This is a genomic window from Pseudomonas sp. LAMO17WK12:I5 (assembly GCF_900215165.1).
GTDB lineage: Bacteria > Pseudomonadota > Gammaproteobacteria > Pseudomonadales > Pseudomonadaceae > Aquipseudomonas > Aquipseudomonas putida_A.
Window position 1 is genome coordinate 1 of sequence record NZ_OBDS01000008.1, and the last position, 230,686, is coordinate 230,686.

Here is a 230,686-nt window from a genome sequence, read left to right on the forward strand (position 1 = left end):
CGTCAACCGTTAATTTCAGTTTTCTATCAATGCACCGAAAAAGCCTGCTTATATATAGATGCAACGTCAGCGAATGCGCAGTATATTGCCCAACACTTAAAACAACACCCTGCTCTCACCTTCGGATGATGCCTCGCAATGACTGACCAACCTCGCTCTCTGGCCTCAATGCTGTTCCCGGTTGGCCTGTTATTAATCGCCATGGCTTCCATCCAGTCCGGCGCCTCTCTGGCCAAGAGCATGTTCCCGGTGGTTGGCGCCCAAGGGACGACCACCCTGCGCCTGGTCTTCGCCAGCGTGATCATGCTGTTACTGCTGCGTCCGTGGCGTGCCAGGCTGACCGCTCAATCCTTGCGCACGGTGATCGTTTACGGAATGGCGCTGGGCGGAATGAACTTCCTCTTCTATATGTCACTGCGCACCGTGCCACTGGGGATCGCAGTCGCACTCGAATTCACTGGCCCGCTGGCCGTCGCCATTTATGCCTCGCGCCGCGCAATCGACTTTCTCTGGATTGCCCTGGCAGCGGTCGGCCTGCTGCTGTTGATCCCCACCGGAGCGACATCCACGGGAATTGATCTGGTTGGTGCCGGTTATGCCTTGGGCGCCGGCGTGTGCTGGGCGCTGTACATCCTGTTCGGCCAAAAGGCTGGCGCCGACAACGGCGTGACGACCGCGGCGCTGGGCGTGATGATTGCCGCACTGTTTGTCGCCCCGATCGGCATCGTGCATGCCGGCGCGGCATTGCTCACCCCGTCGCTGATCCCGGTGGCCATCGGCGTCGCCATCCTCTCGACTGCTTTGCCCTACACGCTGGAGATGGTCGCCCTCACCCGCATACCAGCCCGCACCTTTGGGACGTTGATGAGCATCGAACCGGCCTTTGGCGCGTTGTCCGGGCTGCTATTCCTGCAGGAGTACCTCACGCTGTCACAATGGATGGCGATTCTGTGCATTATTCTGGCTTCCGTCGGGGCAACCATGACCATGGGCAGTAGCGCCAAACCCGTTGTAGCGGCAGATTGAAACAGGATTTGACGAAGGTCTGGCAATTGGCGTTCATTTAGGCCATGTTTAGGCCCCTTAACTCAGTGCCAGGCATGGATTTTTTCGGACAGGGATATCGAACCGCTTAAAGCGCAGGCGAATACAGGCAGACCCGAGCGCCAGACTCGTGGCTACCATAAGGACGGTAATGAAACGAATTTTGATACTGATCGCTGTATTGGCAGTAGCGGGGTGCGCAGCCACTTCCAAGACCCAAGTGAAGCACGGTAAAAAAGGGCTGCACATCAACTGTTCCGGGCTGTCGTCCTCTTGGGACAAGTGCTACACCAGCGCCGCCAATGCCTGCGCCCCAAAGGGCTACAAAGTCATCGCCAAATCAGGGGACGCCGTGGAAGAACCCGGCGACTACCCGTTCGGTCTTAATCCGGCCGGTTATACCAGCCGTAGCATGATCGTCATCTGCAAATGAATCATGCTGGCTGCTCGCCTTGTCGAGCAGCCAGCTGACGCCCGATTTCCTCATGACTGGATTTCAAAACCGTCCGTTGAATCTCCGGCGTCACCAGCATCCGCGCCACTACCAACGCTCCGACGCATTGCGACAGAATCGCCCACGCCAGGCTGTCGCTTTCCAGAATCTGCGCCCAACTGGCGTGCAACCGACAAATCCACAGTTCAGCCTGCTCGCGAACCTGATCATCTGAACGGGCAATTTCCGCACCCAGTGTCGGCAAGGCGCAGCCCGATTCAGGCTGCTCCACGTGAGCCATGCTCAGGTACTGTTTCAGACAGCGTTCCAGCCGCTCACGATCCTGCGCCCCCTGCCCTCCCAGTCGCTCCAGGCTCTGACACAGTTCACGCTCGACGATCGCCGTGAACAGCTCGTTTTTCGACGAGAAGTGGTTATAAAACGCTGCGCCACTGAGGCCGATGGCCTTCATCAAACCATCGACACCAACTGTGGAAAAGCCTGAACGCTTGGCTGACAGCGCGCTGCTGTTCAGCAGTTTTTCTCGGGTTTCCAGCTTGTGACCGGCGGAGTACCGCATGTGCTTACCCTCTTGATCGACCGCCTTGACGTTGTCCGGATCCTAGCATAACGTTCGTTCACTTAACGATCGTTTACTAAAGGGATCTACCCATGAATAACAAGAAGGTCGTGTTGGTGGTGGGTGCGGGCGATGCCACTGGCGGAGCGATTGCCAAGCGCTTTGCCAGAGAAGGTTTTATCGCTTGCGTCACCCGGCGCAGCGCCGACAAATTACAGCCGCTGGTCGAGGCGATTAAGGCCGAGGGTGGCGAAGCTCACGGCTTTGCCTGCGATGCGCGCAAGGAAGAAGGCGTGATTGCGTTGATTGAAGAGATTGAAACCCGCCTCGGCCCGATCGAGGCGTTTGTCTTCAACATTGGTGCCAACGTGCCTTGCAGCATTCTCGAAGAAACTGCGCGCAAGTATTTCAAGATCTGGGAAATGGCCTGTTTCTCGGGTTTTCTCAATGCCCGCGAAGTGGCCAAGCGTATGGTCACCCGCCAGCGCGGTACCATTCTGTTCACTGGCGCCACCGCCGGACTGCGCGGCGCTTCCGGATTTGCCGCGTTTGCCGGCGCCAAACACGGCATCCGTGCACTGGCGCAAAGCATGGCGCGCGAGTTGGGGCCGATGAACATCCACGTCGCCCATATAGTGGTCGATGGCGCGATCGATACCGACTTCATTCGCAACAGTTTCCCCGAGAAGTACGCGACCAAGGATCAGGACGGTATTCTCAATCCCGAACACATCGCCGAAAACTATTGGTATCTGCACAGTCAGCCACGGGATGCCTGGACCTTCGAGCTGGATCTGCGCCCGTGGAACGAACGCTGGTAAGCCCCGCCTCCTCCATAACAATAATCAGAGAGCAGCGAAGATGACGAAAACCGTGGAGTTCTATTTCGACCTCGGCAGCCCTGCCACCTACCTGGCTTACACCCAATTACCGAAAATATGTGCCGCAACTCAAAGCGAGCTGATCTATATCCCGATGCTGCTGGGCGGCGTGTTCAAGGCGACTGGCAACGCATCGCCGGCAATGATTCCGGCGAAGGGCCGCTACATGTTTCAGGATCTGGATCGCTACGCCAAACGTTACGGCGTGCCGCTGAAATTCAATCCGCATTTTCCGATCAACACGCTGATGCTGATGCGTGCCGTCACTGGCATACAACTGCACCAGCCGGAACGCTTTCACGCATTTATCGATTGTCTGTTCAAGGCATTGTGGGTGGAGGGACGCGCTCTCGATGAGCCGGCAACTGTCGCTGCGGTATTGAGCGAACATGAATTCGACCCCAATGAAGTCCTGGCCCTGACCAACGACGAGACAGTCAAGGCAGCCCTGAAGGACAACACTGAAACAGCCATTAAAGGGGGGGTGTTTGGCGCGCCGAGCATGTTTATCGGCAACCAGATGTTCTTTGGACAGGACCGCCTCGACTTCGTCGAAGAGGCCCTGCGTCAGGCTTAGAAAAACCTCAGAACCCGGACGCTGCCAACAGCGCCCGGGTTTCAGCCATTCAAATCGCCGCTGTGCGCGTGTTCAGCCACTCCAGCGCGGCCCCATCGAGCAACGGACTCAGACGCTCACGCACTTCAGCATGGTAGGCGTTGAACCACTCCTTTTCTTCCTGCGTGAGCAAGGACGGCTCCAGGCAGCGCGTGTCGATCGGGCAGAGGGTCAAGGTTTCAAACTTGAGGAAATCACCGAACTCGCTGCTCCCCGCCTCGCGGTTCATCGCCAGGTTCTCGATGCGCACGCCCCAGCGACCCGGACGATAGGTGCCCGGTTCAATCGAGGTGATCATCCCCGGTTGCATCGCCGTTTGCGGTGCCGGTGCTGCCTGATAGGCGATCACCTGCGGGCCTTCATGCACGTTGAGGAAATAGCCGACCCCATGACCGGTACCGTGACCGTAATCCACGCTTTCCGCCCAGATCGGTGCGCGGGCAATGGCGTCGAGCAACGGCGAGAGAATGCCTTTCGGGAACTGCGCCCGCGACAGCGCGATCACGCCTTTGAGCACACGCGTGCAGTCACGCTTCTGCTCAGCCGTCGGGGTTCCGACCGGGACCATTCGGGTTATGTCGGTGGTGCCGCCCAGGTATTGGCCTCCCGAGTCGATCAGCAGCAAGCCGTCACCCTCGATCACCGCGTGTTCTTCTTCGGTGGCGTGATAGTGCGGCATCGCGCCATTGGCGTTAAACGCGGCAATCGTGTTGAAGCTCAAGGACACGTAATCCGGACGGCGCTCGCGGGCAGCGGTGAGTTTTTCGTCGATGGTCAGTTCGGTGATGCGTTCACGCCCCCAGGCCGATTCCAGCCAGGCGAAGAATTCGCACAACGCCGCGCCATCCTGTTCCATGGCCTTGCGAATGTGCTGTGCATCGGCCTCGCTCTTCTGCGATTTGGCGAGGGTGGTCGGGTTCAAGCCTTCGACCAGTTTCACCGCGCTGTCGAGGTTATCCAGCAAACCGCTGGTCACCCGCGCCGGATCCACCAGCAGGCTCGCACCACCCGGTACGGCGCGCAAGGCGTCGGCCACTTCGCGGTAATCGCGCAGAGTCACGCCGTCCTGTTCCAGCACTGCACGCAGCTCGGCATCGACTTTGCTCAAGGCCACAAACAGCGTGGCCTGCTGTTGATTGATCAACGCAAAAGAAACAAACACCGGGTTGAACGACACGTCGCCGCCGCGCAGGTTGAACAGCCAGGCGATGTCATCGAGGGTGGCGATGAAGTGCCAATCGGCGCCACGTGCCTGCAGGGTCTCGCGCAGTTTGGCGAGTTTTTCGCCACGGCTGACCGTCGCTTGCGGTGGCAGATGCTGATAGATCGGCGCGTTCGGCAGGCTCGGGCGATCCGCCCAGACTTCATTCAACAGGTCGATGTCGGTGCGCAGACGCGCGCCACGCGCTTCGAGCTTGCTGCTCAGGGTGCGCGCTGAAGCCACGGCCATCACCGCACCGTCGACCGCGACTACGCCACCTTCCGGGGTCTGCTCGGCCAGCCAGTCCAGCGGGCTCGGCTGACCCGGTTGCAGCTTGACCAGTTCGATGCCGCTGCCCTTGAGTTCCTTGGTCGCCTGTTCCCAATAGCGACTGTCGGCCCAGACCCCGGCGAAATCAGCAGTCACGATCAAAGTGCCGACCGAACCATGGAAGCCCGACAGCCATTGCCGCCCCTGCCAATAACCCGGCAGGTATTCCGACAGATGCGGGTCGGCCGATGGCACCAGCAACGCATGAATGCCTTCACGGCGCATTAATTCACGGGTGTGCGCCAGGCGCTGGGGAACCGTTCCTTCGGTCAAAGTCTGGGTACTCATCATGTCTCCTGCCAATCACTTCATCGTTATTGTTCGTAGCCGTGAAAACCGGCTGGTTAAAGCCCTGTCGCCCAGAATGCCGGGGCACTGGCGCAGGCGCCTTTGATCAGTGCTGCCGCCTGATCGACATCATCGGCGGTGGTGAAACGGCCGAGGCTCAGACGAATGGTGCGCCCGGCCAGCCGGGCGTCGTGCCCCAGCGCCAGCAGCACGTGAGAAGGCGTGTTGCTCGCCGAGTTACAGGCCGAGGTCGCGGAAAAGGCGATCGACTGGCTCAAGGCCGCACTGTTGAATTCACCTTCGCTGAAGGTCAGGCTCAACGTGTGCGCGATGCGCTGGTTGGCGCTGCCGTTGAGACGTACGCCCGGCAGACTCAGCAACTGTTCGAGCAGCCGTTCACGCAGCGCCACGATGGACTTTTTCTCGGTATCGAATTCGGCAGCCGCCAAGGCGAATGCCGCGCCCATGCCGGCGATCTGATGCGTCGCCAGAGTCCCGGAGCGCAGCCCGCCTTCGTGGCCGCCGCCATGAATCTGCGCCTGCAAACGCTGCTGCGCGCGCGGGCCGACATACAACGCGCCGATCCCCTTGGGACCGTAAAGCTTGTGCGCCGAAAACGACATCAAGTCCACTGGCCACTGCTGCAGATCGATCGCCACTTTGCCGGCGCCCTGCGCGGCATCGACATGGAACAACGCGCCACGGCCGCGCACGACTTCACCGATCGCCGGGATATCGTTGAGGGTGCCGAGTTCGTTGTTGACCAGCATCAGCGATACCAGAAAGGTGTCGTCGCGCATGGCTTCGCTGACCGCCTGCGGGGTGATCAGGCCTTCAGCATCAGGCACCAGATAGGTCACCGCAACGCCGGCATCCTGCAATTGCCGGGCAGTATCGAGAATGGCTTTGTGTTCGATCTGACTGGTAATGATGTGGCCGCCGGCAACGCCGCGCGCTTGGGCCACGCCCTTGAGGGCGAGGTTGTTGGATTCGGTGGCGCCGGAAGTCCAGACGATCTGCGCGGCCTCGGCGCCGACCAGTTCGGCGACTTGCCGACGGGCCTGCTCGACCGTGTGCCGGGCCTGCTGGCCGAAGGCATGGGAGCTGGACGCCGGGTTGCCGAAGTTACCGTGAAAACCCAGACAATCGATCATCACCTGGATGACCCGCTCGTCCACCGGGGTGGTGGCGGCGTAATCGAAATACAACGGACGTTTAATCATAAAAGACTCGCAGAGCGTGTTCCGGGATCAGGAGGCTCGTGTCTGCAAACGGCACAACGCAGCCTTGTGAGCTGCGCCTGGGTTCGAGACCGTCATCAATACCTGATCGGATGCCGTTAAAGAAGAACAACTTCATTTAAAAGTGCGTAGGAACGCTCCTGAAGCCGAGCTTAACAGGCATCGGGCCGGCGGTTGAAGCAATGCGTCAGTGAAAGCTTTCGAGAAGTAACGGGTACAGCGAAATCACCAACAGCGCCGCCATGCCCCAGTTGAACACGCGCAACCAGCGCGGGTCCTTCAGCACGTTACGCAGCAGCGTGCCGCACGCTGCCCAGACGCCGACGCTGGGCAGGTTGATGATGGCGAACACGGCGGCGATCACCACCACGTTGGTGAAGTAACCCTGCATCGGCGTGTAGGTGCTGATGGCGCCGATGGCCATGATCCAGGCCTTGGGATTGACCCACTGAAACGCGGCGGCACCCAGATAGCTGATCGGTTTGGCCTCGCCTTCCACGCCCTCACCCACCGGCCCCGAATGGGCGATTTTCCACGCCAGGTACAACAGATATGCAGCGCCGAGATAGCGCAGCACGGTGTAGAGAATCGGGTAAGTCTGGAATACCGCGCCCAGGCCGAAACCCACGGCGACCACCAATACGAAGAAGCCGCAGGTGATGCCGAGCATGTGAGGAATGGTGCGGTTGAAGCCGAAGTTCACGCCCGACGCCAGCAACATGGTGTTGTTCGGCCCCGGTGTAATCGAGGTGACAAGGGCAAACAGGGCAAAGCCCAACAGCAGATCAAGCGAGAGGGTCATGGGGCAATCCGTCAGGGTCATTCAGGTGTTGACCCTATCGCACGGCAGCGCGCAAACCCACGGACAGTTACGCGAAAATTCAAGCAGTACAGTTTGCGATTAGCTTGGACGACCGTGCAGCTGTATGGCTCGCCCGGCGCTCATTTCAGCTTTCTTGTCGAATTGCGATTCGCCCAGCAGTGCAGCTTTCTTCGCGTGATATTCGTCGAAAGACAAGCCGCTGCGGTTCAGCGCTTCCATTGCCAATTCGCGGGTTTCTTCGGCGGTGTACGGCCGTTGTTCGGGGGAAACGTGGGTCGCGCAACCGGCGAGTACGGAGACAGCGAGCAGCAGCGAAACAGTCAGTAAACGATTCATGGGGAGCGTCCTGGCGAGCGGTGGTAGTCGATGGACAAAGGCTACGCCCGCGCCTCTCCGGGCAAAAATCAACGCTCTCAATAGTGGCTATCAGGATTTCAGCTTCAACGCCCTCATATCTCTTAACGATCTATAAATATCGATTAACGTTCTTTTACGGAATAACCAGCAGCCGCTATAAATCCCTGCACACGGCGAACAACTGTTGCTCCAGCAACTGTTGCCCAGGCAACAGCAGATCAGCAAACCCGCCTGATATCTGCACAACCGACTCACGCCATAGCGCTAAGGCCCAAGTAAACCGGGCCTCTCAGGAATTGGTACAGCGCTTGCTCAAGCCTTGGCACTTACTCACTGCTCGCTGAGCAACTGTTGATAAAAAGGAACTGATCATGTCGCGTCCCCTGAAAGTCGTCGCCCTCTCCGGCGGCACCTGGCGTCCATCGCGCACCCTGGTGCTGACCCAAGCGCTGGTGGCCGAACTGGCCGGGTACTTGCCGGTCGAGAGTCATCTGATCGAACTCGGTGACATCGCCCGTCCACTGGGTGGTGCCCTGTCGCGTCACGAGCTGAGCGCCGAGGTCGAGGCCGAACTGCAAGCCATCGAACAGGCCGATCTGCTGATCGTCGCCGCGCCGGTGTATCGCGGTTCCTACCCGGGCCTGCTCAAGCATCTGTTCGACCTGATCGACCTCAACGCGCTGATCGACACCCCGGTGCTGCTTGCCGCCACCGGCGGCAGCGAGCGCCATGCGCTGGTGCTCGATCATCAGTTGCGGCCGCTGTTCAGTTTCTTCCAGGCGGTGACCCTGCCGATCGGGGTCTACGCTACCGAAGCCGATTTCGCCGACTACCAGATCACCAGCGAACCGCTGAAAGCGCGGATCCGTCTGGCCGCCGAACGCGCCGCGCCGCTGTTCGGCACACAAATCAAACCGTTGCTGAAAATCGCTTAAGGAGCTGTGCATGGATGTTTTCTGGTTCCTGCCGACCCACGGCGACGGCCATTACCTGGGCACCACCCAAGGCGCGCGCCCGGTCACCCTGAATTATCTGAAACAAGTGGCGCAAGCCGCCGACAGCCTCGGCTATCACGGCGTGCTGATTCCCACCGGGCGCTCCTGCGAAGACTCGTGGGTGATCGCCTCGGCGCTGGTGCCGTTGACCGAACGCCTGCGTTATCTGGTAGCGATCCGCCCGGGGATCATTTCGCCCACCGTTTCGGCGCGCATGGCGGCGACGCTTGATCGACTGTCCAACGGCCGTCTGCTGATCAACGTGGTGACCGGCGGCGACCCTGACGAAAACCGTGGCGACGGCAGCTTCCTCAGCCACAGCGAACGCTACGAAGTCACCGACGAATTCCTCAAGATCTGGCGCCGGGTGTTGCAAGGTGAATCGGTGGATTTCGAAGGCAAACACCTGAAAGTACAGAACGCCAAAGCCCTTTATCCGCCAGTGCAGAAACCGTATCCGCCGCTGTATTTCGGCGGCTCGTCCGACGCGGCGCATGACCTCGCTGCCGAGCAAGTCGACGTGTACCTGACCTGGGGCGAACCGCCCGCCGCCGTTGCCGAAAAACTCGCCGATGTACGTGAACGTGCCGCTCGCCATGGACGCAAGGTGAAGTTCGGTATTCGCCTGCACGTCATCGTTCGCGAGACCGCCGAAGAGGCGTGGAAGGCTGCGGACAAACTGATCGAGCACATCAGCGACGAGACCATCGAAGCCGCGCAGAAATCCTTCTCGCGCTTCGACTCCGAAGGCCAGCGGCGCATGGCGGCGTTGCACGACGGGCGTCGCGACAACCTGGAAATCGCCCCCAACCTGTGGGCCGGCGTCGGTCTGGTACGCGGCGGCGCCGGTACCGCGCTGGTGGGCGATCCGCAGCAAGTGGCCGCGCGGATCAAGGAGTACGCCGACCTCGGTATCGAGAGCTTCATCTTTTCCGGTTATCCGCACCTGGAAGAGGCCTACCGCTTTGCCGAACTGGTGTTCCCGCTGCTGCCCGAACCGTATGCAAGCCTGGCCGGACGCGGCGTGACTAACCTGACCGGGCCGTTTGGCGAAATGATTGCCAACGATGTGTTGCCCACCCAAGCCAAGGCCTAAAACGCCCCCTGTAGGAGTGAGCCTGCTCGCGAAAGCGGTGTGTCTGCGACGGTGATGTCGACTGTGCTGACCACATCGCGAGCAGGCTCACTCCTACAGAGAATCGCGTCGATTTGATGAGGAACACCGCGTGACCGCCAAACCACAAAGCACCCTGCTCTCCCCGCTGCAAACCGCGCGCCAACTGGCCGCCGAATTCGCCGTCACCGCCGTCGAGCGTGACGAGCGCGGCGGTACGCCGAAGGCCGAGCGCGATGCCCTGCGCGACAGCGGCCTGCTGGCCCTGAGCATTCCCACCCGCTACGGCGGCCTCGGCGCGACATGGAGCGAAACCCTGCAGATCGTGCGCGAGTTCGCCAAGGTCGACAGTTCCATCGCCCACGTCTTCGGCTTTCATCACCTGATGCTCGCCACCGTGCGCCTGTTCTCGCGGCCCGAACAATGGCAGCCGTGGTTCGAACAGACCGCGCGGCAGAACTGGTTCTGGGGCAACGCCCTCAACCCGCTCGACACCCGCACCGTGGTCAAGGACTTCGGCGGTTGGCGCGAGTTTTCCGGGAAGAAAAGCTTCTGCTCCGGCGCCAGCGATTCGCAGATGCTGATCGCTTCGGCCGTCGACGAAAGTGCCGGCGGCAAGTTGCTGATCGCGGCGATCCCCAGCGGTCGCAGCGGCATCACTCTGCACGACGACTGGAACAACATCGGCCAGCGCCAGACCGACAGCGGCAGCGCTACGTTCGAACGGGTGCGGGTCGAGGAATCCGAACTGCTGCTCGATCCCGGCCCGTTGAGCACACCGTTCGCCTGCCTGCGTCCGCTGATCGCGCAACTGACCTTCACCCACATGTTTCTCGGCATCGCCGAAGGTGCCTTTGAGGAAGCGCGGCAATACACCCTGAGCGAAACCCGGCTCTGGCACAAATCCGCCGCCCGCAATGTGCGTGAAGACCCGTACGTACTCGCGCATTACGGCGAGTTCTGGGTGGCGCTGGAAGGCATCCGCCTGCTGGTCGAACGGGCCGCCGCGCTGCTCGACGAGGCCTGGGCCCAAGGCCCGAACCTGACCGCAGAAGAGCGCGGACATCTGGCCACAGCGATTGCCACCGCCAAGGTCGCCGCCAGTCGTCAGGGGCTGGATATTTGCAGCCGTTTGTTCGAAGTCACTGGCGCGCGCTCGACCCACGCTTCGCTGCGTCTCGATCGGCACTGGCGCAACCTGCGCACGCAGACCCTGCACGACCCCCTCGATTACAAACTCCACGAGCTGGGCGACTGGGCGCTGAACCAGGCGCTGCCGGTGCCGACGTTCTATTCCTGATCTTGCCTTTAATGGAGCGAGCCCCATGCAACTGCTGACCCTTCCGCCCTCACCCGCGCTGGCCACGTCGATCCGCGCCACCGCGCAGGTCTTCGAAGACCCCAAGTCCCAGGCCCTGCTGGCGCATCTGCAACAGGTCGCGCCGAGCGAAGCCAGCGTACTGATCATCGGCGAGACCGGCACCGGCAAGGAGCTGGTGGCGCGGCACATCCACAACCTGAGCAATCGCCGGCATCGGCCGTTTGTCGCGGTCAACTGCGGCGCGTTTTCCGAATCGCTGGTGGAGGCCGAGCTGTTCGGCCATGAAAAAGGCGCTTTCACCGGCGCGCTCAGCGCCAAGGCCGGCTGGTTCGAAGAGGCGGATGGCGGCACCTTGTTCCTCGACGAAATCGGCGATTTGCCGATGGCGATTCAGGTCAAGTTGCTGCGGGTGTTGCAGGAGCGCGAAGTGGTGCGCCTCGGCTCCCGCAAGAGCATTCCGATCGATGTGCGCGTGCTGGCCGCGACCAACGTGCAACTGGAGAAAGCGATCAATGCCGGAAACTTCCGCGAAGACCTGTTCTACCGGTTGAACGTGGTCAATCTGGAACTCAGTCCGCTGCGCGAACGACCCGGCGATATCCTGCCGCTGACCCGACATTTCATCGAGGCCTACAGCCAGCGCCTGGGTTACGGACGGGTCAGCATCAGCTCCGGTGCCGAACAGAAACTGCGCAGCTACAGTTGGCCGGGGAACATCCGCGAACTGGAAAACGTCATCCATCACACCCTGTTGATCTGCCGCAACGGCGTGATCGAACGCGACGATTTGCGCCTGTCTAACCTGCGCATCGAGCGCCCGGACGATCAGCAGTCGAACGCCGACGATTCACCGGAAGCGCTGCTGGAGCGAGCCTTTCAGAAGCTCTTCGAACAACAGGCCGGCGCCCTCCACGAAAAGGTCGAAGACGCCCTGCTGCGCGCCGCCTATCGCTTCTGCCATTACAACCAGGTGCACACCGCCGCGCTGCTCGGCCTGAGCCGCAATGTCACCCGCACGCGGCTGATCAAGATCGGCGAACTGGCGGTGAACAAGCGGCGAATTACGGAGAACCTGCACGGTGAACGCCTGATCCAGTTGTCGATCTAGCCCACCAGATTGCAGTGCAGCGCATCGTCATGACTGCGGGCGATGCTGCTCAACACCTGAAATGAATTGAAGGTCACGGTCTTCGCCTGATGGGCGCGGATCATCTGCCAGAAATCCTGCTCGCCGCTTTCAAAGCGACAGAACGCTGCCTCCCCGGCCTCGCGGCTCTGCCACTGCAGCAAGCTCAGCACCCGCCGACCGTCGTCGCTGACCTGGACGCTGGCGCTGACAAAGCCTGCGTAGCGCTGCGCCAGATGTTCGCTCTGCTGCGCCAGCGCACTGACCAATGCCGGTTGCTGGCGCGGCTCGATCTCGAATTCGATCAATTGGGTAAAACTGCGATTTTTCGTCGAGGTTTGCATGAGAAGTCCCCACTCATCGTAAGCCGAGTCTTGCGACTCGAAGGCCTGCAGGGTAAAACCTCTAGTTAAGTCAAGGTCAAGAGTCCTTTTGCAAAATGATCACCCCGGAAAACCTGCACAAACAGCTCACCGTGGGCGAAGTCGCCGCGCGCAGCGGAGTCGCGGTCACTGCCCTGCACTTTTATGAATCGAAAGGCCTGATCACCAGCCAGCGCAATGCCGGCAATCAGCGCCGTTACCCACGGGCGGTCTTACGCCGGGTGGCGTTGATCAAGGTCGCGCAGCGTCTGGGCATTCCGCTGGCGGAGATTGGCGAGGCGCTGAAGAGACTCCCCGACGACCGCGCTCCGACAGCAGCAGACTGGAAAGTCCTGTCCGAACAATGGCGCCGCGAACTGGACGAGCGGATCAATCAGCTGACCTTGTTGCGTGACCGGCTCACCGGTTGCATCGGTTGCGGGTGTCTGTCGATGGAGGCCTGCCCGTTGCGCAATCAGGGCGATGTGCTCGGTGATCAGGGGCCGGGGGCGCACTTTCTGGACTGACTGCTCGTCGGGGAAAAATGCTGGCCGCGCAGACAGTTCTATAGTGAATCTTCCACAAATCCGGTGGAGCCATACCTCGCAAAACAAAAACAGGGAGAACGTCATGAGCGTCAAACCCATTCCCGAGGGGTATCACAGCATTACCCCGTACCTCGGCATCCTCAAGGCTGCCGAAGCCATCGAGTTCTACAAGAAAGCCTTCGGCGCGACCCAGGTCATGCGCCTGGACATGCCCGACGGGCGCGTCGGCCACGCCGAACTGCGTATTGGCGACAGCGCGATCATGCTCGGCACGCCGTGCGATCAAGGGCCGTTGAGTGGTCCGGACAATGCCGTGTCGGTCGGTCTGCATCTGTATGTCACTGATGTCGACAAGTCCTTTCAGCGGGCGCTGGATGCCGGGGCGAGTGCGGTGTCGGAGGTCAAGGATCAGTTTTACGGTGATCGCAGCGGGACGCTGAAGGATCCCTATGGGCACCTGTGGTTTCTGGCGACGCGCAAGGAGGATCTGACGGAAGAGCAGATCAAGCAGCGGGCGATGGAGATGTTCAGTCAGGGTTGAGATTTTCAGGGTTTGGGCTGGCCTCTTCGCGGGCAAGCCCGCTCCCACAGGGATCTCCGGTGTTTATACGATGGGTGTCACACAGAAAAACACTGTGGGAGCGGGCTTGCCCGCGAAGGGGCCAGCCCTGGCGACACACATCACACTTCATGAACCACCACACCACGCTTCAACCCTTGCCCCGAATGCCGAACACTTTCAGGATGCATTCCACCCGCACCTGAACAAGGATCAGCCCGATGTTTGCCGGATTCGTCAAAGACCAGCGCCACGTCAACGGTGTCGACATCGCCTATCGCCTCGGCGGCAGCGGCCCAGGGTTGTTGCTGTTGCACGGACACCCGCAGACCCACGTGATCTGGCACAAGATTGCCGAGCAGTTGGCGGAGCATTTCACCGTGGTCGCCGCCGACCTGCGCGGCTACGGCGACAGCGCCCGACCGGCTGCCGATGAACAACATCGTAATTACTCGAAACGCGAAATGGCCAGGGACAACCTCGAGTTGATGCAGGCGCTGGGCTTCGAACAATTTTCGATTCTGGCCCACGACCGTGGCGCCCGGGTCGGCCATCGCCTGGCCCTCGACCACCGCGTTGCGGTGCAACGGATGATGCTGCTGGACATCGCCCCGACCCTGGCCATGTACACGCAGACCAACGAAGCGTTCGCCCGCGCCTATTGGCACTGGTTCTTCCTGATCCGCCCGGCGCCGTTGCCGGAAACCCTGATCGAGGCAGATCCCGCAGCCTATCTGCGCAGCGTGATGGGCAGCCGCAGCGCCGGACTCGCGCCGTTCACCGAGCCAGCGTTCAGCGAATACCTGCGTTGCCTGCAACGTCCCGGCAGCGCCCGAGGCATTTGCGAGGACTACCGCGCCAGCGCCAGCATCGACCTGGAACATGACCGGGCCGACATCGCTGCCGGCCATCATCTTGACCTGCCGCTGCGGGTGCTGTGGGGTGCGCAAGGCACAGTCGGGCGCTGCTTTGACCCGCTCAAGGAATGGCAGCATGTGGCGAGCAACGTCAGTGGCAAGGCGCTGCCGGCCGGGCATTATCTGGCCGAAGAAGTGCCCGAACTGTTGCTCGCCGAAGCGCTGGATTTCCTGCGCTGAATCGAGCCCTGTACCGCCGATGCTATGCTGGCGGCTTGTGCCGCCAGTGCTCGTTCCCACATGTCCCAGAACCAAGACCCCGTGCCCCTGCCCGAAGACTTGCGCGTGCTGCTGACCGTGATCCGCAAGAACGGTTTCGCCGCCGCCGCTGATGAATTGGGCCTGTCCCCGGCCTACGTCAGCAAACGCATCCAGATTCTCGAATCGACCCTCGGCACCCGGCTGCTGCACCGCACCAGTCGCCGGGTGTCGCTGACCGAAGACGGCGAGCGGGTGCAGCGCTGGGCCTTGCGCATCCTCGATGACTTCCAGCAACTGCGCGACGACCTCGCCGACGCTCACGACAGCCCACGCGGGCGCTTGCACATCTGCAGCAGCTTCGGTTTCGGCCGCAACCATGTGGCGCCTGCGGTTTCGCGGCTGGCCGAGCTTCACCCGCAGTTGCAGATTCGCCTGGACCTGTTCGACCGCGCAGTGGACATCGTCAACGAGGGTTTCGATCTGGAAATACGCGTCGGCGACGACCTGCCCGGCCAGCACATCGGCCGGCAACTGGTGAGTAACCGCCGGGTGCTGTGCGCTGCGCCCGCATACCTTGAGCGCCGCGGCACACCGCAGACTCTGGACGATCTGCAACAACATGACTGCCTGGTGATCAAGGAGCGCGACAACGCTTTCGGCGTCTGGCATCTGGATCGCGACGGCACGCAGGAAAGCGTGCGGGTCAGTGGGCCGCTGTCTTCCAACAACGGCGAGATCGTCCTGCAATGGGCGCTCGACGGACGCGGCGTGCTGCTGCGTTCATTGTGGGATGTGAAACCGTTGCTGGAACAGGGCCGACTGCTGCCGGTGCTGGCCGCTTACAGCCAGAGCGCCAATGTCTGGGCGGTGTACCCGACGCGGCTGGCCAATTCCGGCAAGCTACGGGCGTGTGTGGAGTTTCTGCAGGGGCATTTCAAAGCACTGTCACTGTAAAAACAGCCTCCTGTGGGAGCGAGCCTGCTCGCGAAAGCGTCGGGTCAGACAATTGAGTGCTGGCTGAGACGACGCCTTCGCGAGCAGGCTCGCTCCCACAGGGTAAAAGGCGTGTCAGGTCAGCCATGGGTTGGCGGCCAGATGTTCGCGCTCGAACGCCTCGATCTGCTCACGCCGCTGCAAGGTACTGCCTATCGCATCCAGCCCCAGCAACAGTGCGGTCTTGCGCAAGCCGTCAATCTGGAAATCGATGACTTCACCGTCCGCCAGACGTATCTGCTGCGCCTCAAGATCCACATGGATCAGTGCCGTTTCAGGCTGACTCACCAACCGGCCAATGCGCTGCACCTGTGCCTCGTCCAGGGTAATCAGCAACACCCCGTTGCGCTGGCAGTTGTCGTAGAAGATCCCGGCAAAACGGCTGCCGATCAGCGCGCGAATGCCCATTTGCTGCAACCCCCACACCGCGTGTTCGCGGCTGGAACCGCAACCGAAATTCGGCCCGACCACCAGAAAGTTCGCGCCCTGCCAGGCCGGTTGGTTCAACACGAATTCCGGGTTGGGCGTACCGTCGGCAAGAAAGCGCAGATCGAAAAACAGTCCACGATCCAGTCCCTGACGATCGATACCCTTGAGAAACTGCTTGGGCATGATCACGTCGGTATCGACGTTGGCCGCGAGCAGCGGCGCGGCCCGGCCGCTGACTTGCGTGAAGGGTTGCAGGCTCATGGGCGTTCTCCAAAGTGGCGGATGTCGGTGAGGTGGCCGCTGATCGCGGCGGCGGCGACCATCGCCGGGCTCATCAGGTGGGTGCGCGCCCCGGCGCCCTGGCGGCCTTCGAAATTGCGGTTGGTGCTGGAGGCGCAACGGTCGCCGGGCGCGAGCACGTCATCGTTCATCGCCAGGCACATCGAGCAGCCGGACTGACGCCATTCGAAACCGGCGTCGATGAAGATCTGCGCCAGCCCTTCGGCTTCAGCCTGAGCGCGGACCTCACTGGAGCCGGGCACGATCATCGCCCGCACATGCCCTGCCACCCGCCGCCCGCGCACGACGCTGGCGGCGTCACGTAAATCTTCGATCCGCGCGTTGGTGCAGGAGCCGATAAAAGCGTGGCTGATGACGATATCGCGCAGCGCCATCCCCGGCTCCAGGCCCATGTATTGGAGGGCGCGGCGCATGTCCTGACGCAGGATCGGATCGTCGATGCGTTGCGGGTCCGGCACCTGCGCACCGATCGGCGCGGCCTGATCGGGGCTGGTGCCCCAGGTGACCATCGGCTCCAGCAGACTGGCATCGAGGTGGATTTCGCGGTCAAACACCGCGCCGGGATCGCTGCGCAGTTCACGCCATCTTTCCACGCCGCGCGCTAACAGTTCGCCTTGCGGTGCGCGGGGTTTGCCGTTGAGATAAGCAAAGACTTTTTCGTCCGGTGCCATGAAGGCGCCGCGTGCACCGGCTTCTACCGCCATGTTGCAAATGGTCATCCGCGCTTCGACGCTCAGCGCATCGATGGTCGATCCGCAGAACTCAATCGCATAGCCAGTGGCGCCCGACGCACCGATGCGGCCGATCAGCGCCATGATCACATCCTTCGACGTCAGCCCCGGCGCCAGTTCGCCATCCACCGTCACGCGCAGGCTTTTCAGGCGTTTGTAGACCAGCGTCTGCGAGGCCAGCAAGTGCTCGATTTCCGAGGTGCCAATGCCAAATCCGAACGCCCCCAGCGCACCGTACGTGGTGGTGTGGCTGTCACCGGCAGCGATGACCATGCCCGGCAGAATGAAGCCCTGCTCCGGGGCGATCACATGCTCGATGCCCTGACGTTTATCGAGAATGTCCAGCAGTTCGATGCCGAAGTCCCGGCAGTTCTCCGCCAGATACGACACCTGCCGCGCACCGCCGGCATCAGGCATCGCCGCCACCCGTTTGGGGGTGGTCGGGTTGACGTGATCGACCACCGCCAACGCCGTACCCGGCCGCCAGACCTTGCGCCCGGCGGCGCGCAGACCGCTGAACGCCTGCGGGCTGGTGTATTCGTTGATCACCTGGCGATCGATATACAGCAGCACATGGCCCTGATCGTCGAGGCGGCACACGGTGTGCGAATCGATGTGTTTGTCGTAGAGAGTTCTGGGGCTCATCAGGGCGCTCGCTCAAGGGAATGCGGTGCTTTCCATCATAGGGAGCGCTTTGATGGCATCAATTGGCAGGCAGTGAGAGCGGCGTTCATGAATCGTGTTTGATCGGCTGCTCACCGCTCCCACAGGGAGTTGGTGGTGACAGGGGGAATTGCGAAACATTTGCTTTCATATCGTCTTTCGGGATTTGTCCGGCTCATCCGTCCTATATAGATGCAGGCCGCTCGCACAGGCAACAGCCACGACCGCGCCTTTTGCGGACACCCGCGCTGCGAAGCCCGTAGCCGCGTGCCCTTTCATCGAAATCAAGACGCGCAATCATGTCGAAGAAATCCCGTTCCAAACTGTGGTTCCTGGTGCATAGCTGGCTCGCGCTGCCGATCTGGTTTTTTGTCCTGATCGTGTGTGTCACCGGCACGCTGGCGGTGGTCAGCCAGGAAATCGTCTGGCTGGCCAACCCGCAGATGCGCGCCAGTCAGCCGTCGGACGACGCGCCGCGGCTCAGTTACGATCAGGTGCTGGCCGCGATCAAACAGGCCGAACCGCAGACGCTGGTGGAAAGCATCAGCCGCCCCGACGAATCGCACTTCGCCCTCGACGTCGAAGTCAGCTACCCCGACGGCCGCTCGCAGACGGTCTACGTCAACCCGTACACCGGGGTGATCCAGGGCCCGGCGCCGGACTTCAACTTCAAGGAGTTCACCCGCGCCCTGCACGGCTGGTGGCTGGTGCCATTCACCAATGGTTTCAGCTGGGGCTGGTACCTGGTGTCGTTCCTCGGCCTGCCAATGCTCGCTTCGCTGGTCACCGGGCTGGTGGTGTACAAGCGTTTCTGGAAAGGTTTCTTCAAACCCACCCTGCGTTTTCGCCACGGTGCGCGGATCTTCTGGGGCGACTTCCATCGACTGAGCGGCATCTGGTCGATCTGGTTCATCGCGGTGATCTCGATCACCGGCACCTGGTTTTTGATCCAGGCCATTCTGGCCGACAACCAGGTCTCGATCAGCAGCGAGCCGATCATTCCCGCCATGTCCCGGGAAAGCGTACCGATGTCGAGCGACGCCAGTCCTCCCCCACGGATCAGCCTCGATCGCGCGGTACAGATCGCCGAACAGCACATCCCCGGGCTGGAGGTCAGCTTCGTCAGCCTGCCGGGCAATGCCTACAGCCACTTGAGCCTTGGCGGGCGCGGCTGGTACCCACTGATGTTCCAGACCGCCACGCTCAACCCGTACAACGGTGACATGGCCGCCACGCGACTGCTGACTGACCGCTCCTCGCTGGAGTTTGTCACCGAGTCGATGCGCCCACTGCACACCGGTGATTTCGGCGGTCTGTGGATCAAACTGATCTGGTTCTTCTTCGGTCTGCTGCTGAGCATGATGGTCCTCAGCGGCCTGTTGATCTGGACCAAGCGCACCGCGCTGGCCACCGCCAACGCCCTCAAGCGCGAAAATAAAAAGGCCCGCAGCCCCCGCGTCAGCCGTGAACCGGCGGAGGTCAGCCTGTGAGCCCGTCCAATCGCACTGCCCAACCGTCCGCCCTGCGCCGCTTCTGGCACAAATGGCGTTTTCATCTGAACGCCCTGTTGCTGCTGATTCCGTTGGGCTTCATGCCCAAGTATTTCGCCGATGCCGCGCTGTTTCGCGGTGACGTCGGCCTCGGTGAGCATGAGGTCGGCGAGATCCAGGTCGGCCCGTGGAGTCTGCGTCTGGCCGAACTGCGTAACGAAGCACCGCGCCTGAGTGGCCCCGCCGGCTACATGAAGGACTTCAATGCCGCCCTGTGCGATACCTGTGTCGAACAGGTCAAGGCCACCTACCTGCGCATCGGCAAACCGCGCAGCCTGCGCGCCGCCGGGGTGATTTTCTTTGGCACGCCGTATCGCATGGGCGCGCAATTGCCGGTGGCGGAAAAGACCAAAGCCGATGCCGAACTGTGGATCACCATGGAAGGCTGGGACGGCAGCATGCATCAGGCCTCGATTCCCCTGAGCCAGGCCTCCCCCGCCACCCTCGCCTGGCTGAACCAACAAGGAGCCAAACCATGAACCGCGTTCAACGCCCTTCCCGCCTGCAGTTGCGCGCCGCGTTGCTGATGCTGTGCGCAGGTTTCAGCGCCGGCGCCCTGGCCCATAACCCGATGTGCGAATGCAAAGCCGTCGATGCCGAGCAGATCAAATGCACCGGCGGCTTCTCCGACGGCAGCGGCGCGCCGGGGGTGACCCTCGATGTGATCGGTTACGACGAAACCATTCTGCTGCCGGGCAAGCTCGGCGCCGATTCGACCGTGACGTTCAAGAAACCGGCGGCCGAGTTTTATGTGCTGTTCGACGCCGGCCCCGGCCACGTCGTGGAAATCGACCAAGCCGACATCGAGGCCCCATGAGCACGCCCACCACGCAAGTCGTCCGCCCGGCCGGTGCCGGGCATGAAACCCTTAACGTTCTGCTGTTGTGCTTGCTGATCCTCGCGGTCGCCGGCTCGGTGGTGGCATGGCGCGGGGTGTCCCATGAACCGGAACCGGTTTCCAGCCATCAACTCGATGCGCGGCGCGACCTCAGTGCCGCCGAGCAAGGCATCTATGCCGACCTGCGGGTGACCCTCGATGAAATTCGCCTGCTGCGTGAAGAGCAGCAAAGCCTGCCGACGCCACAGACTCTGGCTGAAGAAGGCTTCGCCCCGTTCGCCCAGGACGCCAGTTCGGTCAGCCGTGGCGGGCATGCCTGGCAATTGCTGGCGGACACGGCCTATTTCGGCCACAGCCAGGTGCCCGCCGTCGCCGGTTCGTTCGTGATGCTACTGAGCGCCGACGCCACTGCCGCTCCGGACATCTGGCTCAACCGCGCCGCCGATCTGCAAACGCCTGCCGAGCTGACCGACGCAGCGCTGTCCGCCGCCGGCTGGAAACAGATCGTCGCGCAGTTCGATGCCGGCGTGACTCGCGAGCATCGCCACTGAACCTTCGCCTTCACCCGAGAGAAGACCGCTTGCCCATGCTTATTTCCCTGACTCGCCGTCCCCTCCTGCGCACACTGCTGTTAGGCCTGTGCGCGTGCCTGCTGAGCCCGCTGGCCAGCGCCGATCCGGGCAAACGCCTGCGCATCGGCATCACCCTGCACCCGTATTACAGCTATGTGGCGAATATCGTCGGCGACAAGGCCGAGGTGGTGCCGCTGATTCCCGCCGGCTTCAACCCGCACGCCTACGAGCCACGCGCCGAAGACATCAAGCGCATCAGCGGGCTGGACGTGATCGTGCTCAACGGGGTCGGTCATGACGACTTCGCCGACCGCATGATCGCCGCCAGCGAAACGCCGAACATCAAGACCATCGAAGCCAACGAAAACGTGCCGCTGCTGGCGGCCACCGGTACCGCTGCGCGCGGCGCCGGCAAAGTGGTCAACCCGCACACCTTCCTGTCGATCAGCGCCTCGATTGCCCAGGTCAACAACATCGCCCGCGAGCTGGGCAAACTCGACCCGGACAACGCCAGGACCTACACCCAGAACGCCCGCGCCTACGGCAAACGCCTGCGGCAGATGCGCGCCGATGCGCTGGCCAAACTGACTCAGGCACCGAACGCCGAACTGCGTGTGGCCACGGTGCATGCGGCCTACGACTATCTGCTGCGCGAATTCGGCCTGGAAGTGACGGCCGTGGTCGAACCGGCCCACGGCATCGAACCGAGCCCGAGCCAGTTGAAAAAGACCATCGACCAACTGCGCGAACTCGACGTGAAGGTGATCTTCTCCGAGATGGATTTCCCCTCGACTTACGTCGAGACCATCCAGCGTGAGTCCGGGGTGAAGCTGTACCCGCTGTCGCACATTTCCTATGGCGAATACAGCGCCGACAAATATGAGAAGGAAATGACCGGCAACCTCGACACCGTGGTGCGGGCGATTCAGGAGTCCGGGGCATGACAGCAAAAGAATCCCTCTCAGATGACTCCACCTCCCCTGTAGGAGTGAGCCTGCTCGCGAAAGCGTCCGGCCAGTCAACCACATCGTTGAATGACACACCGCTATCGCGAGCAGGCTTACTCCTACAGAGGGTAAGTGGGCCGACTCTGGATTTTGCGGGAGTCTCTCTGACCCTCGGGCGCACCACGATCCTCGACAACGTGACCTTCCAGGTTCAGCCCGGTCACGTCCACGCCCTGGTCGGCCCCAACGGCGGCGGCAAGAGTTCGCTGATCAAGACCTTGCTCGGGCAAATGCCGCATCAGGGTCAACTGAGCCTGCACTGGCCCGGCCAACCCGGCACCATCGGCTACGTGCCGCAGGCGCTGGAGTTCGATCGTGGCCTGCCGATGACCGTCGACGACTTCATGGCCGCCATGTGCCAGCGCCGCCCGGCGTTTCTCGGCTTGAGCAAGCACTACGCCAACGCCATCGGTGAGGCGCTGGAACGGGTCGGCATGCAGGACAAACGCAAGCGGCGCATGGGCGCTTTGTCCGGTGGCGAACGGCAGCGCGTGTTGCTCGCTCAAGGCTTGATCCCGGCCCCGCAATTGCTGGTGCTGGATGAGCCGATGTCGGCCCTCGACGAAGCCGGGATCCAGGTCTTCGAACGCCTGCTCGGCGACTGGCGCGCCGCTGGCATCACCGTGCTGTGGATCGAGCACGATCTGGAAGCGGTCAAGCGTCTGGCCGACCGGGTCACCGGTCTCAACCGCCGCGTGCTGTTCGACGCCACGCCGCAACAGGCGCTGACTCCGGAGCGTCTGCTGAGTCTGTTTTCCACCCATCCACGGAGCGCGGTCTGATGAGTTACGAAGCCTTTCGTTTGATGGTTCAGGGCTGGGCGTCGTCCGGTTACCTGCCGGAAGCGCTGGCCTACGGTTTTGTGGTCAACGCATTGCTCGCCGGCCTGTTGATCGGCCCGGTGCTCGGTGGCCTCGGCACGCTGGTGGTGGTCAAGCGCTTCGCGTTTTTCTCCGAAGCGGTCGGGCACGCAGCACTGACCGGCGTGGCCATCGGCATTCTGCTCGGCGAACCCTACACCGGGCCATACGGCAGCCTGTTCGGTTACTGCCTGCTGTTCGGCATCCTGCTCAATTACCTGCGCAACCGTACCGGCCTGGCGCCGGATACGCTGATCGGTGTGTTCCTCTCGGTGTCGCTGGCGCTCGGCGCGAGCCTGTTGTTGATTCTGGCCGGCAAGATCAACGTGCACATTCTGGAGAACGTGCTGTTCGGTTCGGTGCTCACCGTCAACGGCAATGACCTGCTGGTGCTGGCCATCGTCGGTTCGCTGGTCATGGCCCTGGCGCTGCCTTTGTACAACCGGATCATGCTCGCCAGTTTCAACCCGCAACTGGCGGCGGTGCGCGGCGTGGCGGTGAAGACTCTGGATTACCTGTTCGTGATTCTGGTGACGCTGATCACCGTCGCGGCGGTGAAGGTCATCGGCGCGATTCTGGTCGGCGCGTTGCTGGTGATTCCGGCGGCGGCCGCGCGTTTGCTCAGCCAGTCGCTCAAGGGCTTCTTCTGGTGTTCGGTACTGATTGCCACCGTCAGCACGCTGTGCGGGATCCTCGCGCCGATCGTCTTCGATCTGCCGATTCCGTCCGGCGCCGCGATCATTCTGGTCGCCGGCATCGCCTTCGCCCTCGCCGCCATTGCGCGCGGGGTTGTCCCGAGTCTGAAAGGGAACCTTGGATAAATGATCTTCTCACTGCGAAAACTGACCCTGGCCATGGCCCTGTGCGGCGTGGTCGGCAGCCCGTTGCTGGCGGCTGAAAACCCTCAACCGCTGCGCGTACTGGCCTCGTTGCCCATCACCTACGGCCTCGGCGAAGTGCTGCTCAAAGGCACCGACGTCAGCCTGGAACGCGCGGCCCCGGCGAATCTGCCGGGCAGCCGTCAGACCGCATACTTCACCGGTCGCGGCGCTCCGGCGCTGGGCAAACTGGCGAGCAATGCCGACGCGGTGATCGGCGTGCGCTCGCTGTGGGCCGATGATCCGCTGTACCCGATCGCGCGACGCAGCAACATTCGCATTGTCGAAGTCGACGCGGCGCGCCCGGTGGATGGCGCCCTGCCGGGGATCGCCGTGCAACCGGGGCTGAAGGTCGATGGCTTGAACAGTCAGCCATGGCTGGCGAGCAACAACATGGGACGGATGGCTGATGTGATCGCGGCAGACCTGGTGCGTCTGGCGCCGTCGGCCAAACCGAAGATCGAGGCCAATCTGGCGGCGCTGAAACAGCGCCTGCTCAAGCTCAGTGCCGACAGCGAAGCGCGTCTGGCTGAGGCTGACAACCTCAGTGTGCTGAGCCTCAGCGATCACTTCGGTTATCTGATCGGCAGCCTCAATCTGGAGCTGATCGGCCAGGACGCGCGAGCAGATGCCGAGTGGACAGCCGAAGATCTGAAGAAGCTCACGGCGACGCTGAAGGACAACGACGTGGCGCTGGTGCTGCATCATCGTCAGCCGTCGGAGGCTGTGAAAGCGGCGATTGCCGAGTCGGGGAGTCATCTGCTGGTGTTGAGTACCGATGCAGCGGACCCGGTGGCGGAGCTGGAGGGGAATGTGGATTTGTTGCTCAAGGGGTTGAGCGGGGCGTAGCTTCAGTTACACCGCGTTATCGTTCTTCGCGAGCAAGCCCGCTCCCACAGGGGGGTTGTGTGCAGCGCAGATCCAATGTGGGAGCGGGCTTGCTCGCGAAGAGGCCCGCCAGAACAACACCATTGCGAGCAATGAAAAAACCCGCTGCCTGTCACCAGTCCAGCGGGTTTGTTTTTGCCTGGCAGATTACTGAGCAGCCGCCTGCCCTTCCATCTTCTGCCGCAGGCTCAGCGGACGCATGTCGGTCCAGACTTCTTCGATATAGGCCAGGCATTCCTTCTTCAGGCCGCTCTTGCCCACGGTGCGCCAGCCTTCCGGCACGGCTTTGTAATCCGGCCAGATCGAGTATTGCTCTTCGTGGTTGACCACGACCTGAAAGAGGATGTCCTCGCGGTCGAATACTGACGTCATGCTGGTTCTCCATCGTTGTAAGGGTGGGCTGCACCGGGGGTGCAGCCGGGTATGTAGTAAGAACGTTCGGCGCTGCGAAAAATTTACTCGGCGGCGGTGGCGGCGGCCAGGGCCCGGCCGAAGATCTCGGCGACGCGGTCGATTTCGGCGGCGGTGATCACCAGCGGCGGCAGGAAGCGCACCACCGCACCATGCCGGCCGCCCAGTTCGAGAATCAGCCCACGCTTGAGGCATTCGCGCTGCACCAGCGGTGCCAGACGCGCGAACGCGGGTGGGTGACCGAGCGCATCCGGCGCGCCGTTCGGGTCAACCAGTTCGACGCCGAGCATCAAGCCACGACCACGAATGTCGCCCAGTTGCGGGAAGTCGCGTTGCAGGATGCGCAGGTGTTCGCTCAGGCGTTCGCCCATGGCGGCGGCGTGTTCGCAGACCTTGTGCTCAAGCAGATAACGCATCACCGCGGAACCGGCGGCCATCGCCATCTGATTGCCACGGAACGTGCCCGCATGGGCGCCCGGTTGCCAGGTGTCGAGCCAGTCGCGATAAACCACCACCGCCAGCGGCAGGCTGCCGCCGATAGCTTTGGACAACACCACCACATCCGGGACGATACCGGCGTGTTCGAAGGCAAACATCTTGCCGGTACGCGCGAAACCGCTCTGGATCTCGTCGACGATCAGCGCCACACCGGCCTTTTCGGTGATTCGACGCAAGCCGCGCAGCCACTCGATATCGGCCGGAATCACCCCGCCCTCGCCCTGCACCGCTTCGACGATCACCGCTGCCGGCAACTGCACGCCGGCTTCAGGATCGTTGAGCAGGTTTTCCAGATAACTCAGGTTGGCTTTGACCCCGGCCGCGCCGCCGAGACCGAACGGGCAACGATAGTCATAAGGGAACGGCATGAATTGCACACCGTTGCTGAGCAAGGCGCCCAGCGGCTTTTTTGGCCCCAGACTGCCCATCAGGCTCAATGCGCCCTGGCTCATGCCGTGATAACCGCCGGAGAACGACAACACCGTGCTGCGCCCGGTGGCGGTGCGCACCAGTTTCAACGCGGCTTCCACCGCATCGGTACCGGTCGGGCCGCAGAACTGGATTTTCGCTTCGGCCGCCAGTGCTGGCGGCAGCAAACCGAACAGGTCCTGGACGAACTTATCCTTCACTGGCGTGGTCAGGTCGAGGGTGTGCAGCGGCAATTCATCCGCCAGTACTTGCTGAATAGCCTCGATCACCACCGGATGGTTGTGCCCCAACGCCAGAGTCCCGGCACCGGCCAGGCAGTCGATGAAGGTGCGGCCTTCGACATCCTCGACGTACAGGCCTTTGGCGCGCTTGAGTGCCAATGGAATGCGCCGCGGGTAGCTGCGGGCGTTGGATTCCTGCTGGCTCTGCCGGGCCAGCAGTGGTGATTCGTTGAACTGATACAGGGTTTCCGCCGGCGCGGAGCTGATCCGGGCCGACGACTCTTCGATAAGGCTGGTGGCGACTGACATCTCTCGACCCCTCAATACGCTATGGATAGTGACCAAAACTGCACACCGCACAGGTGCGCGTTCCGGTCGCGGGGCGCACATGCAGGTTTTCCTGTTCTGGAAACGCTTAAGCGGGGCGAGGATTTAGACCCTTGATCGAGATGTCAGTCGGACAATGGCAACAGCTTGTGCAGCGTAACGCGGTGCAAGCCCTGATCGCTGGCGCGTGGCACTGCATCGCAGTAGCCCAGATGCCGATAAAAAGCCGCGCCGCTACGGGTGCTGGCGATGCGCGCCTGCGGCACACCCCGAATCCGCAGCCAGCCTTCAAGGTCGGCCATCAGGGCGCGCCCTGCGCCACGGCGAAACCATTCCGGCTGCACATGACAAAAGCCTATCTCACCGCTGGCCGTGGCCATGCCGACACCCACCGGTTTGTCCTGCAACAAGGCGATATTCAGGTAGCAATGCGGGTCGGCAAGGTGCGCGCTGATGACGTCGGCAGATTGTCGGCCGATCCAGCGGCTGACCAGTTGCGGATCGTTGCGGTGTTCGAGCGCACAACCGACGCGAATCGATCGCTCGATGATGCGACTGATGATGCCGGCGTCGGCAGGTTTCGCCGGGCAGATGCAGATCGATGCTTCCATGGCGCGTTCCCTCAATCCATTGAGTCAGAGCAGCCCCGACCTTAACGCCGAGGCTGGCGAATCACCAACGCAGAGACGTTACATTTGATGTGCCACACCACAAATCCCCTAATGTGGGAGCGGGCTTGCTCGCGAAGGCGGCGTGCCAGTCAGCAACCTGTCGACTGACCGGACGCCTTCGCGAGCAAGCCCGCTCCCACAGGGGATTTTTGCTGGTTCAGACAGGTTGCAGCGGCATGGTCAACTCGACGCGCAAGCCATCCGGCCGGCTGTCGAAATGCAGGGTGCAGGCGCAGCGCTGGACGATGGCTTGCACGATGGCCAGGCCCAGTCCGCAGCCGGTGCTCTGGCCGTTGCGCCAGAAGCGTTGGGTCAGGTGCTGCAGATCTTCCGCCGCAATCCCCGGGCCGTGGTCGCGCACCACAAAACGGGCGCGCTGGCCGACCGTTTCCAGGCTCAGCTCCACCTCAGCATCCGCCGGGGTATGGCGCAGGGCGTTGTCGAGCAGATTGCGCAACGCGGCAATCGACAGCACCGCCGGCATTTGCACGGGCGCACTGGAGAGCTGCCTGGGCAATTGCAGCTTGATGCGCTGACGCTCGCCGCCGGCCGCATCCTGCATCGCAAGTTTCGCCACCTGTTCGGCGCTGCACTGCACGCCGTCATCGAACGACAGACTGCCCTCGACCCGCGCCAGCAACAGCAGTTGCTCCAGGGTGCGGTGCATGCGGTCGGCGCCCTCCTCGGCCCGGGCCAGCGACTGATCACGGGCACTGCCTTCGGTCATGCGTGCCACTTGCAGGTGGGTCTTGATCGCCGTCAACGGGCTGCGCAGTTCGTGGGCGGCATCACCGGTCAGGCGGCGTTCACGCTCGATGGTCTTGCCGATGCGCTGGAACAGCTGGTTCTGCGTATCGAGCAACGGTTTCAGTTCGCTGGGAAATGATTGCAATTGCAGCGGCTCAAGCGAGTCGGCATTACGTCGCATCAGTGCTTCGCGCAGCCGATTGAGCGGCGCCAGCCCCTGGCCGATGCCCAGCCACAACAGGCACAGGCAACCGAGCAACGCCACGCCCACCGGCACCGAGGCCGCCAGCAGGATCGACATGTTCAGCGCTTCGCGTTCGATCTGCCGATCGGCCGTGGTGATCCGCACGTCCCCCCGCGCGAGAGTGAAACTGCGCCACGGCGCGCCATCGATCATCTGATCGTGGAAGCCCATTTTTTCCGCTTCCAGGGTTTGCTCGGGACTGCTGTGACTACGGGCCAGAATTTCCCCGCGCAACGAACTGACCTGACAGGCCATGCCGCCGGGAATGTTCAATTGTTCGGCACTGAAATGGGTGCCCTCGCCCTTGCTCGGCAGCGCCGGCAGTTGCTCCAGCAGCCCGGCGACCATGCGCGCCGAGGCTACCAGCCGCTGGTCGAGGGAAAACATCATTTGATTGCGCAAGTCGCTGAGCATCCAGGCCGCAGCCAGCGCCCAGATCAGGGCGAACGCGGCGCCGAGGGTCAGACTCAGGCGCAGACGCAGACTCATCACTTCTGTTGTTCTCCACCATCGGCCGGCCCGAGGCGATAGCCCAGACCGCGCACGGTTTCGACGATACCCTTGCCGAGTTTGCTGCGCAGGTGATGGATGTGCACGTTGAGGGCGTTGCTCTCCAACTCGTCATTGAAACCGTACACGCTGTCCTTCAACTGCTCGGTGGACAGCACTCGGCCACGGTTGTGCAGCAGCGCCTGCAACAGCGATTGCTCGCGGCGCGACAAGTCCACCGGTTGCCCGGCCAACATGGTTTCGCGGCTGCTTGGATCGTAGGTCAGTGCGCCGTGTTCGATCAGGTTGACGCTGCGCCCGGCGACCCGGCGCAGCAGGGTTTGCAGACGCGCGAACAATTCACGCAGATCGAAGGGTTTGAGCAGGTAATCGTCAGCCCCGGCCTGCAAGCCATCCACGCGGTCGGTGACCGAGTCGCGTGCGGTCAGGATCAGCACCGGAATTTCCAGGCCTTGCTGACGCAGCTGTTGCAGCAACTTGAGGCCATCTTCGTCGGGCAGGCCGAGATCGAGCACCATCACGTCGAATTCGGCGACCTTGAGCATCGCCCGCGCTTTCGAGGCGGTGTTGACGTGCTCGACCGTCAAGCCCTGCGCCGTGAGACCGGCAACGATACCGCTGGCGATCAGTTCATCGTCTTCGCAAACCAGTACGTGCATGATCCGTCCCGTAGAAAAAAGCCGATTAGGCCGTTGGCCGATTAAGCTGACATTATGGCGCCCAACGCCACAGCGACAAGGGCGTGACGGTTAATCATCGGTTAATCGCCATCCACCATTGTGCCCACACTTGCACAGGGACAAGGCTCCTCCATGCGTCATTTTTTTCTTTTGTTTGCACTGCTGATCTCCGGCCTGGCCCAGGCGGGAAACAATCCATTCGAGACCAAACCGGAATTTCTCCCGGTCGACAAAGCCTTCGTGCTCACCTCCGAACGCCTTGAGTCCGGGGAAACCCAGCTGTTCTGGCAAATCACCGACGGCTATTACCTGTACCAGAAACGCCTGAAATTCGACGGTTTGACGGCAGAGCAGCAGCCGGCGCTGCCCGAGGGCGAGTCGCACAGTGACGAGTTCTTCGGTGAACAACCGGTGTATCGCCAAGGGCTGGAGGTGAAAGTCCCGGCCTCGGCCAGCGGTCAGATCAAGGTCAGTTACCAGGGCTGCGCCGATGCCGGCCTGTGTTATCCGCCGCAGACCCGGGTCATCGATCTGGGCGGCAAAGCGACGCCAACGGCCAGTGCCGAAGCACCGGATCAGGCCCTGGCCAGCAGCCTGCAACAACGGGCGCTGGGCTGGAGCCTGCTGGTGTTTTTCGGCCTCGGCCTGTTGCTGGCGTTCACCCCTTGTTCGTTGCCGATGCTGCCGATTCTGGCGGGCATGATTGTCGGCAGTGGTGCCACTCCGCGCCGTGGGTTCGCCCTGGCCAGCAGCTATGTGATCTGCATGGCGCTGGTGTATGCGGCGATGGGAGTAATCGCCGCGCTGCTCGGCGCCAACCTGCAGGCCTGGCTGCAAAATCCGTGGCTGCTCGGTGCCTTCGCTGCAGTGTTCGTGCTATTGGCGTTGCCGATGTTCGGCTTCTTTGAATTGCAATTGCCGGTGGCCCTGCGTGACCGCCTCGAACACGCTTCGCGCAGTCGCAGCGGCGGCAGCCTGATCGGTGCCGGGGTGCTCGGCGCGTTGTCCGGTCTGTTGGTCGGCCCGTGCATGACCGCGCCACTGGCCGGCGCTTTGCTGTACATCGCGCAGAGCGGCAATGCGCTGCACGGTGGCTTGATTCTGTTCGCGTTGGGCATCGGTATCGGGGTGCCGCTGTTGCTGTTGGTGACCGTCGGCAATCGCTTCCTGCCGAAACCTGGCGCGTGGATGAACCTGCTCAAGGGCATCTTCGGTTTCCTGTTCCTCGCGACCGCGCTGCTGATGCTGCGCCCGGTGCTGGACTCGTCGCTGTGGCTGGGCCTGTGTGGCGCACTGCTGCTGATCGCCGCGTTCTGCGCCTGGAAGCAATCGGACGGCTTCGGCCGGGTCGCCCAAGTGTTCGGCGCCAGCTCGCTGTTGCTCGGGTTGTGGGGCAGCCTGCTGCTGATCGGTGCCGCCGGTGGCAGCGACGACCCGTATCAACCGCTGCAGGTGTACAGCGCCGGCCGAGTCGCCAGCACCACGCCGAGCGGGCATGACGCGTTCACCACGATCAAGGATCCGGCCGCCCTGCAGCGCGAACTGGATAGCGCCAAGGCTCAGGGCCAGTGGGTGCTGCTCGATTACTACGCCGACTGGTGCGTGTCGTGCAAAGTCATGGAAAAACAGGTGTTCGGCAAGGACAAGGTCATGCAGGCACTCAGCGATGTGCGCCTGCTGCGCCTCGACGTCACTGCCGATAATGCCGCCAGCCGCGAGCTGCTCGGCCGCTACAAAGTCCCGGGGCCACCGAGTTTTGTCTGGATCGGCACCGACGGCGAAGAACGACGTAGCCAGCGCATCACCGGTGAGGTGGATGCCGAGACGTTCCTGCAACGCTGGACCACCACCCGAGACGCCAATTAAATGCTGACGTTCACCCTCGGCACCTTTGCCATCGCGCTTAACCACCTGCTGCTGATCAGTGCCCTGGCGCTGGCGACCTTTGTCGGCTGGCGGGTGGCCAAGCGTGGCGGCGATAACCCCGAGTCGGCGCTGTTCAGCCTGTTTCTGCTGGGCATGCTCGCGGCACGCGTGGCGTTTGTCGCCCTGTACTGGGGCCACTATCGCAACGATCCGTGGCAGATCATCGACCTGCGCGATGGTGGATTCCTCGCCTGGCCGGGGGTGATCGTGCTGCTGCTCGCCGCTCTCTATCGCGGCTGGCGTCGCCCGGGCCTGCGTCGGCCATTGGGGTTTGGCGTGGCCAGCGGCGTGCTGTTCTGGTTGTTGGCGACCCTGTCACTGAACATCTACGAACAAGGCACGCGCCTGCCGGAAATCACCCTGCGCAACGCCGCCGGGGAGACCATCCAGCTCAGCGACTATCAGGGCGGACCATTGGTGATCAACCTCTGGGCAACCTGGTGCCCACCGTGCCGGCGCGAGATGCCGGTGCTGGAAAACGCTCAACAACAACGCCCGGACCTGACCTTTCTGTTCGTCAATCAGGCCGAAAGCATGCAAAGCGTTGCCACCTTCCTGGAAACCCAGGGCCTGAGCCTGAACAACGTGCTGTTCGACCGCAGCGGTCGACTGGGTCAGGCCGTGGGCTCCATGGCGTTGCCGACTACGCTGTTCTATAGCCCTGACGGTCGCTTGCTGAGCAGTCATCTGGGCGAACTGTCGAACGCCAGCCTGGCCCGCGCCCTGGAAAATTTCGACATCCCGAATCCAACCGCCGCACCGGCCACCTCTGCAAGGAAACTGCCATGCCCCGCCTCCGCCACCTGCTGACGCTGACTCTGGGCACTGCCCTGCTGCACCTGCCGTCGGTGCAGGCCGCCGAAGAATTGCCCGCCGCGATCAAGCAGATCGAAGCCAAGGGCGCAAAAATCGTCGGCCAGTTCGACGCCCCGGACGGCTTGCGTGGTTATGCGGCGCAGTACCAGAACCGTGGCATGGCGTTGTACCTGACGCCGGACGGGAAACACGTGCTGCTCGGCAATCTGTACGACGCCGACGGCAAGGATCTGAGCAGCGAGCCGTTGCAGAAACTGGTCTATGCGCCGATGGCCAAGGAAATCTGGGGCAAGTTCGAAGCCAGCAACTGGATTCAGGACGGCAACAAGGACGCGCCGCGCACCGTGTACCTGTTCAGCGATCCCAACTGTCCGTACTGCAACATGTTCTGGGAACAGGCGCGACCATGGGTCAAGGCCGGCAAGGTGCAGCTGCGGCACATCATGGTCGGGATCATCCGCGAAGACAGCCCGGCGAAATCCGCCGCGCTGCTGGCGGCGAAAGATCCGGCCAAGGCCCTGGAAGATCACGAAAAGGCCGGCAAGGCCAGCACCCTGAAGCCGTTGAAAGACATTCCAAAAGCGGTGCAGACCAAACTGGCCGCCAACATGCAGTTGATGGAAGACCTGGAACTGCAGGCGACGCCGGCGATTTTCTACATGGATGACAAGGGTGAGCTGCAACAGCAGCAAGGCGCGCCTTCGCCGGAGAAACTGGCGAAAATTCTCGGGCCAAAGTGAGTCCGGCTTCTTTATTGCCTGATCGGGCCTCTTCGCGAGCAAGCCCGCTCCCACAGGGATCACCGCGGTCACTGTGGGAGCGGGCTTGCTCGCGAAAAGAACGATGACACGGTTTAGCGGTTGCGCTCAGCCAAAAAAGTAAACAACACCTCGCTCACAAACTGCGGATTCTCCAGGCTGGAAATATGCCCCGCCTCCGGCACCAGCACCCACGGGCAACCGATCAATTCAGCCATTTCCTGTGCCTCCGACGGCGGTCGCGGTTTGTCCTGATCGCCGCACAGCACCAGGGTGGTCGCGGCATTCAGTTCGCCCAGGCGCGGCAACAGATCATCACGGCTGAAGGTGATACGCCCCATCGGCACGATGCTTTCGCGCAGGCGATCCGCGGTGTAGGCCGCCAGTTTGGCGCGGAAGTCCTGATACAGCGCCGACTGCGGATCGATGCCCGGGCGGAAGAAGATCGGCACCACGATGTCGAGCAACTGAGGCGCAATCTCGCCGCTTTCCTCGATCTGCTTGAACAGCGAGAAATAGTACTGACGGGTTGGCTCAGGCTCGACGCCGACGTAGGTGTCGAGCAGTACCAGACCGTTGATCCGTTGCGGTGCCGACAACGCCAGACGCACGCCCCACATGCCGCCGACTGACAGCCCCGCCAGCGTTATCTGCTCGATCTGCAGGTGGTCGAGCAAGGCCTCGACCTGCCGCGCGATGTCATCCAGCGAGGTGGTGCCTTGCGGCAAGCGCCCGGATTCGCCGTGGCCCCACAGGTCCAGCGCAATCACCCGGTAGTGCGGCGACAGCGCAGCGATCTGCGGCGCCCACATGGCCGTGTCCCACAGATAGCTGCCCGCCAGCAACACGGCCGGGCCGGTGCCTTGATCAATGTAGTGCAGCGCTTGTCCGTCAACCGTGAAGAAAGGCATCGACCACCCCCGAGACAAAAAAGAGAACCGGCAGACTGAGCTGCCGGTTCATGATCGTCAACCGTGTAAATGTCTGAAAAATGTGCCGCCCCCAATCGCGAGCAGGCTCACTCCTACAAGGGAACGCATACCCAATGTAGGAGCGAGCCTGCTCGCGAAGGGGCCGGTACAGACGCCGAAGATTACAAGCCCTCCAGCTCCGCCATCAGATCATTCAAGCGATCCACTTTATCCTCGGTCATGTCACTCGCCGCCAGGCCTTCGATGTACTCGGCCAGTTCCTGCACCGTGCTGCACTCGAACATTGCCCGCAGCGGCACATCGCGTTGCAGGGTTTTCTGCACCCGCGAAGCGATCTGCGTGGCCAGCAATGAATGTCCGCCCAGTTCGAAGAAGTTGTCGCGCACGCCGACCTTGTCGACCTTGAGCACTTCGGCCCAGATGTCGGCCAGGGTCTGCTCCAGTTCGTTGCGCGGGGCCAGGTAATCCTCGCTCTGCAACTGGCCGATCTCCAGCGCCGGCAAGGCCTTGCGGTCGAGTTTGCCGTTGGCGTTGTGCGGCAGCTGATCGAGCCACAACCAGTGCAGCGGCACCATGTATTCCGGCAGTTCGCTGCGCAGGCGTTGCTTGATCCGCTCCAGACGTTCGCTCGGGTTGAGCGCCGAATCCGCCGCGACCAGATAGCCGACCAGGTGCTTGCCATTCACGCCTTCCTGCACGCCGACCGCCGCATCGCGGACTTCCGGTTGTTCGTGCAGACGCGCTTCGATTTCACCCAGTTCGATCCGGTAACCGCGAATCTTCACCTGATGGTCGACCCGGCCAACGTACTCCAGCACCCCGTCACTGCGCCGCCGCGCGAGGTCACCGGTGCGATACAGACGCTCGCCCGGCGCGCCGAACGGGTTGGGCACAAACACTGGCGCGGTGCGCAGCGGATCGCTGACGTAACCGCGACCGACGCCGGTCCCGGCCACGCACAACTCGCCCACCGCGCCCAGCGGCACCAGTTCCAGCGCGCCATCGACCAGGTACAGCAAGTTGTTGTCGGTCGGCGTACCGATCGGCAAATAGCTGCCGCGAGTCGAAGCCATGTCCACACGGAAGAACGCCACGTCATCGGAGCATTCCGCCGGGCCGTAAGCGTTGACCAGACCGATCTGCGGATAACGCAGCAGCCATTGGTGCGCGAGTTCCGGCGGCATGGCTTCACCGGTCGGCAACATCCAGCGCAGGCCGTCGAGGCTCAGGCGATCGGAAGCGAGCATGCCCTGAATCAGCGACGGCACACTCTCCAACACGGTGATGCCCTGCGCCTGCACATGCACCAGCAACCCCTGCGGATCGTGAGCGATAGTGTTCGGCACAATGTCCACCCGCGCCCCGAACAGCGGCGCGGCGAGGAACTGCCAGACCGAAATATCGAAGCTTTGCGAAGCGGTCTGCGCGATCACGTCGGCGTCCGTCAGTTGCAGGTACGGCACCTTGCTCAACTGGTTGTTGAGCATGCCGCGCTGCTCGACCATCACGCCTTTCGGCAACCCGGTCGAACCCGAGGTGTAGATCACGTAGGCCAGGTTGTCTGGGCCACTGTAGATTCCCGGGTTGTGCAGCGATGTCGCCAGCGCCTGCACTTCTTCCCAGACCAACAGCCGTGGACGGTTGGCGCAGCTGAACTCATCGAGCAAAGTCTGCGCCTGTTGGCGGCAGGCTTCGCTGCACACCAGCACTGGCGTGCGGCTCAGCTCGATGATCCGCTGCAGACGCTGGCTCGGCAGGCCCGGATCCAGCGGCAGGTAACCGGCACCGGCCTTGAAGCTGCCGATGATCATCCCCAAAAGATCCAGATTACGTTCGGCCAGCAACGCTACCGGTTGATCCAACTGCACCCCGGCGGCGACCAGTGCTTGGCCGAGGCGGTTGGCGTTGAGGTTGAGCTCGGCATAGCTCAGTTGCTGATCAAGGCAAGTGGCGGCGATGCGCTGCGGATGCGCCGCGACCTGCGCTTCGAACAGCGCCACGTAGCTCTGCTCCAGCGGATAATCGTGCGCGCTCTGGTTGCAGCCGTGCAGCAGGAAGTCCTGCTCCTCGGCCCCCAGCAGCGGCAAATCAGCCATGTCACCGTGGAAGCCATCGACCAATGCCAGCAGCAGGCGCTTGAACTCACCGAGCATGCGCTCGATGGTCGATTCGTCGAAGTAGCGCTGGTCATAGGACAGATGCAGGCCGAGGTCATCGCCCGGGTAGCACACCGCCGTCAGCGGGAAGTTGGTGTGGGTACGACCAGAGTCCGACGTAGCGTTGAGGCTCTGTGCACGGTCCAGCACCGAGACTTCCACCGGCGCGTTCTCGAACACGAACAGACTGTCGAACAGCGGTTGGCCTTTCGGCAATTCGCTCTGCTCCTGGATGTTCACCAGCGGCAGGTATTCGTACTCGCGCAGTTGCATGTTGCTGTCGAGCAAAGCGCTCAGCCACTGCCGCACACTGCTGCGCTGATCGTCCTCAGGCATTTTCACCCGCAGCGCAATGCTGTTGATGAACAGACCGACGGTGCGTTGCATCTCCGGCATTTCCACCGGGCGCCCGGCCACGGTGACGCCGAACAGCACGTCGCGATCACCGCTCAGACGGCGCAGCACCAGTGCCCACGCCGCTTGGGCGAAGGTGTTGATGGTCAGTTGATGGGCCTGGGCCAGCTCGCGCAGACGGGCGCCGTCCTCGACATTCAGTCGCGTGTAGCGGTCGCCAACGATCATGCCGCCGCTTTCGCCCGCGTGTTCGCGCAGGAACGGTCGGTCGCTCGGGATCGGTGTGGTGCGCTCGAAACCTTGCAGGTTCTGCTGCCACCACTGACGCGCCTCGGCCAGGCTCTGGCGTTGCAGCCAGCCGATGTAGTCGCGGTAACGCGGCGGCACCGACAACTGTGCTTCGCGACCTTCACCGAGGGCGGTGTAAATCTCGAAGAAATCGTTCATCAGCAGCGAACGGCACCAGGCATCGATGAGGATGTGGTGGTTGCTCATCATGAACCAGTAACGCGCCGCGCCGACCTTGATCAGGCGCAGGTGGAACGGTGCCTGATTGAGCAGATCGAACCCGGCCTCACGCTCGCTTTTCAGCAGCGCTTGCAGCTTCGGTTCTTGCTCGTCCTCGGCGATGGCGCTCCAGTCCAGGTACTCGATCGGCGTACGACCCGGGGTGTGGATCACTTGCAGCATGTCTTCGCCGACGTTCCAGCAGAACGACGCACGCAGCGCTTCATGACGGGCGACCACCGCTTGCCAGGCTTGGGCGAAACGCTCGGGATCGAGCTCGCTGTTGATCCGGTAGCGATCCTGCATGTAGTACAGACCGGTGCCCGGTTCGAGCAAGGTGTGCAGCAACATGCCTTCCTGCATCGGCGTCAGCGGATAGACGTCTTCGATCTGCGCCGCCGGCACCGGCAGTGCATCGAGTTGCGCCTGGGTCAATTTCGCCAGCGGGAAGTCCGAAGGCGTCAGGCCACCGGCCGTGTCTTGCAGGCAATGTTCGATCAGGCTTTGCAGCTCGCCGAGGTAGGCGTCGGCCAGATCGTTGATGGTTTGCGCCTCGTAGCGCTCGCCACTGAAAGTCCAGCGCAGCAGCAGTTCGCCGCCGTACACCTGACTGTCGATGCTCAACTCGTTGGGCAACGGCGCCTGCGGATCGTGGGCCGCACCGACCGGCTCGTCCAGCGGACGGAACAGCGCATCACTGGCGAAGCTCTGGTCGAACTGGCCGAGGTAGTTGAAGGTCACCGGAGCATTCGGCAACGCCGCCATGCTGCGCTGGCTGAGGTCATCGGCCAGATAACGCAGCACGCCATAACCGAGGCCTTTGTGAGGTACCGCGCGCAGTTGCTCCTTGATCGCCTTGATCGAAGCGCCCTGCCCGGCGGCCTCTTCGATGTTGTGCGGGGTCAGGCGTAATGGATAGGCACTGGTGAACCAGCCGACGGTGCGGGTCAGGTCGATCTCGTCGAACAGGGTTTCGCGGCCGTGGCCTTCCAGTTGAATCAATGCCGACGGCTGCCCGCTCCAACGGCACAGCACACGGGCCAGCGCGGTCAGCAGCAGGTCGTTGACCTGCGTGCGGTAGGCGCGCGGTGCCTGTTGCAGCAGTTGTTGGGTACGCTCGGCATCCAGGCGCACGCTGACGGTTTGCGCGTGACGATTCTGTTGTCCGCCCTGCGGGTTTTCGCACGGCAGATCGGCGTTCGATCCGGCCAGTTGGGTTTGCCACCAGTTCAGTTCTTCACGCAGTGATTCGCTGCCGGCATAGGCCTGCAAACGTGCAGCCCAGTCTTTGAAGGCACTGGTTTTTGCCGGCAGTTTTACCGACTGTTCGGCGTCGAGCTGGCGATACACGGTTTGCAGGTCGTCGAGCAATACGCGCCACGACACACCGTCGACCACCAGGTGATGGATCGCAATAAACAGGCGTTGCTGCCCTTCGGGACCATCGACCAGCAAGGCGCGCAGCAGCGGGCCGTTCTGCAGATCGAGACTGCGCTGGGCATCGGCGAACAGCGCTGCGCACTGGTCCATCGCCGCCACCCGCACCTGCCACAACACCTCGGCGTCGGATACCGGTTGATGCGTGACCTGCCATTGATCGTTGGCCTGAGTGAAGCGCAGACGCAGGGCGTCGTGCTGTTCGATCACTGCCAGCAGCGCCTGCTCCAGACGATGCGGTTCCAGCGCCACTGTCGGTTCCAGCAGCAACGCCTGGTTCCAGTGTTGACGCTCAGGAATATCAGTGTCGAAGAACCAGTGTTGAATCGGCGTCATCGCCGACTCACCGAGCACCAGTCCCTGCTCGGCAGTGACTTGCTCGCTGCGGCTGGCGACAGCGGCGAGGGTCTGCACGGTCTGATGCTGGAACAGATCCCGTGGACTGAAATGAATGCCCTGCTGCCGCGCTCGGCTGACCACTTGAATCGACAGGATCGAGTCGCCGCCGAGTTCGAAGAAGTTGTCGTTGAGACCGACCTGTTCGACGTTGAGCACCTCGCACCAGATCTGTGCCAGGGTCTGCTCCAACTCGCTGCTCGGGGCGACGTAGTGCTGACGATTCAGCTCGGGATCCGGTGCCGGCAAGGCGCGGCGGTCGAGTTTGCCGTTGGCGGTCAGCGGCATGCTCGCCAGCAGGATCAGGTGCGTCGGCACCATGTAGTCCGGCAATTGCGCCTTGAGGTGCGACTTCAGTGCTTCACGCAGTTCGGCCTGTTGCGCTTCGCCTTGCTCGGCGACTTCGCTGACCAGGTAGCCCACCAGTTGCTTGCCGCTCGGCGCATCCAGCGCCAGCACCACCGCTTCGCGGATCGAGTGGTGATCGAGCAGACGGGTTTCGATCTCGCCCAGCTCGATGCGGAAACCACGGATTTTCACCTGATGGTCAATCCGGCCCAGGTACTCCACCAACCCATCGGCACGCTGGCGCACCAAGTCGCCGGTGCGGTACATGCGTCCACCATCGGCGGCAAACGGGTCGGCGACGAAACGCTCGGCGCTGATGCCCGGACGGTCGTGATAGCCCTGCGCCAGACCGGCGCCGCCGACGAACAATTCACCGGTCGCGCCTTGCGGCACCAACGCCAGATCGGCGTCGAGAATGTACGCCACGCGGTCACCGATCACGCTGCCGATCGGCACGCTGCCGGCGCCCTCTTCCAGCACTTCCGGGGCGAGACTGGCGAGCGGCATGACCACGGTTTCAGTCGGACCATAGGCGTTGAAGAACAGGCTCGGTTTGAACGCGGCGCGAATCCGTTGCAGGTGCTCGCCAGTCAGCGCTTCGCCGCCGGTGATGATCATCCGCACCGGCAGAGTTTCCTTCTGCGTGGCGAGGAACTGCGCCAGCTGGCTGCCGTAGCTCGGGGTGAAGCCGAGCACATTGATCCGGTGGGTGCGGATCAACCCGCAGATTTCTTCCGCATCCCACTGCCCTTGCGCTCGCAGCACCACCTGCGCGCCGCTGAGCAACGGCACCAGCAGACGCTCGGTGGCGGCGTCGAAGTTGATCGAATAGAAGTGCAGCTCGCAGTCGTCGGGGCGCATGCCGAAACGTTCGATCACGGCCTGGCAATGCATGGCGATTTCACCGTGGGACACCACCACGCCTTTCGGCTTGCCGGTCGAGCCCGAGGTGTAAATCAGATAGGCCTGATGCTGCGGCAGGCTGATAAAGGGCAGCTCAGTGGCCGGGTAATCCACCAGCGCCGCGCTGTCATCTTCCAGGCACCAGCGCGCCACGCTCGACGGCAAATCGCCGAGGGCGGTGAACATCGCGCGGTCGCTGAGCAGCAGACCGATGCGGCTGTCTTCGATCATGTAGTGCAGGCGATCGAGCGGGTATTCCGGGTCCAGCGGCACATAAGCGCCGCCGGCCTTGAGGATCGCCAGCAGGCCGACGACCATTTCCAGCGAACGCTCCAGCGCCAGACCGACCCGCACTTGCGGGCCGACCCCACGCTCACGCAGGGCCCAGGCCAGGCGATTGGCGCGGGCATCGAGTTCGGCGTAGCTCAAAGTCTGTCCGGCGAAAGTCAGGGCCGGGGCATCTTTGCGCGCCAGCGCCTGCTCGGCGAACAGATGATGGATGCACTGATCGAGACGACGTTCGCCCGGTTCAACGCCGAGGCTGTCGAGCAATTGCTGTTGTTCAGTCGGGTCGAGCAGCGGCAACTGGCTCAGACGCTGTTGCGGATCGGCGATCAACGCTTCCAGCAGGTTGCGCCAATGTTTGGCCATGCGCGCAATGGTCGGTTCATCGAACAGATCGGTGCTGTAGGTCAGGCAGCAACCGAGGCGATGGTCGAGGTCGGTGACTTCCAGGTTGAGGTCGAACTTGGTCGCCCGCGCATCGTTGGCCAGGTACTCGACGGTCATCCCGGCGAGCATGCGGCTCTGCTGGAACTCCCAGCGCTGCACGTTGCACATCACCTGGAACAACGGGTTGTACGCCGCGCTGCGTGGTGGTTGCAGCGCTTCGACCAGATGATCGAACGGCAGGTCCTGATGCGACTGGCCTTCGATAACGGTGTGGCGCACTTGCTCGAACAGTTCGCCGACCGACATCTGGCCGTCGAGCTGGCAACGCAGCACCTGAGTATTGAGGAATGCGCCGATCAGCCCTTCGCTTTCCGGACGAATCCGGTTGGCCACCGGCGCGCCGATGCGCAGGTCGGTCTGGCCGCTGTAGCGGTAGAGCAAGGTGGCGAGCGCAGCGGTCATGGTCATGAACAGGGTCAGACCGTTTTGCGCATTGAACGCACGGACGCGGGCGGCAAGATCGTCGCTCAGGTCGAAACGGAACAGCTCGCCCTGGTGGCTTTGCACCGGTGGCCGCGGACGGTCGCCGGGCAGTTCCAGCAGCGGATGTTCGCGACCGAGTTGCGCGGTCCAGTAGTCGAGCTGGCGCTGACGCTCACCTGACTCCAGCCACTGCCGTTGCCAGACGCTGTAATCGAGGTACTGCACCGGCAACGCTTCGAGCGGCGAGTCGCGGTCATCAACAAAGGCTTCGTACAGCGCGCTGAGCTCGCGGGCAAAAATATCCATCGCCCAGCCTTCGGTGACGATGTGATGCAGGGTCAGCACGAAGTAGTGTTCGTGCTCGGCGGTCTTCACCAGACAGGCGCGCAGCAGCGGGCCGCTTTCCAGGTCGAACGGCAGATGCGCCTCGTCATCGGCCAGTTGCTGGACCCGCTGCTCACGCTGGTCAGCCGGCAGTTTCGAGAAATCTTTCCAGCCCATGCGCACGCCAGTCTCGGCATGCACCTGTTGACGGGCCACGCCATCGACGCTCGGGAACGTGGTGCGCAGGGTTTCGTGGCGCAGGATCAACGCCTGCAAGGCTGCCTCGAAATGCTCGACGTGCAATACGCCGCGCAGGCGCGCCATGCCGCCGACGTTGTACGCCGGGCTGTCCGGCTCCATCTGCCAGAGGAACCACATGCGCTGTTGCGAGTACGATAACGGCACCGGTTTGCTGCGATCGACTTTGGCAATCGGTGGCTGTTGGTTGGTCTGGCCGCTGGCCTGGATCAGGCGGATCTGCTCGGCGAAATCGCCGAGTTCGCTGTGCTCGAACAAGGCGCGCAACGGCAACTCGACGTCACAGGCCTGACGGCTACGCGAGATGATTTGTGTGGCCAGCAACGAGTGCCCGCCGAGGGCGAAGAAGTCGTCGCGCAGACCGATCCGTGGCAGACCCAACACTTCGCGCCAGATCCCGGCGATCTGTTGTTCCAGCTCTGTGACCGGTTCGACGTGTTCACGCACTTGCCACTGCGGCTCAGGCAAGGCGCGACGGTCGAGTTTGCCGCTTGGGCTCAGGGGCATCGCGTCCAGGCGCATCAATTGCGCCGGGACCATGTATTCCGGCAGTTCGCCGGCCAGTGCGGTTTTCAGGCGGGCGATCTGTGCGTCCTGATCTTCGCTGGCATCGACAGCGGTGAAGTAGCCGATCAGTTGCGCGCCGGCTGCGGTTTCCCGCACCAGTACCACGGCTTGAGCGACGCCGTCCTGGGCCAGCAGGCGCGCTTCGATTTCTTCCGGTTCAACGCGGAAACCACGCAGTTTGACCTGCTGATCGAGGCGCCCGAGGTATTCGATCACGCCGTCCGCGGTCCAGCGTGCACAGTCACCGGTGCGGTACAAACGTGCGCCCCGCTCGCCCAACGGGTCGACCACAAAGCGCTCGGCCGTCAGCGCCGGACGACCGAGGTAACCCCGGGCCAGACCGATGCCGCTGATGCACAGTTCACCCGGCACACCGGCCGGCACGGGATTGAGATCCGCGTCGAGCACGCGGCAGATCACGTTGCCCAGCGGCCGGCCAATTGGCGAACGCTCGCCGTCGGCCGTGGTGCAGTGCCAGTGGGTGACGTTGATCGCGGTTTCGGTCGGGCCGTAACGGTTGTGCAGTTGCACCGCCGGCAGCTGCGCCAGCACGCGGTTGCGCAGTTCCGCCGGCAGCGCTTCACCGCCGGAGAACACCCGGCGCAGGCTGGAGCATTCGGCGCTCAGCGGTTCATCGATGAACAGCGAAAGCAGTGGCGGCACGAAGTGCAGCGTGGTCACGCCATATTCTTGCACCAGTTGCGCGATGCGATGCGGATCACGGTGCTCACCGGGGCCGGCGATCAGCAGACGCGCGCCAGTGATCAGCGGCCAGAAGCATTCCCACACCGATACGTCGAAACTGATCGGCGCCTTTTGCATCAGCACGTCGCTGTCATTCAGGCGATAGCTGTTCTGCATCCACTGCAGCCGTTCGGCCAACGCGACGTGGGTGTTGCCGACGCCCTTCGGTTGACCAGTGGAGCCGGAGGTGTAAATCACGTAGGCGAGATTGTCGCCGTGCAGGTGCAGACCCGGTGCCTGGCTCGGCCAGTTTTCCAGGTGCAACGCGTCCATGGCGATCACGCTGACGCCGTCACTGGCCGGCAAGCGATCGAGCAATGCGGTCTGGGTCAGTAGCAGTTCGACGCCGCTGTCGCTGAGCATGTAAGCCAAGCGCTCGGCCGGATAATCCGGATCCAGCGGCACATAGGCGCCACCGGCCTTGATGATCGCCAGCAGGCCGATCAGCAGTTGCGGCGAACGCTCGGCGGCAATCGCCACGCACACGTCCGGGCCGACACCTTTGTCGCGCAGATAGTGCGCGAGGCGGTTGGCCTGGGAGTGCAATTCGGCAAAATCGAGACTGCCGCCGTCCCACACCAGCGCGGTGCGCTCCGGGGTCCGCCGCGCCTGTTCGTTGAGCAGCTCCGGCAGCCATTGCTGCGCCGGGGTGCACGGGGCGACGCTCCACGCTTGTTGCTGTTCCTGCTCGCACGGAGTCAGCAATGGCAGGTCGCCGATCGCCTGTTGCGGTTGTTCGCAGACGGCGCGCAGCAGGTTGCTGAAGTGTTCGGCCAGACGCTCGATGGTCGCCGCGTCGAACAGTTCATCGGCGTAGTCGAAGGACAAGGTCAGTCGCCCGTTGCGATCCTCTTCACTGTGCAGTTGCAGGTCGAACTTGGCCTCGCGGCTGTGCCACGGCAACTCTTCGGCGAGCAGGCCCGGCAGGCGTTTGAGCGCACTCAAGTCGCGTTGCTGGTGGTTGAACATGACCTGGAACAGACCTTGTTCGCGAGCCTGCGGGAACGCTTCGAGCAGTTGTTCGAACGGCAGATCCTGATGGGCCTGCGCACCCAGTGCAGCCTCGCGTGTCTGCGCCAGCAACTCGACAAACGACAGCCGCGAATCAACCTCGGCACGCAGCACCTGGGTGTTGATGAAGAAGCCGATCAGACCCTGGGTTTCGAGGCGCGGACGGTTGGCGTTGGGGATGCCGATGCGGATATCGCGTTGACCGCTGTAGCGGTGCAGCAGGCTCTGGAACGCCGAGAGCAACAGCATGAACGGCGTCGATTGATGCGCCTGCGCAGTCTGCTTGATCGCGTCGCTGAGGCTGACGCCGAGGCGCACGCTGTGGCGCGCGGCGCTGTGCAATTGTCTGGCTGAACGCGGGTGGTCGGTGGCCAGTTCCAGCACCGGATGTTCGTCGCCCAGTTGCGCTTTCCAGTACGCCAGTTGTCGCTCGCCCTCACCTTGCGTCAGCCATTGGCGCTGCCAACTGCCGTAGTCGGCGTATTGGGTCGGCAGTGGCGCGAGTTCTGCGCGCTGGCCTTGGGATGCCGCAGCGTACAGGCGCGAGAATTCGTCGAGCAGCACGTTCAGCGACCAACCGTCGGCGATGATGTGGTGCAGGGTCACCAGAAGCTGATGATCTTCATCGTCGAGACGCACCAGCGTCACCCACAGCAGCGGGCCTTTTTCCAGATCGAACTGAGTGCGCGCCTCGTCCTCGCGGATCTGTTGCGCACGGGCTTCACGTTCGTGCGCCGGCAGGTCGCTGATGTCGATCAGTTGCAGGTTGAATTCAGGTGCGGCGTCGACTTGTTGCAGCGCTACACCGTCACGCTCGAAGAAGCGCGTGCGCAGTGACTCGTGGCGCTCGATCAGTTGCTGGAAGCTGGCGCGCAACGCATCTTCATCCAGCTCGCCGCGCAGACGCAGGGCGCCGGGAATGTTATAGGCGCTGCTGTGCGGGTCGAGTTGCCAGGTGATCCACAGTCGGTTTTGCGCCAGCGATTGCGGCAGTGCTTCGCTGCGCGACAAGGCGTTGATTGCGCCTTGGACGTTGCCGCCATCCTGTTGCTGCTGCGCCACGGCAGCGGCGAACGCGGACAGGGTCGGCGCTTCGAACAGCAGGCGCAGGTTCAACTCCAGCGCCAGTTCTTCGCGGACCCGGGCGATCACTTGCGTGGCGGCAATCGAGTTGCCGCCGAGCAGGAAGAAGTGGTCGTCGGCGTTGACCTGTTTGAGATTGAGTTGCTCGGCCCAAATCTTGCCGATCAGGGCTTCCAGCTCCGAAGCTGCCAGGCTCGATTCGCTACTTTGCACCTCGGCGAACGGGAACACCGCGTAGCTGTCGAGGCTGCCGTCGACCAGACGATTGCGGCACGCCGAGCGTTGCAACTTGCCGCTGGACGTCTTCGGCAGCGCGCCCGGGTTGAGCAGCACCACCACGCTCGGTGCTTCCTGATACGCCTCGGCCACTGCCTGGCGAATGGCTTTGATCAGTGCTTCTGGCGGCAGGATTTTTTGCACGCTGCGGCTGATTTCTGCGGCGATGCCAATACCTTCTTCGCCGTCCTGAGTGACCGCGAATGCCGCGACGCGACCTTTGCGCACCACTTCCACTTCACGCTCGACGGTTTGCTCGATGTCCTGCGGATAGAGGTTGTGACCGCGCACGATCAGCATGTCTTTCAGGCGCCCGGTGATGAACAGTTCACCGTCGCGGATGAAGCCCAGATCGCCAGTGCGCAGCCAGGTGCGGCCGGCGTGCTGAACGAAGGTCTTGGCGCTGGCCTCGGGATTGCGCCAGTAGCCGTGAGCGATGCTCGGGCCGGCGGCCCAGACTTCACCGACGAGGTTGTCAGCCAGTTCGTTTAGCGTTACCGGATCGACGATTAGCACCGCATGTTCAGGCTGGCTGATGCCGCAACTCATGATCGGGCTGCCGTCGCCCGGCTCGGCGCGGTTTTGCGCCAGTGCCTGATCATCGACGCGCAGCGCAGGAATGCCCGTGCCGCGCGGTGTGCCGGCGACGAACAGGGTCGCCTCGGCCAGACCATAGGAGGCCATGAAGCTGTCTTCGCTGAAGCCGCACGGGGTGAACTTCTCGGCGAAGCGCTCAAGGGTATCGAGACGGATCGGTTCGGAGCCGGAATAGGCCACCCGCCAGCGGCTCAGGTCGAGGCGCTCCAGTGCTGATTCGCTGACCCGCTCGCTGCACAGACGGTAGGCGAAATCCGGCCCGCCGCTGATGGTGCCGCCGTATTGGCTGATCGCTTCAAGCCAGCGCAACGGGCGACCGAGGAAGTACGCCGGCGACATCAGGATGCACGGCACGCCGCTGAAAATCGGCTGCAGCAATCCGCCGATCAGGCCCATGTCGTGGTACAGCGGCAGCCAGCTGACGATCACGTCGTCGGGGTTCACGTCGATGCCGAAACCGTGGCGAATCAGCAGCTCGTTGGCCACCAGATTACCGTGGCTGACCTGCACGCCTTTGGGCAGCGCGGTGGAGCCGGAGGTGTATTGCAGAAAGGCGATGTGGTCCTGCGGCAGGGTCGGCTCAATCCAGGCCTCGGCCAGGGCGTTGTCGAGGGTATCGACGCACAGCAACGGCGGCGCGCCGTCGATTTGCTGCAAGGCATCGCGCAGGTCGGCACTGGTCAGCAGCAGACGCGGTTCGGCGTCGGCAATGATCGACAGCAGGCGTTCCTGGTGATGCCGACGGGAGGACTCCGGCGGATAGGCCGGCACCGCGATCACCCCGGCGTACAGGCAACCGAAAAACGCCGCGACGTAATCCGCGCCGCTGGGAAACAGCAGCACCGCGCGATCACCGAGCTCAGCCTGGGCTTGCAACGCGGCAGCAATGGTACGCGCGCGTTGATCCAGTTCGCGGTAACTGAGCACCACGCCCTGCTCCTCGGTTTCGGCGAGAAAGCGCAGGGCCAGGCGATCCGGCGTCTGTGCCGCACGGCGCTGGAGGGCTTGGACCAGAGTGCTGGGGAGTTCGAACGCGTCGGTCATGAGGTTTCCTGCCTGAATTCGGCTTGCTAAGTGGAATCGGGTTGCTGCGTCACGCCGGTCGAGGGCGTGCAGGGCGCGGTCTGTGCCGACCGCGCAAGGCATCGGAATGCTGTCTGGCCGGGGCTCGGTACCCGGAACCATTCACCAATGAGAACGGATGACGTCTTGAAATAATTAGTCGGCAGGCTGGATCGCCAATGGGGCTGGGGTGTGGCGGTGTGTCGCAGTTCTCGATTCGCACCTTTACGGAGCATTAGTTCTCTTTCTCAATTGACAATCATTATCATTCAACATAATTTGTCGCTCGATGTGTAGGACGGCCCCGTCCCCCAGGCGTCCCACTAACCTATTGGCAGCAAGGTGATTTCCATGACGGAACAAGTATCCACAAGCAGGTGCGATTCACCGCTACTTCAGGCCTTCGTCGACAATCGACTGATTCTGGTGAAGATTGCAGCACGCATTACCGGCTGCCGTTCACGCGCCGAAGATGTGGTGCAGGATGCGTTCTTCCGCTTGCAGTCGGCCCCGCCGATCACGTCGTCGATCAAGGCGCAATTGAGTTACCTGTTCCAGATCGTGCGCAACCTCGCCATCGATCACTACCGTAAACAGGCGCTGGAACAGAAGTACTCGGGTCCCGAAGAGGAAGGGTTGAATGTGGTCATTCAAGGCGCTTCGCCGGAAACCTCGCATATCAACTTCTCGACGCTGGAACACATCGCCGACGCGCTGACCGAACTGCCCAGCCGCACCCGCTACGCCTTCGAGATGTACCGTCTGCACGGCGTGCCGCAAAAGGACATCGCCAAGGAACTCGGCGTCTCGCCAACCCTGGTCAATTTCATGATTCGCGATGCGCTGGTGCACTGCCGCAAGGTCTCGGGCAGTCGTGGGGATGCGGCTTCGATGGGTCGTCGTTAATCAGCGAAATCGTGGTAACCCCATTCGCGAGCAGGCTCGCTCCCACATTTGTCCTGTGTATGCAGAACCTGTGTGGGAGCGAGCCTGCTCGCGAATGCGGCCTCAAGATCACGTAGATCTTTGAGGCCTGAACCTCAGGCCAGCTTGCACCGATCAAAAAACCGCTCACGCCCCAGAATCATCAACGCCGCGCGCTTGTGCGGAAAGTCGAATTCCTTCTCGCAGTGGAAGCACTGATTCTGCATGTGGCCGATCATTTTCGCGTTATCGGCACGCGGTTCAGCGACCACACGCTGGGTACGCGGATCATCCAGAAACAGATAGTGCACCAGGGCCGACAACCAGCTCGCGACCTTGTGCGGGCCACGGTGATTTTCCTCTCCCACCAGCATGTGAATGCCACGGTCGTAATCGTCGGCGTCGTAGAAAGGCGCGATGCGATCTTCCTTGGCCCAGTAGGCCTCGAAATAGGCAAACGGCTGATCGTCGAAACAGCCGATCAACGTCAGCGTGTGCGGATCGGCGTCGAGCTTGCTGAGGTATTCGCGATGCTGCTCAAGACTGCCCTCCTCCTGCCAGAAACTGGCGACACGCGGACTGTTCTGCCAGCGATTGAACCGCGCCAGATCCTGCTCGATCTCCACTGTGCGCAGGGAAATCCACGCCCCGAGGCGTGCATCGAAACGTCGATAGACTTCGCCGCGCGGCTTGACCGGACGCAGCGGATGGCGCTTGCCCTGGCTGATCACCATTTGTTGTGGGTAGCTGCCGCTCAGCGATGTACCGAGCCATGGCTGCGGCAATTGCCAGAACAGGGTGCGCTCGCAACGGTATTCGCCGGCCACTTCGGTGCTGACCAGCAAGCCGCTGAGCAAGGCTTCGGTGGGCGGCTGGTCCAGTTGCCAGAGCAATTGCTGACGCTCCGGCTCACGGGCGAACAACCAGTAACAGGCCGCCCACAACGCCAGGCCGGGCGGCAGGGCAAAACGCTCATCGAGCTGAATCGAGCCGGTGCCGTCACGATTCAGACGCAAGCGAACCAGCGGTTGCCCGTCCAGGCTCAGGCTCAGACGGCTTTCAGTAGCATCGGCTACCAGTTCACTGCCCGAAGGCAAGGCCAGGGCAGTCAGGTCATTCAGATTGGACATGGGTCGGGCTCACGATAATCGTCGACAGTTCAACGATGGGACGTGAGCCGCACGGGAAAATTTAGCCGGCGGGGTGAAATCAGTGTTGCGGTACCGGTACCAGAGCGATCTTGTATGGCTCGAAAATCTTCAGCATCTGTCCGTTGTCCCGCAGCTCCTGCAACAATTTGCCAAACGCCTCACCGGTGATCGGCGCGGCCGGGCGCAAAATGGAGTAGTGGTGATAAACCTGATCGATGCGCTGCGACACCAGCAACTTGTCGGCCACCTTTTCGTTGCGTTTCAAGTAGTCGAACAGGTAAGAGCGCGTGACCAAGGCGATGTCGGCGCGCCCGCGCAGCACCATCAACAGGTTGCTGTCATGGGAATAGGTCAACGTGGCCTTGAACGTATCCGCGAGAAATTTGGGGTCGGCGTTGAAATTGGCGAACTCGTAGTGATAACCGCTGTACAGCGCCAGCCGCTTGCCCTTGAGGTCCGAGAAGTAATCCTGCTGCCGACCCTCTTCGCGTTGCGCGACGAAAATCTCGGCATCTTCCAGACCCATATCGACCGTGGTATGTGGAATGTCCTTCCAGCCCCACTCCGGGTTTTCGAAAATCGCCATGTCGGTGCGCCCTTCCTTCAAGTCACCGAAACGCCGGGGAATCGAGGTCGGTACCAGGACAAACTGATACTCCGTCTGCAACGCATTCAGCGCTTCGACCAATTCCGGCAGCAGACCGGTGTCGGCACCGTTTTCCGGGCGGATGGTGTAAGGCGGAAAGTGCGCGGCGCCCACTCGAACCAGTTGCGCCGCCTGCGCAGGCAACCCTGAAAATGCCGTCAGCGCGACGAGTACCAGCCCCGTGGCCGTCCGAATTGGCGAAGACTTCAAAACACCCCACTCCCCGAAAAAATACCGATCAATGCATTCAAGCTAGGCGGTTTCGCCCAGTTAGCCAGTTTCCTGACCTGTTGGAACGTGGGTTAACGCTCTTCGAGCACCAGAATCAGCGCTTCATCGGCCAACTGATCGAGGCTCAGGCTGCCGCCGGCACGAAACCAGGTGGTGGTCCAGGACAGCGCGCCAGTGAGAAAACGTCGGGTAATGAATACATCGCCACGGATAAACCCCGCCTCCTTGGCTTCGCCCAGCACCTGCAACCAGAGGTCTTCATAGACATCGCGCAGGGCCAGCACCCGGGCCTGACCTTCTTCGGACAGCGAACGCCATTCATAGACCAGCACCGCCATGGCTTCGCCGCTGCCGCCCATGATCGACTGCAACTCGCAGCGAATCAGCGCCAGCACCCGCTCGCGCACGTTGCTGGCTTCGGCCAGCGCGGCGCGCATCAGCGCGGTGTTGTAGCGGATGGTTTCTTCCATCACCGCCCGGAGGATTTCATCCTTGCTCTTGAAGTGATGAAAAATGCTCCCGGACTGGATCCCCACCGCCCCGGCCAGATCGCGCACGGTGGTGCGTTCATAACCCTTGTTGCGGAACAGGTGAGCGGCCACTTGCAGCAGTTTGCCGCGGGCGCTGTCGGGGTCAGTCAACTGGCCCTGGTCGACCAGTTCGCGCATGACCCTCAGGGCTTTTTGCTCGTCCACCCGTTCTCTCCTACAGTCGATCAGTCTGTTGCCCCCTGAACACGCAGGGTTGCGCGCAATTTAAGCCTCGGGCCGCAACCAAGCAAGCGCTTGGGCAGAAGATATTTCAGTGGTTTACAAACCAAGCGCTTGCTTGGTAGCCTCCAGACACTTCTGTCGCAGGCTCCTGAGTCGGAGATAAAAATGCCCACCACCGTTCGGATCGGATGCGCCAGCGCATTCTGGGGTGACACCAGTACCGCCGCCGCACAACTTGTGGCCGGCGGACAACTGGATTACCTGGTGTTCGATTACCTGGCCGAAATCACCCTGTCGATCATGGCCGGCGCGCGCATGAAGGACCCGCAGGCAGGGTTCGCCGGGGACTTTGTTGAGGTGCTCGCGCCGCTGCTGCCGCAACTGGCTGAACAGAAAATCCGGGTCATCAGCAATGCCGGCGGGATCAATCCAAAAGCCTGTGCCGCCGCCCTGCAAGCCGCCTGCGACAAGGCCGGGGTCAAGCTGAAAATCGCCGTGCTGCTCGGTGATGACCTGCAACCGCAATTCAAGCAACTTGCCGCCCAAGGCATCCACGAAATGTTCAACGGCACGCCGCTGCCGCCGATGTGCGTATCGACCAACGCCTACCTCGGCGCACCGGGCATCGTCGAAGCCCTGCGCCTGGGCGCCGACATCGTCATCACCGGGCGCGTGGTCGACAGCGCGGTGGTCAGTGCGGCGCTGGTGCATGAATTCGGCTGGGCGTGGCACGACTACGACAAACTGGCCCAGGCCGCGCTCGCCGGGCACATCATCGAATGCGGCGCGCAATGCACCGGGGGCAATTTTACCGACTGGCGCGACGTGCCGGACTACGAACACATCGGTTTTCCCATCGTTGAAGTCAGTGCCGACGGCCAGTTCATCGTGAGCAAACCCGAAGGCTCCGGCGGGTTGGTGACGCCGCTGACGGTTGGCGAGCAGATGCTCTATGAAATCGGTGATCCGCAGGCCTATCTGTTGCCGGATGTAGTCTGCGATTTCACTCAAGTGAAACTGCAGCAACAGGGCAAAAACGCCGTGCACGTCCACGGAGCCAAAGGCCTGCCGCCCAGCGATAAATACAAGGTCAGCGCAACTTACCCGGACGGTTTCCGCTGCACCGCCAGTTGCCTGATCGCCGGCATCGATGCGGTGGACAAGGCGCGGCGCGTCAGTCAGGCAATCATCGACAAGACTGCAGAAATGTTCAGCCAGCGCGGCTGGCCACCCTACAGCGAAGTCAACATTGAACTGCTCGGCAGCGAAGCCACATACGGCCCTCACGGCCAGCGTCGTGACAGCCGCGAGGTGGTGATCAAACTTGCGGTGCGCCATCCACTGAAACCGGCGCTGATCCTGTTCTCCCGGGAAATCGCCCAGGCTGCCACCGGCATGGCACCGGGACTGACCGGCATCGTCGGCGGACGGCCGACGGTATACCCGCTGATCCGTCTGTTCTCGTTCCTGATCGATAAAACCGCCTGCACCCTGCACATCGACATGGCCGGTAAACAGCATCCCTGCGCCCTCCCCGCGCAAATGCCGCTCGACAGCCATGACCTGCCAACCCCCGACCAGCCACCCAAACCCCAAGGCCGCGCCGACGCCAGTGTGCCGTTGGTGAAACTGGCGGTGGCGCGCTCCGGTGACAAGGGCAACCACAGCAACATCGGTGTCCTGCCGCGTCGACCGGAATACCTGCCATGGATCGCCGAAGCGCTGACGCCAGCGGTGATCGTCGACTGGATGCGCCATGTGCTCGACCCGATTCACGGCCGGGTAGAACGCTGGTACCTGCCCGGCACCCACAGCCTGAATTTTCTGCTGGAGAACGCGCTTGGCGGCGGAGGCGTGGCGAGTCTGCGCATCGATCCCCAGGGCAAGGCCTTCGCCCAGCAACTGCTGGAAATCCAGATCCCGGTGCCGCAGAGCATCGCCGAACAACTCGACTAGAGGTTGGGCTTCATGGCTTACACATCGATTTTCAAAGCCGATCTGTTCAGCGGCCAGACCATCATCGTCACCGGTGGCGGTAGTGGCATCGGCCGTTGCACCGCGCATGAACTGGCGGCGCTCGGGGCCAATGTGCTGCTGGTCGGACGCAAGCCGGAAAAACTGCAAAAGGTCGCCGCCGAAATCGCCGAAGACGGCGGCCGCGCCCATTGGCAGGCCTGCGACATCCGTGACGAAGACGCGGTGAAACAACTGGTCACTGAGTTGATCACCGAACACGGGCCGATCCACGGTCTGGTCAACAATGCCGGCGGCCAGTACCCATCACCACTGGCCGCGATCAATCAGAAAGGCTTTGAAACCGTATTGCGCACCAACCTGGTCGGCGGCTTCCTGATGGCCCGGGAAGTGTTCAACCAGTCGATGAGCAAACACGGCGGCAACATCGTCAACATGCTTGCCGACATGTGGGGCGGCATGCCCGGCATGGGCCACTCGGGCGCGGCACGTTCGGGGATGGACAACTTCACCAAAACCGCCGCGTTCGAGTGGGGGTACGCCGGGGTGCGGGTCAATGCGGTGGCGCCGGGCTGGATCGCATCCAGCGGCATGGACACTTATGAAGGCGCGTTCAAAGCGGTGATCCCGACCCTGCGCGAACACGTGCCACTCAAACGCATCGGTACCGAATCGGAGGTCAGTGCGGCGATCGTTTTCCTGCTCAGTCCGGCGGCGGCGTTCATCAGCGGCAGCACCTTGAAAATCGATGGCGCGGCCAGTCTCGGCAGCCGCGCATGGCCGTTGCACAAGGCAAGCCACAGCGAGTCGTTCAACGGTTTCCATCGGGCGTACCTGCCCGACGTGCTCAAGGACAAGGAGTAAGCCATGCCGCAGATCCAGTCCCAACTCGATCCGCACGGTGAAGCTTTCGCGCGCAACTGCGCGGCGATGCTCACGGCCATCGAGCACGTCCAGCAACTGGAACAGAACCTGCTGAACAAGGCTGCCGAAGCCAAGGGCAAATTCGACAAGCGCGGGCAACTGCTGCCCCGCGAACGCCTGAACCTGCTGCTCGACCCCGGTGCGCCGTTCCTCGAACTGGCGAGTCTGGCCGGCTACAAGCTGCACGACGACAAGGACGGCACCGCTGCCGGTGGCGGCCTGATCGCCGGCATCGGTTACGTGTCCGGCATCCGGGCGATGGTGGTGGCCAACAACAGCGCGATCAAGGGCGGCACGATCTCCCCCACCGGCCTGAAAAAATCCCTGCGGCTGCAACAGATCGCCCTGGAAAACAAACTGCCGGTGATCACTCTGGCAGAGAGCGGCGGCGCCAACCTCAATTATGCGGCGGAGATATTCGTCGAAGGCGCACGCAGTTTTGCCAATCAGGCGCGGATGTCGGCCATGGGTTTGCCGCAGATTACCGTGGTGCACGGCTCGGCGACGGCCGGTGGCGCCTATCAACCGGGGCTGTCGGATTACGTGGTGGTGGTGCGCGGCAAGGCCAAGCTGTTTCTTGCCGGGCCGCCACTGCTCAAAGCCGCGACGGGCGAGGTCGCCACCGATGAAGAGCTGGGCGGCGCCGAGATGCACGCGCAGGTCGCCGGCACCGCCGAGTACTTGGCCGAGAACGATGCCGATGGCGTGCGCCTGGTCCGCGAGATCCTGCGCATGCTGCCGTGGAACGAGCAACTGCCGTGGCTGCCCGAGCCGCAATACAAGGCGCCGCTGTACCCGATCGACGAGTTGCTCGGGCTGATTCCCGACGACCCGAAGAAGCCCTACGACGTGCGCGAAATCGTTGCGCGGATTGCCGATGAATCGGAGTTTCTTGAATTCAAGGGCGAGTTCGATCAGCAAACCATCTGCGGCCAATTGAAAATCCACGGTCGCGCCTGCGGCTTGATCGGCAACAACGGCCCGATCACCCCCGCCGGCGCGAGCAAGGCCGCGCAGTTCATTCAGCTGTGCGACCAGAGCCAGACGCCGCTGCTGTTTTTCCACAACACCACCGGTTTCATGGTTGGCACCGAGTCCGAGCAGCAAGGCGTGATCAAACACGGTTCGAAACTGATTCAAGCGGTGGCCAATGCCCGAGTGCCTAAACTGACGATTGTCGTCGGTGGCTCCTACGGTGCCGGCAACTATGCGATGTGCGGACGCGGTCTCGATCCACGTTTCATCTTCGCCTGGCCCAACAGCCGCACCGCGGTGATGGGCGGCGCGCAGGCCGGCAAGGTGTTGCGCATCGTCACCGAGGCCAAACAGCTCAAGGAAGGCCTGGTGCCGGATCCGAAAATGCTCGACATGCTCGAACAGGTCACCGCGCAGAAACTCGACAGCCAGTCCACCGCGCTCTACGGCAGCGCCAACCTGTGGGACGACGGCCTGATCGATCCACGCGATACGCGCACCCTGCTCGGTTACCTGCTGGATATCTGCCATGAAGCTGACATCCGCACGCTGCAACCCAACAGCTTCGGCGTCAGCCGCTTCTGACTGCCTCGGAAAACAAGGAGAACAATAAAAATGATCTTCACCCCGGAACACGAAGCCCTGCGCCGCACCGTCCGCCAATTCGTCGAGCACGAGATCAACCCGCACGTCGATGAATGGGAAAAGGCCGGACGCTTTCCAATCCACGAGATTTTCCGCAAGGCCGGCGACCTCGGACTGCTGGGGATTTCCAAGCCGGAAAAATTCGGCGGCATGGGCCTCGACTACAGCTATTCGATTGTCGCCGCCGAAGAGTTCGGCACTATCCACTGCGGCGGCATTCCGATGTCGATCGGCGTGCAGACCGACATGTGCACCCCGGCGCTGGCCCGCTTTGGCTCCGATGAATTGCGCGACGAATTCCTCCGTCCGGCGATCACCGGCGAGCAGGTCGGTTGCATCGGCGTCTCGGAAGTCGGTGCCGGCTCCGACGTCGCCGGACTCAAGACCAGCGCGCGCAAGGACGGCGACGACTACGTGATCAACGGCAGCAAGATGTGGATCACCAACTCGCCGAGCGCCGATTTCATCTGCCTGCTGGCCAACACCTCGGACGACAAGCCGCACATCAACAAGTCGCTGATCATGGTGCCGATGAACACCCCGGGCATCAGCCTCAGCTCGCACCTGGACAAGCTCGGCATGCGCAGCTCGGAAACCGCCCAGGTGTTTTTCGATAACGTGCGTGTGCCGCAGCGCAACCGCATCGGCCACGAAGGCGCCGGGTTCATGATGCAGATGCTGCAGTTCCAGGAAGAACGCCTGTTCGGCGCGGCGAACATGATCAAGGGTCTGGAATATTGCGTCGACAGCACCATCGAGTACTGCAAGGAGCGCAAGACCTTCGGCAACGCGCTGATCGACAATCAGGTGATCCACTTCCGCCTCGCCGAACTGCAGACCGAAATCGAATGCCTGCGAGCGCTGGTCTATCAGGCCACCGAGCAATATGTGAAAGGTCAGGACGTCACGCGTCTGGCGTCGATGGCCAAGCTCAAGGCCGGCCGTCTCGGTCGTGAAGTCAGCGACAGCTGCCTGCAATATTGGGGCGGCATGGGCTTCATGTGGGACAACCCGGTAGCCCGCGCCTATCGCGACGTGCGGCTGGTATCGATCGGCGGCGGCGCCGACGAAATCATGCTGGGGATCATCTGCAAACTGATGGGCATCCTGCCGGGGAAAAAGAAATGAGCCCCCTGCCCGATTGCCAGACTCTGTTGCTGGAACTGCACGGCGGCGTGCTGCACATCACCCTCAATCGCCCGGACAGCCGCAATGCGATGAGCCTGCAAATGGTCGCCGAACTGCGCGCGGTATTGGCGGCGGTGCGCGATGACCGCGGGGTTCGCGCTCTGGTCCTCAGCGGTGCCGGTGGGCATTTCTGTGCGGGTGGCGACATCAAGGACATGGCCAATGCCCGTGCTCAGGGGCCCGACGCTTACCGCGTGTTGAACCGCGCCTTTGGAGCTCTGCTGCAAGAAGCTCAGGACGCACCACAAGTGCTGATCACCGTTTTACAGGGCGCAGTGCTCGGTGGTGGTTTCGGGCTGGCATGTGTCAGCGATATCGCGATGGCCGACCATCAAGCGCAGTTCGGTCTGCCGGAAACCAGCCTCGGTCTGCTGCCGGCGCAGATCGCGCCATTCGTGGTGCAGCGCATCGGCCTGACCGAGACCCGCCGACTGGCACTGACCGCTGCGCGTTTCGACGGTCATCAGGCGCGGCGGCTGGGGCTGGTGCATTTCGTCGAGCAGGATCCGCAGGCACTGGCAGAACGCCTCGACGAAGTGCTCGACCATGTTTTGTGCTGCGCGCCCGAAGCGAATGCGGCGACGAAAAAACTGCTGCTGGCTAGTGCCGGGCAGCCTTCGAGTGAATTGCTGGATGAAGCGGCGCGGTGGTTCAGCGAAGCGGTGACCGGGGCCGAAGGGATCGAGGGCACCATGGCTTTCGTGCAAAAGCGCAAACCGCGATGGGCCCCTTAAAAGCTTCGCGAGCAGGCTCGCTCCCACAGACGGAACGCATTCCAAAATGTGGGAGCGGGCTTGCTCGCGAAGAGGCCAGCACCGACACCGCAAATTCCGAGGGAACAGCCATGCCCGCCATCCACAAAATCCTGATCGCCAACCGCGGTGAAATCGCCTGCCGCATCCAGCGCACCGCCCAGGCCCTCGGCTATCGCACCGTCGCCGTATTCAGCGATGCCGACGCCGATGCCCTGCACGTGCAGATGGCCGATCAAGCGGTGAACATCGGCGCCGCACCGGTGCAACAGTCCTATCTGAACATCCCGGCGATCCTTGACGCCGCACGCCGCAGCGGTGCCGACGCGATCCACCCAGGCTACGGCTTTCTCTCGGAAAACGCCGAATTCGCCCGCGCCTGCGCTGAGGTCGGCTTGACCTTTATCGGCCCCAGCGCCGAGGCCATCGAGCTGATGGGTAGCAAGCGCCTGTCGAAAATCGCCATGCTCGAAGCAGGCGTACCGTGTATTGCCGGCTATCAAGGCGCCGCGCAGGACGACGCCACTCTGTTGCGTGAAGCCGAGCGCATCGGCTACCCGCTGATGATCAAGGCCAGTGCTGGCGGCGGTGGACGCGGCATGCGTCTGGTGCACAGCAGCGAGGAATTGCCGGCGCAATTGCGCACCGCCCGCTCCGAAGCGCTGAACGGTTTCGGCAGCGACGAACTGATCCTCGAACAGGCACTGATCGAACCACGGCACGTCGAGGTGCAACTGTTCGGCGATCATCACGGCAACCTGATCTACCTCGGCGAGCGCGATTGCTCGGTGCAGCGCCGCCATCAGAAAGTCGTCGAGGAAGCACCCTGCCCGGTGATGACCCGCGAGTTGCGCCAGGCCATGGGCGAAGCGGCATTGAAAGCTGGCCGAGCGGTGAATTACGTCGGTGCCGGCACCGTCGAGTTTCTGCTCGATGCCCGTGGGCAGTTCTACTTTCTGGAAATGAACACGCGTTTGCAGGTCGAGCATCCGGTGACCGAGTTGATCACCGGGCAGGATCTGGTCGCCTGGCAACTGGCCGTCGCCGAGGGGCAGCCGCTGCCGTTGACTCAGGATCAGGTCGCGCTGAACGGTCACGCCATGGAAGTGCGTCTGTATGCCGAAGATCCGACGCAGAATTTCCTGCCGCAGACCGGTCGTGTACAGGCCTGGGAACCGGCGTTGGGCCCGGGAGCGCGGATCGATCATGGCGTGCTCGAAGGTCAGTCGATCAGCCCGTTTTATGATCCGATGCTCGGCAAACTGATCGCCCACGGCGCCACCCGCGAAGAGGCACGGCGCAAGCTGCTGCGCGCGGTGCAGGACAGCGTGCTGCTCGGCGTTCAGAACAACCAGCGTTTGCTGGTCAGCCTGCTGCAGCATCCGCAGTTCATCAGCGGCGAGTTCAGTACCGCGTTCATTGCTCAGCATTTCACTGACCACCCATGCCTGCACACTTACGCCCCCACTGCCGAGGAGCTGGCCATCGCCGCCGTGCTGTTTTATCAGTCTGGCGCGCAGGCGCATCGTGCGCCGCTCAAGGGCTGGCGCAACAATGCGGGCGCGCCGCTCAATTACCGCCTCGGGCTTGAACAGCAGGACTGGACCGTGCAACTGCTTGCGGACGGGGATGACCGCTTCACCGTGAACGTGATGCAGCGCGCACTGGTACTGACCGTCATCAATTGCGACGAGCGCGCGGTGACGCTGGAAGTCGACGGGCTGCAGCAACGTCACGCCTACCGGATCGATGGCGAAGAACTCTGGCTGTTCACCCACCCCGGCAACCTGCGCCTGGAGGATCGAACTCATGCGCTGATCAGCAGTCAGAGCAGCGTCAGCTCCGGCACACTGAAAGCGCCGATGGACGGTGCCATCGTCGACGTGCTGGTCAGCGAAGGCAGCCCGGTCAGCAAGGGTCAGTTGCTGGTGGTGCTGGAGGCAATGAAAATGGAGCATCCGCTCAAGGCCGGCATCGACGGCGTGCTCAAGCGGGTGCAGGTCAAGGTCGGCGATCAGGTAAAAAATCGTCAGGTTCTGTTGCAGGTCGAGTGAGTCGCCAGGCGCAAACGCAAGGTTTGACTACGCTCTGATCTATCAGGACGCGTAAATCAGGAAACCTGCGATGCCCCATTGGCTGGTCATTGATCTGGAAGCCACCACAGATGAAGGTGGCTGGCCGGTTACGGAAATGGAAATCATCGAAATCGGCGCGACGCTGGTCGACCGTGCCGGTCGCGAGCAGGATCACTTTCAGCGGTTCGTCAAACCGACCCGGCGGCCGTTGCTGACGCCGTTCTGCCGTGAGCTCACGCACATCACCCAGGCCAACATCGACGCCGCGCAGCCGTTGAACGAGGTCTGGCCGGCCTTCGAACGCTGGCTCGGGCAACACCAGACGCGCCTCGAAGGCTGGGCCAGTTGGGGCGATTACGACCGCAAGCAGTTGCTCCAGGAATGGCAGCGCCTACAACTCGACAGCCTGTTGAGCCGGGTGCCGCACATGAACCTCAAGCAGCGCTTCGCCAAGGCCCGGCGCCTGGAACGACCGCTGGGCTTGAACGGTGCGCTGCAACTGGCCGGCATGCAGTTCAGCGGTCAACAGCACCGAGCCCTGGAAGATGCGCGCAATACCGCGCGGTTGCTGCCGTTGGTCTTGCCACTCTGAAGTCAGGGCGAGAACTCGCCGGACACGCCCCGGGCAGGTGACGGCGCCGGGAGCCTTGTGCATACTGGCCAGCCTTTTTTAACCCTTTTTTGCCCTTTTCGAGAGGAATCGCCCATGTTCAAAGTCAACGAGTACTTCGACGGCACCGTCAAGTCGATCGCTTTTGGCACCGCTGAAGGTCCGGCGACCATCGGCGTCATGGCCCCGGGCGAATACGAATTCGGCACCGCTCAGCGCGAGATCATGCACGTGGTCTCCGGTGCGCTGACCGTCAAACTGCCGGACAGCAGCGACTGGGAAACCTTCGCCGCCGGCAGCCAGTTCAACGTTCCGGCCAACAGCAAGTTCCAGCTGAAAGTCGCCGTTGAGACTGCTTACCTGTGCGAATACCGCGGCTAAGCCCACGGCTTTTCCCGGTGCAAAAAAATGCCCGTGTCCATGGACACGGGCATTTTCATTTCTGGCCTCGGTTACTCGAGGATTTCCACCGGCATTCCGACTTCCAGTTGACCATTGCTGTCGTTGACCAGGTTCTGCCCGAACATCGCGCCATCGGCCTGCGCACGGTATTTCTGCAGGGTTGCCAGCGGTTCGCGATCAGCACTGCGTTCGCCGGTTTGCGGATCGATGGTGGTCAGAATGCAGCGCGAGCAAGGCTTCACCACGCGGAACTCGACGTCACCGATACGAATGCGCTTCCAGCCGTCCTCGGCGAACGCCGCGCTGCCTTCGATCACCAGATTCGGCCGAAAGCGCAGCATCTCCAGCGGTCGTCCGACCTTTTGCACCAGATCCTCAAGTGACGCTTCGCCAATCAGCAACAGCGGGAAACCGTCAGCGAACGCGACCTGATCGTCCTCACGGCCATAACCGGCCTGCGTCATGCGCGCGCGATCAAGTGGCACCTGCACCAGACGGGTCGGCTTGCCGATGAACTCGCTGACCCAGCGAGCCGCTGCATCACCGGCATCCGGCACGCGCAGGGTGTCACGCCAGATGGTCACACCGCGCAGGTCGGAATCGGCCTCGGGCAGTGGCACGTCCAGCGCGGCAAGCCCGGGCGCGCTGAGGGTCAGACCGCCCTGCGCGTTCCACAATGCCGACAGCTGACTCATTTTCGCTTCGGCCCGCTGGGTCAGAAAGCGGCCGCTGGCCTCGTCCACGAGCATCCAGCGTCGGTCCCCTGCAAGGCCCAGTTTGTCCAGGCCAATCGATTGCAGAATCTCGGGTTTGCCGGATTTCAACGGGTAACGATAAAGCGCGCTCAGACGCAGCATGGCCAGCTCCCTGGTGGGCAAAAACGCCACCCTATACGAGCTTTATCGGCGAATCAAAGGCAGATGCACGCCACCTGGAAGATAACTTTGTGGCGAGGGGATTTATCCCCGATGGGGCGCGAAGCGGCCCCACATGAATCAAGAAGCGGGACCGCTGCGCAGTCCATCGGGGATAAATCCCCTCGCTACAGGTTTTCGTCAGGCCGGCACTTCATCGAGCATCAGACGCTGACGCACCACATCGACCAGTTTGTCCGGCTGGAACTTGGAGAGGAAGTTGTCGCAACCGACCTTCTTCACCATCGAGTCGTTGAAACTGCCGGACAGTGAAGTGTGCAACACCACGTACAGGCCACGCAGACGCGGATCGTTGCGGATCTCGGTGGTCAGACGATAGCCATCCATTTCCGGCATTTCCGCGTCGGTGAACACCATCAGCAGTTTGTCGGTCATGTTCACGCCGGTATCGGCCCAGGCCTTGAGCATGTTCAGCGCCTTCAGACCGTCGCTGGCAATGTGCATTTTCACCCCGAGCTGGCCGAGGGTGTCGCGCAGTTGCGAAAGCGCCACGTTGGAGTCGTCCACCAGCAGCACTTCGCGGCCACGGGCACGCTCCAGCACCGGATCATCGAGCTTGTCACGCGAGACCTTGGCGTTGTACGGGACGATTTCGGCGAGGACTTTCTCGACGTCGATGATTTCCACCAGTTGATCGTCAACCTTGCTGATCGCAGTCAGGTAATGCTGGCGGCCAGCACTGGTCGGTGGCGGCAGGATGGCTTCCCAGTTCATGTTGACGATGCGATCCACGCCACCGACGAGGAAAGCCTGCACCGAACGGTTGTACTCGGTGACGATGATGGTGCTGTTCGGGCCCGGCACCAGCGGGCGCATGCCGATCGCCTGAGACAGATCGATCACCGGCAGCGTCTGCCCACGCAGGTTGACCACGCCGCAGACGAATGGGTGGCGCTGCGGCATCAGGGTCAACTTCGGCAGTTGCAGAACTTCCTGAACCTTGAACACGTTGATCGCGAACAATTGGCGTCCGGCCAGTCGAAACATGAGAATTTCCAGGCGATTCTCACCCACCAGTTGCGTGCGTTGGTCTACCGTGTCGAGAATGCCGGCCATCAATGACTCCTGGGCTTGTTCTGATGAATTCACTACTAAGTGGGGTTATCGGCTGTTTATGGCGATTCTTGATCCCCACAAAATTCACCATCAAAATGCCACACCTGGGCATTGATGTCACATTAACATCATGGTTTACTGACCCGGTGTTTTCATCTGCTGCATTCTCTTCTGGCGCGACCACAGTTTGCGCCACAGGTTCCCGTGTGTAAGGGAATCCCCTAGGAACAATCAGGCCCAACCTGATGTTCGCAATATCCAATAGCCATTAATGTGACGCCATTCTCATTGCATGAACGGAGTCAGGCTATTGTGTGCGATCGCAGGTCAGTGGAACCCCACCCTCTGGAAAACCTCAGCCAGTGCAATTGCACGGTGGGGCGCGATCTCCCGACGATCCACGAACGTCGACACACACGGCATTCCCTCATCAGACATGACGCTGTGGAGATAAGCATGCCAATCGACCGTAAAGACTGGGCGCAACGCTTTCCCGAATTCCTCGTCGAAGCTGAAACACTCCTGGCCAAGTCCGAAGAGTGCCTGAGCCACCTGCAATTGATCAGCAACGACAAAGATGCCATCGACTGCATGCGCAACACCCTGCTGAAGCTGGCGAACCGGGCTGAAGCGTTGGCACTGGAGGCGATCTCCGAGTTTTCCCTGCATATTCACAGCCTGCTCGACCACGCGCCGGACCATATCGATCTGCACGCACAGGCGCTGAATGCGCTGCAGGACTGTTTCACCCTGATGGCCTGGCAGATTGAATTGGTCGATCACAATACCGGCCAATTGAGCCTGGATGGCAGCGAACAAACCTCACTGATCGAAGCGTTCGCGTTTCAGGTCGGTCAGAGCCAGTTCAAGCCACCGCTCCGGCCTCAGCCGCTTTCGCTGTTGTCTTATTCCGAGCGTCAGGCGTGATCCGCCGCATTCAAAGCGTAAATCCAGGCTGAAGATGGGAATCGCTGAATGTCGCAATTGAATAGTTCATACCTGCCAGCGACAATTCGAATTAAATAATCACACCTGACACCAGCGGATATTCTGCCGCGGCCTCAGGGTTTGCCTGTGTCTGTGTAACGATCAACTTCGAACCGCACGGATCTCTACCAAGCACAATAAAACGACATTTTCCATAATGGAACTCACGTCCAACATGGCGTATTTCCTGACTCATTGGACATATATGGCAAACGCGACCAACGGTATCTTAAGTGGTATTATGCCGACCGTTAGTTGCTTTCAACTAATGGCACAGTGATTCAGCGACTGTCATCCAACGAACTTGATGGTCGAATATCGTTCACTGTACTTCGTTAAAATCAATAACATAATTGACAGCATTTTCAGACAGAGATCCGCCAGCCACCGGCCGGTCTGCCCGTAGCGAACATCCATTGGCTCCATCCGTTATGTACGCCAGCCTCAAGTCAATCATCAAATGGCCACCGTCCCGGGAAAATGCACGCCGGTTCACTCTCATATTGAGTGTCATCGCCGCCGCTGGCAGCCTGCTGACCTACGGATTGTCTGCTCCGCTCTCACTGGGTCTGCTGCTGTTGAATATTGCCGCCACTGCTTGTGTCTGGGTGCAATATCGACTGTCGCGCAAATCGATCAAGTTTCAGCCTCAGGAACTCGCCGATCGTTTGCTGGAAGTCCAGGAAAACGAACGCCACCGTCTCAGCCGTGAACTGCACGACGATATCGGCCAGTTACTGACAGCGGCCAAGCTGCAAAGTGAATGGCTGAAAAAACGCCTGCCAGCCGACTTGCAAGCGCAATGCTCGACACTCTGCGACACCCTTGATGAAACCCTCAACAAGGTGCGCGACGTTTCCGCCATTCTCAATCCGCGCCAACTGACCAGCCTCGGGCTGGAGGCCAGTCTGCGCGCGCACCTGCTCAAGACCCTGGCGAACACCTCGGTGCACTGGAGCCTCGATTGCCAGCAACGGCTCAATGGCATTCCGGAAGAAATGGCGGTCGCTGCGTTTCGCATTGCCCAGGAAGCGGTCACCAACATTCTGCGTCACGCGCAGGCCAGCAATCTGCTGATCCGCGTGCAACGCTTGCCAAAAGGCCTGACGCTGTTGATCAGCGACGACGGCCAAGGCTTTGCGCCTGCCGCGGACCCGGGCCGGGAAGGACAGCGCGGAATGGCCGGGATGGCCGAAAGGATCGAACAGTTGGGCGGCACGCTGAACGTCATCAGCGAGCCGGGCAAAGGCACTCAAATCGAAGCACTATTCCCCTGGGCGCCCCGTGCACTCGAGCGGGCCAGTACGAATAAGGTTATGCGTTGACTTGTAACTTACTTCTGGTGGATGACCACTCGCTGATCAGGGCCGGCGTGCGCGCTCTGGTGCTCGATATTCCCGGTTACGCGGTCGTTGGCGAAGCCAGCGACGGCTCGCAGTTGCTCGAAATGGTCGAGCAACTGGCGCCCGACATCGTGTTGCTGGATATCTCGATGAAGGAAACCGGTGGCCTGGAAGCCTTGCAACGGCTCAAGCGGGTGCGCCCGCAAAGCAAGGTGCTGATTCTCTCGATGCACACTGATCCGGCGCTGATCATGCAGGCGCTGGAGTCCGGCGCGCACGGTTACCTGCTCAAGGACACCACGGCCACCGAGCTTGAACACGCCCTCGAAGCCTTGCGTAATAACGAGCGCTACCTGAGCCCGGCCATCGCCCACACCGTGATCAACCAGGCGCTGACCCGCACGCAGAAAAACCAGCCGGAAGTGGCCGACTCGCACAATCTGACGGCACGCCAGCTGGAAATCCTGCGGTTGATCGTACGCGGCAAATCCACCCGGGAGATCGCCAACGGCCTGGGCCTGAGCATCAAGACCGTCGAGACCCACCGCTCGCAGATCATGAAACGCCTGCAGATCTACGACGTGGCGGGTCTGGTGCTGTTCGCGGTGCGCGAACAGATCATCAGTCTGGACGACTGATCGAACCCGCGCCGCCCAACAGCGGCGAATGCTCCGGCAGATGCACCTGCAAGGCGGCGGGGCGCGCCTCGAAACGCAGGCTGTCGCCCTCCAGCGGCTCGCCGTCAAGGTTGATGCTCAGCCCCTCGGCAACCTTGATTTCGACCCAGGGCAAACGGGCCCGGACAAACATATTGTCGAGGCCGAAGCCGTCGCTGAGCAGGTTCTTCAGTGTGCCCACCAACTCCTGTGGCGCCGGCAGAATACTGATGTCCAATAGACCATCGTCCGCCAGTGCCTGCGGGCACAAGACGTGTCCGCCGCCTGCCTGGCGACCGTTGCCGATGCCCAATGCGAGCAGCTCGCCGCTCCAGTGAAAGTCCGGCCCTTGCAGTTCACCGTAAGCCGCGTGCAGCTCACTGAAGCGCGACAAACCGGTGAACAGATAGGCGGCCCCGCCGAGCACTTTTTTCAGATCTTCAGAGGTATTGGCCGTGACCTGGCTGCCGAAACCACCCGTTGCCATGTTCAGGAAAATCTGCCCACCGACTTCGCCCAGGTCAATCTTGCGCGGTGGCACGTCCAGCATTTCCAGTGCTTCGGCTGGCTCCAGCGGGATCCCCGCCGCGCGGGAAAAATCGTTAGCCGTTCCTAGCGGCAACAGCACCAGACTGGCCTCGTCCGGATGCGCGGCAAGCGCTTCAGCGATATCGCGCAACGTGCCATCTCCGCCTCCGGCGATGATCTTCCGAAAGCCACTCGCCAGTGCTTCTTCCACCAGACGCTGAGCGTCACCGGCCTCCCAGGTCAGCCGTACGGCCAATTCCCAGCCCTGCTTGCGTTTGCCTTCGACGGCGGCGCGAACCGCCTCATTGAGTGCCTGCTTGCCATGCAGAATCAACAGCGCCCTGCGTTCACTCATTACGGTCACTCCCCAAGATTGAATCGGTATGAAACATCTTGACCACTGGTGCACGCAAAAAAGCCATGGGAACACCATTTAATTCAAGCGACTGACCCGTTGCGTCCTACGCGACGGTATTTTTTCTTACAACATGTGAGGAATCGGCTCAATTGACCGGACACGATCCTTGATTCACCTTGTGCAGGTGGTATCAATTTTCGATTCAACAACACAAGGATGTGCAGGTAATGATTGGATACACCCTCGGAGCTGGTGGCAGTCTGGATGACGGGAAGGCCGGTGCGCTTACACTTGAAACAGCCGATGGACATTTCCATGCCAAGCCATGAAGCCAGAATTGCAAATAGTCCGGTTGCCCCTCTCGACGAAAGTCGCGCCAGCCACAAATCCGATTTCAGAAAGAACGCCAGAACCGCTGGAGAAGTTGATATGGAACCGCGCGTGACCGAACTGGAAACCCACCTCAAATACATTCGTCGGGACATGGACGAAGTTCGCGGGGATGTAAAGACCATCAAGCACCGTCTCGCCTATTCGGCGGGTGCGACGGCGGTGGTCCTGGGACTGCTGGGATGGGTTGCCAACAGCCGGTTCGATCAGTTGGTCACACTGATGAGCCATTGACAGAGGAATGCAGGCATCGACGCGGTATCGGTCGAGCCTGCAATTACCGGAAGCGGATCAGCCGAGCAGGTCACTCAGTGGAATGAACCCGACCTCATCGCCTTCTACCAGCGTACGACCTTCCAGCACTTCTACCAAGCCATCTGCCCAGGCTGCGCTGCGCAGCACGCCGGAGCTTTGATTGCGGTAGATGATCGCCCGCCCCTGCTCGAGACGACCGCGCAGGTATTCGCGCCGATTGCCGGCCACAGGCCAGACAAAACCTGCCGGAATCGTAAACTTCAGGGGTTCGACATCCTGTACGCCCTGACGCCGCAACAAGTAGGGCCGCGTGAGCAGAGCAAAGGTCACCAGCGTCGAAGCGGGGTTGCCCGGCAGACCGATGACCGGCACCTTGCGAAAATGACCGAATGTCAGCGGCTTGCCCGGTTTAATGGCCAGTTTCCACAGCGCCAGCTCGCCCTCTTCCCGCAATGCGATGCCAAGAAAATCCGCTTCACCGACCGACACGCCTCCGGTCGAGAGAATCAGGTCGACACCCTGCAAGTCGCCAAGGCGCGCCCGCGTGGTCGCCAGATCGTCCGGAAGAATACCGGCATCAATCACTTCACAACCCAGGCGCTGCAGCCAGCTGCACAACACCACCCGATTACTGTTGTAGATCTGCCCCGGCCCCAGCGGCCGGCCCGGCTCGACCAGCTCATCGCCGGTGGACAGCACCGCCACTCGGACCTTGCGTACCACATTCAGCCCGGCACACCCCAGCGACGCCGCCAGACCTTGTTCGATCGGTCCCAGCCGGGTACCTGCAGCCAGAATCAACTCACCCACGGTGGTTTCTTGCCCTTGCGGACGAATGTTCTGGCCGACGCTCATGGTTTCGATGAAACGCACGCTGCCGTCGTCCTGAACCTCGGCGTTCTCCTGCATTTCCACGCAATCGGCCCCGGAAGGCACTGGCGCACCGGTGAAGATCCGCGCGCAGGTACCGGGCTTCAACGGCTCAGGCGCCTGCCCGGCAAAGACTTTCTGGCTGACCGGCAGCGGTGCGCCGGTCCAGTCGGCCAGATTCAAGGCATAACCATCCATGGCGCTATTTGGCCAGGGTGGCAGGTCCAGGGTCGAAACCAGGTCCTCGGCGAGTACCCGCCCCTCGACTTCGGCCAAGGGCAGAAACTCGAGTTCGACAATCGGCGAGGCTTCAGCCATCTCCAGCAGGCGGGCCAACGCTTGCTCGACAGGCATCAGACTGCCGGTCTTGCCCGGCTTACCCACGGGATTCACAGGGCGCCGCCTGTTTCAGGTGAGGGACGAAGTTGCACGGACGGTGCCGCGAATCCAGCTGTTCGGCGAGAATGCCGTCCCAACCGGTGCGCACCGCATTGGTCGAACCTGGCAGGCAGCACACCAGTGTGCCATTGGCCAGACCGGCCAGTGCCCGCGACTGCACGGTCGAAGTACCGATATCGGCCACCGAGATCTGGCGGAACAGTTCACCGAAGCCGTCAACCTGTTTGTCGAGCAGACAAGCCACGGCTTCAGGCGTGCTGTCACGCCCGGTGAAACCAGTGCCGCCGGTAATCAACACGACCTGCACGACGTCCTCGGCAATCCAGTGGGCAACTTGCGCGCGGATCTTGTACAGGTCATCTTTGAGCAGGACCCGTTCGGCCAAGCGGTGACCGGCAGCAGTCAGGCGGTCGACGAAGACCTGGCCTGAGGTGTCGGTTTCCAGGGTTCGGGTATCGCTGACAGTCAGCACCGCAATGTTCAGCGGCGCAAAAGGTACATCGGCCTTGGCTTTCATTAGGCTCGTCCAGTTGTAGGAGAAACAGCCCGGTGTTATATCACAGCGCCTGAATTTTTCGCCGCCCCGCTGGAGAGCTGCCATGACCTCGAATACGCCATTGCCCCCCTGCTCCATTCTGCTCCTGGCAGGCGGACGCGGCCAGCGCATGGGCGGCCAGGACAAAGGGCTGGTCGAATGGCAGGGTGAGCCGCTGATTGCGCATTTGCAGCGCAAGGTCCGACCGCTGACTGACGATCTGATCATCTCCTGCAATCGCAATCACGAGCGTTATGCAGCCTACGCCGATCAATTGGTCAGCGATGAGCAAGGCGATTTTCCCGGGCCCCTGGCCGGCATCCTCGCCGGACTCAAGGCAGCCCGCCAGCCACACCTGCTGGTCTTGCCCTGCGATGTGCCGCGAATCGACGCCGCGCTGTTGCAGGACATGCGTGAAACCGCCGACCGGTTTCCTGAAAAACCTTTAATGTTGCGTCACGACGACCACTGGGAACCCCTGCTGTGTGTAATTCCCGTCGCCCTGTTGCCCGCCTTCGAAACCGCGTGGAACGCCGGTGAACGCAGCCCCGGCCGGGTCATGCGCAATCTCGGCGCGACTGCCCTGCAATGCCCGGACAATGACCCGCGCCTGGCCAACCTGAACACCCCCGAACTGTTAAATACGCATAACACTGTGTCAGACTGACAGCATTCAAGGAACTCTCACGCCTTGTACACGTCTCAAGCTCAGTAACCAAAAGTATTCCCATTCGGAGACACACCCATGACTCAACGGACCCTCGCCACTTTCATGCTCGCACTGGGCCTGGCTACCCTCGCTGGTTGCTCGTCGCCAACAGTGATCACCTTGAATGACGGTCGCGAAATCCAGGCCGTCGACACCCCGAAATACGATGAAGATTCGGGCTTCTACGAGTTCAAGCAACTGGACGGCAAAGAGACCCGCATCAACAAGGATCAGGTTCGTACCGTTAAAGAGCTGTAAGCTTTACGTCGATACCGGATACAGAAAAGCCCGCATCAATGCGGGCTTTTTCATGGGCGCGGAAAAGTGCCTGGCGTCACCACTGCAGGGTGATCCGGCTCTCGAATTCACGATCCTCACCGGTCACCGGGTCGACAAACCGCAGCCCCTGCGCCAGCAGCTTGAGCGGATTGGCGTAATCATCCTCAACGTCTTTCAACACATCCGGGTAGAACGGATCGTTACAGATACTCGCCCCTAGCGCGGTCATATGCACCCTTAGCTGATGCTTCTTGCCGGTCACCGGGTACAGGCCGTAGCGCCACAGATCACCGTTCTTTTCCCGGACTTCCACCGCTGTTTCCGTATTGGCAACGCCTGGCCCTTCCTGCATGCGGAAGAATGGTTCGCCATCGATCAGACGGCTTTTGTGTACCAGGGGAAATTCCAGCTCCGGAAGCGCACGGGCAATCGCCTCATAGCGTTTATCGATCTGCCGCGTAGGGAACAGCGACTGATAAGCGGAGCGGGTTTGTGAGTTAGCCGAAAAGATCACCAAGCCTGCCGTGTGCCGGTCAATGCGGTGCAGTGGCACCAGATGCGGATTATCGAGGCGACGGATCAGACGGCGCAGCAACGTCTGTTCGACGTACTCGCCGGCCGGCGTCACCGGCAGGAAGTGCGGCTTGTCCGCCACCACCAGATGTTCGTCCGCATACAGGATCGACTCGACCACCGGGATCGGTTTTTCATCCGGCACTTCACGGAAGTAGTGAATACGCAGGCCTTCCTTGTACGGCAGATCCAGCGCAATCGGCTGTCCCTGCCCATCCAGTACCCGGCCCCGGGCGATCCGGTCCAGCCATTGCTCGCGACCGATCGCACTGAAATGCTCACACAGGCAATCAAGGACGGTAGGCCAACTGCCCGGAGGAAGGTAAAGGGTGCTGGCTTGATTCTGCGCAGCGGAAAACGTTGGTGTGGACATACGGAAATTCGAACCCTCAATGCAGGTCGGCATTATCCAACACTGAGCGATACGAACCTAGCGCCGATTCCACCGCCCGCTTCAGGCCGGGATCGACTTGAGCGCGGCGGCTTCGGTGAATTCCTTGAGCCAGCGCAGCACATCGACGGCCTCCCAGCGCCCCGGGTCATACAAGGCATAGAGCAGGCCCTGATAACCGACCACATCCAGTTGCTTGTGATAACCGGCACGCTGGAACAGCGCCTCGATCTCGGCAAAACAGGTGTTGAAATGCAATTTGTTGAAAGGCGTCTTGCCCTCCGTGACCAGCCCGTCCAGGCGCAACTCGAGGACGGCCTCGCGCACCACGTCAACCGACATCCGGTTCACGCTGTTCTTCAACTGTTCGACATTGACCACGGTTCGTCCCTCTGACTGCCGGATTCACCTGCTCAAGTCATCAAAAGCAGCAGGTCCATCCAATTACTGTATGCACATACAGTAACCGAATAATCCGCAAAACGCCAAGGGAAGGATGCGCGGTCGCGACCGGCGGAAAGCCATGCCGCGTCAACGAAGAAACAGGCTCAGCGCAGGAAGGCCACCACCTGATCGGCACTGAAAGGCCAGCTCAGCTCCGCGCCGGTGTCAATTCGGCGCAGTACCGGAATTCGCAGGCTGTAAGCCTCGAACCAGGATTCATCGTCAGCAATATCCACCAGTTCGACCAGCAGACCATGCTCGACAAAAGGCATCAACTCGGCCTCTGCCACCTCACACAAATGGCATCCCAAGGTGCCGAACAACTGACATTCAGGAGGCATGATCGCTCAACCGGAAAAATGAGCATTCATTCTAGGCCTGCCTCGAAAACCCGTCGAGCCGCTGCCGCCCAAAGGCCCGAGCACGGCAACCAGTACGCAAAACCCTGACGCAAATCAGTCCAGAGAAAAGCCAATCAGGCCATGCTCCCGGGCTTTTTGCCTCTACGCTTGAGAAGCCTGAGCCTGACATCGGAGTGCCTTGTGTTTGCCAACCTGCTGATCATCCTCGCCTCATCCCTGGTGATGATTGCCCTGTTTCGCCGCCTGCGCTTGCCGCCGGTGCTGGGCTATCTGTGCGTGGGCCTGATGGTGGGGCCGACCGCGTTCAACTGGGTCAACGAGAGCGAGCACCTGCCGGACGTGGCCGAGTTGGGCGTGGTGTTTCTGCTGTTTTCGCTGGGCCTGGAGTTTTCCCTGTCGAAAATGATCGCGCTGCGCCAGGTGGTGTTTCGCCTGGGCAGTCAGCAGGTATTGCTCAGCACGGCATTACTGGGAATGGTGCTGATCGTGCTGGGCATGCCGGCGACCCCGGCCCTGCTGCTTGGCGCCGGGCTGTCGTTGTCGTCAACGGCGATTGTCACCAAGGAGTTGAGCAGCCTGGGCGAGGTGTTCAGCAGTCACGGGCAAAACGCGGTCGGGGTCCTGCTGTTTCAGGACGTGGTGGCGGTGTTATTGCTGACCCTGGTGCCGGTGTTCGCCGGGAGCAGCACGCAAGCCTGGTACTGGGCCTTGCCATTGACGCTGGTTAAGACCGTGGTGCTGTTTTTCGGTCTGCTGCTGGCCAGCCGCTGGTTGCTGCCACGGCTGTTCCACGAAGTGGCGGCCTCGCGCTCGGCGGAATTGTTCGTCCTGCTGGCGCTGGTGATTGTGCTGCTGACCGCCTGGCTGACGCACCTGCTGGGCCTGTCCCCTGCCCTCGGCGCATTTCTGGCCGGCATGCTGCTGGGCGAGAGCCACTATCGCCATCAGATCGAGGCCGACATCCGGCCGTTTCGCGACATCCTGCTCGGGGTGTTTTTCGTCAGCATCGGCATGCTGATCGATCTGCAATTGTTCGTCAGTCACAGCCTGCTGATTCTCGGCCTGACCCTCGGTCTGATGCTGATCAAAGGCACAATCGTCGCGCTTTTGGTGAAGTGGCGCGGCAGCGATCACGAAACTGCCTGGCGCAGCGGCCTGGCGCTGGCGCAGGGCGGGGAATTCTGCTTCGCATTGATGGCGCAGATGCAGCAAAACCGCATGCTGCCTGACGAACTGGGCGGCCTGCTGCTGGCGGCGACATTCTGCTCGATGTTGCTGACCCCGCTGTTGTTGCGCGGAGCACCGAAAATTGCCCTGCGCCTGCATCGCAAGCCGAATCAGGAGGCGCAAATCGAGGAGATCAGTGCGCTCAACGCCGACCTCGACCAGCATGTGGTGATTTGCGGCTACGGGCGCGTTGGCCAGTCCATCGGCCGTTTCATGCGCAATGCCAATCAACCTTACATCGCGTTGGACAACGATCCGGTGCGCGTGCAGGAAGCCGCGTCCGAGGAAAGTGATGTGCATTATGGCGACTCATCGCGCGGTGACTTGCTGACGGCCATCGGATTGTTGCGCGCGAAACTGCTGGTGATCGCCGTGGATCAGAGCGATGTCAGCCTGCGGATTCTCAAGGAAGCGCGCCGGCTCAATGCGCGGATACCGATTCTGGTGCGCACCCGCGATGACAGCCAATGGGCTGAACTCAAAGCTGCCGGCGCCACCGAAGTGGTGCCGGAGTTATTGGAGTCGAGCCTGATGCTCGCCTCCCACGCCTTGATCATGCTCGGTCTGCCAGCTCATCAGGTACAGGAGAAAGTCGACCAGGTGCGCATCAATCGCTATCGCCTGTTGCATGGCTTTTACCCCGGCACCGACGACAAGGAAACTTAGTCCTGACTGACCGCGCCGATCTTGTGCAGCGACAGGTCGGCGCCGTAATACTCTTGCTCCTGACTCAGGCGCAGACCGTGCAAGGCTTTGATCACGCCGTAGACAGCGAATCCGCCGATCAGCGCGACCACCACACCCAGCGCAGTGCCGATCAACTGACTGATCAGGCTGACGCCACCGAGGCCACCCAGCGCAGTCTGGCCGAAGATGCCACAGGCGATCCCGCCCCACACCCCGCACAAACCGTGCAACGGCCAGACACCGAGCACATCGTCGATGCGCCATTTGACTTGCGCGGCGGTAAAGCACCAGACGAACAGCGCACCGGCAATCGCGCCAGTCACCAGCGCACCCACCGGGTGCATCAGGTCGGAACCGGCGCAGATCGCTACCAGCCCGGCCAGCGGGCCGTTGTGCAGGAAGCCCGGGTCATTGCGCCCGACGATCAGCGCCGCCACCGTGCCGCCGACCATGGCCATCAGCGAGTTGACCGCCACCAGACCGCTGACGCCCTGCAAGGTCTGCGCGCTCATCACGTTGAAGCCGAACCAGCCGACAATCAGAATCCACGAACCCAGCGCCAGAAAAGGAATGCTCGACGGTGCGAACGCCACCAGACGCCCTTCGCGATAACGGCCGTTGCGCGGGCCGAGCAGCAAAACCGCCGCCAGTGCCAGCCAGCCGCCCATGGCGTGCACCACCACCGATCCGGCGAAATCATGGAACGCCGCGCCAAAACGTGCCGTCAGCCAGGCCTGCAGACCGAAGTTGCCGTTCCAGATCATGCCTTCGAAAAACGGGTAGATGAACGCCACGATCAGCGCCGTCGCACACAGCTGCGGAACGAAGCGCGCGCGCTCGGCAATCCCGCCGGAGATGATCGCCGGAATCGCCGCAGCAAACGTCAGCAGGAAGAAAAACTTCACCAGACCGTAACCGTGATCGGCACTCAGCACCGCCGCCGGTTGCATGAAGGTGACCCCATAGGAGATCCAATAGCCTATAAAGAAATAGGCCAGGGTCGAAACGGCAAAGTCGCTGAGGATCTTCGACAGTGCGTTGACCTGGTTTTTCTGGCGCACCGTGCCGACTTCAAGGAAGGCGAAACCGGCGTGCATCGCCAGCACCATCACCGCACCGATCAGAATGAACAACGTGTTGGAGCTGTGAACCAGCGTGTCCACAGCGCTTTGCAGATTTTCCATAAAGAGGCAGACCTGAAGGCTAAAAAGGCACCAAAGCGGTTCGCGCGGACAATTCATGCACCAAGTTGCGACCGGTCGGTCTGCGCAATGAAGCTGCGATGAACCGGTTTGGCGCACAAGGTCGATGTCCTGACACGAACCAGGATTATTTGAGTTAAGGTTTTGCTGCATGTACGCCCGCCAACAGCGCACGGCGGCAGCAGGACGCACCACGACATAGCAAAAGCTGTACCAGTCATTTGTACTGAACCTTCGCGCAAGGCTCATACTCGAACGCTTCAGACGTCACTTACGGAGATCCACCCATGGCCAGCATCAAGGCAAAGACTGCTCAAGAAATCCTGATGAACGACTTCCAGACTCTGGTCGCCGACACCGAGCGGCTGCTCGAACACACCGCGTCCCTGGCGGGCGATCAGGCTGATGAGCTGCGTGATCAGATTCACGACAGCCTGTTGCGCGCCCGGGAAACCCTGAAGCTGACCGAAGACACCCTGCGTGATCGCGGCCAGGCAGCGGTCACCGCCACCGAAGATTATGTGTCGGCCAACCCTTGGCAATCGGTGGGTATCGCTGCCGGGGTGGGCTTCCTGATTGGCCTGCTGGCCACTCGGCGCTGATCATGTCGATCGGCGAATCCGGCCTGGGGTCGGGCACCTCCTCTTCCACGCGGCGTCTGGGCGCCGCTGTTCTCGGCTTGCTGCACAGCCATGTCGAACTGTTCGGCATCGAGTTGCAGGAGCAGAAATCACGCACCGTCAGCCTGTTGCTGTTCGCAGGGCTGGCGCTGGTGTTTGCCCTGCTGTTGCTGGTGGGTCTGTCGACGCTGGTGCTGATCGTGTTCTGGGATACCTATCGTCTGGCAGCGATCATCGGCCTGTGCGTGTTCTACACCCTGGCGGCCGCTTTCTGCGGGCTGCGTCTCAAGGCAGCAGTCTTCGATGAATCCTCGCCCTTCCACGGCACGCTGGAAGAATTGGCCAATGATCGGGAGCGCCTGCTGCCATGAGCCTGCCTGAACTGCCACACAACAGCTCGCGCCGGGAAATGCGCAAGGCGCTGATCCGCCTGCGCATGGAAATGCATCGTCAGGAAATCCGCCACGAAGCCGGGCAAGTGCTGCAGCCCTTGCAACGCATGCGCGGCATGACGCAAAACCTGCAAGGCGGCTTCGGCATCAAGCACGCGCCGCTTTGGGGCGTGGCCGCCGTCACCCTGCTGGGCTTCATCACCGGCAAAGGCGCAAAAAGCGGCGGTGTTGGCGGGCTGACCCGGCTGATACGGCTGGGCACCAGCCTCGGGCCACTGATCAAACTGGTCATGCAGAGTTCGGGCAAACGCTAAGCCGACGCATCTGGCTACATTCTTGCAATATCCGCGGGATGAACCTCTTTACCCGGAGGTTCAATCCCGCGCGCCTACCCGGTCGGCGGGGTTCATCCAGAACAAGAACGACTAAGGAGGCCCCGTGATCGACGGGCAACCGCTCGCCTGCTTTCAACCTTTCATCGATACCGCCACCGGACGTATTGCAGGCGTCGAAGCATTGGGTCGCCTGCGCCAGCCTGACGGCCAACTGGCCTCGGTCGGGCCGTTGTTTGCCGACCCACGCACACCCGCCATCGCTCTGCGCCGGCTCGACCGGCAGATCCGCGACAACGCCCTGAGCCGACTGCATGAAGCCCCCGCCGAGTGGTTTCTCAGCCTGAACATGTCGCCGCGCTGGATCAGTCGCCTGCGCGCCGATCAACCGCTGCCCAGCCTCAAGCAGATGCTGCGCCACGGCGTCGATCCGCAACGCATCGTGTTCGAGATCACTGAACTGGGCGGCAATGGTCAGCGCCTGGCCGAAGTGGTCGCGCGCTATCGCGAGGCCGGAGCGCGGATCGCTATCGATGACTTCGGCGCCGGTTACTCGCAGCTCGATCGGGTGCTGGCGTTGCAGCCGGACATTCTCAAACTCGACATGCGCCTGTTTCAGGCTGCCGCACTGGGCGGGCCGAGCAGTGACGTGGTCAAGGCTCTGGCGCAAATGGCCGAAAAAACCGGCTGCTGGATCATCGCCGAAGGCGTGGAAACCGAGGCCCAGCTCAATTTCGCCCTGGAATGCGGTTCGCGCTACGTTCAGGGTTTCCTGTTCGCCCGGGCGCAGGAGGCGTTTTATCCGACCGACGCCTTCGTGCAGCGCTTCGCCGAACTGCGCCAGCGTTACGTGCGGCAGAAACTGGCCGAACGCGGGCGCCTGATGCAGATGCGCCAGCAACTCGGCGAACTGATGGCGATCCTCCAGAGCTGGGCTCAGGCCCACGCGCCGCTGAGTGCGCTGCCGCAACTCGAAGCCTTCCCGTGGTTGCTGCGGTTCTACCAATGCGACCGTCACGGCACCCAACTCACGCCCAACCTCGAATGGCGCAACAACGGCTGGGTCGCCGATAACCGTTATCTGGGCCACAACTGGTCATGGCGTCCGTACTTCTATCATTTGCTCGCCGAAGGCTGGGAAGAGCGGCGCCTGACCCTGTCCAGCACCTACCGCGATGCCACCAGCAACCAGTATTGCCTGACCGCCGGGCAGTTCTTCGATAACGGCGAGCGCCTGCTGCTGATCGATATTGATGCCGCGGGCTTGTAGTTCCGCTTGCAGGTGTGTGGCTGAACCGGGAAGCTAGGGCAACAGTCATCCCAGTCACCGACGGAGAGAACCAGCCTTGGATTGGCAGACCCTGCTCAACCGCGAACGCCTTGGAAAACCGCTGCACAGCCCGCAAGAGCTTGGCCGCAGCCCGTTCCACAAAGACCACGACCGCATCATCTTCTCCGGTGCCTTCCGCCGCCTGGGCCGCAAGACCCAGGTGCATCCGGTGTCGAGTAACGACCACATCCACACCCGGCTGACCCACTCGCTGGAAGTCAGCTGCGTCGGGCGCTCGCTGGGCATGCGCGTCGGTGAAACCTTGCGCAGCGCCCTGCCCGACTGGTGCGACCCGAGCGATCTGGGCATGGTCGTGCAATCGGCCTGCCTGGCCCATGACATCGGCAATCCGCCGTTCGGCCACTCCGGTGAAGACGCGATTCGTCACTGGTTCCAGCAGGCAGCCGGGCGCGGCTGGCTCGACGGCATGAGCGAAGCCGAGCGCGGTGACTTCCTCAATTTCGAAGGCAATGCGCAAGGCTTCCGGGTGCTGACTCAGTTGGAGTATCACCAGTTCGACGGCGGCACCCGCCTCACCTACGCCACCCTCGGCACCTATCTGAAATATCCGTGGACCGCACGTCACGCCGACTCGCTGGGCTACAAGAAACACAAATTCGGCTGCTATCAGAGCGAACTGCCGCTGCTGGAGCAGATCGCCCACAAGCTCGGCCTGCCACAACTGGAAGACCAGCGCTGGGCGCGCCACCCATTGGTGTACCTGATGGAGGCCGCCGACGACATCTGCTACGCGCTGATCGACCTTGAAGACGGCCTGGAAATGGAGCTGCTGGAGTACGCGGAAGTCGAATCGCTGCTGCTCGGTCTGGTGGGAGACGATCTGCCGGAAACCTATCGCCAGCTCGGCCCGCAGGATTCGCGTCGACGCAAACTGGCGATCCTGCGCGGCAAGGCCATCGAGCACCTGACCAACGCCGCTGCCCGGGCATTCGTCGAGCAACAGGATGCGCTGCTGGCCGGCACCCTGCACGGCGACCTGGTGGAACACATGCACGGCCCGGCCAAACGCTGCGTACTCAACGCCAAGGACATCGCCCGCAAGAAAATCTTCCAGGACAAACGCAAGACGCTGCATGAAATCGGCGCCTACACCACCCTGGAAATCCTACTCAACGCGTTCTGCGGCGCGGCCCTGGAGCAACATGGCGGCCGCACGCCGTCGTTCAAGAGCCGCCGGATCCTCGATCTGCTGGGCAACAATGCGCCGGATCCCCATGGCCCGCTGCACACCTCGTTCCTGCGCATGATCGACTTCATCGCCGGGATGACCGACAGCTACGCCAGTGACATGGCGCTGGAAATGACCGGGCGTTCCAGCCACTGACAGAAAAAATTGCTCAACCGGGTCAGGCAACTGCCCGGATGAGCGATACTTTGATTGAACCGGTTCTGTGGTCTCAGGCAAACGGATCGACTGAAAGGTAAATCCGTTTAACAGCCAACTACGCAAACAAAACCTTGTTTATTCAAGGTTCGACAAGCAACTTAAAACATTCAGATAAACAAATCAGCACAACACTTCCTTACGCGACACAGAGTTTGGTCGTAGTCGGTTTCCTTTTAGTGCGTAGGACTTATCCTATATTGCCGCAACAACCCCGGGAGTTCATGCGGCAGCTCATTTATCTGAGCTAAGGTGCGCCCTTTATTCGCGCACGTATGGGATTTGATTATGAACTCCGTTTTTATTGTCGATGATCACCCCGTCATCCGACTTGCCGTTCGAATGCTGCTCGAGCATGAAGGTTATAAGGTCGTCGGCGAAACCGATAACGGGGTCGATGCCATGCAAATGGTCCGCGAATGCATGCCCGACCTGATCATCCTTGATATCAGCATACCCAAACTCGACGGCCTGGAAGTTCTCGCCCGTTTCAACGCCATGGGCACCCCGCTCAAAACCCTGGTACTGACGGCGCAATGCCCGACGCTGTTCGGCATTCGCTGCATGCAGTCCGGTGCATCCGGTTATGTCTGCAAAGAGGAAGACTTGAGTGAACTGGTCAGTGCGATCAAGGCGGTACTTTCCGGTTACAACTATTTCCCCAGCCAGGCATTGAATCCGGTACGCCTCGACGACGTGCGTTATGCCGAACTGGAGTTATTCAAATCCGTCAACGACCGCGAGCTGATGGTCCTGCAATTATTTGCCCAAGGGCGCACCAACAAGGAAATAGCCAAGGGCATGTTTCTCAGTAACAAGACAGTCAGTACCTACAAAAAACGCCTGATGCAAAAACTCAAGGCCAGATCTCTGGTGGAACTGATCGAGATGGCCAAACGCAACGCGCTAGTGTGAGAGCCTGAATGCCCAGTCGTTTAAAGATCTGTCTCGCCCTATGTTGCGTCAGCCTGTGCCTGACGACTCAGGTGCATGCCAGCTTCGTCACCGCGCAAGATTATGTGCTGCGCAGCCGCTCGGGCCACGAAGCGCCATCCGTGTCCCTTGAACCCGCGCAACGGCAATGGCTGGAGAGTCGCCGCGAACTGGTACTGGGCACTTCCGCGCCGGACTATCCGCCGTTCGACATGACCGCCAGCGGTCGTGATTACGAGGGTTTTACCGCCGACTACGCCGGTCTGCTCGAACAGGCTGTCGGGTTGCCAATCCGGGTCAAGCGCTTTGCCTCACGGGAAGCCGCCTTGCAGGCGTTGATAGCAGGTCAGGTCGACATGCTCGGTACGGCCAACGGTTTCGAGGCCAGTAACGCAAATATCCTGCTTTCAACGCCCTACGCCATCGATCAGCCGGTTCTGGTTACCCGCGAAGGCGAGACCCGCTCGCTGACTGAAGGCCTGGCCGGTCTGCGGCTGAGCATGGTCTATCACTATCTGCCCCAGGATGAGGTCAAGGCGCAGTATCCCAAAGCCATCCTGACGTCCTATCCTTCCTATCAAAACGCAATCAACGCGGTGGCTTTCGATCAGGCTGACGTGTTTCTGGGTGACACCATTTCCACCCACTACATGATCAACAAGGGTTATCTGAACAACATTCGCATGGCCAATTTCGGCAAACAGGAAGCCCATGGTTTCAGCTTTGCCGTTCACGCCGACAACCCGCAACTGCTGGCGATCATCAACACCGTGCTGCAAGCCATACCGGCCAGCGAACGGGACAACATCGCCAAGCGCTGGAGCGCCGGCAGCGACATTCTGCTGACCGACCAGAAGCTGCAATTGACCCACCACGAAGAACAGTGGCTCAAACAGCACCCGGTGCTGCGCGTCGTCGTCAACGAGGCGTTCGCGCCGCTGACATTCTTCGACAGCGACGGCAACCTGCGAGGCATCACCGCCGACCTGCTCGAACTGCTGCGCCTGCGTACCGGCCTGCGCTTCGAACTGGTCCGCAGCCGCAGTGACGGAGAAATGATCGAGCAGATCAATCAACATCGGGCGGATCTGATCGCCGCGTTGCTACCCAGCCCCCAACGGGAAAAGACCCTGCAATTCAGCCGTCCCTATCTGGAAAACTCCTTCGTCCTGCTGACGCGCAAATCCGCTGACAGCCCGACACATCCCACCCAGCTCAAGAACCGATACCTGGCGATTGCCCAAGGCAGTCCCATGGCTGATTACCTGCGCCGCGAATTCCCCAACATCCACCTGATCGAAACCTCCGACACTTTCGGTGCCGCAACCTTGCTCGCCGAAGGCAAGGCCGATGGCGCCGTCGCCTCGCTGGTGATTGCCAATTATCTGATTTCGTCGCGGATCTTCGAACATCAATTGCAGATCACCACCACCCTGGGCACACGTCAGGCGGCCTTCTCGCTGGCCAGCGCCCGTGACAATGCCGAACTGGGCTCGATCCTCGACAAGGCGCTGCTGAGCATCACACCGGAGGAACTGGGGGTCATCAACAGTCGCTGGCGCGGTTTCTCCAATGCGGCTCAAAGCAACTGGCATCACTACAAGCGCCTGTTTTACCAATTGATCGGCGCGGCCTGCCTGCTGCTGCTGCTGTCGCTGTTGTGGAACGCCTACATGCGTCGCCAGATCAAGCAACGCCAGGCCGCCGAACGGGCACTCAACGATCAGTTCGAATTCATGCGTTCACTGGTCAACGGCACCCCTCACCCGATCTACGTGCGCGACCGCCAGGGTCTGCTGCAAAGCTGCAACGACAGCTACCTCGAAGCCTTCAACGCCAAACGCGAAGACGTGATCGGCAAAAGTGTCATGCAGGGCACACTGAGCAACGCCTTCGAAGCCCAGGCATACCAGGCGGATTACCAGCGGGTGGTGGCCGAAGGCACGCCTCTGCTGCTCGATCGACCGCTGCACATCGGTGGCCGGCGTTTGACGATCTACCACTGGATCCTGCCGTACCGCGACTCCAGTGGCGATGTGCAAGGGATCATCGGCGGCTGGATCGACATCAGTGAACGTCGCCAATTGTTCGATGAACTGCGCCGGGCCAAGGAACAGGCGGACAACGCCAACCGCGCCAAAAGTACCTTTCTGGCCACCATGAGCCACGAAATCCGCACGCCGATGAATGCCATTATCGGCATGCTCGAACTGACGCTCGAACGCATGAATGATCAGGCTCCGGATCGCTCCTCCATTGAAACCGCCTACTGCTCGGCCAAGGATCTGCTGGGCCTGATCGGCGACATTCTCGATATCGCGCGGATCGAGTCCGGGCACCTGAGCCTGAGCCCCGAACGGGTCAATCTGGTCGAAACAGTGGCGTCGGTGGTCAGGATCTTCGACGGCCTCGCCCGCCAGAAAAACCTCCTCCTGCCGCTGATCATCAATCCCCCCGGGCTGCAGGTTGACGTGGAACTGGATCCGTTGCGCTTCAAGCAGATCCTGTCGAACCTGATCAGCAATGCCATCAAATTCACTGAGTCCGGGCAAGTGCGGATCAATCTGGATGTGCTGCCCAACGGGCGGAGCCAATGCTCGCTCGTTCAGTTGACGATCCAGGACACCGGGGTCGGCATCAGCATCGAAGATCAACAACGCCTGTTCGAGCCGTTCGCCCAGACCGAGAGTGGCCGGCAGCAAGCTCGCAGCGGCGCAGGCCTGGGGCTGGTGATCTGTCGCAACCTGTGTGAAATGATGGGTGGGCAGCTGCAGTTGAGCAGCCAGCCGGGGATCGGCACCCAGGTCTGCCTGTCACTGCCGCTGCAAACGCTACCGTGCCAGGTGACCACGGCAAAAACCGAGCCTGTGCTGCAAACCTCTGCACCACTGAACATTCTGGTGGTCGACGATCATCCGGCCAATCGCCTGCTGATGTGCCAGCAACTGGAGTTCCTCGGGCACCGATTCACCCTCGCCGAAGAGGGTCGGAGTGGATTCGAGAAATGGCAGACCGGTGCATTCGACCTGGTTATCGCTGACTGCAACATGCCGTTGATGAACGGCTACGAACTGACCGAGGCGATCCGCCAGCAGGAACAACGCACTGGCCGCCCTCCGTGTACCGTGCTGGGTTTCACGGCCAACGCGCAGCCTGAAGAAGTACAGCGCTGCAAACAGGCCGGCATGAATGACTGCCTGTTCAAGCCGTTGAGCCTCAGCGCACTGAGCCACTGGATCAATGGTCTGCAGCCCGCGACGCTTGAACCGGCGTTCAATCTTGACGGGTTGAGTCAGTTGACTGGCGGCAACCCGCTGCAAGTCCGGCGTCTGCTCACGCAATTGCTCAAGAGCAGCCGTCTCGATCGCGAGGAATTATTAGCCCTGGCCCCCTGCAATGATCGTCAGGCAGTGGCGCTGGTCGCCCACAAGATCAAAGGCGCCGCCCGGATCGCCCAGGCCTCGCGTCTGATCGCCTGTTGCGATGCGCTGGAACAGGCCTGCATGCAGACAACGCCCGCACCGACCATCGTGCGCTGCGTCGAGGCCACCGACGCAGCCATGCTCGAACTGGAGCAGGCGTTGCGGCAACAACTGGAACCGTTCGAAGAAAGCACAATGACCGAGCCTTAACTATGCTTGGACGCTGAGCAGTGTGTTTACTTCAATGGAGAGTCAGCAATGCCCAGCCCACTGCGCCCGGATCAACGCCGGTTCCCGTTGCACGTGCACATCAGCGTCATGTTCACCTTTCTGCTGTTGCTCACAGGCGTGGTGCTGGGGCTGTTCAATTATCGCCAGACCACTCGGATCATCCTGTCGAGCAGTGAAAACCTGTTCAATCGCATAGAACAGGATGTGCGCCTGGACCTGCATTCAACCTACGAACCGATCCGGCACCTGCTGAGCCTGCTGGCCGACAATCAGGCGGCCGAGGCGCCGAACCTGCAACAGCGTCTGGCGCTGCTCAAGCCGTTCAGTCAGTCGCTCAAGGACAACACCGATCTCGCCTCGCTGTATCTGGGCTACGGCAACGGCGATTTCTTCATGGTCCGGCCCTTGCGCACCAGCGCGCTGAAAACCCTGCTCAAGGCACCACCAACAGCGGTCTATCAGGTCTGGAGCATCGAGCACGACGCCAGCGGCACCGTATTGTCGCAGTCACTGTTCTTCGACCAGACGCTGACGCCTGTCGGACGCGACACCAATCCCGACGACCGCTACGACCCGCGTACCCGCAACTGGTACAGCAACGCCCTGCAACAGGGCGATCAGATCACCACCGAACCCTATGTATTTTTCTCCACGCACAATGTGGGCACCACCCTGGCCAGACGCAGCAGCGCAACCAGTGTGATCGGTGCCGATCTGACTTTGGAGGCACTCTCGGCCACCTTGACCAAGCATGTGGTCACCCCCTCGACCGAAATCGTGCTGTTCGATGTCGATGGCAATGCGGTGGCCTATCCGGACAGCAGCCGGCTGATCGTCGACGACAGCAGCGCACACCTGGCCAAAGCGGCCGACCTCAGCCCGAATCTGCACGCGTTGCTGTCCACCGCCCATCCGGGCAAACGGCTCGACGTCAATGGCCGCCACTGGATCGTCGCCCGCAGCACCCTGCAGGAAGGCGGGCCGAAAGGTTTGCAGATGGCCCTGCTGGTGCCCGAGGACGAACTGCTTGCCGATGCCTACCGCATGCGCTGGCAAGGCGCGCTGATCACCTTGGCGATCTTGCTGCTGTGCCTGCCGCTGGGCTGGCTGATCTCGCGGATTCTGGTCAAACCGTTGCACGCGCTGGTCAAGGAAGCCGACGCGATCCGCAGTTTCGATTTCAACTTTCCGGTCACCCGCCGCTCGCCGGTGCTGGAGGTTGACCAGTTGAGCCTGTCGATGGCGCGCATGAAGGACACGCTCGCCAGTTTCTTCCGCATCACCGACAGCCTCTGCGCCGAAACCCGCTTCGCCCCGCTGCTGCAACGGGTGCTGTTCGAAACGGCGCAGATCGCCCAGGCGCAGGCGGGGTTGATCTATCTGCGCGAAAGCGATGGCAACCGGATGGAGCCTTACGGACTGGTCATTGATGGCGCCTCGCACGAGCCGGGCGAGTTCGCTGTGCTGGGCCGGGATCTCCTGGCCGATCAAGGGCCGGCGTGGTTCCAGCAACTGATCAACGCTGACAACGTGGTCAGCAGCCTTGGCTTCGAGCAGGCCGGGGACTTGCAGAAAGTCCTGTTGGCCATGCAGTCGCCGCGCATCCACCTGATCGGCATCCGCCTGCGTAATCGGCACAACGAAACCATCGGCCTGTTGCTTCTGCTGATCAACGACAGCGGCAGCGCTCAGGACCTGGAAAAACTGCGCCCGGACCGCATCGCCTTCCTGCAAGCCGTGTCTGGTGCGGCGGCGGTGAGTATCGAAAGTCAGCGCCTGCAAGCGAAGCAGAAGCAGTTGCTCGACGCGTTCATTCAGTTGCTGGCCGGCGCCATCGACGCCAAGAGCCCCTACACCGGCGGCCACTGCCAGCGCGTGCCGGAACTGACCCTGATGCTCGCGCAGGCCGCGGCCGCCAGCCAGGCGCCGGCGTTCCAGAGCTATCAGCCCAGTGAAGATGAATGGGAAGCCCTGCACATTGCGGCCTGGCTGCACGATTGCGGCAAAGTCACGACACCAGAATATGTCGTCGACAAGGCAACCAAACTGGAAACCCTCAATGATCGCATCCACGAAATCCGCACCCGTTTCGAAGTGCTCAAGCGCGATGCCTGGATCAGTTACTGGCAGGCGATCGCACTGGGCGGCAACGCGGCGCAACTGAGCGAACTGCGTGACGCCACGCTTACGCAACTGGATGACGACTTTGCCTTCGTTGCCCGCTGCAATCTGGGCGGTGAGGCCATGGCGCCCGCCGATCTGCAACGTCTTGAACGCATTGCCGAGCGGCGCTGGACGCGCACCCTCGATGATCGCCTGGGGGTGTCATGGGAGGAAAACCGCCGTCAGGCGCAAACGCCGGCGGCGAATCTGCCGGTCAGCGAGCCACTGCTGGCGGACAAGCCCGAACACCTGATAGAACGCGCCGACAGCGAACTGATACCGGAAGACAATCCGTGGGGGTTCAAACTGGATGTGCCGCGTTACAAATACAATCGCGGCGAACTGTACAACCTGAGCATTGCCCGGGGCACGCTGACCCGCGAAGAGCGCTACATCATCAATCACCACATGGTGCAGACGATCCTGATGCTCAGCCACCTGCCCTTCCCCGGGCACCTGGACAGCGTCGCGGAAATCGCCGGTGGGCATCACGAAAAGATGGACGGCAGCGGTTATCCCAAACGCCTGAAGCGCGAGGACATGAGCCTGCCGGCACGGATGATGGCGATTGCCGATATTTTCGAGGCACTGACAGCGGCGGATCGACCGTACAAGAAGGCCAAATCCTTGAGTGAAGCCCTGGGGATCATGGCCACCATGTCCCGCGAGGCGCACATCGACCCCGAGCTGTTTGCGCTGTTCATCAACGACGGGGTGTACATGCAGTACGCCGCGCGGTTTCTCGATCCGCGCCAGATCGATGCGGTGGACCCGGCCAGCCTGTTGCGCAAGGCTGGCCTGAGTGCCTGATCAGCAGTCGGTCAGACGCAGGAAGATCGCCGCCAGTTGTTCAATGCCGGCCTGATCGTCGGTGCCGAAACGTGCGAGTTTCGGGCTGTCGAGATCAAGTACGCCGATCAGCCGACCGTCCTTGACCAGCGGCACTACCAGCTCGCTGTTGGAGGCGCTGTCGCAAGCGATATGACCGGGGAATGCATGCACGTCTTCAACGCGCTGGGTCTGCCGACTGGCCGCTGCCGCGCCACATACACCGCGACCGAACGGAATGCGCACGCAGGCGATCTGCCCCTGAAACGGGCCAAGCACCAGTTCTTCGTTGCGATTGAGGTAGAAACCGGCCCAGTTCAAATCGTCGAGTTGATTGAACAGGAACGCCGAAAACTGCGCGGCGTTAGCGATGAAATCGCGCTCGTCCGCCAGCAGCGATTCCAGTTGTGCGGCCAACATGCCATAGCCTTCGAGGCCCTGGCCGCTTTGTTGCAAATCAATCATGCCTTGTGCTCCAGCAATTTCAGTCCCACCCAGTAACGGGCGAATTGGTACGCGCAACGTCCGTTGCGATTGCCGCGCCCGGTTGCCCAGCGCACGGCGAGGATGTCGAGCTCTTCGTCGCGCTGCCAGCTCAAGCCGGCCTTGGCGGCCAACTGGCCGATCCAGTGTTCGACGACGTTGAGGAAGTGTTCCTGGGTAAACGGATAAAACGACAACCACAGGCCGAAACGGTCGGACAAGGCGATCTTGTCTTCCACCGCCTCACTCGGATGCAGCTCGCCGTCGACGCGTTTCCAGTTTTCGTTGTCGCTTTCCTTTTCCGGCACCAGATGGCGGCGGTTGGAAGTGGCGTACAGCAGAACGTTGTCCGGGGCCTGTTCGAGCGAGCCGTCGAGCACGCTTTTCAGCACGCGATAATCGCCTTCGCCGGATTCGAACGACAGGTCATCGCAGAACAGCACGAAGCGTTGCGGCAGTTTGCCGATCTGCTCGACCACCCGCGGCAGGTCGGCCAGATGGTCGCGCTCGATTTCGATCAAACGCAGGCCGGCCTTGGCGTGTTCGGCCAGCAGCGCGCGCACCAGCGACGATTTACCGGTGCCGCGCGAGCCCCAGAGCAGCGCATGGTTGGCCGGCATGCCGTCGAGAAACTGCTGAGTGTTGCGGCCCAGTTGTTCCAACTGACGATTGACACCGATCAGGTCGGACAGGCGCATGTCGAGGCTGACTTCCAGCGGCAGCAAATAGCCGCTGCGCCCGTCACGCTGCCAGCGCGCGGCCAGGCAGGTTTCCCAGTCGATCAGCGGACGCGGCGCCGGCAGCAAGGGTTCGATCCGCGCCAGAACCGACTCGGCGCGTTCAAGAAAAGCATTCAATCGGGAATCCACGTCTTCTCCTCGGGCACGTTCACAGTGATGATGTCGATCCAGCGACGACAGACAGATCTCAATCCCCGTTCAAGCCTTGTTACAAGGCGCTTCGGGAACCTCGGTATCCATACATGATCGACTATGCTTGAGCAGCGAAGGGAAACGGAAGTGGTTCAACACCCCATGGATATCAAATTCACCCACCGGCTGTCATACAAGCAAGCCAGATTCACGGTGCTGGTCGGGTTCGTTCTGGGCACGCTGCTCAGCCTGCTGCAAATCGGCATCGATTATGCCAGTGAAGACGCCTCCATCAACCGTGAAATCCTGTCTTTGCTGGAAATCAGCCACAATCCGGCGTCACGAATCGCCTACAACATCGATGCGGAACTGGCGCAGGAACTGACCCTTGGCCTGTTGCGTTCGCCGGCGATCATCTCGGCGCAACTGACCGACAACAACGGCAACGTCCTGGCCAACGTCAAGCGCCCGGAGCTGCAAAGCGGTTACCGGGTGATCAGCGACTTTCTGTTCGGTGCCAAGCGCCAGTTCGAAGACCGCCTGTACCTCGATCACCTGCCCGAGGAATCACTGGGCACGCTGAGCCTGGAGGTCGATACCTACGCGTTCGGCAGCCGGTTTCTGCGCCGCGCCGAAGTCACCCTGCTCAACGGCTTTGCCCGCAGCCTGATCCTCACTGGCATCCTGTTGGCGCTGTTCTACGTGATGTTGACCAAGCCACTGGTGCGCCTGATCCGGGAACTCAGCGCGCGTGACGCACGCAGCGCAGAACCGACGACCCTGGAATGTCCGGCCGGCCACGCCAATGACGAGATCGGCGTACTGGTCAAAGTCGCCAACCAGCAGTTCGACAATATCGCCACGGAAATCCAGCAACGGCGCAACGCGGAAAACCGCCTCACCGATTACCTCGGGCAACTGGAGCACATCGTCTCGGCCCGCACTGCCGAGCTCAAGGCCATCAACACCCGGCTCAGCCAGTCCAACGAAGAACTGGAAGTCGCTCGCAGCACTGCACTGGACATGGCCGAAGCGCGCTCGGCATTTCTCGCCAACATGAGCCACGAGATTCGCACCCCGCTCAATGGCCTGCTGGGGATGATCGCCTTGTCCCTCGATGGGCCGCTGAATGCCGAGCAGCAACAGCAACTGTCGATTGCCCATGACTCGGGCAAGGTGCTGGTCGAGCTGCTCAACGATATTCTCGACCTGTCCAAGTTCGATGCGGGGCAACTGGAGCTCGAACACATCCCGTTCGACCTCGGCTCACTGATCGAAGACACCGCCAACCTGCTGTCGCAGAACGCTGCGCCGAGCGTCGAGCTGACCTGCCTGATCGACCCGCACTTCCCCGCGCTGGTGCTGGGGGATCCGACCCGGGTACGGCAAATCGTCAGCAACCTGCTGTCCAATGCCCTGAAGTTCACCCGCTTCGGCCGGGTCGATGTGCGCCTGTCCGCCCACAAGGACGGGGTGCGCATCGAAGTCTGCGACACCGGCATCGGCATCGCTCAGGATGCCCAGGTGAAAATCTTCCAGCCGTTCACCCAGGCCGGTGCCGGCATCACCCGGCAGTACGGCGGCACCGGTCTCGGTCTGGCGTTGACCTACAACCTGTGCGAGGCCATGCAAGGCCGATTGACCATCAGTTCCGAGGCCGGTTTCGGCAGTCAGTTCTGTGCCGACCTGCCACTGCTGTGTCACACCCGGGCGGTCATGCCGCCGCCACTGCACGGCAAGGTACTGGCGATCACGGCCGCCAGCAGCGGGCTGGCGGAACTGCTCAAGACATTGTTGCCGGTGTGGGGCGTGAGCTATGAGCAGCGCACCATGGATGACCCGTTGCTGGGCCTGTCACCCGATCTGCTGATCACCGATTGCCCGGAATGCCTGTTCAGTCTGCGCCCGACCATCAGCGCACCGATCCTCGTCGTAACCGCTTATGGCAGTTTCATGCCCGGCGAAGAAGCCGCCGCGCTGGCGCCATTGCAGCAACAAGCCCGACCGCTGGCACGCAACGCGCTGTACCAGATCCTGCGGCGCATTCTGCTGGCCGATGTCACCACGAGCAACGATGCGCGCCTCGAGAGCCAGCCGGTCCGGCGGCGCGGAAAGGTGCTGCTGGTGGAGGACAATCCGGTCAATCAACTGGTGGCCAAAGGCATGCTCGGCAAGCTCGGTTGCGACGTGGTGGTCGCCGCCCACGGTGCCGAGGCGCTGGATCAACTGGAGCACGATGAGTTCGATCTGGTGCTGATGGACTGCAACATGCCGGTGATGGACGGCTACGAAGCGAGCCGGCAGATCCGCCAGAGCGGGCGCTGGCCGCATTTGCCGATCGTCGCGCTGACCGCCAACGCCATGTCCGAGGAACGCGAGCGCTGCCGCGCCGCCGGCATGAGTGATTACCTGGCCAAGCCGTTCCGCCGCGAAGAGCTGGCGGCCCTGCTCGACCAGTGGATGCCGGCTACGTCAGCGCTTTGATCTGCCCCAGCAGATGATCGAGGCCGTTGCGCAAATCGTTGAGCCGATCAAGATCCACCCCGCTGTCACACAACAACCGGGCCTTGAGCGGCCCGACCTGCTCGCGCAGCGCCTGGCCTTGCGCGGTCAGGCTCAGATGCACTTCACGCTCGTCGCGCGCCGAACGCTGGCGTTGCACCCACTGCAATTGTTCAAGACGCTTGAGCAACGGCGTCAGGGTGCCGGAGTCCAGCGCCAGGCGCTCGCCCAACGCCTTGACCGTCGGTTGCTCCGGTGCGCTGTCCTGCCATTCCCACAGCACCAGCATCGCCAGGTACTGCGGGTAGGTCAGGCCGAGCTGATCGAGCATCGGCTTGTAAGCGCGAATCACCGCCCGGGACGCGGCGTACAACTTGAAGCACAACTGACTGTCGAGCTTCAGCGAATCGTCGGGCAGGCTGTTCATTTGAGCAGGGCTTCGATCTCGCCGCTGATGTCCTGCGGCTTGGTGGTCGGGGCGAAACGCTTGACCAGTTGCCCATCCTTGCCGATCAGGAACTTGGTGAAGTTCCACTTGATGCCCTCGGAGCCGAGCAAACCCGGAGCGCGCTTTTTCAACTGCACGAACAGCGGATGCGCATCAGACCCGTTGACGTCGATCTTCTTGAACAGCGGGAAGCTCACGCCGTAATTCAGCTCACAGAACTCGCTGATCGCACCTTCGTTACCCGGCTCCTGCTTGCCGAACTGATTGCACGGGAATCCCAATACCACCAGGCCCTGATCCTTGTAGGTCTGCCACAGCTCTTCCAGGCCTTTGTATTGCGGGGTGAAGCCGCATTTGCTGGCGGTGTTGACCACCAGAACGGCTTTGCCGGCGAAATCGGCCAAGGTCTTTTGCTCACCCTTGATGGTAGTGACAGGGATATTCAGCAGGTTATCGCTCATGGGTCAGCTCCGCGGGTTATCGGGAAAGGCCAAACATAGCGAGCAATTAAATTGTGCGCAATTTAATTATCCGAAAGGCGACCCGCAGGTCGCCTGTCCGCTTACTCGCGCAGCTCGAGATTCAGGCACACCGAGTTGATGCAATAACGCAAGCCAGTCGGTGGCGGGCCATCGGGGAACACGTGGCCCAGATGCGCGTCGCAGCGGGCGCATTTGACCTCGGTGCGGATCATGCCGTGGCTGGTATCGCGAATCTCGGTCATGGCGCTTTTGCCGATCGGCGCATAGAAGCTTGGCCAGCCGCAGCCGGAATCGAATTTGGTCTTGGAGTCGAACAGCGGCTCATTGCAGCAGACGCAGTGATAGACACCGTCGGTTTTGGTGTCGTTGTATTTGCCGGAAAACGGCCGTTCGGTCGCACTGAGACGGCACACGTTGTACTGCTCGGGGTCGAGCATCGCCCGCCATTCTTCCAGGGTTTTTTCCAACTTTTCCATCATCACACCTCAGCGGCTGAAAAAGCCCGATCTGTACCTTTTCCACGGATCGGGTGGCACGTATGATTGCGCCTCGTCACACGCCAGTCTGGCAGCCAGACCGGGCGCATTCAAACGGATTCTCGGCGCCATGGCGCAAGACTCCGCCTGTGCGAAGACGCAGGAATCCCAGTACGGTTGGCCATCCGCCGTCTGGATCGTTCATTTTCGGGATCACATCGCCATGCAGTTCAGCAAATCGAACAAGCTCGCCAACGTCTGCTACGACATTCGCGGCCCGGTGCTCAAGCACGCCAAACGTCTGGAGGAGGAAGGCCAGCGCATCCTCAAGCTGAACATCGGCAACCCGGCGCCGTTTGGTTTCGAAGCGCCGGACGAAATTCTTCAGGATGTGATCCGCAACCTGCCGACCGCCCAAGGCTACAGCGACTCCAAAGGCCTGTTCAGTGCCCGTAAAGCGGTGATGCAGTACTACCAGCAAAAAAATGTCGAAGGTGTCGGCATCGAAGACATCTACCTGGGCAACGGCGTGTCCGAGCTGATCGTGATGTCGTTGCAGGCGCTGCTCAACAACGGTGACGAAGTGCTGGTGCCGGCACCGGACTACCCGCTGTGGACCGCCGCCGTGAGCCTGGCCGGCGGTAACGCCGTGCACTATCTGTGCGACGAGGGCGCCGACTGGTTCCCTGACCTGGCCGACATCAAGGCCAAGATCACCCCGAACACCAAGGCCATGGTGATCATCAACCCGAACAACCCGACCGGCGCGGTGTATTCGAAGGAAGTGCTGCTGGGCATGCTGGAAATCGCCCGCGCGCACAACCTGGTGGTGTTTTCCGACGAGATCTACGACAAGATCCTTTACGACGCCGCCGTGCACATCTGCACCGCTTCGCTGGCGCCGGACCTGCTGTGCCTGACCTTCAACGGTCTGTCGAAATCCTACCGCGTGGCGGGTTTCCGCTCCGGCTGGATCGCCATCTCCGGGCCGAAACACAATGCCCAGAGCTACATCGAAGGCATCGACATGCTGGCCAACATGCGCCTGTGTGCCAACGTCCCGAGTCAGCATGCGATTCAGACCGCCCTCGGCGGCTATCAGAGCATCAATGACCTGGTACTGCCGCAGGGCCGCCTGCTGGAGCAGCGCAACCGCACCTGGGAATTGCTCAACGACATTCCGGGCGTCAGTTGCGTCAAGCCGATGGGCGCGCTGTATGCGTTCCCGCGGATCGACCCGAAAGTCTGCCCGATCCACAACGACGAGAAATTCGTTCTCGACCTGCTGCTCTCCGAGAAGCTGCTGGTCGTGCAAGGTACGGCCTTCAACTGGCCGTGGCCGGATCACTTCCGCGTGGTGACCCTGCCCCGCGTCGACGATCTGGAAATGGCCATCGGCCGCATCGGCAACTTCCTCAAGTCCTACCGCCAGTAACCGGTCAACGGTGCGCAACGGCCCGAACGTTGCGCACTGTCTGATTCAGCAACACTTCTGCTCTCCCCGCCTCGCTGCGCCTTCTACACTTGCGATTCATAGGGCCCACCCGCCTCTGGCGCAGTGGCGGCGGGTAGCGGCCGGCTGTAATCCCTTTCGGTTTTGGCCGTGGGCAATGACCTGCAGACTCGGGAAGTCGCTGTAGGACACAGTTTGAAATAGTCACTCGGTTGAATCACCCGGTGCCGCACCTTATATACCCCGCAGTACGCTACATCTTTAGCTTGAGGAGATTTCTACAACCATGATGCGCATCCTGCTGTTTTTGGCCACTAACCTGGCGGTCGTGCTGATAGCCAGCATCACCCTGAGCCTGTTCGGCTTCAACGGGTTCATGGCGGCCAACGGGGTTGATCTCAACCTCAGTCAGCTGCTGGTTTTCTGTGCGGTCTTTGGTTTCGCCGGTTCACTGTTCTCGCTGTTCATCTCCAAGTGGATGGCGAAGATGAGCACCAGCACCCAGATCATCAGCCAGCCACGTACCCGGCATGAGCAATGGCTGCTGCAAACCGTCGAGCAACTGTCCCGCGAAGCCGGGATCAAGATGCCCGAAGTCGGTATTTTCCCGGCCTACGAAGCAAACGCCTTCGCCACCGGCTGGAACAAGAACGACGCGCTGGTCGCGGTCAGTCAGGGCCTGCTCGAACGTTTTTCGCCAGATGAAGTGAAAGCCGTTCTGGCCCACGAAATCGGTCACGTGGCCAACGGTGACATGGTCACCCTGGCACTGATCCAGGGCGTGGTGAACACCTTCGTGATGTTCTTCGCGCGGATCATCGGCAACTTCGTCGACAAGGTGATTTTCAAGAACGAAGAAGGCCAGGGCATCGCCTACTACGTGGCGACGATCTTCGCCGAGCTGGTTCTGGGCATTCTCGCCAGCGCCATTGTCATGTGGTTCTCGCGCAAACGCGAATTCCGTGCCGACGAAGCCGGCGCACGTCTGGCCGGTACCAATGCGATGATCGGTGCACTGCAACGCCTGCGCGCCGAACAGGGCCTGCCGGTGCACATGCCGGACACCCTGAACGCATTCGGCATCAACGGCGGCATCAAACAGGGCTTTGCCCGCATGTTCATGAGCCACCCGCCGCTGGAAGAGCGTATCGACGCGCTGCGTCGTCGCGGTTGATCGGTTTGGCGCAGTAACGAAAAGGCCCGCAGCGATGCGGGCCTTTTTTTTGTGCGCGGGGTTATGGGTCGGCTGTTCTCGCCCCATCGCTGGCAAGCCAGCTCCCACAGGGTTTTGTGGTGTTCTCTGGATTTCTGATTCAACACGGATCACTGTGGGAGCTGGCTTGCCAGCGAAGAGGCCGTTAATACCGATACAAAACTATTGGCCAGAAACCCGATACACCCGCTCCTCTAACCGCGTCACCCCCGCCTGCAGGAACCTGACACTCTCCGCCAGCACATCCTGTTCTTCAAGCACCTGCACCTGCCAGACTTCGCCCAGCAACCGCTGCACTTCATCATCCGCCACTGCAAACGGGGGCCCTGGCATTTGCACCTGATCGTAATCCAGGGTGATCAACAACCCTTGCACACTGTGCGGCAGGATCTGCTGCAAATGCGCCGCATAGCGCTCACGCATCGGAGCCGGCAAGGCAATCAGCGCTGCCCGGTCGTACAACGCCGCGCAATCCGCAACATCATCGGCTGTCAGCGCAAAGAAATCACCGCACCACAACTCGATGGAATCGGCGCGATAGACCTTGAACGGCCCCTTGGCACTGACCTGCGGCTTTACCTGATGCTCACTGAAAAAATCCTCGACGGCCTTCAGCGACAGCTCGACTCCGAGCACTTGATGCCCGCGCCCGGCCAGCCACAACAGATCCAGGCTTTTCCCGCACAGCGGCACCAGCACCCGGGTCTGGGCCGGGATCGCCAGTTGCGCCCAGTGCCGCTGCAGATACGGGTTCACCTCAGGCAAATGAAAGCCGATCTGATTGGATTCCCACTTCTTGTGCCAAAACTCAGGCTGCATGCATCACCCCAAAAAATTCGATCAAAAGGCGTTAAAACTTATATTAGATTTAGATCAATGATCTGACTGAAGATGAGGCCATCTTACCGCTCAGGAACCTTTCCATGTTTCCCAGCCTGTTTATCTCCCACGGCTCACCGATGCTGGCCTTGGAACCCGGTGCCAGTGGCCCGGCGCTGGCGCGTCTGGCGGCCGAACTGCCGCGGCCTAAAGCCATCGTGATCGTCTCTGCCCACTGGGAAAGCCAGGAACTGCTGGTCAGCAGCAATCCTCGTCCGGAAACCTGGCATGACTTCGGCGGCTTCCCGCGTGCCCTTTTCGAAGTGCAGTACCCGGCACCGGGCAATCCGCAACTGGCAGCCGAAGTGGCTGAATTGCTTGACGCCGCGCATCTGCCGGCACGCCTCGATCCGCAACGCCCGTTCGATCACGGCGTCTGGGTGCCGCTGTCGCTGATGTACCCGCAGGCAGATATTCCGGTGGTGCAGGTGTCGCTGCCGAGTCGCGGAGGCCCGGTGTTGCAAACCCGTGTCGGACAAGCGCTGGCGAGTCTGCGCGAGCAGGGCATTCTGCTGATCGGGTCCGGCAGCATCACCCACAACCTGCGCGAACTGGACTGGCACGCCGGCCCGGAAAGCGTGGAGCCGTGGGCACGGGACTTCCGTGACTGGATGATCGACAAGCTGGCGGCCGACGATGAGGCGGCACTGCACGATTATCGTCAGCAGGCGCCCAATGCGGTGCGCAGCCATCCGAGTGACGAGCATTTGCTGCCGCTGTATTTTGCCCGTGGTGCGGGAGGTGAGTTCCGCGTAGCGCATAAAGGCTTCACGATGGGTGCACTGGGTATGGATATCTATCGCTTCGGCTGACGTCATCGCTGGCAAGCCAGCTCCCACAGGGTTGTGGGGCGAGGCAAAAAGCAGGCAAAAAAATCCCCGAACCAGTCGGGGATTTTTCATGTTCGATCAATCAGCCCAAGGGCGGATCAATCTTCGCGGTAGCGACGCAGTTTCAGCTGCTTGCCAGCGACGCGAGTGTCCTTCAGCTTGGTCAGGAGTTTGTCCAGACCATCTTCCGGCAGCTCGACGAGGCTGAAGCTGTCACGCACCTGGATGCGACCGATCGCTTCGCGGGCCAGACCACCTTCGTTGAGGATGGCGCCCAGCAGGTTCTTGGCGGCGATACCGTCACGCGCACCCAGCGCGGTACGGCAACGGGCACGACCTTCGCCCAGAGGCATTGGCGCGCGACGCTCGCGGTCACCACGCTCAGGACGATCACCGGAACGCTCAGGACGGTCGCCACGCGGTGCATTGTTCGGCACCAGTGGGCGTTCCTTCTCGATCGCCGCCAGGTTCAGCGCTTGACCGTTGGTAGCCTTGCGCAGCAGAGCTGCAGCCAGGGCACGCGGGGTGCAACCGATGTCAGCGGTCAGGCGATCCAGCAGTTCGCCGTGAGTCGACTCGGCATCAGCGACCAGCGGCGACAGGCTGTTGGTCAGTTTCTTGATGCGTGCATCGAGAACAGCCTGAGCGTCCGGCAGGCGAACTTCGGCAACCTTCTGACCGGTGACACGCTCGATCACTTGCAGCATGCGGCGCTCACGCGGAGTCACCAGCAGCAGCGCACGACCTTCGCGACCGGCACGGCCGGTACGGCCGATACGGTGCACGTAGGATTCCGGGTCGTACGGCATGTCCACGTTGAACACGTGGGTGATGCGCGGAACGTCCAGACCACGGGCAGCCACGTCGGTCGCGACAACGATGTCCAGACGGCCATCTTTCAGCGAGTCGATCACGCGCTCACGCTGGTTCTGGGCGATGTCACCGTTCAGCGCAGCAGCTTTGTAGCCTTTGGCGTCGAGGGCACTGGCCAGATCCAGGGTCGCTTGCTTGGTGCGCACGAACATGATCAGCGCGTCGAAGTCTTCCACTTCCAGCAAGCTGAGAACGGCGGAGGTCTTCTGGTCAGCGTGAACCAACAGGTGAGCCTGTTCGATCGCGGTAACGGTCTGGGTCTTGCTCTGGATCTTCACGTGCTTCGGATCGCGCAGGTGGCGCTCGGCGATGGCACGGATCGACTGCGGCAGGGTTGCCGAGAACAATACGGTCTGACGGGTTTCCGGCATGGCCTTGAAGATCACTTCCAGGTCGTCCATGAAACCGAGTTTGAGCATTTCGTCTGCTTCGTCCAGAACCAGGTGGTTCACGGTAGCGAGGACTTTTTCGTCGCGACGCAGGTGGTCGCACAGACGGCCCGGAGTGGCGACAACGATCTGTGCGCCATTACGGATTGCTTTCAATTGTGGGCCCATCGGCGCGCCGCCGTAGACAGCCACAACAGTTACGCCCGGCATTTGCTTGGCGTAAGTTTCGAAAGCGGTTGCAACTTGTAGCGCCAACTCACGAGTTGGGGCCAGGATCAGAGCTTGCGGCTCGCGCTTGGACGGATCAATGCGGTGCAGGATAGGCAGGGCAAAGGCAGCGGTTTTACCGGTACCGGTTTGCGCCTGACCAATCATATCGTGACCGGCGAGGATGATCGGGATCGACTGCTGCTGAATGGCCGAAGGCTCTTCATAGCCGGTAGCGACTACTGCAGCGACAATATTGGGATGAAGTTCAAGAGCGGCGAAGCCGCCGATTTCCTGGGTCATGGGTCTGCCTCTAAGTGCATCCGCAAAGACCCATGCTCCAAAGCTGCACATGCCGTGTTGAGACTCAAGAGTCGCCCTGGCAGCTTTGTCGGCGGGGATTTGCGAAAACGTATGAATGAAAAAGAATCGTCAAGGAAGAGCCCGCAGTGCGGACGTGCAGCCGAAGCTGACTTCGGGGAATTGCGCTACCTAAACGCGGCCCGGTTAAAGGCCGGCGCGCACTATACCGGAATTTGCCCGAAAAGGGAGCTTTTTTTATCGCCTGAATCGGTGTGTCACCGCTGTGTAACGGGGTTTTGCGGATAATCGTGCAAAGGTCTATTTTGCAAAGGCCCGGCCCTGCGGGTGATGACGCTTAAACGATTCATCGATGTGCGGCATACCGTCGCTGCACCCGCCCTTCCCGCCCGAGGATTTCTCCATGAATCAGCCCTGCCCCGGCCGCGTCAGCCGTGAACGTCGAGGTCATATCCACTTGATCGGCCTCGACCGGCCCGCCAAACGCAACGCCTTCGACCTCGATCTGCTCAATGACTTGAGCCTGGCCTACGGCGAGTTCGAGGCCGACAGCGAGGCGCGGGTGGCGGTGGTGTTCGGGCATGGCGAACACTTTACCGCCGGTCTGGATCTGCTCAACGCCAGCGCCGCCCTCGCCGAAGGCTGGCAGGTTCCGACCGGTGGTTGCGACCCATGGGGTGTTTTCGTTGGTCCACGGGTCAGCAAACCGGTAATTGTCGCCGCGCAGGGCTACTGCCTGACCATCGGTATCGAGTTGATGCTGGCCGCGGATATCAACCTGTGCGCGAGCAATACCCGCTTCGCGCAAATGGAAGTGCAGCGGGGGATTTTTCCGTTTGGGGGCGCGACATTGCGCTTTCACCAGGTGGCCGGTTGGGGCAACGCGATGCGCTGGTTGCTGACCGGCGATGAGTTTGATGCACACGATGCGTTGCGTCTGGGTTTGGTGCAGGAAGTGATGGCCAGTGAGGATCTGTTGCCGCGGGCGATCGAACTGGCCGAACGGATTGCCCGGCAGGCACCGTTGGGGGTGCAGGCAACGCTGATGTCGGCGCGCCAGGCGCGGTATGAAGGCGAGACGGCGGCGGCGCAGGGATTGCCGGCGCTGGTGAAGAAGTTGCTGGGAAGTGAGGATGCCAAGGAGGGGGTGCGGTCGCTGGTGGAGCGGCGCCCGGGCATCTTCAAAGGGATCTGAAATATTCGCGGGTTATCAGGCCCTCTTCGCGAGCAGGCTCGCTCCCACAGAAAATTGTGTGAGTGCCACAGGACCCATGTGGGAGCGAGCCTGCTCGCGAAGGGGCCATCACTGACAACTCAGGTCGCCGGGCGAATCGCCTTGATCAACGACTGCAGCGAATAACCCAGCCGTGGCGCCAGCACTTCGGCGCGGGCGGTCAGCGCCTGCATGTCGAGTTCCTGATCGAGATCCGCCGGCACAATCAGAATCACATTGCCCTCCTTCACCGGCAGCTCCCAGTAATGCCGGTGATAGAGCCCGCGCAACAACGCCGCGCCCAACGGTTTGCCGTCATCGGTAGCCCACTGGTTGATCACCAGCCAGCCGCCCGGGTTCAGACGCTTCTGACAGTCGCCGAGAAAACTCCAGGCCAGGTGCCCGACACCCGGGCCGACATCGGTGTACAGATCGACAAAGATCAGATCCGCAGGCTCGGCCGTCGGTAGCAGTTCCAGCGCATCGCCGACCCGAATGTACAAACGTGGATCATCATCCAGCCCCAGGTACTCGATCGCCAGACGCGGCACGTCCGGGCGCAGTTCGATGGCTTCGACGTCTTCCAGCGGCAGGAACTTGAGGCAGGCCTGAGTCAGCGTGCCGGCACCGAGGCCGAGAAACAGTGCGCTCTCCGGTTGCTCATGGCACAACGCGCCAATCAGCATCGCCCGGGTGTAGTCATATTCGAGCCAGCTCGGATCGGCGGTGAACACGCAGCTCTGCTCGATGGCATCGCCAAATTCCAGAAAGCGGTAATCGGCCACTTCCAGCACGCGAATCACGCCGAACTCATCCTGTACCTCGGCGAGCAACAGCTCGACGCGCTCCTCAGTCATTTCGTCTCCTGATGGTCACCGGGCGCGGTGACGCGATGGCACCGCTGCGGCGCCGTGGAAAAGCGGCGATTGTCGGTGATGGGGCGGGAGCAGGTCACGCACTAATTACTGCTACCATGGGCTTCCCGTGCGTAGAACCAATTAGAGACCGTGATGAGCCAACCGTGGAGCCCTGACAGCTGGCGCGCCCTGCCGATCCAGCAACAACCCCAATACCCTGACACGGCGCATCTGCGCCAGGTCGAGCAGACCCTGGCCAGTTATCCGCCGCTGGTGTTTGCCGGCGAAGCACGCGAGCTGCGCCGTCAATTTGCCGAAGTGACTCAGGGCCGGGCGTTCCTGCTGCAGGGCGGCGATTGCGCGGAAAGCTTTGCCGAGTTCTCGGCGGCGAAGATTCGCGACACGTTCAAAGTATTGCTGCAAATGGCGATCGTCATGACCTTCGCCGCCGGTTGCCCGGTGGTCAAGGTCGGGCGCATGGCCGGCCAGTTCGCCAAGCCGCGCTCGGCCAACGATGAAACTATCGACGGCGTGACCCTGCCGGCCTACCGTGGCGACATCGTCAACGGTATCGGCTTCGACGAAAAGAGCCGCGTGCCGGATCCGGAGCGCCTGCTGCAGTCGTACCACCAGTCCACCGCCACCCTGAACCTGTTGCGCGCCTTCGCCCAGGGCGGTTTTGCCGATTTGCATCAAGTGCACAAGTGGAACCTGGACTTCATCGCCAACTCGGCACTGGCCGAGAAGTACAGCCACCTCGCCGACCGCATCGATGAAACCCTGGCGTTCATGCGCGCCTGTGGCATGGACAGCTCGCCGCAACTGCGCGAAACCAGTTTCTTCACTGCCCACGAAGCGCTGCTGCTGAACTACGAAGAAGCCTTCGTGCGTCGCGACAGCCTGACCAACGATTACTACGATTGCTCGGCGCACATGCTGTGGATCGGCGACCGCACCCGTCAGCTCGACGGCGCTCACGTCGAATTCCTGCGCGGGGTGAACAACCCGATCGGGGTGAAAGTCGGCCCGAGCATGAACCCGGATGATCTGATTCGCCTGATCGACGTGCTCAACCCGGACAACGATCCGGGGCGCCTGAACCTGATTGCGCGGATGGGCGCGAACAAGGTCGGCGATCACCTGCCGGCGCTGATCCGCGCGGTGCAGCGTGAGGGCAAACAGGTGCTGTGGAGCTCCGACCCGATGCATGGCAACACCATCAAGGCCAGCAGCGGCTACAAGACCCGCGACTTCGCGCAGATCCTGGGTGAGGTGAAGCAGTTCTTCCAGGTGCACGAAGCCGAGGGCACTTATGCCGGCGGGATTCACATCGAGATGACCGGGCAGAACGTCACCGAGTGCATCGGTGGTGCGCGGCCGATCACTGAAGATGGGTTGTCGGATCGTTATCACACCCACTGTGACCCGCGGATGAATGCCGATCAGTCGCTGGAACTGGCGTTTTTGATCGCGGAAACCCTGAAACAAGTCCGCCGCTGAATCAGTCAGATTTTTAGCGTCGGGCAGGCCGCCTTCGCGAGCAAGCCCGCTCCCATACTGGATCTGTGTCGTACACAAAACCCATGTGGGAGCGAGCCTGTTCGCGAAGAGGCCAGCTCAGTCACTACAGACTTCAGCCAATGCCACCCGCAAACGCCCCGCACTCTCGCGCTGACAATTAAGCTGCACTCGCGCAAGCCCCAGCCAATCGGCCATCTGCCGCAAATTCAACGCCAGCGCCAGCATCCCCTCTTCGTCCAGCCCCGGCTCTTCCTCGTGCACTGCATGCACCGCCAATCGTCCCGACGCCCGCTCGGCGCGCAAATCGACCCGCGCGGCAATCCGCTCGTTGTGCAGAAACGGCAACACGTAATAGCCGTAGACCCGCTTGTCCTGCGGCGTATAGATCTCCAGCCGATAGCGAAAATCGAACAAGCGCTCGGTGCGACTGCGCTCCCAGATCAGCGAATCGAACGGTGACAACAGCGCACTGGCGATGACTTTACGTGGGACTTTCGGCTGCGGCAGGCAGTAGGCGATCTGTCGCCAGCCAGCGACTTCGCAGGTCTGCAATTGCCCGTCCTCGACCAGCTCCGCCAGACGCGGTCGCGCATCGCCAGGGTTCAAGCGGAAATAATCGCGCAGATCCTTTTCCGTGCCGACGCCCAGTGCCTGGGCCGCGTGCAGCAGCAAACCACGTTGCGCTTCGGCTTCATCCGGCAACGGCTGCTGCAGAATCGACGTCGGGATCACCCGCTCCGGCAAATCATACAAACGCTCAAAACCGCGGCGGCCGGCGACTGTCACTTCACCGGCGGCGAACAACCATTCCAGCGCATGCTTTTCCGCGCTCCAGTCCCACCATTGCCCGGCCTTGTCCTCGCGGGTCGACAGACTGCCGGCGCCCAATGCACCGCGCGCCTCAACCGCGCTTAAAACCCGGCGCACGACGTCCTGCTGCTCAAGACCAAACTTCGCCAGTTGCTGATAGATGTCTCTGCCAGTTCTGGCCCGCTGCATCCGCCACCCCATCAACGGATACATCGCCAGCGGCAGCAACGACGCTTCGTGGCCCCAGTATTCGAACAGCGTGCGCCGACGGCCCGAACTCCAGGCAGCCTGGTCGAGCAGATCGGAAGAATAGGAACCCAGACGGGAAAACAGCGGCAGGTAGTGCGAGCGCACCACAGCGTTGACGGAGTCGATCTGCAACAGCCCCAGCCGTTCGATCAGCCGGTTGAGTTGCGGCGCCTTGACGGTCGGCGGCTGGCGCCCGTTGAACCCTTGGGCAGCCAGCGCCAGTCGTCGCGCCTGTTTGAGAGAAAAGGCCAGAGTCGCGGGCATGAGCATCTCCTTGTCTGCTCGCAACCTACCTCACCTGAAAGTGGTTTGTGTAGTAAGGCCCTGATCATTTATGCATCGGATCGTCCCAGAACGGCCGAATGGCCTCGTGTTCGACGTCGGCACGGCTGACCCCGATGTCCTTCAGCGCTTCGTCGCTCAGGCTGGCAAGCAACTCACGCTCACGGTGCAGTTCGTACCAGCGGCTAAACTTGTGCAGCAGGTCGGAAACGATATGCCCGTGGCCGGAAAATTTTGCGTCGTCTACATACTCTCTTTGACCTTTCATCGTGTTGCCCTCCTTGTGGATGGCTCAAGTCTCGCGCTGGCGCTAAGATCAATCCAACGAATGTTTCTGATGGCATTCATCACGGAGATTCATCAATTGTCGGCCTACCCCAGTATCGATACCGATGTCCTGCGCACCTTCGTCGCGATTGCCGATCAGGGCGGTTTTACCCGCGCCGGCGAGATGGTCAACCGCACGCAATCGGCGGTGAGCATGCAGATGAAGCGCCTCGAAGAAGATGTGCTGCAACGTCAGTTGTTCGAGCGCGACGGCCGCCAGGTACGTCTGACCGCCGAAGGCCAGGTGCTGTTGGGTTATGCGCGACGCATCCTGAAATTGCACAGCGAAGTGTTCAACACGCTGCGCGAGCCGCACATGGTTGGCACTGTGCGCATTGGCACGCCGGATGATTACGTGATGCGGTTTCTGCCGGGGATCCTCTCGCGGTTCGCTCAGTTCTACCCGCTGATCCAGATCGAAGTGCACTGCGAATCCAGCAAACAGCTGTTGCAGCGCACCGATCTGGACTTGTCGATCGTCACCCGCGAGCCGGGCAACGAGATCGGTCAGTTGCTGCGAAAGGAGCGTTTCGTCTGGGCCGAGGCGCAGAATTTCAGCGCCCACGAGCAGACGCCGTTGCCGCTGGCGATGTTCAACAGTGATTGTTTCTGCCGTTTGTGGGCCTGCAATGCGCTGGACGCGATGGGCCGCGACTACCGCATCGCCTACAACAGCACCAGCCTGTCGGCGCTGATGGCGGTGGTGAGCGCGGGTCTGGCGATCACCGCGCAACTGGAAAGCCTGATCACCCCGGACATGCGCATTCTTGGCGCCGCCGAAGATTTGCCGCTGTTGCCCGAGGCCAGCATCATGCTGATCCGCAACCTGAACAATCCGTCGCCGATCACCGAATGCCTGGCCGAACACATCGTCGAAGGCTTCAAACTTTAAACGCGAGCATCACCGCGCACAGCACCAGAAAACCGCAGAACAGCCCGCGCAGGAGCCTTTCCGGCATGGCGTGGGCGACTTTCACCCCCCAACTGATGCTGGCCAGACCGCCGATGGCCAGCGGCAGGCCGATCATCCAGTCCACTTCGTGATGCACCGCGTAGGTCACCAGGGTCACGCCGGTGCTTGGCAACGCCAGAGCCAGCGACAAGCCTTGAGCAACCACTTGGCTGGTGCCGAACAGACTGGTCAGCACTGGCGTCGCCACCACGGCCCCGCCGACACCGAACAAACCGCCCATGGTCCCGGACGCTGCGCCCAAAACACCGAGCCATGGCCATGAGTAACGCATTTCGGAGGTCACGGCGGTTTTCTTGCCGAACATCTTCAGCAGGTTGTACGCCGAGAGCACCACAAGGAAAGCGACAAAGCCGATACGCATGGTTTGCGCATCGATGCCCACCGCCCAGATCGAACCGATCCACGCAAAGCAAAAACCCATGACCGCCAACGGCAGCGCATGACGCAGCTCGATGCGATTGCGCTGATGATAGCGCCACAGCGCCAGCATCACGTTCGGCACCACCATCACCAGCGCCGTGCCTTGGGCGATCTGCTGATCGAGGCCAAACCACACGCCCAGCAGCGGGATGGCGATCAAACCACCGCCGATGCCGAAGATCCCGCCCAATGTGCCAAGGGCGGCGCCAAACAGCAGGTACAACAAAAACTCGATCACAGCGATGTCCTCATCCGTCAGGCGATTCATCCTACGCAGTCGAGGCTGGCGGGGAAACGCACAGCAACGCACAATGGCTATGCCAATGTCGCACAAGCACCGTAGCACTCATGAATCCCAATCAGTTGACCGAACAGCTCGGACTGTTTCTCGATGTACTGGAGAGCGGCAGTTTTTCTGCAGCTTCTCGTCGGCATCCGCTGACGCCTTCCGCCGTGGCGCGGCGCATCGACAGCCTGGAAAGCGCGGTCGGCAGCCAGTTGTTCATTCGCAGCACCCACGCCGTGCGGGCGACCCCGGCAGGTCTAGCGTTTGCCGAGCGAGCACGACGCATCGTCAGCGAACTGCAACTGGCCCGCGCCGAGGCGGTGTCGTTGAGCAGTGCGCCGGAAGGCTTGATTCGCATCGATGCCCCGGCCGCTTTTGGTCGCCGCCATCTCGCGCCGGTCATCGCTGACTTTCTGGTGCTGTACCCGGGCCTCGACGTGCAGTTGCACCTGATCGACAGCTTCATCGACATGCACGGCTCGAATCTGGGCAAAGTCGATCTGGTGCTGCGCGCCGGGCAAATGGCCGATACGCGGCTGGTCGCCACGCCGCTGGCGAGCATGGTGCGCATTGCCTGCGCCAGCCCCGACTACCTCAAACGCCGTGGCGCACCGCGCCATCCCGCGCAGTTGAGTGAACATGACGGGCTGGATTGGGAAGGTCTCGCCCCGCCCTTCGCCTGGCGCTTCGAACTGGACGGGCAAATGCAACTGCATCGCCCCGCGCGCATCCGCATGAGCGCCAACAATGCCGAAGCGCTGGTGTGCGGTGCTCTGGCCGGGCTGGGCATCGCGCATTTGCCGACCTGGCTGGCCAGTGAGTACCTGCTGCGCGGCGAACTGCTGCCGCTGTTCTGCGAGAACGGCCTGCCGCAACCGGAAAGCACCGGCATCTATGCGCTGCGCATGGAACAGCAGACCCACTCGCGCAGCCGTCTGCTTCTGGAATACCTCAAGACCCGCTTCAGCCCGGTGCCACCGTGGGATCTGGCGCTGCAACGCGAGCTGGGCCGACACTAGATCCTGGATAATTATCTGGCGCATTAAACATTCGGGCGCTAGATTCAAGCCCATCACCGAACAAGGCTTTGCCATGACCACCGAACGCGACACCCCCGACAACTGCGATCACCTGCTGCTGGATAATCAGGCCTGCTTCGCCCTGCATTCCACTTCGCTGATGATGACCAAGGTCTACAAGCCGCTGCTGCAAGCGCTGGGCCTGACCTATCCGCAGTATCTGGCGATGATGGTGCTGTGGGAAAAGGATGGTTTGACCGTGGGCGAAATCAGCACGCGGTTGCTGACCGATCCAGGCTCGCTGACACCGTTGCTCAAACGGCTAGAAGGTGAAGGCTTGCTCAGCCGCACGCGCAGTCGTGAAGATGAGCGTGTGGTGATTGTCGAGTTGACCGAGCAAGGTCGAGCACTGCGCGACAAGGCGCAAACCATTCCACAATGCATCCTCGGCGCCAGTGGTTTCACCCTCGAACGCCTGCAGAAGCTTCAATCTGAGTTGCAAGCCCTACGCAACCATCTGCAAAACAGTTTGGCCTGAGCCCGCCACTGTAGGAGTGAGCCTGCTCGCGATAGCGGTGAACGCGCCGCCATCGTGTTGACTGCTGCATCGCTATCGCGAGCAGGCTCACTCCTACAGGTAATCTCGTTGTCTGAAAAATATTTTTCCACGCCTGACCTTCCCGCCATCCTCTCTAAACCGCGCCTTCCAGGCTAACCAAACGAACCAGTCCTTCGTCGAAGCGCATATTTTTCAGAAAATTATCTTGCGCACTAAACATTAGCGAGCTACATTCCTATCGCACTTACTTAGCGCGCAAACAATTAGCGCAAAAACAGACACCCAACGAGGCCCACACCATGCAAACTCTCTACACTGCAATCGCAACCTCCACTGGCGGCCGTGATGGTCGTGCGATCTCCAGCGACAACATCCTCGACGTCAAACTCGCTACCCCGAAAGAACTCGGCGGTGCCGGCGGCGCAGCGACCAACCCTGAGCAACTGTTCGCTGCCGGTTACTCGGCCTGCTTCATCGGCGCACTGAAATTCGTCGCCAGCCAGACCAAACGCAAAATCCCCGACGATGCCTCGATCACTGCTCATGTCGGTATCGGCCAGATCCCTGGCGGCTTCGGTCTGGACATTGACCTGCACATCAGCCTGCCGGGTCTGGAACAAGCCGACGCGCAGACACTGGTCGACGCGGCGCACCAGGTCTGCCCGTACTCCAACGCCACCCGTGGCAACGTCGACGTGCGTCTGCACGTCACCGTTTAAGCACTGACGCCCCAGGCCCGAACAGGAAATGAACATGAACACTTTCAGCAAAGTCTTGACCGGTACCCTTCTCGCCCTGTCCATCCACAGTGCGTTCGCCGGTGATGTCGAACACAACACTCAGGCCTTTCTCGATGTGTTGAATGCCGGCACCGGCAAGCCGATAGAACAGCTGACACCCAAAGACGCCCGCGCCGTGCTGGTCGGCGCGCAGTCGGGGGTCAAGCTGACGCTGCCCAAAGCAGACGTCAGCGAGAAGACCATTCAGGTCAATGGCCAACCGTTGCAGCTGACCATCGTCCGGCCGGCCGGGGTCAAGGGCGAGCTGCCGGTGTTCATGTTCTTCCATGGTGGCGGCTGGGTACTGGGCGATTTCCCGACCCACGAACGGCTGGTGCGCGATCTGGTGGTCGGTTCGGGCGCGGCGGCAGTCTTCGTCAATTACACGCCGTCTCCGGAAGCGCATTACCCGGTGGCGATCAACCAGGCCTACGCCGCGACAAAGTGGGTCGCCGAGCACGGTAAAGAGATCAATGTCGACGGCCAGCGTCTGGCCGTGGCGGGCAACAGTGTCGGCGGTAACATGGCGGCCGTGGTGGCGCTGATGGCCAAAGACCAAGGCACCCCGGCGATCAGATTCCAGGTACTGCTGTGGCCTGTGACGGACGCCAGTTTCGACACGGGCTCGTATAACCAATACGCCGAAGGGCACTTCCTCACACGCAACATGATGAAGTGGTTCTGGGACAACTACACCACCGATGCCAAACAGCGTAACGAGATCTATGCCTCGCCGTTGCGAGCAACCACCGCGCAATTGAAGGGCCTGCCGCCAGCACTGGTGCAGACCGCCAGCGCCGATGTATTGCGTGATGAAGGTGAAGCGTACGCACGCAAACTCGACGAGGCGGGTGTAGCGGTAACGTCGGTACGGTACAACGGCATGATTCACGATTACGGCTTGCTCAACGTGGTCAGCCAGGTGCCGGCGGTGCGTTCGGCGATGTTGCAGGCGTCTGAGGAACTCAAGCAACACTTGAAGTAACCACCATCCCATTGTGGGAGCGAGCCTGCTCGCGAAAGCGGTGTGTCATCCGGTTGTGTGCTGACTGACAGAACGCATTCGCGAGCAGGCTCGCTCCCACAGGGGACAGGCGTGAAGCGCAAAACGCAGACACAAAAAAGCCCGACTCAATGGTCGGGCTTTTTCTTTCCGTAAAAAGCAGTGCTTATTTGGCACGGCCTTTGTAGGAACCGCCTTCGCGGGTATCGATCTCGATCATGTCGCCGATTTCGATGAAGTCAGCAACCGACAGCTCGGTACCGTTCTTCAGTTTGGCAGGCTTCATCACCTTGCCGGAAGTGTCACCGCGAGCGGAACCTTCGGTGTAGTCAACCTGACGCACGATGGTGGTCGGCAGTTCTACGGAAACCAGACGCTCTTCGAAGAACACGGCTTCGCAAACGTCGGTCATGCCTTCTTCAACGAAAGGCAGAACGCTTTCGATGTCTTCGGCGTTCAGTTCGTACATGGTGTAGTCAGTGGTGTCCATGAACGTGTAGGTGTCGCCGCTGATGAAGGACAGGGTCGCTTCTTTGCGGTCGAGGATCACGTCGTCCAGCTTGTCGTCCGCACCGTAAACGGTTTCGGTCTTGTAACCGGTCAGCAGGTTCTTCAGCTTGGTCTTCATGATCGCGCTGTTACGGCCCGACTTGGTGAATTCAGCTTTCTGAACCAGCCAAGGATCGTTGTCGATACGGATCACGGTACCGGGTTTGAGTTCTTTACCAGTTTTCATTGCGAATATCCGAATTTGGATGGGATTTACAAAAATCTAGGCCGCGTATCATATCCAATTTAGGTAAAACTGTACCAGCGCCGTGGCAAGATCCGCCTGCAAGCCTTGTTCCAGACACCATTGCTCGGCGTTTTCCTGCAGTTCTGGCCAGTGTTTACGGACCTGGAGCCAGTGCTCGCCGATCGGTTTCCCGGCACTCCAGGCCCGCCACAGACCGCTCATCGCCTCGGCAGCGGCCGGGGAAAGCCCTTTGGTGTAGAGCGCGAGAAAGGCATCGAGCTTGTCCAGGTGAATGTCTTCGTCCTGCTGATAGATGTGCCAGAGCATCGGTCGCCCGGCCCACTGTGCACGGACGAACGAGTCTTCACCGCGCACCGCGTTGAAGTCGCAGCACCACAGCAACTGATCGTATTGATCCTGACGGACGAACGGCAGCACCTGCACCGTCAGCGCCTGACGCACATCCAGATCGCCGACAGCCAATGCATCGACCCCGAGCCAGCGCGCAACGTCACCGAGAATCCGCCCTTCCGGCACCAGCAGATGGGTCGGCGTGCTATCGGCCGCCAACGCATCCAGCCAACTGGCCAGCCCGGCATTTTCGTAGGCAAACAACGAGATCAGCTGTGCGTCAGCTGCGCGATCTACGCCCAGGCCGTGCAGGAATTGTCGCTGCGCAGCCGCGTCCTGCTGAAATCGCCGACGCCGCTCAAGCAGACCGTTTTCACGCAGCAAGCCGCCCGTCCCCGGTTGAAATCCGGGAAAGAAAAAGAATTTCTGTACCGACTTGTACTTCACCGACGGCAAACCGTGACAACCGGTGACCCAGTCTTCGGCGCTGAGGTAATCGAGGTTCATCCACAGCGGTGGCTGTTGCCGCTCGGCCATGGCGTCCATGTACGCCGATGGCAGCTGACAGGCAAATGCGGCGATCACCACGTCCGCCGCCTCCGTCTGCGGCCAGTCGCTCGGCCAATGCCGCACCTCGACGCCCTGCTGCGATTGCTGCGCCAGGTGGATGTCGATCTCGGGGCAGATACGTTCAAAGGCGCGCAGGTCATCGACCCACAGGCGCACCGCCAGCCCATGCTCGGCTACCAGTTGCCGGGCCAGACGCCAGGTCACGCCGATGTCGCCATAGTTGTCGACCACGGTGCAAAAAATATCCCAGCGGGTTTTCGGTACCGGCATGCAAGACTCCCGTTGGCAAAAGCGCTGATTGTCCGCATAAATGACCTCGCGCAGAAGAGCCGACGGCGATTAATCTTCGTGCGACAATCGCCACTTGCCCGCAATCATCCGCCAGGAGGCAACCATGCCCTATCGCCCCAACCCGCGTCGTCCCTTGCCCGTTCAGCTTAGCGCACTGCAACTGACCGGCAGCATCGCCCTGGGCATGTGGCTGGGCTTTCTGGCCATCGCCCTGACCTGCTGGCTGATTTCGCGTTTTGTGTTGACCGAGCAACTGGCACCGGTTGCTCAGGCGGTGCAGCAACTGGCCAAGCCGCCAGCGGCGGTTCAGGTACAACCGGACATTCCGCCACAGAGTCCGCTGTTCGAACAGTACGAAGAAAACCTGCGCAAGAACGAGCAGCAGGCGCGCCTGGATCAGGCTCGCGGCAGCAGTCGCAACCAGTCAAATCCGAAATGCCAGTTTTGGCTGCAACAGGACCAGACCGCGCCGAGCGAAAAGAGCCGCGCCAACGTTTTGCAATTCTGCGATTGATCATGAATAAACACACCGTCCACCAACTGATCCTCAACAAATTGCGCGTCGACCTCGACATCGCCGAACGCGCCGCGCAGACCGCTTACGAAACCGCGACCCACGAAGAGAACATCGCCGAGAACAAATACGACACGCTCGGGCTTGAGGCTTCCTATCTGGCGGCGGGTCAGGCGAAACGGGTCGAGGAAATCCGTCAGTCACTGGCGCTGTGCCAGAACCTGACACTGCGTGCCTATGACGAAAATCGCGGCATCGAGATCGGCGCCCTGCTCGGTCTGGAGGACGAAAAGGGCCGCGAGCAATGGCTGTTTCTGGCCCCGGATGCGGCAGGTCTGAAAGTCGATGTGGTGGGTCAGCCGATTACCGTCATCACCCCGCGCTCGCCGCTGGGCAAAAGCCTGCTGGGCAAGTTCGAAGGTGATGAGGTGGAGATTCTGGTGGCGGGCACCCGGCAACAGTTTGCTGTCACCGAGGTGCTTTGAGGCAGGGTCTTAGTGGACCGGCAGTTCGACGCCGTCGAACAGCTCTTCCAGTTCCTGCTTGTTGTGGCACTGGATGGCTTTGGCCATTACTTCGCGGGTCAGGTGTGGAGCGAACTTCTCGATGAAGTCGCACATGAAGCCCCGCAGGAAAGTACCGCGACGGAAACCGATCTTGGTGATGCTCGACTCGAACAGCTCGCTGGCATCCAGCACCACCAGGTCGTTATCGAGCTTGGTGTCGACCGCCATCTTGGCGACGATGCCCACACCCAGGCCCAGACGCACGTAGGTTTTGATCACGTCGGCGTCGGCCGCGGTGAACACCACTTTCGGCGTCAGGCCACGATGGCTGAACGCTTCGTCGAGCTTCGAACGGCCGGTGAAACCGAACACGTAAGTCACGATCGGGTATTCGGCCAGCGCTTCGAGGGTCAGCTTCGGCAGCTTGGTCAGCGGGTGGCCCTGCGGCACGACCACGCAGCGGTTCCAGCGATAGCACGGCATCATCACCAGATCACCGAACAGCTCCAGCGCTTCGGTGGCGATGGCGAAATCGACGGTGCCGTCAGCGGCCATCTCGGCGATCTGCATTGGCGAACCCTGGTGCATGTGCAGCGCCACGTCCGGGTATTGTTTGATGAAATTGCTGATCACCGGCGGCAATGCATAACGCGCCTGGGTGTGGGTGGTGGCGATCGACAGGGTGCCTTTTTTCTCGTTGGAGAATTCCTGGGCAATCTGCTTGATGCTTTCAACCTTGCGCAGGATTTCGCCCGCGGTGGTGATGATGCGCTCGCCGGCCGGGGTGACGCGGGTCAGGTGCTTGCCGCTGCGGGCAAACACTTCAACGCCAAGTTCGTCTTCCAGCAGGCGGATCTGTTTACTGATACCCGGTTGCGAGGTGTAAAGGCTTTGGGCGGTAGCGGAAACGTTGAGGTCGTGGTGCGCCACTTCCCAGATGTAGCGCAATTGTTGAAGCTTCATATGTATCCCTCAAAGCAGGTAGACGCCACGGGCATCAGCGACGGTATATAACTATATTAATGGTTTGATGAATAAATCTAGAACTTTTTTGTCAAAAGGCCATTATTCCCGCTTCAGCGATCCCCCCGGCGCCGGCGCTCCACCAATGGCACCAGATAAACCGGCACCTTGGCCAATTGCAGGACCCGAGTCGCCGTGCGCCCCAAAGGCGTTTCCGCCCCTACGCCGTGGCTGTGAGTGCCTACGATCAGCAAATCCACAGAGAGTTTCTGCACCTGGTCGAGAATCACCTGCGCCGGATCGCCCTGCACTACCCGAACCGCGCAAATCCGCTGCAGATCCTGCTCGCCCTCGTCGCCCAGCTCTTCGCGAAAACTGTCCAGCACCCGTTGCTCGATATTGGCGATGACAGTTTTCAGACCCTGACTGTGAAATTCGTTCAATGCCTGTTCGTCGAGATAACTCTGCAACACCGACTCGGCAAACAGCCCCATGGGTTCCACTGCATGCACCACATACAAGTCGGCATTGAATGTCCGCGCCAGCGCCAAGGCATGCTGCATCACTAAAGGTGCGTACAGACCGAGGTCAGTGGCATACAGCATCGAACGAATCATATGACCTCCTCGCGTGCCAACATGGCGGAGATTTGATTCAGCTTAGCAGTGCCTTGGCGAGTACGACGTGCGACGCAACGTCTTGAAGCACTGGGGCTTTAGATCGACGGTTCGTTACTGATGCCATGCGGTACGTGTCCGGTGGCGACCACTTCGCGGGCCGCCTCGCAGTGGCCGGTCTGATCGTCGAAGAACACATCGGCAGCGAAGGCTTCGAGAAACGCCGATTTGGTCAGCCCGCCGAGAAACAGCGACTCGTCGAGGCGGATGTCCCACTCGCGCAAGGTGCGGATCACCCGCTCATGGGCCGGTGCCGAACGCGCGGTAACCAGCGCCGTGCGAATCGGGCAGTCGTCTTCGGGGAACTCGCGTTGCAGCGCATTGAGTGCCGCCAGAAAGCCCTTGAAAGGCCCACCGCGCAATGGCTCGCGCGCCGACTCGCGTTCCTTGGCCTGAAACGCCAGCAGCCCGCCGGCCTGATAAACGCGCTCGGATTCGTCGGAGAACAACACCGCATCGCCGTCGAAGGCGATGCGCAACTCATCACTGGCCGCGCGACTGGCGCCGCCGGAGAGAATCGTCGCCGCGGCAAACCCGGCGTCCAGCGCGGCGCGCACATCCTCGGCGTGGGTGGACAGAAACAAGTCACAGCCAAACGCTTTGAGATAGGGATACGGACTGCGCCCGCCGACGAAGGCCGCCCGCGAGATGTCCAGCCCATAATGATCGATCGAGTTGAACGCGCGCAGGCCGGTGTCGGCACTGTTGCGCGAAACCAGAATCACCTCGACCCGGGCGCGGTCGAGGCGACTGTTGAGGCTCAGGAGTTTTTCTACCAGCGGGAACGCATCGCCGGGCGCGAGAATTTCGTCTTCGTGTTCAATCTGGTATTGCCGATAGGCTTCGACGCCGCTCGCCAGATAGACCTTATGACTCTCGCTCAGGTCGAACAAGGCGCGAGACGAAATCGCCAGCACCAGTTTGTCATCGATGTTCTTGGCCATGCCTTCCCCCACTCCCCCGAAAACCGACTCAAGTGTTGCGTCGGTCGATAAAACTCAATGTGCGATACAGCGCTTCGATCCGTGGCAACTCACAGCCTGCCGCTTTGGCTGCGGCCAATGGCTGGGCGTAAATCGCTTCCAGCTCCAGCGGCCGTTTATGCAGGAAATCGTGGTACATGCTCGGCCAATAGTCGGGCATTTTCTCGGTCATCATGAACAGGTACTCGGCGTAACCGGGCGGAACGTCGTGACCGCAGGCCCTGGCGCCCTGCACCACTTCGGCCATCAACGCCTGGATCAGCGCGCGACTGTCCGCGTCGGCCATCAGCGGCGTGGTGCCGGCGCCGAGCAACACCGAGAGACCGTTGTAGGGAATATTCCACACCAGTTTCTGCCAGCGCGCCTGTTGCAGATTGGGCATCGCCTGCGAATCGATGCCAGCGGCGCGGAACAGACCGGCACCCTCCTCGACCAGCGCCATGCGCGCCGCTTCATCCGCCGCCGGGCCACTGTGATAGCCGACATTCACCGCACCCAAGGCCTGATGGGTGATGTGTCCCGGCCCTTCGCGATGCACGCAGATCAGGCACAGACCACCGAGCAGATGCAGGGAATCGGGTAGCAACTCGCGCAAGCTGTCTTCGACGTCCAGACCGTTCTGCAGCACCAGCACTTTCGCGCCGGGCCTGGCCGCAGCAATGATCGCCGGGGCCAGACCCGCGCTGCTGGTGGTCTTGGCGCCGACCAGCAACCAGTCGCAAGCCGGCATGTTCTCGGCCTTCGCATACGCCTGCACCGGGTTCAGCGTCAGGGTGCCATGCACGGCACTGTCCACCTGCAAACCACGTTCGGCCACCGCCGAGAATTCACTGCGCAGTAAAAAGTGCACATCGAAACCGGCCCGCGCCAGCATCACACCGTAAAACCCGCCAATGGCCCCGGTGCCGATAATCCCGATCACCGGTTTGCTGTCTGCTCCCACCATCTATGGCAACTCCTCTGCAATTCGACCCAGTGCCTGCGCCACTGCCGCGTTCAGCGCAGCGGCGGTCAGACGCGTGTGCAATGCCCCAAAGAACTCGCCGTCGCGTACCACAAACAGCGCCGGCAAATGAAAGACCTGATAGCGCTCCACCAACCCGCCGTTGTTGCCGGCATCGATCCAGCACAGGCGATCCACCGCCAGCTCGAACCCGGGCAACACCTCTCTGGCATAGCGGCAGCTGGAACAGCCGACGCTGGTGAAAATCACCAGCGAAACGCCGCTCATCGCCAGCAGCCGCTGGTCGGCGTCGAAATCGGTCAGCTCGGATTCGACCACTATACTGGGGGAAACAATGTCAAATGGCCGACACAGGGAGTCTGTGCTCATGGGACGTTTCATTCCTCATCCGGACGAAGTACCGGTTGAATTAACCTTGCTCAAGCCCGAGTGTATTTCCAGGCAACAGCTGCACACTATCAGCCTCGGCGGGATCGCTTGCAATTATCACCGCGCGTGGCGCCACGGCACGGCGCTGCAGGTGCGCATGCCGACACTCAACGCCGAGATCTGTTATCCGGGCTATGTCGCATGGTGTCTGCGGCGCAAAAAGGGCTATCTGGTGGGGATCGCGTTCACCGATGAGCAGACGCTGTTCAGTGCCCGGATGGGCGAACAGGTGTGCCAGATCGAGCGTTATTGCCGCATGAACGAGGCCCACGACGATCTGCAGGATATTCAGGCGCTGGCCCTGCAATGGGTCGAACAACACGCCGACGAGTTCTCCCACGACAGCGTGCGCAAGGCTTTTGCCCAGCCAGTGCTGGATTAAAGCGGCGTTTGCCCATTGTCGAGCCGCGTCTGACGCGCTAAGGTTCGGCTCCCCGACGCGCTTAAATCTGCTGTGCTCCGCCGCGCGGGGATCGCTGGCGGCCGGCACCCGTGACCTGACGAGTAAACGATGGCTGATTTACCGATCAACGACCTAAACGTCGCCTCTAACGAGACCCTGATCACTCCCGATCAGCTCAAGCGTGATATCCCTCTAAGCGATGCTGCGCTGCGCACCGTCACCAAGGGCCGCGAAGTCATTCGCAACATTCTTGATGGCACCGACCACCGTCTGTTCGTAGTGATCGGCCCGTGCTCGATCCACGATATCAAGGCTGCCCACGAATACGCCGATCGCCTCAAGGTGCTGGCGGAGGAAGTCTCCGACACCCTGTATCTGGTCATGCGCGTGTATTTCGAGAAGCCACGAACCACCGTTGGCTGGAAAGGCCTGATCAACGATCCGTACCTGGATGACTCGTTCAAGATTCAAGACGGTCTGCACATCGGTCGCCAGTTGCTGCTGGACCTGGCCGAGAAAGGCCTGCCGACCGCCACCGAAGCCCTCGACCCGATCTCCCCGCAGTATCTGCAGGACCTGATCAGCTGGTCGGCCATCGGCGCACGCACTACCGAATCCCAGACCCACCGTGAAATGGCTTCCGGCCTGTCCTCGGCTGTCGGCTTCAAGAACGGCACTGACGGCGGCCTGACCGTGGCGATCAACGCCCTGCAGTCGGTGTCCAGCCCGCACCGTTTCCTGGGGATCAACCAGGAAGGTGGCGTGTCGATCGTCACCACCAAGGGCAACGCCTACGGTCACGTGGTGCTGCGGGGCGGCAACGGCAAGCCGAACTACGATTCGGTCAGCGTCGCCCTGTGCGAACAGGCGCTGAACAAGGCGAAGATCAAACCGAACATCATGGTTGATTGCAGCCACGCCAACTCCAACAAGGACCCGGCCCTGCAACCACTGGTGATGGAGAACGTCGCCAACCAGATCCTCGAAGGCAACCAGTCGATCATCGGCCTGATGGTCGAGAGTCATCTGAACTGGGGCTGCCAGGCCATCCCGAAAGACCTCGCCGACCTGCAATACGGCGTGTCGATCACCGATGCCTGCATCGACTGGTCCGCCACCGAGAACACCCTGCGCGGCATGCACGCCAAGCTCAAGGATGTTCTGCCGAAACGTCAGCGCAGCTGATCAGCGTTTCACGGGCATAAAAAAACGCCGGGCATTGCCCGGCGTTTTCGTGTGTGCGATTCAGATCTTGGCGGCGCGGCGCTGATGACGTTCCATGTAGCGCTCGACGTAGGAGCACGACGGGATCACCGTGTAGCCCATTTCTTCGGCGTACTGCAGCGCGCTCTCGGTCAGCGCGGCGGCGATGCCACGGCCGCGCAAGGCGTTGGGCACGAAGGTGCGATAGATATCAAGGGTCTGTTTCCCCAGATCCATATAGGTCAGGTAGGCACGATGACCGTCCACATTGGTCTCGAACTGATGACCAGCCTGGTCATGGTGGATGGACAACGCCTCGCTCATCACTACTCCTCGCGGGTCTCGAATTCTGACCCCTACCTTACCGATGTTTTTCCGGCGAAGGAACATCTACGCCACCCCGTGCCTGATGGACACCGAGAAAAACCACACCGGTCTCGCGCAATCGAGCACGTCATAAATAGTAGGCACCATTGGCGAAAATGCTCAAGGTGCGCTCGTCATCATGCTCGTTGAACGGGTGACTCCGATGGGCGTAGTGGCAGGCGCGGGGACGATCTTCCCCAGGCACTCGCCTGAACATTGCCGGATGTCGAGACTTAAGACGCAGCCTCTTCTTTAAAGTCACCTCAAGAGCGACAAAGATATGTGAGGTGTCATGCAAAATCGGAACAAAAGTGTAGACGAATTCATCTAGGCAGACTTGGTGCAAGACGCAGAAACAGCACCGGACAACGGGAACTTTTTCTCATTAACACGCTCAGGCCGGGGCCTGCAGCTGGATATTTTTTATACAGCCCGGTTAAAAGTTGCTCGAAAAAGAATCAACGCCTACAATTTTTTTTGCTTCTTGCGCTCCGTCAGTTTACTTACTACAAGTAATGGGTAGTATGTACGCCGGCTATTTCCTCAATCGGAGGAGAAAGCCACTTAATTGAAAGTCCTTGAAGGGGAACACGATGAACAACGTTCTGAAATTCTCTGCTCTGGCTCTGGCCGCAGTTCTGGCTACCGGTTGCAGCAGCGCATCGAAAGAAACCGAAGCACGTCTGACCGCTACTGAAGACGCAGCTGCTCGCGCTCAAGCTCGTGCAGACGAAGCATACCGTAAAGCTGATGAAGCTCTGGCTGCTGCTCAAAAAGCACAACAGACTGCTGACGAAGCTAACGAGCGTGCTCTGCGTATGCTGGACAAAGCTAGCCGCAAGTAATAATCCCTCGGGATTGTTATCAAGCCGACCCATTTTTTGGGTCGGCTTTTTTATTGCCGGTACTTTCCCCCGGGCAATAAAAAACCCGCCGACGCTGCACGCGCCTGCGGGTTTTGATCGACTTACTGCTGCAGGTCGATCGGGGTGTTCGAGACCATCGGCGCCGAGGTATTCGGTGTGCCGATTTCAGTTGGCAGGCCATCTTCGGCCGCTACCACATCACGCACGACATCCCAGTTCACGCGCAGGTTGTTGGTGACATCTTCGCGCTTGAGCATCGCATTGATCACTGCAGTGTGCTTGTCGACCACCGACGGGTTGCCCTTGTCATCGATGGGTGTGTGCGCTTCCAGATAGACCTTGCCGCCACTGCTGCCGAACTTGTACGCATCGTTGAGAATGCGCACCGAAGTGCCGACCGGCACCATGGCCGCCATTTCCAGCACGTTGTTGTTGAACATGCGGAAGCAGCCGTGGCTGGTGCGCATGCCGATGCCGAACTTCTTGTTCGAACCGTGGATCAGGTAGCCCGGTGTACCCAGGGTGAACTTGAACGGCCCCAGCGGGTTGTCCGGGCCGGCCGGTACCACGTTCGGCAGCGGATCACCGTCGGCGGCGTGCTCGGCCTTGATCGAGGCAGGAGGGGTCCAGGTCGGGTTCGGCGTCTTGGCAGTGATCGAGGTGTGCGCGATTGGCGAGCCCCAACCTTCACGACCAATACCCAACGGGAAGGTGTACACCACGTTCCGGCCTTTCGGGTAGTAGTAGAGGCGGTACTCGGCAAGGTTGATCACGATGCCTTCGCGTGGACCCGGCGGCAGAATGAACCGGGTCGGCAGGACGATTTCGGTACCGGCGCCCGGCAGCCAGGCATCGACGCCCGGGTTGGCCGCGACCATTTCCGAATAACCCAGGTCGTACTTGGTGCCCAGGTCAGCGAAGGTGTCTTCGTATTTGGCCTTGATCACCTGCACCTGGCCGATGATGTCCTCACCGGGTGGTGGCAGGGGAAACTCCAATGCAGCAACGGGACCGGCCACACACAGGGCGGCAAGTGACAGGCAGCGGGTGACGGCAGGAAAGCGCGGCAACATCCGGAAAATCCTTCGCATGATCAACAAGGGTATAAGAGCGCGATTGTACACCGCACCTCGGGAATTCGGGGAGATGCGCCGATGGCCAGCCAGAAGTCTTCATGTAGGAGCTGTCGCAGGCTGCGATCTGTTGATCCTAGAGTTCGAAACGCAACTCAGGCCAGATCGGCGAGGTGCCGCGCTTCTGCGACTCGAGAATCGCCCGGCACAACGAACACAGACGCTGATCCTGAAACACCCGACGATCCACACTCGACCAACGCGGTTGGGCTGGAAGCAGACTGCCACACAACGTGCGGTCTGCCGAGCCACCGAGTTCGAGCTGACGGGTCACCAGATGCACCCGCACTTCCTGGCAGGCGAACAGATCCAGCTGTTCGTCAGGCTCGATCAGTTGGTAGGCAAACAGGGACCAGGCAGGACGCGGCATCGGGGGCTCCAAATAAGGGGGCGCCACATTAGCCGAAAGCCTGCCACTAGAAAAGCCTCATAACAGCGGTTTTAGCGTCGGCCAGACATTTTCCAGCAACTTGCCCTGAGCCCCGGCGGCCGGGTGCAGACCATCGGCCTGCATCAGCTCGGGATGCCCACCCACGCCGTCGAGGAAAAATGGCACCAGCGGGATTTTTTTATCGTCCGCAAGTTTGCCGTAGACCTCGGCAAAGGCATCGGTGTAACGCTTGCCGTAGTTGGGCGGCAATTGCATGCCCAGCAGCAACACCTTGGCGCCACTCTGACGCGAGCTGTCGATCATCGCCGCAAGGTTTTGTTGCAATTGCGTTGGCGGCATTCCGCGCAGGCCGTCGTTGCCCCCCAATTCGAGGATCACCAGTTCCGGCTTGTGCTCTGCAAGCAGCGCCGGCAGGCGTGCCTGGCCTCCGGCACTGGTGTCGCCGCTGATCGAGGCATTGACCACTTTGTCGTCAAAACCCTCCTGCTTGAGCCGTTGCTCGAGCAGCGATACCCACCCCAGGCGGGTATCCAGTCCGAAACCGGCGCTGATACTATCGCCAACGATCAGGACAGTACCCGCCGCTGCGTTCTGGGCCATGCACATCAAGGCCAGGCCAGCACTCAAAAACCAAACACGCATCGGATTCTCCATGGGCGCAAGCATTCTCACCGCGAAGAACCTCAGCAAAGTGGTTCCCAGCGCGGAAGGTGAACTGACTATCCTGCACGAACTCAGCCTGGAACTGAACCAGGGCGACAGCCTGGCCATCGTCGGCGCGTCCGGTTCCGGCAAATCCACCCTGCTCGGCCTGCTCGCCGGCCTCGACCTGCCAAGCAGCGGCGAAGTCATCCTCGCGGGGCAAGGCCTGAGCAATCTCGACGAAGACCAGCGCGCGCGCATCCGTGCCGAACACGTGGGTTTCGTCTTTCAATCCTTCCAGTTGCTCGACAGCCTCAACGCCCTGGAAAACGTCATGCTGCCGCTGGAACTCGATGGCCGCAAAGACGCCCGCGAACGCGCCACCGAACTGCTGCAACGAGTCGGTCTCGGCCAGCGCCTGACACACTCGCCGCGCCAGCTCTCCGGCGGCGAACAACAGCGCGTGGCGATTGCCCGGGCTTTCGCTGCCGAGCCGGACGTGCTGTTCGCCGACGAACCCACCGGCAACCTCGACAGCCACACCGGCGAGCGCATCAGCGACTTGCTGTTCGAACTGAACAAGGAACGCGGCACCACCCTCGTGCTGGTGACCCACGACGAACGCCTGGCCCATCGCTGCCGGCGCCTGATCCGACTTGAAGCCGGGCTGCTGGTTGCCCCTCTGGAGCCTTGATGGCACGTCTGCCGCTGTTGCGTCTGTTCAGTCTCGCCCTACGTCAACTCATGCGCGATGCCCGCGCCGGCGAATTGCGCGTGTTGTTTTTTGCCTTGGTCGTGGCGGTCGCGGCGAGTACTGCCATCGGCTACTTCGGCGCCCGCCTCAACGGTGCGATGATGCTGCGCGCCACCGAGTTCCTTGGCGCCGACCTGGTGCTTGAGGGCAGCTCGCCGGCCCGCGACGAACAGATTCGCAGCGGCACCGAGCTGCGCCTGAATCATGCGCAGGTGGTGGAGTTTTCCAGCGTCATTGCCACCGACAATGGCATTCAGTTATCAAGCATCAAGGCGGTCGACCGCGCCTACCCGCTGCGTGGCGAGCTGAAAAGTGCCCCGGCCCCGTTTGCCGCTGAAACCTCGGGCGGCGAGCCGCAACCCGGTGAAGCCTGGGTTGAAGCTCGTCTGCTGACTGCGCTGGATCTGAAGATCGGCGACAGCATCGACGTCGGCATGAAAACCCTGAAGCTGACCCGCGTGCTGACTTACGAGCCGGATCGCGCCGGCAACTTCTACAGCCTCACGCCTCGGGTGATGATCAACCTCGACGACCTCGCCGCCACCGGCGTGGTGCAACCCGGCAGCCGCGTGAGTTATCGCGAACTGTGGCGTGGTGAACCGCAGGCACTGGAAACCTATCGACAACTGATCAAACCCGGTCTGGCCGCCAATCAGCGCATTCAGGATGCGCGCGACGGCAACCGGCAGATTGGCGGCGCACTGGGCAAGGCCGAGCGCTACCTGAACATGGCCAGTCTGGTCGCGGTGCTGTTGGCCGGTGTGGCCGTGGCGCTGTCGGCCAACCGCTTCGCCAGTCGCCGCTTCGATGCCAGTGCCTTGCTGCGCTGCCTTGGTTTGTCGCGTCGGGAAACGATGCTGTTGTTCAGCATTCAACTGACCGTGCTCGGCCTGTTCGCTGCCCTCAGTGGCGCGGTGCTCGGCTGGCTGGCGCAACTGGGCCTGTTCGCTCTATTACATGATCTACTGCCTGCCGATGTGCCACCGGGCGGCCTGTTTCCGGCGCTCGCCGGGATCGGCACCGGGCTGGTGGCGCTGGCCGGCTTCGCCCTGCCGCCACTTGCCGCGCTGGGTCGGGTGCCGCCGCTGCGGGTATTGCGCCGTGACATGCTGCCGATTCCGTCGAGCACCTGGATGGTCTATGGCGCGGCGCTGGGTGCACTGGGCCTGATCATGTGGCGTCTGAGTCTGGATCTGCTGCTGACCTTCGCCCTGCTTGGCGGTGGCGTGGTCGCTGCGCTGGTGCTGGGTGGCTTGCTGCTGTTGTTGCTCAACAGCCTGCGCCGAATGCTCGCCCGCGCGCCGCTGCCGTGGCGTCTCGGCCTGGGGCAGCTGCTGCGTCATCCGCTGGCGGCGGCCGGGCAAGCGCTGGCGTTCGGTCTGATTCTGCTGTCGATGGCGCTGATCGCCCTGCTGCGTGGCGAGCTGCTCGACACCTGGCAAAACCAGTTACCGAAAAACGCCCCCAACTACTTCGCCCTGAACATCCTGCCGGCGGACAAACAGGCCTTCACCGATCACTTGATCAAGGTGTCCGCGCAGGCGGCGCCGCTGTACCCGGTGGTGCCGGGACGGCTGATCAGCATCAACGGCGAACCGGTGCAGCAGATCGTCAGCAAGGATTCGGCCGGCGACCGTGCCGTGCAACGTGACTTGAGCCTGACCTGGGCCGCCGACCTGCCGGCCGGTAACAAGCTCACCGCCGGTACGTGGTGGACCGGGCAACCCTCGGACGACGTACCGGGCGTGTCGGTTGAAGGTAAAGTCGCCGAAAGCCTCAAGCTCAAACTCGGCGATCACATGGTGTTCAGCGTGGGCGGGGTCAATCGTGAAGCCAAGGTCACCAGCCTGCGCGAGATCAACTGGGACAACTTCCAGCCGAACTTCTTCATGATCTTCCAGCCCGGCACCCTGAAGGATCTGCCAGCGACTTACCTGACCAGTTTCTATCTGGCACCCGGTCACGATCAGCAGATCGTCGAGCTGTCGCGAGCCTTCCCGGCGGTGACCATCCTTCAGGTCGAAGCCTTGCTCGAACAGCTGCGCAGCATCCTCGCCCAGGTCACCCTGGCGGTGGAATACGTGTTGTTGTTTGTGTTGGCGGCGGGGATGGCGGTGCTGTTCTCCGGCTTGCAGGCAACCCTGGATGAACGCATTCGCCAAGGTGCGCTGCTGCGTGCGCTGGGCGCGCAACGGCAGTTGCTGATCAAGGCGCGGCGCATCGAGTTCGGCTTGCTCGGTGCGGTCAGCGGTTTGCTCGCGGCCATCGGTTCGGAAGTGGTGAGTCTGGTGTTGTATCGCTATGCGTTCGATCTGCCATGGCATCCGCATCCATGGCTGCTGATGCTGCCGTTGATTGGCGCCGCGCTGATTGGCGGTGCCGGCGTGTTCGGTACGCGTCGAGCATTGAATGCGAGTCCGCTGACAGTCCTGCGCGAGGGTTGATAGACTCCAGCCTTCGTCACCACAAGAAGTTGCCATGAGCCGTTATCGCCCTCCCCGCACCGCCGGCACCGCGCTGATCACCCCTGAAGGTGAAGCGCGGATGCGCGCCGAATTCCATGAGCTGTGGCATGTGCGCCGCCCGCAGGTAACGCAAGCGGTCAGCGAAGCAGCGGCGCAGGGTGATCGTTCGGAAAACGCCGAGTACACCTACGGCAAGAAAATGCTGCGCGAGATCGACAGCCGCGTGCGATTTCTCACCAAGCGTCTCGAAGCACTGAAGGTCGTCAGCGAAAAACCCAGCGATCCGAACAAGGTCTACTTCGGCGCCTGGGTCACCATCGAGGACGAAGACGGCAAGCAATCACGCTACCGCATCGTCGGCCCGGATGAACTGGATCTGAAACTGGGTCTGATCAGCATCGACTCACCACTGGCCCGCGCCTTGATCGGCAAGGCGCTGGACGCCGAAGTCCGGGTACAGACGCCAACCGGTGAGCAGTTTGTCTATATCGTGGCGATCGAATATCCCTGAGCGTTTCAGCGGCGGGTGATCAAACCCTGCCGCGCAACGCGGGTCAGTTGCTTGATCATTTCCGGCGCGTCTTCAGCGCTCGGTGCCTGAATCACCGCCAGGTCAAAACTGTCACTGGCAAACCGCGCCAGCGACTCGCCGTCTTCAACGAACTGGATCAGGAACGCGGCAGGACCGCCGCTGCGACGTGGCCAGCCATCGAGATAACGCAACAGCGTTGGCTGATGTTTGCCGCCAAGCAGGATTTTCGGGTTGCGCTGGGTGATATGTGCCGTGATCGGCGCGGGACGTGCTGGAGGGCGTAGTGCATTCATCGTGTCGTGTCTCTGCCTCAAAAGTCTGCATGGCAGGTGAGAGGCAACACCGAACCAGCGCTTTAGCGGTATTTCGAAGCCCTGTTCCGGCTTCTGACGGCAACTGTCTGAGTCACCTGGCGCCCCGCAAGTAGCTGTTTAAATCGGCGCATGAGCAACATCCTAGATAACGTGACCGATGAGTGTCAAGAATCGGCCGCAACAAAAAAGGCCCGCACAATGCGGGCCTTTTGCTTGAGCCAGAGCGCTCAACCGGCGATGGCGCGATCCACCGACAGCTTGCCGGCGCCTTCGATCATCACCGCGAGGCTGCCACCGAGCAGCGCCAGGGCGAACTCGTAACCGTTGTTGGCCATGAACAGACCGTTGCTGATGTGTACGGTAAAGATCGCCACCAGCGACAGGAAGGTCAGACCCAGCGCCGCCGGGCGCACCAGCAGGCCGATGATCAGCGCCAGACCGGCGAAGAACTCGGTACCGCCGGCCAGCGTGGCCATCAGGTAACCCGGGTGCAGACCGATGCTGTCCATGTATTGCGCGGTGCCCGCCAGACCGTAACCACCGAACAGACCAAACAGTTTTTGCGAACCGTGGGCGGCGAAGATCACGCCGACCGCGATACGCAGAATGGTCAGGCCGTAACCGGCGCGAGTGAACAGAACCTTGTTGATCAGAGAGCTCATGGGGCATTCCTTGTTTTGCGATAAGTGTGTTGGGATTGGCCGCTATATTAATCAGTTAAATTCATGTTAAAAGCGCAATTATTCCGCCATAACAATCAAATTATTAGATCATTTCCGTGAAGCGACTTTCTGTCCCCGGGGCTCCAGCGACTCCCGCTCCCGGTCGAACGCCAAGTAATACTTGTTCACGCTATTAACATAGCTGACGGGGCCCATGCCCACCTGCTCCATGGCGATGCGCTCGACCTGAAAGAACCACTGGTTCGGATTCAGCCCGCGCCGCCGTGCCTCGGCACGCATGCCCTGCACCCGCTCCGGGCCGATGTTGTAGGCCGCCAGGGTGAAGGCCATGCGCTCGCGCTCATTGAGTTTCGGACTGTTGAAAAACTTGCGGCGAATCATCGCCAGGTACTTGGCCCCGGCCTGCACATTCGCATCGAGATTCTGGATGTTGTTCACACCGACTCGCTGCGCTGCGGACGGGGTGATCTGCATCAACCCGGTCGGACCACTGCCACTGCGGGCGCTGGGTTGCAGGGCTGACTCCTTGAAGGCCAGCGCCGCCAGATTCAGCCAGTCCATGCTTTGCGCGTCGGCGTGTTTTTGCAGGGTCGGGCGCAGTTTTTCCAGACGCTGGCGGTCAGCCTTGGCCAACGGATAGTGCACTTGGTAGAGCCGTCGATAGATCCGCAGAAACTCTGCATCCTCGTTCGCCGGCTTCCTGTAGCCGCCCAGGAAGCGATCGATGCTCGCCCGCAGCATCGAGGCATCCCGGCGCACGAACCAGTATTCCTCACCCGGTTCGCTGATCATCAACTGCCGGTCGAAACGCAGCTTGGGCAGAATCTTGCCCCAACGCTCGGCGATCGGTTGCTCGACGATGGTCAGGTGGAAGATCCCGCCCTGCACCATCTCCAGCACGTCTTCAACGGCCAGCGTCGGATCGACCCATTCGATCTTGATCGGCGCCAGTTTGTGCAACGCCAGTTTCTGATTGAGCTGGCTGACCGCCTCCCCCGCCGCACTGCCGGTGGGCAAGGCCAGGGTTTTGCCGGAAAGCTGCTCGACCTTGGTGTAACGGCGCTCGCCTTTGATGCCGACCAGCACCAGCGGCACGTTGCTGGCGATCGGCTCACTGCTGGCCACCGCGTGGCCGGGTTGCAGATCGAGCAGCTCACCGGGCGCGACCAGATCACCTTCACCACGCTGCAACGCGCCGAGCAGCTGATCCTTGGCTTTGGGAATGATCTTGAGGGTAATTTCCTGACCATCGCGGGCGTGGCCATTGAGGTATTGCTCGAAGGCGCGCAGGCGATGGTATTCGACGCCGATGGCCTGACCCTGGACTTCACCGGAACTGTTGCGACTCTGATTGACCAGCACGCGCAACACGCGACTGCTGCGGATCTCCGACAGGTCACGAACCTTGGCGGCCGGCACGGCTTGCTGTGGCCCGGGCAAGCGCGCAACCGCCGTTATCGGCAGCAGCAGTGACGCGCACAACAGGAGCAAAACCGAGGGACGATGCATCCACTCTCCGGAAAAAATACGGGGCGATTTCACCGCTGAACGGTCGAAATCACCGACGAAAACAGAGCGCCTGGAGCGCTGGCAAAGTGCGAGAGACTGGCACAGTGATGGCTTTGCTGCCAACCCGGGCTACGTCACGGCATCAAAAGACAGCTATAACTCGTTGTAGTTCTTGGCTTTTCTTATAAATCTACAGCTCTGGTATGCTTTCCGGCCTTCGGCCCGAGGTAGAACCATGCAACTCATCGATATCGGCGTCAACCTGACCAACCCCAGTTTCGCCGAAAAACATCAGGCCGTGCTCGACCGCGCCTACGCTGCCGGGGTCTGCCAACTGGTGCTGACCGGCACCAGCGTCGAGGGTAGCGAACAGGCGCTGGAGCTCTGCCGGCAACTGGATCAAAGCGGCCAGCGGCTGTTTGCCACCGCTGGCATTCACCCGCATTCGGCCAGTGACTGGAACGCTGACAGCGCGCGTCGTTTGCGCAGTCTGCTGCAAGAGCCAAACGTGGTCGCCGTGGGTGAATGCGGACTGGATTTCAACCGTGATTTCTCGCCGCGCCCGCAACAGGAAAAAGTCCTCGAAGAACATCTGGCGCTGGCGGTAGAACTGCAATTGCCGGTGTTCCTGCATGAGCGGGATGCCAGTCAGCGTCTGCTGGAAATCCTCAGGGACTTCCGCGATCAACTGCCCGCCGCCGTGGTGCACTGCTTTACCGGCGAGCAAAAAGCCCTGTTCAGTTACCTCGATCTGGACCTGCACATCGGCATCACCGGCTGGATCTGCGACGAGCGCCGGGGCACGCATCTGCACCCGCTGGTCAAGGAGATCAAGCGCGGACGACTGATGCTCGAAAGCGACGCGCCGTACCTGTTGCCTCGCACCTTGCGCCCAAAGCCGAAGAACGGCCGCAATGAACCGGCGTATCTGACCGAGGTGCTGCGCGAAGTGGCGCTGCATCGGGGCGAGACCGAGGAAGATCTGGCTGCGCACACAACGGCGTGTGCCCGCGCGTTCTTCAACCTCCCCGCCCTGCCCTGACACGCCAGAATCCCCCTGTGGGAGCGGGCTTGCTCGCGAAAGCGGTGTATCAGGCAGAAATGAGCTGAATGACACACCGCATTCGCGAGCAAGCCCGCTCCCACAAAGGGGCTCAGCGTAGAACCTGTTGACCTGTATCAAGATCTTCAGATCTGCATAGCGGCACAATGCTGGCACCTTGCCAAAACTGTTTCCGCTATCAGAGAAGACCTCCATGGGTGCCTGGCTTAGCAATATCTCGCTGAAATACAAATTCTGGGCGGTCAATGCGGTCGCTTTCGTCACCACCCTGCTGCTGGTGCTGTATGCCGTGCAGCTTGAGCAGCAGGCACGCAGTCACGCGTCGAAAACCTCCGCGCAAGCCCAGGCACAATTGCTCAAGGCCTGGCCGACCGGGCAGGCGTTGCCCAAGGCCGATCAGGTACTGACCTTCAAACGCGGTGAAGCGCCGCGCCTCAACGATCAACCCGTGCTGGAGATCAGCGATAGCAACGGCTGGAACGAGATCAATCATCTGCCGCTGTTCGGCAACAACCCGCTGCTGGGCGCTGAAGTGTTCAGCCGTGGCGACGGCGAGCAAGTCGCGGTCATCGCCTATGGCCCGAGCCTGGCGCAAGTGTTCAGTGAACGCTTTGCCAACTACGCGGTGGCGGTGTTCATCCTGATGCTGGCCATGCTCGGCGCTTCGCAGTTGCTGATCCGCTTCCTGCTCAGTCAGCTCAACACCTTGAAAGACGTGATGCTGCACGTCGAGAAAAGTGGTGACCTTTCGGCCCGCGTGCCGCTGGCCTGCAAGGACGAAGTCGGGCAGATGGCCAATGCGTTCAACGCGATGCAGGCCGGTTATCAACGCGTGGTCACCACCGTTGCCAACACCGCGCGGCAACTCGACGTCGGCGCTGCGCGTCTGGCGGCGAGCATGAACGAAGTGCGCCACGGCATGCTCGGTCAACAGAGCGAGACCGATCAGGCTGCCACCGCAATCAATGAAATGACTGCCACGGTTTATCACATCGCCCAGCACGCCGGTGCCACCCGCGATCTGTCGCAGACCGCCGATGGTCTGGCCGGCAGCGGTCAGCAAGTGGTCAGCCGTGTGCAGCAGTCGATTGCCGGACTCTCCAGCGGCGTGCAGCAGACTGCGGAAATGATCCAGCGCCTGGCCGAAGACAGCCAGAAGATCAACGGCGTAGTCAGCGTGATTCACAGCATCGCCGAGCAAACCAACCTGCTGGCGCTCAACGCCGCCATCGAAGCGGCGCGTGCCGGCGAGATGGGCCGCGGTTTTGCGGTGGTCGCCGACGAGGTGCGCAATCTCGCCAAGCGCGTGCAGACCTCGACCGATGAAATCACCACCATGGTCTCAGCGCTGCAGGCCGGCACCCGCGATGCGGTGGACTTCATGCAGGAGAGTTCGTACAAGGCCGATGACTGCGTGCAGCAGGCGCAGGAGGCGGGCGAGGCGCTGGCGGAAATCACTGGCGCGGTGGCGCAGATGCGCGAGAGCAACACGCAGATTGCGGTGGCGGCGGAGCAGCAGAGTCAGGTGGCCGAGGAGATGAATCGGGCGGTGGTGAGCATTCGTGATGTGACCGAAAACACCGTGCAACAGACCGTGGATTCAGCGACCACCAGCAATGAGTTGGCAACGTTGGCCGGGGAATTGAGCAAGGCCATCGGTCAACTCAAACTTTAAGGGACTCATCGCGAGCAGGCTCACTCCTACAGGGGATTTGTGTGCGCAGCAGATCCTTTGTAGGAGTGAGCCTGCTCGCGATGGCGTCAATTGCAACACCATCGAATCCAGCCATTGCACCTATCACCACCATAGCCAACCTTGATTCGCCGCCCCACCCGCCCCGGCCTATTCTTCAAGCATGTGTTCAACATGGATCGAGGAGTAGTCAACATGGGCAAACGTCACCCCAACCTTCCCGCGTGGCAATGGCGCGCGTACCCGAACAATCACCAGCACCCGACCAATCTGGTGCTGCACTTGATTGCCGTGCCGCTGTTCATCGTCGCGTTTCTGTTGATCGTGTCCGGCGTGTTCAGCCTGAGTCTGGCGAGTGTGGCGATCGGTGTGATCGGTATCGTCGCGGCGCTGGGTCTGCAGCGCCACGGCCACAGCCTGGAGGCGCAAGCCTCCGAGCCGTTCAGCGATCGCAAAGATGCCGTGTCACGCTTGCTGGTCGAGCAGTTCCTGACCTTTCCGCGGTTTTTCCTCAGCGGCGGCTGGTGGCGCGCCTGGCGGGAGCGCCACCGTCGGCATTGAATGATTCAGGCAAAAATCGTCACAGTCTGCCGACTCATGGCGATCAACTCCCCCTCCGCGCTCCACAGCTTGGCGGCGACATGGCCGTAGCCGTCGGCGGCGTATTCGATGTCTGCCAGGTATTTGCACCAGTCCAGCGTGCTCAGGTCGCGTAGCGGTTGCACGAATTCGATGGTCCAGGTCAGCGTGCTGCCCGGTGCCGGTTTCTTCAGGTACGGCAACAAGGCCGGTGGCCAGGCATCCACCAGCGCCAGCAGATGCGCCTCATTGACCGGTTCTTCCTTGACGTCCCCACGCAAACGTACCCAGCCGCCCATCTGCCGCGATGTGTTGCCGGTGAACGGCATGCCGCCGACACTCCAGCGCATCGCCAGATGCCGCATGAATTCCGGGGTCACGCCCTTGATGTAGGGCAACTCCTGGCATTCGTCCCAGTGTTTCATTTCGGCTGCCGGATAGGCGGCAACGGCCACTTCCGAAGGTCGCGAAGCGCCGAAGCTGCCCTGCACAATTGTCACCACCTGACCGTTCTGCACAGCCCGGCCCAGCACCTGGCTGACCGCTTTACCTTCGCGCAACACGTCAACTTCGAAACGCACCGGAATTTCCGGCTCGACCGGGCCGACAAAAGTGATCGCCAACGAACGCACCGGGCGATCCGCCGGCACATTCGCGCGCATGGTCTCGTATTGCAGCGCCGCCACCAGGCCACCAAAACTGGCTCGCCCCTGACCCCACTCGGCGGGAATGGTCACTTCTGGCTGGCGACGGACCGCCTCGATCAGATCGGAAAAGCGCATGACAACCTCGGCAAGCGAAAAAAGGGATGCAGCGATCTTAACCAGCATGGCAGAGCGCCGCAGCGTCTATTCCGGTCAAATGGACTGACAGAAAGGCCTTAAGGTCAGGAAGATATTCGAATGTGGGAGCGGGCTTGCTCGCGAAAGCGGTGTATCAGTAGACACATCTGTGACTGACACACCGCTTTCGCGAGCAAGCCCGCTCCCACAGGGGATCTGAGTGGATTCAGGATTTGAAGCAGCTTGAACTGAGTTTATCCAGCACCCGATCCGCCTTGGCTTCAGCCTTGATCAGGCCTGCCTGCCAGGTCGCGACGCAGGGTTGCAGATCGCTTTCCAGTTCGGCCCGCGCCAGCCACTGCCAGCAATCGTGCCAGTCACCCAGCGCGCCCTGCGCCGACTTCAACCGCGCCAGCGCCGGCTCAGGCAGGCGATCGAGTTCCGGATAGGCTTCGATGCCATAACGCACGCGCTTGATCAGCAAGCGCAGACGATGGCGGTCGTGGGCCGGATCGTGCAGGGCCTCGTCGAGCTTCTTCCATTGTTTGTGCAGGCGTTTTTCGATGCGTTTGCCCAGATCCTTGAGCAGCCCCTGACGCTCGGAAGCACGCAGGAATCGCGGGAAGGCATCGAGGATAATCAGCAGCGAAGCCACTTCGGCGCTCGCTGCCAATGCTGGATAGGCTTCGTCCATTTGCGCCATGCGTCGCTGTGCGGCTTGCGGTTGATCATGCTTGAGCAGGTACGCCGCCAGTACCTCGCGATCGCGCCACGGGGTGGTCAACTGACCGACCGCCGAGGCGGCACCTTCCAGTTGCTCGACTCCGGGCAAACCACGCAAGGGTCGCAACAGGCTGCGCAAGCGCCGCACCGTGGTGCGCAAGTCGTGCAGCGCCTCAGGGTCGGTACGCGCAGTCAGTCGCGCCTGACAGGCCAGCAGCCGCACTTCCAAGCTCAGGACATGAGCCACCAACCCATCCACCAACGCAGACATCACTTGCTCCTGATTCACATGGCTTGAAGGATGAGTCTGCCGTCAGAAGGCAGGCGCATCCTTGCGTCAAGTCAGCAGCTTAGCGCCCTGCGCGGGATTCGCGAATATAGAAACGGGCTTTCTCGGCCTTTTTGCTGCAGCCTTCAAAGCCTTCGAATTGCTGCTGAGTCTTGGCCGCCGTCAGCAACGACAGCGCCTTGGAGTAGCTGACCGTGCCGGCGAAACCCTCGGCCTTGGCCAGGTCCAGTTCATGCCACGCCGCATCCAGCTGACTGCCACAGCTGTCACGATAAGCAGTCTTGCCCGCGCAACCGGCCAATGCCAGGGCGATCAACGGCACACAGATCCAGGCTTTCATCACTCACACCTCAAAATAGGTCAACAGTCGTGCAGGTAAGACGTTGCGGCGCGGGAAAAGTGCCTTGGCGCCCCATGAATCTGCGGCGACCAAAGCATAGCGCCGAGCGGTCACGGAGTATCGAAAAAACGACGCTCCTGCCGTCTCCAGCGACCCTGCCGATTGTCGCCCGCCCCCCGAAGGGTGCATTGTGGAGCCTTGTCGGGAGGAAGTTTGATGAAAAAGCGTGTCGCACTGGTGCTGGGCTCCGGTGGCGCCCGGGGCTATGCCCATATCGGGGTCATTGAGGAGATCGAAAGACGCGGTTACGACATTGCCTGCATTGCCGGTTGTTCGATGGGCGCGGTGGTCGGCGGGATCTATGCGGCGGGCAAACTTGACGAGTACCGCACCTGGATCGAAACCCTCGACTATCTGGATGTGCTGCGGCTGGTAGACGTGAGTTTTCGCCTCGGCGCAATTCGTGGCGAAAAGGTCTTCGGGCAGATCCGCAAGATCGTCGGCGAGATCAATATCGAAGACCTGCGCATTCCCTACACCGCCGTCGCCGCCGACCTCACCAACCAGCAGGAAATCTGGTTTCAGGAAGGCTGCCTGCATCAGGCGATGCGCGCCTCGGCGGCAATTCCCAGCCTGTTCACCCCGGTGATGCAAGGCAACCGGATGCTGGTGGACGGCGGCATTCTCAACCCGTTGCCGATCGTGCCGGTGGTCTCCAGCCACTGCGACCTGATCATCGCGGTCAACCTCAACGCGACCAACCAGCGCCACTACAAATTGCCGGTGATCCAGCGCCCGCCCGCGTTTCGTTCGCGCTTCGACAGTTTGCTCAGTTCGCTGGGTTCGAAGATGCCGTTCCGCCGCAAACAGGCCGAGCAATTGCTGTTGCTGGAACAGGAAGCGCTGCGCGCCGAAGCCGCCGACATCAACCCGTGGCTGGAAGGCAGCGAACCGGAAAGTCAGCAACCGGCAGCCGCCCCTGAGCGCGAAGGCGCGCCGAAGTCCGCCACCGGTTCTTTCATCATCGACAACGTCGGGCCGGCGTCACTGCTGGACCTGATCAACCAGAGTTTCGAGGTGATGCAGACCTCGTTGGCGCAATACAAGATCGCCGGCTATCCGCCGGACATTCTGATCAATGTGCCGAAGCGCGTGTGCCGGTTTTTCGAGTTCTACAAGGCGCCGGAACTGATCGCGCTGGGGCGGGAAATTGCGCGGGATACGCTGGATCGGTATGAAAGTGAGCAGGGTTGAGTATCTGAAAGGTCTCCGCTGGATGTAAGGCCCTCATCGCGAGCAGGCTCACTCCTACATTGGATCTGCGCCGTTCACAAAAACCTTGTAGGAGTGAGCCTGCTCGCGATGAGGCCAGACCAGGCGACACAAAACCTACAGATTGTTGTCACTCAACAGCCGATACCCAACCCCCGCCTCCGTCACAATAAACCGCGGCCGGGTCGGATCATCCGCCAGCTTCTGGCGCAAATGCCCGACCACAATCCGCAAGTAGTGACTGTCCTCGGTATGCGTCGGCCCCCAGATATCCTTGAGCAATTGCTGCTGGGTGATCACCCGCCCCGGGTGCCGCGCCAGTTGCGCCAGCACCGCATATTCCTTGCGGGTCAGCGCCACTTCGGCACCGTCGAGCAGCACTCGTCGATAGGCCAGGTCCACGGTCAACGGGCCGAACGTCAGCGCCGCTTGCTGGGCCTCGCCGGCCGGTGCCTGACGCAACAACGCGCGGACCCGGGCGAGAAACTCCTGAATGCCGAACGGCTTGGTCACGTAGTCATTGGCGCCGCCATCCAGCGCTTGGACTTTCTGCCCTTCGCTGGCCCGCACCGAAAGCACCAGCACCGGCGCGGTGGCCCATTCGCGAAACTCGCGCAGCACCTGCTGGCCGTCCATGTCCGGCAGGCCGAGGTCGAGCACCAGCAAGTCGGGCTTGTTCAGCGCGGCCTGGGCCAGGCCTTCGGCACCGGTGCCGGCCTCCAGCACTTTGTAGCCTTGTGAGGCGAGGCTGATGCGCAGGAATTTACGGATCTGCGGTTCGTCATCGATGACCAAAATGGTCGCGGTCTGGCTCATGAATTCACATCAACACAAAAGATTGGCAAGAGAGTAGCGCAGTCGCGATCAGGCTTCATTGTCCATCCCCGGTTGCGTCTGCAATGGCAGGTGCAGGGTGATGCTGGTGCCGTGCCCGTCGATGCCGTCGGCGACGCTGATGCGCCCGCCATGCGCACCCACCATGCCCTGACAGATCGCCAGCCCCAGCCCCGTGCCCTGTCCGCCGCGATCACCGCGTGCGGCGGTGTAGAACATGTCGAAAATCTTCGCCCGCTCCTCTTCGGGAATCCCCGGCCCTTCATCGCTGACCGTGAAGAAAATCTCGTCTTCACTCGCCCCGGCACTCAGTTGCAAACGACCGTGAGCCGGCGAAAAGCGTGCGGCGTTTTCCAGCACATTGACCAGCGCCTGCTCGATCAGCGCCGCATGCACGAACAGCAGCGGCAACTCGGACGGCACATCGGTACTGACCTGCAACGGCGCGAGCACCGCACGCAGGCGATTGAGCGAGCTGCCGACGATGTCCGCGGGCGCCACCCAGTCGCGCGCGAGTTTCAATGCACCGTGGCCGAGGCGGGTCATGTCCAGCAGGTTCTGAATGTAGCGGTCGAGGCGTTCGGCTTCGTCGCGGGTGCCTTCGAGCAACTCGCGGCGATCCTCCAGCGGAATGGCTTCGCCGAGGGCCAGCAGGCTGTCGATGCTGCCGCGCATGGCGGTCAGCGGTGTGCGCAGATCATGCGATACCGAGGCCAGCAGCGCACTGCGCAACTGCTCGGTTTCACCGTGCAGGCGCGCGGCTTCCAGATCGTCCGCCAGTTGCGCCCGCGCCAGTGCCTGCGCCAGTGGCTGACTCAACGCGGTGAGCAGGCGTCGACGCTGGCCGCTCAAGGTCTGGCCCTCTTTGGCGCAGACCCCGAGCAGCGCCAGCGGCCCGTCCTCCACCGACAGCGGCCACCACCACCAGCGACCGAACGGCAACGTGCCGGTGCCCATGCCGGCCGGTTGATCGTGTTGCCAGGCCCAGTCGGCGGCGGCGCGTTCCGATTCGCTGAATTCCAGAGGCCCGCCGGTCTCGACTTTCCAGCCGCCCTGGCCGTCGCGGTTGAGCAGGCACAATTGCAGATCGCTCCAGCCGTTGAGGTGCTGCGCAGCAGCGCTGATCACCGCCTGACGATCCGTCGCCGCAGTCAGTTTGCGCGACAGATCGAGCAGCTCTGTGGTCTCTTCCTGCGTATCGCGCAACGCCTGCAACTGCCGCCGCTGACGCGCCGCGAGGTTACCAGTGAGCGCCGCCATCAGCAGGAAGAACAGCAAGGTCAGAACATCTTCTTCGCGCTGGATGGCGAAGGAAAAATTCGGCGGAATAAACAAAAAATCGTAGGTCAGAAACGATAGCGCCGCGCAGGCCAGCGCCGGGCCCAGACTGCTGCGCACCGCCACCAGCAGCACCGCCGCGAGGAACACCAGCGAGATGTTCGGTAGCGGCAAAATACTCGATACCGCCCAGGCCAGGGCACTGGCCAACAGCGTGGCAACCAGCGCCAACAGATAGTCGAACCAGACCAGCGTCGGCGTCGCCCGCAGACGCGGTTGCGGGTGTTCATGGTCGTTGTCGAGGACGTTGATTTCCAGGCCGTGGGCCTGACGAAGCAAACGCGCTGCGAGCCCGCCACCGAACAGGCGACGGCGCAGACTCGGCCGCGACTGGCCGACCAACAGCAGACTCGCCCGGCGTTCGGCAGCATGCTGGATCAGGGTTTTCGCCACTTCGCCGGCGCGCAGCAATACCACTTCGCCGCCGAGGCGTTCGGCCAGTTGCTGGGCATTTTGCAGGCGCAGGCGCGATTGCTCGTCGCGCACTGTGCCGTTGTCGACATGCACCAGACTCCACGGTAAATGCCGACGCTGGGCCACGCGGCTGGCGTGACGCACCAGGCGTTCGGCATGCGCATCGCCATCAACGCCGACCAGCAAACGCCCGCGCACCGCTGGAGCTGCCTGACCAAGTTGGCGGTAGCCTTGAGCGAGATCGTTATCGACCTGCGCGGCCGCCGTTTGCATCGCCAGTTCGCGCAGCGCGGTGAGGTTGGTCTGGGTGAAAAACGCATCGATCGCCGCCCGCGCCTGTTCCGGCACGTAGACCTTGCCTTCGCGCAGACGCTCCAGCAGCTCGCGCGGTGGCAGGTCGATCAGCAGCAGTTCGTAGGCTTCCTGCAGCACCCAGTCCGGCAGGGTTTCGCGCACCTGCACGCCGGTGATGCCGCGCACCTGATCGTTGAGGCTTTCCAGGTGCTGGACGTTGACCGTGGTGTAGACGTCGATGCCGGCGGCGAGCAGTTCCTGAATATCCTGCCAGCGCTTGGCGTGGCGACTGCCGGGGGCGTTGGTGTGCGCCAGCTCATCAACCAGCACCAGTTTCGGTCTGGCGGCGAGCAGGCCGTCGAGGTCCATTTCTTCGAGCATCACGCCACGGTATTCCGAGCGCACCAGCGGCTGCTGCGGCAAACCGCCGAGCAGCGCTTCGGTCTCCGCGCGGCCGTGAGTTTCGACGACACCGGCGATGATTTTCACGCCCTGGCGCAATTGCGTGTGCGCGGCCTGGAGCATCGCGTAGGTCTTGCCGACCCCGGGGGCGGCGCCGAGGAAAATCTTCAGCCGGCCACGGCCGTCGCGGGGCAGGTCTGCTAACAGCGCGTCGGCGCGGCCGGAGTCGCTCATGCTTGATGTTCTCTCTTCCAGATAGTTATGCGGTGTTCTTTCGGTCCTCTTCGCGAGCAGGCTCGCTCCCACATTTGGAACACGTATTCCTGTGGGAGCGAGCCTGCTCGCGAATGGCCGCGCCGCCGGTTCAAAGTTTTTCCAGCGCCATGTTCAGCTCCAGCACATTCACCACCGGCGGCCCCACCAGCGGCTGTTCGATGTGCGCATCGAGCAGTTGCTGCAAGGTCGCCACCGGCAAGTTGCGCGCTTGCGCGACACGCGCCAGTTGATAGGCAATTGCCGCCGGTGGCAAGTGCGGATCGAGTCCGCTGCCGGAGGTGGTCAGCAGCGCCAAGGGCACCGGCCCCTGGCCTGGCACCTGCAACTTGTTGGCGTCGTCGATTACCCGAGTGGCCAGCGCCGGATTGCTCGGCGCGAGGTTGCTGGCGCTGCTGGAAACGGTCGCGAAGGCGCCCGCCGAAGGACGCGGATGAAACCACGCATCACCAACGAAATCCTGGGCGATCAACGACGAGCCGCGCACCTTGCCATCGGCGTCGTGCACCAGGCTGCCATTGGCCTGTTCAGGGAAAGCGACCTGCGCAACGCCGGTCACCACCAGTGGATAGGCCACGCCGGTGATCAGGGTCATCAGCACCAGCAGGCTCAGGGCCGGACGTATCATTGTGGACATTGCAAAATCCTCGAATTCAGAAAGCGGATACCGCGTTAATTCAGGTGGACCGAGTCGACTTCATCGCCAGCAGGCTGGCTCCCACAGGAGGCCGCATTGCAAATGTGGGAGCGAGCCTGCTCGCGAATGGATCACACCAAATGCAAAGCCGTGAGCAGCATGTCGATCGCCTTGATCCCCACGAACGGCACCAGAATCCCGCCCAGTCCGTAGATCAGCAGGTTGCGCCGCAGCAGTGCCGCGGCACTCGCTGCCTGCACGCGCACGCCACGCAGTGCCAGTGGAATCAGCACGACGATGATCAAGGCGTTGAAGACGATCGCCGAGAGGATCGCGCTCTGCGGACTGGTCAAGTGCATGATGTTCAGCACACCCAGTTGCGGATAGATCGCGGCGAACAGCGCCGGCAGAATCGCGAAGTATTTGGCCACGTCGTTGGCGATGGAAAACGTCGTCAGCGCACCACGGGTCACCAGCAATTCCTTGCCGATCTGCACCACGTCCAGCAGCTTGGTCGGGTCGCTGTCGAGGTCGACCATGTTCGCCGCTTCGCGCGCGGCTTGTGTGCCGTCGTTCATCGCCATGCCGACGTCAGCCTGGGCCAGCGCCGGGGCGTCGTTGGCGCCGTCGCCGCACATGGCGACCAGACGACCGTCGTTCTGCTCAAGACGGATACGCGCCAGTTTCTTCTCCGGTGTGGCTTCGGCGAGCACGTCATCGACGCCCGCTTCTGCCGCGATGGCCGCAGCGGTCAACGGGTTGTCGCCGGTGACCATCACCGTGCGAATCCCCAGTTTGCGCAGCTCGGCAAAACGCTCGCGAATGCCTGGCTTGACCACGTCCTTGAGATGGATCGCACCCAGCAACTTGCCATCGGCGCAGACCAGCAACGGCGTGCCGCCGCTCTGCGCGATCTTGTCGATTTCTCGCGACAGCGCCGGGGCCAGATCCGAGCGTTGTTGACCGAGGAAGGCCAGCAGCGAATCGACTGCGCCCTTGCGGTACACGCGGCCCTGATAGTCGACACCGGACAAGCGGGTTTCCGCACTGAACGGCACGGCAGTCAACGTATCCAGTGCCGGCTCGGTTTGCGGATGCAGACCGCGCAGGTACTCGACGATGGATTTGCCTTCGGCGGTTTCGTCCGCCAGCGAGGCAAACAACGCGCCTTCGGCCAACTCGCGACCACTCACGCCCGGCGCCGCATACACCGCGCTGCAACGGCGGTTACCGAAGGTGATGGTGCCGGTCTTGTCCAGCAGCAACACGTGCACGTCACCGGCCGCCTCCACGGCGCGCCCGGATTTGGCGATCACGTTCAGCCGCACCAGTCGATCCATCCCGGCAATACCGATGGCGGACAACAGGCCACCGATGGTGGTCGGAATCAGCGTGACCAGCAGCGCCACCAGGAACACCAGCGGCAGGCTGCCGTTGGCGAAGTGGGCGAACGGCTGCAGGGTCACCACCACCAGCAGGAAGATCAGGGTCAGGCCGATCAGCAGGATATCCAGCGCGACTTCGTTCGGGGTCTTCTGGCGTTTGGCGCCTTCGACCAGCGCGATCATACGGTCGAGGGTCGATTCACCGGGGTTGGCGGTGATCTTCACCAGCAGCCAGTCGGACACCAGGCGCGTGTTGCCGGTGACCGCCGAGCGATCGCCGCCGGACTCGCGAATCACTGGCGCCGATTCACCGGTGATCGCCGCTTCGTTGACCGCCGCGATCCCTTCGATGACTTCGCCGTCACCGGGGATCATCTCCCCCGCTTCGACGCGCACCACATCACCCTTGCGCAGACTGGCGGCAGGCACCACCTGAAAGCTGCCGTTGGCCAGTTTGCGCCGCGCGCTGAGGCCTTCGCTGCCAGCCTTGAGGCTGTCGGCGCGAGCCTTGCCGCGACCTTCGGCCAAGGCTTCGGCGAAGTTGGCGAACAGCACGGTGAACCACAACCACAGAGCAATCTGCGCGGCGACGAAAGTCGGCACGACGTTGTCCGGGATGAAGCACAGCACGGTGGTGAAAATCGCCGTCAGTTCGACCACCAGCATCACGGGCGAACGCACCAGCTGGCGCGGGTCGAGCTTGACGAAGGCTTGCACCAGCGCCGGACGCCACAGGGCCGAGATCGCGGTTTTCGGTGCTTCTGCCGACTGGGTCGGCACCGCAGGTTTTGCAGGAACATGCATATTCATGATCGATTCCTTAGAAGCCCATGCTCAAGTGTTCAGCAATCGGACCGAGCGCCAGAGTCGGCAGGAAGGTCAGGCCGCCCACCAGCAAAATGGTCACGGTCAACAGGGTCACGAACAGCGGGCCGTGGGTCGGGAAGCTGTTCTGGCCGATCGGTGCGGTTTTCTTCATCACCAGGCTGCCGGCCAGGGCCAGTACCGGCAGGATGTAGCCGAAGCGACCGATCAACATGCCCAGACCGAGCATCAGGTTGTGGAACGGCGTGTTGGCACTCAGGCCACCGAAAGCCGAACCGTTGTTCGCGCTGGCCGAGGTGTAGGCGTACAGCAGTTGGCTGAAACCGTGCGGGCCGGGGTTGCTGATGGTCGCCGCCGGGCCAGGCAAAGCCGCCGCGATGGCGCCGAGTACCAGCACGCCCACCGGCATCACCAGCAAGGTCACCACCAGCAATTGCACTTCCCGCGCCTGCAGTTTCTTGCCGAGGTATTCCGGTGTGCGGCCAATCATCAGACCGGCGAGGAACACTGCGATCAGCACGTTAAGCAACATGCCGTAGAGCCCGGCACCGACGCCGCCGAAGATCACTTCGCCGACCATCATGTTGACCAGCGCCACCATGCCGCTAAGCGGGTTGAGGCTGTCGTGCATGCCGTTGACCGAACCGTTCGACGCCGCAGTCGTGGTCACCGACCACAACACGGTGGCGGTGGTACCGAAGCGTGCTTCCTTGCCTTCCAGTGGCGCGGTCTGTTCGACCGCGACATTGTTCAGCGCCGGGTTAGGCTGATATTCGGCCCACAGCGAAGTCGCGCCGCCGATCAGGAACAGTGCGAGCATGCAGGCGATGATCGCGCGGCTCTGACGCTGGTCTTTCACGTAATGACCGAAGGTGAACACCAGCGCCACCGGGATCAGGATGATCGACGCGAGTTCGAACAGGTTGCTCCACGCGGTCGGGTTCTCGAATGGATGCGCCGAGTTGACCCCGAAGAAGCCACCGCCGTTGGTACCCAGTTGCTTGATCGCAATCTGGCTGGCCGCCGGGCCAAGGGGGATCACTTGATCAACGCCCTGCATCGTCACCGCGTTCACATATTGCGCGAAGGTCTGCGGTACGCCCTGCCACACCAGGTACAGCGCCAGCAGCAGGCACAGCGGCAGCAGGCCGTAGAGGGTGGCGCGGGTCATGTCGACCCAGAAGTTGCCCAGGGTCTTGGTCGACTTGCGACCGATGCCACGGCACAGCGCAACCAGCACGGCGAGACCGGTGGCGGCACTGACGAAGTTCTGCACGGTGAGACCGACCATCTGGCTCAGGTAGCTGAGGGTCGCTTCACCGCTGTAGGACTGCCAGTTGGTGTTGGTCATGAAGCTGACCGCGGTGTTGAACGCCTGGGTCCATTCCTGGCCCGGCAGGTTTTGCGGGTTCAGCGGCAGGTGATCCTGAAACAACAGGATCGCGAACAGCAGCAGGAAACCGGCGAGGTTAAACGCGAGCAAGGCCAGCGTGTACTTCTGCCAGCTTTGTTCAGCCTGCGGATCAACCCCGGCAATTCGATAGCAACCGCGCTCGACCGGGCCGAGAACCGGCGTCAGCCAGGTGCGCTGACCTTCCATAACCTTGTAGTAAAAGCGCCCGAGGAACGGCGCCGGCAGCAAGACCACCGCAAAAAACGCGAGGATCAGCCAATAGTCATAACTGTGCATAGCCGCTCCTAGTTCCGATCCGCGCGCAACAGCGCAACCAACAGATAAATGAACAGCCCGGCTGCCAACAGCAGGGACACCCCGTCCAGAACGCTCATGGAAGATCTCCGTTTTACGGCGTATTGCCGCGTGTGGAGGCATTGTCGGAAAAGAGGCTGTAAAGGAACGAGACCGAGGGGGTTGGCTGGGCATAAAGAAAGCGTAAAGAGTGGGTTTATGCTCGCGTTACAGCGGGGTTTTGCGCCGTATGGGCTGGCCTCTTCGCGAGCAGGCTCGCTCCCACATTTTGAAATGCATTCCCCTGTGGGAGCGGGCTTGCTCGCGAAGACGGCATAACCGACAACATCGCACCCAACTGGCGCACAAAAAACACTCATCCAGCCGCGAACATCCCCGATACGACAGCTTTCAGCGCATTACGACCTGACTCCCAGCAATGGCACGCCCACTGCACACGCCCTTCCCCGAGCTTTCCAAACCGTTCCGGGAGCATGCGCATGAACACACAACTCAAACCCACGCTGGGCACCTTGCACCTGTGGGGCATCGCCGTCGGGCTGGTGATTTCCGGCGAATACTTCGGCTGGAGTTACGGCTGGGGCGTGGCCGGCACGCTGGGTTTTCTGGTGACCTCGTTCATGGTCGCCACGATGTACACCTGTTTCATCTTCAGCTTCACTGAACTGACCACGGCGATTCCGCATGCCGGCGGGCCGTTCGCTTACAGCCGTCGTGCGTTCGGTGAGAAAGGCGGGCTGATCGCCGGGCTGGCCACGCTGATCGAATTCGTTTTCGCACCTCCGGCGATTGCGCTGGCGATCGGCGCCTACCTGAATGTGCAATTTCCAGCGCTCGACCCGAAACATGCGGCAGTCGGCGCCTATATCGTGTTCATGACCTTGAACATCCTCGGGGTGAAACTGGCCGCGACGTTCGAACTGATCGTCTGCGTGCTGGCGGTGATCGAATTGCTGGTGTTCATGGGTGTGGTCGCGCCAGCGTTCAGCTTCAGCAGTTTTGCGTTGAACGGCTGGGCCGGCTCCGATGTGTTCGGGCCGCCAGCGATTGCCGGGATGTTCGCCGCGATTCCATTTGCGATCTGGTTTTTCCTCGCCATCGAAGGCGCGGCGATGGCTGCCGAAGAAGCCAAGGATCCGAAGCGCACGATCCCCAAGGCCTACATCAGCGGGATCCTGACCCTGGTGTTGCTGGCGATGGGCGTGATGTTCTTCGCGGGCGGCGTCGGTGACTGGCGCACCCTGGCGAACATCAACGATCCGTTGCCGCAGGCGATGAAGACCGTGGTCGGCGACAATTCCGGCTGGCTGCACATGCTGGTGTGGATCGGTCTGTTCGGTCTGGTGGCGAGTTTCCACGGGATCATCCTCGGCTACTCGCGGCAGTTCTTCGCCCTCGCCCGCGCCGGTTACCTGCCGGCGTCGCTGGCGAAACTCTCGCGCTTCCAGACCCCGCACCGGGCGATCATTGCCGGCGGCATCATCGGCATCGCCGCGATCTACAGCGATGGTTTGATCAACCTCGGCGGCATGACCCTCACTGCGGCGATGATCACCATGGCCGTGTTCGGCGCGATCGTGATGTACATCATGAGCATGCTCAGCCTGTTCAAATTGCGTAAATCCGAACCCAATCTCGAGCGGACTTTCCGTGCGCCGTGCTATCCGCTGATTCCGCTGATCGCACTGGTGCTGGCGGTGGTGTGTCTGATCGCCATGGCCTGGTTCAATGCACTGATCGGGCTGATTTTCCTTGGCTTCATGGCGGTCGGCTTCGGCTACTTTCTGCTCACCGGGCAACTGCGCGCTGACGCTCCGGCCGATGCGATGCTGACCGGCCGCTGAGGGATTTCGGGTACACCGGGCTTAACCGGCCTAGAATGGAACCACTGCGAACTCACTTCGCTCAAAGTGGTATGCAGCGTCGCTGGCGAAACCCTCGCCCGTCGAGCTGCCATTAAGGAGAGCCGTTATGCCCTGGTATGCCTGGTTGATTCTGGTCGTTGCAATCGGCTCGATCGTTGGCGGATTGATGATGCTGCGCGACACTGCCAACAAGGTTGAACTGACCGATGAAGAACGCAAACGCGTTGCGCAGCGCAATGCCGAAGCGGACATCAAGGACGCGCAGGATCGCTGAACGAAAAACCCCGCCTGAATCGGCGGGGTTTGTTTTTTTGCGGCGTATTAACTCCAAGGATCGTGTTGGACTCAGCGGCGCGCTTTTAAGAAGTAGAAGTACAGTCACCATGTCATTTACCTTGGTTAAGATGGTGGTCTTGTTGCGGAGAGTTCCACATGCGTTACTCGCAAGATCATAAAGCTCAAACCCATCAGCGGATCATCAAGGAAGCCTCGGCGCGTTTTCGCAAGGACGGCATTGGTGCTACCGGTCTGCAACCTTTGATGAAAGCACTGGGGCTGACCCACGGCGGCTTTTATTCGCACTTCAAATCCAAGGACGAACTGGTCGAGAAAGCCTTGCAGGAGGCAAGCAATCAAGTCGATGGCCTGTGCGCCGAGATCTTTGCCAAGGAACAGCCGCTGCAGGCGTTTATCGACACCTACCTGTCCGAATGGCATCAGACCTCCCCGCACGAAGGCTGTCCGCTGCTGACCATTTCCTCAGAGCTGGGTCTGCGCGGCCAGCCGAGCCCGACCAGTGATGCGGTACTCAATGCCCGACTGAGTCAAATCGAAGGCACCCTCGAGGGCGACAACAACGCCGACCGGGCCATTGTCATCATGTCGACGCTGGTCGGCGCGCTCTTGCTGTCACGCAGTGTCGCTGACGTCGAGTTTGCCCAACGCATCCTCGACGTCACGCGCGATCACCTCAAACAGTCACAGGACTAAGCCTGCCAACGCTTGAACAGCACACTGGCATTCACCCCGCCAAAACCGAAACCGTTGGACAGGGCATATTTGATCGGCGTCGGCCGCGCCTGACCGTGAACAATATCTACCCCGGCACTCGCAGGATCGGGATTGTCGAAGTTGAGCGTCGGCGGGACGACCTGATCGCGGATGGCCAACAAGGTGAAGATCGCTTCCAACCCGCCGGCAGCGCCGAGCAAATGCCCGGTGGCGGATTTGGTCGACGTCACGGCGATTTTATTCTCCGTACCGAACAGCGCCTTGATCGCTGCCAACTCACCAAGATCGCCCACCGGCGTCGAGGTCGCATGCGCATTGAGATGCTGCACCTGATCTGGCGCAACACCCGCCTGAGCCAGCGCCAACTGCATCGCCCGTCGTGCACCGCTGCCGTCCTCCGGCCCGGCGGTGAGGTGATAGGCGTCGGCAGTGGTGCCGTAACCGACCAGTTCAGCCAAAGGCTGCGCGCCACGTGCCAGCGCGTGCTCCAGCGATTCGATCACCAGCAGACCGGCGCCCTCGCCCATCACGAAACCATCGCGACCACTATCAAAGGGTCGTGAGGCACGTTCGGGGGTGTCGTTGTAACCGCTGGATAGCGCTCGCGCCGCGGCAAAACCGGCCAGGCTGACCCGATCAATGCAGGCTTCCGCGCCGCCGCAAACCGCGATATCCGCTTCACCGGCACGAATCATCCGCGCAGCATCGCCGATTGCCTGGACCCCGGCAGCACAAGCAGTCACCGGTGCGCCGAGCGGGCCTTTCAAAGCGTGCTGGATCGACACATGACCGGCCGCCAGATTGACCAGAAACGATGGAATGGTGAACGGCGACAGCCGACGCGGGCCACGACTGTCGGTGGTGCGTACGGCGTCGGCTATTGCACCGAACCCACCAACACCGGAGCCGATGATGGTCGCGGTGCGCTCCTGATCCTTGGCCTCGGACGGCTGCCATCCGGCTTGCGCCAACGCCTGCCGTGCTGCTTCCATTGCAAACAGGATGAAGCGATCCATCTTTTTCTGTTCCTTGGGTGGCGTGGCAAGGTCCGGATCGAAACCGGCCTCGACGTCCTCCGCCGCCGTTGGCACCATCCCGGCGACCCGGGTCGGCAGATCTGCGCTCACCGCCTCCGGCAAATTGCGCAAGCCCGAGCGCCCGGCGAGCAAACGCTGCCAGACCCTCTCGACGTCACTGCCCAAAGGCGAAACCAGGCCCATACCGGTGACAACAATTCGACGCTGACTCATACCGCAGTTACCTCTGATCAATTTTTATAGCGTTGGGCCGCGGAGCTGCGCGACAGATTCGGTGCCATGACATGCCGCGCACGGACAAATGCCTGCCACTCCCCCTCATCCGGCAACGAAGGGATGGTAATCAACTCGCCCTGATCCAGACCGGCGAGCGCCGCATCGACCATCTCGCCGGCCTCCATCACCATCTCCGCCGGAATGCCGCTGGCGTCGATGCCGGAACGCTCCCAGATTTCAGTGCGGGTAACGCCGGGCAGCACCGCTTGCACCTTCACGCCAGTGCCTTCGAGCTCGGCGTTGAGCGACTGAGTCAGGCTCAACACGTAGGCTTTACTCGCGCTGTAGGTTGCATTGAAGCGTTCTGGAAACAGCGCCACCACCGAGGCGATATTGATGATCGTGCCGCGTCCAGCCTTGGCGAAACTGGCGGCGGCTGCCGAGGCCAGCAACGTCACGGCGGTGACGTTCAACTGGATCAGACGCTCCAGTTGCTCGGCATCGGAATTGGCCAGCAGGCCATCGGCTGCGACCCCCGCGTTATTCACCAACAGGCTGATGCTCGAATCACTGCGCAGGCGTTGCTGGAGTTTGAGGACATCATTCTTTTGCGTCAGGTCGGCCTTGAGCACTTCAACCTTTACACCGTGGGCCTCGCGCAACTGGTTCGCAGCGGTTTCCAGACGCTGTTGATCACGGGCAACCAACAACAAATCAAAACCACGCGCTGCCAGCCGCTGCGCGTAGATGGCACCGATACCGGACGATGCGCCAGTGACGACAGCGGTACCTTGAGACTGGACTGAACTCATGAGAGCGCTCCTGAAACATATTGGGAGATAGGCCTCCAACGCTCACTGGCCTGGAGGTGACGGAAATTATTATAGGCATAATCCAAAGACAATATGATACCCATAATTTTCAGCTCACCGACAAACGCGACGCCACTCCCTCTGTCGCATCTCTACCACCAGAAAGCAGAAAGGCCGGTCAATGACCGGCCCCTTGGCGTTGAATAATCAGCTTAGTTCACTTCCAGCTTGTCGCGGTTGCGATCCAGGATTGCCTTGCCGATACCCTTCACTTCAAGCAGTTCATCCACCGAGGCGAATGGCCCATTAGCATCACGATACGCAACAATCGCTTTGGCTTTCGCCTCGCCGACTCCGGACAACTGTTTTTGCAGCGTTATCGCATCCGCACCGTTGAGATCGACCTTTTCACTGGTAGACGTCGCAACGGTATCGCTCACCATCGTAGCCTTATCCGTGTTCTGGACAACGGCAGGTGCCGCCACTACAGCGATTGAAGCACTGGTGAGCAAAGCAAAAACCAGAGAGTAGAAAAAACCGTTACGCATAAATGACGCTCCATCATCGTTTGGGAAAGCAGCTTTTCCGAAGCTGCTCTCCAAACTTAGGCGATGGTTGGCGGGTGTCAAAAATGCGTCTATTACAGGATGTGAAACAATCAGGGTTCCAGGCGGCGCTGCTGGTAGATCCAGTCGACGATTTCGCCGTCGGGGGTGTAACCGCTGACAGTTTCGCGCAGGAGTTGGCGGACGCGGGAGTAGTCATCCGCCTTTACAGCGTTGAGAAGGTCCGTCAAACGAGCCTTGAGTACATCCCAGTTCAAATGATCTTCATGAGCACTCATGATCATCGGATGCTGGGTGGCGACAACGTTGTCACCGATCAGCAACTCTTCGTACAGTTTTTCGCCTGGACGCAGCCCCGTGAACTCGATGGAAATGTCTCCATGAAGGTTTTTCTCGGATCGAATACTCAGTCCGGACAAATGAATCATTTTCTCCGCCAGCTCTACGATTTTTACAGGTTCGCCCATATCCAGCACGAATACATCGCCCCCCTGCCCCATTGAACCGGCCTGAATCACTAGCTGGGCAGCCTCGGGGATAGTCATGAAGTAGCGCGTGATTTTCGGATGTGTGACTGTCAACGGCCCACCGGATTTTATCTGACTGTGGAACAGCGGTATCACAGAACCGGAAGATCCCAGTACGTTGCCGAATCGCACCATCGTAAAGCGCGTTTTATTGACTCGGGAAACATTCGCCTTATCGCCGAACAGCACCGGGGCAACTTCGCGGCTCAGCGCCTGCAACGTCAACTCGGCCAGACGCTTGGTACTACCCATCACATTCGTCGGACGTACAGCTTTATCAGTGGAGATCAATACAAAATTGGCGACGCCAGACTGCAAGGCAGCCTGAGCGGTGTTCAATGTGCCAATGACGTTGTTGAGCACACCTTCGGCAATATTGTGTTCAACCATAGGCACATGCTTGTAGGCGGCCGCATGGTAAACCGTGTCAACCTTCCAGGTTTTCATCACATCGAGCAATTTGTCCTGGTGGCGTATGGACCCGAGTATGGGAAGCAATCGAACCGGAGCCGACTCTCGAGAGCTGCGTTGCTCCAGCTCTGAAAGAATGTTGTAGAGATTGAATTCACTGTGTTCGAACAACAGAAGCGCGGTTGGCTCCAACGCAAAAATCTGCCGGCACAACTCCGAACCGATAGAACCACCGGCACCAGTGACCATGACAGTCTTGCCTTTGATACAACGTTCCAGAAGATCAGGCTGAGCTGGAACGGCATCGCGCCCCAGCAGGTCTGCAATATCGACTTCCTGAATATCTTCGACCTTGACCCGGCCACTCGCCAGATCGGAAAAGTTCGGCACACTGCGAACATGCAGTGGAAAGCCTTCCAGCAAGTTAAGAATTTCCCGGCGACGAGCACGAGTCGACGATGGCAACGCGAGAAGGATTTCCTGCGCCCCTGTGACGTCGATCATCTGCTGAATATGCTTGGGTTTGTATACCTGCAGGCCTGAGATCGAGCGATCGGAAATACCCGGATCATCATCGATAAAGGCGACTGGGCGCATAACGCGCCCCATGCGCAGTGCGGCAACGAGTTGATTGCCTGCTACACCTGCGCCATATATCGCAACTTTGGTCAGACCATCGTCGCGGTTGGCGAAAGGAACATGCTGCGCGGCTGTAAACCAGTCCCCCATGAAGTATTGCCGCATACATAGCCGCAACCCGCCAATGATGACCAGGCTCAACCACCAGTAATTGAAAATGATCGAGCGAGGCACAACCGTTTCGTGATTGCTGTACCAATAAACGACAACCGCCAGAATCAACGAAGATAAACTGACAGCCTTGATAATCGCGATCAACGCGTCATTGCCAAAATAGCGCATGACGGCACGGTACATACCGAAGCGAATGAACAATGGAATGGCTACAACAGGGGCGCAGGCGAATAGCCAGAAGTGGACTTTGAAGGGGTTGTACATATCATCGATACCCAAGCGCACGATGAATGCCAACCACAGGGCCACCCAAACCAGAAAAATGTCTGTGCCAACCTGTATCAGTCGTTTGCGTCGCCGTGGAAGTCCAACGAGACGCTCTCTGACCTTATCCATTAACTCTTCAAGCACCTCAGTTTCCCTCTTTCAAATGCTGATCACCGTAATGAATCACCACAAGCCGGCATCATGACTCTAAACCTAGATGACAGAATTGTTTTCTTTTCCATCCTCAGCGGTCTTTTCAAGCTCCCCTGCATGAAACCTGATCGCGAGAAAAACCAGCGGGATATAGGCTAAAAGTACACCCCATACGCCGCCCAGCCCAAACCGTGTAACACCTACCGCAATCGGCAACAGCCAGCATAGATTGATCAAGCCTGTTGCCAGCGTTACGGGCAAATGCCGGCCAAATTGCCTGGAAGCAAACTGATAGGCGTGGCTTCTGTGAGCCTCATACAGTTTGTCGCCTCTGAGCAGGCGCCGGAACAACGTGAAGGTGGCATCCACGATAAACACACCGAGCAGGATGAGCCAGCCCCAAAATAGTGAGGGGTTATGCCACGCAGCCTGCAGAGAAAGACCGCCCAGAACAACGCCGAGAAATCCGCTACCCGCATCTCCCATGAAAATTTTTGCCGGTGGAAAATTCCAGCAGAGAAAGCCCATCACCGCCGCAGCCAACATCAACGGAGCCCAGATCAACGCTGCTGCATCGACAAGCCAATACAACACACACGCCCCAAGACAAACACAAACCGCCTCGACACCTGCGATGCCATCAATGCCATCCATGAAGTTGTAAAGATTAAGTAGCCAGACCAGATAAAACGCTGCAAACACATGGCCAAACCACCCGAGGTCGAAAGCCCCCCCCCATATCTCGACTACCGGCAATCCACCTAACCAGAACAGCAACCACGTCGATGCAGCGAAATGCCCCAATAAACGCCAACGGGCCGCGATGTGTCCGTGATCATCCATAAATCCGATAACGGCGATCAGCGCTCCCCCACCAGCAATCGCAAAAAACGCCGAAGACGACAGCAGCCCTGCGAATAACAGCACTCCCAGCGCTAATGTAAACGCCAGGACAATTGCAACCCCGCCTCCTCGAGGAGTGGGGACCGAATGAGAGCTTCGGGCATTAGGAATATCCATCAGGCTTCGATACAGAGCGTAACGACGCAGCGCCCAAGTGAGGAAAAAAGACACGACAACGATGCCAGGGATAAACCAGCCATAACTCATGATTTACGGGAATCCAGAAAATGTTGCGCCGTCAGGCTCAACGCTTTATCAAGGGTGACCGGAGGAGTCCAGCCTAATAATTGTCGGTTCTTACTTATATCAACCTGCAAGGACCCGAGGATACGATCCAACAACGCTCGCTGGCCCAGTAATGCTGCCGCATTGCTCATCAGCCGGGCAGGTATTGGCAACAATATGGCGGATTTGCCCAAGGCGGCCGCCAACTTGCGCAATAACTGCGTGGTCGACACGTCCTCGCCGTCACTGACCAGGAACACTTGATTGGCGGCCGCTGGGTGGTGGGAGCAGGTCACGATAAGGTCCACCAGATTGTCTATCGCGACGAGACTGCGGTGATTGTAGACAGCGCCAAACGGCAAGGGAACGCCACGGTACAACCAGCGCATCATGCTGAGAAAGTTGGCTTTGACACCAGGCCCATAGACCAGGACAGGACGGATGATGACCACTTCCATGCCCGTATCTGCAGCAAGCACCTTCAAGCCTTGCTCTGCCTCAAGCTTCGAGATCCCATAGGCATCAATAGGAGCAGGTATGTCATCGGCGTTGAATGCAATGCCAGAATCAGTACCCTCACCGTTCACCTTGATTGAACTGATGAATATAAAACGCTTCACCCCGGACGCAGCAGCCTGGCGTGCGAGTCTCAAGGTAGCCTCGACATTCACCTTGCGAAACGCAGCCAGCGGATCAGCAGATACGTCATTCATGACGTGAACGCGTGCGGCAGCATGCACAACACAGTCGACGCCCTTCAGCACGTCACTCAAGTCAAACACTGCATCAAGACTGGTAAAGGGTATCGAACGGACACCGAGGGGGAAACTCATGGAGATATCCCTGACCGGCGCGATCACAGAACACTCCGATAACAACGCCAATCGGTTGATTAACGCCTTCCCCACAAAACCGCTGCCGCCGGTAACCAGGAATTTCTTATAACTCATTGGTGCCCCTTATGAGTACATGAAGACATCAACGCGTGAGCCGCCTAGCTGGTGATGGGGAGATGATTATCGCAATAGCAGAAAGCACTGATCATGAAGAATGTGTATCTGGGAAAGGTATGCGGGCAGTAGTTTATTGAATTACCTTCCGGTTAGCCACTTCACCCGCCCCTTAAACGTAAGGGCGGACCAACTGAGGGGAAATAAGCCTGCTTTCATAGCCTATAACCATCAACTTGAGAGCAGCGAAATGTGCTCCGGCATCACCGTACTCACCTGAAGGTTGCTGAAGAACTGCATCATCTGCTGACGTGTGAGTTTTTTACGAAATATCTCCCGGTCTGTCTTATCTTTACTGTGTAGATCGGAGCTATTTTTGCCGAGATCAACCTCGAGCATTGCAAATCCGCTTATAACGAAGGCTCCAACCCTCAGGGAAAGCCTCACTCCCTCAGGGTGTCAGGGTGTCAGGGTGACCATCTGTCTCCCTGTTCTTGATTTCGGAAGATCAGAGCGGATGTGCCGATCGATCAGTTGAGGCCCATGTGTCGATTGATTTGCTATAAGGAGTGTCTGAAATGAAATCCTCAAGCTACTATGCAGACCACCTCAGTCGCCGAACGCCTGATGTCGACCGGTTTCAGTCACACTGCCGCGTGAGCGATTTTTTCTCGTAAATACGCTGACCTAGAAAACTGACTGGTAAGATTTTACTTCGTCACAAGTTAAATTATATGGAGAATCCAATATGAAACATGGAGACAATGTAAGTAATTAATAAACTTCGCTACTTACTGGGCGAGTTCAGTGCTTAGCAAGCAATTCACCACCCACACATTCAAAGCCGTCACTTAAATTCTGATATTTCACTTCCAACTCTAGGGGCAAACCATCACAATGTGGCCCGATGCAAAAGTAAAAAAGCGGTAGGCGTGCCATAATCCAAACTACCGATAGATGAGCTTTATCTTTACGTGGCATCTATGACGAATCCTTGGTAAGAACACTAAAAAGTTTCCTATCGAGGGTTTCGACCAGGCTGTAGTTTGAGCAATGGAAGTCGCGCCCTTAGGCATGCCACTGAAAAGCCAATTTTTGTGCACTGTTAGCCTGTACCTTTTGCGCATCGACGAACTTGCGCCGAGCATGTGTCCCGCAACCTAAATACTCGAAACCCGGCTGCGCGCCCTAAGCGCTATAGTCCAGAGTAGTCATCGGTCATCAAGTAGACGCGATTATGAGCAAGCTAGCTAGACTGGTGGTGTGCCAAACATGCAATAAGCGTTCTGGCAGGCCGCTGGTTTTGCCCCAAATCCAGAATGGCTGGTCGGGTCTCGAGCCTAATCCCTCAGCACTTGTACCCGCGTCTCATTACAGTGATACCGGGTTTCGTAAGCGCGCCATAAACCCAATCTAACGGTTTATTGTGGTATTTCCTGTCAACAGCTCCACGCCAGCAAACCTTCCTAGGCTTCAACCGACGAGTCATACGGCAACCGCCCCAGTATGTAACGCAGCCACATAGGGTTACTGGCCGTTGATTTTGGCGGTTTCAAGCAGGCTTGTAGATTTGGGCGCTGGAGGCCGCGGCTTTGGAGGTATCGCTGAACAACAACGCCTAGCGTCCTATGACAAACGGATGGATCGCTGTTATGAACCTTATGTAGTGAGGGCATGAAGAATCGGTGGATATTTCAGACCCGCGTTAACTAACCAAAATTACTGTAGAGTTGCTCGCACTACTTTAGCAAATACTAGCCACATTTTTCCTGCTTGAAAAAAAATCCAACATAATTCATCATAAAAAAATCATCACTAAGGAACTGAAAATTATGAAAGAGCCTACTCGCATCGCAGTAATCAGCTCACCACGAAGCGGAAACTCATGGATACGCTCGGTTCTGGCGGGCTCTCTAAACATGAATGAAATAGCTGTGCATAATTATCTGGATGCACCAAGTGAGCTCCCGGACAGGTGCTTTTTGCAGATTCATTGGTACAGAGAACCGAACTTTCAAAAATGGTTACAGCTCAATAATTTTAAAGTAGTTACGATTGCAAGAAACCCATTTGATATTCTGCTTTCGGCTCTACACTATTCACAATTCGAACCGGACACAGCAAGGTGGCTAGAGGGAAACACCGGCTTGCCAAATGGTTTGCTAAATGCCACGCCATACTCGAAGGCATTTTTGCAATATGCTTTGAGCTTTGAGGCCGAAAACCTGTTGTCGATTACATACCAATGGTGGCATCAAGCGGACGCCATAAAACTGCGATACGAAGACGTTACGCGTGATCCAAATGGCACTCTGGAAAAAATAGTTTCAGCTTTTGGCGGCGACCGTGATGCTCTCCAACCTATGCTTGAAAGCATTAGTTTTGAGAAAATGAAAAATACGCCGAATAGACATGGGTGGCAGGGGCGTCCTGGGTTATGGAGAGAATTGATAACGCCAATAGATGCGCTAAAGATCTGGCAACGCCACCGGCGTATTTTCCAAGTACTGGGATACAGGTTCTCCCCCTATTGGCTTTCTCAGAAATCGGCGGAGAAAAATTGGTCTGATTTAGCGTGAGCAATTATCCCGTGTAGCACATGGTCCTTGGGGATGTCCAGCCGCAGCGGGCCGTCATCGGTTAACACGATCTTGGCGCTTTTACCATTGCGCTAGTTACTCGACTCCTCAGGACGCTCCGCGCCGCTGGTGCCTCGGCACCCAAGACGCGTTCAATAAGTGTTTTTTTGAACGTCATCGAAGCGGCCTGAATGGCTTCTATACTCATCGAGTCGTTCACGAATTAATCAATATTGACCAGTGAAAATGCCCAGTCAATGACCCGACGAGCATACAAATCAAACACGATGACCACATGAAGCCAGCATTTGCCCACTCAGACTGGTCACGTCGCTACACCAAACCTGAAGATACCTGCCATTCCTACCGCGCCCCAATCAACATACTCAAAGCAGCGAACGATAAATATCGGCATAGGATTCGGCCATCGAAAATGAGGAAAATACCTCTTCGTAACGCCGCCCAGCTGCCTCTCCCATCGAAGCAGCAAGCGCTGGTTGATTCCAGAGATGATTCATCGCCTCTGCCAGTGCCAAAGAATCATGGGGAGGAACAACGATCCCGGTCTCTCCTGCGATGTTGATGAAAGTGGTGCCGGAGCCGATCTCGCAAGAAATCATTGGCTTCCCATACATCGCTCCTTCAAGCAATGAAATACCAAAAGACTCGGACCTTAGGTGCGACGGAAAAACGAACCCGTAGCAAAGCGTCAACAGAGCAACCTTATCCTCATCAGGCAATCCCCCGAGAAAATGCACTTTTGACAGCCTTAATTGCGTCGCCCGGGCTTTGAGCTCTGCTTCGAGGTGCCCTGCACCCAGTATCACGACGGGAAGTTGGCTCGTCCTAGCCGCCTCAAGCAGGTAGTCCAGGCCCTTGTAGTAACGCAACGCGCCAACAAACAGAAAAAAACGCTCACCCAGACGCTTTCGCCAAAATGCCAACTTTTCTGCAGAAGGAACTGGATAGGATTTTCTATCCAGTCCATAGGGAACAACACGCACTTTATTTTTGAAACGCGTCAGCACAGGACTACTGACAGCATAATTGGGTGATGAGGCGACAATGCAGTCAACACTGGACAAGAAGCGATTCATCAAGGGCTGATACAGCTTGAGGAGCGTCTTTTGCTTAACGATATCGGAGTGATAACTGACCACGGTGGGCTTGCGAATCCGACTGATAAAATGCACGAGATCCATATAAGGCCAAGGAAAGTGGTAGTGGATAATGTCCGCCTCCCGTGCAAGTTCCGCAAAGTCCTTAAACGCTGATAACGAAAACCCGGTAGACGCAACATGCAGATCCAACTTTGAACGATGAGTCAGGTGGTGCCCCACCATCTCGTTGCGCGCCGTCCCCCTCTCACTTAAATAAAGCACCTGGGACTCATATCCGTGCTTTAAACCGCCTTCAGCAATCTGGAAAATAACTTGTTCAATTCCACCCATTGTCTCCGGATAGTAAGTCTTGAAGAAGTGCAAAACCTTGATCATCGCTCTTCGACCACCATCTTATAAACCTCAAGCGTATTCATTGCACAACGTTCCCAGGAAAACTTTGCCGCATTCAATAAGCCTTGCTCGATGGCACTAGCGCGCCAAGCTCGATCCTCCAGACCGCGCCGGATGAGGTCGGTCAATGCCTCAATATCCATGGCCTCACACATCAGAGCCGCATTACCCGCAACCTCAGGTAGCGAAGAACTGTTGGAACACACGACCGGCACACCGGAACTCATGGCCTCCAAAACAGGCAACCCGAACCCCTCGTACAACGAAGGAAAGGTAAACAACCGAGCGCCGGCAAACAACAATGGCAGGTCTTCACCGGGGATGAATCCCAAATAATAAGCCCAGCCCTCACGTCTGGCGCTCTCGAGCCGTTGATGGATACTTTCGTTTCGCCAACCGTGGTAACCGGTTAACACCAAAGGCCACCGCTTGCGAACATCCAATGGCAACCGCGAGTAGGCATCTAGTAACGTAGTGATATTTTTGCGGGGCTCTATCGTTCCTACGAACAGGCTATAGCCGCCCGCTTCAAGGCCATGTCGCGAAAGCGTGCTTTTAAGCTCATCCTCAGTGCGAGGGTGAAATTCGGCAGAACTGGCTAGCGGTACGGTATAGATTCGCTCAATAGGCCAGGAAAAGTAATCTGCCAACTCATTGCGCGTGTAATCGGAGTCGGTTATGAGTGCATCAGCTCGGCCCAGAGTGGTCTTGAGCTCCTTCTGCAAATAGCGCACAAGTTGAGGCGCATGGCAGTGAGACCACGTGAAAGGAGAGAGGTCGTGAAAGGTAGCAACACTGCGACCAGCAAAGGGCGGCAGATAATAATTGGGACTATGATAAAGAAAATCGCTATGGCCTTTTAATGCTTGCTTTCTAAGCAGCGGCATAAGGAGTCGATAGGCTTCAACCGCCAGAAAATTTTTCTGCACCGCTCGCTTTAGGCCGTAACCATTACCAGATTCGTCGGCAGCCGTCGGCAGCGATGACAAAAATCGTCGACCGGAAAAAAACTGTAGTTCTGTAATTTCGCGGCTTTGCTGCAGGCGCAGCGCCAGTTCGTAGGTATACCGACCGATGCCAGTTAGTGGAAAACGGACCGGCTCAACAGAAAGAATTAACTTCATTTATTCGGCCGTGAGCATCCAGCTGAGGGTCTCAGCAAGTGGTGGAGTCTCCCAATCAGGCACAAACTTTTTAAGTAGAGTGTTATCACCACATAAAGACTTCACTTCATTGACCCGCACGAAAGCCGGATTGACTTCAACATCAACCTTATGACCAGTCAGCGCCGAACATATATCAAGTACTTGTTGAAGTGAATGAGAAACACCCGAACTAACGTTTATTACTTTGCCTAAGGGACGCGCCTCTAACAGCAAGCGGTACGCATGAACCAAAGAACGAACGTCGCTAAAATCGCGAGAGACATTCAGGTTGCCCAGTTCAATATGGTCAGCTTTTTGCCTGAAATGAGAAACAATCTTTGGCAAAAGAAAGCTTTCCGACTGCCCGACCCCCGTATAATTAAAGGGGCGAGCAATAACAATTGGAAGCTTTTTCATCCAAAGCTTAGCCATGTACTCCATAGCTAATTTGCTTACCGCATAATCATTAGCGGGGGCAGGCAGAGTAGATTCGCTTAATAGACCTTCAGAAGTATTACCGTAAACATTGGCACTGCTTACCAAGAGAACACAATCAGGCGTCTTACCTGAGTCAGCAATAGCCTCAAGCAAATTTCGCGTGCCTATTAAGTTCACTTCGTAAAATGCATTGACGTCCCGATGCTCAACAAACGCCAGTGCCGCCAGATGGACAACAAAATCCGGCTGAACACTGCGTAATACATTACGAAGACCTTCTAAATCTGAAAGATCTACTTGTTGATAATTCTCTTCGTGTGCCGGCTGAGTTCCCAGGCCAACAACATCGTAACCAAAACTTCTCAGTTCCGACGATAAATAACGGCCAGTAAAACCATTAACGCCCGTTACCAGAACTCGCTTGCCGGCTATAATCATTAGAAAGAGAACCCTTGTTTATTACGGCGCAAATCAGCCTCAACCATCATCCGGCAAAGCTCTTCAAGGGTTGTTTTAGGTTCCCAACCAAGCTTGTCTTTAGCTTTTTCAGGGTTACCGATCAACAAATCAACCTCGGTAGGACGATAGAACTTAGGATTGATAGAAACAAGGGTATTCCCTGTTGCGATATCTACGCCTATTTCATCTTCTGCCTGACCTTTCCATTCGATATCAATATCAACGGCTTTGAATGCCATAGACACAAAGTCCCGAACAGTTTCAGTACGGTTGGTCGCAAGAACAAACGTGTCAGGTTCGTCTGCTTGAAGCATTCGCCACATACCTTCAACATATTCCTTGGCAAAACCCCAATCGCGCTTGGCATCCATATTACCAAGCTCGATTTTATCCAAAAGACCAAGCTTAATTTTAGCAACAGAGTCAGTAATTTTGCGTGTAACGAACTCACGCCCCCTTAATGGCGACTCGTGATTGAACAAGATACCGCTGGCTGCGAAAATATCGTAAGACTCACGATAATTAATTGTCATCCAGTGCGCATATAACTTCGCTACACCATAAGGGCTACGAGGATAAAATGGCGTACTTTCGATTTGAGGAATAGCCTGAACCTTACCAAACATCTCGGAAGTGGATGCTTGGTAAAAGCGAGTTTTCGGGCTAACTATACGGATAGCCTCCAACAAATTAACCGCTCCAAGGCCGGTTATTTCCGCAGTTGTCAGTGGCTGATCAAAGGAGACACCGACAAAACTCTGCGCTGCGAGGTTATAAACCTCAGTCGCTCCAGTTGTCTGCAACAGACGAATACTAGCCGAGAGATCAGTGAGGTCATACTCGACGAGGTGAAGGTTGGGATGACGATCAATCCCAAGCTCTTCAATACGCCAGAAATTGACGGAGCTAGTCCTACGATACGTGCCGTAGACCGTATAGCCCTTCTCAAGAAGCAGCTCTGCCAAATAGGCGCCGTCTTGACCAGTAATACCAGTGACAATAGCTTTCATGCGAATCCTCTAAACTCCATCTCTGTGCCGACCACGGCACTGACTTTAAGCAGCGGCCTAAGCCGCCAGAGTAACTGGGCGTGCCCCCCTGCCTGAGGCAGAATATACCGAATTCAGGCGAAGGAAACGATAGCCAAGCGCCCCCTCCCTCAAAAAATATCCGATTCTCACAACAACCTGAGTCATGCGAGAAAAAACCTCAATGACAGCGTATCCGAAAATCAACTCAGAACGGAATAGTCCTTAGATAAATCAATCGATACCGAATCTTTCAAATAAGAGCGCCAAGAATTAATAAAATGTTCAAAATCCCAATAACTCGCAAATTTTCCGTACACATTCTTCCACCGATAAAACACCGGCATCCAAAATCAAGTCGGGGCTCTCAGGTTTTTCATACGGAGCCGAAACTCCCGTAAAGCTGTCAATTACACCATTGCGAGCTCTGCGATACAAGCCCTTAGGATCGCGCGACTCACAAACTTCCAACGATGTAGAAATATATACTTCACGGAAAAATCCTGGACCTATTATAGTGCGAGCACGGGCTCGATCAATACAAAAAGGAGAAATCAATCCAACAATCACAATCAATCCGGCATCATTCATTAAGCGAGAAACTTCTGCCGCTCGTCGAAGGTTTTCAGCTCGCCCTTCTGACGAAAATGAAAGATCAGAATTTAAACCGTGCCGTAGATTATCACCATCCAAAACGTAACAATTCAAACCTAACGTAGTTAAGTGCTTCTCCACCGCATAGGAGATGGCCGACTTCCCCGACGCACTCAATCCTGTCAACCACAATGTAGCAGGCTCTTGTTTTAGCAACCGTTTTCGATCCTCGGAAGTCACCAAGCCTTTTTGCCAAACAATATTGTCGTTACCCATAAAAGTACCTTTGACAATCCGAAAATATACGATTCATATCGTGTCATGCGTATAAAACGATTGCCCTGACAGAAATCCCGCAAACCAGTGACTTACGCACTTAGCACATCTACATCATGATTTTTAAAAGTTGCATGATGAGCGGAATCCTCTCTAATCAATTGATGAATCTTAACAAATACTGCCGAATGCGCGCTCCTGCGAGCGAACCTCTCTCTAATCCTATTGAAGGAAAATGTAGAGCCGGTTATCGGTACCTCGCGAGTAAAAACAAACACTTATGCATTATCCCCATCAACGAAGACCAATTCCATCTCAGGATTAAAGTAGGACACCGCTGTTGAGACATTGCTTACCACATGGAACAATACATCGCATCGCGCCATGGTCATCGCATCCCGAATAACTTCCCAAGCCATGCGAGTTGACCAATTTTCCGGATTTGCAGCCACTAAATGTTGAACCTGAAAGCCTTCTTTAGCTTTTTCTTCTTCAGGCAGACTGTCATAGTATTCATCTTCTGATATACGCGTTCGACGAACATCAGAGTAGGAGTAGACCCTCTCGCCAAATGCCTCTTTAAATTGCTCAACAACTCGGTCCTGGTCAGTGGCTAAAAATACCCCCCACTTATCAGAAGCCTGATCAATTTTAGACGAGGCGAGCTTATCGATGACAGCATCAACGAATGACTTTCCGTGTGCTATACATGCACCCGGCTGCTCGATAATGTGACTTGGGTGCTTTACGTGAGCGGCAACCATAAACTTCCCATCGAAGTTCTCATCACAAAAATCATCAATCTCTGCCCGAAACTCAGGAAGAAGTTTCACATGTTCTTTGTAAATAGCGTGATATTGCCGTCTAAATGACTTGAACGATGCACTACCATAGAGATCATATGCATTCACATAAGTAAGTAGTGGCTCGCGATGCTGGTTCCAGATAGTCTGTGGCAGAGAGGACCTGTCGTAGAGAAAAGCCTCGTCATTCATCTCATCAACTGTAAGCCCGTACAGTGGCTCAAACAATTTCAACCAGATATTTCCGTCGCTCGGAGTGCCATAGCAAAAACTGACAAGCTTGCCGTTTTCATGCTTTGGCAAAAGGCGCTTTACGTCCCAGTCAGGCAGAACCAAATGGCATCTATCATCGCGAACATCCCAAACGAGATGACTGACAAAACAGTTAAAGACCGAGAAAAAACCACCATCATGGGCTGGAATTACCGAGCGATTAATTGCTGCCAAAGAAGAAGTGTAAGGTCCAACTTTGGCGAAGGCCGCAGAACGACAATTCTCTGGGATATGGGTGTAATCAGAACCTTTAGCATTTTTCTTGAATGCGGGCAGATCGGGCGCAATTGTTGTCGCGTAATCAATGGCCAATCGGCTGAACGAAAAATTTTCCGCTCTCTTACGCCGCGCAGATGCAGTGTCTGCGGAATCAGGGCAGTTGAAATAGTTATAAGCCGCTCTCAATGCTTTACGAGCATCGTGGACGGACACCGAATACTGCTTGCCAAATACCTGATTATCGATCTCAGGATAGCGCGCTGGTGATGGCAGCGTCGTGGGAATGGAGTAGCAACCGGCAACTCCAAACATATCTCGGTGCGGGCCAAGGTCAGAAAGCACAAGCATTTTGCCCAAGGCAAGTGCTTCTCTTGGACCAATCGAATACCCCTCACCTTTCGAGCAGTTTACAAATATGTCGAAGGAATCGATTAACGATGTTTTGGTCGATACGTCAAGATGCTCATGACTTACGAAAACATTATCGACACCAGAAGAATTGAGCTTTTCTATAATTTTATTATAAACTGGGCCAATAGCTAAGTTGGAGTGCAGATATAACTCGACATCATCTTCCGCCGAGAACTCCTGCAAAAAGGCCTCAATCAAAATATCAACGCCTTTGCGCTGATGAAATGCGGCAACCGAACCAAATTTCACTTTCTTGGCATTGCGGACTACAGGCCGGACTAACAGATCTTCCAACTCTAATCCGATAGGCAATGTGCCTACAGGGATCTTCACCCCAGACCCGATGGCAATAGCCTCGAGATGTCGACTTGTGAAATACGCAACATCAAATGAGTTATTAAGAATCTCAACCCACTTTGCAGGGAACTCATCAGAATCATAAGCAATGTGAGCTATACGCAAACCATGCTTTGGAACGACTGTATAGTTTAAATCGTGCTCACCGTTCCACAATACATCGGTATAAAAAAACACCTTATGATCGGAGATATTTCTGCACACCGGTATTTCTTTACCATTGGGCAGACGAATATTTTCGTCGTCAACGATACCGGAGTTAGTAGGATATATACTAACTGGAAAAAACCGTGACAACAGTTCACAGGCCGCTAGTGAAACAGCACCGATACCAGTGCTGAAATCAGTACGGCCGATAATGCAAACCTCCGAATTACTATTTGTAAAGTCAATCATTTCCGCCCCCCAAGGCGCTGAATAATATTCACCACCTTTCTGACGGGAGCCATCACACGCCACGAGGTACTGTGCCTGATCAGGTCAATGTCGGACTGCAGCGTGGTCACTCGCTGACGCAAATCAACCACTTCATCGACTACTACCATCTTGCTTTCCAGGGCACTAACGCGGCTAAGTGCATTCAGTCGCTCGCGAGTCAAATGACCAATGTGCCGAGAGCTTTCGTAAATTTCCTGATAACACGATTCCAGTTCGAGTTTCGTCCTTTCCAACTCCGCCCTCAACGAACCTTCCTTTTCAGACGAGGAAGATACAAGCTGATTATAACTATCCAATACAAACTCAGCTTTAACCACAACACTCGCCCCTTCTACGTGCTTAGGAAATTCAAATTTGCTCAAATTACTATTCAAAACCGCCACCTGCTCCTGCAAATCAATATTGTGGTAACGCTCATATCCATCAAACCAATTTGGCGGAACTAAAAAATTGTCGGAAAGAACACTATACTTTTCTTCCGCGACGTAAAAACGATTCAAGCCATCAAAATACAAAAACTTGTAGCCTGCGTCTAAAAGAAGATGCTCCCACTCCTGATGAGAAGGAATCTGGGTATTTGGTTTCGTAGCCTCGACGAGAACTATCCAAGGCCGAAACTTAGTAAAGTCTGCACTTTTTAGTACTGAAGCCTCACCACCTTCAACATCGACTTTCAAAAAGTGTATCTCTTGACTCACGTAGGTATTGCACACTTCAGCCAAAGTACGGGTTTCAACACTAACGGACTCTACAATCCGCCCTTCTTCCTTGTAGGCAGACGCGTACTCGGAAACCGATGTCGAAAGGCCATTACCCGCATCAATGGAATAGAATTCCTTTTCACCCGAAGCAATATCGATAGCTATATTGAGATTTATATCTCGTGGACGATGCTCGGTGATAAGTGCATATGCATTCGCCATCGGCTCTATATTAATGCCTCTCCAGCCTGCATCATAAAAAGCCTTTGTGACTGAATCAGCAACAGGATCACAGGCGCCCACGTCAATATAAAAACCTTTTTCATATTTACCTAAAGCACGCCACAACATTACATCTTCGAGATTCTGAGAATATGATTTAAATGTCACTACTGCCACCCTCACCTTGAAAAATAAAAAAACAAAACCGTCAAGCCGCCGATTCATCACAGCATCTGAACACCATCGTTGCTTGGCGCTTGCACAAGGTGATTACGATCGAGCGCCAATCAGTCCATATAAATCAATAAATACCCATCATCTACGAACGTCAGCAATATTATCTTTGAACCAGCGATAAGTCTTATCCAAACCTTGTTCAAGGGAATGTGCCGGTTTGAAACCGAGTGACTCTAACTTCGAGATGTCATATTCGCGCAAATGCTGACCGTCGGGTTTTGTCGCATCCCAGACAATGTCACCTTCAAACCCCGATACTTTTTGAATGCACTCTGCTGTTTCGCGAATTGTCTGCGACACACCAGATGCCAAATTAATAGTACCGTTGAATTGCTCACCAATCATTCGCATCGCGCGAGCAGCATCTTCATTGAACAAAAAGTCTCGTCTGGCTTTACCTGTGCCCCAAACCGGTACACTTTCACCCAGCATATTAGCTTTATGAAATTTTGAAATCAGCGATGGAATGACGTGTCCCCACTGCTCGTCAAACTTATCGAATGGCCCATAAAGATTAGTCGAGATACAAAACGCAAATTCCATACCGTACTGATCGCTATACGCTTCGAGTTGCGCAAGCATTGCTCTTTTACTGTGCGCGTAGGAGGCCTCGGAATAGTGCGGGGGACCGCTCCAAACTTGCTCTTCCGACATTGGCAACGTTACGCTATCTGAATAAATAGCCGAGGATCCCATCGCAACGATTTTTCTGACACCCGCCAAGTGAGAAGCATCAATGACATTGGTATTGATACGAGTATTCTCGACAAAAGCCTTTGCTTTATTCTGCAAATTGCCCATGATACCAAAGACGCAAGCAGCCAAATGATAAACAACTGCTGGCTTTACTTTAGCAAATAACTCTTTAGTTTGCGCCTCATCCCGCAAGTCTGCATCCTTGCTTGAGATCGCTACTACATTTGTATAACCGGCATCTTCAAGCTCACGCTGCAGCGCTTGACCGATCACTCCCGACGCACCAGTAATTAGAATTTTCTCAGAGTACACTTTTTCACCTATTTAAAAGTTTGCACGTTTATATTAGCCAAAATAAGCATCACAAACTTCGGCCGCCGTACCATCCATCTTGATACGTCCATGCTCAAGCCAAATAGCACGGTTGCACGTATTTCTAATCAACTCTTGCGAGTGACTGGCAATCACCAGGATATGAGTTGACTCAACGAGCTGTGCCATTCTAACTTCAGCTTTATGCTTAAAACTTTCATCCCCTACTGACAACCACTCATCCATCAGCAAGATCTGTGGCCTGACGATTGTAGATACTGCAAACGCGAGGCGCAAATGCATGCCGCTGGAGTACGTCCGCATGGGCATTTCGATAAAATCACCGAGTTCCGAGAACTCGATGATTTCTTCAATCTGGTCCGAAATTTCGGACTTGCTCAAACCAAGCAAAGCTCCCCGGATATATATGTTTTCTCGGCCCGTCGCTTCGGGATCCACACCGAGAGATATATCAATCAAAGAGCCTATATCACCTTGGATATCGGCGGTTCCTACCGACGGAACATACACGCTACTCAGCATCCGCAGCAGGGTACTTTTACCTGCGCCATTGTGACCCAACAACCCGACACGATCGCCATGACTGATACTGAAGTTGAGTCCATCGAGAGCTCTTACCACAACTCGCCCTTGGGAGTCAGAGCCTAACTGACCACCCGTTGCAACTTGGATTAAGCGCTTTTTTAGGGAGCGGCCGTTAGCATTATAGACGGGAAAGTCGACGCTTACATTATCAAAAACTATAGAAGCCATTTTTTAATATCTCATTAGAGCCAATAAGCAATGCGGGACTTATAACGACCGTAAAAAAACAGCGCAAATATCCAGCCTACAACAGCTAAACCAATAGAAACTTCCCAGTTCGCCAATGTTGGAACCGTTCCAATCAATGGAGCCCGGACAATTTCCATCAGATGATAGACCGGATTGAGATTCAAAAAATACTGTGCAGATCTTTCCGGCAGTAAGTTCGGCATCCACATGATAGGAGTCAAGTAAAACACTACCTGTAGAACGCTGGTGACAATCTGAGGCAAGTCTCTGTAGCGCGTACAAAGCACTCCCAACACCAAAGCTATCCATGTCAAGTTCAATATAAGAAGCAAGAGACCTGGAATACTAATTAGCGCAACCATGGTGAGCGGCTTGGCTACAGCGATCAAGACCAGCGGAAAAATAACGATATTGTGAGCCAATATAAGAATATTCCGCCAAATCAATCTCAGAATATGTACAAATAGCGGAATAGGTAGTTGTTTTATGACCCCCTCAGCAGCAATAAATCCGTTACCGCCTTCACTGATCACGGTCGACATAAAGGTCCACAGGATCATGCCCACCGTCAGGAAAGGCAAAAATTCGCTCATTGGCGCCTTGAAAATCTGGCCGAAAACAACTCCAATAGTGCCGATCATTACCCCCATGCTAATGGTAAGCCAAAAAGGGCCCAAGGCTGATCGTCTATACCGCTGGCGCAAATCCTGCCATCCCAGCATTGCGACCAATGAATATCGGCGCAGGGAGTTCCTGACATCATGTAAAGCTACAGAAAATGAATTCTTTTGCATTTAATTACCAACTCTTTATATGCAAATCAATAAAGGACAACATCAGTCGTTCTTACACTGAATATCGTTTACTCTCTTTTCAAACGCTTCAGCATCACGTTGTCCAGTTACACTCTTCAAGAAGGGAGCTACAGGTGACTCGACAGCTTCGAAAACAGAGACTGCCGCGCCCTTCCAACTGGTGACCACATAATTCTCGCGAATATTTTTTTCTTTTAACAAGAGTTCGTCTGGATGCGACACATACCACTCTATCCGGTCAGCCCAGACTGATACATCCCATGGGTCCAGATATTCAATAAAGTCTTGACCCGCCTCAGGAATCGACGCGGCATTCGATGCCAAACAAAATTTCCCAGCAGCCAGGCTTTCAACTACCGGAAGACCCCATCCCTCATAAAGCGAAGGAAATGCGGTCATTTGGCAGTTCTTATATAAATGAACGAGATCAGAATCAGAAATATTATTCAAAACACGAATATAGGATTTGGTCCTTGGATCCAGGTCCAAGTCTTTAAGAAAATCGTTTACCCCCCACCCGGACATCCCCACAAAAACCAACTGGGGCAAATCAGTGACACCCTTATCTATCAGCCGCGTATAAGCACGATATAAAACTTCATGATTTTTTCTGCGCTCTATAGTTGAAACGAAGAGAATATACTTATTCTTCATCAAGGAAACGACTTCAGGCCCCATTACAGAAGCCACGTCCTGAGATACATGGCAGCCGAGTTTTATAACTGACATGGCCGGTTCAGGCGCACCCAGCTCTGAAAGCAGCAATTGAAGATCCTTCCGCGTGCATTCAGATATACAAATAATTTTATCAGCGCACCAGGCGACATCTGTAAAATAATTCGCAAACTTTGCTGCCACATCGCCAACACAAAGATGAGGCAGCCTTACAGGGATAACATCATAGCAACACAAAACAACCTTCATCCCCATAAACTTTTTGAGTTTATAGAGATACACAAGGTCTTTATTATCCCAATCCAAACCGACTGAAATGTAACAATCTCCTTTCGAGAAAGGATTCTCAGCTATATTAAGATCTGTTTTTACTTTCATGACAACATGACTGTTACTTGCCGGCTTCATGAATGACAGCATGGCGGAGCGCAAATACCGAAGAGCTATGACCCCTTCAATAATTGCCGTTCTACGGCGTTGGAAAAATTGATACAGCAAACCACTGATCTTCGTTGGCAACCGACTGGTAACCTTCAAAGCGACCTCTTTAAGGCGGGCCTCCAGCGATTTTTTATGCTGACCCTGGTTCGAAACTATCGTTGCCACTGCCAAATGTGAACCTGAAATTCTTTTCAGAGTTGACGCAACATGATCAGCAGAAACGTCGACATATCCAGACGCGCCATTGAACGAACAAAATTTCACATCCTCGCCATTCGCGATTCGCGTTAAAGCATAAGCCGCGCACTCAGCTTCAGTCCGGATAATACCAACGGCCGGACGATGCCAGCCTAGTATGGTAGTAACGTCAAACCAAGTAGTCATGACTCAAGTGCCTTTTGTGTAATGTTGTTATGCGCAGCCAAAGGGATTGCACCAAGACTCTCAGCCCACGTCAAAGAGTTACGACTGGCTCTATCTGAACCCTCTGGACCTAATTTCTCCGGACTGCACAGGCGATGTCTGATTGCGCTGTGAAATTCAGCCGATGTTCGCGCTACTGTTATCTCTGGCAGAGTAAGATACTGTTCAAAACCTCTGAAAGCGGCCTCGGTACCAATGACGTACTTCCCCGAATAAATAGCTTCAGCCGTTTTTATATTCGAACCGCCTCCATGAGGAATCGGCAAAAGAAACGCATGAGCCAGCGTCTTCACCGCATCTAGATCGTCGTCAGGAAGCATGTACAGCAACTGCAAGCGGGACAAGTTCAAAGCCCCCCAACGAGTGTTGCTAAGTGTCGCTTCCAAGTGCTCACATACACTGCCTACTACGACTAACTTGCTGTCGGGAGGGATGCATGCCAATGAATTACCTAAACACTCATTGAACCCCATAAAATTTGGAGGATGGGCGCTGGCTACATATAAAATCCAAGGACTTTTAGGAAGCCGCTCTTTCCATAATTCCAGGTTTTCCTGCTTTGCAGTCCAAGGTGCAATACCGTTCGGTGCTAACAGCGGATTCTTTGCCCCCCAACTTGATAGGATATCGAAGTCCGATTGAGTCACGGCGATTGTAATGTCGGCTTCTTTGGCAGCCTTACGCTCCAGACTGTCGATGTCCGAAATTACTTCCTCAGCACCTTTCACTTGGTAACTGTCCAAGATCTCTTTTTTTAATGGTGATTCTATATTTTGAGAACCGTAGATCAGGCAAGCATTTGCATACTGCGGCATTTTTTTAATTTTAAGAACCAACGGCCACAACCAAGGCTGTTCCACATGGATCGCATCAATAACGGGTGGTAGCTTTTTGAGTATAGATAGAAAGCCACCCTTCTCAGAGCTTGCATATTCTCCAGAGAGCAAGTCATTAATCAAAGGTACCATCTTGCCTTTGTATTTCCTGAAGTTAGATCCTGGCGCAAACTCTACGTCATTCTTGCCCAGCGCGGCCGGCGGGTATCCCTCAGGCTCGTAAACCGCCACATGAACAACGCTCCAACCATTGACGCTAAAGGTTTTGGCGATATTTGCGACCCTTACCTGTCCGCCATGTCGCGGAATGGCAATGGGATATGTACTTAGCAATAAAACCGTCTTCAAAATATAAACCTATAGTATCAATATTTCGCAAACCACCATGGTACTGCATCGATGCTTAGCTGACCTGCCGCAGTGATGCATGCGACATCGAAAACATAATTACTTAAACACCATTAATCAGTGACTCGATCTCTTTCAAGCGGTCCCAGATCATCCCCTCACCCACTCTTGCCTCCACGTTCAACCGCAACAAAGGTTCAGTATTCGATCCCCGCAGATTGAACCGCCAGTCCGCGAAGGAGACGCTGATGCCGTCTGTCCTGTCGATGTGTGGATTTTGAGGCAAATAGTGATCCAACACCTTCTGCAACGTAGCGGAAACATCTTCAACGCGGTAGTTAATCTCGCCCGTGCACGGGTACGCTTCTATTCGCTCGTCCACCAGCTGTGCAAGAGTCTTGCCCGTCGTCGACATCAACGCCGTAATCAAGAGCCACGGAATCATTCCACTGTCGCAATATGCAAAATCACGGAAGTAATGGTGCGCACTCATTTCACCGCCATAAATGGCATCTTCAAGGCGCATACGCTCTTTGATGAATGCGTGCCCGGTTTTGCATAACACCGCGACGCCGCCGGCCTTCTCCACTTGGTTGATCGTGTTCCACGTCAAGCGCGGGTCATGAATGATCTTGCTACCCGGGTGCTGCTTGAGCAACATCTCGGCTAACAGCCCTACGAGGTAGTACCCCTCGATGAAGCGACCTGTTGCGTCAAAAAAGAAACAACGATCGAAATCACCATCCCAAGCCAGCCCCAGATCACAACCGTTTGCCTGTAACGCTTGCTGAGTGAGGTCGCGGTTTTCTGGCAGCAGCGGATTTGGTACGCCGTTAGGGAAGTTTCCGTCAGGTTCTGCGTTGATGATGACCCAATCAAAAGGCAACTTGCCGATCAACTCTTGCAGCACGGGGCCAGCAGCGCCGTTGCCCGGATCTGCGAGGATCTTCAGTGGTTTAAGACTGGCCACGTTTACATAGCTGAGTAAATGCTCGATATAGCGGGTCTTGTCCAGCTCTAAGCGGACTTCACCCCTGGAATCAGCCAGCGGCCCAAGATCGCCACTTTCCACTCTGTCACGAATTGCATTGAGCCCCGTATCACCACTGATTGGGCGCGATTCGGACTTCACCAGTTTCATCCCGTTATAACCCTTGGGATTATGACTCGCGGTAATCATGACTCCGCCATCAGCCTTGAATGCGCTCGTAGCGAAGTAAACTTCTTCGGTACCACACAAACCGATGTCGATGACATTTGCACCCGCTTCACACAAACCTCGTGTCATTGCCTCGGCCAGCATCGGGCTTTCGAGTCTCATGTCTCGCCCCAGCACAATATTTTTGCCCTGCAACTCGGCAACTATGGCCCGGCCTATCCTGTAGGCGACATCGTCATTGAGGTCAGCCGGTACTTGGCCACGAATGTCATAGGCTTTGAAACACTGGGTTTTGATAGGGGTGTGCATACCGCTCTCTTGCTGAGGTATGTGGAGGCGAGGAGGTGTGACTGCACTTCTCTTGCCGGAATGGAAGTGCACCGACGCAGGCCAGTGCAAGTAAACCTGATCGGTTCAGACCTCACCGACCAGGTTTGTGACTGAAAAGCGCGGTTAGTTGTCTACGCGCCCGTATTTATCTTCGAAACGGACGATATCGTCCTCACCGAGATAATCGCCACTCTGCACTTCAATAAGCACCAGGTCTATAACACCGGGGTTCATCAACCGATGCTGGTGGCCGGCGCGAATAAAGGTGGATTCGTTGGTGTTCAGCATCAACTCCTGCTGATCGTTGACGACCACAGCCATTCCACTGACGACAATCCAGTGCTCGCTTCTGTGGTGGTGCATCTGTAAAGACAACGAAGCTTTTGGCTTCACCACAATACGCTTGATCTTGAAGCGCTCACCATTTTCCAGCGTCGTGTAAGTACCCCAAGGGCGATGCACGGTGCGGTGGAGCAAATGAACCGTGTGACTGGCCGCCTTGAGCTGATTGACGATGTGCTTGACATCTTGAGCGTGATCTTTGTGGGCGATCATCACCGCATCCGGGGTGTCAATCACCAGTAAATCCTCCACACCCACCAGTGCGGTAAGACGACCTTCGCTGTTGACGTAGTTGTTTCGCGAATTGTGAGACAACACCTCGCCTTCAAAGCGGTTGCCGTTCTCATCTGCAGCAGTCAGTTCACTGACAGCGTTCCAAGAGCCAATGTCGCTCCAGCCAATATCGCAAGGAATAGTCGCTACTTTGGAGGAGCGTTCCATCAATGCGTAATCGATTGAAATGTCTGGAACCCCTGCGAACGCGTCAGCGTCGAGTGCTAGGCAACGGTATTTGTCAGACGAAGTGAGACGCGAGCTCTCAATAGTCTTGACGACAGCTTCCACTACCTCCGGCGCGTGCAGACGGAGCTCTTCCAGCACGGTGCCAACCCGGAAACAGAACATGCCAGAGTTCCAAAAGTAGTTGCCGGCATCGACATAACCTTGGGCGGTTTCAAGATTCGGTTTTTCGACAAAGCGAGCGACTTTCAATCCGCCCTTCAAAGGGGCATATTTCTGCGCTTCAATGTAACCGAAGCCTGTTTCAGGATAAGTGGGCTGAATGCCGAAGGTGACCAGCCATCCTTGAGATGCCAGCGACATAGCGTGGGCAACGGCCGCAGCAAAGGCTTTTTCGTCTTTTATCAGGTGGTCCGCAGCAAGCACCAACATATGGGCGTCAGGACCATACGTAGCTTCCAGCTGAAGCGCAGCAGCAGCAACAGCAGCGGCTGTGTTGCGCCCAAAAGGCTCCAGAATGAAACCTTGAGAATGCTTGGCTGTATTGACCGCGCCGTATTCATCTTCAGTCTTGAACAGGAGTTCACGGTTGGTCACCGTAAGAATCTCCACAACACTTTCCAGGCGCGAGGCACGCAAAAAGGTCTTCTGAATCAGGTTCTGACCACCTGGCAGCTCCATGAACGGCTTTGGATGGGCTTCACGTGAGACAGGCCACAAGCGGCTGCCCACTCCGCCAGACAAAATTACGGGAATCAGTTCCATGCTCTAAATCCTTAATCCCCATCTGGCAGATACAACCAGAAAGTGGGGCTCAGTTATGTTTCCGGTCATTGCTGCATCAAATCGACGCAAATTCCTTGCTCGAAGCAGACTCCCCTAACGGCTACTCAGCTTCGGGTCAAACCCGGTGGTTCCAAGCCTGTGCCAAGCTGTTTGGTCTGCACGGCTATCCTTCCGGACGCTCCCATTCTCCTTTTGGAAACATTCCGGAGAATCGAAAGCATTCACGGTACAGAAACGCAGACCAAAGAAACTCGAGCTACGCAGCTCTCCCTCGGGATCAAATAATTCTCCCTCTTATTCTACAGCTAGTGCGCAAAATTAATAACTCATACCGACGCGGGGCAAAAAAATCAGTTAAAAAACAAACAAATGCCCCAAGCGACCGACATCAAAATAACATCAGTCACTAAATTGGATCAAATCTTGAAGAGTGCGAATGGGAGTATCAGCCCTGATAACGGATAGCGAAATCAAGCTCGCGCTTGGAAATCAGCGCGCTACGGAAGCGAACTTCAGCCGCCAGCTCCTTCAAGGAGTTTTTCTAAATAGCGTCCATAACCTGTTTTTCTGAGGCGTCGGGCTTGTACTGCCAGCTCCGCAGCCGAGATCCACCCACTGCTGTACGCAATCTCTTCCAGACAGGCGACCTTCAAGCCCTGGCGCTTTTCGATGGTATGCACGAAGTGACTGGCCTCTAGCAGCGAATCATGCGTACCGGTATCAAGCCATGCGAAGCCGCGACCGAGCATTTCGACCTTAAGGGATTTTTGCTCGAGATAGGCCAGATTGACATCGGTAATTTCGAGCTCGCCGCGCGCGGACGGCTTGATCTTCTTGGCAATTTCGACAACCTGATTATCGTAGAAATAGAGACCTGTCACAGCGTAGCTGGACTTGGGCACCAGGGGCTTTTCCTCGATACTCAATGCAGATCCATTAGCGTCAAACTCAACCACACCAAAGCGCTCGGGATCAGAAACGTGATACCCGAAGATAGTGGCACCCTGCTCTCGCAGGCAGGCGGACCGCAAATTGTCCGAGAAGTGCTGACCGTAAAAAATATTGTCTCCCAAGATCAGACAGCAAGGATCATCACCAATGAACTCTTCACCGATAATGAAAGCCTGAGCCAGCCCGTCCGGGCTCGGCTGTTCGGCGTAGCACAGCCTGATGCCATATTGGCTACCGTCGCCCAACAGCTTTTGAAAGCACGGCAAATCTTCTGGCGTGGAAATAATCAGAATTTCGCGTATCCCCGCCAACATCAGTACAGACAAGGGATAGAAGATCATCGGCTTGTCGTAGATCGGCAGCATCTGCTTGGACACGCCAAGGGTCAGCGGGTGCAAACGCGTACCCGAACCGCCGGCGAGGATGATGCCTTTACGATTTATCGTGGTCATTTATTGAGAACTTCCGTAAGCATTCGGGTTACACCACTGCGCCAATCCGGCAAGTGCAAAGAAAAACTCTCGCGCAGCTTTCCGGTATTCAACCGGGAGTTCAGTGGGCGACAGGCTGGCGTTGGATAGGCAGACGTCTCGATCGCATTGATATTCTTCACACAGAGCTCTTCCCCATGCGCTTTGGCGAAGTCGATCACGTGAGTTGCATATCCATGCCAAGACACCTCGCCTGCGGCCGCCAGGTGATAAAGACCTGACAACTCAGGACGCAGGAAAACCTGTCGTAGGGTCAAGGCACTGATGTCCGCAATCAGGTCTGCACCGGTTGGCGCCCCCATCTGATCGGCGATGACACTCAGACTTTCGCGCTCTTTTGCCAGACGTAACATGGTTTTGGCGAAATTATTGCCACGAGCGCCATACACCCAGCTTGTGCGAAAGATAAGATGCTTGCAGCCGGATTCGATGATCAATCGCTCCCCGGCAAGCTTGCTGGCACCATAGCGATTCACCGGAGCCACGGCATCACTTTCCCGCCATGGTGCAGATCCATACCCATCGAACACGTAGTCCGTCGAGTAATGGACCAGCCATCCACCCAGCGCTTTCACCTCTTGCGCCAATACTCCAACAGCGCTCGCGTTTACAAGAACCGCCAGCTCAGTCTCGGCCTCGGCCTTGTCGACTGCGGTGTAAGCGGCCGCATTGACCACGACATCCGGCCTGATTGCGCGGACAGTTGCCCGTAACCGATCAATATTGCTCAGGTCACCGCACAGGCCATCGGTTACTTCACGATCCAGTGCCACCAACTCGCCGAGGGGCGCGAGAGAGCGCTGCAACTCCCAACCGACCTGGCCGTTTTTTCCCAGAAGAAGGATTTTCATGCCTTGCCCGCACGATCTGCGTAGCTCTGGTCAATCCACTGCTGGTAGCTGCCGCTCCTCACATGCGCGACCCATTCAGCATTATTCAGATACCACTCCACCGTCTTGCGAATGCCGGTTTCGAAGGTTTCTTGCGGCGTCCAGCCAAGCTCGCGCTGGATCTTGCTGGCATCGATCGCGTAGCGCTGGTCATGGCCGGGCCGATCCTGAACATAGGTGATCAGACTGGCATGAGGGCAATGGGCGGACTCAGGACACATCTCGTCAAGCAATGCACACAGCGTGTGCACCACGTCGATGTTTTGCTTTTCGTTATGACCACCGATGTTATAGGTCTCGCCAACCACACCTTCGGTTACAACTTTGTAAAGTGCACGGGCATGATCTTCAACATAGAGCCAGTCACGGACCTGATCACCCTTGCCGTACACCGGCAACGGCTTGCCCTCCAGTGCATTGAGAATGATCAGTGGGATCAGTTTTTCGGGAAAATGGCACGGGCCGTAATTATTCGAGCAATTGGTCACCAGTGTCGGCAGCCCATAGGTTCTGGCCCAGGCGCGTACGAGATGATCGGAGCTGGCCTTACTCGCCGAATAGGGAGAGCTCGGCTGATAAGGTGTTTCTTCGGTGAAAAGGTCTTCCGGCCCTTCAAGGTCGCCGTAAACTTCGTCCGTCGAGATGTGATGGAAGCGAAAAGCTGATTTGCGATCGCCTTCCAGGCCCATCCAGTAGTGCCGGGCAGCTTCAAGAAGAGTGTATGTACCAATGATATTGGTCTGAATAAATTCGGAGGGACCGGAAATCGAGCGGTCGACATGCGACTCTGCGGCCAGATGCATGATCGCATCCGGCTGATGCACTTGCAGGACACGTTCAATCTCTGCGCGATCACAGATATCTACATGCTCGAAAACATAACGCGGGTCGTGACTGACTTGCGCCAGCGATTCAAGGTTACCGGCATACGTCAACTTGTCGACGTTCACTACGGAGTCGGATGTATTGGAAATGATGTGACGAATAACTGCCGAGCCAATAAACCCGGCACCGCCGGTTACTAGAATTTTCACGCGAAACCATACCCTTGAGGTGCTGACAGGGCTGCCAACCGAGCACTGTCTGATCCATGAATGCAAAAGCCCGAGTCGCAAGGCTTCTTTAAAAGCGAATTTTCAGTGACATGCAAATATGCCGCTGTCGAACAAACGCGGCATTTTACAGCTTAATGAACGCTTTACTAATGGATATGGACAGGCCGCGGTGCAAATTCATCACACCCCCACCCACAGCATTTCACCCCGATAGCTTGCGGGAAGCCCTGGAAGAACGCCCCAAAAACCAGCCCAGTACCGGCCCGATCAGCATCCCGACGAGCAAAGCAATTACCATGATCAGAGACACTGGAAGTTGCGGACCAGCCCAGCCAAGAAACATCAGCGAGATTGATTGCTGATTTTCCAGTACAAACGCCAGAATCACCAACACCAGCAGCAGAATAAAAACACCAAGAAGTATGCGCTTGAGGTTACGCATGAGTAACTCCTTGAAAAGTAGCGACTGTCAAACTCCCTCCTCCTCTTCCTCATTCACCCGGTCACGCAACTCCTTGCCCGGCTTGAAATGCGGAACGAATTTGCCGTCGAGACTAACCGACTGACCGGTCTTTGGATTGCGACCTACGCGCGGCGCACGATAGTGCAGGGAGAAGCTGCCAAACCCACGGATCTCGATGCGATCACCGGTGGCCAGGCACTGGGACATTTGTTCAAGCATGGTCTTGATGGCCAGCTCCACATCCTTGGATGAGAGTAGCCCTTGATGGGTGACAATTCGTTCGATCAACTCCGACTTCGTCATATTTTTCCCTTCTTTTTCAAGCAGCTAGATCAGCGCTTGAAAGGTTTTAGCACGCCCGGAAGATTTTGAACAGCCCAGGGATTGACATATCTTCCTTGGCGCCGAAACGCCTGTTTTCAGTGCACAAAAGCACAAGCCGAAGCAGCACACACTCAACGGCACATGACCAGCATGGTTCGAGTGACGTAGCCTGCGGGATTGAAGCCAAACGGATATTCATCTTCATCCTTGGCCTGATCAGATCGGGTGATTACCCTGTAACCCGCGCCCTTGCACTCCTTCGCTGCGCGCTTTTGGCATTTCTCCCACCCCGAACCCAGACCAGAGCAGTCGATCTCGATACCGCTGACGCCACGCACAGCATGCGTTTTGGCACTTGTGGTGCAGCCAGCCAGTACCAACACCGCAATCAAGACAATAAATCTGTTCATCCACTTCCTTATGCCAGGCAACGCCCGACTACTGCACGACTAATACCCAGCTTAGTCGCGAATAGGCGATTGATCCGATTAAAGAAACAGACAACCCGCTGAAGTGATTGGTTTCACCGTAGCCTCGATACACGCAAACCGCGGCGCGCACCGCCACCAAATCGCAAGCACAAAAAAGGGCGACCGAAGTCGCCCTTTTTCATGATCAAGCAGAACTTAGTTCTGTTTGGCCATTGCTTGACGCAGCAGTGCCGCCATAGTGGTGTCAGCTGCTTCACCTTCCGGAGCTGCTTTCAGGCTCTGGATGGCTTCTTTCTCTTCAGCATCGTCTTTCGACTTGATCGAGAGCTGGATTACGCGACTCTTGCGATCAACGCTGATGATCTTGGCTTCAACTTCCTGGCCTTCTTTCAGAACGTTGCGCGCGTCTTCAACGCGGTCACGGCTGATTTCAGAGGCTTTCAGGGTTGCTTCGATGTCGTCGGCCAGAACGATGATGGCGCCTTTGGCGTCAACTTCTTTCACGGTACCGGTCACGATAGCGCCCTTGTCGTTAACCGAGACGTACTCGGAGAACGGATCGCTTTCCAGTTGCTTGATGCCCAGGGAGATGCGCTCGCGCTCTGGGTCAACCGACAGGATGACGGTGTCCAGCTCGTCGCCCTTCTTGAAACGACGTACGGCTTCTTCGCCCACTTCGTTCCAGGAGATGTCGGACAGGTGAACCAGACCGTCGATGCCGCCGTCCAGACCAATGAAGATACCGAAATCGGTGATCGACTTGATGGTGCCGGAGATCTTGTCGCCCTTGTTGAACTGGCCAGAGAAGTCTTCCCATGGGTTCGACTTGCACTGCTTGATGCCCAGGGAGATACGACGACGCTCTTCGTCGATGTCCAGAACCATGACTTCCACTTCGTCGCCGACTTGTACGACTTTCGAAGGGTGGATGTTCTTGTTGGTCCAGTCCATTTCCGAAACGTGTACCAGACCTTCAACGCCTTCTTCCAGCTCAGCGAAGCAGCCGTAGTCAGTCAGGTTGGTTACACGAGCGGTAACACGAGTGCCTTCTGGGTAACGGGCTTTGATAGCAACCCATGGATCTTCGCCCAGTTGCTTCAGGCCCAGGGAAACACGGTTGCGTTCGCGATCGTATTTCAGAACCTTGACGTCGATTTCGTCACCAACGTTGACGATTTCGGAAGGATGCTTGATACGCTTCCACGCCATGTCGGTGATGTGCAGCAGGCCGTCCACGCCACCCAGATCGACGAATGCGCCGTAATCGGTGAGGTTTTTGACGATACCTTTGACTTGCTGGCCTTCCTGCAGGGATTCCAGCAGAGCTTCACGCTCGGCGGAGTTCTCGGCTTCCAGGACGCTGCGACGGGAAACGACAACGTTGTTGCGCTTCTGGTCCAGCTTGATGACCTTGAATTCCAGCTCTTTGCCTTCCAGGTGCGTGGTGTCGCGCACTGGACGGACGTCAACCAGGGAACCTGGCAGGAACGCACGGATGCCGTTAACGTCGACAGTGAAGCCGCCTTTAACCTTACCGTTGATAACGCCCTTGACCACTTCCTCAGCTGCGAAGGCTGCTTCCAGAACGATCCAGCATTCAGCGCGCTTGGCTTTTTCACGGGACAGCTTGGTTTCACCGAAACCGTCTTCAACCGAATCCAGAGCAACGTGAACTTCGTCACCGACATTGATAGTCAGATCACCAGCATCGTTGTAGAACTGTTCCAGCGGGATGAGTGCTTCAGACTTCAGGCCAGCGTGAACGGTTACCCAGCGAGCCTGGTAATCGATATCAACGATAACACCGGTGATGATGGAGCCTGCCTGAAGGTTCAGGGTCTTTAGGCTTTCTTCAAAGAGTTCCGCAAAGCTTTCGCTCATTTTAATTCCTGTAGATGAGGGCGAAGAATACGCCCATCTCCACACCCCAGACGGTGTGGGTTAGTTTCATTTAAAAGAAGCGCTGCAGGACTATGACTGGTCCCCTGCGGCCTTCTTGGTCACCCGGCGATATCGCGAATGGCGATCTCGCTCATGATGCGTTCAAGCACCTGATCGATGGACAACTCCGTGGAATCCAGCTGTATCGCATCAGCCGCCGGCTTGAGCGGGGCTACTGCGCGCTGGGTATCACGCTCGTCGCGTGCACGGATCTCATCTAGCAGACTCGACAGACTAACACCCTCGACTTTGCCCTTCAACTGCAAATATCGGCGTCGCGCCCGTTCCTCGGCACTGGCGGTGAGGAAAATCTTCAGCGGCGCATCCGGAAAAACCACTGTGCCCATGTCGCGACCGTCGGCCACCAGGCCCGGCGCTTCCTGGAAAGCACGCTGGCGCTGCAGCAGCGCCTCGCGTACCGCCGGCAATGCCGCCACCTGAGAAGCGCCGGAGCCGACGCTTTCAGTACGGATGACGTCGCTGACTTCATCGCCTTCCAGAATGATGCGCTGCAGCTGACCGTCGGTCGCCGCGATGAACTGCACATCCAGATGAGCGGCCAGTTTCTTCAGCAACTCTTCATTGGTCAGGTCGACACCATGGTTGTGCGCAGCAAACGCCAGCAGGCGATACAGCGCACCGGAATCCAGCAGGTTCCAGCCCAGACGCTTGGCCAGAATACCGGCGACCGTGCCCTTGCCCGAACCGCTAGGCCCATCGATGGTGATGACCGGTGCAATGTTTTTCACGACTGAGCCTCTTGAGCCACACGAATGCCGACCTGCGCGCACAATGCGAGGAAGTTCGGGAACGACGTCGCGACGTTGGCGCAATCATGAATGCGGATCGGTGCAGTGGCGCGCAGCGAAGCGACGCTGAAAGCCATGGCGATACGGTGATCACCGTGACCATGCACTTCGCCGCCACCGATCTGGCCGCCATCAATGATGATGCCGTCGGGAGTCGGCTGGCATTTGACGCCCAGCGCCAGCAAGCCGTCCGCCATAACTTGAATGCGATCCGATTCCTTGACCCGCAGCTCTTCGGCACCGGTCAGCACGGTACGACCTTCGGCACACGCCGCCGCCACGAACAGCACCGGGAATTCGTCGATGGCCAGTGGCACCAACGCTTCCGGAATCTCGATACCCTTGAGTTTAGCAGCGCGCACGCGCAGGTCAGCCACTGGCTCGCCGCCAACTTCACGCTGGTTTTCCAGAGTGATGTCCGCGCCCATCAGACGCAGAATGTCGATGACGCCGGTACGGGTCGGGTTGATGCCAACGTGCTCCAGCACCAGCTCGGAACCTTCGGCGATTGACGCCGCCACCAGGAAGAACGCCGACGACGAGATGTCGCCCGGCACTTCAATATGGGTCGCCGTCAGCTTGCCGCCGGACTCGACCGACGCGGTGGCGCCATCGACGCTTACCGGGTAGCCAAAACCGCGCAGCATGCGCTCGGTGTGGTCACGGGTCGGCGCCGGCTCGGTCACGGTGGTCTTGCCTTCGGCGTAAAGACCCGCCAGCAGCAGGCAGGACTTCACCTGAGCACTGGCCATCGGCATGGTGTAGGTCAGACCCTTGAGTTTGTGCCCGCCACGAATGGTCATCGGCGGACGACCTTCGGCGGCGGTTTCGATCACGGCGCCCATTTCACGCAGCGGATTGGCCACGCGATTCATCGGACGCTTGGACAGCGACGCATCGCCGGTCAGGGTGCTGTCGAAGTTCTGCGCCGCCAGCAGGCCGGACAACAGGCGCATCGAGGTGCCGGAGTTGCCCAGATAGATCGGACCCGGCGCAGGCTTCAGACCGTGCAGGCCGACGCCGTGAATGGTCACACGACCGTGGTGCGGGCCTTCGATGACCACGCCCATGTCGCGAAATGCCTGCAAGGTCGCCAGGGCATCTTCGCCCTCGAGGAAACCTTCAACCTCGGTCACGCCTTCGGCCAGCGAGCCGAGCATGATCGAGCGGTGGGAAATCGATTTGTCACCTGGTACGCGAATCCGACCGGACAGGCGGCCACCAGGTTGAGCCAGGAAAATCAGATCGTTGGAATTCATAGCGTCCACATAGGCCCTGCGGGCCAGGATTTTACTGAAATGCTCGCGGGCAACCCGGGCGCGCGTGAAGACGCCCAACAATTGGTGCCCATCCCCTGCATCGACCGCGTCGCGCAAGGCGTCGAGGTCGCTGCGAAATGTATCGAGTGTGCGCAGCACAGCCTCGCGGTTGGCGAGGAAGATGTCGTGCCACATCACCGGGTCGCTTCCGGCGATTCTTGTGAAATCGCGGAAACCGCCCGCAGCGTAACGGAAGATCTCAAGGTTTTCATTGCGTTTGGCCAACGAGTCGACCAGACCGAAGGCCAGCAGGTGCGGCAGATGACTGGTCGCAGCCAGCACTTCATCGTGGCGCTCGACCTGCATGTGCTCGACGTCGGCACCCAGTTCGCGCCACAAGCGATCGACCACCGCCAGTGCGGCCGGGTCGGTTTGCTCGAGCGGCGTCAGAATCACCTTGTGCCGACGGAACAGCTCAGAATTGGAAGCTTCCACCCCGCTCTGCTCGGAGCCGGCAATCGGATGGCCCGGCACGAAGCGCGCTGGCATACCGCCAAACGCCTCGGTCGCCGCGCGCACCACATTGCCCTTGGCGCTGCCGACATCGGTCAGAATCGCCTGCCCCAGATCAACGCTCGCCAGACGACCCAGGACTTTCTCCATGGCCAGAATCGGCACCGCCAGCTGAATCACGTCGGCGCCCTGACACGCAGCGATCAGATCATCTTCACAACGGTCCACCACACCCAACTCGACCGCCAGCTTGCGCGATTGCGGGTCGAGATCGACCCCGACCACCTCGCGGCAGAGACCGCTTTCACGCAAGCCTTTGGCAAACGAACCACCGATCAAGCCCAGACCGACCACTACAAGGCGACCGATCATAGGTGCAGCAGATTGCAGAGCAGTGACATCACCCACGAGCCAGAACCTTACGCAGCGCTTCGAGGAAGCGGCTGTTTTCCGCCGGCAGACCGATGGTCACCCGCAGGTGGTTAGGCATGCCGTAATTGGCCACCGGACGCACAATCACGCCTTCACGCAGCAGCCCCTGGAAAATCGGCGCGGCTACCTGACCGAGATCGACGCAGATGAAGTTGCCTTTGGACTCGATCCAGCTCAGACCCAACTCACGGAACCCCGCCTGCAACTGCTGCATGCCGGATTCGTTGAGCTGACGGCTTTGCGCCAGATACTCTTCGTCTTTCAGCGCCGCACAGGCCGCGGCCAGGGCCAGGCTGTTGACGTTGAATGGCTGGCGCACACGGTTGAGCACGTCCGCCACCACCGCAGTGGACAGGCCATAACCGACGCGCAGCGCTGCAAGGCCATAGGCCTTGGAGAACGTGCGCGATACCAGCAGATTCGGGTATGCCGCGAGGAAGTCCAGACCGTCCGGCAGATCGCTGCCTTCGGCGTATTCGATGTACGCCTCGTCCAGCACCACCAGCACGTGCTCCGGCACGTCCTGCAGGAACTCGTCCAGCGCTTCGGCGCCGAACCAGGTGCCGGTCGGGTTGTTCGGATTGGCGATGAATACCACGCGGGTATTGGCGTCGATGGCCGCAAGCATCGCAGGCAGGTCATGCCCCCAGTCTTTGGCCGGAACCACTTTGGCCTGCGCACCGACAGCCTGGGTGGCGATCGGGTAGACAGCGAACGCGTGCTCACTGAACACGGCGTTCAGGCCCGGCGCCAGATAGGCGCGCGCCACCAGCTCAAGAATGTCGTTGGAGCCGTTGCCCAAGGTCACCTGATTCAGCTCGACGCGGCACTGCTCGGCCAGCAGCGATTTCAGCGCAAAGCCGTTGCCGTCCGGATAACGGGTCAGCTCGGCCAGCTCTTCGCGAATCGCCGCCAGCGCTTTCGGGCTGGCGCCCAGCGGGTTTTCGTTACTTGCCAGCTTGACGATCTTTGCCGGATCCAGATCCAGCTCGCGCGCCAGTTCGTCCACAGGCTTGCCCGGAACGTACGGCGAAAGTTGTTGCACGCCCGGCTGTGCCAGAGCGAGGAAGTTGCCACTCATTTGCTACCGCCCCTTAGAGAACTGCTTTCGGGTAGGAACCCAGCACTTTGAGTGCTACTGCTTCCTGACTGATCTTTTCCAGCACACCTTTGATCAGCGGATCACGGTGGTGGCCGACGAAGTCGATGAAGAACACGTAGGTCCATTTGCCGCTGCGCGACGGACGGGTTTCGATCCGGGTCAGGTCGATCCCGTTGTCATGGAACGGCACTAGCAGCTCATGAAGCGCGCCAGGCTTGTTGCTCATCGAGACGATGATCGAGGTCTTGTCGTCGCCGGTCGGCGGCACTTCCTGGTTACCGATCATCAGGAAGCGCGTCGAGTTGTCCGGACGGTCTTCGATCTTCTCGGCCAGACGCGTCAGGCCATACAAGCCTGCAGCCATGTCGCCGGCAATCGCCGCCGAGTTCCACTCACCCTTGACCCGCTTCGCCGCTTCAGCGTTGCTCGACACCGCCACGCGCTCGACATTCGGGTAATGCGCGTCAAGCCACTTGCGGCACTGGGCCAGCGACTGGGCGTGGGAGTAGATGCGACTGATGCTGTCGGTCTTGGTGTTTTCACCGACCAACAGGTGATGGTGGATGCGCAGCTCGACTTCGCCACAGATCACCATGTCGTGTTCAAGGAAGCTGTCGAGGGTGTGGTTGACCGCGCCTTCGGTGGAGTTTTCCACCGGCACCACGCCAAAGTTCACCGCACCCGCTGCCACTTCACGGAACACTTCGTCGATCGCCGCCATCGGCTTGCTAATCACCGCGTGACCGAAGTGCTTCATGGCCGCCGCCTGGGTGAAGGTGCCCTCAGGGCCGAGGTAAGCCACTTTCAGCGGCTGCTCGAGCGCCAGGCACGAAGACATGATTTCGCGGAACAACCGCGCCATCTCTTCGTTGCCCAGCGGCCCCTGATTGCGCTCCATCACGCGCTTGAGCACCTGAGCTTCACGCTCGGGACGATAGAACACCGGCACTTCGCCTTCGGCCAGCGAGGCCATCTTTACTCGCGCAACTTCCTGGGCGCAGCGGGCACGCTCGCTGATCAGCTCCAGGACCTTGCTGTCCAGAGCGTCGATGCGAACGCGCAGTGCCTTGAGTTCTTGCTCGGACATCAGCCGTGTTCCTTCTCGAATTCAGCCATGTACGCCACCAGCGCATTAACGGCGTTGATGTCGACGGCGTTGTAGATGGAGGCGCGCATCCCGCCCACGGAGCGGTGGCCCTTGAGGTTGAGCAGGCCGCGTTCGTCGGCACCGGCGAGGAACGGTTTGTCCAGACGATCGTCAGCCAGACGGAACGGCACGTTCATCCACGAGCGGTCCGACTTGTTGATCGGGTTGCTGTAGAGGCCGCTGGCGTCGATGAAGTCATACAGCGTGCGCTGCTTGACGTCATTCAGTTTGGCGATCGCTTCGACGCCGCCCTGCTCTTTCAGCCACTGGAACACCAGACCGGAGAGGTACCAGGCCAGGGTTGGCGGGGTGTTGTACATCGAGCCGTTGTCGGCCGCGACCTTGTAGTCGAGCATGGTCGGGCACAGTGCACGAGCCTTGCCCAGCAAGTCTTCGCGAATGATGTTGACGACGATGCCGCTCGGGCCGATGTTCTTCTGTGCGCCGGCGTAGATCATGCCGAAACGCGAGATGTCGACCGGACGCGAGAGGATGTCCGAAGACATGTCGGCCACCAGCGGCACATCACCGGTTTCCGGGATCCACTGGAATTCCAGACCGCCGATGGTTTCGTTCGGCGCGTAGTGAACGTAAGCGGCGTCTTTCGACAGGTTCCACTCGTTCTGGCCAGGAATGGCGAAATAGTCGTAAGGCTTGGCGGTGGCAGCAACATTGACGTGACCGTAGCGCGAAGCTTCTTCGATAGCTTTCTGCGACCAGATACCGGTGTCGATGTAGTCGGCGCTGCCGCCTTCAGGCATCAGGTTCAGCGGGATCTGCGCGAACTGCTGGCTGGCGCCACCCTGCAGGAACAGCACTTTATAGTTCGACGGGATATTCAGCAGGTCACGCAGGTCCTGCTCGGCCTGGGTGGCAATGGACACGAACTCATCGCTGCGATGGCTCATTTCCATGACCGACAGACCCTTGCCATGCCAATCAAGGAGTTCACCCTGGGCACGTTGCAGGACAGCTTCAGGAAGCGCCGCAGGACCGGCACAGAAGTTATAGGCTCGCTTGCTCACATCCAATCTCGCTCTGATTTGGTGGTATCACGCAATAAATCACACTACCGATCAACACAGCCCTGTGGGAGCGAGCCTGCTCGCGAATGCATCACCGCGGTGGGTCAGAGGTACCGCAGCGCCTGCATTCGCGAGCAGGCTCGCTCCCACAGGGGATCTCCATGATGTCGAAATTTCATACCGGACAAATAACAAGGGGGCGAATTTTCATCCGCCCCCTCGCTTGTCCGCTTATTCCTGCGGCTCTTCGTCAGCTGCGGCGTCGAGTTGCTGGTCCTCGGCAACGTCGTCGATCACGACATCCCCCTCGAACCCGGCACCCTCTTCACCTTCAAGCTCATCGCCTTCGACTTCCGATGGCTCCTGAACCCGCTCCAGACCGACCAGGGTTTCATCCTTGGCCAGTTTGATCAGGGTCACGCCCTGGGTGTTACGGCCCAGGCTCGACACTTCGTCGACACGGGTGCGCACCAGAGTGCCCTGATCGGAGATCAGCATGATTTCTTCGCCGTCGAGCACCTGAACCGCACCGACCAGTCGGCCGTTACGCTCGTTGCTGACCATGGCGATCACGCCCTGGCCGCCACGCTTGTACTCAGGGAACTCGGTGATCGCGGTGCGCTTGCCATAACCACGCTCGGAAGCGGTGAGGATCTGGCTGCCTTCTTCCGGGATCAGCATCGAAATCAGCTTCTGCCCTTCCGGCAGACGCATGCCGCGCACACCACGTGCGGTACGGCCCATGGCACGCACGTCAGACTCTTTGAAGCGCGTGACTTTGCCGCCGTCGGAGAACAGCATCACTTCGCGCTCGCCATCGGTGATGGCCGCAGAGATCAGCACGTCGCCTTCGTCCAGCTCCAGCGCGATCAGACCGACGCTGCGCTGACGGCTGAAGGATTCCAGCGGGGTCTTCTTCACGGTGCCGTTGGCGGTCGCCATGAAGATGTAGTGACCTTCGGTGTATTCCTCGACCGGCAGCATGGTGGTGATGTATTCACCGTCATCCAGCGGCAGCAGGTTGACCAGCGGGCGACCACGGGCGGCACGGGACGCTTCCGGAATTTCGTAAGTCTTCAGCCAGTACACCTTGCCTTTGCTGGAGAACAGCAGCAGCGTGGTGTGGCTGTTGGCTACCAGCAGGTGAGCAATGTAATCCTCATCCTTGACGCCGGTCGCCGATTTGCCTTTGCCGCCACGGCGCTGAGCCTGGTAAGCAGCCAGTGGCTGAGTCTTGGCGTAGCCACCGTGGGAGATGGTCACGACGCGCTCTTCTTCCGGGATCATGTCGCCCAGGGTCAGATCGAGGCGCGCATCGAGAATCTCGGTGCGGCGCACGTCGCCGTATTCGGCGCGGATCACTTCCAGCTCTTCGCGGATCACTTCCATCAGGCGCACGGCGCTGTTGAGGATGCGGATCAGCTCGCCGATCTGGTTGAGGATCTCTTGATACTCGGCCAGCAGCTTCTCGTGCTCCAGACCGGTCAGACGGTGCAGGCGCAGTTCGAGAATGGCTTGCGCCTGCTCTGGCGACAGGAAGTACTTGCCTTCGCGCAGACCGTATTGCGGATCGAGGTTTTCCGGACGGCACGAATCGGCACCGGCACGTTCCACCATCGCCACCACCGCCGAGGATTCCCAAGGGGTGCTGACCAGCGCTTCCTTGGCTTCCGACGGGGTCGGCGACGCCTTGATCAGGGCGATCACCGGGTCGATGTTCGACAGGGCAACGGCCTGACCTTCGAGGATATGACCACGCTCGCGGGCCTTGCGCAGTTCGAATACGGTACGACGGGTGACCACTTCGCGACGGTGACGGACGAAGGCTTCCAGCAGATCCTTGAGGTTCAGGATGCGCGGACGGCCGTCGATCAGCGCGACGATGTTGATGCCGAATACCGATTGCAGCTGGGTCTGGGCGTAGAGGTTGTTGAGGATCACCTCAGGCACTTCGCCGCGACGCAGTTCGATCACGACGCGCATACCGTCCTTGTCAGACTCGTCGCGCAGCTCGGTGATGCCTTCAAGCTTCTTCTCTTTGACCAGCTCGGCGATCTTCTCGATCAGACGCGCCTTGTTCAGCTGATACGGGAGTTCGGTGATGACGATCTGCTGACGACCACCGACCTTGTCGATGTCTTCGATGATCGAGCGGGCACGCATGTAAATGCGGCCGCGACCGGTACGGTAGGCTTCGATGATGCCGGCACGACCGTTGATGATCGCGGCCGTCGGGAAGTCCGGACCGGGGATGTATTGCATCAGCTCATCGACGGTCAGCTCGGGGTTGTCGATGAGGGCCAGGCAACCGTCGATGACTTCACCGAGGTTGTGCGGCGGAATATTGGTCGCCATGCCCACGGCGATACCGCTGGAACCGTTGACCAGCAGGTTAGGGATGCGCGTTGGCATCACCGCCGGGATCATTTCGGTGCCGTCGTAGTTCGGCACCCAATCCACGGTTTCTTTATGCAGGTCAGCCAGCAGCTCGTGCGCCAGCTTGGTCATGCGCACTTCGGTGTATCGCATGGCCGCGGCGTTGTCGCCGTCCACCGAACCGAAGTTGCCCTGACCGTCAACCAGCAGGTAGCGCAGGGAGAAAGGCTGAGCCATGCGGACGATGGTGTCGTACACCGCGGTATCACCGTGCGGGTGATACTTACCGATCACGTCACCGACAACACGGGCAGATTTCTTGTACGGCTTGTTGAAGTCGTTGCCCAGCTCGCTCATCGCGAACAGTACGCGACGGTGCACGGGCTTGAGGCCATCGCGCGCATCCGGCAGTGCACGGCCGACGATTACGCTCATCGCGTAGTCGAGGTAGGACTGTTTCAGCTCGTCTTCGATATTGACCGGGAGGATTTCTTTGGCCAGTTCGCCCATGAGAAGCCTGATTCCTTTTTCTGGTGAAACTTCGTCATATCCATATGGGATGTACGAAGCTCGTCGGGGCAGGCTGAGTGCCATGCGCCGACTTACGACAAATCAACAAATCGAACCGTGGATTTGCGCAGTAAAGACAGCTCCGTGAAGCTGCCTCGGAAAACGCCGGATGTTATCACAAGAGCCGCCACGCACCTATCCCCCAGATGCGCATGGAGCATAGTTAGTTGACCGATGACAGGCGTAAAGGGGACGAGAGAGGCTCAGAGCCTCTTTGAATACAGTTTTGAGGTCAGGTTTTGCGATGTTTATTGACTTTGATGACCTCATCGCGAGCAGGCTCGCTCCTACAGGGTTTGCGTTCGACACAAAACCTTGTAGGAGTGAGCCTGCTCGCGATGGCGTCCTTACAGACGCCAAAGCCAATCAATGCAGGCGCTTGCGGCACATCAACTGGGCCATTTTCGCCGTATCCGGCCGCTCGACGATGCCCTTTTCAGTGACGATCGCATCGATCAGATCCGCCGGCGTCACGTCAAACACCGGGTTGAACGCCTCGACGTCCGCCCCCACGCGCTTGCCACCGACTTCCAGCAGCTCGGCGCCGTCACGCTCCTCGATCGGGATGTCGTCGCCACTGGCCAGGTGCATGTCGATGGTCGAACTCGGCGCCACCACCATGAAACGCACGCCGTGGTGCATGGCGTTGACCGCCAGTTGATAGGTGCCGATCTTGTTCGCCACGTCGCCATTGGCAGTGATGCGGTCAGCACCGACGATCACCCAGGTCACGCCTTTGGTTTTCATGATGTGCGCAGCCGCCGAGTCGGCATTCAGCGTCACCGGGATGCCTTCGTTCGCCAGCTCCCACGCGGTCAGGCGCGAACCCTGCAGCCATGGCCGGGTTTCATCGGCATACACCCGCTCGACCATGCCTTCCAGATACGCCGCACGAATCACCCCCAGCGCGGTACCGAAACCACCGGTGGCCAGAGCACCAGTGTTGCAGTGGGTCAGGATCGCCTGGGCATTGCCCTGATGTTTGCGGATCAGATCGACGCCGAGCTGGGCCATGGTCAGGTTGGCTTCGCGGTCGCTTTCATGAATGGCAATGGCTTCGGCTTCCAGCGCCACCAGCGGATCGGCATTGTCCTTCAGACGATCGAGCCGATCGTGCATGCGATTCAACGCCCAGAACAGGTTGACCGCCGTCGGGCGGGAATCCGCCAGCAGGGCGAAATCCTCTTCCAGCGCCGCGTACCAGTCGCCGCCTTCAGCCACGCGGGCGCGGGCCGCCAGCACAATGCCATAGGCCGCGCTGATGCCGATGGCCGGTGCGCCACGCACCACCATCGAACGAATCGCCTCAGCCACACCGGCAGCGCTGGTGTAGGCAATCCACGTTTCCTCGAACGGCAAAATACGCTGATCCAGCAGGTGGAGCGCGCCATCTCGCCAATCGATGGCCTTTACTTTCTCCGCAGCCAACAGTCGATCGCGCATCCCTCACCCCGCACTCATGAACAAAAGCCGCCGATTATAGCGATCCCCCCGCGAAGACGCTCGGGTATACTTCGCCATCCTTTACAAAAGCACTGGAACCGACCCTCGATGCCGAAACCTGCCATTGCGCTCGACTTATTATTGCTGCCGACCTGGCTGGTACCCGTCGAACCTGCAGGCGTTGTGCTCAAGGAGCATGGCCTGGGCATTCGCGACGGTCGCATCGTGTTTATCGGCCCGCGCGCCGAAGCATTGAAGTGTAACGCCACTGAAGTCCGCGAATTGCCGGACGTGCTGCTCAGCCCCGGCCTGATCAACGCTCACGGGCATGCGGCGATGACCCTGTTCCGTGGCCTGGCCGACGATCTGCCGCTGATGACCTGGCTGGAAAACCACATCTGGCCGGCCGAAGCCAAATGGGTCGATGAAGAGTTCGTCCGTGATGGCACTGACTTGGCGATTGCCGAGCAGATCAAGGGCGGCATCAGCTGTTTCTCGGACATGTACTTCTTCCCGAAAGTCGCCAGTGAGCGCGTGCACAATAGCGGCATTCGCGCGCAGATCGCGATTCCGATCCTCGATTTCCCGATTCCTGGCGCCGCCAGTGCCGATGAGGCCATTCGTCAGGGCGTCGAGCTGTTCGGCGATCTGAAACATCACGAACGGATCAAGATCACCTTCGGCCCACATGCACCCTACACCGTGGGCGACGAGAACCTGGAAAAAATCCGCGTGATCGCCGAAGAGCTGGACGCGTCGATCCATATGCACGTCCACGAGACCGCCTTCGAAGTCCAGCAATCGCTGGAGCATCGCGGCGAGCGGCCACTGGCCCGCCTCGGTCGTCTCGGCCTGCTCGGCCCGCGCTTCCAGGCGGTGCACATGACCCAGATCAGCGATGACGATCTGGCATTGCTGGTAGAAAGCAACACCAGCGTGATCCACTGCCCGGAATCGAACCTGAAGCTGGCCAGCGGTTTCTGCCCGGTCGAGCGTCTGTGGCAGGCTGGCGTGAACGTCGCCGTCGGCACCGATGGCGCCGCCAGCAACAACGACCTCGACCTGCTCGGCGAAACCCGCACCGCCGCGCTGCTGGCCAAAGCCGTCGCTGGCTCGGCCACCGCGCTGGACGCCCATCGTGCGCTGCGCATGGCCACGCTCAACGGCGCCCGCGCCCTGGGCATCGAGGCGCAGGTCGGCTCGCTGGAGATCGGCAAGGCTGCGGACATTGTCGCTTTCGACCTGTCCGGCCTGGCTCAGCAACCGGTCTATGACCCGGTGTCGCAGCTTATTTATGCCACCGGCCGCGACTGCGTGAAACACCTGTGGGTCGCCGGCAAACAGTTACTCGACGACCGGCGCCTGACCCGTCTGGACGAACAACAGCTGGGCGCCACCGCCCGGGCCTGGGGCCAGCGCATCAGCGGCCACACCGAATCGTAAACACCGCGGAGCAGACTCCGCGGCTACAGCCCTTTTCAAGTTTTTCGAGGAATACATCATGAGCAACGTCGACCACGCCGAAATCGCCAAATTCGAAGCCCTGGCCCATCGCTGGTGGGACCGTGAAAGCGAGTTCAAACCGCTGCACGACATCAACCCGCTGCGCGTCAACTGGATTGACGAGCGAGTCAATCTGGCCGGCAAGAAAGTTCTCGACGTCGGTTGCGGCGGCGGCATCCTCAGCGAAGCCATGGCCCAGCGCGGCGCCACTGTCATGGGCATCGACATGGGCGAAGCGCCACTGGCGGTTGCGCAACTGCATCAGCTGGAGTCCGGGGTCAGCGTCGAATACCGGCAGATCACCGCCGAAGCCCTGGCTGAAGAAATGCCCGAGCAGTTCGACGTCGTCACCTGCCTGGAAATGCTGGAGCACGTACCGGACCCGTCGTCGGTGATCCGCGCCTGCTACCGCATGGTCAAGCCCGGCGGCCAGGTGTTCTTTTCGACCATCAACCGCAACCCGAAGGCGTACCTGTTCGCCATTATCGGCGCCGAATACATCATGAAGCTGTTGCCGCGCGGCACCCACGACTTCAAGAAATTCATCCGCCCGTCCGAGCTGGGCGCCTGGAGCCGCATCGCCGGCCTGACCGTCAAGGACATCATCGGCCTGACCTACAACCCGCTGACCAAGCACTACAAGCTGGCCAGCGACGTTGACGTCAACTACATGATCCAGACCCTGCGCGAGGAGTAAGCCGATGGCCATCAGAGCAGTCCTTTTCGACATGGACGGCACCCTGCTCGACACCGCGCCGGACTTCATCGCCATCTGTCAGGCGATGCGCGCGGATCGCGGCTTGCCGCCGATGAACGACAAGCACATCCGCGACGAAATCTCCGGCGGCGCCAAAGCGATGGTCGCGGTGACGTTCTCGATGGATCCGGAATCGCCGGGCTTCGAGGAGCTGCGTCAGGAATTCCTCGAGCGTTATCTGGCCGGTTGCGCTGTGCACAGCAAGCTGTTCGACGGCATGGGCGAGTTGCTGGTCGACATCGAGCGGGCCAACCTGATCTGGGGCGTGGTCACCAACAAACCGGTGCGGTTTGCCGAGCCGATCATGCAGCAACTGGGGTTGGCCGAGCGCTCGGCGCTGCTGATCTGCCCGGATCACGTGAAGAACAGCAAGCCGGATCCGGAGCCGCTGATCCTCGCGTGCAAGATGCTTGATCTGGATCCGTCGACGGTTTTGTTTGTGGGCGATGATCTGCGCGATATCGAATCCGGGCGCGATGCCGGCACCAAGACCTGCGCCGTGACCTACGGCTATATCCACCCGGACGACAACCCGCGGCACTGGGGCGCGGATGTGGTGGTGGATCATCCGCTGGAGTTGCGCAAGGTGCTCGACAGCGCGCTGTGCAGCTGCTGAAAACGGCCTTTGTGGCGAGGGGATTTATCCCCGATGGGTTGCGAAGCAGCCCCCGCAATCTTTCAGGTCGATTCGATATGCAGGTTTACGACTGCTTCGCAGCCGGTCGGGGATAAATCCCCTCACCACAAGGAAGCAGGTCTTCATGAATGGATTGTGAGGTTCTTATGTTCGATTACACCGCCCGTCCCGAATTGCTCAAGGATCGGGTCATTCTGGTCACCGGTGCCGGTCGTGGCATCGGTGCGGCTGCCGCGAAAACCTACGCCGCCCACGGCGCCACCGTGCTACTGCTGGGCAAGACCGAAGCCAATCTGACCCAGGTCTACGACGAGATTGAAGCGGCGGGGCATCCACAACCGGCAGTGATCCCGTTCAACCTCGAGACCGCCTTGCCCCATCAATACGATGAGCTGGCGGCGATGATCGAGAGCGAGTTCGGCCACCTCGACGGCTTGCTGCACAACGCCTCGATCATCGGGCCGCGCACGCCGATCGAGCAGCTGTCCGGCGATAACTTCATGCGTGTCATGCAAGTCAACGTCAATGCCATGTTCATGCTGACCAGCACCCTGCTGCCGCTGCTCAAGCTGTCGCAGGATGCCTCGGTGGTGTTCACCTCCAGCAGCGTCGGGCGCAAGGGCCGGGCCTACTGGGGCGCTTACGGAGTATCGAAGTTCGCCACCGAAGGCTTGATGCAAACCCTGGCCGATGAAGTCGATGGCGTGGCACCCGTGCGCTCCAACAGCATCAACCCGGGCGGCACGCGTACCAGCATGCGTGCACAGGCCTATCCGGGAGAAAACCCGCTGAACAATCCGACCCCGGAAGAGATCATGCCGGTGTACCTGTACCTGATGGGCCCGGACAGCACGGGCATCAATGGCCAGGCATTCAACGCGCAATAACTGCCATACGTCGCTTTTGTTGCCGTGGCGGATTACCGTCGCGGCACACCATTGCCGCTTCCCACCGTCACACCTCAGTCAAATATCCGCCACCCGCCCTCAAAGCAAAAAGCCATCCTGTTGATTCATAAAGGTTTTAATAAACCTGAACCGAATGGCACGACTTTCGCTCTAATTCTCCTCAAAGCATGCCGTGTGAAGGCACTGGGGCAAGGCCGATTTCGATAGCTGACTAATCGTCATCAGGCAGACTAAACTTACGCCAAATGTCCTACGGGACTGATGGATCAGTATGACGCGCAGCCCATAGCCGCTCTCACCCAGCCTGTAAGACAGACTTACTGCTTAGGGGCTCACGCCATATGAAATCACCTTCCCAGACCAATGCAATTGACTTTGACAGTGCCAAATTGCAACGCCTGGGCTTTGGTCAGCTGCCTCCGCTTCTGGAACGCCCGGCCAGCCTGGCGCAATTGCGCCAGCAAATGAGCCTGCAACTGCAAACCAGTCTTGAGCCGCAACGAATCCTCGGTCTGTTTTTCCGCGAAGTTCAGCGTCTTGTGCCGCTGGATGCCTTGAGCTACGTGCATTCGGGCAGCGACTTGCGCCTGGAGTTCGGTGCCCGCGGTCACCATTCGGTCAGCTACAGCCTCAGCCACGAAGGCGAGCATTTGGGCGAACTGGTGTTTCGCCGCAACCAGCGCTTCAGCGAGCAGGATCAGGGCAACCTCGAATCGCTGCTGTCGTCGCTGTTGTTCCCGATGCGCAACGCCCTGCTCTACCGCGCCGCAACGCAAAGTGCATTGCGCGACCCGTTGACCGGAACCGGCAACCGGATCGCCATGGAGCAGACTCTGCAACGCGAAATCGACATGTCGCGACGGCACCTGCAACCGCTGTCGGTGCTGATGCTCGACATCGACCACTTCAAGCGGGTCAACGACAGTCACGGCCACAGTGCCGGGGATGACGTGCTCAAAGCGGTGGCAGCGTCGATCAAGGGCCAACTGCGTAACGTCGACATGGTGTTTCGCTATGGCGGGGAAGAATTTCTGATCTTGCTGTGCAACACCGGCCGGGAAGCGGCGGCGATGGTCGGCGAGCGTCTGCGGCATGCCGCGCAGACTGCGGAATACTTTGCGGACGGTCAATTGATCGACCTGACTGTCAGCCTTGGCTGTTCGACGCTGTTGCCGGGAGAGTCAGCTGACAGCCTGCTGCGCCGGGCCGACAGTGCGCTGTATGTGGCCAAGCGCGAAGGGCGTAATCGATTGGCAATGGCGGGCTGAGTCCTTCCAGACACCCAAAAACCACTGTGGGAGCGGGCTTGCTCGCGAAAGCGGTGTGCCAGTCAAACAATTGCTGACTGACACACCGCTTTCGCGAGCAAGACCGCTCCCACATTTGCTTTGGCGTTTTGCCGAGAATCAGCTCTCTACAAGTGCCCGGCGTTCACGCCCGTGCAATGCCCGCTCGGCGGTTTCCAGTTGCATGCAACGCTCCAGAAACAGGTACATATAGTCGTAGCTCTTGCACACCGCCTGGCGCAACTCGGTCTGCAGAGCCTGGCTCGGATTCATGCCCGCCAGCGTGCAGATGATTTCCAGCGCTTCCCATGGGTGAGCGTCGTCGTACTGGGCATGCATCTTCAGCCACTTCATTGCACGCTTGCGCTCTTCTTCCGGGAACGCTGCCGCGTACACGCCAGTTGAGCAGACCAGCGCCGACCACTCCCCGGTCGCGCCCTCGATGGCGTAGTTGGTCGCAGCGATGGCGACGATCAGCGAATCCGCCGAACTCGTATGCCAGCACCAGTGACTCAGCGCATGCAGTTCCGGCGGTACTTGTTGGGCCTGCAGATCCTCCAGGCTGACGCCATGCGCGCGACTCCAGTTCAGCCAGTAGTCGGCATGATTGAGTTCGACGCGGATGTTGCGCATCAGCCAGCGGCGCGCCATGTCCTCCCCAGGATGGCGGGCAAACTTGGTTTTGGTCAGGTTCTGCGCCATATACAACGCAAACTGTTCAACTACTGGCCAGCCCCCGATCAAGTACTGGCGCATGGTTTTGGCGCTGAGCTTGTTATCGCGCATGCGCAGGTACAGTTCATGTTCGACAACCCGGCGCTTGCTCTCGCTGCAATCTGCAATGAGCTGTTGTGCCCAGGCAGGATAACTTGCAGCTTCCATGAGTGGTCCGGTTCGGTTGAATGTGTCGATCACTGTTCGGCTCCTTTTGATTTGTGATTGTAAGGATCGGCAAGAGATTTCAACGGAACGTGCCAGGCGCCTTGAACAACAGCGGCTGCGGTCTGGCGGGCCGACTTTGCAAACTGTCGCAGGTAAACAACTGCGGGCGTTCGATGACATAACCCTGAGCGTAATCCACCCCGATTTCAAGCAATGCCTGCTCGATCTGGGTTGTTTCAACAAACTCGGCAATTGTCTGCTTACCCATGACATGCCCGATGTGATTGATCACCTCGACCATTGCACGGTTAATCGGGTCGTCCAGCATATCCTTTACGAAACTCCCGTCGATCTTCAGGAAGTCTACAGGCAAATGTTTCAGATAAGCGAATGAAGACATTCCGGCACAAAAATCATCAAGTGAGAAGTAACAACCTAAGCCTTTGAGTTCATTAATAAATCTAATTGCGCTGCCGAGATTGGCAATGGCGCTGGTTTCAGTAATTTCAAAACAAATCATTTCAGGAGGTATAGCGTAATTAACAAACTGTTCACGCAGAAAGTGCAAGAACGCGTCATCTCCGATAGTAATGCCTGAAAGATTAATCGCACACATTGCCAACGGACCTTCATGTTGTTCGGTAATACATTGGGCAATCACTTTAAAAACATTCTCGACGACCCAACGATCCAGTTGGCTCATCAGACCATAACGTTCGGCCGCCGGAATGAAACTGTCCGGCAGGATCATCCGTCCGGCTTCGTCATGCAGACGCAAGAGTATTTCGATGTGCCCCCCGCCATGGGCTGTAGCGCCCAGCGGAGCAATTTCCTGGGCATAAAGGCAGAAGCGGTTTTCCTCCAGCGCCATGTGCAGGCGCTGCACCCAGGCCATTTCGCCGAAGCGCAGCGACAGCTCGGAGTCGTCGGCATGATAGACCTGCACCCGGTTGCGGCCCTTTTCCTTGGCCATGTAGCAAGCCATGTCGGCGGCGCGCAATGACGCTTCGAGAGTGGTCGGGGTCTGGGCGATGTGCACCAGGCCGATGCTCACAGTGGTCAAAAACGGCCGCCCCTTCCACACGAAGTGCAGGTTCTGCACGGTCTGGCGCAGGCTCTCGGCGATTTTCTCGGCGGCATCCGGGGCGCAGTTCTCCAGCAGAATGCCGAACTCGTCGCCGCCCAGCCGCGCGAGGGTGTCGCTTTCGCGCAAGCCCGATTGCAGCAGCGTGCAAATGTGCCGCAGCAACTCATCGCCAGCGGCGTGACCGCAGGTGTCGTTGACCAGTTTGAACTGGTCCAGATCGAGAAACATCAGCGCATGCCGACCGGGCTGGCGCGTCAGGTTGTGCAGGGCCTGCTCCAGGCGATATTCGAACTCGCGGCGGTTGGCCAGACCGGTCAGGGCATCGTGGGTCGCCTGCCACGACAGGTTGGCGATGTATTGCCGTTCCTGAGTCATGTCATGCAGCACCAGCACCGTACCGATAACCTTCTCGGCGTTGCGGATCGGCGCGCCCACCAGCGTCACCGAGACCGTACTGCCATCCAGGCGCTGAATCAGTTTGGAGTGCTCGCTGCCACCGATCAGTTGCCCGCTGAGAATATGCTCGATCAGCGTCAGCCCTTCGGTCTGCGCATTGTCATCGAGCAGATTGAACAGCGCTGCCAATGGCAACCCCGCCGCGTGCTCGGACTTCCAGTGCGTCATCGCCTCCGCCGCCGGGTTCATGTAATCGATCGCGCCGTTGACGTCGGTGGTGATCACCCCGTCGCCAATCGATTGCAGGGTGATGTGTGCCCGATCCTTCTCCAGCTGCAGCGCCTGGGCAAAGGCATGCCGCTGCTTGAGCAGTTTGTGGGTGCGCAACAGGGCCAGCACGATCAACCCAAGCGCCGTGGCCAGGTTGGTGAACAGCAGCAGGCGCAGGATCATCCGTGACCCTTCGCCCAAGGCGTCGCTGAACGCCTTGGCTGCCGGCGTCACACCGTCGTTGATGGCAAAGATCTGCGCTTTCCAGTGCTGGATATCAGCTGGCGTCGCGATGTTTTCGCTGATGCCCTGATGCATCTCGCGCGCGACATTGTCCAGTTGCACCAGATAGGCGTCGCCGATGGTCCAGCGGTCGATCGCGGTTTCCAGATAGCTGAAATGACGGAAATTGAGGTACAGCCAGATCAGGCTCGAGACGTCATCGGGATGGTTGCCGCCCTTGAGGATCCCCTCCCGTGCCGCCTGCAGATCCGGCGGCTGACGATCCAGCGCCAGACGCAACTGGTGACCGCCCTGAGGCACGGCAATCGCTTGCTTGTATTTGAGGAAGATCGCCTCGTCGCGGCTGTCGGCATACAGGTTCAGGTAATAGATGGCGTCTTTCTGGCCCTTGGACCAGAGGCTCTCGCCGGCGACATAGCCGCGAACGGCCGACAGGACGTAAAGACTCACGCCCCCCAATAACGCCTGAAATAACACGACGGCGATAAATGGCCAGACGATGCCCAACAACCGTGGCGTTCCGAGAGTCCTTTTATGCTTCATGAGGTCCTTTGCGCACGCACTGTCATCTTCAAGGGGAGATCGCCAGAGCCAGACAAGGGAGCGACCCCTTCCAGCAAACCAGGACATTTTTCAACCGGCGATACGTATGTACCGCACCCGCTGTTCGCCATGCTTCGACACTGACGGCTTTCAATCATTCCAGAGCCGTTTTCCATGCAGTCACCTTCCGCCACGCTGCAACGCCATACTGCCCAACAGAGCGAATACAGGGCAATGATCACCGCCCTGCGCGCCGTGCTCAGCGCTTCAACCTCACTGCAGACCTACTACCTCACACCCCAGACACATTCACGCCTGGGTACTGCACACGACCAGGCGCAAAACCTTCTGCAAGCACTGTTCGATGACAGCGGCGAGCCACAATTGGCGGCCTACCTGCAAACGTCCAGAGGATCATTGCTGCAAGTCGACGCCGCAGCCGGTCACTGCAGCTTTTCCTTCAATCGTCCCGATGGCAGTTGCGCCCGCTTCACCATCGAGGATGTCACCCGGGCCTCCAGCACAATTCAAGAATTTCAGCGAGCGTTGCTGAGTATAGGCGCACACCTGCGTTCCGACAGGCTGCTGCCGTTGTCACAACTGCTGCGTGAGTCCGGGTTCACATTTGCCGACGTACAGGACGCCACAGCACTGGCCCGGCTGATCGGCAAGGTCGAAGAACAACGCGCCAGCCATCGACTGAATCTGCGGCATCACCCGGCGCTGACGGGACTGATGAGCGACGATGACAAAGCCGCGATTCACGACCTGATTGGCGACTGGCTTACCGGCAAAACCCTGTCGGCCATCGACAGCCTGGCCAGCGAAGTAACGCCCCCATTCACCCGCCAGCAACTGGAACAGCAGCCTGCCGCCTGCCTGGAACGCCTGCTCGACACCCCCAAGGCGCGTGACCTGGGCCAGCGCCTGCTGCAGAAACTGCAATGGTATGGCGCGCGGCCCGATGAACTGACCGTGCCCGATATCGGCCTGCGTTTACTGCTCGAGGCGTTGTGTCTGTGGTACGAACTGCCCGGCGAAGGCAGCTCGACCGAAGTGGCCGGTTTTGCGCTGGAACAACGCGCTCACTACGGCGCCAGCTACGCCAGCATTCGCCGGGATTTTTTACAGCACCTGGAGGATTCTCACCGAACCTCGTCCCCGACCGAAAAACATCTGCTGGGATGGGTATGCCTGACGCAGTTCGGGCCGGAATTTCAAGTGCGCGACATTCCTGACGACCTGCCGTACGCCAGCTCGGTGGTCTGGGTCAATTTCGTGCATGGCGTGCACCTCGCCCATGCCCTCGATCCACAGTTGCTGGAATATCTGAGCTTTCAGCAACTGGTCGATCTGCCGCTGCACAAAAGCGAAAACGCCAGCACCGACCTGCAAACCCTGATCGCCATGACCCGAGTGGCTGCCGCACAGACCTGGACACTGGCCACCGGAGCCCAGGCCGCAGCGAACGAGACATCCGGCGATGACGCTGCCCTGCAAGCGCTGGAAGACCACAAGAAGCAAATGAACGCAGCGATCCTGCAACTGGACATCGAGCCGCCACGGCGACTCGCCCTGGCAAAACAGCAACTGGACAAGGCGCTGGCCAACGAGCTGTACGATCACACGACGATTCGCCTCAAACGCCACCATCCTTCAACGCCCAACCGTAGCCGACGCAGCATTATCGACACCCCGGATGTGGTATTGCCGACCTGGCCGTTGCTGGAGGTCTATGCCGCCGGCGGGTTGAGCAGCGACACACGCTGGTACGTCAGCAACGATGGCCGCAGTGCCAGCGAATGGATCAGCCTCAACGCAGCAGGCAAACTGCAAAGCGGTTTTGTCGATACCGGACATCCAGGCCGACGCCTTTCACGGTTTCCGAGCAACTGCACCTTTCCCGAGATCAGGCCCTTGTTCGAGCAGCAGTTCGATGACTATCTGAGCGAGACCCGCGAAGCCTATGAATACCTGATCAAGTCGCTGCTGGTCACACTGCCGTGGCCCGACCGCCGGGCACTGGAGCACGGCGAAGTGCGGATTCACAGCCTCAGGGATCCGACACGGCATATCGAAGCTCACCTGGAGACAGCGGAAAACATCCTGCCGTACCGGGCTCGCATGGGCTTCGTGTTGCAGGCGACGTATCAGGGCCCGCCACAATTCTACGAATGCCTGCCACGCGCCGGCATCCTTCGCAAACGCCCGGATCTGAATGACACACATGTGGGCGGCCTGTTATTGCCACCCCTGCCGCCCAAACGTGGACGGACCAAGGGCCAGAGCATCAGCCGCATCGTCGCCCGCCGCCTGCCGTTCGATCGAAAAGCACACTGGGACGGTTCGACACCCGCCCCCGACGCCAAATGCGTCGCGATCCTCGAACCGCTGGGCGACTCCCTCCCGGTATCGATGATCCCGGCGGCCCATCACGACAGTTCGCCGAACCTGACCTTCACCTCGCCGCGCACGGCGCACATCGCCTCGTTCATCGCGACCCGGTTGTTCTATGCCGATGAGCAGGCGCTGCGCAGTGAGGCCTGGGGTGATACCCGTTTCGAGCGCGACAGCCGCAAAAAGCACTGGACTCATGCCCTCAAGGGCTTTATCCCGTTCTGGGGCAGTCTCGAAGACCTGCAGTCGGACAGTCTGGGCAAACGCGCAATGGGCGTACTCGGCCTGCTCCTCGATATCGTCTCGTTCGCGATTCCCTTGGGCAAATTCGTCGCCGGCAGCATTCGCCTCGCGGCCGTGGCCGGGAAAATGGCGATTCGCGTCACCCTGCCACGCATGGCGCAATTGTCGAAAAACCTGCTGGTTTCGAGCTTGAGAAACCTCAATCCGCTGGACGCTGCGCCAGCTTTGCTCAAGCTCGGCGGCCGAGGTGCGATCGGCGCAGTGCGGGCCGTGGCGCATCTGGAACACCGCGCGGTTGCACGTCTGAAAAGGCTGGCCGGCAGAAGCGCTGACTATGACCTGCTGCACAGTCTGCCCCAGGCACTGGATGCCGGGCGCTGGAAAGCGCTGAACCCTGCCGATCATCTGGCCGTGGTCAGAGGCATTGACGATGTGCCGGTGCGCAACGTCGGCGACTCGCGGCATCACTTGCTCGATCCGCTGTCCGACCACCCTTATGGGCCGCAGTTGCTCGCACACGAGCATGATTTTTCGCTGGGGCGTTCGCACTACCGCACCGTGAAAAAAACCGACGATCAGATCGATATCGAAGTAGCGCCGAACACCCGCGTCGAGCTTGTCCCCGAGGCTGGCGGACGCACCACGGTCTTGATCGATGATGTGCCCTATCGACTCGACGGCGATGAACTGCGCCGGGTCGAGCTGCTCGATGACAGTCAACACTGGACGCTGCTGCCGTGCCGGATCCGTCGCGCACCGGGCGCGGGCGACTGCCGCGTCAGCTACATCACCGCAGAACCCGCCCCGACGCCCGCCGTCGGCACGATCGACAAGGAAAAGGGTTACGCACCGTGGTTCGGCGAGCGGCTTTCGGAGCCGGCCATGCTGCCCCATCAAGACGGAATGTTCCTGGCGGTCGATGCCAGGCTTTATCAGATCATCGATAACCGCCCGAGGCTGTTCACCGGTGATCTGCGACTCCTTGGATTCCATCAAGGCAGGCTGGTACCAAGACAGCAGATTCAAGCCACGCTGCAGTTTCGCAAAGGCATTTATGCGCGGATAAAAACCGGCGGCAGCTATGACGGGATCAATGACTCACATCAGGTTGGTGCGGTGCTAATGCCGGCCATCGACGACTCGGCCTCCTACGTGTTCTTCCGAATCAACATCCAGGAGTACTACCTGGCCACCATCGCCAAGGGTAAAAAAGCGCCCGATCAATTGACCTTCAGGCGCCTGGCACCCGCCGAACTGGCCGACGGCACCCTCGGTGCTGAATTGCTGACCGTCTACACCGGCTCGCTACACGCCAACAACATCGTGCGCATCCATGGTCTGGAATCGGTGCAGCGCGCGATGCACACCATGGAACAGATCGCGATCCCCATCGGCACCACGGCCATTCCTGCAAACAATATGAAATGGCTGAAGGTCGACACCAGCCCGGGCGAAGCATTGATGTTCGATAATTCGACACGGATGATCGTCACCCGCCTGCCCGAAGGCGCCACCACCTGGACGCGCAGCAGCGAAGCGCCGGAGCTCTTCCGGCAGAAAACCGCAGAGATTTTCGACACGTTGTTTCTGTCACCGACGATCAACCCGGCCAACACCAACGCGCCCCTGCGTATCAACCGTGCCATGCAGAAACTGCACAAACGGTTGCCCGCGCATCAGCAGTCACACAATCCGCGCAACATTGCCTATGCAGAAGTCACCACGACCAGCGGCAATCGGGAGGTGTACGTCAGTGTCTCCGGCGCTCAGGGCAGCACACAGTGCTTGCCGCTGTTTAGCCGCATCAACGCCGATCACGTGCGGATCGGCGACACCACTTACATCAACATCGACTACAACCCAGACTTCCCGCGCACCTCGCTGGAGGTCACCGAGCAAGGGCAACTGCTGGCCGTGCCGCTGACCATCAAGGAGCTGAAAACCTATCAGCCGACGCAGACCAGCCGGCCGACCTCGCTGGACAGCGAAAGCAAACTGATCAGCGTGCTGCGCGAGAAATATCCCGACCCGACAGAAATCCGCGCGGTCGACATCGCAACAACGATGCGCCCGTGCGAATCCTGTTCGGTGGTGATGAAGCAGTTCGGCCATGACGGCGGCGAGGCGGCGTTGCAGGTGCTGTGGGGCTGATTACAGGCGCTGCAGATGGCCGTAGAGTTTGGCGTAGAGGCCGCCATCGGCGATCAGTTGCTGGTGGTCGCCATCCTCGGCCACTTGCCCGCCATCGAACACCAGCACCCGATCCGCCTGCTTCACCGCCGACAGGCGATGGGCAATGATCAGCGTGGTGCGGCCATTGAGGAAGCGCGCCATGGCCTGATGCAGGTTGTATTCGGTGGCAGCGTCGAGGGCTGAAGTGGCTTCGTCGAGAATCACCACTTTCGGCTCGGCGAGGATCATCCGCGCAATTGCCAGACGCTGACGCTGACCACCGGACAGGCGCACGCCGGAACGTCCGACGATGCTGTCGAGTCCGTCCGGCAACGCCCGGATGGTCGTCTCCAACTGGGCGATTTCCAGCGCCTGCCAGCAGGCTTCGTCACTGCGGGTGCGGCCCATGGTCAAGTTGGCGCGGACGGTGTCGTTGAACAGCGCCGGATGCTGCAGCACCACCGCGACGTTTTCACGAATCAGCTCCAGACCGATTTCCTGCTGGGTCGAACCGCCGAAACGGATAGTCCCGGACAACGGCGTGTACAGCCCTAACAACAGTTGCACCAAAGTGCTTTTGCCGCCGCCGCTGGCGCCGACAATCGCGACTTTTTCACCGGGGGCGATGGACAGGTTCATCTGATCCACCACCAATTCATCGCCGTAACCGAAGCTCAGTCCCTGCACCTCGATACCCACGGTTTCCCGCCCCTTGAACGGATCGACGCCGCCCGGGTATTGCGGCTCGTCAGCCCGCGCCAGCAGTTCGTTGATCCGCGCCAGTGCGCCACCCGCCGCGTAGTAGGCGTATTGCAGATTGAGCAGTTGTTCGACCGGGCCGATCATGAACCACAGGTAGCTGAACACCGCGAGCATCTGGCCGATCGACAGGTCGGAGAACAGCACCGTGAGCATCGCCGCCGCGCGGAAAATATCGATGCCGAACTGGAACAGCAGACCGCTGGCACGGTTCGAGGCATCGGTCTTCCACTGCGAGTTGACCGCATAGTTACGCACTTCCTGCGCGCGCAAGCCGAGTCGCCCGAGGAAGAAACCCTGACGGTTGCCGGCGCGCACTTCCTGGATCGCATCGAGGGTTTCGCTCAAGGCTTGAGTGAAACGCGAGGTGCTGTCGTTCTCCAGTTTCTTCAGGTGCTTGACCCGCTTGCCCAGTTGCACCGTGGCGTAGATCACCAATGGATTGAACAGCAGGATCAGCAGCGCCAGCTTCCAGTGCATCCACATCAGGATGCTCGCGGTGCCGACCAGCGTCAGCATCGCCACCAGAAACCGGCTGAGGGTTTCGCCGACAAACTTGTCGAGGGTGTCGAGGTCAGTGACCAGATGCGTGGTCACGGTGCCGCTGCCGAGGCTTTCGTATTCGCCGAGGGAGATCCTTTTCAGGCGCTCGATCAGCCGCACGCGAATGCGGTAGACGATGTCTTTCGCCAACCGGGCGAACAGCCGCGCCTGCAACACGCCAAAACACAGGGCGCTGCAACGCAGAGTCAGGGTGACCACCAGCATCAGGCCGATGTAACCCGCCGCTTGTTGCCACATCGACGGCAGCACGTGGTTCATGACTTTCAGCGCGGCATCGCCATGCCCGAGCAGGACTTCGTCCACCAGCAAGGGCAACAGCAACGGAATCGGCACACTGCACAGCGTCGCCAGCACGGCCACGCCGTTGGCGATCCACAGGGATTTTTTGTGATGCAGTGCCAGGCGCCGGACTTCTGCCCAGCTCAGCCGGTCGACACGCTTTACGGCTGGCGTGTCATCGGCCAGGTCAGGCACAGGCGGCGCGCTCCAGCCAGCGACCAAGCAGCGGCGAGAGTTCGCTGAGCGGTTGATAGCCGTTGGTCAACAGCGCCAGTTGGCCGTTGCGCTCGGCGAGCAGGGTCGGGAACCCGGCGATGCCCAGATCCTGCACCCAGCTGAAATCAGCCTGAGTCGCCTTGTGCTGATCGGCATGATCGAACAGCGCGGCAAACTCGATACGCGGTACGCCGGCCTGTTCGGCCAGTTCGACCAACACACTGGCCTGGGTGACATCGCGACCTTCAGCATAAAACGCCTGCTGGATCAGGCCGACCAGCGTCCACGCGCAATCCGGCGCCAGGCTGCGCGCGGTGACGATTGCCCGACAGGCCGGCTCGGTGTCGTAGACAAAACCGTCGGGCAACGCCCCGTCGAACTTGAACGGCTGACCGGTAGCCTCGTTGACCGCTTGCCAGTGCTCGAGGATGTAGCGACGTGTAGTCGGTTCCAATGCCGCACCACTGCCGGTGCGCAACCCGCCGACCACCAGGTGCAACTCCACCCCGGCTGCCTGCGCCTGCTCGACCAATGCCTTGGCAACCGGAGCGAACCCCCAGCACCAGGAACACATCGGATCCATCACATAGAGCAGGCGCGCAGTCATGATCAGGCCTCGGTGGATGCTTGTTTATAGTTGTAGCCGATCGGGTGCGGCATGTTGCGCGCCTTGGCCAGTTCGATCTGCTTCTGCCGATCGATGGCGCTGCGGCGGGTTTTCTCGCTCAGCTTGTCCCAGCAATGCGGGCAGCTGATGCCGGCCACGTAGTGCTCGGAGGCGCGATCCTCAACACTGACCGGTGTGCGGCAGGCATGACATTGATCGTAGTCGCCTTCGCTGAGGTCGTGACGCACGGTCACGCGGTTGTCGAACACGAAGCAGTCACCCTGCCACTTGGTTTCTTCCTGCGGCACCTCTTCGAGGTACTTCAGGATGCCGCCCTTGAGGTGGTAAACCTCTTCGAACCCCTCGCCCAGCATGTAACTGGAGGCTTTCTCGCAGCGAATGCCGCCGGTGCAGAACATCGCGACCTTCTTGTGCACGGCCGGGTCGAAGTGTTCTTTGATGTAGTCGGGGAATTCGCGAAAACTGGTGGTTTTCGGATCGATGGCGCCTTCGAAGGTGCCGATCGCCACTTCGTAGTCGTTGCGGGTGTCGATCAGCAGCACTTCCGGGTCGCTGATCAGCGCGTTCCAGTCCTGCGGCTCAACGTAGGTGCCGACCTTTTTGTTCGGGTCCACGCCTTCGACGCCAAGGGTGACGATCTCTTTCTTCAGCTTGACCTTGGTGCGGTAGAACGGCTGCTCGTCGCAGTACGACTCTTTGTGGTCGATGTCGATCATGCGCGGGTCGTTCTTCAGCCAGGCGAGCAGGCCGTCGATGCCTTCGCGAGTGCCGGAAACCGTACCGTTGATGCCTTCCTCGGCGATCAGCAAGGTGCCTTTGATACCGTTGTCGACCATCGCTTGCAGCAGGGGCTCGCGCAGGTCAACGTAATCTTCGAGGGTGACGAACTTATACAGTGCCGCCACGACAATCGGTTGTGTCATGGGTATTTCTCCAGGTGGCTACCCTCGCAAAGGGTGAACCGGATTCAAAAAAAACGCGCCGGGTGAGCGGCGCGTTGCGGATTCTAGCAAAAACACGGTGGATTTAGGATCTGTCAAAACTACTGTGGTGAGGGGATTTATCCCCGATCGGCTGCGCAGCAGTCGTAAATCCTGAGAATGCGGTTTAACGGTTGTAAATGGATTGAATGGTTTCAGGGCTACTTCGTAGCCCATCGGGGATAAATCCCCTCACCACAAAAGCCCCTGCCACAACTGCATCCAATATCAGTGTTTGCTACCGCCGGCACAGGTCGGCGACGCCGGGGCGGCGCCGACTTCTACCCATTCCTGCGGGGTGTAGGTGTGCAGCGCCAACGCATGGAACTCGCCCATCAGCTCGCCGAGCGTGCCGTAGACTTTCTGGTGGCGCTTGACCCGGTTCAGGCCTTCGAACTGCGCGCTGACCACCACTGCCTTGAAGTGCGTCTGTAACCCGCGACTGTGCATGTGGCTTTCGTCCAGCACTTGCAGATGCTCAGGCTGCAGCAGGCCCAGCGTCGATTCGATGCGTTGTTGCATGGTCATCACGAACTCCGCTTACTTCTTCTTGGCCGGCGCAGCGCCTTTCGGTGCCAGCTCGTTGGTCATGTCGTCGAGCAGCTTGTTGACGACAGGCACGGCGCTTTCCAGCTTGGCCTGAGTCATCTGGGCCGATTGCTGGGTCAGCTGCGGCATTTTCTCCAGGACTTTCTTGCCCAGTGGCGACTGGTAGAACGCGACCAGGTCTTTGAGCTCCGATTCGCTGAAGTTGCTGGTGTAGAGCTTGACCATGTCAGGCTTGAGCTTGTTCCAGCCGATGGCCTGGTCCAGGGCGGCGTTGGCCTTGGCCTGGTAGGTTTCCAGTACGGCTTTCTTGGATTCCGGGGCTTTGGTCTGTTCAAAACGCTGAGCGAACATTTGCTGCACTTGCATGTACACCGGAGTGCCCAGCTTGTCAGCGTGCGCCAGGGTCAGGAAAGCTTCAGCACTGGCGTTGTGGCTGGCGGTATCGGCAAGCACCTGGCCGCTGGCGCAAACCAGTGCAACCGCGGTGCAGATGGCACGAAGACGAGTCATCGAGTTTCCTTTTCAGCTAGGCGAGGTCAAACCCCAAGGGCGACCATTCTGCGCCTAAAAAACCTTATGGCTCAACCCCCGGCCCTTGCCGTGCTTGATTGGCCGGGTTTTACCGGTCAACAATCGGTTCGAGGGAACCACCTGGGCCTGACCGGGCCTAAACTGCGCAAACGAACCAACAGGAGTGTGCACGATGAGCCGTATCGAAACCGACAGCCTGGGCCAGATCGAAGTCCCGGACGACGCCTACTGGGGTGCTCAGACGCAACGCTCGCTGATCAACTTCGCCATTGGTCAGGAACGCATGCCGCTGCCGGTACTGCACGCCCTGGCCCTGATCAAGAAAGCCGCCGCCCGGGTCAACGACCGCAACGGCGACCTGCCCGCCGACATCGCCCGCCTGATCGAACAGGCCGCCGACGAAGTCCTCGACGGCCAGCACGACGACCAGTTTCCGCTGGTGGTCTGGCAGACCGGCAGCGGTACCCAGAGCAACATGAACGTCAACGAAGTGATCGCCGGTCGCGCCAACGAACTGGCCGGCAACCCGCGCGGCGGCAAAACGCCGGTGCACCCCAACGATCACGTCAACCGCTCGCAAAGCTCCAACGACTGCTTCCCTACCGCCATGAGCATCGCCACTGCCAAAGCCGTGCAGGAGCAATTGCTGCCGGCGATCGCCGAGCTGTCCGGCGGCCTCGCCGAATTGGCCGCACGGCACATGAAACTGGTGAAGACCGGTCGCACACACATGATGGACGCGACGCCGATCACCTTCGGTCAGGAATTGTCGGGCTTTATAGCGCAGCTGGATTACGCCGAACGGGCGATCCGCGCCGCGCTGCCGGCGGTGTGTGAGCTGGCGCAGGGCGGCACGGCGGTCGGCACCGGTCTGAATTCGCCGCACGGCTTTGGCGAAGCGATTGCCGCCGAACTCGCCGCCCTGTCCGGCCTGCCCTTCGTCACTGCGCCGAACAAGTTTGCTGCGCTGGCCGGGCATGAGCCGCTGACCAGTCTGTCCGGCGCCTTGAAGACCCTCGCCGTGGCGCTGATGAAAATCGCCAACGACCTGCGCCTGCTCGGCTCCGGCCCTCGCGCTGGCTTTGCCGAAGTGAAACTGCCGGCGAACGAACCGGGCAGCTCGATCATGCCCGGCAAGGTCAACCCGACTCAGTGCGAAGCGCTGTCGATGCTGGCCTGCCAGGTGTTGGGCAACGACGTCACCATCGGCATCGCCGCCAGTCAGGGCCACCTGCAACTGAATGTGTACAAACCGGTGATCATCCACAACGTGTTGCAATCGATCCGCCTGCTCGCCGACGGTTGTAGCAACTTCCAGCAGCACTGCATTGCAGGCCTTGAGCCGGACGCGCAGGTCATGGCCCAGCACCTGGAACGCGGTCTGATGCTGGTGACCGCGCTGAATCCGCACATCGGTTACGACAAGTCGGCGGAAATCGCCAAGAAGGCTTACGGTGAGGGCCTGACCTTGCGCGAGGCGGCGCTGCAGCTGGGGTATCTGACCAGTGAAGAGTTCGATGCCTGGGTGCGGCCGGAGAACATGATTGAGGCTGGCGCCAAGGGCTGATTCCTGTAGCGCCTGAAAGTCCGTCTTCGCGAGCAGGCTCGCTCCCACAGTGAACCGCATTCTCATGTTGGAAAAGCGGTCAATTGTGGGAGCGAGCCTGCTCGCGAATGGGAGCAGCGCGGTCTAACTGGCTGCAATCCGCATCCGCCGCGCCTTCAACCCGGCAATCAGCGACGGCCCCAACGCCACCAGCGCCGACCCCAGCACCACCAGCACCGCCCCGCCATAACCCAGCCCATTGATCTGCTCGGCATGCACATATTCCGGCCACACCCCGGCGGCAATCGCCACCGCGCCAAAGGTCACCAACGGCGTGATCGCCAGCGTCGCACTGACCCGCGAGGCCTCCCAGTGCGCCAGTGCTTCAGCAAAGGCACCGTAGGCAATCAGCGTGTTCATGCAGCACGCCAGCAACAGCCAACCCTGCACCGGGCTCAGTTCCAGTGCTTCGAGCGGATGCACCCACGGTGTCAGCAACAGCGCGCAGAACAGGTAGATCACCATCATCACCTGCAACGAATTCCACACCGTGAGCAATTGCTTCTGGCCCAGCGCGTAGAAGGTCCAGACCGTCGAGGCCAGCAGCACCAGCAACACGCCGGCGGTGTAGTCCGACAATGAGGTGAGCAGTTCAGCCAGACGCTGATTGAAGAACAGCGCAAAGCCGATCAGCAGCACCGCCAGGCCAATGCCCTGACCGATGCTGAAGCGCTCCTTGAACACAAACAGACTGGCGATCAGCAACATGATCGGCCCCATCTGCACCACCAGTTGCGCGGTGCCGGGGCTGAGCAGGTTAAGGCCCATCAGGTACAGCACGTAGTTGCCCACCAGCCCGAGCACCGCCATCAGCACCAGCCAGCCGCCCCGGGGGCCGAGCACCTTGCGGCTCGGCAGGCGGCGCGTGGCCGCCAGGTAGATGAACAGGCAGCCGCCCGACACCAACAGGCGAAACCAGGTCACGGTGATCGGGTCCATCACCTGCAGCACCTGCTTGAGTTTGATTGGCAGGATGCCCCACAAAAACGCCGTCAGCAGCGCCAGGAACAGACCGTAAACCCAGCGACCGGATGAAATGTGCATGCGAACCCCAATGCCTGCTGACGAGAGCGGTCATTCTAGGCCCGCCGACAGACGCAACACAGGGACAGTTCGGGCCAGGCCGCGAATGAAACTGTGCAGGTCGCAGCATTAAATTGACGCTTTGCCGTTGATCGGCTGACGAGGCGCGCCAAGTGCTTCAGGCATAAGCTGATTGGATCCCTGCAACGGATCACTTAAGGAGCCGGATCATGTACGGAATGCGCGCCGATGACAGCGCCCCCGCCACGCACTTTCGCAGCGACCGGTTGTGTCGGGTCAATGGCGAACTGTTTTTCAGCACGCGGGAGAACACCCTTGAGGGGCCGTTCGCTTCCCCGGAGAAGGCTGAGCAGGAAATTCAGGCGTATATCGCGCGGATGCAGCTTCTGGATTCCAATAGCTAAACCGCGGCGCTGCCTTCGCGAGCAAGCCCGCTCCCACATTTTGATCGGTGTACGCCGTACCAATGTGGGAGCGGGCTTGCTCGCGAAGGCGCCCTGACAGGCAATACAGACTTTGCAGGCTTAACGCACCGCCTCAAACAACCCCGTCGCCCCCATCCCGCCCCCCACGCACATGGTCACGATGCCGTAACGCAAATTACGCCGCTGCAACTCACGCACCAGATGCCCGACCTGCCGCGACCCGGTCATGCCGAACGGGTGGCCGATGGAAATCGAGCCGCCGTTGACGTTGTATTTGTCGTTGTCGATCTCCAGCCGATCGCGGGCATACAGACATTGCGAAGCAAACGCCTCGTTCAGCTCCCACAGATCGATATCCGCCACCTGCAAGCCTCTGGCCTTGAGCAGTTTCGGCACCGAGAACACCGGGCCGATGCCCATTTCGTCCGGCTCGCAACCGGCGACGGTGAAGCCACGGAAAAACGCCTTCGGCTTGAGCCCCAGTTGCAGGGCTTTTTCCAGGCTCATCACCAGCGTCATCGAGGCGCCGTCAGACAGCTGCGATGAGTTGCCAGCGGTGACCGAGCCGTCCTCGGCAAACACCGGTTTCAGTCCGGCGAGACTTTCGTAAGTGGTGTCCGGGCGGTTGCAGTCGTCGTGATCGACGATGCCATCGAGGATCTGCACCTCACCACTGTTCTTGTCCTCGACCCGGTACTTGACCGCCATCGGCACAATTTCATCATTGAACAGCCCGGCCGCCTGCGCCTGGGCGGTGCGCAACTGGCTTTGCAGCGCGTAACGATCCTGGGCCTCGCGGCTGACGTCATAACGGCGCGCGACCACTTCGGCGGTCTGGCCCATGGTGTAGTAGATGCCCGGCACCTGCTGCTTGAGCAACGGGTTGATCAGGTGATCGGTGTTGACGCTTTTCAGGGTCAGACTGATTGATTCGACGCCGCCGGCAACAATGATGTCGCTGCAACCGGAGGCGATCTGGTTGGCGGCAATCGCGATCGCCTGCAACCCCGACGAGCAGAAACGGTTGAGGGTCATGCCGGCCACGCCGGTGCCCAGACGCGACAGCACCGCCACGTTGCGGCCGATGTTGTAACCCTGCGCGCCCTCGTTGGAGCCGGCGCCGACAATGCAGTCCTCGACGCTGCCCGGGTCGATGTCATTGCGCGACAGCAGCGCGTTGACGCAATGGGCCGCCATGTCGTCGGGGCGGGTCTGGTTGAACTTGCCGCGAAAGGACTTGGCCAGGCCGGTCCGCACGCTGTCGACGATCACCACTTCACGCATGGCATACCTCAATTGTTGTTGTCGGAGGAGAGTGGACCGAGCATAAGTCCACCCTGCCGCCGACCGCGACAATCATTCACCCCGCGTATGCGGGTCCATCGGCTCAGTCCTTGTGTTTTTTCGCGCGTTTGTCGGACTTCGCGAAAGCTTCCTCAAGCGCTCGGTTAATCGTGCGCAGCACCTTGACCCGGGCCCAGCGCTTGTCATTGGCCTCGACCAGCGTCCACGGCGAAATCTCGGTGCTGGTGCGGTCAACCATGTCGCCCACGGCAGCGCGGTAGGCGTCCCACTTGTCGCGGTTGCGCCAGTCGTCCTCGGTGATCTTGAAGCGCTTGAATGGAATCTGCTCGCGGGCCTGGAAGCGCTCCATCTGCGTGTCCTTGTCGATCGCCAGCCAGAACTTGACGACGATGACCCCGGCGTCAGCGATCTGCTCTTCGAAATCGTTGATCTCGCTGTAAGCCCGCAGCCAGTCGGCCGGGCTGCAGAAGCCCTCGACCCGCTCCACCAGCACCCGGCCATACCAGGAGCGGTCGAACACGGTGAACTTGCCCCGGGCCGGCAAATGCCGCCAGAAGCGCCACAGATACGGCTGCGCGCGCTCCTCTTCAGTGGGCGCGGCAATCGGCACGATGCTGTACTGACGCGGATCGAGCGCCGCCGCGACCCGACGAATCGCCCCGCCCTTGCCCGCCGCATCGTTGCCTTCGAACACCGCCACCAATGCATGGCGGCGCATGCGCTTGTCACGCATCAGCCCGGACAGCCGCGCCTGCTCGGTGATCAGTTGTTCCTCGTAGTCCTTCTTTTCCAGTCGCTGGTTCAGGTCGAGGCTGTCGAGCAGGTTGAGTTGATCGACCGCCGTGCCCAACGGGGCGGCGTTGACCTCTTCGGTATGCACCTCTGGACGCTTGAGCGCATTCTGCAGGCCCTCCAGCAGGATTTTGCCGACGGCGAGACTGCGATAATTGGCGTCCATGCCTTCGATGATGTGCCATGGCGCGTAGTCGCGGCTGGTGCGGCGCAACACACGCTCGCCGTATTTGACGAACTTGTCGTAGGTCTGCGATTGCTGCCAGTCCAGCGGGCTGATGCGCCAGCTGTGCAGCGGGTCGTCGGCCAGCGCCTTGAGCCGCGCTTTCATCTGCTTCTTGGACAGGTGGAACCAGAACTTGAAGATCAGCGCGCCTTCATCGCAGAGCATTTTTTCCAGACGCTCGGCGGCGTTGATCGCCTGGTCCAGGCGTGGATCCTTGAACAGACCGTGGACCCGCCCTTGAAGCATCTGGCTGTACCAGTTGCCAAAGAAAACCCCCATCCGCCCCTTGGCCGGGAGCATCCGCCAGTAACGCCAGGCCGGTGGATGCGCCAGCTCTTCATCGGTCTGCTGATCGAAAGTACGCACCTCGATCAGACGCGGGTCCATCCACTCGTTGAGCAACTTGACGGTCTCGCCCTTGCCGGCGCCCTCGATGCCGTTGATCAGAATGATCACCGGAAAACGCTTCTGCTGCTGCAACTCGAACTGCGCTTCCAGCAGTGCTTCACGCAAGGCAGGTACAGCCGCGTCGTAAGTCTCTTTGTCGATGGCATGGCCGATTTCGGCGGATTCAAACATGGGGACGGCTCCTTCCAGGATTCAGCAAGACTAGCGGATTGGGCATGGGCGCGGCGGAGAAATTCCGCTCCTTTTGGCTTCAAGAAAAACTCTGTGGTGAGGGGATTTATCCCCGATGGGCAGCGCAGCGGCCCCAAAGCCATTCAACGCCAGATGCACGCTGGTAGCGGGATTGCGACTGCTACGCAGCCGATCGGGGATAAATCCCCTCGCCACAGGTTGCTCTGATCCGCGCCCAAATCGTTGATTGTCTTCGAGGCTGCACAGCCAGGCCTTGCCATGGATCAAGCACCCTCCGCCCGATCGGCTAGAATGGCCGCCTTGTCGTTGCCGAGCCTGCCATGAAACCTGTATTGCCCCACGCCCAACTCGACTGGGATGACCACGGACGCCCACGTTCGCGGGTGTTCGATGATGTGTATTTTTCCGACCAGTCGGGGCTGGATGAAACCCGTTACGTGTTCCTCGAACAGAACCGTCTGGCCGAGCGCTTTGCCGCGCTGCCGGCGCACGGGCGACTGGTGATCGGCGAAACCGGCTTCGGCACCGGGCTGAATTTCCTTTGCGCCTGGCAGTTGTTCGAACAGCATGCGGTGGCCGGTGCGCGGCTGCATTTCGTCAGCGTCGAAAAATACCCGTTGAGCCCGGCCGATCTGCAACGGGCGCTGGCCTTGTGGCCGCAGCTCAAGCCACTGGCCGATCAACTGCTGACGCAGTACGTGGCGATCCATCAGGGCTTTCAGCGGATCATTCTCGGCAATGGCCGCGTGACGCTGACGCTGCTGATCGGCGATGCGCTGGAGCAACTGCCGCAACTCGATGCGCAGATTGATGCGTGGTTTCTCGACGGTTTCGCCCCGGCGAAAAACCCCGACATGTGGACCGCTGAACTGTTCGTCGAACTGGCTCGACTGGCCGCGCCGGGTTCGACCATCAGCACCTTCACCAGCACCGGTTGGGTGCGGCGTCTGCTCAACGCCGCCGGGTTCAAGATGAAACGCACGCCGGGCATCGGCCACAAGTGGGAGATCCTGCGCGGCGAGTTTCTCGGCTGGCCGCAGGACGTCGCGCCACCACTGCCGGACAAACCGTGGTTCGCTCGCCCTGCCCCGCTGACCGGCGAGCGTCGGGCGCTGGTGATCGGCGCCGGGCTGGCCGGTTGTGCGACCGCTGCCAGCCTCGCCGCGCGCGGCTGGCAAGTCAGTCTGCTGGAGCGTCACGAGGCCGTGGCACAGGAAGCGTCGGGCAATCCGCAGGGCGTCCTGTACCTGAAGTTGTCGGCCCACGGCACCGCGTTGTCGCAACTGATCGTCAGCGGCTTCGGCTACACCCGCCGCCTGCTGGAAACCCTGCAACGCGGCACCGACTGGGACGATTGCGGCGTGCTGCAACTGGCTTTCAATGCCAAGGAAGCCGAGCGTCAGGCGCAACTGGCCGCGGCCTTCCCGGAAGATCTGGTGCACTGGCTTGATCAGCCGCAAGCCGAAATCCAAGCCGGGATTGCGCTGGCACACGGCGGGCTGTTCTACCCCGAAGGGGGCTGGGTGCATCCACCCGCGCTGTGCCAGGCGCAAGCCGCGCAAGCAAACATCGAACTGCTCAAGCATCACGATGCGCTGGAACTGCGCAAGGTCGAAGGTCAGTGGCAAGCCCTCGACGGCGAGCGCGTGCTCGCCAGCGCGCCGGTGGTGATATTGGCCGGCGCGGCGGAGATCAAACGCTTTGCGCAAAGTGCCGAGTTGCCGCTCAAGCGCATTCGCGGGCAAATCACGCGCCTGCCGCAAACCGCTGAAAGCCAGGCGCTGCGCACCGTGGTCTGCGCCGAAGGTTATGTCGCGCCGGCACGCTTGGGCGAACACACGCTGGGCGCGAGTTTCGACTTCAACAGCGATGACCTGACGCCGACCACCGCCGAACACCTGGGCAATCTGGCGATGCTCGAAGAGATCTCCGGCGATCTGGTGGCGCGCCTGCACATCAATCAACTGCCCCCGGAAACCCTGGAGGGACGCGCCGCATTCCGCTGCACCAGTCCCGACTATCTGCCGATCGTCGGCCCCCTCGCCGACCGCACAGCCTTCGCTCAGGCCTATGCGGCGTTGAGCAAGGATGCACGACAAGTGCCGGACATCGCCTGCCCTTGGCTCGATGGCCTGTACGTCAACAGCGGCCACGGTTCACGCGGGCTGATCACCGCGCCGCTGTCGGGCGAACTGCTCGCGGCGTGGCTGGACAACGAGCCGCTGCCACTGCCCAGAAGTGTCGCCGAAGCCTGCCACCCCAACCGTTTCGCGCTGCGTACGTTGATTCGCGGCAAATGAAAAATCGCGACTGGCCGCTGGTCAGTCGCCCCCTCTTATAACTCATCGTTCTAAAACTCCCACATCTGCAGCGGGTCAGTTTCTGAGTACCGGCCATTTTGGCCTGACTTGAATCACCCCTCCCCAACGGAAAAACCGGTAAGGACTTTATGTGCGGATTAGCTGGCGAGTTACGTTTTGATCATCAACCTGCAGACCTTGCAGCGGTAGAGCGAATCACCCATCACCTGGCCCCTCGCGGCCCCGACGCGTGGGGCTTCCATGCCCAAGGGCCGATTGCCCTGGGCCATCGTCGCCTGAAAATCATGGACCTGTCGGATGGCTCGGCGCAGCCGATGATCGACAGCCAACTCGGCTTGTCCCTGGCCTTCAACGGCGCGATCTACAACTTTCCGGAACTGCGCGCCGAACTCGAAGCGCTGGGCTACGCCTTCTATTCCGGTGGCGACACCGAAGTGCTGCTCAAGGGCTACCACGCCTGGGGCGAAGCGCTGCTGCCGAAACTCAACGGCATGTTCGCGTTCGCCATCTGGGAGCGTGATGCCCAGCGCCTGTTCATCGCTCGCGACCGTCTCGGCGTGAAGCCTTTGTACCTGTCGCGCACCGGCCAGCGTTTGCGCTTTGCCTCGGCCCTGCCGGCGCTGCTCAAGGGCGGCGACATCAACCCGATCCTCGATCCGGTGGCGCTCAATCACTACCTGAATTTCCATGCGGTGGTGCCGGCTCCACGCACCTTGCTCGCGGGCATCGAAAAGCTGCCGCCAGCGACTTGGATGCGCGTCGAAGCCGATGGCCGCACCGAGCAGAAAACCTGGTGGACCCTGCCCTACGGCCCACACGACGACGAGAAAAATCTGACCCTCGAAGACTGGCGCGACCGTGTACTCGACAGCACCCGCGAGGCCGTGGCAATCCGTCAGCGCGCGGCGGTGGATGTCGGCGTGCTGCTTTCCGGCGGTGTCGATTCGAGCATGCTCGTCGGCCTGCTGCGAGAAGTCGGGGTGGAGAACCTGTCGACCTTTTCCATCGGTTTTCAGGATGCCGGCGGCGAGCGTGGCGATGAATTCCAGTATTCCGATCTGATCGCCAAGCACTACGGCACTCAACATCATCAATTGCGCATCGACGAAAAAGAGATCATCGAGCAACTGCCCGCTGCGTTCCGTTCGATGAGCGAGCCGATGGTCAGCCACGACTGCATCGCCTTCTACCTGTTGTCGCGCGAAGTGGCCAAGCATTGCAAAGTGGTGCAGAGCGGCCAGGGCGCGGATGAGCTGTTCGCCGGTTATCACTGGTATCCGCAAGTCGACGGTGCGGCGGATCCATACGCAGCCTATCGTGCGGCGTTCTTCGACCGCAGCTACGACGACTACGCCGCCACCGTGCAACCGAAATGGCTGACCGCGAATGACGCGGCCGGCGACTTCGTGAAGGAGCATTTCGCTCAACCCGGAGCTGATGCGGCAGTGGATAAAGCCCTACGTCTGGACAGCACGGTGATGCTGGTGGACGACCCGGTCAAACGCGTCGACAACATGACCATGGCCTGGGGCCTGGAGGCTCGCACGCCGTTTCTCGACTATCGCCTGGTGGAACTCTCGGCGCGGATTCCCGGCCAGTTCAAGCTGCCCGACGGCGGCAAACAGGTGTTGAAAGAAGCCGCACGCCTGGTGATTCCAAGCGAAGTGATCGACCGCAAGAAAGGTTACTTCCCGGTGCCGGGCCTCAAGCACTTGCAAGGCGACACCCTGAACTGGGTGCGTGAACTGCTGCTGGATCCGAGCCAGGATCGTGGCCTGTTCAACCCGGCCATGCTCGACAAATTGCTGACTGATCCGCAAGGCCAACTGACGCCATTGCGCGGCTCGAAACTGTGGCAACTGGCGGCCCTGAACCTGTGGCTCAGTGAACAAGGAATCTGATTGATGAAACCTCACGCCACAGCGATCAATCAGCGCCTGATACGCGGTCAGACACCGTCGTATGAACGCTTGCAGGCGCGTCTGGCCGAAGACGGCAGCGAACTCGGCGCCGACCCCATCGCCGTACATTGCGGTTGGGGCCGGCTGCTGATCGGCCACACTTTCCCTGACCCGGCGACGCTGGCGCAGGAACTGCTCAACGAGCAGCCCGGCGAACGCGATATCGCCCTTTATGTCGCCGCACCGCAGCAGATTCTCGGGCTGGAACCGACGCAACTGTTTCTCGACCCATCCGATACTCTGCGCCTGTGGTTCAGCGATTACCGCCAGGCCACCCGCGTGTTTCGCGGCTTCCGCATTCGTCGGGCGCAAAGCGAAGCGGACTGGCAAGCGATCAATCTGCTGTATCAGGCACGCGGCATGTTGCCGATCGATGCCACGCGCCTGACCCCGCATCATCAGGGCGGTCCGGTGTACTGGCTGGCCGAAGATGAAGACAGTGGCGCGGTAATCGGCAGCGTCATGGGCCTCAATCACCAGAAAGCCTTCAACGATCCGGAACATGGCAGCAGCCTGTGGTGCTTGGCGGTGGATCCGCAGTGCTCGCGGCCCGGTGTCGGTGAAGTGCTGGTGCGGCATTTGATCGAGCACTTCATGAGTCGTGGTCTGAGTTATCTGGATCTGTCGGTGCTGCATGACAACCGTCAGGCCAAAAATCTTTACGCCAAGCTCGGTTTTCGCAACCTCTCGACCTTCGCCATCAAGCGCAAGAACGGCATCAATCAGACGCTGTTCCTCGGGCCCGGGCCGGAAGCCAACTTCAACCCTTATGCGCGGATCATCGTCGAGGAAGCGCACCGGCGCGGCATCGACGTGCAGGTGGACGATGCCGAAGCCGGGCTGTTCACCCTCAGCCATGGCGGGCGCCGGGTACGTTGCCGCGAATCGTTGAGCGACCTGACCAGCGCGATCAGCATGGGTCTGTGCCAGGACAAAAGCCTGACCCACAAAGTGTTGAAAGGTGCTGGCCTGAAGCTGCCTTCGCAGCAACTGGCGGGCAACGCCGACGACAACCTGGCGTTTCTCGATGAGCATCAACGCGTGGTGGTCAAGCCGCTCGACGGTGAACAAGGCCAGGGCGTGGCGGTGGATCTGCAGAGCATCGAAGAGGTGCAGCAGGCCATTGAAGCCGCCAAGCGTTTCGACAGCCGCGTGCTGCTGGAAAGCTTCCACGAAGGCCTCGACCTGCGAATTCTGGTGATCGGTTTTGAGGTGGTGGCGGCAGCGATTCGTCGTCCCGCCGAGGTGGTCGGTGACGGCCATCATTCGATCGGTGCATTGATCGAGGCGCAGAGCCGGCGTCGGCAAGCCGCTACCAGTGGCGAGAGCAAGATCCCGCTGGATCACGAAACCCAACGCACCCTGCACGCGGCCGGGTATGACTACAGCAGCATCCTGCCGGCGGGCGAGCACCTGTTCGTCCGTCGCACGGCCAATCTGCACACCGGTGGCACGCTGGAGGATGTCACGGCAATTCTGCACCCGACGCTGGTCGATGCCGCCGTCCGCGCAGCGCGGGCGCTGGATATTCCAATGGTCGGCCTCGACTTGATGGTGCCGGCGGCGGATCAGCCGGAGTACGTGTTTATCGAAGCCAATGAACGCGCCGGCCTGGCCAATCACGAGCCGCAGCCGACGGCGGAGCGGTTTGTCGATTTGTTGTTTCCGCACAGTCAGCCGGCTGTTTCTTGATTCCGAGGTGTCTGGACTGACGCCTTCGCGAGCAGGCTCGCTCCCACAGGGGAACTCATCCAAATGTGGGAGCGAGCCTGCTCGCGAAGGGGCCGAATCAGGCACCACAAATCCCTTCTCATCGAAACCATCGATGCGCCTCAACTCATCAGGAGTTTCCATGACCACTCAAATCCCTGAACCGGATCTCAACTACCTGCAAAAAGTCCTGCTGGAAATGCTCGCCATTCCCAGCCCTACCGGGTTCACCGACACCATCGTGCGCTACGTCGCCGAGCGTCTGGAAGAACTTGGCATCCCTTTCGAAATGACCCGTCGCGGCACCATTCGCGCCACCCTCAAGGGCAAGAAAAACAGCCCCGACCGCGCCGTCTCCGCGCACCTCGACACCATCGGCGCCGCCGTGCGTGCAGTGAAAGACAACGGTCGTCTGACCCTGGCCCCGGTCGGTTGCTGGTCGAGCCGGTTTGCCGAGGGCAGCCGGGTCAGCCTGTTCACCGACAACGGCGTGATTCGTGGCAGCGTGCTGCCGCTGATGGCCTCCGGGCACGCCTTCAACACCGCCGTCGACGAGATGCCGATCAGTTGGGATCACGTCGAATTGCGTCTGGATGCGTATTGCGCGACCAAGGCCGATTGCGACTCGCTGGGCATCAGCGTCGGCGACGTGGTGGCGTTCGACCCGCTGCCGGAGTTCACCGACAGCGGTCACATCAGCGCCCGACACCTCGACGACAAGGCCGGGGTTGCGGCGTTGCTCGCTGCGCTCAAAGCCATCGTCGAGAGCGGTCAGGAATTGATGATCGACTGTCACCCGCTGTTCACCATCACCGAGGAAACCGGCAGCGGTGCGGCGGCAGCCTTGCCGTGGGATGTCAGCGAGTTCGTCGGCATCGACATCGCGCCGGTCGCGCCCGGCCAGCACTCCAGCGAACACGCGGTGAGTGTGGCGATGCAGGATTCCGGCGGGCCTTACGACTACCACCTGTCGCGGCATTTGCTGCGTCTGGCCGGTGAAAACGAACTGCCGGTACGGCGCGACCTGTTCCGCTATTACTTCAGCGACGCGCATTCGGCGGTGACTGCCGGGCACGATATCCGCACCGCCCTGCTCGCCTTTGGCTGCGACGCGACCCATGGTTATGAACGTACGCACATCGACAGTCTGGCGGCGCTCAGTCGTTTGCTCGGGGCGTACATTCTGAGTCCGCCGGTATTTGCCAGCGATGCGGCGCCGGCCAATGCTTCGCTGGATCGCTTCAGTCACCAGATCGAGCATGAGACGCAGATGGAGAGCGATACGCGGGTGCCGTCGGTGGACAGTCTGGTGGGGCAGCGTTCGGACAGCTGAATCCTTGTTGTCTGAACTATGGCTATCGCGAGCAGGCTCACTCCTACAGTTGAAATGCATTTCCCTGTAGGAGTGAGCCTGCTCGCGATGAGGCCGATACTGCCCACACAAAACTGGCAGCCAGCCTCCAATCGCCGTAGCATCCCGCCATTGATTGAACCGAGGTGCCCATGCTGATTCCCTACGACGCTCTTGAAGTCGACACCCTCACCCGCCTGATCGAGGACTTCGTCACCCGCGACGGCACCGACAACGGTGATGACACACCGCTGGAAACCCGCGTGCTGCGCGTGCGCCAGGCGCTGACCAAAGGCCAGGCGCTGATCGTCTTCGACCCGGAAAGCGAACAATGCCAGTTGATGCTCAAACACGATGTGCCCAAGCATCTGTTCGACTAGCGGACCTTTTCGGTGACCTGTTTGCGCTGGATCCGCTGATAGACTTCAGAACGGTGCACATTGACATTCTGCGGCGCCTCGACACCAAAGCGCACACTGGAGCCGTTGACTGACAACACGCGCACGGATATGTCGTCACCGATGGAAATCAACTCGCCCACTACACGGCTGAGTACAAGCATGGAATTTATCCTTCAGGGTTAGCCAGCCCTGAAGATGCGCGGTGGGCGCGCGCTCGACAATACGTCGTGAGCAATTCAGTCTTGCCCTACACCCACGAGCGCTGCGCCCGTCAGACATTTCCTGCAAATCACTAAACAGCCTCACCTCACGGGGCGGAAAAGCGCGGACCGAACAGAATCACGCTCGCGCCGATCACGCACAGCGCCACGCCGATCCAGTCCGAACCCAAAGGGCGAACGCGCTCGACCACCGCCAGCCAGCCGATCGACGCGACGATGTAGATCCCGCCATAGGCGGCATAGGCGCGCCCGGCATAAGCCGCTTCGACGCGGGTCAACAACAGCGCGAACAGGGTCAGGCTGAGCAGCGCCGGGATCACCCACAAGGCACTTTTGCCCTGACGCAGCCACATGAAAAAGGCGAAACAACCGGCGATTTCAAACAGCGCCGCGAGGAAGAACCACAGGTAATTGAGCATTGATGCGTCTCGACAGGGTGACCATTGCGGCCACCCTAACGACGCAACATCCTCGGGGCAAGTTCAGCCGTTGGTTTGTCTGGCCTTGGCGCGCATTTTATCGGCCATGGTGGTCATCTCGTTGTAGATCAGTTGCGGGTTCTTCTGTTTGATCGCCCAGGCCATGCGCCCCTGCTCGTGCGGCAGGATCATGAATTCGCCGGCGGCCACTTGCTGGTAGATATAGTCTGCAATGTCGGCAGCCGTAATCGGCGAACTTTCCAGCAACTTGCCGACCTGGGCTTTCATGGCCGGGGTCGGACCACGGAACGAGTCGAGCAAGTTGGTCTGGAAGAACGACGGGCAGACCACATGCACGCTGACTTCCTGCTGCGCCAGTTCGATCAGCAAACTTTCCGAAAGCGCCACTACACCGGCCTTGGCCACGTTGTAGTTGCTCATCGCCGGGCCCTGCATCAGTGCAGCCATCGAAGCGATGTTGATGATCTTGCCTTTGCTCTGCTCCAGCAGCGGCAGGAACGCCTTGCAGCCCTTGACCACGCCCATCAGGTTGATCGCGATCTGCCAGTCCCAATCCTCCAGTGACAGTTCGCTGAAGAACCCGCCGGACGCCACACCGGCGTTGTTGACGATGACATCGATACCGCCGAGCTTCACTTCGCAAGCCTGGGCAAACGCGGTGAGCTGGCTGTAGTCACGCACATCGCAACGTTGGGTGAAACCGTCACCACCGGCCTCGCGCACCCGCTTCAGGGTTTCCTGCAGGCCAGGTTCGCTGACGTCGGACAAGGCCAGCTGCCAGCCTTCACGCGCCCAGCGCAGCGCGATTTCGCGACCCAAACCTGAGCCCGCACCCGTGATCATCATGCGATTTTGCATAGCAGACAGCCTTGTTGTTCCGTAGGAGATGCGCGGAGTGTAGCGAAGGAACACTGGCCACCCACGCTCCATCAGATTGCTGAATACAGGATCAAAAGATCGCAGCCTTCGGCAGCGCCTACATCAGTTCCCTGTAGGAGCTGCCGAAGGCTGCGATCTTTTGATCTCGCGCTTTAAAGGAAATAAACGAGTAATCCAAATACATTAAAAAAACATTGAATTTTCTTTGATTCGCACCAGTCGGAATTTGTAAGCCGTCTGGAATTAGTTAGCCTCCAGTCGCCCTTGAACACCAAGTCTTCTCGAACGCTATAAACAAGGAAATCGACATGGGCACAATTCTTATCATTATCCTGATCCTGTTGCTGATCGGTGGTCTGCCGGTCTTCCCGCACTCCAGAAGTTGGGGTTATGGTCCTTCGGGCATTATCGGCGTGGTGTTGGTGGTGCTGTTGGTCTTGCTGTTACTTGGCAGGATATAAAACCCCAAGACAAAAAAAAGAGGCCCTCAGGGGCCTCTTTTTTATGCAGCGGTTTTATCAGTCCGGCTTGCCGTTGATCACACCGGCGGTGTTGTCCATCAGGCTCTTGGTCGCCGTTTGCAAGAACGCTTCCAGCTTGAGCTTCAGTTCGGCGGTACGCGGTGCGTCCGGAATGATCTCGGCAGAAGGGTTCGCGCCCAGTTGGTACTGGTAGATCTTCGGCGCCATTTCCTTCTCTTTCGGCAGCACCAGGATCTGGTCGGCAGTGACGATGGCGGTGGTCTGCTCGCTGCCCGACGGCTTGATCACACCGAAACCGGTGTCGCCGGCCGGGAGATTCAGCAGGTCACGCCCCCAGCACTGATGACGCACTTCGCCACCCAGACGGCCCATGATGGTCGGCACGATGTCGATCTGCGTACCCACGGTGTGGTCACGAGTGCCGAATTTTTCCTGAATGCCTGGGGCGATCATCAGCATCGGCACGTTGAAGCGGCCCAGGTCCATTTCGGTGATCTGGCGTTCGTTGCCGAAACCGTGGTCACCGACGATGACGAACAGGGTTTCCTTGAAGTACGGCTCTTTGCGTGCCTTCTCGAAGAACTGACCCAGCGCCCAGTCGGCGTAACGCATGGCGGTCAGGTGTTCGTTGAGGCTGCCGCGATCGGTCACGCGCTCGACCGGCAATGGCGTCGGCAAGGCGTACGGCGTGTGGTTGGACAGGGTTTGCAGCAGCGCGTAGAACGGCTTGCCGTTTTCCCGTGCCTTCAGTTCCACCAGACCACGGTCGAACATGTCCTGGTCGGACACGCCCCAGGTCGGATCGGAGAACACCGGATTGACGAAGTCGTTACGGCCAACGAAGTTGGTCATGCCCTGGTTGCTGAAGAAGCCCGACTGGTTGTCCCAGGCGAAGTCGCCGTTGTAGACATACACGTCGTCATACTTGCGCGCGCTGAGCAGCTGCGGCAGACCGGACAGCTTGTGGCTGCCTTCCGGGGTCTGCATCAGGTATTCGAAACCTGGCAGGTTCGGGAAGCACGCCATGGTCGCAAACATGCCCTGGTGGGTATGGGTGCCGTTGGAGAAGAAGCGGTCGAACAGCAGGCCTTCCTTCGACAGTTTGTCGAGGTAAGGTGTGATGTTGCCCGGTGCGCCCAGGGCGCCGACCGAGTGACCGGCCATACTTTCCATGAGGATCACGACCACGTTCTTGATCGGCAGGGTCTTGTCGGCCGGTGGCGTGTAGTCACGACGCACGGCAGCGATGTCGGCATCGACCAGTTTGTCGTCCGGCATCACCAGCATCTCGCGCACCACTTTCTGCGCCTGTTCCTGCGGCAGGGTGGCTTTCCAGATGTTATCGCGGTCCTCGCCCATGCGGTCCTTGGCGGCGGCGATCAGCGAGAGCGTGCCGTTGAGGCCGAGCTGGTTGGCGAAGTTCGATTCGGTGGTGTACACGTCACCCCAGCGCAGCGGCGGGCCCTGACGCAGAGTGCCACGGGCGGCCACGACGCAGATCAGCAGGCAGACCACGAACACCGCCAGGCGGGTGTACCACGGCGCCACCTGACGGGTGCCGACGTTGCCGCCGCTGAACGGGCCGCGTGGACGGGTCGCACGGTCGGCGCCCTTGAAGGCCAGGGTCAGGATCACGGTGCCGATGACCCACGCCAGCAGGTAACGCACTACCGGGAAACCGTACCAGAGCATGCTCATCACGGTTTTCGGGTCTTCCTTCACGTACTGGAACACCAGGCCGTTGAGGCGCTGGTGGAACTCGCGGTAGAAGTCCATCTCCATCAGGCCGAGGAACAGCGCGATGCTCGACGCCACGGTCAGCCATAGGCGGAAGAAGCCACGCGCAGCCATCGCCCGGGCACTGAACAGCGCCAGCACCAGCGGAACGCAGACGTAGACCACCAGGCGCAGGTCGAAACGCAGGCCGTTGGCGAAGGCTTCGAGGAAGGTCGAAGCCGGGGTATCGAGGATCATCTCGCGGTTGTAGACCAGCAGCGCGAGGCGCAGCACGGAAAACATCACCATCATGACCAGAGCACACAGCAGCGTGTAGGCCAGATGCGATTTGACGGTCGGTTGCAGCAGGCGAGTGGAAGATCGCTGCTGATTCAGGGCGTCCGGGTTTGCCATGTCGTTTTAGGACCCATTGGAAGTTGAAGTTGCAAAATACAGCGGCGCCATGCCCTCTTTTGGCCATTCCAGGCCCCGGGGCGTGCGCGGTGCGCAAATGTTGCACGATCAACGGCAGCATTGCCATTGATTACTGCCCTACTGCCCGACTCTTTCATATAAGCATTCGGGCGGGGACAAGCTGAATTGCGCGGGGGAATTGTCTGGAACACTTTGTGAAAATTTCGTCCAACGCATATCTGGAAACACAATATAACGACAAAATAAAACGCCCCGAATCGGTCGGGGCGTTTTGCAGTGAACGTGAGAATTACTTCTCGGCGCGTTCTTTCAGGGCTTTCAGCGTATTGAACGGCGCATCGACCACGAACTTGTTGGCGATCATGCTCGGCACGCTGCCGCCGGGCTCGGTGTGCACCTGATAGGTCACTTCGACTTGATCACCTTTGGGTACGAACTTCCAGAACCCTTTGACCTGAGCGACACGGACAAAGCCTTTCTCTTCGGGAAGGTACTTCGGCACGCCTTCGAGGTTGCGGGTCAGGCTGCCATCGGCGCCCTCAACGGTGGTGATGTGCAACACCGAATCACGTGGGGTCACTGGCCACGGCGTATTGAATTGGGTATAGGTCCAGCTCTGATCGCCCTCGTGCTTGAGCAGTTTCTGGGTTTTGCATTCGTGAATCCAGGCGCAGGCTCCGGCCACGTCTTCCTGCAAGGCACGCAGTTTGGCAACGGTGGTCTTCATCAGGGCAACACCCTGATAGGACTTGTAATCGGAACCCGGCACTTCGGCCAGCGAGACCTTGATCCCGTCCTGTTCCTTGGCGACCTTCCAGTCTTCGGCCTGAGCCATCGAAGTAGCCAGCACAGCGGTCAAACCACACAACACAGCGATACGATGCAGCGAACCCATAGTCTTATTCCTTATTGTTGAAGTTCCGTTCGTTTGACACATCACGCCGCCGTCATCTGCTCCCACCAGCCGATCAACCTGATCGCTTCTTCCGAGCTGCTGCCGCAGACTTCGACATCGGCGGCGAATCCTGAACAGACCGCCGGACGCTCCGGCTGGCCGAAAATGCTGCACAGGTTTTCGACCGAGAGTTGCACGCAACGTTCGCCGGCAGGTTTGCCGTTGGGCATGCCCGGAATGGCAGAGCTGATGGACGGGGCAATGCAGCAAGCGCCACAGCCTTCACGGCATTTCATGACGAGCAAGTCCTCGCGACGGGCAATGTGTTAAAGAGACACGGACAGAGTAACCGCTAAAACGGTTGTTTCAAATTCCCTGCACCGGGGTTTTTACCGATAACTGAATGTGACTGACCAGTCTCCGACAAAGCGTCTGGTCTGCGGGTCACGGGTCGATTGAATTTATTGCTTGAACTCGAAATCCAGCGCGGCGCCTTCGACTTCGCGGCGCTCTTCGTTGCGCAGCTGCAACTGCATTTCATTGCTGAGCAGGCGGCCATTGAGCTGGAAGCCGCTGTTCTTCTCGCCAAACATCTGCGGCAGGATCGCGTCGTGTTTGGGCATCGGCACGGTACCGGCAGGTTTGAGCTGCTGGACCATGTCTTTGGGCAGGCTCAGGTCCAGCTTGGCCGGCGGCAGTCTGGTTTTAGCCACTTCACTGGCCGGTTTTGACTTGGAGGCAATCGGGGGACGCTTCTTCACCGGGGCCGCTTTCTTCTGCGGGGCTTTCTTCGTCTGAGCTTTCTTGTCCGCAACGGCTTTGTTGCTGGCCGTTTTACTCGCCGGAGCTGACGCCGCAGGCTTTTCCTGAACGGCGGCTGCCATGACACCGGGCGCATGGCCCATCGTCAACACACCAAGCAAAATCCAGGCAGCAGGCAAAATCGCTTTCATGAGCCCCACAACACTAACGGCAGAGGGCCATATGCTCGCCTGTTGAGCGTCACAAGACAAGCACGGTGCGCCACTCGTTCAGAAACCGCCTGCGGTTTCCTGACACAGTTGAGTCGCCAGCAAACCGAGGGTCATCAGCGCCCTTTCCGCCTCGCGATTCCACGGCGTGCCGCAGTTCAGGCGGATGCAGTGGTTGAACTGCTCGGTATTACTGAAGATCAGCCCCGGCGCAATACTGATGCCCTGCTGCAAGGCGCGGACATGCAATTCCTGGGTATTGACCCTGCCCGGCAGACTCACCCAGAGGATGAAACCGCCCGTGGGCCGGGTCATTTGCGTGCCTTCGGGGAAGTACTGCTGCACCGCCAGCTGAAATGCGCTGAGGTTTTTTCGGTATTCCTGGCGGATGTACCGTAAATGCCGGTCATAACCGCCATTTTCCAGATAAGCGGCAATCGCCATTTGCGTGACGCTGCACGCCGAATGCGTGGTGAAGGTCTGCAGACGCTGGATTTCCTGCTGATACTTGCCGGCGATCATCCAGCCGACGCGCACACCCGGCGACAAGGTCTTGGAAAAGCTCGAGCAGTAGATCACCCGATCCAGTCGATCGTAGGCCTTGAGGGCTTTGGTGCGGCCCTGTTCGAACATCAACTCGCCATAGATGTCGTCTTCGACGATCTGGATATCGAAGTCCGAAGCCAGGCGCAGCAGTTGTTTCTGCCGCTCTTCCGGCATGGTGCCGCCCAGTGGATTGCTGAGGCGAGTGGTCAGCACCAGCGCCTTGATTGACCATTGGTTCGCCGCCAGTTGCAGGGCTTCGAGGCTCATGCCGGTGGCCGGATCGCTGGGGATCTCGATCACTTTCAGGCCCAGCAGGTCGGCCAGTTGCAGCAGACCGTAATAGGTTGGCGATTCGGCGGCGATCAGGTCGCCCGGACGAGTCAGCACCCGCAGCGACATCTGCAGCGCATCGACACACCCGTGGGTGATCACCACTTCTGAAGGATCGACGACGACCCCGGCATCGCGCATGCGGATCGCCACTTGCCGACGCAGCGGTTCGAAACCCGGGCTGAACATGTAACTGAACGCGCGCGGACTATGGAATCGGGTGACCTTGGCCAGTTGTTGATGCAGCGCGCGCACCGGGAGGTAATCGACACTCGGCACCGCAGCGCCCAACGGGAACACCCCTTCGCGCCGCGATTCGACCAACACTTGCTGAATGATGCTGGCGCGGGTGACCAGTCCTGGCCGCTCGACCCGGGCGATGTCCGGGGTCGGCGCTGTCAGTGCCGGGGTCTGGTGCACGTAGTACCCGGACTGCGGCCGTGCACGGATCAGGCCCTGATCTTCGAGATTGGCGTAAGCCTGCAACACCGTTGCATGGCTGACATTGAGCTGCGAACTCATCTTGCGCACCGACGGCACGCGTTCTCCGGGCTGATAGACACCGCGCCGGATGTCTTCCGCCAGCTGTTGAGCAATACGTTGGTAGAGCAAGAGGTTGGTCATGACGCAGCACTCGATTTCACGGGCATTTTATTCTTGTGTGAAACAATACCGGAACAGTTTAGAAGTGTACTGGGACAGTTGCCACCATAGTCGACCGTACAGTGCAGTGTCAGCTACAACTGTACGGATTTGCGCGCTATTCGACAGACGTAAAAAAGCCCGGCGCTGCATGACAGGCCGGGCTTTCCAGAGACGCCGCCCTCAGCGGGCGGCGCCGAGCTGGCCTTTTTCGTCGGAGAACACAATTTCCACCCGACGGTTCTGTGCCCGCCCGCGCTCGGAAGCGTTGACGTCCACCGGGTATTCGTCGCCGTAACCTTCGACCTGAATCCGCTTGTCCTCGATACCCAGGTCCATCAGCACATCGGCCACCGCCTGTGCGCGATCACGCGACAGCTTGAGGTTTTCCTGTTTGCCGCCGGTGCTGTCGGTGTAGCCCTCGATGCGCACCACGCGTTTCGGGTTGAGCTGCAGGAACTGCACGATCTTCAGCACCACGCGGTTGGCCGAGTTTTTCAGCTCCGCTTCGCCGGTGTCGAACAGCACGTCGCCCAAGGTCATGACCAGACCGCGATCGGTTTGCGTGGTGGCCAGCGCAACGATCTGCTCCTCGAGCCACTTGCCCTGCTGCTGCACGCTCAGCAGTTTGGACTCACGCAGGGCCAGTTGCAGGCGCTGGCGTTCCAGCTCGAGCTTCGCCGCGCGCTCTTCGTTGAGCACCAGATTGGTGTGTTCGCGGGCGATTTCGCTATAGCGCTGACTCAGGTAGGCGTAATGCACCACGTCCGAGCCACTGCCCCAATAGGTCGACAGGCGATCGGCACGGGCCAGCGACTCACCGGCGCGGATCACGTCCTTGGGCGCGATACGCAGCACGTTGGAATCTTCCTTGACCTTCTGGAAATCACTGCCGGCCTGTTGCAATGCGGCCTCACCGTGTTGACCGGCGCAACCATAGAGGCTCGCGCAACCGGCCAGAAGCAAACAGCCGAGGGCTTTGGACTTGAGGCTCATTGGGCATCTCCCAGTTGCTTGCGCAGACGGATGATGCGGGTGTTGAGCACGTTCAGTTGCTCTTCGCTCTTTTGCGTCAGCACCTTGGCTTCGGCCAGACGTGCATCCAGCTCGGCCTGTTCGGCGCGCATGCGGGCGTTCTTGAAGGACTCGTCGGTCATGTTGCCCTTGGCCCGGTTGAACTTGTCTTCGGCCAGTTTCATTTCCGGCATTTCATCGGCGGTCGCACCGACAGCCTTGGCCTGGGTGATGGCCTGCTCGGTCAGGCGCATTTGCTCATTGGGTGCCGGATCGTTGGCGCAGCCGGCCAGGGCCAGAACGGCCATGGCCGCGAAAAGAGGTCGAATACTCACTAAGAATCCCTACTGTTTTGGGGCACTGACAGGTGGCTGCGGCTGTTGCTGCTGAGCCTTCCAGCGCTCGATGTTGCGTTGCAGCGCGGCTTCGGTCAGTCCGGACGCGGGCAATTCTGTCATCTTTTTAGCGAGCTGTCCGCGCAACCACGGATCGTTGCAGGCCGAGTTGTGCGAAACCGCGAGGAACAGTCCCGGTCGGTCGATCGGTTGCTCGAAGGCCAGCAGATCATTGGCCATGCCCAATGCCTGCGCGGCGGCCATGCCCGAGTAGCGCCCGGCGAGCACATATTCCACTTCACCCAGCAGAAGTTTCTGAAAGGCCTGAGTGAGGTTTGCCGTCCGGGTCAGGGTCAGATTCTGCTCGGCGAAAGTGCCGAATGCCTGGGTCATTCGAGACTTTTCCGACAGCCCGCCGGTGTGCCCGTGCAGGTCCCTGGCTTCGCTGTAGACCAGCGTCGAGCCTTTGCGCGTCCACACCAGATAGTCGTTTTCCAGCAACGGCGGATAGATGTAGTCGAGGTTTTCCAGCTCGTTGAACATCAGCGGCGTGTCGGCCAGCATGTCCATGCGCCCGCTGCGTACTTCATCAAGGGCCTGCGCGCGTTTGCCGGAGTAGAGCAGCTCGACCTTGACCCCCAGATCCTTGGCCACTTGCTGCAACAGGTCGGCACTGGCGCCGATCAAGTGCTTGGGATTCTGCGGGTCCTGCCACAGGTACGGCGGCGCATCCGGGCTGCCGGTGACGACAAGGCGCTCGCATTTGCCGGCAGCCGCAGCCATCCCCGGTAACAGGATCAATCCCAATAACAACCCGCGGCGCAGATCCATGGCAAAACACTCCCACGCAAATTCGAGACAAAAAAAGCCCGACCATAAGGCCGGGCTCTTTATAAGTGAAGCTGCCGGATTAGACCAGCTTCTCCAGCTCAGGTACCGCTTCGAACAGATCCGCCACCAGACCGTAATCGGCCACCTGGAAGATCGGCGCTTCTTCGTCCTTGTTGATCGCAACGATCACTTTGGAGTCTTTCATGCCGGCCAAGTGCTGGATCGCGCCGGAGATACCGACGGCGATGTACAGCTGTGGCGCAACGATCTTGCCGGTCTGACCGACCTGCATGTCGTTCGGTACGAAACCTGCGTCGACCGCGGCGCGCGAAGCACCGACGGCTGCGCCCAGCTTGTCGGCCAGAGCGTACAGGTGTTTGAAGTTGTCACCGTTCTGCATGCCGCGGCCGCCGGAAACGACGATCTTGGCAGCGGTCAGCTCAGGACGATCGGACTTGGCCAGTTCTTCGCTGACGAAGCTGGAAGTGCCGGCGTCGTGCGCAGCCGCTACGGCTTCAACAGCCGCCGAACCACCTTCAGCGGCAACCGGGTCGAAACCGGTGGCACGCACGGTGATCACTTTGATCGCAGCGGTCGATTGCACGGTAGCGATAGCGTTACCGGCGTAGATCGGACGCTTGAAAGTATCGGCGCTTTCTACCGAGATGATCTCGGAGATCTGGTCAACGTCCAGTGCAGCGGCAACGCGCGGCAGGATGTTTTTGCCGTTGGACGTGGCGGCAGCCAGGATGTGGCTGTAGCCCTTGCCCAGCTCTGCAACCAGCGGCGCAACGTTTTCCGGCAACTGATGCGCGTAAGCGGCATTGTCAGCATTCAGGACTTTGCTTACGCCAGCGATTTTCGCAGCGGCCTCGGCCACGGCGCCAGCGCCCTGACCGGCAACCAGCACGTGAATGTCGCCGCCGATTTTGGCAGCAGCAGCCACGGTGTTCAGTGTGGCCGGGGCCAGCACTTTGTTGTCGTGTTCAGCGATTACCAAGATAGTCATTTTTAGATTACCTTCGCTTCGTTTTTCAGTTTCTCGACCAGTTCAGCCACCGACTTGACCTTGATGCCTGCGCTGCGTGCAGCCGGCGCTTCGACTTTCAGGGTCTTGTTGGTGGAGGCGGTGGAAACGCCCAAAGCGTCCGGAGTCAGCACTTCGAGAGGCTTCTTCTTGGCTTTCATGATGTTTGGCAGAGACGCGTAGCGCGGCTCGTTCAAACGCAGGTCGGTGGTGACGATGGCTGGCAGTTTCAGCGAAACGGTCTGCGCGCCGCCGTCGATTTCGCGGGTCACGGCAACGCTGTCGCCAGAAACTTCGACTTTCGAGGCGAAAGTGCCCTGACCGTAGCCGCTCAGTGCAGCGAGCATCTGGCCGGTCTGGTTGTTGTCGCTGTCGATGGCCTGTTTGCCCAGGATCACCAGTTGAGGCTGTTCCTTGTCGACCACAGCCTTGAGCAGCTTGGCCACGGCCAGC

207 protein-coding genes and 1 pseudogene (1 of these 208 cut by a window edge) are annotated in these 230,686 nt (G+C 59.7%); 88 read left to right on the top strand and 120 right to left on the bottom strand.

Going from position 1 to position 230,686, the window contains the following annotated elements; all coding sequences use genetic code 11:
- Positions 1-138: 138 nt before the first annotated feature.
- Entirely contained in the window at positions 139-1,026 is an 888-nt protein-coding gene (gene rhtA / locus CRO59_RS15065) for a threonine/homoserine exporter RhtA (RefSeq protein WP_096795011.1), read from the top strand.
- Positions 1,027-1,195: 169 nt separating this feature from the next.
- Entirely contained in the window at positions 1,196-1,477 is a 282-nt protein-coding gene (locus tag CRO59_RS15070; RefSeq protein ID WP_007965435.1) for a hypothetical protein, read from the top strand.
- A gap of 1 nt (position 1,478) precedes the next feature.
- On the opposite strand, the gene CRO59_RS15075 is transcribed toward CRO59_RS15070, so the two are convergent.
- The gene (locus tag CRO59_RS15075) at positions 1,479-2,057 is read right to left on the bottom strand and encodes a TetR/AcrR family transcriptional regulator (RefSeq protein ID WP_097088222.1); all 579 of its coding nucleotides are present in this window, start codon (positions 2,055-2,057) and stop codon (positions 1,479-1,481) included.
- 92 nt (positions 2,058-2,149) lie between these two features.
- Between CRO59_RS15075 and CRO59_RS15080 the strand changes: the two genes are divergently transcribed.
- Entirely contained in the window at positions 2,150-2,878 is a 729-nt protein-coding gene (locus CRO59_RS15080) for an SDR family oxidoreductase (protein ID WP_097088223.1), read from the top strand.
- A gap of 40 nt (positions 2,879-2,918) precedes the next feature.
- Positions 2,919-3,515, top strand: a complete 597-nt coding sequence (locus CRO59_RS15085; RefSeq protein ID WP_097088225.1) for a 2-hydroxychromene-2-carboxylate isomerase — start codon at positions 2,919-2,921, stop codon at positions 3,513-3,515.
- Positions 3,516-3,564: 49 nt separating this feature from the next.
- On the opposite strand, the gene CRO59_RS15090 is transcribed toward CRO59_RS15085, so the two are convergent.
- The 4 genes from CRO59_RS15090 to CRO59_RS15105 form a co-directional block, all read right to left on the bottom strand.
- The gene (locus CRO59_RS15090; protein ID WP_097088227.1) at positions 3,565-5,373 is read right to left on the bottom strand and encodes an aminopeptidase P family protein; all 1,809 of its coding nucleotides are present in this window, start codon (positions 5,371-5,373) and stop codon (positions 3,565-3,567) included.
- A gap of 56 nt (positions 5,374-5,429) precedes the next feature.
- Positions 5,430-6,596, bottom strand: a complete 1,167-nt coding sequence (locus CRO59_RS15095) for an aminotransferase class V-fold PLP-dependent enzyme (RefSeq protein WP_097088228.1) — start codon at positions 6,594-6,596, stop codon at positions 5,430-5,432.
- A 205-nt stretch (positions 6,597-6,801) separates the two neighbouring features.
- Positions 6,802-7,416 carry a LysE family translocator gene (locus CRO59_RS15100; protein WP_003226640.1) on the bottom strand — a complete coding sequence of 205 codons (615 nt, stop codon included), beginning with the start codon at positions 7,414-7,416 and terminating at the stop codon, positions 6,802-6,804.
- 99 nt (positions 7,417-7,515) lie between these two features.
- Positions 7,516-7,773 carry a hypothetical protein gene (locus CRO59_RS15105; protein ID WP_041069780.1) on the bottom strand — a complete coding sequence of 86 codons (258 nt, stop codon included), beginning with the start codon at positions 7,771-7,773 and terminating at the stop codon, positions 7,516-7,518.
- 392 nt (positions 7,774-8,165) lie between these two features.
- Here CRO59_RS15105 and msuE point away from each other — a divergent pair, with 392 nt between their 5' ends.
- From msuE to CRO59_RS15125, 4 genes are all read left to right on the top strand, one after another.
- Complete coding sequence (msuE, locus tag CRO59_RS15110; protein ID WP_097088230.1) at positions 8,166-8,729, top strand: FMN reductase; 564 nt, start codon at positions 8,166-8,168, stop codon at positions 8,727-8,729.
- Between the two features lie 10 nt (positions 8,730-8,739).
- Positions 8,740-9,885: an FMNH2-dependent alkanesulfonate monooxygenase gene (gene ssuD / locus CRO59_RS15115; RefSeq protein ID WP_095137367.1), complete on the top strand. Its 1,146-nt coding sequence runs from the start codon at positions 8,740-8,742 to the stop codon at positions 9,883-9,885.
- Between the two features lie 130 nt (positions 9,886-10,015).
- Complete coding sequence (locus tag CRO59_RS15120; protein WP_027613378.1) at positions 10,016-11,203, top strand: acyl-CoA dehydrogenase family protein; 1,188 nt, start codon at positions 10,016-10,018, stop codon at positions 11,201-11,203.
- A 25-nt stretch (positions 11,204-11,228) separates the two neighbouring features.
- Positions 11,229-12,332: a sigma-54-dependent Fis family transcriptional regulator gene (locus tag CRO59_RS15125; protein WP_097088232.1), complete on the top strand. Its 1,104-nt coding sequence runs from the start codon at positions 11,229-11,231 to the stop codon at positions 12,330-12,332.
- Here the strand turns inward: CRO59_RS15125 and CRO59_RS15130 are convergent.
- On the bottom strand, positions 12,329-12,694 hold the full coding sequence (locus tag CRO59_RS15130; protein WP_097088233.1) for an antibiotic biosynthesis monooxygenase: 366 nt from the start codon (positions 12,692-12,694) through the stop codon (positions 12,329-12,331). The genes CRO59_RS15125 and CRO59_RS15130 overlap by 4 nt on opposite strands.
- A gap of 95 nt (positions 12,695-12,789) precedes the next feature.
- On the opposite strand from CRO59_RS15130, the gene soxR reads away from it, so the two are divergent.
- The 4 genes from soxR to CRO59_RS15150 all read left to right on the top strand — a co-directional run bounded on the left by soxR (position 12,790) and on the right by CRO59_RS15150 (position 15,891).
- A complete protein-coding gene (gene soxR / locus CRO59_RS15135; protein ID WP_097088235.1) occupies positions 12,790-13,239 on the top strand; it encodes a redox-sensitive transcriptional activator SoxR in 450 nt (149 codons plus the stop codon).
- Positions 13,240-13,342: 103 nt separating this feature from the next.
- Entirely contained in the window at positions 13,343-13,801 is a 459-nt protein-coding gene (locus CRO59_RS15140) for a VOC family protein (RefSeq protein ID WP_097088236.1), read from the top strand.
- A 239-nt stretch (positions 13,802-14,040) separates the two neighbouring features.
- On the top strand, positions 14,041-14,916 hold the full coding sequence (locus CRO59_RS15145) for an alpha/beta fold hydrolase (protein WP_097088238.1): 876 nt from the start codon (positions 14,041-14,043) through the stop codon (positions 14,914-14,916).
- A gap of 24 nt (positions 14,917-14,940) precedes the next feature.
- Complete coding sequence (locus CRO59_RS15150) at positions 14,941-15,891, top strand: LysR substrate-binding domain-containing protein (protein ID WP_097088240.1); 951 nt, start codon at positions 14,941-14,943, stop codon at positions 15,889-15,891.
- A gap of 114 nt (positions 15,892-16,005) precedes the next feature.
- Here CRO59_RS15150 and leuD read toward each other — a convergent pair whose 3' ends face one another.
- Positions 16,006-16,620 (bottom strand): 3-isopropylmalate dehydratase small subunit, encoded by a 615-nt coding sequence (gene leuD, locus CRO59_RS15155; RefSeq protein ID WP_097088242.1) that lies wholly within the window; start codon positions 16,618-16,620, stop codon positions 16,006-16,008.
- Positions 16,617-18,035 (bottom strand): 3-isopropylmalate dehydratase large subunit, encoded by a 1,419-nt coding sequence (gene leuC / locus CRO59_RS15160; RefSeq protein ID WP_097088244.1) that lies wholly within the window; start codon positions 18,033-18,035, stop codon positions 16,617-16,619. The genes leuD and leuC overlap by 4 nt, the downstream gene beginning before the upstream one ends.
- Before the next feature lie 317 nt (positions 18,036-18,352).
- Between leuC and CRO59_RS15165 the strand changes: the two genes are divergently transcribed.
- Genes CRO59_RS15165 through CRO59_RS15200 form a run of 8 tightly spaced genes read left to right on the top strand, consistent with a single transcriptional unit; the run spans position 18,353 to position 24,607 of the window.
- Positions 18,353-19,543, top strand: coding sequence for a PepSY domain-containing protein (locus CRO59_RS15165; RefSeq protein WP_097088246.1), 1,191 nt, complete (start codon positions 18,353-18,355; stop codon positions 19,541-19,543).
- A complete protein-coding gene (locus CRO59_RS15170) occupies positions 19,540-20,082 on the top strand; it encodes a thiamine pyrophosphate-binding protein (protein ID WP_097088248.1) in 543 nt (180 codons plus the stop codon). Before CRO59_RS15165 ends, CRO59_RS15170 begins: the two co-directional genes overlap by 4 nt.
- The gene (locus tag CRO59_RS15175) at positions 20,079-20,420 is read left to right on the top strand and encodes a hypothetical protein (protein WP_097088250.1); all 342 of its coding nucleotides are present in this window, start codon (positions 20,079-20,081) and stop codon (positions 20,418-20,420) included. Before CRO59_RS15170 ends, CRO59_RS15175 begins: the two co-directional genes overlap by 4 nt.
- A complete protein-coding gene (locus CRO59_RS15180) occupies positions 20,417-20,992 on the top strand; it encodes a DUF6162 family protein (RefSeq protein ID WP_097088252.1) in 576 nt (191 codons plus the stop codon). The genes CRO59_RS15175 and CRO59_RS15180 overlap by 4 nt, the downstream gene beginning before the upstream one ends.
- Positions 20,993-21,027: 35 nt before the next feature.
- Complete coding sequence (locus tag CRO59_RS15185) at positions 21,028-21,957, top strand: metal ABC transporter substrate-binding protein (RefSeq protein ID WP_097088254.1); 930 nt, start codon at positions 21,028-21,030, stop codon at positions 21,955-21,957.
- A complete protein-coding gene (locus CRO59_RS15190) occupies positions 21,954-22,802 on the top strand; it encodes a metal ABC transporter ATP-binding protein (RefSeq protein WP_097088256.1) in 849 nt (282 codons plus the stop codon). Before CRO59_RS15185 ends, CRO59_RS15190 begins: the two co-directional genes overlap by 4 nt.
- Positions 22,802-23,701 carry a metal ABC transporter permease gene (locus CRO59_RS15195; RefSeq protein WP_003226663.1) on the top strand — a complete coding sequence of 300 codons (900 nt, stop codon included), beginning with the start codon at positions 22,802-22,804 and terminating at the stop codon, positions 23,699-23,701. Before CRO59_RS15190 ends, CRO59_RS15195 begins: the two co-directional genes overlap by 1 nt.
- The gene (locus tag CRO59_RS15200; RefSeq protein ID WP_097088257.1) at positions 23,702-24,607 is read left to right on the top strand and encodes a metal ABC transporter solute-binding protein, Zn/Mn family; all 906 of its coding nucleotides are present in this window, start codon (positions 23,702-23,704) and stop codon (positions 24,605-24,607) included.
- Positions 24,608-24,793: 186 nt separating this feature from the next.
- Here CRO59_RS15200 and CRO59_RS15205 read toward each other — a convergent pair whose 3' ends face one another.
- The 5 genes from CRO59_RS15205 to CRO59_RS15225 form a co-directional block, all read right to left on the bottom strand.
- Entirely contained in the window at positions 24,794-25,018 is a 225-nt protein-coding gene (locus CRO59_RS15205; RefSeq protein WP_003226665.1) for an MbtH family protein, read from the bottom strand.
- A gap of 83 nt (positions 25,019-25,101) precedes the next feature.
- Positions 25,102-26,514, bottom strand: coding sequence for an aspartate aminotransferase family protein (locus CRO59_RS15210; RefSeq protein WP_097088259.1), 1,413 nt, complete (start codon positions 26,512-26,514; stop codon positions 25,102-25,104).
- Positions 26,515-26,657: 143 nt separating this feature from the next.
- Positions 26,658-27,143, bottom strand: coding sequence for a GNAT family N-acetyltransferase (locus CRO59_RS15215; RefSeq protein WP_097088262.1), 486 nt, complete (start codon positions 27,141-27,143; stop codon positions 26,658-26,660).
- A gap of 217 nt (positions 27,144-27,360) precedes the next feature.
- Entirely contained in the window at positions 27,361-28,683 is a 1,323-nt protein-coding gene (locus CRO59_RS15220) for an ATP-binding protein (RefSeq protein ID WP_097088264.1), read from the bottom strand.
- Positions 28,683-29,363 (bottom strand): response regulator, encoded by a 681-nt coding sequence (locus CRO59_RS15225; RefSeq protein ID WP_096794987.1) that lies wholly within the window; start codon positions 29,361-29,363, stop codon positions 28,683-28,685. Before CRO59_RS15225 ends, CRO59_RS15220 begins: the two co-directional genes overlap by 1 nt.
- A gap of 153 nt (positions 29,364-29,516) precedes the next feature.
- Here CRO59_RS15225 and dsbD point away from each other — a divergent pair, with 153 nt between their 5' ends.
- From dsbD to dsbG, 3 genes are read left to right on the top strand one after another with little or no spacing between them, the layout of a single operon-like run.
- The gene (gene dsbD / locus CRO59_RS15230) at positions 29,517-31,250 is read left to right on the top strand and encodes a protein-disulfide reductase DsbD (RefSeq protein ID WP_097088265.1); all 1,734 of its coding nucleotides are present in this window, start codon (positions 29,517-29,519) and stop codon (positions 31,248-31,250) included.
- Positions 31,251-32,120, top strand: a complete 870-nt coding sequence (locus CRO59_RS15235; protein WP_003226672.1) for a TlpA disulfide reductase family protein — start codon at positions 31,251-31,253, stop codon at positions 32,118-32,120. It begins immediately after the preceding gene.
- On the top strand, positions 32,096-32,866 hold the full coding sequence (gene dsbG / locus CRO59_RS15240; protein WP_027613399.1) for a thiol:disulfide interchange protein DsbG: 771 nt from the start codon (positions 32,096-32,098) through the stop codon (positions 32,864-32,866). The genes CRO59_RS15235 and dsbG overlap by 25 nt, the downstream gene beginning before the upstream one ends.
- Positions 32,867-32,979: 113 nt before the next feature.
- On the opposite strand, the gene CRO59_RS15245 is transcribed toward dsbG, so the two are convergent.
- Together CRO59_RS15245 and CRO59_RS15250 are read right to left on the bottom strand one after the other, a co-directional pair.
- On the bottom strand, positions 32,980-33,795 hold the full coding sequence (locus CRO59_RS15245) for an alpha/beta fold hydrolase (RefSeq protein ID WP_027613400.1): 816 nt from the start codon (positions 33,793-33,795) through the stop codon (positions 32,980-32,982).
- A 182-nt stretch (positions 33,796-33,977) separates the two neighbouring features.
- Positions 33,978-46,976 (bottom strand): non-ribosomal peptide synthetase, encoded by a 12,999-nt coding sequence (locus CRO59_RS15250; RefSeq protein ID WP_097088267.1) that lies wholly within the window; start codon positions 46,974-46,976, stop codon positions 33,978-33,980.
- A gap of 369 nt (positions 46,977-47,345) precedes the next feature.
- Here CRO59_RS15250 and CRO59_RS15255 point away from each other — a divergent pair, with 369 nt between their 5' ends.
- Entirely contained in the window at positions 47,346-47,900 is a 555-nt protein-coding gene (locus tag CRO59_RS15255; RefSeq protein ID WP_027613402.1) for an RNA polymerase factor sigma-70, read from the top strand.
- 134 nt (positions 47,901-48,034) lie between these two features.
- Here CRO59_RS15255 and CRO59_RS15260 read toward each other — a convergent pair whose 3' ends face one another.
- The 3 genes from CRO59_RS15260 to CRO59_RS15270 form a co-directional block, all read right to left on the bottom strand.
- Complete coding sequence (locus tag CRO59_RS15260) at positions 48,035-49,048, bottom strand: GNAT family N-acetyltransferase (RefSeq protein ID WP_097088268.1); 1,014 nt, start codon at positions 49,046-49,048, stop codon at positions 48,035-48,037.
- Positions 49,049-49,127: 79 nt separating this feature from the next.
- Positions 49,128-49,925, bottom strand: a complete 798-nt coding sequence (locus CRO59_RS15265; protein ID WP_027613404.1) for an ABC transporter substrate-binding protein — start codon at positions 49,923-49,925, stop codon at positions 49,128-49,130.
- 92 nt (positions 49,926-50,017) lie between these two features.
- Positions 50,018-50,641: a TetR/AcrR family transcriptional regulator gene (locus CRO59_RS15270; RefSeq protein WP_027613405.1), complete on the bottom strand. Its 624-nt coding sequence runs from the start codon at positions 50,639-50,641 to the stop codon at positions 50,018-50,020.
- Positions 50,642-50,824: 183 nt separating this feature from the next.
- On the opposite strand from CRO59_RS15270, the gene CRO59_RS15275 reads away from it, so the two are divergent.
- The 8 genes from CRO59_RS15275 to CRO59_RS15310 all read left to right on the top strand — a co-directional run bounded on the left by CRO59_RS15275 (position 50,825) and on the right by CRO59_RS15310 (position 60,183).
- Complete coding sequence (locus CRO59_RS15275; RefSeq protein ID WP_097088270.1) at positions 50,825-52,615, top strand: acyclic terpene utilization AtuA family protein; 1,791 nt, start codon at positions 50,825-50,827, stop codon at positions 52,613-52,615.
- A gap of 12 nt (positions 52,616-52,627) precedes the next feature.
- Positions 52,628-53,497, top strand: coding sequence for an SDR family oxidoreductase (locus CRO59_RS15280; RefSeq protein WP_097088272.1), 870 nt, complete (start codon positions 52,628-52,630; stop codon positions 53,495-53,497).
- 3 nt (positions 53,498-53,500) lie between these two features.
- Positions 53,501-55,117 (top strand): geranyl-CoA carboxylase subunit beta, encoded by a 1,617-nt coding sequence (gene atuC / locus CRO59_RS15285; RefSeq protein ID WP_097088274.1) that lies wholly within the window; start codon positions 53,501-53,503, stop codon positions 55,115-55,117.
- A 30-nt stretch (positions 55,118-55,147) separates the two neighbouring features.
- Positions 55,148-56,305: a citronellyl-CoA dehydrogenase gene (gene atuD / locus CRO59_RS15290; protein WP_027613409.1), complete on the top strand. Its 1,158-nt coding sequence runs from the start codon at positions 55,148-55,150 to the stop codon at positions 56,303-56,305.
- Positions 56,302-57,099, top strand: a complete 798-nt coding sequence (locus CRO59_RS15295; RefSeq protein ID WP_097088276.1) for an enoyl-CoA hydratase/isomerase family protein — start codon at positions 56,302-56,304, stop codon at positions 57,097-57,099. Before atuD ends, CRO59_RS15295 begins: the two co-directional genes overlap by 4 nt.
- A 110-nt stretch (positions 57,100-57,209) precedes the next feature.
- A complete protein-coding gene (locus CRO59_RS15300) occupies positions 57,210-59,171 on the top strand; it encodes an acetyl/propionyl/methylcrotonyl-CoA carboxylase subunit alpha (protein ID WP_097088277.1) in 1,962 nt (653 codons plus the stop codon).
- Between the two features lie 70 nt (positions 59,172-59,241).
- Positions 59,242-59,784 (top strand): exonuclease domain-containing protein, encoded by a 543-nt coding sequence (locus CRO59_RS15305; RefSeq protein WP_027613412.1) that lies wholly within the window; start codon positions 59,242-59,244, stop codon positions 59,782-59,784.
- A 114-nt stretch (positions 59,785-59,898) separates the two neighbouring features.
- On the top strand, positions 59,899-60,183 hold the full coding sequence (locus CRO59_RS15310; RefSeq protein ID WP_097088279.1) for a pyrimidine/purine nucleoside phosphorylase: 285 nt from the start codon (positions 59,899-59,901) through the stop codon (positions 60,181-60,183).
- A 71-nt stretch (positions 60,184-60,254) separates the two neighbouring features.
- On the opposite strand, the gene CRO59_RS15315 is transcribed toward CRO59_RS15310, so the two are convergent.
- A complete protein-coding gene (locus CRO59_RS15315; protein WP_097088280.1) occupies positions 60,255-61,061 on the bottom strand; it encodes an MOSC domain-containing protein in 807 nt (268 codons plus the stop codon).
- A 198-nt stretch (positions 61,062-61,259) separates the two neighbouring features.
- Positions 61,260-62,195: a chemotaxis protein CheV gene (locus CRO59_RS15320; RefSeq protein WP_003226705.1), complete on the bottom strand. Its 936-nt coding sequence runs from the start codon at positions 62,193-62,195 to the stop codon at positions 61,260-61,262.
- Between the two features lie 456 nt (positions 62,196-62,651).
- On the opposite strand from CRO59_RS15320, the gene CRO59_RS15325 reads away from it, so the two are divergent.
- The 3 genes from CRO59_RS15325 to CRO59_RS15335 all read left to right on the top strand — a co-directional run bounded on the left by CRO59_RS15325 (position 62,652) and on the right by CRO59_RS15335 (position 65,163).
- Positions 62,652-63,122 carry a hypothetical protein gene (locus tag CRO59_RS15325; RefSeq protein WP_096794976.1) on the top strand — a complete coding sequence of 157 codons (471 nt, stop codon included), beginning with the start codon at positions 62,652-62,654 and terminating at the stop codon, positions 63,120-63,122.
- Positions 63,123-63,613: 491 nt separating this feature from the next.
- Positions 63,614-64,507, top strand: a complete 894-nt coding sequence (locus CRO59_RS15330; protein WP_027613415.1) for a sensor histidine kinase — start codon at positions 63,614-63,616, stop codon at positions 64,505-64,507.
- A complete protein-coding gene (locus CRO59_RS15335; RefSeq protein ID WP_007969079.1) occupies positions 64,504-65,163 on the top strand; it encodes a response regulator transcription factor in 660 nt (219 codons plus the stop codon). The genes CRO59_RS15330 and CRO59_RS15335 overlap by 4 nt, the downstream gene beginning before the upstream one ends.
- Here the strand turns inward: CRO59_RS15335 and yegS are convergent.
- The gene (yegS, locus tag CRO59_RS15340) at positions 65,147-66,064 is read right to left on the bottom strand and encodes a lipid kinase YegS (RefSeq protein ID WP_097088281.1); all 918 of its coding nucleotides are present in this window, start codon (positions 66,062-66,064) and stop codon (positions 65,147-65,149) included. The two genes, CRO59_RS15335 and yegS, sit on opposite strands and share 17 nt — an antisense overlap.
- Before the next feature lie 318 nt (positions 66,065-66,382).
- Here yegS and CRO59_RS28780 point away from each other — a divergent pair, with 318 nt between their 5' ends.
- Positions 66,383-66,691, top strand: a complete 309-nt coding sequence (locus CRO59_RS28780) for a hypothetical protein (RefSeq protein ID WP_171061883.1) — start codon at positions 66,383-66,385, stop codon at positions 66,689-66,691.
- A 57-nt stretch (positions 66,692-66,748) separates the two neighbouring features.
- Here the strand turns inward: CRO59_RS28780 and glp are convergent, their stop codons facing one another.
- Positions 66,749-67,975, bottom strand: coding sequence for a gephyrin-like molybdotransferase Glp (glp, locus tag CRO59_RS15350; protein ID WP_097088283.1), 1,227 nt, complete (start codon positions 67,973-67,975; stop codon positions 66,749-66,751).
- Positions 67,959-68,498, bottom strand: a complete 540-nt coding sequence (gene moaB / locus CRO59_RS15355; protein WP_003226719.1) for a molybdenum cofactor biosynthesis protein B — start codon at positions 68,496-68,498, stop codon at positions 67,959-67,961. The genes glp and moaB overlap by 17 nt, the downstream gene beginning before the upstream one ends.
- A gap of 82 nt (positions 68,499-68,580) precedes the next feature.
- On the opposite strand from moaB, the gene mobA reads away from it, so the two are divergent.
- Both mobA and CRO59_RS15365 read left to right on the top strand, forming a co-directional pair.
- Positions 68,581-69,183 (top strand): molybdenum cofactor guanylyltransferase MobA, encoded by a 603-nt coding sequence (mobA, locus tag CRO59_RS15360; RefSeq protein WP_097088285.1) that lies wholly within the window; start codon positions 68,581-68,583, stop codon positions 69,181-69,183.
- A gap of 78 nt (positions 69,184-69,261) precedes the next feature.
- Complete coding sequence (locus CRO59_RS15365) at positions 69,262-69,483, top strand: YgdI/YgdR family lipoprotein (protein WP_003226722.1); 222 nt, start codon at positions 69,262-69,264, stop codon at positions 69,481-69,483.
- A 76-nt stretch (positions 69,484-69,559) separates the two neighbouring features.
- Here the strand turns inward: CRO59_RS15365 and CRO59_RS15370 are convergent, their stop codons facing one another.
- The 3 genes from CRO59_RS15370 to CRO59_RS15380 all read right to left on the bottom strand — a co-directional run bounded on the left by CRO59_RS15370 (position 69,560) and on the right by CRO59_RS15380 (position 71,253).
- The gene (locus CRO59_RS15370; RefSeq protein WP_097088287.1) at positions 69,560-70,450 is read right to left on the bottom strand and encodes a pseudouridine synthase; all 891 of its coding nucleotides are present in this window, start codon (positions 70,448-70,450) and stop codon (positions 69,560-69,562) included.
- 81 nt (positions 70,451-70,531) lie between these two features.
- Positions 70,532-70,849, bottom strand: coding sequence for a transcriptional regulator (locus tag CRO59_RS15375; protein WP_003226726.1), 318 nt, complete (start codon positions 70,847-70,849; stop codon positions 70,532-70,534).
- Positions 70,850-71,016: 167 nt separating this feature from the next.
- Complete coding sequence (locus CRO59_RS15380) at positions 71,017-71,253, bottom strand: glutaredoxin family protein (protein WP_027613422.1); 237 nt, start codon at positions 71,251-71,253, stop codon at positions 71,017-71,019.
- 201 nt (positions 71,254-71,454) lie between these two features.
- Between CRO59_RS15380 and CRO59_RS15385 the strand changes: the two genes are divergently transcribed.
- Positions 71,455-73,167 (top strand): monovalent cation:proton antiporter-2 (CPA2) family protein, encoded by a 1,713-nt coding sequence (locus CRO59_RS15385; RefSeq protein ID WP_097088289.1) that lies wholly within the window; start codon positions 71,455-71,457, stop codon positions 73,165-73,167.
- Here the strand turns inward: CRO59_RS15385 and CRO59_RS15390 are convergent.
- A complete protein-coding gene (locus CRO59_RS15390) occupies positions 73,164-74,372 on the bottom strand; it encodes an ammonium transporter (RefSeq protein ID WP_097088290.1) in 1,209 nt (402 codons plus the stop codon). The two genes, CRO59_RS15385 and CRO59_RS15390, sit on opposite strands and share 4 nt — an antisense overlap.
- A gap of 305 nt (positions 74,373-74,677) precedes the next feature.
- Between CRO59_RS15390 and CRO59_RS15395 the strand changes: the two genes are divergently transcribed.
- The 8 genes from CRO59_RS15395 (at position 74,678) to CRO59_RS15430 (ending at position 86,028) form a co-directional block, all read left to right on the top strand.
- The gene (locus CRO59_RS15395) at positions 74,678-74,992 is read left to right on the top strand and encodes a YqjD family protein (RefSeq protein WP_003226733.1); all 315 of its coding nucleotides are present in this window, start codon (positions 74,678-74,680) and stop codon (positions 74,990-74,992) included.
- A gap of 2 nt (positions 74,993-74,994) precedes the next feature.
- On the top strand, positions 74,995-75,381 hold the full coding sequence (locus tag CRO59_RS15400; RefSeq protein WP_027613425.1) for a phage holin family protein: 387 nt from the start codon (positions 74,995-74,997) through the stop codon (positions 75,379-75,381).
- On the top strand, positions 75,378-75,716 hold the full coding sequence (locus CRO59_RS15405) for a hypothetical protein (RefSeq protein ID WP_027613426.1): 339 nt from the start codon (positions 75,378-75,380) through the stop codon (positions 75,714-75,716). The genes CRO59_RS15400 and CRO59_RS15405 overlap by 4 nt, the downstream gene beginning before the upstream one ends.
- A 124-nt stretch (positions 75,717-75,840) precedes the next feature.
- Positions 75,841-77,004: an EAL domain-containing protein gene (locus CRO59_RS15410; RefSeq protein ID WP_096794968.1), complete on the top strand. Its 1,164-nt coding sequence runs from the start codon at positions 75,841-75,843 to the stop codon at positions 77,002-77,004.
- 76 nt (positions 77,005-77,080) lie between these two features.
- Positions 77,081-78,409 (top strand): deoxyguanosinetriphosphate triphosphohydrolase, encoded by a 1,329-nt coding sequence (locus CRO59_RS15415; protein ID WP_003226741.1) that lies wholly within the window; start codon positions 77,081-77,083, stop codon positions 78,407-78,409.
- Between the two features lie 348 nt (positions 78,410-78,757).
- Entirely contained in the window at positions 78,758-79,384 is a 627-nt protein-coding gene (locus CRO59_RS15420) for a response regulator transcription factor (RefSeq protein ID WP_027613428.1), read from the top strand.
- Between the two features lie 8 nt (positions 79,385-79,392).
- Positions 79,393-83,034 carry a transporter substrate-binding domain-containing protein gene (locus CRO59_RS15425; protein ID WP_097088292.1) on the top strand — a complete coding sequence of 1,214 codons (3,642 nt, stop codon included), beginning with the start codon at positions 79,393-79,395 and terminating at the stop codon, positions 83,032-83,034.
- Positions 83,035-83,082: 48 nt separating this feature from the next.
- Positions 83,083-86,028 (top strand): HD domain-containing phosphohydrolase, encoded by a 2,946-nt coding sequence (locus CRO59_RS15430; protein WP_097088293.1) that lies wholly within the window; start codon positions 83,083-83,085, stop codon positions 86,026-86,028.
- Here CRO59_RS15430 and CRO59_RS15435 read toward each other — a convergent pair whose 3' ends face one another.
- Both CRO59_RS15435 and CRO59_RS15440 read right to left on the bottom strand, forming a co-directional pair.
- Entirely contained in the window at positions 86,029-86,511 is a 483-nt protein-coding gene (locus CRO59_RS15435) for a GAF domain-containing protein (protein WP_007969095.1), read from the bottom strand. It abuts the gene before it with no gap.
- A complete protein-coding gene (locus CRO59_RS15440) occupies positions 86,508-87,398 on the bottom strand; it encodes an ATP-binding protein (protein ID WP_096794965.1) in 891 nt (296 codons plus the stop codon). Before CRO59_RS15440 ends, CRO59_RS15435 begins: the two co-directional genes overlap by 4 nt.
- Positions 87,399-87,563: 165 nt before the next feature.
- On the opposite strand from CRO59_RS15440, the gene CRO59_RS15445 reads away from it, so the two are divergent.
- A complete protein-coding gene (locus CRO59_RS15445) occupies positions 87,564-89,885 on the top strand; it encodes a response regulator (protein WP_097088295.1) in 2,322 nt (773 codons plus the stop codon).
- On the opposite strand, the gene CRO59_RS15450 is transcribed toward CRO59_RS15445, so the two are convergent.
- From CRO59_RS15450 to msrB, 3 genes are all read right to left on the bottom strand, one after another.
- Positions 89,869-90,330: a MarR family winged helix-turn-helix transcriptional regulator gene (locus CRO59_RS15450; protein ID WP_027613434.1), complete on the bottom strand. Its 462-nt coding sequence runs from the start codon at positions 90,328-90,330 to the stop codon at positions 89,869-89,871. The two genes, CRO59_RS15445 and CRO59_RS15450, sit on opposite strands and share 17 nt — an antisense overlap.
- Positions 90,327-90,812, bottom strand: a complete 486-nt coding sequence (locus CRO59_RS15455) for a glutathione peroxidase (RefSeq protein ID WP_027613435.1) — start codon at positions 90,810-90,812, stop codon at positions 90,327-90,329. The genes CRO59_RS15450 and CRO59_RS15455 overlap by 4 nt, the downstream gene beginning before the upstream one ends.
- Positions 90,813-90,913: 101 nt before the next feature.
- Entirely contained in the window at positions 90,914-91,309 is a 396-nt protein-coding gene (msrB, locus tag CRO59_RS15460; RefSeq protein WP_097088296.1) for a peptide-methionine (R)-S-oxide reductase MsrB, read from the bottom strand.
- 223 nt (positions 91,310-91,532) lie between these two features.
- Between msrB and CRO59_RS15465 the strand changes: the two genes are divergently transcribed.
- Together CRO59_RS15465 and htpX are read left to right on the top strand one after the other, a co-directional pair.
- Positions 91,533-92,744: a pyridoxal phosphate-dependent aminotransferase gene (locus CRO59_RS15465; RefSeq protein ID WP_097088522.1), complete on the top strand. Its 1,212-nt coding sequence runs from the start codon at positions 91,533-91,535 to the stop codon at positions 92,742-92,744.
- Positions 92,745-93,048: 304 nt separating this feature from the next.
- Positions 93,049-93,936, top strand: a complete 888-nt coding sequence (htpX, locus tag CRO59_RS15470) for a protease HtpX (RefSeq protein WP_007964827.1) — start codon at positions 93,049-93,051, stop codon at positions 93,934-93,936.
- A 201-nt stretch (positions 93,937-94,137) separates the two neighbouring features.
- Here htpX and CRO59_RS15475 read toward each other — a convergent pair whose 3' ends face one another.
- Positions 94,138-94,794 carry a thiopurine S-methyltransferase gene (locus tag CRO59_RS15475; protein ID WP_097088298.1) on the bottom strand — a complete coding sequence of 219 codons (657 nt, stop codon included), beginning with the start codon at positions 94,792-94,794 and terminating at the stop codon, positions 94,138-94,140.
- A gap of 104 nt (positions 94,795-94,898) precedes the next feature.
- Here CRO59_RS15475 and CRO59_RS15480 point away from each other — a divergent pair, with 104 nt between their 5' ends.
- Complete coding sequence (locus tag CRO59_RS15480) at positions 94,899-95,666, top strand: class III extradiol ring-cleavage dioxygenase (protein ID WP_097088299.1); 768 nt, start codon at positions 94,899-94,901, stop codon at positions 95,664-95,666.
- Positions 95,667-95,782: 116 nt separating this feature from the next.
- Here the strand turns inward: CRO59_RS15480 and CRO59_RS15485 are convergent, their stop codons facing one another.
- The gene (locus tag CRO59_RS15485) at positions 95,783-97,456 is read right to left on the bottom strand and encodes a DEAD/DEAH box helicase (protein ID WP_027613439.1); all 1,674 of its coding nucleotides are present in this window, start codon (positions 97,454-97,456) and stop codon (positions 95,783-95,785) included.
- Positions 97,457-97,877: 421 nt separating this feature from the next.
- On the opposite strand from CRO59_RS15485, the gene CRO59_RS15495 reads away from it, so the two are divergent.
- Positions 97,878-98,669 carry a crotonase/enoyl-CoA hydratase family protein gene (locus CRO59_RS15495; RefSeq protein ID WP_097088301.1) on the top strand — a complete coding sequence of 264 codons (792 nt, stop codon included), beginning with the start codon at positions 97,878-97,880 and terminating at the stop codon, positions 98,667-98,669.
- A gap of 119 nt (positions 98,670-98,788) precedes the next feature.
- Here the strand turns inward: CRO59_RS15495 and CRO59_RS15500 are convergent, their stop codons facing one another.
- Positions 98,789-99,544, bottom strand: coding sequence for a spermidine synthase (locus CRO59_RS15500; protein ID WP_027613441.1), 756 nt, complete (start codon positions 99,542-99,544; stop codon positions 98,789-98,791).
- A 153-nt stretch (positions 99,545-99,697) separates the two neighbouring features.
- On the opposite strand from CRO59_RS15500, the gene CRO59_RS15505 reads away from it, so the two are divergent.
- On the top strand, positions 99,698-101,044 hold the full coding sequence (locus CRO59_RS15505; RefSeq protein ID WP_097088303.1) for a class II 3-deoxy-7-phosphoheptulonate synthase: 1,347 nt from the start codon (positions 99,698-99,700) through the stop codon (positions 101,042-101,044).
- A gap of 117 nt (positions 101,045-101,161) precedes the next feature.
- Here CRO59_RS15505 and CRO59_RS15510 read toward each other — a convergent pair whose 3' ends face one another.
- Positions 101,162-102,388, bottom strand: coding sequence for a winged helix-turn-helix domain-containing protein (locus tag CRO59_RS15510; RefSeq protein WP_097088305.1), 1,227 nt, complete (start codon positions 102,386-102,388; stop codon positions 101,162-101,164).
- 64 nt (positions 102,389-102,452) lie between these two features.
- Positions 102,453-102,674 (bottom strand): DUF1127 domain-containing protein, encoded by a 222-nt coding sequence (locus CRO59_RS15515; RefSeq protein WP_097088306.1) that lies wholly within the window; start codon positions 102,672-102,674, stop codon positions 102,453-102,455.
- 96 nt (positions 102,675-102,770) lie between these two features.
- Between CRO59_RS15515 and CRO59_RS15520 the strand changes: the two genes are divergently transcribed.
- Positions 102,771-103,625: a LysR substrate-binding domain-containing protein gene (locus tag CRO59_RS15520; protein WP_025113145.1), complete on the top strand. Its 855-nt coding sequence runs from the start codon at positions 102,771-102,773 to the stop codon at positions 103,623-103,625.
- Here CRO59_RS15520 and CRO59_RS15525 read toward each other — a convergent pair.
- Positions 103,615-104,364, bottom strand: a complete 750-nt coding sequence (locus CRO59_RS15525; RefSeq protein ID WP_027613445.1) for a sulfite exporter TauE/SafE family protein — start codon at positions 104,362-104,364, stop codon at positions 103,615-103,617. The two genes, CRO59_RS15520 and CRO59_RS15525, sit on opposite strands and share 11 nt — an antisense overlap.
- A 110-nt stretch (positions 104,365-104,474) precedes the next feature.
- Between CRO59_RS15525 and CRO59_RS15530 the strand changes: the two genes are divergently transcribed.
- From CRO59_RS15530 to CRO59_RS15545, 4 genes are all read left to right on the top strand, one after another.
- On the top strand, positions 104,475-105,431 hold the full coding sequence (locus CRO59_RS15530) for a LysR family transcriptional regulator (protein ID WP_096794959.1): 957 nt from the start codon (positions 104,475-104,477) through the stop codon (positions 105,429-105,431).
- Positions 105,432-105,504: 73 nt separating this feature from the next.
- Positions 105,505-105,969, top strand: a complete 465-nt coding sequence (locus tag CRO59_RS15535; RefSeq protein WP_096794958.1) for a MarR family winged helix-turn-helix transcriptional regulator — start codon at positions 105,505-105,507, stop codon at positions 105,967-105,969.
- A 320-nt stretch (positions 105,970-106,289) separates the two neighbouring features.
- Entirely contained in the window at positions 106,290-106,709 is a 420-nt protein-coding gene (locus CRO59_RS15540; protein WP_027613448.1) for an organic hydroperoxide resistance protein, read from the top strand.
- A 34-nt stretch (positions 106,710-106,743) separates the two neighbouring features.
- The gene (locus CRO59_RS15545) at positions 106,744-107,754 is read left to right on the top strand and encodes an alpha/beta hydrolase (RefSeq protein WP_095137300.1); all 1,011 of its coding nucleotides are present in this window, start codon (positions 106,744-106,746) and stop codon (positions 107,752-107,754) included.
- A gap of 184 nt (positions 107,755-107,938) precedes the next feature.
- Here the strand turns inward: CRO59_RS15545 and CRO59_RS15550 are convergent, their stop codons facing one another.
- Complete coding sequence (locus CRO59_RS15550; RefSeq protein ID WP_003226785.1) at positions 107,939-108,508, bottom strand: elongation factor P; 570 nt, start codon at positions 108,506-108,508, stop codon at positions 107,939-107,941.
- 48 nt (positions 108,509-108,556) lie between these two features.
- The gene (earP, locus tag CRO59_RS15555) at positions 108,557-109,699 is read right to left on the bottom strand and encodes an elongation factor P maturation arginine rhamnosyltransferase EarP (protein WP_097088308.1); all 1,143 of its coding nucleotides are present in this window, start codon (positions 109,697-109,699) and stop codon (positions 108,557-108,559) included.
- Positions 109,700-109,823: 124 nt separating this feature from the next.
- Here earP and CRO59_RS15560 point away from each other — a divergent pair, with 124 nt between their 5' ends.
- Entirely contained in the window at positions 109,824-110,234 is a 411-nt protein-coding gene (locus tag CRO59_RS15560; RefSeq protein ID WP_041069540.1) for a hypothetical protein, read from the top strand.
- A gap of 2 nt (positions 110,235-110,236) precedes the next feature.
- A complete protein-coding gene (locus CRO59_RS15565) occupies positions 110,237-110,719 on the top strand; it encodes a GreA/GreB family elongation factor (RefSeq protein WP_097088309.1) in 483 nt (160 codons plus the stop codon).
- Positions 110,720-110,728: 9 nt separating this feature from the next.
- Here the strand turns inward: CRO59_RS15565 and cysB are convergent, their stop codons facing one another.
- From cysB to CRO59_RS15590, 5 genes are all read right to left on the bottom strand, one after another.
- Complete coding sequence (gene cysB / locus CRO59_RS15570; protein ID WP_007908591.1) at positions 110,729-111,703, bottom strand: HTH-type transcriptional regulator CysB; 975 nt, start codon at positions 111,701-111,703, stop codon at positions 110,729-110,731.
- Between the two features lie 113 nt (positions 111,704-111,816).
- Positions 111,817-112,320 carry a universal stress protein gene (locus CRO59_RS15575; RefSeq protein ID WP_027613453.1) on the bottom strand — a complete coding sequence of 168 codons (504 nt, stop codon included), beginning with the start codon at positions 112,318-112,320 and terminating at the stop codon, positions 111,817-111,819.
- Positions 112,321-112,418: 98 nt separating this feature from the next.
- Positions 112,419-113,324 carry a 5'-nucleotidase gene (locus tag CRO59_RS15580; protein ID WP_027613454.1) on the bottom strand — a complete coding sequence of 302 codons (906 nt, stop codon included), beginning with the start codon at positions 113,322-113,324 and terminating at the stop codon, positions 112,419-112,421.
- Between the two features lie 28 nt (positions 113,325-113,352).
- Positions 113,353-114,309 (bottom strand): putative 2-dehydropantoate 2-reductase, encoded by a 957-nt coding sequence (locus tag CRO59_RS15585; protein ID WP_097088311.1) that lies wholly within the window; start codon positions 114,307-114,309, stop codon positions 113,353-113,355.
- Positions 114,310-114,696, bottom strand: coding sequence for a co-chaperone YbbN (locus CRO59_RS15590; RefSeq protein WP_097088312.1), 387 nt, complete (start codon positions 114,694-114,696; stop codon positions 114,310-114,312).
- Here CRO59_RS15590 and CRO59_RS15595 point away from each other — a divergent pair.
- Positions 114,695-115,138, top strand: a complete 444-nt coding sequence (locus CRO59_RS15595) for a PilZ domain-containing protein (RefSeq protein WP_003226800.1) — start codon at positions 114,695-114,697, stop codon at positions 115,136-115,138. The two genes, CRO59_RS15590 and CRO59_RS15595, sit on opposite strands and share 2 nt — an antisense overlap.
- Before the next feature lie 129 nt (positions 115,139-115,267).
- Positions 115,268-116,344, top strand: a complete 1,077-nt coding sequence (locus CRO59_RS15600) for a 3-deoxy-7-phosphoheptulonate synthase (protein WP_027613457.1) — start codon at positions 115,268-115,270, stop codon at positions 116,342-116,344.
- Between the two features lie 60 nt (positions 116,345-116,404).
- Here CRO59_RS15600 and CRO59_RS15605 read toward each other — a convergent pair whose 3' ends face one another.
- The gene (locus CRO59_RS15605) at positions 116,405-116,686 is read right to left on the bottom strand and encodes a GNAT family N-acetyltransferase (RefSeq protein ID WP_003226804.1); all 282 of its coding nucleotides are present in this window, start codon (positions 116,684-116,686) and stop codon (positions 116,405-116,407) included.
- Positions 116,687-117,321: 635 nt separating this feature from the next.
- On the opposite strand from CRO59_RS15605, the gene oprI reads away from it, so the two are divergent.
- On the top strand, positions 117,322-117,573 hold the full coding sequence (gene oprI / locus CRO59_RS15610; protein ID WP_025113130.1) for an outer membrane lipoprotei OprI: 252 nt from the start codon (positions 117,322-117,324) through the stop codon (positions 117,571-117,573).
- 122 nt (positions 117,574-117,695) lie between these two features.
- Here oprI and CRO59_RS15615 read toward each other — a convergent pair whose 3' ends face one another.
- From CRO59_RS15615 to CRO59_RS15625, 3 genes are all read right to left on the bottom strand, one after another.
- Entirely contained in the window at positions 117,696-118,667 is a 972-nt protein-coding gene (locus CRO59_RS15615) for a L,D-transpeptidase family protein (RefSeq protein WP_027613458.1), read from the bottom strand.
- A 136-nt stretch (positions 118,668-118,803) separates the two neighbouring features.
- A complete protein-coding gene (locus CRO59_RS15620; RefSeq protein ID WP_003226812.1) occupies positions 118,804-119,097 on the bottom strand; it encodes a hypothetical protein in 294 nt (97 codons plus the stop codon).
- 57 nt (positions 119,098-119,154) lie between these two features.
- Positions 119,155-119,760 carry an arylesterase gene (locus tag CRO59_RS15625; RefSeq protein WP_007964780.1) on the bottom strand — a complete coding sequence of 202 codons (606 nt, stop codon included), beginning with the start codon at positions 119,758-119,760 and terminating at the stop codon, positions 119,155-119,157.
- A 10-nt stretch (positions 119,761-119,770) separates the two neighbouring features.
- Here CRO59_RS15625 and CRO59_RS15630 point away from each other — a divergent pair, with 10 nt between their 5' ends.
- From CRO59_RS15630 to greB, 3 genes are read left to right on the top strand one after another with little or no spacing between them, the layout of a single operon-like run.
- Entirely contained in the window at positions 119,771-120,454 is a 684-nt protein-coding gene (locus CRO59_RS15630; protein ID WP_007964778.1) for an ABC transporter ATP-binding protein, read from the top strand.
- Entirely contained in the window at positions 120,454-122,958 is a 2,505-nt protein-coding gene (locus CRO59_RS15635) for an ABC transporter permease (RefSeq protein ID WP_097088314.1), read from the top strand. Before CRO59_RS15630 ends, CRO59_RS15635 begins: the two co-directional genes overlap by 1 nt.
- A gap of 34 nt (positions 122,959-122,992) precedes the next feature.
- On the top strand, positions 122,993-123,490 hold the full coding sequence (greB, locus tag CRO59_RS15640; protein ID WP_016770885.1) for a transcription elongation factor GreB: 498 nt from the start codon (positions 122,993-122,995) through the stop codon (positions 123,488-123,490).
- Positions 123,491-123,495: 5 nt separating this feature from the next.
- On the opposite strand, the gene CRO59_RS15645 is transcribed toward greB, so the two are convergent.
- The 3 genes from CRO59_RS15645 to CRO59_RS15655 all read right to left on the bottom strand — a co-directional run bounded on the left by CRO59_RS15645 (position 123,496) and on the right by CRO59_RS15655 (position 126,017).
- Positions 123,496-123,804, bottom strand: a complete 309-nt coding sequence (locus tag CRO59_RS15645) for a hypothetical protein (RefSeq protein WP_003226820.1) — start codon at positions 123,802-123,804, stop codon at positions 123,496-123,498.
- Between the two features lie 248 nt (positions 123,805-124,052).
- Positions 124,053-124,487, bottom strand: coding sequence for a DoxX family protein (locus CRO59_RS15650; RefSeq protein WP_007964771.1), 435 nt, complete (start codon positions 124,485-124,487; stop codon positions 124,053-124,055).
- 108 nt (positions 124,488-124,595) lie between these two features.
- Positions 124,596-126,017: a transglycosylase SLT domain-containing protein gene (locus CRO59_RS15655; RefSeq protein ID WP_097088316.1), complete on the bottom strand. Its 1,422-nt coding sequence runs from the start codon at positions 126,015-126,017 to the stop codon at positions 124,596-124,598.
- Between the two features lie 235 nt (positions 126,018-126,252).
- Here CRO59_RS15655 and CRO59_RS15660 point away from each other — a divergent pair, with 235 nt between their 5' ends.
- The 3 genes from CRO59_RS15660 to CRO59_RS15670 all read left to right on the top strand — a co-directional run bounded on the left by CRO59_RS15660 (position 126,253) and on the right by CRO59_RS15670 (position 129,334).
- Complete coding sequence (locus CRO59_RS15660; protein WP_097088317.1) at positions 126,253-127,059, top strand: TatD family hydrolase; 807 nt, start codon at positions 126,253-126,255, stop codon at positions 127,057-127,059.
- Between the two features lie 214 nt (positions 127,060-127,273).
- The gene (locus tag CRO59_RS15665; RefSeq protein ID WP_097088320.1) at positions 127,274-128,755 is read left to right on the top strand and encodes a methyl-accepting chemotaxis protein; all 1,482 of its coding nucleotides are present in this window, start codon (positions 127,274-127,276) and stop codon (positions 128,753-128,755) included.
- 213 nt (positions 128,756-128,968) lie between these two features.
- A complete protein-coding gene (locus CRO59_RS15670) occupies positions 128,969-129,334 on the top strand; it encodes an Mpo1-like protein (protein WP_047295495.1) in 366 nt (121 codons plus the stop codon).
- Positions 129,335-129,339: 5 nt separating this feature from the next.
- On the opposite strand, the gene CRO59_RS15675 is transcribed toward CRO59_RS15670, so the two are convergent.
- The 3 genes from CRO59_RS15675 to CRO59_RS15685 form a co-directional block, all read right to left on the bottom strand.
- Positions 129,340-130,134, bottom strand: a complete 795-nt coding sequence (locus CRO59_RS15675) for an acyl-CoA thioesterase II (protein WP_027612457.1) — start codon at positions 130,132-130,134, stop codon at positions 129,340-129,342.
- Between the two features lie 226 nt (positions 130,135-130,360).
- Positions 130,361-131,128, bottom strand: coding sequence for a CHAD domain-containing protein (locus CRO59_RS15680; RefSeq protein ID WP_097088322.1), 768 nt, complete (start codon positions 131,126-131,128; stop codon positions 130,361-130,363).
- Positions 131,129-131,207: 79 nt separating this feature from the next.
- Entirely contained in the window at positions 131,208-131,486 is a 279-nt protein-coding gene (locus CRO59_RS15685) for a hypothetical protein (protein ID WP_041069470.1), read from the bottom strand.
- A 216-nt stretch (positions 131,487-131,702) separates the two neighbouring features.
- Between CRO59_RS15685 and CRO59_RS15690 the strand changes: the two genes are divergently transcribed.
- On the top strand, positions 131,703-132,740 hold the full coding sequence (locus CRO59_RS15690; RefSeq protein WP_047598663.1) for a patatin-like phospholipase family protein: 1,038 nt from the start codon (positions 131,703-131,705) through the stop codon (positions 132,738-132,740).
- A 135-nt stretch (positions 132,741-132,875) separates the two neighbouring features.
- Here CRO59_RS15690 and CRO59_RS15695 read toward each other — a convergent pair whose 3' ends face one another.
- The 6 genes from CRO59_RS15695 to kdpF form a co-directional block, all read right to left on the bottom strand.
- On the bottom strand, positions 132,876-133,574 hold the full coding sequence (locus CRO59_RS15695; RefSeq protein WP_097088324.1) for a response regulator: 699 nt from the start codon (positions 133,572-133,574) through the stop codon (positions 132,876-132,878).
- Between the two features lie 48 nt (positions 133,575-133,622).
- Positions 133,623-136,274, bottom strand: a complete 2,652-nt coding sequence (locus CRO59_RS15700) for a sensor histidine kinase KdpD (protein WP_097088326.1) — start codon at positions 136,272-136,274, stop codon at positions 133,623-133,625.
- A 130-nt stretch (positions 136,275-136,404) separates the two neighbouring features.
- The gene (kdpC, locus tag CRO59_RS15705; RefSeq protein ID WP_097088328.1) at positions 136,405-136,950 is read right to left on the bottom strand and encodes a potassium-transporting ATPase subunit KdpC; all 546 of its coding nucleotides are present in this window, start codon (positions 136,948-136,950) and stop codon (positions 136,405-136,407) included.
- 131 nt (positions 136,951-137,081) lie between these two features.
- Positions 137,082-139,145, bottom strand: coding sequence for a potassium-transporting ATPase subunit KdpB (gene kdpB, locus CRO59_RS15710; protein WP_097088329.1), 2,064 nt, complete (start codon positions 139,143-139,145; stop codon positions 137,082-137,084).
- A 10-nt stretch (positions 139,146-139,155) separates the two neighbouring features.
- Entirely contained in the window at positions 139,156-140,850 is a 1,695-nt protein-coding gene (gene kdpA, locus CRO59_RS15715; protein ID WP_097088330.1) for a potassium-transporting ATPase subunit KdpA, read from the bottom strand.
- Between the two features lie 8 nt (positions 140,851-140,858).
- On the bottom strand, positions 140,859-140,948 hold the full coding sequence (gene kdpF / locus CRO59_RS15720) for a K(+)-transporting ATPase subunit F (protein ID WP_007963673.1): 90 nt from the start codon (positions 140,946-140,948) through the stop codon (positions 140,859-140,861).
- Between the two features lie 399 nt (positions 140,949-141,347).
- On the opposite strand from kdpF, the gene eat reads away from it, so the two are divergent.
- The 3 genes from eat (at position 141,348) to CRO59_RS15735 (ending at position 143,723) form a co-directional block, all read left to right on the top strand.
- On the top strand, positions 141,348-142,712 hold the full coding sequence (gene eat / locus CRO59_RS15725) for an ethanolamine permease (RefSeq protein WP_007963671.1): 1,365 nt from the start codon (positions 141,348-141,350) through the stop codon (positions 142,710-142,712).
- A 127-nt stretch (positions 142,713-142,839) separates the two neighbouring features.
- Positions 142,840-143,007: a DUF2897 family protein gene (locus CRO59_RS15730; protein WP_003226857.1), complete on the top strand. Its 168-nt coding sequence runs from the start codon at positions 142,840-142,842 to the stop codon at positions 143,005-143,007.
- A gap of 158 nt (positions 143,008-143,165) precedes the next feature.
- Positions 143,166-143,723, top strand: a complete 558-nt coding sequence (locus CRO59_RS15735; RefSeq protein WP_097088332.1) for a TetR/AcrR family transcriptional regulator — start codon at positions 143,166-143,168, stop codon at positions 143,721-143,723.
- Here the strand turns inward: CRO59_RS15735 and fabF are convergent.
- From fabF to CRO59_RS28670, 7 genes are all read right to left on the bottom strand, one after another.
- Positions 143,720-144,994, bottom strand: coding sequence for a beta-ketoacyl-ACP synthase II (gene fabF / locus CRO59_RS15740; RefSeq protein ID WP_097088334.1), 1,275 nt, complete (start codon positions 144,992-144,994; stop codon positions 143,720-143,722). The two genes, CRO59_RS15735 and fabF, sit on opposite strands and share 4 nt — an antisense overlap.
- Positions 144,995-145,011: 17 nt before the next feature.
- Complete coding sequence (locus tag CRO59_RS15745) at positions 145,012-145,809, bottom strand: SDR family oxidoreductase (RefSeq protein WP_097088337.1); 798 nt, start codon at positions 145,807-145,809, stop codon at positions 145,012-145,014.
- A gap of 212 nt (positions 145,810-146,021) precedes the next feature.
- Positions 146,022-146,357, bottom strand: a complete 336-nt coding sequence (locus CRO59_RS15750) for a helix-hairpin-helix domain-containing protein (RefSeq protein ID WP_097088338.1) — start codon at positions 146,355-146,357, stop codon at positions 146,022-146,024.
- A 110-nt stretch (positions 146,358-146,467) separates the two neighbouring features.
- Positions 146,468-148,462, bottom strand: a complete 1,995-nt coding sequence (locus tag CRO59_RS15755) for a nucleoside-diphosphate sugar epimerase/dehydratase (protein ID WP_097088340.1) — start codon at positions 148,460-148,462, stop codon at positions 146,468-146,470.
- A gap of 84 nt (positions 148,463-148,546) precedes the next feature.
- Positions 148,547-149,596, bottom strand: coding sequence for a glycosyltransferase family 4 protein (locus CRO59_RS15760; RefSeq protein ID WP_097088341.1), 1,050 nt, complete (start codon positions 149,594-149,596; stop codon positions 148,547-148,549).
- A complete protein-coding gene (locus CRO59_RS15765) occupies positions 149,593-150,564 on the bottom strand; it encodes an SDR family oxidoreductase (RefSeq protein ID WP_097088343.1) in 972 nt (323 codons plus the stop codon). The genes CRO59_RS15760 and CRO59_RS15765 overlap by 4 nt, the downstream gene beginning before the upstream one ends.
- A gap of 804 nt (positions 150,565-151,368) precedes the next feature.
- Positions 151,369-151,545, bottom strand: a complete 177-nt coding sequence (locus CRO59_RS28670) for a hypothetical protein (RefSeq protein WP_159988122.1) — start codon at positions 151,543-151,545, stop codon at positions 151,369-151,371.
- Positions 151,546-152,396: 851 nt separating this feature from the next.
- Between CRO59_RS28670 and CRO59_RS15775 the strand changes: the two genes are divergently transcribed.
- Positions 152,397-153,143 (top strand): sulfotransferase domain-containing protein, encoded by a 747-nt coding sequence (locus tag CRO59_RS15775; RefSeq protein WP_097088344.1) that lies wholly within the window; start codon positions 152,397-152,399, stop codon positions 153,141-153,143.
- A gap of 23 nt (positions 153,144-153,166) precedes the next feature.
- Here the strand turns inward: CRO59_RS15775 and CRO59_RS15780 are convergent.
- The 29 genes and pseudogenes from CRO59_RS15780 to mtnA all read right to left on the bottom strand — a co-directional run.
- Positions 153,167-153,351: pseudogene (locus CRO59_RS15780) on the bottom strand (transposase); the annotation flags it as partial.
- A gap of 178 nt (positions 153,352-153,529) precedes the next feature.
- Positions 153,530-154,639 carry a glycosyltransferase family 4 protein gene (locus CRO59_RS15785; RefSeq protein WP_097088346.1) on the bottom strand — a complete coding sequence of 370 codons (1,110 nt, stop codon included), beginning with the start codon at positions 154,637-154,639 and terminating at the stop codon, positions 153,530-153,532.
- Positions 154,636-155,781, bottom strand: a complete 1,146-nt coding sequence (locus CRO59_RS15790) for a glycosyltransferase family 1 protein (RefSeq protein WP_097088348.1) — start codon at positions 155,779-155,781, stop codon at positions 154,636-154,638. The genes CRO59_RS15785 and CRO59_RS15790 overlap by 4 nt, the downstream gene beginning before the upstream one ends.
- The gene (locus CRO59_RS15795) at positions 155,782-156,678 is read right to left on the bottom strand and encodes a GDP-mannose 4,6-dehydratase (RefSeq protein WP_097088350.1); all 897 of its coding nucleotides are present in this window, start codon (positions 156,676-156,678) and stop codon (positions 155,782-155,784) included.
- Positions 156,678-157,709 (bottom strand): GDP-mannose 4,6-dehydratase, encoded by a 1,032-nt coding sequence (gene gmd, locus CRO59_RS15800; RefSeq protein WP_097088351.1) that lies wholly within the window; start codon positions 157,707-157,709, stop codon positions 156,678-156,680. The genes CRO59_RS15795 and gmd overlap by 1 nt, the downstream gene beginning before the upstream one ends.
- 303 nt (positions 157,710-158,012) lie before the next feature.
- Positions 158,013-158,597, bottom strand: coding sequence for an adenylyl-sulfate kinase (gene cysC / locus CRO59_RS15805; protein WP_097088353.1), 585 nt, complete (start codon positions 158,595-158,597; stop codon positions 158,013-158,015).
- A 278-nt stretch (positions 158,598-158,875) separates the two neighbouring features.
- Complete coding sequence (locus tag CRO59_RS15810; RefSeq protein WP_097088355.1) at positions 158,876-161,056, bottom strand: glycosyltransferase; 2,181 nt, start codon at positions 161,054-161,056, stop codon at positions 158,876-158,878.
- Positions 161,053-162,246: an FkbM family methyltransferase gene (locus CRO59_RS15815; protein WP_097088357.1), complete on the bottom strand. Its 1,194-nt coding sequence runs from the start codon at positions 162,244-162,246 to the stop codon at positions 161,053-161,055. Before CRO59_RS15815 ends, CRO59_RS15810 begins: the two co-directional genes overlap by 4 nt.
- Positions 162,247-162,336: 90 nt before the next feature.
- Complete coding sequence (locus CRO59_RS15820) at positions 162,337-163,266, bottom strand: GDP-L-fucose synthase (protein ID WP_097088358.1); 930 nt, start codon at positions 163,264-163,266, stop codon at positions 162,337-162,339.
- 33 nt (positions 163,267-163,299) lie between these two features.
- Positions 163,300-164,040, bottom strand: a complete 741-nt coding sequence (locus tag CRO59_RS15825; protein WP_097088360.1) for an ABC transporter ATP-binding protein — start codon at positions 164,038-164,040, stop codon at positions 163,300-163,302.
- A 14-nt stretch (positions 164,041-164,054) separates the two neighbouring features.
- On the bottom strand, positions 164,055-164,855 hold the full coding sequence (locus CRO59_RS15830; RefSeq protein ID WP_097088362.1) for an ABC transporter permease: 801 nt from the start codon (positions 164,853-164,855) through the stop codon (positions 164,055-164,057).
- Positions 164,856-164,897: 42 nt separating this feature from the next.
- On the bottom strand, positions 164,898-166,376 hold the full coding sequence (locus tag CRO59_RS15835) for a glycosyltransferase family 1 protein (RefSeq protein WP_097088363.1): 1,479 nt from the start codon (positions 166,374-166,376) through the stop codon (positions 164,898-164,900).
- Positions 166,373-167,599 carry a glycosyltransferase family 4 protein gene (locus CRO59_RS15840; RefSeq protein ID WP_143503088.1) on the bottom strand — a complete coding sequence of 409 codons (1,227 nt, stop codon included), beginning with the start codon at positions 167,597-167,599 and terminating at the stop codon, positions 166,373-166,375. Before CRO59_RS15840 ends, CRO59_RS15835 begins: the two co-directional genes overlap by 4 nt.
- A gap of 103 nt (positions 167,600-167,702) precedes the next feature.
- Positions 167,703-169,067: a phosphomannomutase gene (locus CRO59_RS15845; RefSeq protein WP_097088367.1), complete on the bottom strand. Its 1,365-nt coding sequence runs from the start codon at positions 169,065-169,067 to the stop codon at positions 167,703-167,705.
- A 144-nt stretch (positions 169,068-169,211) separates the two neighbouring features.
- On the bottom strand, positions 169,212-170,654 hold the full coding sequence (locus tag CRO59_RS15850; protein WP_097088371.1) for a mannose-1-phosphate guanylyltransferase/mannose-6-phosphate isomerase: 1,443 nt from the start codon (positions 170,652-170,654) through the stop codon (positions 169,212-169,214).
- A 533-nt stretch (positions 170,655-171,187) separates the two neighbouring features.
- A complete protein-coding gene (rfbA, locus tag CRO59_RS15855; RefSeq protein ID WP_097088372.1) occupies positions 171,188-172,078 on the bottom strand; it encodes a glucose-1-phosphate thymidylyltransferase RfbA in 891 nt (296 codons plus the stop codon).
- Positions 172,075-172,968 (bottom strand): dTDP-4-dehydrorhamnose reductase, encoded by an 894-nt coding sequence (gene rfbD, locus CRO59_RS15860; protein ID WP_097088374.1) that lies wholly within the window; start codon positions 172,966-172,968, stop codon positions 172,075-172,077. Before rfbD ends, rfbA begins: the two co-directional genes overlap by 4 nt.
- Complete coding sequence (gene rfbB / locus CRO59_RS15865) at positions 172,965-174,041, bottom strand: dTDP-glucose 4,6-dehydratase (protein WP_097088375.1); 1,077 nt, start codon at positions 174,039-174,041, stop codon at positions 172,965-172,967. The genes rfbD and rfbB overlap by 4 nt, the downstream gene beginning before the upstream one ends.
- Before the next feature lie 223 nt (positions 174,042-174,264).
- A complete protein-coding gene (locus CRO59_RS15870; protein ID WP_097088377.1) occupies positions 174,265-174,504 on the bottom strand; it encodes a LapA family protein in 240 nt (79 codons plus the stop codon).
- 27 nt (positions 174,505-174,531) lie between these two features.
- Positions 174,532-174,828 carry an integration host factor subunit beta gene (gene ihfB / locus CRO59_RS15875; protein ID WP_003189779.1) on the bottom strand — a complete coding sequence of 99 codons (297 nt, stop codon included), beginning with the start codon at positions 174,826-174,828 and terminating at the stop codon, positions 174,532-174,534.
- Positions 174,829-174,980: 152 nt separating this feature from the next.
- Entirely contained in the window at positions 174,981-175,259 is a 279-nt protein-coding gene (locus CRO59_RS15880; RefSeq protein ID WP_027612423.1) for a hypothetical protein, read from the bottom strand.
- 216 nt (positions 175,260-175,475) lie between these two features.
- The gene (gene rpsA, locus CRO59_RS15885; RefSeq protein WP_027612422.1) at positions 175,476-177,161 is read right to left on the bottom strand and encodes a 30S ribosomal protein S1; all 1,686 of its coding nucleotides are present in this window, start codon (positions 177,159-177,161) and stop codon (positions 175,476-175,478) included.
- A gap of 119 nt (positions 177,162-177,280) precedes the next feature.
- Positions 177,281-177,970: a (d)CMP kinase gene (gene cmk, locus CRO59_RS15890; protein ID WP_015093983.1), complete on the bottom strand. Its 690-nt coding sequence runs from the start codon at positions 177,968-177,970 to the stop codon at positions 177,281-177,283.
- Positions 177,967-180,174, bottom strand: coding sequence for a bifunctional prephenate dehydrogenase/3-phosphoshikimate 1-carboxyvinyltransferase (locus CRO59_RS15895; protein ID WP_256578440.1), 2,208 nt, complete (start codon positions 180,172-180,174; stop codon positions 177,967-177,969). The genes cmk and CRO59_RS15895 overlap by 4 nt, the downstream gene beginning before the upstream one ends.
- A gap of 28 nt (positions 180,175-180,202) precedes the next feature.
- On the bottom strand, positions 180,203-181,315 hold the full coding sequence (gene hisC, locus CRO59_RS15900) for a histidinol-phosphate transaminase (protein ID WP_095137263.1): 1,113 nt from the start codon (positions 181,313-181,315) through the stop codon (positions 180,203-180,205).
- A 13-nt stretch (positions 181,316-181,328) separates the two neighbouring features.
- Positions 181,329-182,423 (bottom strand): prephenate dehydratase, encoded by a 1,095-nt coding sequence (gene pheA, locus CRO59_RS15905; protein ID WP_003226907.1) that lies wholly within the window; start codon positions 182,421-182,423, stop codon positions 181,329-181,331.
- On the bottom strand, positions 182,423-183,508 hold the full coding sequence (gene serC / locus CRO59_RS15910) for a 3-phosphoserine/phosphohydroxythreonine transaminase (protein ID WP_095137262.1): 1,086 nt from the start codon (positions 183,506-183,508) through the stop codon (positions 182,423-182,425). Before serC ends, pheA begins: the two co-directional genes overlap by 1 nt.
- A gap of 231 nt (positions 183,509-183,739) precedes the next feature.
- Positions 183,740-186,394 (bottom strand): DNA gyrase subunit A, encoded by a 2,655-nt coding sequence (gene gyrA, locus CRO59_RS15915; RefSeq protein WP_027612418.1) that lies wholly within the window; start codon positions 186,392-186,394, stop codon positions 183,740-183,742.
- Positions 186,395-186,820: 426 nt separating this feature from the next.
- A complete protein-coding gene (gene mtnA, locus CRO59_RS15920; protein ID WP_096794920.1) occupies positions 186,821-187,897 on the bottom strand; it encodes an S-methyl-5-thioribose-1-phosphate isomerase in 1,077 nt (358 codons plus the stop codon).
- Between the two features lie 108 nt (positions 187,898-188,005).
- Here mtnA and CRO59_RS15925 point away from each other — a divergent pair, with 108 nt between their 5' ends.
- The 5 genes from CRO59_RS15925 (at position 188,006) to CRO59_RS15945 (ending at position 192,970) form a co-directional block, all read left to right on the top strand.
- Positions 188,006-189,340: a TRZ/ATZ family hydrolase gene (locus CRO59_RS15925; protein ID WP_096794919.1), complete on the top strand. Its 1,335-nt coding sequence runs from the start codon at positions 188,006-188,008 to the stop codon at positions 189,338-189,340.
- A gap of 58 nt (positions 189,341-189,398) precedes the next feature.
- Positions 189,399-190,097, top strand: a complete 699-nt coding sequence (gene ubiG, locus CRO59_RS15930) for a bifunctional 2-polyprenyl-6-hydroxyphenol methylase/3-demethylubiquinol 3-O-methyltransferase UbiG (protein ID WP_096794918.1) — start codon at positions 189,399-189,401, stop codon at positions 190,095-190,097.
- 4 nt (positions 190,098-190,101) lie between these two features.
- The gene (gene mupP, locus CRO59_RS15935; RefSeq protein ID WP_097088381.1) at positions 190,102-190,773 is read left to right on the top strand and encodes an N-acetylmuramic acid 6-phosphate phosphatase MupP; all 672 of its coding nucleotides are present in this window, start codon (positions 190,102-190,104) and stop codon (positions 190,771-190,773) included.
- 167 nt (positions 190,774-190,940) lie between these two features.
- Positions 190,941-191,681, top strand: a complete 741-nt coding sequence (locus CRO59_RS15940) for a YciK family oxidoreductase (RefSeq protein WP_097088384.1) — start codon at positions 190,941-190,943, stop codon at positions 191,679-191,681.
- Positions 191,682-192,043: 362 nt separating this feature from the next.
- Positions 192,044-192,970 (top strand): GGDEF domain-containing protein, encoded by a 927-nt coding sequence (locus CRO59_RS15945; RefSeq protein WP_097088386.1) that lies wholly within the window; start codon positions 192,044-192,046, stop codon positions 192,968-192,970.
- Between the two features lie 138 nt (positions 192,971-193,108).
- Here the strand turns inward: CRO59_RS15945 and CRO59_RS15950 are convergent, their stop codons facing one another.
- Positions 193,109-193,870 carry an iron-containing redox enzyme family protein gene (locus CRO59_RS15950; protein WP_219738016.1) on the bottom strand — a complete coding sequence of 254 codons (762 nt, stop codon included), beginning with the start codon at positions 193,868-193,870 and terminating at the stop codon, positions 193,109-193,111.
- A gap of 79 nt (positions 193,871-193,949) precedes the next feature.
- On the bottom strand, positions 193,950-196,409 hold the full coding sequence (locus CRO59_RS15955) for an EAL domain-containing protein (RefSeq protein ID WP_097088389.1): 2,460 nt from the start codon (positions 196,407-196,409) through the stop codon (positions 193,950-193,952).
- Between the two features lie 174 nt (positions 196,410-196,583).
- Between CRO59_RS15955 and CRO59_RS15960 the strand changes: the two genes are divergently transcribed.
- Positions 196,584-201,200 (top strand): deaminase domain-containing protein, encoded by a 4,617-nt coding sequence (locus CRO59_RS15960; protein ID WP_097088391.1) that lies wholly within the window; start codon positions 196,584-196,586, stop codon positions 201,198-201,200.
- On the opposite strand, the gene CRO59_RS15965 is transcribed toward CRO59_RS15960, so the two are convergent.
- The 5 genes from CRO59_RS15965 to CRO59_RS15985 form a co-directional block, all read right to left on the bottom strand.
- Positions 201,201-203,018 carry an ABC transporter ATP-binding protein gene (locus tag CRO59_RS15965; protein ID WP_097088393.1) on the bottom strand — a complete coding sequence of 606 codons (1,818 nt, stop codon included), beginning with the start codon at positions 203,016-203,018 and terminating at the stop codon, positions 201,201-201,203.
- The gene (locus CRO59_RS15970; protein ID WP_177409009.1) at positions 203,011-203,613 is read right to left on the bottom strand and encodes a DsbA family protein; all 603 of its coding nucleotides are present in this window, start codon (positions 203,611-203,613) and stop codon (positions 203,011-203,013) included. Before CRO59_RS15970 ends, CRO59_RS15965 begins: the two co-directional genes overlap by 8 nt.
- A 35-nt stretch (positions 203,614-203,648) precedes the next feature.
- Positions 203,649-204,590, bottom strand: a complete 942-nt coding sequence (locus CRO59_RS15975) for a rhodanese-related sulfurtransferase (protein WP_096794914.1) — start codon at positions 204,588-204,590, stop codon at positions 203,649-203,651.
- Between the two features lie 285 nt (positions 204,591-204,875).
- Positions 204,876-205,175 carry a BolA family transcriptional regulator gene (locus CRO59_RS15980; RefSeq protein WP_097088397.1) on the bottom strand — a complete coding sequence of 100 codons (300 nt, stop codon included), beginning with the start codon at positions 205,173-205,175 and terminating at the stop codon, positions 204,876-204,878.
- A gap of 12 nt (positions 205,176-205,187) precedes the next feature.
- A complete protein-coding gene (locus CRO59_RS15985; protein WP_003226938.1) occupies positions 205,188-205,706 on the bottom strand; it encodes a DUF2059 domain-containing protein in 519 nt (172 codons plus the stop codon).
- A gap of 193 nt (positions 205,707-205,899) precedes the next feature.
- On the opposite strand from CRO59_RS15985, the gene CRO59_RS15990 reads away from it, so the two are divergent.
- A complete protein-coding gene (locus CRO59_RS15990) occupies positions 205,900-207,294 on the top strand; it encodes a class II fumarate hydratase (RefSeq protein WP_096794913.1) in 1,395 nt (464 codons plus the stop codon).
- Between the two features lie 123 nt (positions 207,295-207,417).
- Here the strand turns inward: CRO59_RS15990 and CRO59_RS15995 are convergent, their stop codons facing one another.
- The gene (locus CRO59_RS15995) at positions 207,418-208,377 is read right to left on the bottom strand and encodes a DMT family transporter (RefSeq protein WP_097088399.1); all 960 of its coding nucleotides are present in this window, start codon (positions 208,375-208,377) and stop codon (positions 207,418-207,420) included.
- Between the two features lie 209 nt (positions 208,378-208,586).
- Here CRO59_RS15995 and CRO59_RS16000 point away from each other — a divergent pair, with 209 nt between their 5' ends.
- Complete coding sequence (locus tag CRO59_RS16000) at positions 208,587-208,781, top strand: DUF6316 family protein (RefSeq protein ID WP_097088401.1); 195 nt, start codon at positions 208,587-208,589, stop codon at positions 208,779-208,781.
- Between the two features lie 120 nt (positions 208,782-208,901).
- Here the strand turns inward: CRO59_RS16000 and CRO59_RS16005 are convergent, their stop codons facing one another.
- Positions 208,902-210,086 (bottom strand): thiolase family protein, encoded by a 1,185-nt coding sequence (locus tag CRO59_RS16005; protein ID WP_097088403.1) that lies wholly within the window; start codon positions 210,084-210,086, stop codon positions 208,902-208,904.
- Positions 210,087-210,189: 103 nt separating this feature from the next.
- On the bottom strand, positions 210,190-211,704 hold the full coding sequence (gene pap, locus CRO59_RS16010; protein WP_027612402.1) for a polyphosphate:AMP phosphotransferase: 1,515 nt from the start codon (positions 211,702-211,704) through the stop codon (positions 210,190-210,192).
- A 341-nt stretch (positions 211,705-212,045) separates the two neighbouring features.
- Here pap and mnmC point away from each other — a divergent pair, with 341 nt between their 5' ends.
- The 5 genes from mnmC (at position 212,046) to CRO59_RS16035 (ending at position 219,448) form a co-directional block, all read left to right on the top strand.
- Entirely contained in the window at positions 212,046-214,025 is a 1,980-nt protein-coding gene (gene mnmC, locus CRO59_RS16015; RefSeq protein ID WP_097088405.1) for a bifunctional tRNA (5-methylaminomethyl-2-thiouridine)(34)-methyltransferase MnmD/FAD-dependent 5-carboxymethylaminomethyl-2-thiouridine(34) oxidoreductase MnmC, read from the top strand.
- A gap of 149 nt (positions 214,026-214,174) precedes the next feature.
- The gene (locus CRO59_RS16020; protein WP_097088407.1) at positions 214,175-215,947 is read left to right on the top strand and encodes an N-acetylglutaminylglutamine amidotransferase; all 1,773 of its coding nucleotides are present in this window, start codon (positions 214,175-214,177) and stop codon (positions 215,945-215,947) included.
- A gap of 3 nt (positions 215,948-215,950) precedes the next feature.
- Positions 215,951-217,699 carry an N-acetylglutaminylglutamine synthetase gene (ngg, locus tag CRO59_RS16025; protein ID WP_097088409.1) on the top strand — a complete coding sequence of 583 codons (1,749 nt, stop codon included), beginning with the start codon at positions 215,951-215,953 and terminating at the stop codon, positions 217,697-217,699.
- Between the two features lie 160 nt (positions 217,700-217,859).
- Positions 217,860-219,050 (top strand): osmoprotectant NAGGN system M42 family peptidase, encoded by a 1,191-nt coding sequence (locus tag CRO59_RS16030; RefSeq protein WP_027612398.1) that lies wholly within the window; start codon positions 217,860-217,862, stop codon positions 219,048-219,050.
- Positions 219,051-219,220: 170 nt separating this feature from the next.
- Positions 219,221-219,448 (top strand): YheU family protein, encoded by a 228-nt coding sequence (locus CRO59_RS16035; RefSeq protein WP_003192759.1) that lies wholly within the window; start codon positions 219,221-219,223, stop codon positions 219,446-219,448.
- On the opposite strand, the gene csrA is transcribed toward CRO59_RS16035, so the two are convergent.
- The 3 genes from csrA to CRO59_RS16050 all read right to left on the bottom strand — a co-directional run bounded on the left by csrA (position 219,445) and on the right by CRO59_RS16050 (position 220,988).
- Positions 219,445-219,630, bottom strand: a complete 186-nt coding sequence (gene csrA, locus CRO59_RS16040; RefSeq protein ID WP_097088411.1) for a carbon storage regulator CsrA — start codon at positions 219,628-219,630, stop codon at positions 219,445-219,447. The genes CRO59_RS16035 and csrA overlap by 4 nt on opposite strands.
- Positions 219,631-219,776: 146 nt before the next feature.
- Positions 219,777-220,109 carry a YnfA family protein gene (locus tag CRO59_RS16045; RefSeq protein ID WP_096794907.1) on the bottom strand — a complete coding sequence of 111 codons (333 nt, stop codon included), beginning with the start codon at positions 220,107-220,109 and terminating at the stop codon, positions 219,777-219,779.
- A 63-nt stretch (positions 220,110-220,172) separates the two neighbouring features.
- Positions 220,173-220,988: an SDR family oxidoreductase gene (locus CRO59_RS16050; RefSeq protein ID WP_097088415.1), complete on the bottom strand. Its 816-nt coding sequence runs from the start codon at positions 220,986-220,988 to the stop codon at positions 220,173-220,175.
- A 323-nt stretch (positions 220,989-221,311) separates the two neighbouring features.
- Between CRO59_RS16050 and CRO59_RS16055 the strand changes: the two genes are divergently transcribed.
- Complete coding sequence (locus tag CRO59_RS16055; protein ID WP_169432680.1) at positions 221,312-221,470, top strand: DUF3309 family protein; 159 nt, start codon at positions 221,312-221,314, stop codon at positions 221,468-221,470.
- Between the two features lie 57 nt (positions 221,471-221,527).
- On the opposite strand, the gene CRO59_RS16060 is transcribed toward CRO59_RS16055, so the two are convergent.
- From CRO59_RS16060 to CRO59_RS16105, 10 genes are all read right to left on the bottom strand, one after another.
- Complete coding sequence (locus tag CRO59_RS16060) at positions 221,528-223,621, bottom strand: LTA synthase family protein (protein WP_097088417.1); 2,094 nt, start codon at positions 223,619-223,621, stop codon at positions 221,528-221,530.
- 310 nt (positions 223,622-223,931) lie between these two features.
- Complete coding sequence (locus tag CRO59_RS16065; protein WP_027612394.1) at positions 223,932-224,537, bottom strand: START domain-containing protein; 606 nt, start codon at positions 224,535-224,537, stop codon at positions 223,932-223,934.
- 41 nt (positions 224,538-224,578) lie between these two features.
- A complete protein-coding gene (locus CRO59_RS16070; protein WP_027612393.1) occupies positions 224,579-224,833 on the bottom strand; it encodes a YkgJ family cysteine cluster protein in 255 nt (84 codons plus the stop codon).
- A gap of 165 nt (positions 224,834-224,998) precedes the next feature.
- Positions 224,999-225,490 (bottom strand): hypothetical protein, encoded by a 492-nt coding sequence (locus CRO59_RS16075; protein ID WP_027612392.1) that lies wholly within the window; start codon positions 225,488-225,490, stop codon positions 224,999-225,001.
- A 78-nt stretch (positions 225,491-225,568) separates the two neighbouring features.
- Positions 225,569-227,008 (bottom strand): PLP-dependent aminotransferase family protein, encoded by a 1,440-nt coding sequence (locus tag CRO59_RS16080; protein ID WP_003226969.1) that lies wholly within the window; start codon positions 227,006-227,008, stop codon positions 225,569-225,571.
- A gap of 201 nt (positions 227,009-227,209) precedes the next feature.
- Positions 227,210-228,022 carry an OmpA family protein gene (locus CRO59_RS16085; protein ID WP_097088419.1) on the bottom strand — a complete coding sequence of 271 codons (813 nt, stop codon included), beginning with the start codon at positions 228,020-228,022 and terminating at the stop codon, positions 227,210-227,212.
- Positions 228,019-228,375 (bottom strand): DUF4398 domain-containing protein, encoded by a 357-nt coding sequence (locus CRO59_RS16090; protein WP_027612390.1) that lies wholly within the window; start codon positions 228,373-228,375, stop codon positions 228,019-228,021. The genes CRO59_RS16085 and CRO59_RS16090 overlap by 4 nt, the downstream gene beginning before the upstream one ends.
- 9 nt (positions 228,376-228,384) lie before the next feature.
- A complete protein-coding gene (locus tag CRO59_RS16095; RefSeq protein ID WP_097088420.1) occupies positions 228,385-229,206 on the bottom strand; it encodes an ABC transporter substrate-binding protein in 822 nt (273 codons plus the stop codon).
- 79 nt (positions 229,207-229,285) lie between these two features.
- The gene (locus CRO59_RS16100) at positions 229,286-230,215 is read right to left on the bottom strand and encodes an electron transfer flavoprotein subunit alpha/FixB family protein (RefSeq protein ID WP_007961977.1); all 930 of its coding nucleotides are present in this window, start codon (positions 230,213-230,215) and stop codon (positions 229,286-229,288) included.
- 2 nt (positions 230,216-230,217) lie between these two features.
- Positions 230,218-230,686, bottom strand: partial view of an electron transfer flavoprotein subunit beta/FixA family protein gene (locus CRO59_RS16105; protein ID WP_003226982.1) — the 3' portion only. 281 nt of this gene lie beyond the right edge of the window; 469 of the gene's 750 nt are visible here — the last part of the coding sequence; the start codon falls outside the window, past its right edge; it ends in the stop codon at positions 230,218-230,220.

What these genes read in the sequence shown, in the direction of transcription:
- rhtA (WP_096795011.1), top strand. Translation starts at nt 139, where the DNA reads ATGACTGACCAACCTCGCTCTCTGGCCTCAATGCTGTTCCCGGTTGGC.
- CRO59_RS15070 (WP_007965435.1), top strand. Translation starts at nt 1,196, where the DNA reads ATGAAACGAATTTTGATACTGATCGCTGTATTGGCAGTAGCGGGGTGC.
- CRO59_RS15075 (WP_097088222.1), bottom strand. Translation starts at nt 2,057, where the DNA reads ATGCGGTACTCCGCCGGTCACAAGCTGGAAACCCGAGAAAAACTGCTG.
- CRO59_RS15080 (WP_097088223.1), top strand. Translation starts at nt 2,150, where the DNA reads ATGAATAACAAGAAGGTCGTGTTGGTGGTGGGTGCGGGCGATGCCACT.
- CRO59_RS15085 (WP_097088225.1), top strand. Translation starts at nt 2,919, where the DNA reads ATGACGAAAACCGTGGAGTTCTATTTCGACCTCGGCAGCCCTGCCACC.
- CRO59_RS15090 (WP_097088227.1), bottom strand. Translation starts at nt 5,373, where the DNA reads ATGAGTACCCAGACTTTGACCGAAGGAACGGTTCCCCAGCGCCTGGCG.
- CRO59_RS15095 (WP_097088228.1), bottom strand. Translation starts at nt 6,596, where the DNA reads ATGATTAAACGTCCGTTGTATTTCGATTACGCCGCCACCACCCCGGTG.
- CRO59_RS15100 (WP_003226640.1), bottom strand. Translation starts at nt 7,416, where the DNA reads ATGACCCTCTCGCTTGATCTGCTGTTGGGCTTTGCCCTGTTTGCCCTT.
- CRO59_RS15105 (WP_041069780.1), bottom strand. Translation starts at nt 7,773, where the DNA reads ATGAATCGTTTACTGACTGTTTCGCTGCTGCTCGCTGTCTCCGTACTC.
- msuE (WP_097088230.1), top strand. Translation starts at nt 8,166, where the DNA reads ATGTCGCGTCCCCTGAAAGTCGTCGCCCTCTCCGGCGGCACCTGGCGT.
- ssuD (WP_095137367.1), top strand. Translation starts at nt 8,740, where the DNA reads ATGGATGTTTTCTGGTTCCTGCCGACCCACGGCGACGGCCATTACCTG.
- CRO59_RS15125 (WP_097088232.1), top strand. Translation starts at nt 11,229, where the DNA reads ATGCAACTGCTGACCCTTCCGCCCTCACCCGCGCTGGCCACGTCGATC.
- CRO59_RS15130 (WP_097088233.1), bottom strand. Translation starts at nt 12,694, where the DNA reads ATGCAAACCTCGACGAAAAATCGCAGTTTTACCCAATTGATCGAATTC.
- soxR (WP_097088235.1), top strand. Translation starts at nt 12,790, where the DNA reads ATGATCACCCCGGAAAACCTGCACAAACAGCTCACCGTGGGCGAAGTC.
- CRO59_RS15140 (WP_097088236.1), top strand. Translation starts at nt 13,343, where the DNA reads ATGAGCGTCAAACCCATTCCCGAGGGGTATCACAGCATTACCCCGTAC.
- CRO59_RS15145 (WP_097088238.1), top strand. Translation starts at nt 14,041, where the DNA reads ATGTTTGCCGGATTCGTCAAAGACCAGCGCCACGTCAACGGTGTCGAC.
- CRO59_RS15150 (WP_097088240.1), top strand. Translation starts at nt 14,941, where the DNA reads ATGCTGGCGGCTTGTGCCGCCAGTGCTCGTTCCCACATGTCCCAGAAC.
- leuD (WP_097088242.1), bottom strand. Translation starts at nt 16,620, where the DNA reads ATGAGCCTGCAACCCTTCACGCAAGTCAGCGGCCGGGCCGCGCCGCTG.
- leuC (WP_097088244.1), bottom strand. Translation starts at nt 18,035, where the DNA reads ATGAGCCCCAGAACTCTCTACGACAAACACATCGATTCGCACACCGTG.
- CRO59_RS15165 (WP_097088246.1), top strand. Translation starts at nt 18,353, where the DNA reads ATGTCGAAGAAATCCCGTTCCAAACTGTGGTTCCTGGTGCATAGCTGG.
- CRO59_RS15175 (WP_097088250.1), top strand. Translation starts at nt 20,079, where the DNA reads ATGAACCGCGTTCAACGCCCTTCCCGCCTGCAGTTGCGCGCCGCGTTG.
- CRO59_RS15180 (WP_097088252.1), top strand. Translation starts at nt 20,417, where the DNA reads ATGAGCACGCCCACCACGCAAGTCGTCCGCCCGGCCGGTGCCGGGCAT.
- CRO59_RS15185 (WP_097088254.1), top strand. Translation starts at nt 21,028, where the DNA reads ATGCTTATTTCCCTGACTCGCCGTCCCCTCCTGCGCACACTGCTGTTA.
- CRO59_RS15190 (WP_097088256.1), top strand. Translation starts at nt 21,954, where the DNA reads ATGACAGCAAAAGAATCCCTCTCAGATGACTCCACCTCCCCTGTAGGA.
- CRO59_RS15195 (WP_003226663.1), top strand. Translation starts at nt 22,802, where the DNA reads ATGAGTTACGAAGCCTTTCGTTTGATGGTTCAGGGCTGGGCGTCGTCC.
- CRO59_RS15200 (WP_097088257.1), top strand. Translation starts at nt 23,702, where the DNA reads ATGATCTTCTCACTGCGAAAACTGACCCTGGCCATGGCCCTGTGCGGC.
- CRO59_RS15205 (WP_003226665.1), bottom strand. Translation starts at nt 25,018, where the DNA reads ATGACGTCAGTATTCGACCGCGAGGACATCCTCTTTCAGGTCGTGGTC.
- CRO59_RS15210 (WP_097088259.1), bottom strand. Translation starts at nt 26,514, where the DNA reads ATGTCAGTCGCCACCAGCCTTATCGAAGAGTCGTCGGCCCGGATCAGC.
- CRO59_RS15215 (WP_097088262.1), bottom strand. Translation starts at nt 27,143, where the DNA reads ATGGAAGCATCGATCTGCATCTGCCCGGCGAAACCTGCCGACGCCGGC.
- CRO59_RS15220 (WP_097088264.1), bottom strand. Translation starts at nt 28,683, where the DNA reads ATGAGTCTGCGTCTGCGCCTGAGTCTGACCCTCGGCGCCGCGTTCGCC.
- CRO59_RS15225 (WP_096794987.1), bottom strand. Translation starts at nt 29,363, where the DNA reads ATGCACGTACTGGTTTGCGAAGACGATGAACTGATCGCCAGCGGTATC.
- dsbD (WP_097088265.1), top strand. Translation starts at nt 29,517, where the DNA reads ATGCGTCATTTTTTTCTTTTGTTTGCACTGCTGATCTCCGGCCTGGCC.
- CRO59_RS15235 (WP_003226672.1), top strand. Translation starts at nt 31,251, where the DNA reads ATGCTGACGTTCACCCTCGGCACCTTTGCCATCGCGCTTAACCACCTG.
- dsbG (WP_027613399.1), top strand. Translation starts at nt 32,096, where the DNA reads ATGCCCCGCCTCCGCCACCTGCTGACGCTGACTCTGGGCACTGCCCTG.
- CRO59_RS15245 (WP_027613400.1), bottom strand. Translation starts at nt 33,795, where the DNA reads ATGCCTTTCTTCACGGTTGACGGACAAGCGCTGCACTACATTGATCAA.
- CRO59_RS15250 (WP_097088267.1), bottom strand. Translation starts at nt 46,976, where the DNA reads ATGACCGACGCGTTCGAACTCCCCAGCACTCTGGTCCAAGCCCTCCAG.
- CRO59_RS15255 (WP_027613402.1), top strand. Translation starts at nt 47,346, where the DNA reads ATGACGGAACAAGTATCCACAAGCAGGTGCGATTCACCGCTACTTCAG.
- CRO59_RS15260 (WP_097088268.1), bottom strand. Translation starts at nt 49,048, where the DNA reads ATGTCCAATCTGAATGACCTGACTGCCCTGGCCTTGCCTTCGGGCAGT.
- CRO59_RS15275 (WP_097088270.1), top strand. Translation starts at nt 50,825, where the DNA reads ATGCCCACCACCGTTCGGATCGGATGCGCCAGCGCATTCTGGGGTGAC.
- CRO59_RS15280 (WP_097088272.1), top strand. Translation starts at nt 52,628, where the DNA reads ATGGCTTACACATCGATTTTCAAAGCCGATCTGTTCAGCGGCCAGACC.
- atuC (WP_097088274.1), top strand. Translation starts at nt 53,501, where the DNA reads ATGCCGCAGATCCAGTCCCAACTCGATCCGCACGGTGAAGCTTTCGCG.
- atuD (WP_027613409.1), top strand. Translation starts at nt 55,148, where the DNA reads ATGATCTTCACCCCGGAACACGAAGCCCTGCGCCGCACCGTCCGCCAA.
- CRO59_RS15295 (WP_097088276.1), top strand. Translation starts at nt 56,302, where the DNA reads ATGAGCCCCCTGCCCGATTGCCAGACTCTGTTGCTGGAACTGCACGGC.
- CRO59_RS15300 (WP_097088277.1), top strand. Translation starts at nt 57,210, where the DNA reads ATGCCCGCCATCCACAAAATCCTGATCGCCAACCGCGGTGAAATCGCC.
- CRO59_RS15305 (WP_027613412.1), top strand. Translation starts at nt 59,242, where the DNA reads ATGCCCCATTGGCTGGTCATTGATCTGGAAGCCACCACAGATGAAGGT.
- CRO59_RS15310 (WP_097088279.1), top strand. Translation starts at nt 59,899, where the DNA reads ATGTTCAAAGTCAACGAGTACTTCGACGGCACCGTCAAGTCGATCGCT.
- CRO59_RS15315 (WP_097088280.1), bottom strand. Translation starts at nt 61,061, where the DNA reads ATGCTGCGTCTGAGCGCGCTTTATCGTTACCCGTTGAAATCCGGCAAA.
- CRO59_RS15320 (WP_003226705.1), bottom strand. Translation starts at nt 62,195, where the DNA reads ATGGCCGGCATTCTCGACACGGTAGACCAACGCACGCAACTGGTGGGT.
- CRO59_RS15325 (WP_096794976.1), top strand. Translation starts at nt 62,652, where the DNA reads ATGCCAATCGACCGTAAAGACTGGGCGCAACGCTTTCCCGAATTCCTC.
- CRO59_RS15330 (WP_027613415.1), top strand. Translation starts at nt 63,614, where the DNA reads ATGTACGCCAGCCTCAAGTCAATCATCAAATGGCCACCGTCCCGGGAA.
- yegS (WP_097088281.1), bottom strand. Translation starts at nt 66,064, where the DNA reads ATGAGTGAACGCAGGGCGCTGTTGATTCTGCATGGCAAGCAGGCACTC.
- CRO59_RS28780 (WP_171061883.1), top strand. Translation starts at nt 66,383, where the DNA reads ATGCCAAGCCATGAAGCCAGAATTGCAAATAGTCCGGTTGCCCCTCTC.
- moaB (WP_003226719.1), bottom strand. Translation starts at nt 68,498, where the DNA reads ATGAAAGCCAAGGCCGATGTACCTTTTGCGCCGCTGAACATTGCGGTG.
- mobA (WP_097088285.1), top strand. Translation starts at nt 68,581, where the DNA reads ATGACCTCGAATACGCCATTGCCCCCCTGCTCCATTCTGCTCCTGGCA.
- CRO59_RS15365 (WP_003226722.1), top strand. Translation starts at nt 69,262, where the DNA reads ATGACTCAACGGACCCTCGCCACTTTCATGCTCGCACTGGGCCTGGCT.
- CRO59_RS15370 (WP_097088287.1), bottom strand. Translation starts at nt 70,450, where the DNA reads ATGTCCACACCAACGTTTTCCGCTGCGCAGAATCAAGCCAGCACCCTT.
- CRO59_RS15380 (WP_027613422.1), bottom strand. Translation starts at nt 71,253, where the DNA reads ATGCCTCCTGAATGTCAGTTGTTCGGCACCTTGGGATGCCATTTGTGT.
- CRO59_RS15390 (WP_097088290.1), bottom strand. Translation starts at nt 74,372, where the DNA reads ATGGAAAATCTGCAAAGCGCTGTGGACACGCTGGTTCACAGCTCCAAC.
- CRO59_RS15395 (WP_003226733.1), top strand. Translation starts at nt 74,678, where the DNA reads ATGGCCAGCATCAAGGCAAAGACTGCTCAAGAAATCCTGATGAACGAC.
- CRO59_RS15400 (WP_027613425.1), top strand. Translation starts at nt 74,995, where the DNA reads ATGTCGATCGGCGAATCCGGCCTGGGGTCGGGCACCTCCTCTTCCACG.
- CRO59_RS15405 (WP_027613426.1), top strand. Translation starts at nt 75,378, where the DNA reads ATGAGCCTGCCTGAACTGCCACACAACAGCTCGCGCCGGGAAATGCGC.
- CRO59_RS15420 (WP_027613428.1), top strand. Translation starts at nt 78,758, where the DNA reads ATGAACTCCGTTTTTATTGTCGATGATCACCCCGTCATCCGACTTGCC.
- CRO59_RS15425 (WP_097088292.1), top strand. Translation starts at nt 79,393, where the DNA reads ATGCCCAGTCGTTTAAAGATCTGTCTCGCCCTATGTTGCGTCAGCCTG.
- CRO59_RS15430 (WP_097088293.1), top strand. Translation starts at nt 83,083, where the DNA reads ATGCCCAGCCCACTGCGCCCGGATCAACGCCGGTTCCCGTTGCACGTG.
- CRO59_RS15435 (WP_007969095.1), bottom strand. Translation starts at nt 86,511, where the DNA reads ATGATTGATTTGCAACAAAGCGGCCAGGGCCTCGAAGGCTATGGCATG.
- CRO59_RS15445 (WP_097088295.1), top strand. Translation starts at nt 87,564, where the DNA reads ATGGATATCAAATTCACCCACCGGCTGTCATACAAGCAAGCCAGATTC.
- CRO59_RS15450 (WP_027613434.1), bottom strand. Translation starts at nt 90,330, where the DNA reads ATGAACAGCCTGCCCGACGATTCGCTGAAGCTCGACAGTCAGTTGTGC.
- CRO59_RS15455 (WP_027613435.1), bottom strand. Translation starts at nt 90,812, where the DNA reads ATGAGCGATAACCTGCTGAATATCCCTGTCACTACCATCAAGGGTGAG.
- msrB (WP_097088296.1), bottom strand. Translation starts at nt 91,309, where the DNA reads ATGGAAAAGTTGGAAAAAACCCTGGAAGAATGGCGGGCGATGCTCGAC.
- CRO59_RS15465 (WP_097088522.1), top strand. Translation starts at nt 91,533, where the DNA reads ATGCAGTTCAGCAAATCGAACAAGCTCGCCAACGTCTGCTACGACATT.
- htpX (WP_007964827.1), top strand. Translation starts at nt 93,049, where the DNA reads ATGATGCGCATCCTGCTGTTTTTGGCCACTAACCTGGCGGTCGTGCTG.
- CRO59_RS15475 (WP_097088298.1), bottom strand. Translation starts at nt 94,794, where the DNA reads ATGCAGCCTGAGTTTTGGCACAAGAAGTGGGAATCCAATCAGATCGGC.
- CRO59_RS15480 (WP_097088299.1), top strand. Translation starts at nt 94,899, where the DNA reads ATGTTTCCCAGCCTGTTTATCTCCCACGGCTCACCGATGCTGGCCTTG.
- CRO59_RS15485 (WP_027613439.1), bottom strand. Translation starts at nt 97,456, where the DNA reads ATGACCCAGGAAATCGGCGGCTTCGCCGCTCTTGAACTTCATCCCAAT.
- CRO59_RS15495 (WP_097088301.1), top strand. Translation starts at nt 97,878, where the DNA reads ATGAATCAGCCCTGCCCCGGCCGCGTCAGCCGTGAACGTCGAGGTCAT.
- CRO59_RS15500 (WP_027613441.1), bottom strand. Translation starts at nt 99,544, where the DNA reads ATGACTGAGGAGCGCGTCGAGCTGTTGCTCGCCGAGGTACAGGATGAG.
- CRO59_RS15505 (WP_097088303.1), top strand. Translation starts at nt 99,698, where the DNA reads ATGAGCCAACCGTGGAGCCCTGACAGCTGGCGCGCCCTGCCGATCCAG.
- CRO59_RS15510 (WP_097088305.1), bottom strand. Translation starts at nt 102,388, where the DNA reads ATGCCCGCGACTCTGGCCTTTTCTCTCAAACAGGCGCGACGACTGGCG.
- CRO59_RS15515 (WP_097088306.1), bottom strand. Translation starts at nt 102,674, where the DNA reads ATGAAAGGTCAAAGAGAGTATGTAGACGACGCAAAATTTTCCGGCCAC.
- CRO59_RS15530 (WP_096794959.1), top strand. Translation starts at nt 104,475, where the DNA reads ATGAATCCCAATCAGTTGACCGAACAGCTCGGACTGTTTCTCGATGTA.
- CRO59_RS15535 (WP_096794958.1), top strand. Translation starts at nt 105,505, where the DNA reads ATGACCACCGAACGCGACACCCCCGACAACTGCGATCACCTGCTGCTG.
- CRO59_RS15540 (WP_027613448.1), top strand. Translation starts at nt 106,290, where the DNA reads ATGCAAACTCTCTACACTGCAATCGCAACCTCCACTGGCGGCCGTGAT.
- CRO59_RS15545 (WP_095137300.1), top strand. Translation starts at nt 106,744, where the DNA reads ATGAACACTTTCAGCAAAGTCTTGACCGGTACCCTTCTCGCCCTGTCC.
- CRO59_RS15550 (WP_003226785.1), bottom strand. Translation starts at nt 108,508, where the DNA reads ATGAAAACTGGTAAAGAACTCAAACCCGGTACCGTGATCCGTATCGAC.
- earP (WP_097088308.1), bottom strand. Translation starts at nt 109,699, where the DNA reads ATGCCGGTACCGAAAACCCGCTGGGATATTTTTTGCACCGTGGTCGAC.
- CRO59_RS15560 (WP_041069540.1), top strand. Translation starts at nt 109,824, where the DNA reads ATGCCCTATCGCCCCAACCCGCGTCGTCCCTTGCCCGTTCAGCTTAGC.
- CRO59_RS15565 (WP_097088309.1), top strand. Translation starts at nt 110,237, where the DNA reads ATGAATAAACACACCGTCCACCAACTGATCCTCAACAAATTGCGCGTC.
- cysB (WP_007908591.1), bottom strand. Translation starts at nt 111,703, where the DNA reads ATGAAGCTTCAACAATTGCGCTACATCTGGGAAGTGGCGCACCACGAC.
- CRO59_RS15575 (WP_027613453.1), bottom strand. Translation starts at nt 112,320, where the DNA reads ATGATTCGTTCGATGCTGTATGCCACTGACCTCGGTCTGTACGCACCT.
- CRO59_RS15580 (WP_027613454.1), bottom strand. Translation starts at nt 113,324, where the DNA reads ATGGCCAAGAACATCGATGACAAACTGGTGCTGGCGATTTCGTCTCGC.
- CRO59_RS15585 (WP_097088311.1), bottom strand. Translation starts at nt 114,309, where the DNA reads ATGGTGGGAGCAGACAGCAAACCGGTGATCGGGATTATCGGCACCGGG.
- CRO59_RS15595 (WP_003226800.1), top strand. Translation starts at nt 114,695, where the DNA reads ATGGGACGTTTCATTCCTCATCCGGACGAAGTACCGGTTGAATTAACC.
- CRO59_RS15590 (WP_097088312.1), bottom strand. Translation starts at nt 114,696, where the DNA reads ATGAGCACAGACTCCCTGTGTCGGCCATTTGACATTGTTTCCCCCAGT.
- CRO59_RS15600 (WP_027613457.1), top strand. Translation starts at nt 115,268, where the DNA reads ATGGCTGATTTACCGATCAACGACCTAAACGTCGCCTCTAACGAGACC.
- CRO59_RS15605 (WP_003226804.1), bottom strand. Translation starts at nt 116,686, where the DNA reads ATGAGCGAGGCGTTGTCCATCCACCATGACCAGGCTGGTCATCAGTTC.
- oprI (WP_025113130.1), top strand. Translation starts at nt 117,322, where the DNA reads ATGAACAACGTTCTGAAATTCTCTGCTCTGGCTCTGGCCGCAGTTCTG.
- CRO59_RS15615 (WP_027613458.1), bottom strand. Translation starts at nt 118,667, where the DNA reads ATGTTGCCGCGCTTTCCTGCCGTCACCCGCTGCCTGTCACTTGCCGCC.
- CRO59_RS15620 (WP_003226812.1), bottom strand. Translation starts at nt 119,097, where the DNA reads ATGCCGCGTCCTGCCTGGTCCCTGTTTGCCTACCAACTGATCGAGCCT.
- CRO59_RS15625 (WP_007964780.1), bottom strand. Translation starts at nt 119,760, where the DNA reads ATGCGTGTTTGGTTTTTGAGTGCTGGCCTGGCCTTGATGTGCATGGCC.
- CRO59_RS15630 (WP_007964778.1), top strand. Translation starts at nt 119,771, where the DNA reads ATGGGCGCAAGCATTCTCACCGCGAAGAACCTCAGCAAAGTGGTTCCC.
- CRO59_RS15635 (WP_097088314.1), top strand. Translation starts at nt 120,454, where the DNA reads ATGGCACGTCTGCCGCTGTTGCGTCTGTTCAGTCTCGCCCTACGTCAA.
- greB (WP_016770885.1), top strand. Translation starts at nt 122,993, where the DNA reads ATGAGCCGTTATCGCCCTCCCCGCACCGCCGGCACCGCGCTGATCACC.
- CRO59_RS15645 (WP_003226820.1), bottom strand. Translation starts at nt 123,804, where the DNA reads ATGAATGCACTACGCCCTCCAGCACGTCCCGCGCCGATCACGGCACAT.
- CRO59_RS15650 (WP_007964771.1), bottom strand. Translation starts at nt 124,487, where the DNA reads ATGAGCTCTCTGATCAACAAGGTTCTGTTCACTCGCGCCGGTTACGGC.
- CRO59_RS15655 (WP_097088316.1), bottom strand. Translation starts at nt 126,017, where the DNA reads ATGCATCGTCCCTCGGTTTTGCTCCTGTTGTGCGCGTCACTGCTGCTG.
- CRO59_RS15660 (WP_097088317.1), top strand. Translation starts at nt 126,253, where the DNA reads ATGCAACTCATCGATATCGGCGTCAACCTGACCAACCCCAGTTTCGCC.
- CRO59_RS15665 (WP_097088320.1), top strand. Translation starts at nt 127,274, where the DNA reads ATGGGTGCCTGGCTTAGCAATATCTCGCTGAAATACAAATTCTGGGCG.
- CRO59_RS15670 (WP_047295495.1), top strand. Translation starts at nt 128,969, where the DNA reads ATGGGCAAACGTCACCCCAACCTTCCCGCGTGGCAATGGCGCGCGTAC.
- CRO59_RS15675 (WP_027612457.1), bottom strand. Translation starts at nt 130,134, where the DNA reads ATGCGCTTTTCCGATCTGATCGAGGCGGTCCGTCGCCAGCCAGAAGTG.
- CRO59_RS15680 (WP_097088322.1), bottom strand. Translation starts at nt 131,128, where the DNA reads ATGTCTGCGTTGGTGGATGGGTTGGTGGCTCATGTCCTGAGCTTGGAA.
- CRO59_RS15685 (WP_041069470.1), bottom strand. Translation starts at nt 131,486, where the DNA reads ATGAAAGCCTGGATCTGTGTGCCGTTGATCGCCCTGGCATTGGCCGGT.
- CRO59_RS15690 (WP_047598663.1), top strand. Translation starts at nt 131,703, where the DNA reads ATGAAAAAGCGTGTCGCACTGGTGCTGGGCTCCGGTGGCGCCCGGGGC.
- CRO59_RS15695 (WP_097088324.1), bottom strand. Translation starts at nt 133,574, where the DNA reads ATGAGCCAGACCGCGACCATTTTGGTCATCGATGACGAACCGCAGATC.
- CRO59_RS15700 (WP_097088326.1), bottom strand. Translation starts at nt 136,274, where the DNA reads ATGAGCGACTCCGGCCGCGCCGACGCGCTGTTAGCAGACCTGCCCCGC.
- kdpC (WP_097088328.1), bottom strand. Translation starts at nt 136,950, where the DNA reads ATGTCCACAATGATACGTCCGGCCCTGAGCCTGCTGGTGCTGATGACC.
- kdpB (WP_097088329.1), bottom strand. Translation starts at nt 139,145, where the DNA reads ATGAATATGCATGTTCCTGCAAAACCTGCGGTGCCGACCCAGTCGGCA.
- kdpA (WP_097088330.1), bottom strand. Translation starts at nt 140,850, where the DNA reads ATGCACAGTTATGACTATTGGCTGATCCTCGCGTTTTTTGCGGTGGTC.
- kdpF (WP_007963673.1), bottom strand. Translation starts at nt 140,948, where the DNA reads ATGAGCGTTCTGGACGGGGTGTCCCTGCTGTTGGCAGCCGGGCTGTTC.
- eat (WP_007963671.1), top strand. Translation starts at nt 141,348, where the DNA reads ATGAACACACAACTCAAACCCACGCTGGGCACCTTGCACCTGTGGGGC.
- CRO59_RS15730 (WP_003226857.1), top strand. Translation starts at nt 142,840, where the DNA reads ATGCCCTGGTATGCCTGGTTGATTCTGGTCGTTGCAATCGGCTCGATC.
- CRO59_RS15735 (WP_097088332.1), top strand. Translation starts at nt 143,166, where the DNA reads ATGCGTTACTCGCAAGATCATAAAGCTCAAACCCATCAGCGGATCATC.
- fabF (WP_097088334.1), bottom strand. Translation starts at nt 144,994, where the DNA reads ATGAGTCAGCGTCGAATTGTTGTCACCGGTATGGGCCTGGTTTCGCCT.
- CRO59_RS15745 (WP_097088337.1), bottom strand. Translation starts at nt 145,809, where the DNA reads ATGAGTTCAGTCCAGTCTCAAGGTACCGCTGTCGTCACTGGCGCATCG.
- CRO59_RS15750 (WP_097088338.1), bottom strand. Translation starts at nt 146,357, where the DNA reads ATGCGTAACGGTTTTTTCTACTCTCTGGTTTTTGCTTTGCTCACCAGT.
- CRO59_RS15755 (WP_097088340.1), bottom strand. Translation starts at nt 148,462, where the DNA reads ATGGATAAGGTCAGAGAGCGTCTCGTTGGACTTCCACGGCGACGCAAA.
- CRO59_RS15760 (WP_097088341.1), bottom strand. Translation starts at nt 149,596, where the DNA reads ATGAGTTATGGCTGGTTTATCCCTGGCATCGTTGTCGTGTCTTTTTTC.
- CRO59_RS15765 (WP_097088343.1), bottom strand. Translation starts at nt 150,564, where the DNA reads ATGAGTTATAAGAAATTCCTGGTTACCGGCGGCAGCGGTTTTGTGGGG.
- CRO59_RS28670 (WP_159988122.1), bottom strand. Translation starts at nt 151,545, where the DNA reads ATGCCACGTAAAGATAAAGCTCATCTATCGGTAGTTTGGATTATGGCA.
- CRO59_RS15775 (WP_097088344.1), top strand. Translation starts at nt 152,397, where the DNA reads ATGAAAGAGCCTACTCGCATCGCAGTAATCAGCTCACCACGAAGCGGA.
- CRO59_RS15785 (WP_097088346.1), bottom strand. Translation starts at nt 154,639, where the DNA reads ATGATCAAGGTTTTGCACTTCTTCAAGACTTACTATCCGGAGACAATG.
- CRO59_RS15790 (WP_097088348.1), bottom strand. Translation starts at nt 155,781, where the DNA reads ATGAAGTTAATTCTTTCTGTTGAGCCGGTCCGTTTTCCACTAACTGGC.
- CRO59_RS15795 (WP_097088350.1), bottom strand. Translation starts at nt 156,678, where the DNA reads ATGATTATAGCCGGCAAGCGAGTTCTGGTAACGGGCGTTAATGGTTTT.
- gmd (WP_097088351.1), bottom strand. Translation starts at nt 157,709, where the DNA reads ATGAAAGCTATTGTCACTGGTATTACTGGTCAAGACGGCGCCTATTTG.
- cysC (WP_097088353.1), bottom strand. Translation starts at nt 158,597, where the DNA reads ATGGGTAACGACAATATTGTTTGGCAAAAAGGCTTGGTGACTTCCGAG.
- CRO59_RS15810 (WP_097088355.1), bottom strand. Translation starts at nt 161,056, where the DNA reads ATGATTGACTTTACAAATAGTAATTCGGAGGTTTGCATTATCGGCCGT.
- CRO59_RS15815 (WP_097088357.1), bottom strand. Translation starts at nt 162,246, where the DNA reads ATGAATCGGCGGCTTGACGGTTTTGTTTTTTTATTTTTCAAGGTGAGG.
- CRO59_RS15825 (WP_097088360.1), bottom strand. Translation starts at nt 164,040, where the DNA reads ATGGCTTCTATAGTTTTTGATAATGTAAGCGTCGACTTTCCCGTCTAT.
- CRO59_RS15830 (WP_097088362.1), bottom strand. Translation starts at nt 164,855, where the DNA reads ATGCAAAAGAATTCATTTTCTGTAGCTTTACATGATGTCAGGAACTCC.
- CRO59_RS15835 (WP_097088363.1), bottom strand. Translation starts at nt 166,376, where the DNA reads ATGACTACTTGGTTTGACGTTACTACCATACTAGGCTGGCATCGTCCG.
- CRO59_RS15845 (WP_097088367.1), bottom strand. Translation starts at nt 169,067, where the DNA reads ATGCACACCCCTATCAAAACCCAGTGTTTCAAAGCCTATGACATTCGT.
- CRO59_RS15850 (WP_097088371.1), bottom strand. Translation starts at nt 170,654, where the DNA reads ATGGAACTGATTCCCGTAATTTTGTCTGGCGGAGTGGGCAGCCGCTTG.
- rfbA (WP_097088372.1), bottom strand. Translation starts at nt 172,078, where the DNA reads ATGACCACGATAAATCGTAAAGGCATCATCCTCGCCGGCGGTTCGGGT.
- rfbD (WP_097088374.1), bottom strand. Translation starts at nt 172,968, where the DNA reads ATGAAAATCCTTCTTCTGGGAAAAAACGGCCAGGTCGGTTGGGAGTTG.
- CRO59_RS15870 (WP_097088377.1), bottom strand. Translation starts at nt 174,504, where the DNA reads ATGCGTAACCTCAAGCGCATACTTCTTGGTGTTTTTATTCTGCTGCTG.
- ihfB (WP_003189779.1), bottom strand. Translation starts at nt 174,828, where the DNA reads ATGACGAAGTCGGAGTTGATCGAACGAATTGTCACCCATCAAGGGCTA.
- CRO59_RS15880 (WP_027612423.1), bottom strand. Translation starts at nt 175,259, where the DNA reads ATGAACAGATTTATTGTCTTGATTGCGGTGTTGGTACTGGCTGGCTGC.
- rpsA (WP_027612422.1), bottom strand. Translation starts at nt 177,161, where the DNA reads ATGAGCGAAAGCTTTGCGGAACTCTTTGAAGAAAGCCTAAAGACCCTG.
- CRO59_RS15895 (WP_256578440.1), bottom strand. Translation starts at nt 180,174, where the DNA reads ATGATCGGTCGCCTTGTAGTGGTCGGTCTGGGCTTGATCGGTGGTTCG.
- hisC (WP_095137263.1), bottom strand. Translation starts at nt 181,315, where the DNA reads ATGAGTGGCAACTTCCTCGCTCTGGCACAGCCGGGCGTGCAACAACTT.
- pheA (WP_003226907.1), bottom strand. Translation starts at nt 182,423, where the DNA reads ATGTCCGAGCAAGAACTCAAGGCACTGCGCGTTCGCATCGACGCTCTG.
- gyrA (WP_027612418.1), bottom strand. Translation starts at nt 186,394, where the DNA reads ATGGGCGAACTGGCCAAAGAAATCCTCCCGGTCAATATCGAAGACGAG.
- mtnA (WP_096794920.1), bottom strand. Translation starts at nt 187,897, where the DNA reads ATGCGCGATCGACTGTTGGCTGCGGAGAAAGTAAAGGCCATCGATTGG.
- CRO59_RS15925 (WP_096794919.1), top strand. Translation starts at nt 188,006, where the DNA reads ATGCCGAAACCTGCCATTGCGCTCGACTTATTATTGCTGCCGACCTGG.
- ubiG (WP_096794918.1), top strand. Translation starts at nt 189,399, where the DNA reads ATGAGCAACGTCGACCACGCCGAAATCGCCAAATTCGAAGCCCTGGCC.
- mupP (WP_097088381.1), top strand. Translation starts at nt 190,102, where the DNA reads ATGGCCATCAGAGCAGTCCTTTTCGACATGGACGGCACCCTGCTCGAC.
- CRO59_RS15940 (WP_097088384.1), top strand. Translation starts at nt 190,941, where the DNA reads ATGTTCGATTACACCGCCCGTCCCGAATTGCTCAAGGATCGGGTCATT.
- CRO59_RS15945 (WP_097088386.1), top strand. Translation starts at nt 192,044, where the DNA reads ATGAAATCACCTTCCCAGACCAATGCAATTGACTTTGACAGTGCCAAA.
- CRO59_RS15950 (WP_219738016.1), bottom strand. Translation starts at nt 193,870, where the DNA reads ATGGAAGCTGCAAGTTATCCTGCCTGGGCACAACAGCTCATTGCAGAT.
- CRO59_RS15955 (WP_097088389.1), bottom strand. Translation starts at nt 196,409, where the DNA reads ATGAAGCATAAAAGGACTCTCGGAACGCCACGGTTGTTGGGCATCGTC.
- CRO59_RS15960 (WP_097088391.1), top strand. Translation starts at nt 196,584, where the DNA reads ATGCAGTCACCTTCCGCCACGCTGCAACGCCATACTGCCCAACAGAGC.
- CRO59_RS15970 (WP_177409009.1), bottom strand. Translation starts at nt 203,613, where the DNA reads ATGTGTTCCTGGTGCTGGGGGTTCGCTCCGGTTGCCAAGGCATTGGTC.
- CRO59_RS15975 (WP_096794914.1), bottom strand. Translation starts at nt 204,590, where the DNA reads ATGACACAACCGATTGTCGTGGCGGCACTGTATAAGTTCGTCACCCTC.
- CRO59_RS15980 (WP_097088397.1), bottom strand. Translation starts at nt 205,175, where the DNA reads ATGACCATGCAACAACGCATCGAATCGACGCTGGGCCTGCTGCAGCCT.
- CRO59_RS15985 (WP_003226938.1), bottom strand. Translation starts at nt 205,706, where the DNA reads ATGACTCGTCTTCGTGCCATCTGCACCGCGGTTGCACTGGTTTGCGCC.
- CRO59_RS15990 (WP_096794913.1), top strand. Translation starts at nt 205,900, where the DNA reads ATGAGCCGTATCGAAACCGACAGCCTGGGCCAGATCGAAGTCCCGGAC.
- CRO59_RS15995 (WP_097088399.1), bottom strand. Translation starts at nt 208,377, where the DNA reads ATGCACATTTCATCCGGTCGCTGGGTTTACGGTCTGTTCCTGGCGCTG.
- CRO59_RS16000 (WP_097088401.1), top strand. Translation starts at nt 208,587, where the DNA reads ATGTACGGAATGCGCGCCGATGACAGCGCCCCCGCCACGCACTTTCGC.
- CRO59_RS16005 (WP_097088403.1), bottom strand. Translation starts at nt 210,086, where the DNA reads ATGCGTGAAGTGGTGATCGTCGACAGCGTGCGGACCGGCCTGGCCAAG.
- pap (WP_027612402.1), bottom strand. Translation starts at nt 211,704, where the DNA reads ATGTTTGAATCCGCCGAAATCGGCCATGCCATCGACAAAGAGACTTAC.
- mnmC (WP_097088405.1), top strand. Translation starts at nt 212,046, where the DNA reads ATGAAACCTGTATTGCCCCACGCCCAACTCGACTGGGATGACCACGGA.
- CRO59_RS16020 (WP_097088407.1), top strand. Translation starts at nt 214,175, where the DNA reads ATGTGCGGATTAGCTGGCGAGTTACGTTTTGATCATCAACCTGCAGAC.
- ngg (WP_097088409.1), top strand. Translation starts at nt 215,951, where the DNA reads ATGAAACCTCACGCCACAGCGATCAATCAGCGCCTGATACGCGGTCAG.
- CRO59_RS16030 (WP_027612398.1), top strand. Translation starts at nt 217,860, where the DNA reads ATGACCACTCAAATCCCTGAACCGGATCTCAACTACCTGCAAAAAGTC.
- CRO59_RS16035 (WP_003192759.1), top strand. Translation starts at nt 219,221, where the DNA reads ATGCTGATTCCCTACGACGCTCTTGAAGTCGACACCCTCACCCGCCTG.
- csrA (WP_097088411.1), bottom strand. Translation starts at nt 219,630, where the DNA reads ATGCTTGTACTCAGCCGTGTAGTGGGCGAGTTGATTTCCATCGGTGAC.
- CRO59_RS16045 (WP_096794907.1), bottom strand. Translation starts at nt 220,109, where the DNA reads ATGCTCAATTACCTGTGGTTCTTCCTCGCGGCGCTGTTTGAAATCGCC.
- CRO59_RS16050 (WP_097088415.1), bottom strand. Translation starts at nt 220,988, where the DNA reads ATGCAAAATCGCATGATGATCACGGGTGCGGGCTCAGGTTTGGGTCGC.
- CRO59_RS16060 (WP_097088417.1), bottom strand. Translation starts at nt 223,621, where the DNA reads ATGGCAAACCCGGACGCCCTGAATCAGCAGCGATCTTCCACTCGCCTG.
- CRO59_RS16065 (WP_027612394.1), bottom strand. Translation starts at nt 224,537, where the DNA reads ATGGGTTCGCTGCATCGTATCGCTGTGTTGTGTGGTTTGACCGCTGTG.
- CRO59_RS16070 (WP_027612393.1), bottom strand. Translation starts at nt 224,833, where the DNA reads ATGAAATGCCGTGAAGGCTGTGGCGCTTGCTGCATTGCCCCGTCCATC.
- CRO59_RS16075 (WP_027612392.1), bottom strand. Translation starts at nt 225,490, where the DNA reads ATGAAAGCGATTTTGCCTGCTGCCTGGATTTTGCTTGGTGTGTTGACG.
- CRO59_RS16080 (WP_003226969.1), bottom strand. Translation starts at nt 227,008, where the DNA reads ATGACCAACCTCTTGCTCTACCAACGTATTGCTCAACAGCTGGCGGAA.
- CRO59_RS16085 (WP_097088419.1), bottom strand. Translation starts at nt 228,022, where the DNA reads ATGAGCCTCAAGTCCAAAGCCCTCGGCTGTTTGCTTCTGGCCGGTTGC.
- CRO59_RS16095 (WP_097088420.1), bottom strand. Translation starts at nt 229,206, where the DNA reads ATGGATCTGCGCCGCGGGTTGTTATTGGGATTGATCCTGTTACCGGGG.
- CRO59_RS16100 (WP_007961977.1), bottom strand. Translation starts at nt 230,215, where the DNA reads ATGACTATCTTGGTAATCGCTGAACACGACAACAAAGTGCTGGCCCCG.